Raw genomic sequence first — 230686 nt, 5'->3', positions numbered from 1 at the left:
TCGACGGAATGGGCCCCCGACCCATCGGCCCCCTGCGCCTCGGGACACGTCGCCGGGCCCCGGAAGGACCGGGCCGTTCCCGCCCGCCGGCGGCGGACACCCTCGGTCTCGTACTTTTGACGCATTGTGAGCGCCGTCCGTGCCCCTCACTGTGATCTGCCATGGACAACGGATCCCAGGGGCGGCATACCCGTCTGATCGAACTGGTCGTGCCCGGCATCGGCCCGGTGGACCGTACGGAGGCACTTGAGCCGCCGTCCGTCCGCCGGATCAGTGGGGACGAGGGCGCCGGCTGGTACGCGGCGGTGGAGCCGGACGAGTCCGAGCCTCCGGTCGAGCGGCAGGTGTACGACTGGAACCGGCTGACGATCGGCGGCGCGGGGCGGGCGATGTGGCTGTGTCTGCTGCCCTTTCTGCTGATCAACCTGGTGACCTGGATGCAGCCAGGACTGCCCCCGCGCAACAGACTGTCGGGCGCGCTGTACGACTTCGGGGCCCGGCTCCTCGGACTGTCGCTGACGGTGATGCTGGTGGGCGTGTTCGGACAGGCGGCCATGGACCAGGTCGTATGGCAGTGCGGGGCGGCCGCGCGGTCCCCCTGCGGTGCGCGGAACCCCCTCGTCGAGGCCGCGCGCGACATGGGCACGGGGCTGGGTCTGACCCTCGCCGCCGTCGTGCCGCTGCTCGTCGGAGCGGTGATGGCGTTCAGTGCTCGGGACGCCAAGAAGGAGTACCGACCGGTCCTGAAAACGGTGGAGTTCGAGGCTCAGCGGCGTTTCGAGGACGAGGACAGGCTGCGGGCGCGGGAGCCCGGCACCGTGCGGCGGCCGCTCGAGGCGCGGGGCTTTTGGGAGTACAACTGGCGGGCCGAGGGCCTTGCCGCGCAGCATCTGTGCACCGGACTGCTCACGGTCGCGATGCTGCTGATCGTTCCCTCGTTCCAGTACGACATGCGCCACGGTGGCACGACGGTGGGGCTGGTGCTCTTCGTCCTCATCCTGGTGCCGGCGGCACTGGTCGTCGCCGACGGCCCCTGGTTCCGGCAGGTGGCGTGGCACAAACGGTGGCCGCTCGACCACCAGCGTACGACCGTCGCCGTATGTCTCACGGTGACGGCCTGCGCCATGCTCTACGGCGCCCTGCCCGACCGGGACTGGCGCGCCGCGCGCGGCGAGTCCTGGATGCTGCCGGGCATGGGCGAGGAGGCCAACGACGTGGTCATCGCCCAGGGGCTCGGGGTGCTGCTGATGATCGTCGCCTGTCTCGTGATGTGCTTCAGAGACCTCGACCGCGCCAAGAAGATGTCCCTGTACGGGCTGCTCGGGCCCGTCGTCGCGGTGCTGGCCTGCTTCATCGGGTGGCTCTACACGGCGGCGTTCTCCTTGTGGGCACAGGGCTGGCTCACTCCGGACGGACACCCGTACGCCACCCAACTCCCCAGAGCGGTACGGGTGATCGCCGCGGCCTTCCCGCTGGTGGTGGCGCTGGGCGGGCTCGCGGCCGGGGCCAACGCCCTGTGGAAGGTGTGGAAGCGCAGGCAGCAGGCCACCTCCGCGCACCCCTGGGAGGAGGACGAAGACAGGAAACACCGACGCGAGATCAGCTGGACGGAGATCGCGGGGCGTGACGGCCTGGACTGGTACGACCAGGGCCTCGCCGCGCTGGCCTCCCTGATCGTGGCCCTGGTCCTCACCCTCTACCTGGCCAACTGGGCGGGCGACGGCACCTTGCAGACGAACGTCCACCGGACCACGGCCGACGTGCTCAAGCAGCTGACCACCTTCGGCGCCCTCACCCTGGTCGCGCTCGTGGCGGTGGCGCTGATCACCGTACGGGCCGTCGTGCTGCGTCCCGAGACACGCCGCAACACGGGCATCGCCTGGGCCTTCGGCGTGTTCTGGCCGCGTGCCGCGCACCCTTTCGCGCCGGCGGCGTGGACGGTACGCACCGTGCCCGAGCTGGTGCACCGCGTCGAGCATCTGCTCGACTCCGACCGCCGCACCCGGATCCTGCTGCACGCGCAGTCGATGGGGTCGGTGATAGCCGTGGCCGCGTTGTGGCAGATCCGGGCCGAACTGCGCCCGCGTATCGCCCTGTTGACCACCGGGAGTCCGATCCGCGCGGTGTTCGGACGCCATTACCCCGGCTATGTCACGGTCGAGTCCCTCGCCGGCCTGGTCCACGGCGACGACCCCACACGTCTGCTCGTCAGGTGGGTCAACATCCACCGCGAGACGGACCTGCTGGCCGGTCCGATCGGCATCCCCGGTGTGGACGAGAAATGGGACGACGGGGTGGACCCGATGGACCCCGACGCCGAGCGGTCGCACGCCCGTACCCGCGCCCAGCCCGTCTTCTGGCCACTGGAACGGCACAACGGATACCGCCGCGATCCCAGGATCACGGAGGTCCGCAGCACCCTGCTCCGCACCCTCGCGGAGTCCGGCCCTCCGCCCTCCCCCGCCCCGGTACTTCCGCCGCCGCGCCGCCCCGCCCCCGGCCAGGCCCCCGCGCCCGGTTCGCCGGACGGCGGGGCGAGCGGGTGACGGAGCGCGTGGCCGCGACCACGCCGTACGGCCCGGCCGGTCGGTCAGCGCGCCCGCGCCTCCCACACCCGGGCGGGGACGACGAGCGGGCCGCCGGTGACCGGGTCGGGGACGACGACGCAGGAGAGACCGAAGACGTCCTGGACCAGATCGGCGGTGACGACCTCGTCCGGCGGACCCTGGGCGACGACGCGGCCCGCCTTCATGGCGACGAGGTGATCGGCGTAACGGGCGGCCTGGTTGAGGTCGTGGAGGACGGCGACGACGGTGCGGCCGCGTTCGTGGTTGAGGCGGCGGACGAGGTCCAGGACCTCCACCTGGTGCGCGATGTCCAGGTACGTCGTCGGCTCGTCTAGGAGCAGCAGTTCCGTGTCCTGGGCCAGCGCCAGGGCGATCCACACCCGCTGCCGCTGACCGCCGGACAACTCGTCCACCGGCCGGTCGGCGAGGTCGGCCGTGTCGGTGCGCCTCGGGGGCGCGACGACGGAGGACACGAGGGTGGAGGCCGTGACGGCGGAGGCCGCGCCGGTGAATTGGTCGCGTCCGACGCCCGGGAATTGGCGCCCACCACCGAGGCGTCAGGTACGTAGGGTCGGGATCATGACAGCAGCAGCCCCCACCACGATGAACATCTGTGTCTTCCTCTCCGCCGCGGACCTCGACGAGCGCTACACCCGGCCGGCCCGCGAACTGGCCGAGCTGCTCGGCGAGGGCGGTCACACCCTGGTGTGGGGCGGATCGGACACGGGTCTGATGAAGGTCGTCGCCGACGGGGTGCGGGAGACCGGAGGGCGGCTGGTGGGGGTCTCGGTCGACTTTCTGCGCGAGTGGGCCAGGCGGGACGCCGACGAGATGGTGTTCGCCGAGGATCTCGCCGCGCGCAAGGCGCTGCTGCTCGCCCGCGCGGACGCGGTGGTCGTACTGGCGGGCGGCCTGGGCACGCTGGACGAGGTGACCGAGGTGCTGGAGCTGAGGAAGCACGGCCTGCACGACAAGCCCGTGGTCCTCTTGAACACGGCCGGGTTCTACGACGGTCTGGCACTCCAGCTCCGCCGGATGGAGGAGGAGGGGTTCCTGCCGGTGCCCCTGAGCGGGTTGTTCGTCCTCGCCGACACGGCCGCCGACGCCTTCGCCCACCTGGAGGAATCCGTCGTCGGCCCGAGATGAGCCGGCCACCGCGGGAACGCCGGCGGCCGTGACCTCCACGACCGGGCCGCGGCAGGTCACGCCATGCCATGCACGCCATGCCACGCACGTCCTGCCCTGGCGATACCGGGCCACGCCATGCCATGCACGCCATGCCACGCACGTCCTGCCCTGGCGATACCGGGCCACGCCATGCCACGCACGCCACGCCCCGGCGGGTCACGGCGGCGTGGCATGGCGGCGCACCGCGGCAGCGCTAGGGCATCACCCCGCACAGGACGTCCAGCGCGCCCTTCCACGCGCTGTCCGAGGGAGCCGCGTAATTCACCACGAGAGCGTCCTGCCGGGGGAGTCGCCGCCCGGACTCCGGCGTCTCGTGGCGGAACTCCGCGAGCCCGCTGACCGCGAGGCCCCGCCGCGCCGCCTCCCGGGTCACCGAGAGCTCTGTCCCGAGGGGGAGTTCGAGGACCGCCTGCAGCCCGGCGGCCATACCCCTCACGTGGATGTGGGGGGCCCTGTGGGCCAGGGCCGTGACCAGCTGCTCGCGGCGGCGCCGGTAGTGCAGGCGCATCGAGCGCACATGGCGGTCGTACGCGCCCGACGTCAGGAACTCCGCCAGCGTCAGCTGTTCGAGCGCGCTCGACATGTAGTCGCCGTACCCCTTGGCCGCGACGATCTCCGGGACCAGTTCCGCCGGCAGGACCATCCAGCCCAGCCGTACACCGGGCGCCAGTGACTTGCTCACCGAGCCGAAGTACACCACCCGGTCGGGGCCGAGGCCCTGGAGGGCGCCCACCGGCTGACGGTCGTACCTGAACTCCCCGTCGTAGTCGTCCTCCAGGATCAGGCCGCCCGTGCGCCGCGCCCACTCGACGGCCGCCGTGCGCCGGTCCGGGCGCAGCGCGACCCCGGTCGGGTACTGGTGGGCGGGTGTCATCAGTACCGCGCCGATGCCCTCCAGCCGCTCCAGGTCGTCGGTGCGCGCACCGTGTTCGTCGACGTGGACGGACGGAGTGCGCAGGCCGGCGTCGGTCAACAGGTCGCGGTAGAGATCGAGTCCGTACGACTCCACGGCCACCGCCCGCACCCGCCGTGACCTGAGCGCCCGTGCCATCAGCGCGAGCCCGTGGTGGAAGCCGGAGCAGACCACGATCCGCTCCGGCTCGGCGTACACCCCGCGGGCCCGCGCCAGATAGTCCGCGAGGGCGGTGCGCAGGCGGATCTGGCCGAGGGCGTCGCCGTAGCCGAAGGCGGCGTGCGGTGCCGCGGTCAGGGCGCGGCGGGCGGCGGCGAGCCACTGCGTGCGGGGGAAGTTCGCGAGGTCCGGTGAGCCCGGCCGCAGGCCGTACGTCGGTCGTTCGGGGGCCGTCCGGGCGCGGGGAGCGGGCTCGGCCCGGCCCGGCTCGGCCCGCTCCGCCACCAGGGTCCCGGAGCCCTGCCGGGCGGTGAGCCAGCCCTCCGCGACGAGTTCGGTGTAGGAGTCGGTGACGGTGTTGCGGGAGACGCCGAGATCGGCGGCGAGCGAGCGGGACGGAGGCAGCCGGGTGCCGGGTGCCAGTCGCCCCGTACGGACGGCGTCCCGGAGCGCGTGCGTGAGCCCGGCGCGCAGCCCGGGACCGCGCAGTTCCAGATGGAGGTCGGCGCCCGGTCCTGAGGGCGGGTCGGCCTCTGGATTGGTCTGGGAATCTGTCACAGAAATGGACCCTACGTCAGTGCCACTGGATGCGTAGCGTTGCCGTCATGAACACGAACGAAGCACACGAGAACCATGCCGACCCGTACGAAATCGACGAATCGGGCCATCCGGGCGAGAGTGGCCGTCTTCCCGAGCACGCGCCCCGCCTCGACTGGGCGGAACTCGCGCCGGAGGCCTTCAAGGCCATGGTCCGCCTGGACACGGCGGCGAAGCGAGGGCTCGCGCCCGTCCTGCTGAACCTGGTCAAGATCCGCGCCTCCCAGATCAACCACTGCGCCTTCTGCCTGGACATGCACAGCAAGGACGCGCTCGCGGCGGGCGAGTCGGCGCAGCGGATCCTCCAGCTCGACGCCTGGCGGGAGTCGAGGCACTTCTACACGGCCAAGGAGGTCGCGGCGATCGAGCTGACCGAGGCGATCACCGTGCTCACGGACGGTTTCGTGCCGGACGAGGTGTACGCGAGGGCGGCCGCGGAGTTCGACGAGAGCGAACTGGCCCGTCTCATCGTCGCGATCACGACGATCAACGCCTGGAACCGCTTCGGGGTGTCCACCCGCCTGGTCCCCGGTCACTACACACCCGCCTCCTGACCGCACGCCTCACGCGAAGGAGATCACGGTGAGTACCGTTCCCCCTCCCGCGCGCCGGCTGCCGCCGGCCCGTGCCGTCGACGAGTTCGTGCTCGCCACCGTCCTGCTGTTCCTCGCGGTGACGGCCGTACGGTGGCTGCGCGATCCGGGCTCCGCACTCTGCGTCGCCGGGTCCGGCGCCGCGATCACCGTCATCGGCGCCTTCAGCGGGACCGTCCTCACCGTGCTCGTCCTCACCCCGGCGGGCAGGCGCAGCGGGGGACACATGAATCCCGCCGTGACGGTCTCGCTGTGGTTGATGGGCGCTTTCCCGGGACGCGACGTCCTGCCCTACGTGCTGGCCCAACTCGCGGGTTCCGCGGCGGGGACGGGGCTGGCGCGGCTGGCGTGGGGACGCCCGGTCACCCTCCCGCCGGTCGACTACGCGGCGATCGGGCCCGCGCCCGCATGGCAGCCCTCGGCCGTCTTTCTCGCCGAGGCGGGAAGCATGGCGGCCATCGTCCTCGTCGTCGGGTTCCTGCTGGCGCGGACCCGCCTCGCCCACCTGCTGCCGTACGCCGTCGGACTGTCCGTCGCGCTGGTGATCACCCTGCTCGGCACCCGCAGCGGGGGCTCGGTCAACCCGGCCCGTCAGTTCGGGCCCGCCCTGCTCGCCGGGCGGACCGAGGACCTGTGGATCTATCTGGTGGCGCCGGTCCTGGGAGCCGCGCTCGGCGCCTGGCTCGACCGTGTCGTCGGACGACGGCGCCCGCGTCCGGCAGGCGCGACGCGGACGGCGGCGGGGAGCGCCGGCCCGCCGTGCGGGGAGGACACCCTCGCCGTGAAGGGGCGGGCAGCCCCCCGCGTGCCCGCCCGGACGGCAGCTCCCACCCCTTCCGTACACCATGGAAACGCGTCCGAACGAAAGGACTGATCTGACCATGAACATCCTGGTTGCCGGTGCGACCGGCGCGGTGGGCCGACTCCTCGTCCCCCTGCTGCTGAGAGAAGGACATCGGGTCACGGGAGTCTCCCGTACCGCCGAAGGGGCCGAGCGCGTACGACGGCAGGGCGCGTCGGCCGTGCGGGCGGACGCGTTCGACAGGGACGGGCTGCGGCGGGTCATGGCCGCGGCCGCTCCGGACGCGGTGATCCACCAGCTCACCGCCCTGTCCGACGCCGACGGGGAGGCGACCGACCGGCTGCGCCGTGAGGGCACACGCAATCTCGTGGACGCGGCCAGGTCCGCCGGCGTGGAACGGATCGTCGCCCAGTCGATCTCCTGGGCGTACGTGCCGGGGGAGAGCCCCGCGGACGAGACCGAACCGCTGGATCTCGGAGCGTCCGGGCCGCGAGGAGCGATGGTGGAGGGCATCCGGGCACTGGAGGAGACCGTGGCCGAGATGGAGACCGGCGTGGCACTGCGGTACGGCATCCTGTACGGCCCGGGCACCTGGTACGCGCCGGGCGGAGCCGTGGCCGCGGCGCTGGCCGGTGACCCGGGCGCGCGTCTTCTCGCCAACCTCGAGGCGGATCGCTCGGTCACCTCGTTCGTGCACGTCGCCGACGCCGCGAGGGCCACCGTCGCCGCCCTCGACTGGCCGTCCGGGCCCGTCAACATCGTGGACGACGAACCGGCGGAGGGCCGTCAGTGGCTGCCCGTCCTGGCCGCCGCCCTCGGCGTGCCCGCACCCGAGGCACGGACAGGACGGCAGGGCGGGGCCAGGGGCGCGTCCAACCAACGGGCCCGCTCCCGGGGTTGGGAACCCGAGTACACGACGTGGCGGTACGGCTTCGCCGCACAGGGCGTCTGACGGGCGTCCGGCGCCCGCCGTACCAGCCGGCCTCGGGCCGACGTCCACCCGGCCCGATCCGCGCGGTCGCCGGCCGGAGCGTCCCGTGACATCGTCCGCCGTCGGTCCGGGACCGGGCGGGGGCTGCGGCCACTCCTGGGCGAGCAGGGCCAGTCCGGATGAGCGCCGGCACCCGCTCCCGCCGCATCGCATGCCCCCGTCGGCCCATCGCCACAGGTCCGCGTCCCCCGGCGGCCGGGTGTCCCGAGCCGCGAGCCGGGTTCACGGTCACACCGGACAGTAAAGCGGGGCGGCCCCACTCGCGGCAGAGCCGGGCGGGCTCGACTTCGACGGCGACCCGGCTTGTCCTGTTCCCCGGTGACGCCGGTGCGCGGCGGTGCGCGGCGGTGCGCGGCGGTGCGCGGCGGTGCGCGGCGGTGCGGTTCCGGGATCGGCGTCCGGGGCCGCGGACGGGTCCCGGTACGGTTCATCCCGTGAACGTGGGCATGGACGTGGGCATGGACGTGGACGGGTGGGAGTCGGGGCACCGGGCCGCGTACGGCTGCGGGGCATGGGAACGGGCCTGTCATCAGGGCGGTCTGTTGGTCGCCTGGTACGAGGAGCAGGAGCGCGGCTTCGGTGTTCCGGCACCCGGGCGGTTCCACGCGCGGTCCGGTCCGCGTGCCAAGTGGCCGTGGGGAAGCGGACCGCACACGGTGGCCCTGGTGTTGTGGCGGACCGCCCGCGACGCCGGGATCCTGGTCGACGAGGTCCTCCTGGCCGACACCTTGCCCTACTGCGACCCCGCGGCCGTCCCCTTGGCGGCAGGCCCCCTGCCCGAAGCCGCCCGGAAGGGCGGCATCGGCGTCGGCAGCGCCGCGTCCGTGGCCGGGATCAGACACGTACTGCGGAACCACGTCGAGGCCGAACTTCCCCGACCCCGCCCGGCCGAGGCGCGGTTGACGCTCGGCTACCGTGTCCGTGAAGTGCTGGCGACGCCCGACTGGGAGCGTGGCGACTGGCCGGCGACCCTCGTCCTCGCTCGTCAGGCCATGGGGAGGGCGGACGACCGGCGGGAGCGGGGGACATGGCAGCCCACCGCCCGGGAACGGTCCACCTGGACGCGCCTCGGCCTGGACCGGAAACGGGTCGGCGAACGCGCCACCCCGGAAGACCGGGTGCCGGGCTGGCCGGCACGGGCCGCGCGACTGGCCGACCTAGCGGACGTCCTGTCCACCGACGCCGACACGCTGCCGCGTGACAGCCAGGAAGACCCGGGGCCGCTGGCGCAGGTACTCCTGGCCGCGGCCCACGCGTGCGACGGGCTGCGGACGAGCGCGCGGGAGGTCGGCCGGCTGTGGGCGGCCGAGCCGCACCCGCCCGCGGACCCGGATTCCTGGGAACTGGCCCACGTTCCGGGCGCGTTGCGGGCCCGGACCGAGGAGACCGACGACCTGCTGCGGGCGGTCGACGTCTTCCTGTGGAGCCTGACGTACAACTGACCGGCAGGAGCACACCGCGACGGGCCGCCCCCACGATCGCGCCTCGTACCACGATCGGCACCCGGCACGCGTCCCTGGTGCCGGTCACCCGTCCCTGGTACCGGTCACCCGGCAGCCGGTTCCGGTCAGCCGTCCCCGGTTCCGGTCACCCGTCCCAGTACCGGTCACCCGTCCCCGTCCCACGGACGCCGGAAGCGCGCGTCGTCGTGACGTTCCGGCGTCCGGTCGCCGACGGGCCCGTGGAACGGGGCGGAACGGAATGGAACGCCGGGAAAGGAGACGAGTTCGACCTTTCCTGGGAGACATGGCGTGGGTATCTCGCGAAGAAGGCTACTGACGACGACCGGAGCGGGCGTGGTGGCGGCAGCCATCGACGCGGGCGGTTTCCGCGCCGCCGCCGAAGCCGCGACGGCGACGGGCACCGGCCGGTCGGCCGCCACGGCGGCGGCCTCCGCATCGGACGCGCCGGTGGCCACCACGTGGGACCGGACGGTGCAGCGGGCGAGTTACGCCCAGGGCGCGGGCTATCAGCGGCTCGTCGCCGGGCCGGGCGAGCCGCACACCATACGTACGGACCTCTGGTCCCGCTTCGGCCCTCCGACGATGGCACTGGCGGCGTTCGCGCAGATGACCGACCTGCACATCGTGGACGACCAGTCACCGGCCCGCCTCGAGTTCATGGACCGCTACGCCGACGCCGGCGCCCCGCACTACGCCTCGTATCCCACCGATTCGGCCTACCGGGGTCACGAGTTCCTGTCGACGCAGGTCGTCGACGCGATGTGCCAGGCCGTCGCCGGCATCGGCAAGGGCCCGCGGAGCAAGAAACCGCTGCAGTTCACCATCGTCACCGGTGACGCGATCGACAACTGCCAGCACAACGAGAACCGCTGGTACATCGACCTGCTCGACGGCGGCCAGACCATCGTCCCGGACTCCGGCCGCATCGGCCTGGACCAGAGCTTCGCCGGCGGGTCCCTGACCGGCGGCGGTACCGCGGACAACCACTACTACTACCCGTCGGTGCCCCCGCAGCAGGTGCCGGGCAACCGGTACACCGGCACGTCGGGGCTCGGATTCCCCTATGTGCCGGGCCTGCTGGACGCGAGCGGCGCGGTGGGCGCGGCCCGCCGTCCGTTCGTCTCCCACGGTCTCGGCATGCCCTGGTACGCGGCGTACGGCAACCACGACGGACTGTGGCAGGGCAACGAGCCCATCGACAACAACCTCGTGGACGTCCAGGGCATGACGGTCGGTTCCTCCAAGACCACCGGCACCTCCGCCGACCTGCCGGACGACTACGGCGACCTCGGCACCTTCGGCAAGCTGATGGTCGCCTGGGACCTGGAGGGAACCAGGGTCGTCGCCGACCCCAACCGGCGGCTGGTCACCCGCAAGGCGTTCATCCAGGACCACTTCAACACCGCCGGCCTGCCGGTCGGTCACGGATTCCAGGGCGTCGGGATCGACAAGGCCTACTACGCGATCCCGTCCGGCTCCGGCGACCTCGTCCGCTACATCACCCTCGACTCCACCAACACCAACACCGACGGCTTCGGCTCCGGGGCCGCGGGCGGGTCGATCGACACCGACCAGCTCAACTGGCTGGAGCAGCAGCTCAGGGCCAACAGTTCGCGCTACATCGACACCGGCAACCGCGTCGTCACGCAGAGCGGTGTGCAGGACAAGATGTACGTCCTCTTCTGCCACCACACGCTCAACACCATGGACAACCTCGACGACGGCATCTTCGGCGGCATCTTCGGGGACCGGCACACCGGCGACGAACTCAAGGCGCTGCTGCTGCGCTACCCGAACGTGATCGCCATGGTCAACGGACACACGCACGCGAACAAGATCGTCCCCCATCCGGCGCCGGCCTCCAGCCCGATCTCCGGTGGCTTCTGGGAGATCTCCACGGCCTCCCACATCGACTGGCCGATCCAGAGCCGCATCATCGAGATCATGGCGAGCCCCGACGCGCAGAACGCGGGCGAGTTCGGCTCGTCCGCCGGGCCCGCCACCCTCTCGATCTTCACCACCATGGTCGACCCCGCCGCGCCCCTCTCCTTCGGGGGCGACACCAGCACCCCCGCACAACTCGCCTCCCTCGCAAGGGAACTGGCCACCAACGACCCGCAAGAGGTGAGCCACGGCATCACCAACCGCATGGGTGTCAGCCAGGACCGCAACACCCAACTGCTCCTGCCGGCCCCCTTCCCGCTGCACGCGCCACTCCCGTTCGGCTCCCCGATCGCCACGGCCCGCAACAAGGACGGGCGGCTGGAGCTGTTCGGCACGGACGCGCAGGGCAATCTGTGGAACACCAGCCAGCAGACCGTCGGCGGCAGCCTCCAGTCCTGGACGAAGCTCGCCACCGGTCCGGGGTGGCGGTGCGTCACCGCCGTCAGTCACCAGGACGGCCGGGTCGAGGTGTTCGCCATCGACCAGAACGGCTTCGTGAACCGTCGTGCGCAGACCGGCGTGGGCAGCGGCACCTACACGGCGCCCCAGCTGTTCGACTCCGCCTTCACCTCGGTGACCGCAGTCCAGGACCAGTGGGGCGGCATGCAGGTCTACGCGACCCGCAACGACAACACCATCCGCCACCGTTGGCAGGACTTCCTCAACGACGACACCCCCTCGAACGGCTGGTTCACCCCCTGGACCCAGCTCGGCGGCACCGCGATCCAGCTCGCCGTCGAGACCGGCTCCGACGGGCGCGCCGTGCTGGTCGCCATCAAGGAGGACGGCCTCCTCATCCAGCGCAAGATGAACGTCGCCAACGCGCAGACGGAGAGCGAGTGGGGCGGGGTGCTGCCGGTCGACGGCATCCTCGACTCCATCGACATGGCCCGCAACCTCGACGGACGCCTGGCGATCTTCGGCACCAATCCGGACGGGATGCTCTGGCGCCGCTTCGAGACCGCCCCCGCCGCCGGCACCTGGCAGTCCTGGGCCCAGATATCGACCCAGTACGGCGGCACCGCGCTGCGGATGCGCCACGTCGCCGCCGAGCGCAACGGGGCCGGGAAGATCGAGCTGTTCGCCGTGGACGACACGGGCACGCTCTACCACTGCGCTCAGACCGACCCCAGCAGCACCACCTGGTCGGCCTGGGAGTCCTGCCAGTTCCAGCTGCGTCCCACGCACAGCATCATCGGGCTGTGACCGGCCCGGTGACACCTGAACCCTCCCGCTCCGCCGCCTGAACACAGGTGCCGGCCCCGTCGCCCAGTGGCGGGGCCGGCACCTGCGCGGGCTCCCGCCACCCCCGCAACCCATCCCGTACCGGCCCCCGGAACCCGTCTCGGTCACCGGGGTGCGGGACGGGCGAACGACGACTTCGCAGCACGTCACACCCCCACACCGAAGGAATCGACATGGCAGTCTCCCGTCGCAGGATCCTGACGGCCGCCGGAGTGGCCGTGGTGGCCGCGGCCATCGACGTCGGCGGTCTGCGCGCCGTGGCCCGCGCCGCGTCGCCGTCTCCCGGCACCGGCGCCGCGTCCGGACTCACCACGTTGGACCGGACCGTGCGGGTCGGTCCCGACCTGGGCATGGGATACCACGGTGTGGTCGCCGCTCCCGGCGAACCGCACCTCGTCCGCGACGACCTCACCCCCGCCACCGATCCGCAGGTCACCCGGTCGCTGATCGCCTTCGCCCAGATGTCCGACCTGCACATCGTCGACGACCAGTCGCCGCTGCGCGTCGAGTGCCTGGACCGGCTCGCGGACTACGGACCCCCGCACTACAACTCGTACCCGGCCGAATCGGCGTACCGCGCGCACGAGTTCCTCTCGACGCAGACGACCGACGCGATGTGCCGGGCCGTCCGGCAGGTCGTGCGCGGTCCGCGCACGAGCGCACCGCTCGCCTTCACCGTCGTCACGGGCGACGCGGTCGACAACTGCCAGTACAACGAGTCCCGGTGGTACATCGACCTGCTCGACGGCAATGCGGTGCGCCCGGACTCCGGTGACCTCACGAAGGACGAGAGCGTGTCGGGCGGCCAGTTCGGGACGGAGACCCACTACTGGCATCCGGAGGCACGTCAGACCCCGCCCGACACCAACGCCCTGCACGGATTCCCCGTCGTGGGCGGCCTGCTGACGGCCGCCCGCAGACCGTTCACGGCGACCGGACTGGGCATGCCCTGGTACGCCGCCTACGGCAACCACGACGCGCTCGTGCAGGGCAACGTCCCGATCGACGCCCTTCCCTTCGACCCGCTCAAGGCCATCGCCACCGGCTCCACCAAACTGACCGAGGTCGAGGGAGTCCCGGACGTCTTCGACAACACCGCGTCGTACTACCTGGACCTGCTGAAGGACGTACTGACCGGCGAGTTCACCCTCCGGACCGCGCGGGTGACGGCGGATCCGTCCCGACGGCTGCTCACGCGCGGCGACTTCATCGCCGAGCACTTCGACACCACCGGTACGCCTCGCGGGCACGGCTTCACCTCCGGCAGCGACAAGGGCTACTACGCGATCCCCTCGGGGCCGGACGACGTGTTCCAGTTCCTGGTGCTGGACACGACCAACGCCGACGGCGGTGCCGACGGCGCCATCGACAAGGACCAGTGGAACTGGCTGAACGCCCAGCTCAAGGCGAACAGTTCGCGCTACGAACTCGAGGGCTCCGGCGGCGCCGGGGCCAGGACGGTCGTTGACCAGCCGGGCGTGACCGACAGACTCGTCGTCATCTGCTGCCATCACACGCTCGACTCCATGGACAACACGGACAGCGGGTCCCCGTACGGTGGCACGGAACTCCGCGACCTGCTGCTGCGCTTCCCGAACGTGATCCTGATGGTCGACGGCCACACCCACACCAACAACGTCTCGGCCCACAAGCCGTCCTGGGCGTCCGCCCTCGGCAACGGCTTCTGGGAGGTGAACACGGCCTCGCACATCGACTGGCCCATCCAGAGCCGGATCTTCGAGATCGCCGAGGGCGGCGGCATCCTGTCCGTCTTCACCACCATGGTCGACTCAGACGCACCCCTCTCGTGCGACGGGGACACCAGCACCCCCGGCATGCTGGCCTCGCTGGGACGCGAGCTGGCCGCCAACGACCTCCAGGCGGTGGCGGCCGGTATCGACAGGCGCCGGGGAACGGCCGGCGCCCGCAACACCCAACTGCTCCTGCCCACGCCGTTCCCCCTGCCCGCCGGCCGCGGCACGCCGCTTCCGGGCGCCGGCTGGCCGGTGGTCCAGCAGGGGGCGAGCGGTGAACGGGTCAGGACCGCGCAGTACTTGCTCAACGCCCGGGGCGTCACGCTGAGCGTGGACGGTTCCTTCGGTTCGGCCACCGGCGGCGCCGTGCGGACCTTCCAGACCAGCCGCGGCCTGTCCAGCGACGGGGTCGTGGGACCCGCGACCTGGCGGGCCCTCGCCGTCGTCGTGCAGCAGGGCGGCGGCGGGCCCGCCGTGACGGCGTTGCAGCGTCAGCTCAACGCCCACGGGGGCGCGTTGAGCGTGGACGGTTCCTTCGGTCCGGCCACCGGCGGCGCGGTGCGGTCCTTCCAGTCCGCCCACGGCCTGCCGGCCGACGGGGTCGTCGCGTCCACGACCTGGCAGACGCTGACGGGGCTGTGAGGCGGACCCGCCACACGTCCGCCGGCCGGCCGACGCCGACCCACCGGCGCGGCGACCCGCGCAGGCGGCACCACGCGGGTGGTCGACGGGAGTGATGCGGTACCACCGGCGGCGCCCACGGGTTCTTCACCCGTGACCGGGCCGCCGCCCCTCCCGTTGCACGGGTCGACGTTCCCTACGACGGGCGGGCCGGCGCTCCGTTCAACGGGAGGGGCGGCGGCCCGTACGGCGGTTCCGGCCGCCCCATCGACCCGGGGCGCGCGGTCGGTCGGACGGCAGCCGGGAGCACACGTCAGGCGGGCCAGTACGAGCACCGCACCCCGGTGTGCACGGTGTGCCGCAGGTGTTCACCGATCACCGGATCGGCCACCGTGATCCGGTCCAGCGCGCGGCGGACGGCCTTGCTCACCGCGACCCGCGAGCGTTCCTCGCCCTCGGGGAACCGCCGGGCGCGTCCGCCCAATCCCGTGGCGCCCGCCAACTGCCCCACCAGCCAGTCGTGTTCGGCCTGAGCCGCGGCGGCGCGCTCGGGGTCGTCGGCCGCCTTGGACTCGTCCAGTTCGAGGCGCAGCCGGACCAGACGACCGCGGTACTCCCGCGTCGCCACCCGGTCCAGTGTCCGCTGCCCGGACAGGGCCGTGTCCTTGACGGCCCCGTCGAGCGCGGTCAGCCCCGCCACGAGGTCGACGGCCCGGATCTCCTGCCGCGGGTTGGCGATCAGGACCACCAGATGGAACATCCCCACGCTGTGGTCCACCAGGACACTGCGCCCGCCGACCCCGATCCGCCACTTCCGGCCCAGCCGGGTGCAGAACGCGGCGGCCTGCCCCTGGCCGCCCTCGCCCCGCTCGTCCGCGCCGCCGGGTGCTGCGGTCCTCGGTGGCGGCGCGGCGGCCCCCTGGGCGGCCACGGCCATCTCCTGCCGGACGGCGTCGGCCTCGTCCGGCCGGCCCGCCCGGACGAGGGCGACGGCGAGCCGTTCCCAGGAGGCCGTGGCCGCGGGCCAGTGCGCGAGGGCGAGATTCTGCCGTACCGCGTCCCGCAGATGGGTCACGGCCCGGTCGACGTCGCCCATGGTCAGCGCGGCGACCCCCAGCGCGTGATGGGCCGAGCCGAAACAGGCGACGGCGAGGCTGCCCACGATCGGCAGATGACCGTACGGACCCAGCAGTTCGTAGACGCGCGCCGCCGTGGCGGCGTCGTCGAGGAGATACGCGGCCTCCGCGACACCGTGCATCGTCACCATCCAGCTGCTCGACCGGGGCAGGTCGCCGAGGTCGTGGCCGCACAGCGTCGCCAGCGCGCTGACGGCCTTCCGCCGGTCCCCGGCCGTCACCGCGGCCACCGCCAGCGCGGCCAGGGCGTGATCGTCCACGGCGCTCAGGGTGGGGGAGTTGACCACTTCGCTGAGCAGTGGCACGAGTTCGAGGACCCGGCCCTGGTACCAGCGGATGGTCACCAGCTGTGCGGCCTGCCAGACCGTCGCGTTGACGTCACCCGCGGCGATCCCGCGCTCGGTACAGGCCCTGGCCAGGGCCTCGGCTTCGTCGAGGCGGCCCGCGCGGACGGCCAGCATGACCTCCATCGCGCTCACGACGAAGCCCACCGCGAGATGGTCCCGCTCGGCCAGCAGGCCGCGCAGCTCCGACAGACAGCGTTCCGCGTGGGGGTCGCCGTCCAGGAACATGTCGACCGTCTGCCACAGCAGGCCCATCAGCAGATCGCTGCGACGGGAGGTACGGAAGCTCTCCGCGACCAGTTCGGCGGCCAGTTCGCGGCGCAGCGCGCCGTGCTCCGGGCCGATCAGGCAGTGATGCGCCAGGCTCAGGGCCTCGGCACGCGCCATCGGGTTCTGCCGGTCCCTCGCCTGGTCGAGCAGCGCCAGTACCGCCGTGGTGTCGCCGGCGCGGTAGCCGCCCTCACCGGCGAGCCGGATCCGCAGCCGCAGCGCCAGCGAGGACTGGGGGTCCAGCAGCCCCAGGGCCCGGCGTATCCGCGACTCCAGGAGCACCGAGCCGGCGACCGTACGGTGCTCGTGCACCCACAGACCGCCGAAGCCGAGGGCGGCCACCGCCATCGCCCGTTCCTCGCCCGCCGACTCGGCGAGCCGGAAGGCACGTTCGAAGCGGTCCCGGCCGGTGCGCAGATCGCCGTCGTCGACGACGGCACGAGTGCCCTCGTCGAGCAGTGTCTGAAGGTCACCGGACCGGCGGGCGTCCGGCCCGGTCGGACCGGGCGCGTCCCGAACGGGCGCATCCACATCGTTCACGGCTGTCTTTCTCTCCTGGGTGCGCTCGACAACGCCAGGTGAAGCCGGCCGGACCGCCGCATCGGTGGTGATCGATGGCCTTGCCACAGGCGGGGGACGGCCAGTGAGCCTATCGCAGAGGCCGCGGCGGGGGAACAGCCGCAAGCCGCACGGCAGATGGACACCGTATGAGGTGCGGGGCGGCCGGAACCCGCGCCGGACGGCGGGGGAACACGGAGGTGCGGGGCACCCGGAACCCGTGCCGGACGGCGGGGGAACACGGAGGTACCGGGCGGCCGGGACGGCCCCGGAGTTCGCGGAGCCACGGAGCGCCGGCCGGGCGGCCGGAGCGTCGGCCGGGCCGTCGTCGACCCGAGGACGAGGCCGGTCCCGGCGTACGCCTTCACGCGCGCACGGCGGGACCCGGCGAGGACGGGGTCACCCGCCGGACGTACCTCCCGGCGGGTTCCACGGACAGGACCGGGTCAGGCGTCCGCGAGGGCGGTTCCCAGCGGCGTGCGCTCGTAGAGCACCTGGTGACCGTAGCGGCGTGAGGTGAGCAGACCCGCGTCACGGAGCACCGACAGATGGGACGAGACGGACGACAGGGCGAGCCCGTGCCGGTGGGCGAGGGCGCTGGTCGTCGCCGGTTCGCCGAGAGCGCCGAGGATGGCGGCCCGGTTGGCGCCCAGCAGCCGCACGAGGGCGTCGGAACCGGACCGCGGGGCCAGCCACAGGCCGCCGATGCCGCGTGCCGGATAGACGACGGTGCCCTGCCAGGGCGGGTCGAAGCCCGCCGCCACGTCCGGCCACACGAAGACACTGGGCGCGAGGACCAGGCCGTCGCCGCCGAGGTCCCGGTCGTGCTCCGTCCGCCTGTGCAGCGTCAGGGTGCCGTTCGCCCAGCTCAGCGAGGGATGGAGGTCGGCGAAGAGCCCGGTCAGCCCGCCGTCCGCGAGCCGGCGCGCCCGGAAGGCGATGTCGGCCTCCAGCACGGCACGCAGCCGGGGCCAGTACGGGGCGACCAGAGTGTGCCAGACCCGCTCGCAGAGATCCGCCAACTCCCGCACGGCGCGAGCCGGATCGGCGAGCATGGCGCGTCCCCGCGAGCTGTCCGCCGCGCCCGGGGTGTCGGCGAGGGAGCGAGCCAGGTCGTCACGTGCGGGGCCGACGTCGGTGGCACGCAGGCGGGCCAGGTCCTGCTCGATGGAGGTCAGCGGGCCGTCCGGTGGTGGGCAGAGGAAGTCCGGGGTGTGACCGGCGTGCGGCATCAGCAGCCACAGCGGCGTGAGGTCGAGTTCACGCGCCGCCGCCTCCGTCTGCCGCAGCCAAGGCAGGTGATAGCCCTGCAGCCGTGCCAGCTTGAGGGTGCGGACCGCGCCCTGGGTCTCCCACAGCGGTGATATCCCGAACCGGCAGCGCAGCAGGTCGTCCGGCCCGAAGCGCATGTGGACAGGCACCGGCGCACCTCCTCTCGCAAGGGACTTTCGGTCAGAGCCGAAACACTACGGGCGGCGGCCCCGGGTCGCCAGGCTGCGGTCCATGACGATCGAAGCCGACACCGGCGCTGCCCCCGGCGCCGACCCCGCCCCTGTTGCCGCATCCCCGTCCGGGGGCTACCGGTCCGTCTTCGCCGTACGGGAGTTCCGGGCCGTCTTCGCGGCGCACGTCCTGTCGCTGCAGGGCACGGTCGTGGCCCAGATCGCGCTGGCGGTGCTGGTGTTCCGGCTCACCTCCTCGCCGCTGCTGTCGGCACTCACCTTCGCGCTCGGCTTCGTGCCGTACGCCCTCAGCGGGACACTGCTGGCCGGGATCGCGGACCGATTCCCGCCCCGCCGGGTGCTGGTGGTCTGTGACCTGCTGTGCGCGGCGTGCGCCGCCGGGATGGTGCTGCCCGGGACACCGATCGCCGTCCTGCTCGTCCTGCGCGGCCTGATGGCGGCGGTCGGACCGGTCTTCACGGGGACGCGGGCGGCCAGCCTGGCCGACATCCTCCCCGGCGACGCCTTCGTGCTCGGGCGCTCCTTGATCCGCATCGTGGCGCAGGGGGCGCAGGTCGTCGGATTCGGGGTCGGCGGGCTGCTGCTGATCGTCGTGCCGCCGCGCGGCGCGCTGCTGCTCACCGCGGCCGCCTTCCTCGGTTCCGCGCTGCTGCTGCGCCTGGGCACCCGGCGGCGCCCCGCACGCGGTGCCCGGGACCGTGCGAGCGGTGGTGGCACGGGCCGGCTGCTGGCGGACCGCCGGGTGCGCTCGCTCCTGCTGCTCGCGTGGGTGCCGTCGTTCTTCGCCGTCGTCCCCGAGGCGCTGGCGGCGCCGTACGCGGACTCGGCCGGCGCGGGGACGACGGGACTCGGTCTCTTCATGGCGGCGATGCCGGTCGGCATGATCCTCGGGGAGTTCCTGGCGGGCGGGTACCTGAGCCCGGCGGCCCGCGGCCGGATCGCCGTTCCACTGGCGGCCTGCACCCTGCTGCCCTACGCCGTCTTCCTGCTGCGACCCGCGCTGCCCTGGTCCCTCGCCGCGATGTTCGTGGCCGGCCTCACCTGCGCCTACATCCTGGGCGTGGACCAGTGGTTCATCGACGCCGTGCCGGAGGAGATGCGGGGGCGGGCGATGACCGTGCAGTCGGCGGGTCTGATGACGATCCAGGGCGCGGGGATGGTGGCGGCCGGCGCCGCCGCGGAGTTCGTGCCCGTCCATCTGGTGAACGGCTGGTCCTGCGTGATCGGCACCCTGTGCGTCCTCGCGGTGCTGCGGACCGTACGGGGGAAGAGGACGGCCCGGTGAACGATCGGCCTCAGCCGTGAGGGTCGGGACACGCGGCGGCCGACTGCGTCATCGTCCATCCGCCCCCGAGCACCTGGACGCTCCTGTCCTCGACGGAGCGTTGTGCCGTGGGGGGAGGGGCCGAAGGGGTGGCGGCTCCCGTCGCGTCCGTGGCCGGCACGGCACCCGGGAGAGTCACGTGAGCCATCGTGCACGCCAACTGCCGCATGGCGAGGTGGCTGAGGGCAGGGACATCGTCGGGGAGCCGGATGGTGAGCGTCCTGCCCTCGTCGACCGTCACGTCCGGCGCGTCCGTCAGGCGGGGCAGTTTCGTGGCGGCTGTCACGGCCTCGCTGGGCGTCGGTCCGTCGAACAGCAGACGTACGACGGCCCCGAGGTCCCCCGGGTCGTGGACCTCGCGCACATAGGGCGTCGGATCACCGTCGCGCAGGAAATACAGGGGGATCGCGGCCGGCACCGGCGGCGTCGCGTCGGAAGAGGACATGCCGCTCGCCGGTACGCCGGCCTGGATGACGTCGGACGGCGGGACCCCGCACGCCGCCAGCGTGAGCGCGGCCGTGAGCCCGACCAGCAGCGCCGGTACGCGCGAGCCCTTCACCGGGCGTCCCCGGTGGCCTCGTCGGCGGATGCCGAGGAGTCACGGCGCAGGGGCAGTTCGACCGTGAACACCGATCCGCCCTCCGGCCGGTTCGCCGCGCTGACGCGCCCTCCGTGCAGGGACACGTTCTCCGCCGTGATGGCCAGGCCCAGTCCGCTGCTGTCGCTCCGGGTCCGTGCGGTGCTCGCCTTGTAGAAGCGTTCGAAGATGTGCGGCATGGCTTCCTCGGCGATCCCCGGTCCGGCGTCCGTCACCTCGATGACGGCCCACGCCACGTCCGCCCGCTCCTCCCGCACCCCCATGGTCAGCCGTACCGGCGGCGCCCCGTGCCGCAGCGCGTTGCCGACCAGGTTGGCCATCACGACGTCGAGTCGGCGCGGATCCACGCGCGCCCTGAGCACGCCGGGCCGCGGCAGGTGGGTCTCCACCCGCCCCTGCCACCCGCGGGAGGCGAGGGTGCGCCGGACGGACTCGGCCAGGTCGACCTCGTCCAGGTTGAGCCGGACGGCGCCCGCGTCGAAACGGGAGATCTCCATCAGGTCTTCCACCAGCCCGCTGAGCCGACTGGTTCCCTCGCTGACGAGCCGCAGCGCGTCGCCGGTCTCCCGGTCCAGGTGCGGGGCGTTCTCGTCCAGCACGTCGGTGACCGCCGACATCGCCGCCAGCGGGGTCCGCAGTTCGTGGGAGACGTCCGCGGCGAAGCGGCGCGCGCGAGCCTCCAGGCGGCGCAACTCGGCCACCGACCGCTCCAGGGCGGCCGCCGTGTCGTTGAAGGACCGTGAGAGGTCGGCGAGTTCGTCGGAACCGTTGACGGCCAGCCGGATGTCGAGGTGCCCCTCCGCCATCCGGCGCGTCGCCCCGCGCAACGCGCGCACCGGACGCAGTACGCCGCTCGCGGCCAGCAGCGCCAGGACGACGGCGAGGCACAGCGCGACCAGGGTGGCGCGCTCGATGCCGCTGACCATCGCCCGGACGTAGGCCTCTTCGGTGTTCTGCGGCACCACCAGGTACATCGCGAGCCCCGAGAGCCTGTCGTCCGTGCGCTCGCCGGAGTTGTACGTGACCGGCATTCCGACGACGAGATAGGGATGTCCGCCGGCGTTCACCCGCTGGAACACCGCGGCGCGGCGGGTTCCCACGGACCGGCGCAGCTCCGGGCTCAGCCTGTCGGAGATGTCACCGCTGGTGAAGGCGCGCAGACCGCCGTACGTGGCCATGACCTGCCAGCCCTGCGACTGGTTGGCGCGGAGCACCTGCTTCACGGCCCCCTCCAGGTCCGACTGGCCCGGCGGCAGCGGGGTGTAGACGGCCACGGCGTCGACGCTGGTACGGAACTGCCGGATGACGGAGTCCTGGCTCTGCTGCAGCACCCCCGTGCGCGCCTCCCGGAAGGCGAGCGTGCCGGTGCTCAGGGCACTGACCACGGCCACCAGGGCGAAGGCCACCACCAGGCGCGGGCGCAGGCCGCGCAGGGGGAGCGGGGTCTTGGCCAGGGCCGCCCGGAGGAACCGCCCCGGCCCGCGGCCCTCCCCGGCCGCGCCGGCCCCGCGTTCCCGTTCGGCCTCGCGTTCCCCGTCGGTGTTCCGTTCCCGTTCGGCCCCGCGTTCCCGTTCGGTCTTCCGGTCCCACCCGGTTCTCGCGCCGGTCATGAGGCACCGAAGCGGTATCCGAAGCCACGTACGGTCTGGATGTAGCGGGGATCGCCGCCCAGCTCACCGAGCTTGCCGCGCAATCGCTTGACGCAGGCGTCCACCAGCCGTATGTCGCCGTGGTAGCTGTGCTCCCAGACCGCTTCCAGCAACTGCTGGCGGCTGAACACCTGGCCGGGCGAGGCCGACAGGGTCAGCAGCAGCCGGAGCTCGGAGGGGGCGAGCGCGACGCGTTCACCCCGGTGCGACACCAGGAGTCCGGCGCGGTCGATGACCAGCTCGCCGTGCGACTCGGCCCTGGGCCGGACGGCGTCGGAGACCGACGCGTCCTGTCTGCGCAGTACGGCCCGTATCCGGGCGTCGAGCACCCGGGCCCGCACGGGCTTGACCACGTAGTCGTCCGCGCCGGCCTCCAGCCCCACGACCACGTCGATGTCGTCCCCCTTGGCGGTCACCATGATGATCGGCACCTGGTCGCGGTCCCTGATCCGGCGGCACACGTCGAGGCCGGACATGCCGGGCAGCATGAGGTCGAGAACGACGACGTCCGGGTGGAAGGGGCGGAGGTGTTCCAGGCCCTCTTCACCCGTTCCGGCGGCGAAGACGTCATGCCCCTGATGTCGTAGCGCCAGCTGGACGGCCTTACGGACATCTGGGTCGTCTTCGACAAGTAGGACTCGCGGCACTTCGACAGTATGCACGGATCGTGTTCGGTGACTGTTCGAGAGGAGGGCTCTCCCGGGAGCTGTTACAGAAGGGTCACAACGGAACGGGACACGCGGGTGGGCCGGGTCCGCGCGCCGTCGGGCGGGCGCCCGTGGAATCCGGCGGCCGAGGGGGCCTGCCTCCGGCGGTCCGGTTCCGAGGGGGTCGGAGTCCCCCCAGGGTGGCGGCAAACGCCTCGTTATTCTTTCGTTATTGTCCGAACCAATGGCGATCATCTGGGATGACCAGTCTCGGCTGCCATGCACTCGGCACCAGAGCGGGAATCCGCACCACCCACCGCCGCCGACGCCGTTGTCCCCCATCCAAGCGGCGGCGGCCGTCGACACGGTTCCTCCCACCACCGGGGCCGTCCGCGCCGCCGGGGCCGGCGCTGTCTGGTCGGCGCGCTGGTGGCCGCCGGCCTGCTCGGCTCCGCGACGTTCCTCCTGGACGGCGGACGGAGCGACGCGTCGGACGACGCGTCGAGCGGCGGACCGCGGCCACGGAACACGGCGGGCGTCACGCCCACCCCGACGTCGCCTCCGAGTCCGCCTCCGAGTCCGTCTCCGAGCCCGACACCGAGTCCGACCCCGACGAAGATCGAGGTCCCCTCGACGGGCACCGGCACGTTCGTCGCCGCGCACGCCACCGGCGCGAAGGTCGGCCATGGTCAGCGTCTGCTCCGCTATGTGGTGGAGGTCGAGGGCGGCATCGACCTCTCGCCGGCCCGGGCGGCGAACGAGATCGCCGGCATCCTCGCCGCGCCCCGGGGCTGGACCCACGACGAAGCCCACGCGTTTCAGCTGGTGAGCGCGGCGCAACCGCACGACCTCACGGTGAGGATCGCGACGCCGGGGACGGCGGACGCCCTCTGCTGGGCGGGCATCCACCAGGACACCGGCGGCGAGTACAACTGCGAGACCCCCGGCGGGGTGGTGGTGAACCTCAAGCGCTGGGTCAGGGGGTCGCCCACGTTCGACGGTCCGATCCACGACTACCGGGCGCTGATCGTCAACCACGAGATGGGCCACTTCCTGGGCTACACGCACATGACCTGCGCGGGCCCCGGGCGGCCGGCCCCCGTCATGATGCAACAGATCAAGGGCCTGCACGGATGTGTCGCCAACGCCTGGCCGTACGACGGGAACGGTCACTTCGTCTCCGGGCCGCACGTGCCGTGAACGTCACCCCCGGTCCTCCCCACCCGACCTGGAGATCGTGGACGGTGCGTCCTGCTCGCGTCCGGTCGTGGCGGACCAGCTGGCGAGCAGCCTCAGGGCGTCCTCGGCGGCGCTCCCGGGCGCCGGGCTGTAGACGACCACGCTCAGGCCACTCTCGTCCGGCAGGCTCATGGTCTCCTGATCCAACTCCAGGTCACCGACGAGCGGATGGCTGAGGCGTTTGGTGCTGTCGCGGAAGACATGCACGTCGTGGGATCCCCACAGCACCCGGAACGTGTCGCTGCGGGTGGACAGTTCACCGATCAGGTGGGTCAGCTCACGGTCGTGGGGTTTCCTCCCCGCCTCGACACGCAGCGCGCCCACGGCGAAGCGGGCCATGCGCTCCCAGTCGGTGTAGAACCGCCTGGCCGCGGGGTTGAGGAACGCGAACCGGGCGACGTTGCCTCCGCAGGACCGGTCGGCGTACATCTCCGAATACAGGGCCCTGCCGAGCGAGTTGGCGGTCAGCGTGTCGAGGCGGTTGTTCATCACGTACGCCGGCAGGTCCGGCATGCCCTCGACGATCCGCGCCACGGCCGGCCGCACCGTCGGCCGGACCGCCCGCTGCCGCGTCCGGGCCCCGGGCGCCGGTGCGGCGGCGCGGGCGAGGTCGTACAGGTACATGCGCTCGGTGTCGTCGAGCCGCAGGGCGTGGGCGAGGGCGTCCAGCACGCCGTCGGAGACACCGCGGAGGTTGCCGCGCTCCAGACGCGTGTAGTACTCGACGCTCACCCCGGCGAGCGTGGCGATCTCGCCCCGGCGCAGTCCGGGCACCCGCCGCTGACCGTACGTCGGCAGACCCGCCTGCTCGGGGGTGATCCTGTCGCGTCGGGAGCGGAGGAATGCGCTGACTGCGTCCCGGTTGTCCATGAGGACAGGGTAGGCAGGCCGCGCGCCCGATGGGGGTCCCTGCCGGTACCCCTCACAGCGAGGACTCCCACGGCGCGGCCGTCTCCCGTTGCATGGTGCCTGCCCCGATCGGCTCGGGGTTCGAGCACCTGGACAAGACCGAGGAGAACACGAGATGAGCACCCAGAACGAGACGGTCCCGGAAAGCCGCGCGGACGTCGTGCGAGGCCTGTACGACGCGCTGGGCAAGGGCGACATACCGGGTGTCCTGGCCAGGCTCGCCCCCGAGGTGATCGTCGACGAGCCGGACCGGCTCCCCTACGGCGGCGTGCACCGGGGCCGGGAGGTGTTCGTGCGGTCGGTCCTGGGCGCGATGACGGGGTACGCCGACGTGGCCATCACCGCCGCCGAGGTCTTCGAGGGCCCGACCGGCGTCGTCGGAACCCTGACCGGACGGCTCACGGCCCACACCACCGGTGAGGAGTTCCCGCTGACCATGGTCGAGATCCACCAGGTCGAGGAGGGCCAGGTGCGCAGGATCGACGTCTACACCAAGAACCCGGACGAACTCGCCGCGTTCTACGCACGCGCAGAGGCGGGCACCCGCTGACGCCGGCACGGCTGCGAACCGGCCGAGAGATCTCCCGGAGTGTCCGGCCGAGTCGCCTCTCGGAATGTGCGGCCGACGGGTCTCACGGAGAGTGCGGCCGAGGGGTCTCACGGAGAGTCGGTCGAGGAGCCTCACGGCAGCACGAGCGACTCGGCCCCGACCTGGCCGTCGTCCCGACGGCCAGGTCCGCTCACCGGGGCCCCTCGACCACCCGACGATCGACGCGCTGCTCGCGAGCCTCGACCGTGCCGACGCCGACGCCGACGCCGACGACTCGGTTGTTCTCCGCCGCGCGGGCCGAGCAGACCGGTGTCGTCAACGCCGTCGTCCCGGCCGATGAACTCCTCGCCACGGCGCGGGACTCGGCTCGATCGTCCGCACCGGTGACGCCCCCCCCACGTCCCTACGGAGCGACCCGGTCGGACGTCGGCCAGACGTAGGGCAGGTCGTCGGGAACATCAGGGAAGAACGGGGTGTAGATCTCCGGCGCCTTGCGCACCAGCGCCGACCGGTGGCTGCGGTGAAAGGCGGGGTCTCCCAGCCAGGGTGGCAGCTCGCCGTCCTCGGCCAGCCGCTCCTGCGCACGTACGGGGGCGCCGGGACGGTACCGGCCGAAATCTCCCGCGAGCTTGGCGGCACAGGTGTCGGCGCGCCCTTCCGTCACCCAGACGGCGCACACGTCCAGGCCGTACCGGACCAGAGCCTCCTCGTAGCCGATCCACATGCGTACCGCGGGATGGTGCCGCCATCCGTAGCCCGGGACGGTCAGACCGCGCAGCACCTGGAGGGCCTCGACCCGCTGCTTGCCGAGTCGTGCCTGGTCCAGGACCTCGGCGGATCGCGTGAAGTCGGCGTACGGGAGGAAGGTCTGCACACAAAATGCCTACCGCGGCCCGTCCGTCCTCAGACCACCGTTCGGGTGCGACCGCTCGCGATGCCGGGCACCGGGGTGAGGGAGCGGGCCGGGCGGGCACCGCCGCACATCACGCATCGCACCCGGTCCCACCCGTCCGGCGCGGGGCCGGACGGGTGAGGACGGGGGTGAGAACCGGGGTGGGGGACCCTCGCGACAGATCCCCAGGAGGCCGTCGCCGGGTGCCCGCCGGGTGAGGGCGACCGTGTCCGGCGGCCGGAGGGGGCGGCGCCCCCTCGTGGGCCGCCGGCGCCCTGCTACGCCGCGTCGCGCCCCCGTTCGCGGTACTGGCGGATGATGTCCGCGTACCGGTGCCCGCTGCCCTTCACGGTGCGCTTCTGCGTCTTGTAGTCGACGTGCACCAGTCCGAAGCGCTTGTCGTAGCCGTAGGCCCACTCGAAGTTGTCGAGGAGGGACCAGGCGAAGTAGCCCGCGAGGGGCACGCCCTTGGCGGCCGCGGACGCGCAGGCGGCTAGGTGGCGCTCCAGGTAGTCCGTGCGCTCCGGGTCGTCGATCGTCCCGTCGGGGCGGACGACGTCGGGGTAGGCGGAACCGTTCTCCGTGACGTACAGCTTGCGGGCGCCGTAGTCGTCCGTCAGACGGTGCAGGAGGCGCTCGATCCCCGCGGCCTCGACCTCCCAGTCCATGGCGGTACGGGGTACTCCTGGACGGCGCAGCGCGCGGACGTGGGGGATCGGTCCGGTGGGGTCGTCGGTGACGCTGGAGGGGAAGTAGTAGTTGAGGCCCAGCCAGTCCAGCGGTTCGGCCATCGTCTCCAGGTCGCCGGGCTGTTCGGGGAGTTCGACTCCGTACAACTCGCGCATGTCCGCGGGGAAGCCGCGGCCGTGCACCGGGTCGAGCCACCAGCGGTTGGTGTGCCCGTCGAGGCGGTGGGCCGCCGCCACGTCCTCGGGGCGGTCGCTGGCGGCTTCCACGCTGGCGAGGTTGTTCACGATGCCGACCTGGGCGTCCGGGACCGCCGCGCGGATCGCCTGGGTGGCCAGGCCGTGCCCGAGCAGGAGGTGGTACGACGCGGGGACCGCGGCCGCGATGTCCGCCAGACCGGGGGCCATCCGCCCTTCCAGGTGACCGATCCAGGCCGAGCACAGCGGCTCGTTGAGGGTGGTCCAGTGCTTGACGCGGTCACCGAGGCGCTCCGCGACGACCGCCGCGTACGAGGCGAAGTGCAGGGCCGTCTCACGGGCCGGCCAGCCGCCACGGTCCTGGAGCACCTGGGGGAGGTCCCAGTGGTAGAGGGTGACCGACGGGGTGATGCCGGCCTCCAGCAGGCCGTCGATCAGGGAGTCGTAGAAGTCGAGGCCCTTCGTGTTGACCGGGCCGTCACCGCCCGGTACGACACGCGGCCAGGCGACGGACAACCGGTAGGCGTTGGTGCCGAGTCGGCGCATCAGCGCGATGTCCTCGCGCCAGCGGTGGTAGTGGTCGCAGGCGAGGTCCCCGTCGTCGCCGTTGTCGATCTTGCCGGGGGTGTGCGAGAAGGTGTCCCAGATGGAGGGGGAGCGGCCGTCCTCGGTGACGGCGCCCTCGATCTGGTAGGCCGACGTGGCCGTGCCCCACAGGAAGCCCTCGGGAAGTGCGGCAAGGTCGATGGTCACGGAAGTCCCTTCAGGGGTGGTGGAGTTGATCACTTGACGGCTCCGGCCGTCAGCCCGGCGACGAGGTAGCGCTGGAGCAGCAGGAACCCGGCGACCACCGGGACGCTGACCACGAGCGACGCGGCCATGATCTGGTTCCAGTACACGTTGTTGAGCGTGGAGTAGCCCTGGAGCCCGACGGCGAGTGTGCGCGTGGTGTCGTTGGTCATCACCGACGCGAACAGCACCTCGCCCCAGGCGGTCATGAAGGCGTAGACGGCGACCGCGACGATGCCGGGGATCGCGGCCGGCACGACGACCCGGAACAGCGCGCCCAGCGGGCCGCAGCCGTCCACCAGCGCGGCCTCGTCGAGGTCGCGCGGCACCGAGTCGAAGTACCCGATCAGCATCCAGATCGAGAACGGCAGCGAGAAGGTGAGGTAGGTCAGGATCAGCCCCCCGCGGGAGCCGAACAGGGCGATACCCGTCGCGTTGCCGATGTTGACGTAGATGAGGAACAGCGGGAGCAGGAAGAGGATGCCGGGGAACATCTGCGTGGACAGCACGGTGACCGTGAAGGTCCGCTTGCCCCGGAACTCGTAACGGCTGACGGCGTACGCCGCGAAGACCGCGATCACCACCGAACAGACCGTCGCCGCCCCGGCCACGATCAGCGAGTTGACGAAGTACCGCGCCAGCGGGACCGTCGACCAGATGTCGATGTACGGGCGGATGGTCAGACCGCTCGGCACCCAGCGGAACTTGCCCGAGACGTCCGCGAGCGGCTTCAGGGAGCTGGAGACCATCACGTAGACCGGCACCAGGACGAAGCCGGTGAGCAGCGTCAGGAAGATCCGCCTGGACCAGAGGAAGGAGTTCGGCGGAGCCATCGGCGAGCGGTGTGCCTGCGAGGTGCTAGACATCGGCGGTCTTCCTTCCCCGGGAGGTCAGCAGCAGGTAGGCGCCCGTGACCACGAGCAGGAAGAGCAGCAGCAGGACCGACATGGCGGACCCGGTGCCGAAGTTCCAGGTGACGAAGGACGCCTGGTAGATGTGGACCGAGATGAGGTCCGCGGCCTCCGGGGCGGTCCGGCCGAACAGGACGAACGGTGTGTTGAAGTCGTTGAACGTCCATAGGAACAGCACCAGGATCAGGACCTGGTTGACCGGCCGCAGCGACGGCAGGGTGATGCGGCGCAGCTGCTGCCACAGGCCCGCGCCGTCGAGGGCGGCCGCCTCGTACAGCTCGCCGGGGATGTTCTGCAGGCCCGCCATGATGATCAGGAAGGCGAACGGCCAGCCCTTCCACACGGAGACGACGAGCAGCGCGTAGAAGCTGTTGTCGCCGATGAGCCAGAAGGACGGCTTGTCGGTGAGGTGAAGCTGGTCGTGCAGCACGTGGTTCACCAGGCCGTTGTCGTGCTGGAACATGAACACCCAGGTGATGACCGCCGCGTACACCGGAAGGGCGTACGGGACGAGGAACAGCGCGCGCAGCAGGCCGCGCCCGCGGAAGGTGTCCTGCATGTAGATCGCGGCCGCGGTGCCGATCAGCCAGCACAGGCCGACCGAGAGCAGGGTGAAGCCGACCGTGACCAGGAACGAGTGGAGCAGCGCCTTGCCCACGGGCGCGCTGAAGTCCACCGAGACCTTGTAGTTGTCGAAGCCGGACCAGGGCGCGGTGCCCCAGTCGCGGATGTAGAACTGGGTGAGCTCCTTGAAGCTCATCACGATGCCGATCACCATCGGCACCAGGTGGACCAGGAGTTCGAGGAGCAGGGCGGGCAGAAGCAGCAGGTACGGCAGTCCGATGCGGCGGATCCGCCCGGTGCGGCGCGGGCCGCGCGCCGCACCGGGGGAGTCCTTGCGCACCGTCCGCTCGCCGGAGTCGGCGGAGGCGGCGGTCGTGGTGGTCATGGAGGTGTCCGCACTCACTTCTTCGGCATCTGCTGCTGGGCCTTCTCGAGCTCGGCCTTCACCGAGTCCGTGGTGACCGGGTGTCCCGCGGCGGCGGCCGCGAACAGCTCCTTCACGGCGGTTCCGACCGCCGTTTCGAACTGGGACTCGTCGGCGACCTGCGGAAGCGCGGCGGCGCTCTGGGCCAGGGTGTCCTTGAGGACCGCGTTCGAGGGGGTGTTGAAGGCGGCGTCGCCCTGCGCGGTCTTGACCGGCGGGATCGAGCTGTACGCCGTGTTGAGGATCTTCTGCTCCGCGTCGCTCGTCATGAACTTCACGAACTTGGCGGCGCCGTCGAGGTTCTTGGAGTTCTTGAAGACGGCGAGGTTGATGCCCGCGACCATCGAGTTGACGTTCGCGCCCGTGCCGGGGGTACCGGACTGCACGGGGACCGGCGCGATGCCGTAAGCGTCCTCGCTCATGCCCTGCGACTTGAGGTTGGCGGACGCGGACTGCCACAGCAGCATGGCGTTCTTGCCCTTGGCGAAGTCGCTGACGGACTGGTTCTGCGCGTACTCGGCGTTGCCCGGCGCGATGATCTTGTCCTTGGCCATCAGGCCGACGTACTGCTGGACCGCCGCGACCACGCCGTCGTTGGTGAAGTCGGCCTTGCCGTCGGCGGTGAAGAAGTCGGCCCCGTGCTGCTTGGCGAAGACGAAGACGTGGTGGATGTTCTCCGACACGTTCGAGCCCTCGGCGCCCAGGCCCCACTTGCCGCCCTTGGACAGCTTCTTGCCGTCGGCGACCAGTTCGTCCCAGGTGGCCGGCGGCTTCGCGATGCCGGCGTCGGCGAACGACTTCTTGTTGTAGTACAGCGCGTACGCCATCGAGTACAGCGGCACCGCCGCCGGGTCCTTGCCCTCGGCCCCCGTCGAGCCGAGCGCCGAGTCGACGAAGCGGTCCCGGCCGCCGATCTTGGCGAAGTTCTTCGCGTCCCACGGCAGCAGCGCACCGGTGGCCTGCAGGGAGGCGCTCCAGGTGTTGCCGATGTTGAGAACGTCCGGGCCCTGCCCGGAGGTGGTCGCGGTGAGGATCCGGTTCAGCAGGTCGGACCAGGGCACGACCTCCACCTTGACCTTGATCCCGCTCTGCTTCTCGAACTTGTCGAGCTCGGGCTGGAGGACCTTCTTGTCGATCTCGATGCTGGCGCCCTGGTTGGAAGCCCAGTACGTGAGCGTTTTCGGCGAGTCGTTTGACCCGCCGTTCGACGAGCCGCCGCCACAGGCGGTCGCGGCGGTCAGCAGGGAGATGGTGACCGCACCGGCGGCCGCGGCTCGGATTCTGCGCATGGCTGCGTATGTCCCTTTCCCGGAGGGAGCCACGAGGAGTGAGTCCGTTCACTTCCCGAACGATCCTCATGGCTTAATTTAGGACGTGAGTTAAGACCCGGAAGAAAGTCGCGTCAAGGGATCGCGCAGCTGTATCTTGCAGGTCGGGCAGGCCGGAAGGGATTCACATGGCGGGGCGCAACGGTCGGACAGTGCGTGACCTGCGGCGGGGCAATCGCACCGCCGTACTGCAACGTTTGTATTTCGACGGCCCGATGAGCCGCTACGAACTGGGCCCGGCCACCGGACTGAGTTCCGGTTCCATCAGCAACGTGGTCGCCGAACTCGTCGCCGACGGGCTGGTGGAGGAGGCCGGCAGCGTCGAATCCGACGGCGGACGGCCGCGTACCCTGCTGCGTGTCGCGCCCGGCAGCGGCCACATGATCGGCGTCGACGTCGGCGAGACCCGGGTCCGCGTCGAGCTCTTCGACCTCACCCTCACCGAACTCGCCCGTACCGAGAAGCCGTTGGAGCGCCAGGGGTTCGAGGTCGACCGGCCGTCACAGCGACGGGAGTACGACGTCGATGTCATCGTCCGGCACATCCGCGACGGCATCGCCGAGGTGCTCGCCGAGGCGCGGATCGACCCGGAGCAGCTCCTCGGCGTCGGCATCGGCGTCCCCGGCATCGTGGCCCGCACACCCGAGCGCGGCGCGGTGGTGCACGGCCAGACGATCGGCTGGGACGCCGTCCCGCTGGAGTCGCTGCTCCGCTCGACCTGCCAACTCCCCGCCACCGTCCCGTACTTCGCTGACAACGGCGCCCGTACCCTGGGCCAGGCCGAGATGTGGTTCGGCGCCGGGCGCGGCGCGCGCAACGCGGTCGTCGTCCTCTTCGGCTCCGGCGTCGGCGCCTGTCTGGTCACGGAGGACGTGGAGAACGGCCGGTCCGTCGAGTGGGGACACCTGACCGTACGGGTCAGGGGGCGCCGCTGCCGTTGCGGCTCGCTCGGCTGTCTGGAGGCCTACGCCGGCGCGGAGGCGCTGCTCGACCGCTGGCGCGAGGAGGGCGGACGGCCGCCGGAGGGCACCGACGAGGAGACCGCGCTCACGGCGATGCTCGCCGCCGCCTACCCCGACGGGGACGCCGAGCACGACCCGGTGGCGCTCGCCGTCCTGGAGGAGACCGCCGAGTACCTGGGCGCGGGCCTGTCCGACCTGATCAACCTGTTCCAGCCCGAGCGCATCCTCATCGGCGGGTGGGCCGGACTCCAGCTCGGCACCCGCTTCCTGCCCGCCGTACGCCGGTACGCCACCTCGTACGCCCTGCGCTACCCCGCCCAACGCGTCTCCATCGACCTCGGCCGGCTCGGACCGGACGCGGTGACCGTCGGTGCCGCGATCCTTCCGCTGGCCGACTTCTTCGCCCGGGGCGGACGGCGCGCCGAGCCGGTGAACGAAGGACCCTCCCCGGCCTGGCGCACGGCCCTGGAGGAGCGGGCGCCGCACTGACCCAGGGCGTGGGCGCCGCACTGACGCACCCGCGTGGGCGCGGCGCCGCGATGTACCCGGCATGGGCGTCGCGCGGAGGTCCTCGGTCCACGGATGTTTCGGCCGACCGGTTGCCCTGGCCGCCCGGTCGCTTCAGCAGACCGGTCGCTTCAGCAGACCGGTGATTCCGCGCGGCCCCCGTTCGGGCGGGCCGGTACCCGGGCCGACCCGCGCCGCGGCGGATCAGGGCCCGGGCCGGCCCGAGGTCAGGTCAGGCGAACGCGTCCACCCCGGTCAGCTCCGCGGACAGTGCCCACAGCCGGGCCGCCTGCTCGGGGTCGATCGCGTACTCCCGTACGCCGGTCCGCTCGCCGTCCACGGGGGTGACCTCGGCGACGTCGCAGTCCTCGCAGTACACCCCGCCGAGACCGGCGAGTTGCGGCGAGGTCGCGGCCCACACCTGGGTCGCGGCGCCCTGGGCGGGAGACTTGAAGGCGTCGGGGTTCAGCGGCACGCCGTTCTCGTCGATCCACCCGCGCTCCATCATCTCCTCCTTGGGGAGGTGACGCTGGAGCGGTGTGAGGATGCCGCCGGGGTGCAGGGCGAAGGCGCGCACACCGGAGTCCCGGCCGAGCCGGTCGAGCTGGACGGCGAACAGGACGTTCGCGGTCTTCGCCTGCCCGTACGCCCCCCACTTGTCGTAGCCGTCGCGCCAGTGCACGTCGTCCCAGCGGATGCCCGAGTTGTGGTGGCCGGTCGAGGACACGGAGACGACCCGCGCACCCCCGGGCGCGATCGCGGGCCAGAGCCGGTTGACGAGCGCGAAGTGGCCGAGGTGGTTCGTGGCGAACTGGGCTTCCCAGCCGGGCCCGACCCGGGTCTCCGGGCAGGCCATGATCCCGGCGTTGTCGATCATGAAGTCGATGGTCCGGCCCGAGGCGAGGAACCGCTCGGCGAAGGCGCGGACGCTGTCGAGGTCGCCGAGGTCGAGCTCGTCCACCTCGACACCGTCGATGCCCGCCACCGCTTCCCGGGCGACGTCGGGACGCCGCGCGGGGACGACGACGTGGGCGCCGGCCCCGGTGAGCGCGCGTGTCGTCTCCAGGCCGAGCCCCGAGTACCCGCCGGTGACGATCGCGAGCTTCCCGGAGAGGTCGATGCCCTGGAGGACGTCGTCGGCGGTGCTGCGGGCACCGAACCCCGAGCCGATCTTGTGCTGTGCAGTGCTCATGCGACGACGTTACGGATTGGAGAGCACTCGAAGTCAAGCGCGCGCTGTCGCCCCGCGGCAGGAGAAAGGCCCCGACCGGACGGGGGAATCGCGGTCGGGGCCGTCTGTGGTGGGCACGGATGGCGGTCGCCTCTCGGCGGGGGGCTCCACAGGGCATCAGCCGAACGATCGTCCCTGTGGGCTACAGGTGAGGCCCGGGGACACTGTCCCATCCATACCCACGGTTGGTTCAACGGGGAACTACCGGCCGGTGTTCCCCCGGGACCAGGGTGGCAGCGGTGATGTGGGTCACCCCGAACGGGAGATTGCGGGGACCGGTGCGGCCGTTCGACGGGGGCCCGGGGGAGCCGCCCGGCGACGTGTCCGAGGGCCGCGGGGCCCCGCCGTCAGAGTCCCTTCGCGCCGGACGGAGGCGTCCGGTCCCGCGTCCAGGCCAGCAGTTCGTCCGCGGTCCAGGTGGTGATCACCCGTTCGGCGGGCACCCCGCACTCCTCGGCCCGCGCGCAGCCGAGGATCTGCCAGTCGAGCTGACCGGGGGCGTGCGCGTCGGTGTCCACGGAGAACAGCGCGCCCGCGTCGAGCGCCCGGCGCAACAGTGGGCGCGGCGGGTCGAGCCGCTCCGGTCGGCTGTTGATCTCCACGGCCGTTCCGGATTCGGCGCAGGCCGCGAAGACGGCGTCCGCGTCGAACTCCGACTCGGGCCGTCGGCGCCCGGTGAGCAGACGGCCCGTGCAGTGCCCCAGCACGTCCGCGAGCGGGTCGCGCACAGCGGCGATCATGCGACGGGTCATCGACCGGGCGTCCATGCGCAGTTTGGAGTGCACCGACACCACCACCACGTCCAGCCGGTCCAGCAGCTCGGGCTCCTGGTCCAGCGACCCGTCGTCGAGGATGTCGCACTCGATGCCTGTGAGCAGCCGGAACGGAGCCCACCGCCGGTTGAGTTCCGCGACCACCGCCAGTTGTTCGCGCAGGCGCCCGGGGGACAGACCCCGCGCCACGGTGAGCCGCGGCGAGTGGTCCGTGAGCACCGCCCACTCGTGCCCGAGCCGGGCCGCGGTCCGGCCCATCGCCTCGATCGGACTGCCGCCGTCCGACCAGTCGGAATGCAGGTGGCAGTCGCCGCGCAGCAGTGCCCGCAGCGCTTCGCCCCCCTCGGCGAGCGGTTCCCCGGCCGTCCGTTCCAGTCCTTCCAGATAGCCGGGCACCCGGCCGTCGAGCGCCTCCCGTACGACCTGTGCCGTCTTCGGCCCGATGCCCTTCAGTGACTCCAGGGTCCCGTCGGCGGCGCGTCGCCCGACCTCGTCACCCGGGAGCCCGGCCAGCAGGGATCCGGCGGTGCGGAAGGCCCGTACGCGATAGGTGGGGGCCTGGGACCGTTCCAGCAGGAACGCGATGCGGTCCAGGGCCTCGACGGGATCCATCGGCGCCACCTTTCACCAGCTCCGCGGGCCCTTCCAGCCTGGCCCGGCCGCCGTGCGCCCGCACGGCGGGGCGGCTCACCCGGCTGGACGCGCGCCCCCGCCCACGTGCGCGAATCGATCTACGCTCTATTCATGACCGAAATCGCGAGCCCCCACATCTCCCAACCACGGATCCTGGTGCTCGGGGTACAGCCGGGCACGCCGCCGTTCCGGATCATGGAGATCGACGGCGAGGTGGTCTGCGAGGCGAGGGCCATCACCGACGTACTCGTGACGGCCGCCGCCTACGGGATCACCGTCCACGATCTGGACGATCCGGACGTGGTGCGCTGGGTGGGCGGCGACAAGTTCACGTGGCTGCCGCGTCACTGACGGTGGCGGCGCCGCGCGGCCAGGGGCACGGGCGGCGGCACCGGTGTGCCGACGCCGGGTGAGGGTGTGAGGGAGCGGTGTGACGGACACCCGGGGAGGCGGGACATGTACGGGGGGTCCGGTCGGGATGTCAGCCCCGACCGGACCCCCCGTCCCCCCGTCCCCCGAGGCGGAATCTCAGCTCACGGACCACTTCTGGTTGGCGCCGCCCGAGCACGTCCAGATCTGCAGCCGGGTGCCGTTGGCCGAGTTGTTGCCCGTCACGTCCAGACACTTGTTGGCCTGCGGGTTCACGATGTCGTGGGCCGCGCTGACGGCCCACTTCTGGTTGGGCCCGCCGGTGCAGTCCCACAACTGGAGGGTCGAGCCGTCCGCCGTGCCGTTTCCGGTGACGTCCAGGCACTTGCCCAGCGCCCGGATCGTGCCGTCGGAGGAGACCGTCCAGCGCTGGGCCGTGGTGCCGTTGCAGTCGTAGAGCTGTACGGGTGTGCCGTTGGCCGCGCTCGCCCCGGCCACGTCCACGCACTTGCCGGCGAGACCGGTGATCGGGCCGCCGGTGGAACCGGAACTGTCGCTGGTCGTCACCTTCACCTCGTCCACCACCAACTGCTGCGGGAAGGAGGTGGAGCCGTCGGGGTCGCCCGGCCAGTAGCCGCCGACCGCGAGGTTGAGGATCATGAAGAACGGCTTGTTGAACACCCAGGTCCGGCCGCCCAGATCGGCGGGCGTGCGCCGCTGGTAGACCGTGCCGTCCACCGACCAGCTGATCGAGTCGGGGGCCCAGTCGATGGCGAAGGTGTGGAAGGCGTCGGCGAAGGCCTGGCCGCCCGGCAGGGTGTAGCCGGCGCCGATGCCCCCGGATCCCGAGTACCCGGGCCCGTGGATGGTGCCGTGCACGGTCGAGGGTTCGAAGCCGACGTTCTCCATGATGTCGATCTCGCCCGAGTCGGGCCAGTTGACCGGTGTGCCGAGCATCCAGAAGGCGGGCCACATGCCCTGCCCGCGCGGGATCTTCATCCGCGCCTCGACATGGCCGTAGGTGCCGGTGAACTTGCCGGAGGTGTTCATCCGGGCCGAGGTGTACTCGCAACGCCCGTACCAGCACTGGTAGTTGCCCGGGTTCTCGCGGCGGGCCGTGATCACCAGGTTGCCCTGGCCGTCCAGCTTCGCGTTGTTGTTGCCGGACGTGTAGTACTGCCGCTCGTGGTTGTTGACGTTGTCCCCGGTCTCGACCTGCCACTTCGAGGAGTCGACGGCGGCACCGGCGGGGCCGTCGAACGTGTCGGAGAAGGTGGTGACGGCCGCGACCGCCGTCGGTGGATCCGCCTGGGCGGGAACGACGGCGGCCGCGGTGACGAGTGCTGCGGACAGCACTGCCAAGAGGCATCTGCGGAGCAGGCGTGGGGAGTTCAAGACTCTCCCTTCCGTACGGCACTCCTGGGGAGGAGGGTGCCGACTGAGGTGGGGGGTGCGTGCTTCGCCTCTTGATTTAAGGAGTGAGGTAAGGGGGTGTCAATACTTTGGTCCGGACCAGAACGTAGGGGGTGCTCAGGCCTCCTCGGTGCCGCGCCGGTCGCGGAAGCGGCGGCGCGGATGCACCGCCCGGCCCATCCGGCGTCCCAGCAGCAGATATCCCAGCAGCGCGCCACTGGTGTTGAGGATGACGTCGTCGATGTCGAAGGCACGTCCGGTGATGAACGCTCCCTGGGCGAGCTCCACCAGCAGCATCACCGCGGCGGTGAGCACCACCACCCGCAGAATGCCGCGGGTCCTCGGGACCAGGACCGGCAGCAGTACACCGAACGGCACACCGAGCAGGATGTTCCCGCCGATCTGCTTCACGGCGTCGCGCAGCGCCGGCTGGTCGAGATAGGCGCGCAGCGAGCGGCCGGGATGCAGATTGGTGTGGATCAACGCCTTGGAGGCCGGGGACGGTTCCAGCGTCAGCCGGGCCAGCACGACGGCGAACCCCACCATGGCCACGAAGGCGAGCAGCATGACCAGCAGCCGGACCAGCAGCGGGAGCGACCTGCGCCGCTCCTTCGCCGCCACCTCGCGCTTGGCCTTCGCCGGTGACTTCGTCCTGTCCCGGGCGGAGGACTTCGCCTTGTCCACGGACGCCTTCCTGAGCCTGCTCCGTGCCGGTGTCTTTCGCTCGTCCTTAGGCTGGGCCGCCGTCCGGCGACCGGATTTCGCGGCACGTGTGCCCAACGCCGTGCGGATCACTCGATCCTCCTGGTTTCAACATCTCTCTGGCTGAAGGCGGATACCCGCATTGCCGTGCACCACTCACGTGTCAGGTGCCGTAGGTGACGGTCACGTCGGTGAAGCCGAGCGAACGCAGCAGGCCGTCGAGCATGCTCGTGGTGTTCTTCTCGGCTCGTGCGGTCAGGTGGCTGTCCTTCGCGGCGTCGCCGATGTGCTTCGCCGCGAGTTTCTGCACCGACCGCTCGCTGTTCGGGTTGTCGGAGAAGATGTCGCCGAGCCGGTCCAGTAGACCGCGCTGCTTGGACACGGCGTACGAACGGTCGGGGTCGAGCGCGGGCTTGCCGAGGACCGCGTGGGGCAGCCGCAGGGTCGCCGAGGTGCGGTCGGAGTTGACCGTCACGTCGCTCTTGGCGAGCGTGCCGAGGTCGACATACGCGTCGACCGTACCGGCGCCCACGTACAGGGTGCGTGTCCCCCGGATCGCGTCGGGCAGGTACTTCGCGTCCTTCTCCAGGTCCACCACCACCTGGAAGTTGCCGGAGGCGGCGTCGTAGCGGCTCATGTCCTGGATCGACTGCAGGAGCGCGGGCCCGGAGCGGTCGTGCGTCTCCGTGCCGAACAGATCGCGCAGCCCGGGGAGAACGGCCAGCCGCAGCCCGGCGAACAGCACCACGAGGACCAGTACCACGGCGGTGATCACCTTGGCCCACACGGGCATGCGCTTGATGGACGTCGTCATGTCGACGGCCCTCCTTCCTGCTCCCCGGATGCCCGCCAATCCCGTTGGTAGACACGTTCGTTGGTGAACGGGTGTCAGTTCGGAGGGCAGGGGTGTCCGCGACGGCGCGGGGGGTGGGGCGGGGGCGTGTCGCCGGCCCCGGGACGTGCGGTGCGCGACGCGCGGCACGGCCGTGGGCGGGGTACGCCGTGTCCACCAGGCGCACCCCGCCCGTCCGGCTGCACACGGTGGGCCCCGGACGCGCGCGACCGGCGCCGGACCGCGCGCGTGCCGCAGCGGCCCTACACGCGCCGGTCGCCCGACGGGCGCGACCACCAGACGCCTTCCCCGCGGGTGAGCCCCGGCAGCCGCAGTTCGATGTCCCGCACCCGCCGGGCCGGCAGCTCACCCGTGACCAGCCAGGAGGTGTGTCCCCCGGTGGTCTCCCGGAACTCGGCTGCCAGGGAAGCGAGTTGCGCGGTCACCGGTGCCAGCGCGTCGAGCGGGACCTCCACCTCGAAGGTGTGGCAGGGCTCGTACACGTGCGTCCCTGCCCGCTCCAGGGCGCGCCGCAGCACGATGGGGGTGAGGCCCCGGAAGTCGGCGGCCGTGCTGAGCGGCGCGACGAATCCGGAGCGGGTTAGTGTGACCCGGTAGTCCGTGACCGGCCGGTCGTGCGTTCCGGTGAGCAGGGTGGTGTGGACGGTGTCCTCGATCGCCTGGTGGAACGCGCGGGGGAGGGCGCCGAGTTCGGTCTCGTAGGTGAAGACTCCGCCCGAACCGAGCGGTCCCGGTCCCACGCGCAGGCCCACGGTCGCCCAGAACCCGAGGTGGCCGTGCCGCCGGATCTCCTCGTACGCCTCCCCGGTGCCGGCCGGCCGCTCCAGGAGCCGCACCCTGCTCGGCTCGAACGCCGCCTCGATGCCGAAGTCCTGGGCGAGTGTGGCCGCGAGGACCTCCAGCTGGACCTCGCCGTAGAGGAGCAGAGAGGTGGCGCCCGACGGGGCCGGGCGGGCCCGCAGCAACGGGTCCTGGTCGGCCAGGGCGAGCAGCGCCGAGCGCAGCGGGGCCGCCTGGTGCGGGTCCTTCGCCCGCACCACCGTCTCCAGCGTCGGTGCGGCGAACTGCGCCGCGCGGTCCGGGACTTCACCGAGCCGGTCGCCGACGCGGACACCGCTCACGCCTCGGAGCGCGGCAATGTCGCCCGCGGTGAGGGCAACCGCGCCGGGCCGCCCGACGACCTCCAGTTCACGTGCGCGGCCGGGCACCGGGCAGGTGCGGCCGTCGGCATCGCGCCGCATGAACGTCAGGTTCTGACGAGCCGTCACCCGGCCCTCGTACAGGCGCAGATACGCGGTGCGTTCGCCGCCGGGACCGGGCCGCACGGCGAAGACCGTGCCGCGTGGCCGCCCGGAGCCGGGAACCGCCGGCCGCGGCACCGTCCGGACCAGTGCCTCGACGAGTTCGGGCACACCCTGACCGCCCAGGGCGGACCCGAAGAGGACCGGATGGAGGGAGCCGTCCGCGGTGCGCGCGGTGAGGGCGGCGTCCAGCACGTCCGGGGTCGGCGCGGGACCGTCCACGACCCGGGCGAGCACGCCGGTGTCCACCTCCGCGAGTGTGCCGATCGCCGTTTCGTCCAGCGGACGCGGTAGGACACGGGCGTGGGGGCCGCCGATGTCCCGCACGCGGGTGAGCGGGACGACGTACGGGGTGAGACGGCGCCGGACGTCGTCGAGGAGCTCCTCCTCCCGCGCCCCCGGCCGGTCGATCTTGTTGACGAACACGAGCGTGGGCAGCCGGAGCCGCCGCAGGGTCCTCATGAGCACGCGGGTTTGTGCCTGGACGCCCTCCACGGCGGAGAGCAGCAGCACGGCGCCGTCCAGGACCTCCAGGGCCCGCTCGACCTCGGCGATGAAGTCGGAGTGCCCAGGGGTGTCGATCAGGTTGATCTGGACGTCGCCCGCGGTGAAGGCGGCGACGGCCGAGCGGATGGTGATCCCGCGCCGGCGCTCGATCTCGCCGTCGTCGGTGCGGGTGTCGCCCGCGTCGACGCTGCCGAGCCGGTCGAGGGCGCCGCCGTCGAACAGCAGTCGCTCGGTGAGGCTGGTCTTACCCGCGTCGACGTGGGCCAGGATGCCGATGTTCAGGGTGTGCATGCGTGGTCGAGTCCTCGGGAGGGGTCGTCAGACAGAGGGGCTGAGACGTTCCGAGGACTCGGCGCATGTCGTTCTCCCGAGGGTGAGAGGCGTGGGCGGTGCCATCATGGCGTGCGGCCGGTGACCGTACGCAACCGAATTTCTCCCGGTGGGGCACCTGCCCGGGGCCCAGTACGATGAAGCACGCATCCCGGGTCGATCATGCCGGCCGGCGGCGCATCCGGTTCGATCTTGCGAGGAGCGGTCGTGCGTGACATCGCCGTGTTCAGCGGTAGTGCCCATCCCGAGCTGGCGGCAGAGGTCTGCGCGCATCTGGGCGTGCCCCTCAGCCCGACCCGGGTCAGCCGGTTCGCCAACGACTGCCTGGAGGTGCAGCTCCAGGCCAACTGCCGTGAGCGTGACGTGTTCCTCGTGCAGCCGCTCGTCACCCCGGTGCAGGAGCACCTGGTGGAGCTGCTGATGATGTGCGACGCGGCCAGGGGAGCGTCCGCCGGGCGGATCACGGTGGTCATGCCGCATTACTCGTACGCGCGTTCGGACAAGAAGGACATGCCGCGTATCTCCATGGGCGGCCGGCTGGTGGCCGACCTGCTGGTGGCGGCCGGGGCGAGCCGGGTGCTGGCGATGACGCTGCACTCCCCGCAGGTCCACGGGTTCTTCTCGGTGCCGGTCGACCATCTGCACGCGCTGCGCGAACTGGCCGCGCACTTCCGCGGGCACGACCTGTCCCGTACGACGGTGGTGTCGCCCGATCTGGGCAACGCCAAGGAGGCGGCGGCCTTCGCGCGGCTGATCGGCGCCCAGGTGGCGGCGGGCGCCAAGCAGCGGTTCGCCGACGACCGGGTGAGCATCAGCTCCGTCATCGGTGAGATCACCGGACGCGATGTCATCGTGCTCGACGACGAGATCGCCAAGGGCAGCACCGTACTCGAACTGCTCGAACGGCTCAGGGAGTTGGGGCCGCGGTCGATCCGGGTCGCCTGTACGCACGGCCTGTTCGCGGCGGGTGCGCTCAAGCGGCTCAGCGAGCAGGAGGACGTCCTGGAGATCGTGTGCACCAACACCGTGCCCGTGCCGCGTGAGGAGCACACCGAGAAGCTGCGCATCCTGTCCATCGCGCCGGCCCTCGCGGAGGCCGTGCGGCGCATTCACAACGGCGAGTCCGTCAGCGCCCTGTTCGACGCGCCCCAGAGCGAATAGGCAGGAAGGGACCGGGGCTTCCCCGCTTGCGCGCGGGCGGCGAGAGTGTCGCCCGCGGTGCCGCGGGGGTCGCCGGTGTCCGCGGACGGGGGAGGTGTCACATGGCTGCCGCGGCGGGTCGTTCCCCCTGTCGCGTCGCGTCCTCCTCTCCGCCCGGTGCGGCGCACTCGGCGAGGCATCGGGAGCGAGAGAGCGCGAAGACCCCGTAGAACACGAGGGCGGCCCCCAGGAGCGCCGGCACGAGCCACAGTCCCAGCCGCGGTGACTCCGCGTAGAGCGTTCCCCCGAGACAGAAGCCGACGGCGGCGTCACCCAGTGTGAGCGCGGGCTGTGACGCGATGAGCGGTCCTCCCTGCATGGCGTACCCCAGCAGGAAGATGGACGACGAGCCGGCGACGGCGAAGCCGTAGGTCTGCCAGGCGAGGAGGAATCCGGCCGCCCCCTCTCGCGACAGGACTTCCATGGCGGACTTCACCAGCGCGGCCGTGAGCGCGTTGCCGATGGCGGCCGCGGCGGCCAGGCAGGCCGCGCGTGCGGGGCCGTGGGGGCGCCGCAGACCGGTCAGTACGAGCACGGCCCCCACGGTGACGACGACGGCGAGGGCGGGCATCCACCACATCCCCGGTACCTGGGACCGCCCGCCGGACGGCGCGGCCGCGAAGAGGCCGACCGCCAGTCCCACGAAGATGCAGGCCACAGCCGCCCACGTCTTGCGGGACACGCGGACCCTGAAGACGATGCCGCCGATCATGAGTGCCAGTGGAAGTTCGAGGACGAAGACCGGTTGCACCGCGGCCATCGATCCGGACCTCAGAGCCAGGGCCTGGAAGAGCGCGGCGAAGACCACTCCGAGGATCCCCACCAGCCAGGCCGGATTGTGCAGCAGGTCCCGGACGAGGAGGAGCCCCTGTGCCCGGGTGTCGGGTACGTTCAGCACCGCTCGGCGTTGCAGCACCGTCCCCAGTGCGTTGCCGGCGGCGGCCAGTACGGCAAAGAAGATCGCCAGAGCCATTCGATCGCACCGCTTCTGCGTCGCGCGCTGTCATCACCGGACAGCGCTCTGCCTCACTGCTGTTCCAGGAACCTTCCGCGACGGTCCGCCGATGCCACCGCGCGTGTGCGCGGACGGCACTCGACCGCATCCGCACCGTGCGATGTCGGGGTGCGACGACGCGTCGCCCGCGGGTGTTCAATCGGTGATGACCAGAACACCGTACATTTCCGGAGAATTCCCTACCGTGAGGACGGCAGGACGGCAGGCCGGCAAGGGGCGTGCGAGCGTGGCCGGCGCGGTGGCGAACACACGCAGGGTCCACGGCGCCCCCCGCCACCGGCTTCTGGCCGGCCGCCCCCGCTCACGCGTGCCCCCGCTCACGCGCGCTCCCGCTCACGCGCGCTCCCGCTCACGCGCGCTCCCGCTCACGCGCGCTCCCGCTCACGCGCGCTCCCGCTCACGCGCGCTCCCGCTCACGCGCGCTCCCGCTCACGCGCGCTCCCGCTCACGCAGCGCCGGACCCGGCAGATCCGGGCCGTGGCACTTTCCGGAACGGGACCCCGGTCAAGACCGCTTGCGGCGCGGGGCCGGCGGGGCAGTCGTCATCAGGTGCCCGACGCCGTCTCCGGCCGCTCCAGCGCCTCGTCGAGCGAGGCCCAGGGCGGCAGGAGACGGTCCAGGCCGGTCACGCTCAGCATGCGCAGGGTGAGCGGACGGTCGCAGACCAGGTGCAGCCGTCCGCCCCGGGCGAGGACCCGGCTCCTGGCCCTGTACAGCAGGCGCAGCCCCGAGCAGTCGAAGAACTCCACGGGCCGCAGGTCGATGACGACCCGCGGCTCAGGCCGACCGGTGGCCGAATCCAGGTACGGGGTGATGGCCAGGGCGGTGAGGATGTCGATCTCCCCGTGAAGCTCCAGCACGGTGTGGCCCCGGTCCCGGTGGACGCGCAGATGCCGGTGCGGCGGCGCGGGGGCGTGGGTCACGACGACATCGCCTCCAACCGGCCGCTGAACCGCTCCTGATGACGGGGGACGGTCCACAACTCCGGCCCCCGCTCTGCAAGTTACCCTCGTTGGAGTGAATTTCAGCATGTTCGATTGACATATGTCTTCGATTTGAGCGACGAGTTCTCCGGGTTGTCCGCCCGGTCGTCCGCCCGGCGTGCGCCCCGGAGTGCGGGTGACCGCGCCGGCCCGGAGGGAGCGCGGGACAGGGCACGGGCGAGGTGATCGCGCCCGTGCCCTGTCCCGCGTCAGCCGGGACGTCAGTCGGCCAGCAGCACCAGCTTGCCCACGGTCCGGCCGGTCTCCCCGAGCGTGTGCGCCTCGGCGGCGTCGGCCAGCGGGAACGCGCCGGCGATCGTCGGGCGCAGCAGGCCCTTGTCGACGAGATCCGCGACCGCCCGCATGCCCGCGTGGTCGGCCTCCACCAGCATCCGCGCCGCCCGCACACCCAGCCGCGCGGCCTCCTCGTACAACTCCTCCGGGCCGACCGGCAGGATCGACACCACGATCCCGCCCTCGCGCAGCACACGCAGTGACTTGAAGGTGTTGTCGTCGCCGATCGTGTCGAGGACCACGTCGACGTCCCGGACGGCCTCGGTGAAGTCGGTCTCCCGGTAGTCGATCAGCTCGTCCGCGCCCAGTTTGCGCAGGAATTCGTGCTTGCCCGCGCTCGCGGTACCGATCACATACGCGCCCCGCGCCTTGGCGATCTGCACGGCCACATGTCCGACCCCGCCGGCGGCCGCGTGGATCAGCACGCGCTGACCGGGCCGTACGTCGGCCGTGTCGACGAGCGCCTGCCAGGCGGTGAGCGAGACCAGCGGCAGTGCGCCGGCCTCCGTGTGGTCGATACCGGCGGGCTTGCGCGCGAAGGAACGCGCGGGAGCGGTCACGTACTCGGCGTGCGAGCCGTGTCCGAACGGGTAGGGCAGCATGCCGAAGACCTCGTCGCCCGGCGCGTGGACGGTCACGCCGATACCGACGGCCTCCACCACACCGGACACGTCCCAGCCCAGGACGAAGGGCGGTCGCCCGAGGAACAGGCCGGTCGCCCGGTGCTTCCAGTCGGTCGGGTTGACCCCGGCCGCCCGTACCCGCACCAGCACCTCGCTGGGCCCGGGGGCCGGGCGCTCCACCTCCACTTCCTTGAGGACCTCGGGTCCGCCGAGAACGTCCTGACTGATCGCGCGCATCGTGTTCTTAGTGCTCATGCCTCACAGCCTGCCGGGGCCGGACGCTCCATGAAATGGCACGATTGCCAATCTCCGATAGGATCGTGCCATGCGGCATGTGGAGAGAGTGGTCGTCCTGGCGCTCGACGGCGTCTACCCCTTCGAGCTCGGTATCCCCAGCCGGATCCTCGGTGCGGCGGACGGCCGGTACGAGGTGCTGACCTGCACCGTCGACGGCGGTCCGGTGCGCAGCAACGCGGACTTCTCGATCACCGTCGAGCACGGTCCCGAGGTGCTGCGTACGGCGGACACGGTGGTGATCCCGGCCATCACACCGTCGAGCGTCACCGAGGAGCTGCCCGCCGAGGTCGCCGCCGCGCTCGCGCTCATCCGGCCGGGCGCCCGTCTCGTCTCCATCTGCACCGGTGCCTTCGTGCTGGCGGCGGCCGGACTCCTGGAGGGGCGGCGGGCCACCACGCACTGGCAGCTCGCCGACCAGTTCCGCCGTACGTACCCCGAGGTGGACCTGGATCCGGACGTCCTCTTCGTGGACGACGGCACGATCCTCACGTCCGCGGGTGCCGCCTCCGGCGTCGACATCTGCCTGCACATCCTGCGCAAGGACCACGGCAGCGAGCTGGCCAACAGTGTGGCCCGGCGCTGTGTGGTGCCGCCGTGGCGCGACGGCGGTCAGGCCCAGTACATCGAGCAGCCCGTTCCCGACCCGGTGGCGACCAGTACGGCCGCGACCCGTGTGTGGGCACTGGCCCGGCTGGGTGACCCGCTGACCCTGGCCGACCTCGCCGGTCACGCCCGGATGAGCCTGCGGACCTTCGCCCGGCGCTTCCAGGGCGAGGTGGGGCTCAGTCCGGGCCGCTGGCTCATCCAGCAGCGTGTCACCCGGGCCCGCCACCTGCTGGAGTCCAGCGAGCTCTCGGTCGACCAGATCGCCGGCGAGGTCGGCTTCGCGACCGGCACCTCCCTGCGCCAGCACCTGCACGCGGCGATCGGTGTCTCGCCGCAGGCCTACCGGCGTACGTTCCACGCGACCCGCTGACCTGACCGCCGGCCCTCGGCCGCACGAACCGCACGGGCGCCGCGCGGTCCGGGCCTCGGAGGGCCGGTTCATGCATCCCGGCGCTCTTTCCCGCCGGGTGTCCCTCTCCGTCGTGCCTCCGGCGGTGCGCGGTGCGCCGTGCGGGGTGCCGTCCGGCGGTGCGCGGTGCCGTCCGGCCGTCCGCCGTGGCAGCGGTCCGGGCGATGCGGGTCGTCACCTGAGGCGAGGCGTTCGTGGAGGCCGCCGCGTGTCCGCCCGGTCCCGTTCGTGAACTCCCGCACGCCCGCGTTCGATCGGGCGTGCGAGCCGCCGCCCTCTCCCCCCGCGAGAGCCCCGAACCGGTCCCGTTCCTCGGGGCTCGCGCGGCACGTCCAACGCAAATCTGGATGACGTACATCATACATCCGTGTCTCCCGCGGGAGCTTCCCGCGGTCTCCGGTTGACTTTCGGGACGACTGGCGTCATGTTGATTTCTGGATGTTTCGCATCATCCAGAATGGAATGGAGCCCGCGTCGCCCGCCGCGCGTACCGCCCGCCGGGGTGTTCCGGACCGCGTGCCGCGACGGAGCGCTTCCTCGGCCCCGGCCGAGGTCCGCCCGTCGGTGATCGCGACTTCGCCCGTCACCGCAGTGAATCCCGCACATGAGGACCGACCCCATGACCAGTGCAGCCACCCGCCCGGATGTGAAGCGGGGGACCATCCCCGTCTTCGCCACGGCGACCGCCGTCACCGTCTCCAACATCTACTTCACCCAGCCGCTCCTCGACGAGATCGCCCGGGGCTTCCACGCGTCGCCCTCGACTGCCGCACTGGTGGCCACGACAGGGCAGATCGGCTACGCGCTGGGCATCATCGCCATCGTGCCGCTCGCCGACGGCGTACGGCTTCGCCGCCTGTCGGCCCTTCTGCTGGTCGTCACCACCGCGGCTCTCCTCGCCGGCGCCGCCGCGCCCTCGATCGCCCTGCTGAGCATGGCCACCCTCGTGCTCTCCGCCAGCACCGTGCTCCCGCAGGTCATCATGCCGACCATCGTCTCCATGGCGACCCCGGGCAACGCCGGCCGGGTCCTCGGGGCCGTGGGAACCGGCCTGACGATGGGAGCCCTGCTCTCGCGCACAGCCGCCGGCCTCATCGCCGAGGCCACCGGAACGTGGCGGGCCGGCTTCGCCGTCGCCGCCGTGGCCACCGGCGCCCTGCTCCTGGTCCTCCCGCGCTACATGCCCGCCGACCCGCCGGCCCCGGCCGCCGAGCGGCAGAGCTATCTCCGCCTGCTGGCCTCGCTCCCCGGGCTGATCACCGAGCACGCGCCCCTGCGCCTTTCGGCCGCGCTGGGAGCGACGGTCTTCGCGGCCTTCTCCGCCTTCTGGTCGTCACTCGCCTTCCACCTCACCGAGGCCCCGATCGCGCTGGGGCCCGCGCTGATCGGCCTCTTCGGCCTGTTCAGCGTCCCCGGAGCACTGGCCGCCCGCTATTCGGGGCGGCTCACCGACCGTTGGGGCGCGCGCAGGGTCAATGCGCTGGCTCTCACCTCGACACTGCTCGCCTTCGCCCTGTTCGGGGTCGCCGGGCAGTCGCTGATCGCCCTCGCCGTCGGCTGCAACCTGCTCGGCTACGGGACCACCAGCGGTCAGATCGCCAACCAGGCACGTATCTTCGCCGCGCGGCCCGCGATCAGGGCCCGACTCAACACCGTCTACATCTTCGCGGTGTTCGCCGGCGGCGCCGTCGGATCCGCTGTCGCCGGGGTGATGTTCTCCGCGTTCGGGTGGACCGGTGTCGTGGGCAGCGGACTGGGCTTCGTGCTGCTCGCGGGAATCGTCCTCGTCCGGCAGGCCCCGCACGTCCGCGACGGCGCCGACACCACGGCCGTGACCGCTGGTGCCGTCCGGTAGCAGACGGAGTGCGGCATGTGCGACGTCCGCCGAATCGGAACCAGGACCCGCCGACGAGGCGGAGCCCGCCGTGCGTGACGGGATGCCCCGACACCGAGTGTCCTCGCCGTGCCGACGGAACGCCGACGCGCTCGGACGTCATCAACCAGCGGACATGGCAGCCGAGTTGGGAATGAATACGGGGCGGTCGCATGTTGACCACCGCCGACCGGCTCTCCTACCCAGGGAAGAAGGCAGGCCCGTGACGTCCTCGCCGACCACCATGCGCGCTGTCCAGCTCTCCGCCCCCGGCCCCGTGGACAACCTGCGGCTGACCACGCTCCCGCTCCCGCCCCGGAGGGACGGCTGGGTACGCATCCGCGTCGAGGCTTTCGGCCTCAACCGCTCGGAACTGAAGCTTCGGCTGGGCCTGGGGGCGGGCGTCAGTTTTCCCCGGGTGCCGGGTATCGAGGCCGTCGGCACCGTCGACGCGGCTGGGGACGGAAGTGGTCTGGCCGTGGGGCAGAAGGCCGTCGCGATGATGGGAGACATGGGGCGCACCTACGACGGCGGCTATGCCGAGTACACATCCGTGCCGCTGTCGCAGGTCATCCCCGTCGACACCGACCTGCCCTGGGAGTTGCTGGGCGCCCTGCCGGAGATGGTGCAGACCGCGTACGGCTCTCTCACCGTCGGTCTGGACCTGAAGCCCGGCCAGTCCGTGCTGATCCGCGGCGGCACCTCCTCGGTGGGCCTGGCAGCCGCGGCGCTGGCGACCTGGCGTGGCGCCACGGTGCTGTCCACCACCCGGCGGGCCGACCGCCTGGCCCTGCTGAAGCAGCACGGTGTCGACCATCCGCTCCTGGACACCGGTGAGACAGCGCCCGCGGTACGCGCGTTGTATCCGGACGGTGTCGACGCCGCCCTCGACCTCGTCGGCACCCCGACCCTGCCCGACACCCTGCGCGCGGTGCGCGTGCACGGCACCGCCTGCTTCGGCGGCAGCCTCTCCAACCAGTGGACGGTGCGGGACTTCTCCCCGAACGAGTACCTGCCGAGGGGAGTGCGTCTGGCGGGCTACTTCGGCGACGCCGCCGACCTGCCTCGGGACGCCTTCCAGGAGATCCTCGACGCGGTCGCGGCCGGCCGCCTGACCTTCCCCGTGGACCGCGTCTACGACGGCCTGGAGTCGGTGCGACAGGCCCACGACGACATGGAACACGACCGCGCCACCGGCAAGCTCGTCGTCCGAGTCCGCCATCGGGCCCGTACGAAGGATTGATCCGAAGCGGCCGGCGACCTCACCGAAACCCCCGCCCGGGCAGGGCCCTGGCATCACGGCCGCCAGGGGGCAGGATCATTACTGCTGCCGCGCCGCCCAGTCGGCGAAACGTGTCGTGCCGATGCGCGCGTCGGGGCCGGGGAGCAGGGTGGTCTCCCGCAACCGGGCGCCGAAGTAGGGAGACGTGGGGTCCGCCACGACCGTCCGGGGGTCGTTCCCGGCGGTGAGGCGCTCGCTGATCAGCTCGTCCAGCTGGAACGTGTCGGGACCGGCCACCTCTACCACGCCGTTGACCGGTGTGCCGACGGCGCCGGCGCCCACGGTGGCGGCGACGTCGTCGGAGTGGACGGGCTGGATCCCGACCGGGGCGAGGCGCACGGTGTCGCCCCGGGTGGCCGAGTCCGCGATGCCCTTCATGAACTCGAAGAACTGCGTGGCGTGAACGATGGAGTAGGGGATCCCGGACGCCTTGATCAGCTCCTCCTGCACCTGCTTGGCGCGGAAGTAGCCGCTCTCCTGAAGACGGTCCGTGCCGACCACGGACAGCGCGACATGGTGGGCCACTCCGGCCTCCTTCCCGGCCCTCAGGAGGTTCCTCGTCGAGGTACGGAAGAACTCCATGACGTCGTCGTCCGCGAACGAGGGGGAGTTGGAGACGTCCACGACCACCTGGGCTCCCCGCAGGACCTCGGCCACGCCCTCACCCGTCAGCGTGTTCACACCGGTGTTGGGGGAGGCCGGGACCGCCTCGTGGCCGTGTTCGGCGAGCTTGCGCACCACCTTCGATCCGATGAGCCCGGTTCCGCCGATGACTACAACCTTCATGATGGGGTCCTCTCGGACAGGTGCCACCGTGTGGCGCGCCGTGGCCACCGGCGTGATCCGCCCGGGCACGGGCCCGTCCGCACGGACCGGCAGTGTCTTTACCGACAAAGACAGGGCAGAGGCGGTCCGTGTGACACCGCGCCCGTAGTGCTTCCTCCGAGGAGCGAACCCGGCACGGTGTGGCAGCGCACGACGTGCCGCGGCCGCACGGACGTACGGCCGCACGGACCCGGACACGGCAGGACCCTGCCGCATGTCACAGATCCGCGGCCCACCCGGTCATCACGGGCAAACAGTCATGGGAACCGGAGACGTGGTCTCTCGTGTCCGGCGGACGATGTGCCGCCCATGGCTTCGTGGATGATCTACGGAGGTGCGTCACAGTGTCGGACAAGGACTCGGTGCACGGTCACGACCACGGGCACGGCGGGCACGGCCACGGGGCGGGCGAGGACGGGCCGGGGTGGACGCGGGCGGCGAAGATGCTGCAGGACGCGTCGCCGATCACCGTCCCCGAGGGTGCCTCGGCGATGACGATCCACGTCGAATGGGAGCCCGGCGACCCGGGAACGCCTCCGCACCGTCACTCGGGCCCGGCGTTCGGTTACGTCGTCGAGGGGGCGGTCCGCTTCGAGCTCGAAGGCGAGCCCGAGCGCGTGATCGAGGCCGGCGGTACGTTCTGGGAGCCGGGCGGCGACGCCGTCCACTACCAGGACGGCAACGCGCTGGCCGACGCGCGCACGCGCTTCGTGGTGACCATGCTGTGCGCGCCGGGCAGGCCCATGCTCGAACTGGTGGACGAGAAGGAACTCGCCCAGCGCGCCCACCTGCGCGCCCCGCGGCCCACTGCCTGACATCGAGCCCCGCTCGTAGGGGCCGGACGCGGGTCGCCGGCACCGAGGCGGCGCGACGGAGGGGCCGTCGTCCTCGATCGCGAGGGGACCGGTCCGCGATGGTCCGGCTCCTCCGGCGTCGGGACCCCTGCTTTTCACCGGTTGTTCCCGTGAAGGTGCGAACGGCACGGGGAGCGGTCCTTCAGTCGCCCGTAGGGGCAACTTCCGCCATGTGGAGTCTTATTCACTCAGTGATGCCACGTAGGGTTCGAGTTTGGCGGGATTCATGACCCACATGAGGCGTTCGATGCCGCGTTGCGAGGCGTCGACGGAGAGCAGGGCCATCGGGTGTCCCTGGGAGGAGATGAGGGCGGCGGGGGTGCCGTTGCTCTCGACCCGGCGGATGTCGGTTCCGGGCCAGAAGCGTGGGGCGAAGGCGGCGAGGTATTTGGAGACGTGGGGGCGGCCGACGACGGGAATCCGGGATGCCCCGCGGATGCCGCCGCCGTCGGCGTAGCTGACCACGTCGGCGCTGAGTACGTCTTCGAGTGCGGTCAGGCTGCCTGTCTGTGCGGCGGCGAGGAAGACTTCCAGCAGTCTGCGGTGGGCGGTGGGGGTGACGGGTTCCCTGCGTTCCGCGGCGAGGTGTTTGCGGGCGCGGCTGACCAGTTGGCGGGTGTTGGTCTCGCTGGTCTCCAGGATGTCCGCGATCTGTCCGTAGGGGTAGGCGAAGGCTTCGCGCAGGACGTAGGCGGCGCGTTCCACCGGGTTGAGTTTCTCCAGGAGGAAGAGGACGGCCATGTCGAGTGCCTCGGCCCGTTCGGCGCCGAGTTGTGGGTCGAGGCTGGTGTCGACGGGTTCGGGCAGCCAGGGTCCGATGTAGGTCTCCCGTCGTACTCGGGCGGACTGGGCGAGGTTGATGGCCAGGCGGGCGGTGACGGTGGCGAGGAACGCGGCGGGTTCGTGGATGTCGGTGCGGTCCGTCTTCTGCCAGCGCAGCCAGGCCTCCTGCACGATGTCCTCGGCTTCGGTGGCGCTGCCGAGGACCCGGTAGGCGATACCGAACAGCTGGGGACGGGCCGCGACGAAATCCCTCGTCGCCTGATCGAGGGAGCCTGCGTCATCCCCGGTGTACATGGCGTCCTCCAAGTTCACGAGCGCTACATCGCAAATATTGTCACGGACAAAAATTGTCCGAGTAAGGGGGGTGGAGTTGACCGGCCCCGACGGCGCGACCCGGAGGTCACCCACCTCGGCGGCCCCGTGCCGTCCCCGTCTCGTCGGCCGCGCCACGCCCTGTGCAGGGAGGGCGCGGGTGGGACGTCCGTGATCCGGGACGGGGGATCCAGGGCTCACGGTCACACCGGCCGAAAGGGTGCCGTCCGCCACGGCTCGGCCGGCTGGACGGCGGGCGGGCCGGACGCCGGCCCGGGTCCGGTCCCGGGGCCGGCGGCAGGTCGTCACCGTCCCGAGCGACCCGGAGCACGGAGCTCTGCGGGCTGCCGTCGGGGCTCACGGCGGACGGCACCGCGGGATTCACGTCGTCAAGGAGTCCGCGGGCGGCATCGTTCAACGTGATCGTCACGCCCGCGACGCCGCCCAGGTCGCCCGGGCGGCGTCGCCCCGCATGTCGCCCGCCGCCGCGCACGCGGTCCCCGCCGGCGAGATCTCTCCCGTATCCCTCGGTGTGACGGGGGTGGTCAGTCGGTGGTGTCTTCCCAGTGGTGGGTGGCGGTGGTGGCGGTGACGGCGTCGGCGTAGACGAGGGTGACGCGGTGGTTGTACTGGATGGTGTACATCTTCCTGGCGCCGGTGACGACGGTTCCGGAGGTGAAGTAGTCGTCGGTGGCGGTGGGGGGCCGGGTGGCGACGTAGGCCTGGCCGGCGGGGATGGTGTACATGCTCAACGGGGCCTGGGTGGAGGCGCCGAGTCCGGCGGGGTATTCGGAGGCGTCGGGGTAGCTGGATCCGTAGAGGGCCACGGGTGTGGTGGTCGCGGTCTTGATGATCTTCACGCCGTAGGCGCACCTGGTGTTCTTGCCGCCGGGGTTGTGGAACCAGGCTTCGGCTCCGCTGTACCAGATGGCGGTCCAGTCTCCCCGGACGTCGGCGACGACGAACTGCTGTCCGGTCTGGGCGGTGCCGCCCCAGTCGTTGATGCGGTCGGTGCCGGGGCCGGTGGGGTGGATGGCCTGGTCGGCGAAGAGGGGCGCGTCGGGGGCGGGTGCCGTGTGCAGGGGGAGGAAGTTCGACGCCTGTTGGGTGTCGGTGCAGGTGGGGGTGGCGCCGGTGGGGTCGTCGGCGGGGCAGATGGTGACGGTCTGGAGGTTGTCGGCGAAGGATGGGTCGATGGTGACGACCGAGCCGGTGGTGGGGGTGGTGTGCGGTCCGGTGGCGGGGTGGCCGAGCAGGCGCATGAAGTGGTCCCAGTCCCAGCCGTTGCCGGGGTCCCAGTGCATGCCGGAGACGAGGGAGGAGTTGGGTCCGGCAACGTTGTCGTGGCCCAGGACGTGCTGGCGGTCCAGGGGTATGGCGTAGCGGGCGGCGAGGTATTTCACGAGGTCGGCGGTGGCTTCGTACTGGGCTTCGGTGTACCAGGTGGCGCCGTGTGCGGCGTATCCCTCGTGTTCGATGCCGATGGAGTGGAGGTTGGTGGAGTAGTTGCCCGCGTGGAAGGCGATGTTCTTGGTGGGGACCATCTGGGTTATCGCGCCGTCCGAGGAGCGCATCACGTAGTGGGTGGAGACGGAGTTCTTGGGGTCGGCGAGGGTGTTGACGCCGGCGTCGTAGGTGGTCTCGAGGTCGTGGATGACGATGGTGTCGATGCGGATGCCGTTGGTGGGCCGGTCGGAGACCTGGCCGCCGGCCGCGGAGCCGGGTACGAACGTGCAGTCCAGGGACGCGGGGCACTCGGTCGCGGTGGTGGCTGACGTCTTGAGGTGCAGTCGGTCGATCTGTGTGGTGGCCGGACGCAGTGAGGGCGCGGCGTTCAGGCGGACCCGCCGGCCGGTCTCCGTCACGCCGGTGGCACCGTCGTGGATGGTGGCGAAGACGCGGTTGGCGAAGCGGGCGGCTGCCTGTTTCTGGGGGGACTGGCTGTAGCGGGCCACGGCGCCGTACCACTGGGCGGCGTCGGTGGGTGTGCTGCCGGTCAGTTCGCGTTGGTAGGAGGCGAGGAGTGCGGCGCCGCCGCGGATGTTGGCGGTGGGGTCGTCGCGCAGGATGTGTGTGGGCAGGCCGGTGAGTTGCGCGGCGGTTTTGAGGGTGTGCAGGGCGGGTTTCGCGGTGAGGGTGTCGAGGTCGGCGCGTCCGGTGGCGCCGGCGTCGCCGCCGGCCATCATGGCGGGGGTGACGTCGGTGAGGTGCATGGGGCCGAAGCCGCCGTCGGTGCTGGGCAGTTGGCCGTGCGACTGCCACCCTGATTCCTGGTAGGCGAGGCCGAGCAGGACGCTGACGGGTATGTGGTACTCGGCGGCGGCGGAGGTGAAGTCCCGTTGGCGGGAGGCGTCGGCCGTGTCACCCGGGGTGCCGGCCAGTGCGGTGAACGGCAGGGTGGCCAGGCCGCCCGCGGCCAGCGTGCCGGCCGCGATCACGGCCGAGAGCCGCAGTCGGTTCTTCCTCTTGTGCAAGATGTCGATCCTCACGGAAAACGATATGAATGGTCGTCAAGTAGGTCACGGCCAGGCGTTCGAGCGGGGCGACGGATGCCACCGGCTCGAAGCGCCGGCGACTGTATGACCGGCCCGCCGGGCCGGATGTGACAGCGCAGGCCGACCGCGCTGGAGGTCACCTGGTCATGGGTGACGCCTTCCCGGCCGCTCCGCCGTCGGGGGCCGACGCGATTCTCTGAGCAGGGGGAGCGGGGTGCGCCCGTCCGTCTCTCGGTCCACTCGTCCCTCCGCCTGTCCCTCCGTCCGTCCCTCCGTCCGCCGGGAGCGAAGGCCGGGGCCCCGACCGTCGTCACGGGCATCAAGTCGGGTCATGCCGTCCTGCGCGACCTTCGGCTCGACCAGGTGGCCGGCCGGCCCCTCACCGGGTGATCGGTCGGCGTCCGGGGCGGACCGGCCCGCCTCGACCCGCCTCGACCCGCCTCGACCCGCCTCGACCCATCGGATCCCCCTCTGAATCGACCGACGCCCGGGCCGGCGCGGCCGGTTGGCGGCGGAACCCTCAGGTGGCCGGCGGAACGGTCAGTCGGTCGGTGCCGGGAGTGGGCACGGGACGTGCGGTGAGCGCTTCCAGCCGCTTGATCCTCTTTCGGACGACGTACAGGGGGATGACCCCGAGGAATCCGAAGGACATGTCGATGACCGTCCACCAGAAGGGAATTCCGCGGAGCGGCCCGCAGATCAGCGCGAGCGGGACGATGCCGGCGCAGGCGATCATGCCGAACTCGACGACCCAGACGTTGCGGACGGGGTCCCGGTACGGCCCGTAGAAGGCCACCGCGATCATGAGGTGGGCGAAGGCCAGCCAGTCCGTGCCGTACAGGAGGAACGGGTACTCGGCGTCCGCGGTGTCGAGGCCGCGGCGTACGCGCTCGATCCATTCCATCAGGGCGGGCAGGTGCTCGGGCACGGAGAGAGACCGCAACAGGTCCTCTGTCCAGCGCAGTTCGTGCACCAGGGGGAAGGCCGTGGCGCCGCTGAGCACCAGACAGATGATGAAGAAGACCAGCCATGCGCGAATGCCCTTCACCAGGGCGGCTCTGTCGCTCATGGCAGCAGCGTACGCCCCGACTTGAACATGTTCAAAACTAAGTCGCGTGCGCGAACGTGAGATCCGGGATCGCCGCGCCGGGGGTGCCGCCAACGGCGTCCTCGGGACGTCGCCGGGCGAGACTCCACGCTGAGCAATGTGACGGCTGTCACAAATCCGCTTGCCGTCCAGTCATTCAGGTAGACGGAGAAAATCAGTCAGCCCGATGTACAACCGCAATTTGGACCGACCGCCGCGCCACCCCTGGTGCCGCGAGAACCCCAGGACGGGAGGCGAGACACCATGTTGCTCGAGACCGACACCCGCATCTGTCGAGGTGCGTACGTGACTGTTTCTTCTTCACCGGAGAATCCACCGGATTCCGACGGGTCCCGCTCCGACGCGGGGAATTCCGTCAACGACCTGGGCGCCGAGGTGTGGACCCCGCCGCCTCCGCTCGAAATGTGGCTGGTTGGTCTAGAGACGCGCACCACGGAGGGTCCGCCTGTCTGGCGGTACTACGTCGTGGACCACGCCCTCGATCCCGGTCAGGCGTCTCACACGGCACTTCAGCGCGCCGACAGTGCCGCGGAGAAGGCCACTTGGGGACGGCCCGGCGGCGTCGGTCGGATCGGGCGCGTCGAAGTCCGGCGGATACTCCAGGACGTACTGGGGAACGTCACGCTCGCACGTCGCTCCTGACCACGTCCGGATCGGCTTTTCCGGCGAGGACGTGCTGTCGGCGGAGGGAACCAGGAATCCACGCGGAGTCCTGGCGGAGTCCTGATATTCGGTGGCGCTCGACCCTGTGCCTGCCGATGGCCCGATCCGTGGCACCGATGTCCTTCACGCGCCGGGACGGCGCCGACGCCGGCGCGCATCATGGGAAGCGGGTCGAACCGGGCCGTCGCGGGGGAGCGGGGGTTTCCGGATCGGCTGTCCCACGAGAAGGGTCGGCACGGGCGGCACGATCGCGGGAGTCAATCCGCGAGGTCGATGCCCGACAGGCGCGAGTTCCCGTCCCGCGGGACTTCCCTGGCGCAGGACGGCGGTGGCTTCACGGCCGGACCTGGAACGGTCCAGGTTCACGGCCGGACCTGGAACAGTCCGCCGGTCCCCGGCACCTCCCGTGTGCCGAACGGCCCGCGGACCACGAGGAGTCCGCCGCGGCGAAGGGCTCCGGGCGCGGAGACGGGAGGTCGGGGCCGGGGGACACCACTCGTCACCGGGTGCTGGGCGCGGCGGCCGGGCTCGTGCTGCGGAAGCGGTCCCGGTAGGTTCCGGGGCTCACGCCGAACTGGCCGCGGAAGGCCCGCCGCATGGTCTCCTCCGTCCGGAACCCACTGCGCCGCGCGACCGTGTCGAGCGGCTCGTCCCCGCCTTCGAGGAGCGCTTGCGCCGCCTCCAGACGGATGCGCTTGACGTACTCACCCGCCGTGGTGCCGACCTCCGAACGGAACAGCCGGGTCAGGTGCCGCGAGCTCAATGCCGCTCTGTCCGCGAGTGCCTGCAGACTGTGGTCGCCCCGGGGGTCGGCGGCCACCCGGTCCAGGACGTCACGCAACGGCGCGTTCTGGGGGCGACGGGACTGCTGACGCACGCTGAACTGCGACTGTCCGCCGGGCCGGGCCATGAAGACCACGAGTTGCTTGGCGGCCGCCCGGGCGACATCCGGACCCAGGTCGGACTCGACGAGCGACAGGGTCAGATCGATGCCGGCGGTGATCCCGGCGGAGGTGATGAATCTGCCGTCCCTGACGAAGATCGCCTCTGAGTCCACCCGGACGCGGGGATAGCGGGCGGCGAGGTCCGCGGCGAGTTTCCAGTGGGTGGCGGCCCGGCGGCCGTCCAGGAGCCCGGTTTCGGCCAAGGGGAACGTGCCGGCGCAGACGGCCGCGACGGTGGTGGCGCCGGACGTCCCGGCGAGCCGCGTGATGCCCTCGACGAGCGGTGGGTCGGCGACCGCCTCCCACCAGCGGGGACCTCCGGGGACGACCAGCGTGTCGACGCCGGCGTCGACGTCGTCGAGCGCCATGTCCGGTACGAGCCGGAGCCCGGCGGTGGTGCGCACCGGCTGCCCGTCGAGGGAGGCGGTGGTCAGCCGGTAGTCGCCGCCGTACTCGTTGGCCGCGGCGTACACGTCCAGGGGCCCGGTGACGTCGAGCGACTGCACACCGTCGAACATCAGCACGAGGATGCGGTGGCGCGCCGCGCTCCCGGCGGTCCCTGTCCCCGTGGATCGATCACGGGACGGTCCGGGGGGAACCGTCTGTCCTGTTCCCCCGTGCGTCTGTGCTCCCGTTCCCGCGGGTGGGCGTACGGCCTGCGGCGAGCGGGGGGTGGGGTCGGCGCGGCGGCCCGCACGCGCCGAGGCCGGTGTTCGGGGCGTTCCCGGTTCACGTACCCGGGACGGCGTGGGGCCGGGGGTCCGCCGAAGGGCGATCATGGCGGCGTCGTCGCCCAGGGGGCCGCTGATGTGCTGGGAGAGGTCGCCCTGGACGTACCGGAGGAGCTGTTCGGGGTCGGTGCCCGTCCAGGAGGCGACTCGTTCCTTCAGGGGGTAGAAGATGCCCGCCCCGTCGCGGGCTTCGGTGATGCCGTCGGTGTAGAGCATCAGGACGTCCTCGGCGGTGAAGGGGAAGGTGTCCTGGTGGTGGTCGCGGGCGGAGAGGCTCCCCAGACCCAGGGGCGGGCTGCAGCGCCGGGGCTTCAGGAGGGTCACGCGGCCTTCGCGCGAGAGCAGCGGCGCGGGATGACCGCAGCTGACCGCGTGGACGACCCGTTGGTCGTCGGGGATCTCCAGCAGCAGAGCGGTGACGAAGCGTTCACCGGCCTCGTGGTCGGATTCGTGGACCTCCTCCAGGTGGCTGCGCATGCTGGCCTCCAGGTGGGCGGCCACTTCGGGGAGGGTGGGGTAGCAGCGTGCGGCCTCCCTGAAGGCGCCGAGCGCCGCCGCCACCTCGTGTATGCCCTGCAGTCCCTTGCCGCGGACGTCACCGATCAGGATCCGCGTGGCACCAGGGACACGGGCGGCCCCGTACAGGTCGCTGCCGACCGTGGCATGCGCGTCGGAGGCTTGATACGTGACCGCGACACGCAGCGGACCGAGGCGGCCGGGAAGGGGACGCAGAACGACCCCTTGAGCGATTTCCGAGACGGCGCGCAGGGTGTCCATCTCCACGCGGTGACGCTGTCGCAGGGTGCAGAAGACGATGACGACCGCACAGATGACGAGCATGGCGACGGAATGCGAGGCGGTGGCGAACGGCAGCCGGGGGCAGCCGAGGCCGAGGCCGATTCTGGCCGCGCCCGACACGAGGACGACTCCGGCGGTGAGCGCGGGGCCGGCCGATGTCGCCGCCGCCGCCGAGACACCGGCGAGCAGGGTCGCCCACCCCATGGGCGGGACGAAATCCCCTTCGAGGACGATGGCGCCCACCAGTACCAGGAGTACGGCGGCCGGCCGCAGCCGTGACCGGGGGGAGGTGTGGCGGACACCGGTCCGACCGGCGCCGGGGCCGGCGTTCGACCGGGAGGTCATAGCGGGGTCGGGGAGGGTCGGAGAGGTGATCACGCACTGTTCCTTACGGAGTCGGGGACCACTGCCCGGCTTGTCGGGCGCGGAGGGCGACCGAACGGGCTGGTGCGCTCCGGGCGAAGTCACAGCCTGCGTCTTTCCAGATATGACCGCTTATGTCTTTAATTTGTGACATCGGTATCGACAGGCCGGATCTCGCCCTGCGGCTTCGGGTCCCGGCTCTACGGCTTCGGGCCCCACGGCTTCGGGCCCCACGACGTCGGGCCACGACGTCGGGCCACGACGTCGGGCCATGACGTCGGGCCATGACGTCGGGCCATGGCGTCGGGCCATGGCGTCGGGCTATGGCGTCGGGCCATGACGCGGGACTACGACCGCGGACCACGACCGCGGGCCGCGACTCCGGGGACGGCTACGGGTCGCGACCACGTACTACGGACCGTGGTGACCGCTCCCCGCCTGGCCGGCTCCCGCGTCACCGCGGGGAGTGGCCTCCGAGATCGCCGGCCCGTGAACGGCGTCGGTGGTGGCCGAACCCCCACGCGGTGGAGACGTGGTCAGGGGAGAGGGGTGAGGGGTGAGGGGCGCGGTGGCCTGTGGGCGGGCTGTCACCGGCTCATGTGCAGGGTCACCAGCAACTGCCACACCTGGTGGGCGACTTCCTCCGGGGTGCCCTCCAGCAGGCCGTGCAGCCAGTCCGCGAGCACCCCGGCGAAGGTGGCGGCGACCGCGGAGGCGACGAGGGCGGCGTCCGGGGCGCCCGCGAGGGTCCGTTCGGTCAGACTGCGGGCGCGCAGGTCCCGGTGCAGCACATGACCGAGCGGGCCGCCTCCGCCGGGGCTCAGGAGCGCGCGGTAGAGGCCGGTGTGCGGCGCGAGGCCGGTGAAGAACGAAAGGAGCGCCGGCGGCGCCGACACCGGGTCGGGCCGCCCGCGCCACGCGTGCAGCGCGTCCACGGCCTCGCGTACGACATCGGCGCAGGCGTCGACCGCGAGCGCCTCCAGGTCGGCGTAGTGGACGTAGAACGTGGCCCGGCCCACCCCGGCGCGGCGCACCAGCGCGGCGACGCCGACCTCCTCCAGCGGGCGCTCCGCGCACTCCGCGAGAAGCGCCCGGCGCAGCCGCTCCCGGGTGCGGGCCGCCCGGGGGTCCTCCCGTGTCACCGGGCGGCGAGGACGGCGGCCAGGGCGAGGGCGCCGGGCAGTGCCTGCGCGAAGAGGATGCGCCGGTTCGCGGTGACCGCTCCGTACACCCCGGCGACGACGACGCACACCAGGAAGAAGACCCGCACGCGGAAGCCGGTCGGATCGTCGGCGAACAGTCCCCACACCAGACCCGCGGCGAGGAAGCCGTTGTAGAGCCCCTGGTTGGCGGCCATCGGCGCGGTCGCCCGCGCCATCTCCGTATCGAAACCGTGCAGCCCCCGCCCCGGCTTCTTCTCCCACAGGAACATCTCCATCACCAGGATGTACACGTGCAGCGCGGCCACCAGACCCACCAGCACGTTCGCGACCGTCTGCATCGTCGGCAAGCTCCCTCGTGTGATCACAACTCCTGGACAGGCGTCCACTATAGCTGGACATCTGTCCAGGAAGTCTAGGTGGACTTCTGGTTGCCCCGTGCGCCCCCTGGGTAGGGCGATGCAGCGGTTTCCTTTGCCGGAGGGGGAGTTCAGGTGTCGGGCAGCCTCGCGCCAGGCGGATGGAGCGGCAGTGAGCGGGGAATGTGGGCCGCCTTCCGGAGGGGTGAGTGGTACGCGGACGGGGGCGAGGTACGGGCGACGGTCGTCCGCAGGCTGCTCCTCGCGCCACCACCCGCCGAACCGGGCCACCTCCCCCGGCTGCGGCTCAGGGACGTACGGATCAGCGGGCGGCTCGACCTCGCGGAAGCCGTCGTCGCCGGGACCCTGCGGCTGCGCAACTGCCGCTTCGAGCAGGTTCCCTGCCTCGACGGTGCGGCACTGGGCGCCCTCGAACTGCGGGACTGCCGGCTGCCCGGACTCTCCGGGGTCGGCGTCACGATCGGCGGGAAGTGCGAGATCACCGGGTGCCGGGTGGAGGGTCCCACGGATCTGTACGGCGCCTCGATCGGCGGCACCCTGCACCTGGAGCACAGCCGTCTGACCGGGCACGGTGAGCGCCGCGGCGAACGCGCCCTGCAACTCCTGTGCGCCACGATCGGCGGCGACATCCAGGCCGGTGCGGGCTTCCACGTCAACGGCTGCACCGACCTGCGGGACACCTCCGTACGCGGCAGCGTCGTCCTCACGGGCGCCCGGCTGCGCAACCCTACGGGCACGGCGCTCAAGGCCAACAGGCTGCACATAGGTGGGAACCTGAGCTGCCGGGGCGGGCTCGTCGCCGAGGGCACCGTCGACCTGTGCGACGCCCGGGTGGGCGGTGGTGCCCTCTTCGAGGACGCCTCGCTCTCAGCCGAGCACGGGCCGGCGCTGCGCGCCCACGGCATAGACGTAGGGGCCGAGTTCAACCTCTGCGACGGGTTCACCGCGCTCGGCAGGCTCTCCATGAGCAGCATCACGGTGCGCAGCCGGTTCTGCTTCAAGGACGGTCTCATCGACACCCCCGCCGGACAGCCCGCGCTCATCAGCCGGCGCTCCACCGCCTCCGAACTCGACCTGCGCTTCAGGGAACCCGTCAAAGGAGTGGTGTCCCTCAGCCACACCCGCGTCACCGTGCTGAACGCCACCCCGGAAGCCTGGCCCGGGGCGCTGCGCATGGACGGCATGGTCTACGACAGCCTGCTGCCCGAACTCCCGGCCCGGCAGCGGCTCCCGCTGCTCGCCCGCGACCCCGAGGGGTTCACCCCGCAGCCCTACGAACAACTGGCGGCCACCTACCGGCAGCACGGCCACGACCGCGACGCCCGTACGGTGCTGCTCACTCAGCAGCGCAGGCTGCGTGGCACGCTGCCGTGGCCGGGACAGGTGTGGAGCGGCTTCCAGGACCTCACCGTAGGCTACGGGTACCGGCCGATGCGCGCCGTGTGGTGGCTGTGCGCGATCATGCTCAGCGGGATCGCGCTCTTCACGCGCTGGCCTCCGCAGGCGGTCGACCCGGGCAAGCCACCCCACTTCCAGGCGGCCATCTACACCTTCGACCTGGTGCTGCCGCTCGTCGACTTCGGGCAGGAGCAGGCGTTCAGTCCACGGGGCGGGCTGCAGTGGGCGGCCGTGGTCCTCGTCTGCCTGGGCTGGCTGCTCGCGACGACGGCCGCCGCGGGCGCCAACCGTGTGCTCCGCAGGACCTGACACGCGCCGGTGTCTCCTGCCGGAGAGTGATCGAATACGCGCCGGTATGCGGCTCTCGGTTGATCCTTTTGATCTAGAACCCGATAAGCTCCCCTGGAACAAGGCGAGTTGAGACGGACACACTCGATCGTCCCGTGCCGCGCGTGCGACGCGTACGGCGCCCGCACACCCCCTGTGTTCGCGCGTGCTGGTTTTGAAGGATGCAGATGGAACTCGCCACTTCGCCCCCGGCGGCGCGGGCACCCGTCGCCTGGTACAGCTGGTGGCTGATGCCGGTCGCGCTGGGAGCCGGAACCGTCGCCACCGCGGTCGCCGGACCCGACCAGGTCCAGATCCCCGCGGCCTTCGCCGGTACGGCGGCCACCGCGGCCGGTGCGATCTGCGTACGGCTGCTCCTGCGCACCCGCTCCCAACTGCTGCGGACCGCACACGACATCGGCGGCGCGCGGGACGAGCAGGCCCAGCAGTGGCAGCAGCACGTGGCGGGCCTGGAACGGAAGTTCGCAGCCGAACGCGCCGTCCTGGACGCCCAACTCGCCGGGCAGGCGGACACGTTCGAGGCTCGACTCGCCGAACAGAAGGGCACGTTCGAGGCCCGGCTCGCTGAACAGGCGCTGACCCACGACGCGCGGGTCGCCGAGCAGGCCGAGGCCCACGAGACCGGGATCGCGGCACGGACCCAGGTCTGGCAGGAGCGGCTCGCGGTGCAGCTGGCGGTCGTCGGCAGGCTCGGTGACACGTATCTCCCCGGCGCCCTCGAACGCCTGCGGGCCGGGGAGGCCATCGACGACATCCTGCCGGAGGTGGCGCGGGAGACGGACGCGAGCCCCGAACTCCGCGCCGAACTGCGGAAGATCCTGCGTACCGCGCTGATCGGCGTCGAGACGGAGTTCGACCGCTCCACCTCGGCCGAGCAGGCCGTGATCAGCATCGGCAGCCGTATGCATGTGCTGACCGGCAAGTTGCGCGGCCGGCTGCACGAGATGCAGGGCGAGCACGGCCGGCTGCCCGCGGTGGCCCGGAGCCTGATGGAGCTGGACCAGGAGATCGGCCCCGCCGACCGTCTCGCCGCCAGTATCGGTGTGCTCGGCGGCTCGGACCGGCCCGGACGTCAGTGGCAGGAGCCGCAGCGGCTGCTCAGCGTCGTACGGGGCGGCATCGGCCGCATCAAGGACTTCGACCGCGTCCAGGTCCGTCATCTGCCCGAACTCGGGGTCGACGGTGCTCTGGTCGACCACCTCACGCTGATCTTCGCCCATCTCCTGGACAACGCGGCACGCTACTCGCCGCCCACCGAAGCGGTGGTCGTCTCCGGCCGGGAGGTACCCAACGGGGTCGGCGTCGAGATCCAGGACGCGGGCAAGGGGCTGAGCGAGGAGAAGAAGCGGGAGGCCGCGCGCACCCTCGCGGGCACCGAGGCCGGCGCGGGTCTCGGCGGCATCTCGGAGGACGCGAACCTCGGCCTGCGCGTGGTGGGCACGCTGGCACGCCGCTACGGCATCCGGGTCACCTTCGCCGACTCGCCCTGGCTCGGCACCTCGGTGGTGGTCGTCGTACCGCACAAGTACTTCAGTCCGCTGCCCGCGACCGTCACCGATCCCGCCCCGCCCGCCGCGATCCCGGGCGCGGCGGGGCCGGACACCACTCCCGGCGGACTTCCCCGGCGCCGCGGCAGGCGGACCGGAGCGTCGGAGCCCCGCCCCGATGGCGCGCCCGGCCCCGATGGCGCGCCCCGCACCGACGCGGCACCTCGCCCCGATGCCGCGCCCCGAACCGAGGAGTCCGTGGCCGTCGTACCCCCCGACGCGTCCTTCGCCGGTCTCGCCGCCTTCGCCGCGGCCGGACGGGAGAGCGCACCGGCGCACGGGACGGCCGCGGGACGTGAGTCCGACGAACACCGCACCGAAGAGAGCGACTAGTTCACATGACGCAACAGGGAACCGACGTGAGCTGGGCGCTTCGCGACCTCACGGAGAGCATCAAGGAGATCCGCTTCGCCCTCGTGGCTTCGAGCGACGGCAAGGCGATCACCTCCTACGGTGCCGACGACCCCGACGACGTGGACCGGTTCGCCGCCGTGGTCGCGGGTCTGCAGGCGCTGGCCCAGCCGGTGGCGGAGCAGTTCCCCCGCTACGCCGGGGGGCTGCGGCTGGCGATGATCGAGGTCGACGGCGGTCATCTGTTCGTGGTGCGCGCCGGGGTGGAGACCTACCTCGGGGTGCTGGCCAGGGAAGGCCTCGACCAGGGCCTTCTCGGTCACCAGATGAGGGATCTGGCCCGCAGGATGGGCGAACTCCTGGGCACCGAGCCACGGTTGGAGGAGCACTCTGGATGAGTGCGCCCCGCCGGCCCACGGACCCGTCCGGCCTTGAGCGTTACTACGTCCTCACCGGCGGACGCAGTGGGCCGGGCGGCGGTCCGGCGGCGGGCCTCGACGTCGCGACCCTCATCGTCTCCCGCGGCGTACCCGACCCGGGCATGCAGCACGAGCACGAGGAGATCCTCCGGCGTTGCCGTGAGCCGCTTTCGGTGGCCGAACTCGGCGCCCACCTCCGACTTCCCTTCAACATTCTCGCGGTGCTCCTGGCCGATCTGCTGGACGCGGACCGCGTCGAGGCCCGCCATCCCCTACCGGCGCCGGACACCGGTCGCGGGCCCGGCCGCGCGCTCCTCGAGGAGGTACTCCGTGGACTCCAAAGGCTTTGACCGTCCCGGCCGGGGGCCGGACCGCGGCCCCCGCTCGGTGAAGGTGATGATCGCCGGCGGCTTCGGTACCGGCAAGACCACCCTGGTGGCTTCGGTCAGCGACATCAAACCGCTGACCACCGAGGAGTCGCTGACCGAGGCCGGCGCCGGCCTCGACGACCTGATCGGTGTGACCGGCAAGACGCGGACCACCGTCAGCATGGACTTCGGCAAGATCTCCCTCAACGACGAACTGGTGCTGTACCTGTTCGGGACACCGGGCCAGGAGCGGTTCTGGTTCCTGTGGAACGGCCTGTTCAAGGGCGCCCTCGGGGCGGTCGTCCTGGTGGACACCCGGCGGCTGGCCTCCAGCTTCCGGGCCATCGAGGAGATGGAACGGCAGGACGTGCCCTTCGTGATCGCGCTGAACGTCTTCCCGGACTCGCCGCGGCATCCGGTCGAGGAGATCCGCGACGCCCTCGACCTTCCGGCGCACACCCCGATCGTCGCCTGCGACGCCCGAGACCGGATCTCCAGCCGTGACGTCCTCATCGCGCTCGTACGCCACTTGCAGGAACGCTCCGCCGCCGCTCGGGAGACGCGATGAACGACCGGCTCGCGCACGGTCCCGGTGCTCCCCGCGGCTGCCCGGTCGCACACGGCGAAGCGCATGGCGAAGCGCATGGCGAGGGACGCGGCGATGCGAACGACGGCACGATCGGTGGCGCGATCGCCGGCGTCCCCGACCTCGTGGGCCATGACACACCGGTCCGCCCGGACGATGACGCACCGGTCCGCCCGGACGGCGGCGACCCCGGCCGCGCGGACGGCGGGGCGGCGGACGGCGGCGGTCCGACCCGGTTGTACGGACCGGGGTCGGCGACCGATCCGTACGGGATCTACGCCCGGCTGCGCGCGGAGTACGGGGCGGTGGCCCCGGTTGTCCTGGAGGGCGACGTTCCCGCCTGGCTCGTCCTCGGCTACCGGGAGAACCGGCGGGTGCTCGACAACGCGCATCAGTTCAGCCGGGACGCCCGTGTCTGGCGGGACCGGAAGGAAGGCCGTGTCGACGACACGTCACCGCTGATCCCGATGCTGGGCTGGCGGCCCGACTGCGTGTCCCAGGACGGCGCGCCGCACCGCAGGCTGCGCGGCGCGGTCACCGACAACCTGCGGGCCCTCGCGGGACGTGGCATCCGGCGTCACGTCGCGCACTTCGCCCACCGGCAGATCGACGCGTTCGCCGGCAGGGGCAGCGCCGACCTGGTGAGCGAGTTCGCCGAGTATCTGCCGATGCTCGTCCTGACCCGGATGTTCGGACTTCCGGCGGCCGAGGGGCGCAACCTCGCCGTCTCCTGCGCCCAGGTGATCAAGGGCGGCGAGGACGCCCTCGCCCACAACGACCTGATCATGCGTATCCTCGCGGATCTCGCCGAGCGCAAACGCGCCGAGCCCGGCGCCGACTTCACGACCGGGCTGATCGCGCACGAGGCGGGTCTCGACGCGGACGAGATCCTCAGCCATCTGCGTCTGGTACTGATCACCGCGCACACCACCACCAGCAATCTGCTGGCCCGCGTGCTCCAACTGGTCCTGACCGACACCTCGCGGCTCGCCGGGCTGGTCGGCGGGGAACTCGACGTCTCCGCCGTCGTCGAGGAGGTGCTGTGGAACACCCCGCCGCTCGCCGTCCTGCCGGGGCGCTTCGCCGCCGTGGACCTCGAACTCGCCGGCCGGCGCATCAAGGAGGGCGACCTGCTGGTGCTCGCCCTCGGCGCGGCCAACCTGGACCCGGAGATCCGGCCCGACGCAGGTGTCTCGGTGCGGGGCAACCAGTCGCACCTGGCGTTCAGCGGCGGCGCGCACGAGTGCCCCGGACAGGGCATCGGCCAGGCCATCATCGGGACGGCCGTCGACGTCCTGCTGCACCGGTTGCCGGGCCTGCGGCTGGCCGTTCCGGCCGGGGAGCTGACCTCGACGGCGTCCACGTGGGAGGCCCGACTGGACCGGCTGCCGGTCGAGTTCGCGGCGCGGACCGAGGAGGAATGACGGCCGGGTCCCCGGCCGGCACGGGTGTACCGCTGGGACGGGTGTCCCGCTGGGACGGGAGTCCCGCCCGGCCGGTCGTCGGGACCGGCTGGACGTAGGGACCGGCCAGGCTCGCGGGCCCGGCCGGGCAATTGCTCCGGCGGACTGGTGACCCGGCCGGGCAGTCGACCCGGCGGGTTGGTGACCCGGCCGGGTCTTCGGCGCGGACGGCAGGGGTTCGCCGGGGTGTCACACCACCAGGAGGTCGTCCAGCGATCCCTTGCCGGCCAGTTCGGCCGTCACGGCCGGGCCGTCCTTCGCGGCGGCGTACCGTCCCGAGGTCAGCGCCCATTCGTAGTTCCCGCTGATCCAGTGCTGGATGGCCTCCACGCCCATCCGCACCCGGACCCGCTGCTCGGCGTCGAGGCCGAGCTCTTCGCACATCCGCGGGACGCGCGCCTCCAGTGCCAGGTACTCGTCGAGACGGTCCCTGGTCATCCGGTAGGCCTCCGCCGTGGCCTCTTCCCAGGTGCTGCCGCGCTGCCGGTGCAGCACGGCGATCAGGTTGTGGCCGTCGCCCCGGCGCCTCTCGCGTTCGAAGGAGTGGATGTCGTTCATGAACCCGATGGTGTCCGCGGCCAGGTCCCGCATCCGGACCATCAGTTCGTGCGCCTGGACCTGCGGCGGCACCTCGAAGCCGCGACTGCGTTCACCCGCGTCGATGCTGTGGTGGATGCCCACCGTGCGGCGGCGGAACTCCGCGTACTCCGCGAGGCCCAGCGTCCCCGCGAGGCCCCGGGCCGCCAGGTCCACCTCCTCCGTGTGCGCGACCAGGAACCGTCCCCACGAAGCGGCGAAGCGGGTCCGCCACGCCAGGGACATGCCGTGCGAGAGATGGGTCCAGACCTCGGCCCAGGCGACGGTGATCGGGCAGACCACGCGGGGCGCGGTGCCCGCCGGACGCAGCGGGGTGGCGATCAGCTCCCGGGCGACCTCCGCTATGCGGTCCGCGCGGTCCGGACTCGCGGTGTCGAACTGGTCGTCGAAGAGGAAGGCCAGCGAGAACCAGTTCATCAGGACGACCAGGTCGTCGGCGGAGGCGTGCGGGTAGGTCCGGGCCGCCGCCTCGGGAAGGTCCCAGGAGCGGTACTCCTCGAACCCGGCCCGGGAGCGCACGAGACCGCGCTCCCACACCCAGCGCAGATGGTGTTCCCGGGCTGACTCCAGGTGTGCGCTGACCGGGGTCCTGAAGGGGAGGTCGAACCTGACGTCCTGTGGCATCGGCGCCCTTTCTCGAGACGATTCACAGGCCCCCGCCCCTGCGAACGGGCGATCGGAGTCGATGCCCGGCAGCCCGAACTACGCGCGCCACCAACAGAGTTGACGACCTGTGCATGTCTCGGAACTGCCCAGAGCCTAAACGATCTTTGGTGTGACCTAGTCACCGTGCCCCGCCACCGTGCCCCGCCACCGCGTCCCGCCACCGCCTCCCGGCCGCCGTGCCCCGCCACCGTGCCCCCTCACCGTGATCCCGGCGCCGCGATCTCGTCACCGCGGCCTCGTGCGAGCCCTCACCGCCGCGGCCCGCCGCCGTCAGGCGCCCGGTGCCTCGTGGACGCGCTCACCCCCCACGTAGGTCAGCGCGACCCCGGTCGCGCCGATCTCCTCGGGCGCCCCGGCGTACGGGTCGCGGTCCAGCACCACGAGATCCGCCAGCGCCCCCACCCGTACGCTCCCGGTGTCGTCGAGATGGTTGGCGTACGCGGAGCCCGCGGTGTACGCGGTGAACGCGGCCGTCAGTCCGAGGCGTTCGGCCGGCAGGAACACCGGCCCCGTGCCGTCCGGGGCCACCCGGTTGACCGCGACATGGATGCCCTGGAGCGGGTCGGGACTGCTGACCGGCCAGTCGCTGCCCGCCGCGAGCCGGGCCCCGGACCGCAGCAGCGAGCCGAACGGGTACTGCCGGGCGGCTCGTTCGGCCCCGAGGAAGGGAATCGTCAGCTCGTCCATCTGCGGTTCGTGCGCGGCCCACAGGGGCTGGATGTTGGCCGTGGCGCCGACGCGCGCGAAGCGGGGTACGTCGTCGGGGTGCACGACCTGGAGGTGGGCCAGGTGCGGACGCGTGTCGCTCGGACCGTTCGCCTTCCGTGCCGCCTCGACCGCGTCCAGGGCGTCCCGTACGGCCCGGTCGCCCAGCGCGTGGAAGTGGCACTGGAAGCCGAGAGCGTCCAACTCGGCCACGTACGCAGGGAGTCGGGCCGGATCGATGAAACGGGTGCCACGATTGGCGGTGACGCAGCCGCACGTGTCGAGATAGGGGTCCAGCAAGGCGGCGCTGCCGTTCTCGGCGACGCCGTCCAGCATCAGTTTGACGCTGGTGGCGCGGAACCGACCGTGGCTCAACGCGGCCCGCCGCGCAACGAGTTCGGGAATCTGCTCGGCCCCGCGCTCCCGGTCCCACCACAGCGCGCCGACGACCCGCGCGGTGAGCGAGCCCTCGCGGGCCGCTGCCAGATACGCGTCCGAGGGGTCCTCCATTCCCACGAAGGAGCCGACGAGCGCGTCCTGCCACGCGGTGACGCCGAGCGCGTGCAGGTGCCGCTGGGCGCGCAGCAGCGCGGCGAGCCGGTCGGCCGGGGTGGCCGGGGGAGCGAGCCGGCCGACGTACCGCATGGCCCCCTCCTGGAGCATCCCGGTGGGTTCGCCCGAGACGTCCCGTTCGAAGCGTCCGTCGGCCGGGTCGGGAGTGTCGCGTGTGACACCCGCCAGTTCCAGGGCGCGGCTGTTGGCCCAGGCGCCGTGGTGGTCCCGGTTCGGCAGGTACACCGGCCGGTCGGGCACGACCGCGTCCAGCACCTCCTTCGTCGGCGTACCGCCCTCGAACGCCTCCATGGACCAGCCGCCGCCGGTGATCCACTCCCGGTCGGGGTGCGCGTCGGCGTAGGCCCGGACGGCGCGCACGGTCTCCTCTGCGGTGCGCGCGCCCGTCAGGTCGCACCGGGCGAGTTCCAGCCCCGCCGGGACCGGGTGGAGGTGCGCGTCCTGGAAGCCGGGCAGGAGCAGCCGTCCCGCGAGGTCGACGGCCTCGGTGCGGGGGCCGGTCAGATCCCGTGCCGCGGCCCCGACGGCGGTGATCCGGTCGCCGGTGACGGCGACCGGGGTGACGGTGGGGCCCTCGGGGGTGAGGACCGGTCCACCGGTGAACAGGAGGTCAGCGTGCATGTGTCCGTTCCTTGGTCGGGTGTCGGCAGTGCGGGGGAGGGGTCAGCGGAGTGCGGCCGGCACGGGGGCGGAGTCCGCGTCGGTAACGCGGCCGGTGCGGAAGTACGGGGATCTGCGCACCCACTTGGCCCAGGCGGCCGCCACGAATCCCGAGACGATCATCAGGGTGGGCACGAGGAGCAGGAACCACCCGTTGTCCGCGCTGACTTCGAGATGGTCGGTGGAGGTGTAGAAGGACCAGGCGAGATATCCACCGAGGCCGAGCAGGGCCGCGGCGCTCAGGGAGGGGAGCACCACGGCCCGTGTCCCCGTCCGCCAGTCCTCGCGCAGCAGGCCGCGGAAGCGCGCCGCGGCCGCCAGGGCGGTGAGCGCGTAGGACAGGGCGACGACGATCCCGACCGCGTTCACCGTCGCCATGATCATGTCGGCGAGCCGGGGGATGACCAGGGCGAGGGCCGCCACCGCCGCCGCCAGCGCGCCGATCAGCAGGGTCCCGGCCGCCGGAGTCCCGTACCGGGAGCTGACCTTGGACCACACCGGACCCAGCGTGCGGTCCCGGCTCATCGCGAACATCCCGCGGGCCGTCGGGATCACGCCCGCCTGAAGCGAGGCGACGGCCGAGAACATCAGCGCCACCAGTGGCAGCGCCGCGAGCGGCATGGAGGCGAGACGGTCACCGAAGAACGCCAGCCCCTGGGCGCCATGCCCGACCAACTCGTCCTCGGACAGGACGCGTTGGAAGGCGACCGAGCCCAGGAGGAACAGTCCGAGCATCGTGAGGAGGGTGATGGTCCCGGCCCGTGAGGCGTCCTTGGGGTCACGTACCTCCTCGTTCACGGTGAACGCCGCCTCGAACCCCCAGTAGCAGAACACCGACAGCAGCATGCCCTGCGCCACGGCCGTGGCCGAGGGGATCTGGAACGGGTCGAACCAGCTCAGCCGGAAGGCGTGCGGACCGGTGACGATGCCGTATCCGCAGAAGCCCAGCAGGACGACGTACTCGAAGACCAGCAGCCCGCTCTGCAACCGGGCGGCGGTTCTGACCCCGGTGACCGCCGTGAGGGTGACGGCGACCAGGACCACGACGCCCACCGCGGTCGTCTGGGCGGTGGAGCCCGGGTCCAGCGCGAACCCGGCCACCTCGTGCACGCCCGCCTCGCCCGCGAGCTGGATCACGGCCGAGCCGGTCACGGCGGTGGTGTAGGCCAGAAAGGCCACGGTGGCAACGATGTTCACCCAGCCGACCAGGAAACCCAACCAAGGAGTGAGTGAACGGCCCACCCACACATAGCCGTTGCCCGCGTTCGGCTCCACCCGGTTCAGGCGGGTGTAGGCGCCCGCGATCCCCAGGACCGGGAGGAAGGCCAGCAGCATGATGGCGGGCAGATGCAGACCGACCACGCCCGCCGTCACCCCCAGCCCGATGCCGATGCTGGTGGTCGCCGCCGTACTGGACGCCGCGATCGCGACGCCGTCCACCACACCGAGGGACTTGCGCAGGGACGGGGGATCCGCACCGTACGGCTTCTGCGTCATGGCTGCTCCGATCGCACCCGGGGCCTGATTCCGGCCCGATGACCGGAAATGAAACTGCTCGGAGCCTTAACAGGTCAACGCCGTTGACATAAGGTGCCCGCACCGGAGGGAGAGCCCATGGCCGAACGAGTCGTCCCACCCGCCGCCCGGCGGCGCAGACGCCCCACCAAGACGGGTGTCGTCCTCTCGGAGGAGCTCATCGTCGAGACGGCGCTGCGGCTGCTCAAGGAGCACGGCGCCGACGCCCTCACCGTCCGCCGCCTCGGCCTCGCCCTGGGCGCCGACCCCACCGCGCTGTACCGGTACTTCCGCGACACCGACGACCTGCTGCTCGCCATCGCCGACGAACTCATCGGCCGTACGCTGCGCACCTGGCGTCCCACCGGGGACTGGCGGGCCGACCTGCGCGACCTCGGCCTGCGGATGCACTCCGGATCGCTCGCCCATCCGCAGGCCGCGGTGCTCAGCACGTACCGCGTCACGGGCCGGGTCCACGAGATCGCCGCGGTGGAGACGATCCTCGGTGTGCTGCGCGGCGCCGGTTTTCCCGACGCCGAGGCCGTACGGATCTACCACGCCTTCGTCGACCAGTCGCTGGCCTTCGCTGCCCTCGACGCGGCGAGCGTGGCCCTTCCCCGGGCCGCTCGCGAGGCGGAGGCGGGGGTGTGGCGGGCGACGTACGCGCGACTGTCCCCCGACACGCACCCGCACATCGCGGCGACGGCGCGTCACCTGGTGGCGGACATGCGGCGCAGCGCCTACCCCGAGGCGCTCGACCTGCTGCTGACCGCGGCGGCGGCCCGGCTGGACGAGATCCGGCGGCCCCCGCGGACGTAGCGGACCCGACGGACGTCGACGTGGACGGGGCCGGAGGGACCCCGGCCCCGTCCCACCGCCGGATGCTCCCTCGTCATCCCACGGGCCTGCCCTTCCCCACCGCCCTCAGGAGGCCGACCGCACATGACCCCGCCCGCCCGCACCTTGAAGCAGCGCACGCAGGACACGCTCCACCGGCTGGAACACGACGTCGACGTCTGGGTGTCCACGGCGGATCTCGAGGGGGCGGCGCCCTACCTGATCCCGCTGTCCTACCTCTGGGACGGCACGACGGTGCTACTGGCCACGCCCGGCGCCAGTCCGACGGGCCGCAACCTGCGCGCGACCGGCACGGTACGGCTGGCCTTCGGGCCCACCCGCGACGTGGTCGTCGTCGACGGCGTCGCCGAGACGCTGGAACCAGCCGGTCTGCCGGCCGGTGTCGGCGACGCCTTCGCCGAGCGGACCGGGTTCGACCCGCGCCGTCTCACGACCGCCTACCTCTACTTCCGGGTCACCCCGCGACGGGTGCAGGCCTGGCGCGAGGCCGACGAGATCGCCGGCCGTGACCTCATGCGGGACGGCGAGTGGCTCGTGGACGACTGATTCCGTGGGACGGGGTATCCGGGAGGCGCGGGGCAGCGACGACCCAGGCGGCCGCGCCCCCGATCCCCTACGGAGGAAGCATGGCACTGGTCATGGCAGGCGTGGTGGTGCTGGACTGCGCCGAGCCCGAGAAGCTCGCCGCGTTCTACCGGGAACTCCTCGACGGCGAGGAGACGGACACGAGCGCGAACCGCATCGACATCAGGGGCGCGGACGGGACCCGGATGGGGTTCCGCAGGGACCTCACGGCGACGCCGCCGAGCTGGCCGCGCCCCGAGAACTCCCTCCAGGCCCACCTGGACTTCCAGGTGACGGACCTGGACGAGGCGGAACGCCGGATCATCGGTCTCGGCGGCCGCCCCATCGAGACCAAGGACGCCGCGGGACCCTTCGAGGAGCGGGGCTACGCCGACCCGGCGGGGCACTCGTTCACCCTGTGCCGTACGCCCACCATGGCGCCGAAGCTGGGCTGAACCCGCCGTCGCCCCCGGCCCCGCGGACACGGTCGTCAGCTCCCGCCACCCCGGATTCCCTTGCTCTTGCCCTTGCCGGGGGACGGCCAGACCCCTGTCGAACGTTCGACGGCCTTCGCGCCCGTGCGGTCCGCCGCGCTGCGGGCGACGGCGAACAGCGCGCCCTGGAGGGCCGCGGCGAGCAGCACCTCACCCCAGCCGCGGTCCTTGTCCAGCGCGTCGGGCGCGTCCTCCTCGTGACGCACCGCCTTCCACGCCGCCTCGAAGGCCAGCCCGGCCAGGGCTCCGCTCGCCCAGCCCAGCGCGAATCCCAGCGGCTTGTAGGCGAGAGGGAGTTTGAGTTTCTTCCGCTTCTTGGGCATGTGGGTCTCCTCCTGTGGTCCGAGACGACGGTGCCACCGAATCCGGACGTCTGGAAGAGGGCGGCACGGTCCGCCGAAGTGTGAGCCGCGCGGGCCTGGGCAACCGGACGGGGTGAATCGGACATCGCAGGACCGGTCGGACCGGCCGAAGCCGTCGGCGCAATCCACGGAACCGAGGGAGCCGGCGCGGTCGGAGCCGTCACCGAAGCCGAAGGGTCAGGACCACGGGACGCGTCTGACCGTGCTCGTGGCCCTCGGAGCGAACCTCCTGATCGCCGTGGCCAAGGCGGTCGGCGGACTGTTCACGGGCTCTCCCGCGCTGCTCTCCGAGGCGGCGCACTCCGTGGCCGACAGCCTGAACGAGGTCTTCCTCCTCGCCGCCCTGCGCCGCAGCCGCCGGCCCGCGGACAGCCGGCACCCGTTCGGCTACGGCAAGGAGAGGTTCTTCTGGTCGCTGCTCGCCGCCGTCGGCATTTTCGTGATGGGCGGCTGTTTCTCGTTCTTCCAGGGCTTCGAGGCGCTGAAGAACGGCGGCGAGGAGTCGTCGAGCGGCTATGTGGCGGGGCTGGCGGTCCTGGTCGTCGCCCTGCTCGCCGAGGGCGCGTCCCTGTTCCGCGCGCTCCACCAGGTGCGTGGGCAGGGCGGCGCCGGAAGGCTGCGCGACCCCGCTCTGCGCACGGTGGTCGCCGAGGACGGCACCGCCGTGCTGGGCGTGACATTCGCGATCACCGGCATGGCACTGCACATGATCACCGGGCAGATCGTCTGGGAGGCCTCCGCGTCCTTCGCCATCGGAGCGCTTCTGGTGGGCGTCGCCTTCTGGCTGGGCCGCGACGCGCGCGAGCAGCTCATCGGCCGCGCCGCCGACCCCGAATCGAGCGGCCGGATACGCGCCCTGCTGGAGGCGCAGCCCGAGATCGACAGTGTGGAGGCGCTGCTCACCATGGAGATCGGCCTCGACTCGACCCTGGTCGCCGCGCGGATCGACCTCGTACCGGGTCTGGACAGCGAGGAGGTCGAGGAGGTCGCCGTCCGCATCAAACGCTCCGTCGCGCACACCGTGCCCGAGGCCGACCAGATCTTCCTCGACGTGACCGACGCGGCGGCGGCACGGTCCGCGTCGCGCGGGGACGGGTACGCCGAAGGCCCCGACGCGAGAGGGGAACGCGGCGGGGCCTGACTCTGGGCTGCCCGGAGGGCGACGGCTCCTGCGCGGCATGTCCGCGGGATCTCGGCGGCTGCCCCGGGCCCCCTTCGAGGACCTCGGCGCGCACAGCGCCGGGATCCCCCGGTCGGGCGCGGCCGGGACCCCGGTCACGCGCCGTGCGTCGCCGCCCGCGCGTCCGGGCCGCTCAGTCCGTCGGCTCCAGCACGAAGATCAGTCCGTCGGCTCCAGCACGAAGAGGGGGATCTCGCGGTCCGTCTTCTTCTGGTAGTCGGCGTACGAGGGGTACGCCGCGACCGCGCGCTCCCACCACTGGTCCTTCTCCGCGCCGGTGACCTCACGCGCCCGCAGGTCCCGGCGCCGGGCGCCGTCCTGGAGCTCGACGTGCGGATCGGACTTCACGTTGTAGTACCAGACCGGATGCTTGGGGGCTCCGCCGAGCGAGGCGACCGCCGCGTAACGGCCGTCGTGCTCGACGCGCATCAGCGGGGTCTTGCGGATCTTGCCGCTCTTGGCACCGCGGGTCGTGAGAATGATGACCGGCAGTCCCGTGTCCTGAAGCGTGGTCCCCTCGGTGCCACCGGAGCTCTCGTACAGCTCCACCTGTTCGCGCACCCACTGCGTCGGGCTGGGTTCGTACTCACCCTCAAGAGGCATGACTTCCGTCCCATCTCGCGTCGTACTGGTCCTGTCTCGGCATGATTCAACACCAGTGCGGACGTGATTCATCCGCATCATGACCCCGCGGGTAATCGCGGACGCGGGACACGTGCGGGACGGTGGGGACGTTCCCGGACGAAGACCACGCGGAGGCGGCCCCCATGCCGGCAGTGACCACACACGTTCCGACGACCCGTGCCGTGACCGAGGAGCTGCTGCGCCGGATCGGCTCCGGCCTCCCCGAACGGATCGCCGAGCTCTACGCCGAACGGATCGACTGGCAGCTCGACTGGCCGCGGGACGAGCACGGGCGCGCCGCGACCCCGTGGATCCGTCCGCGGTCCACCCGTGCCGACGCGGCCGACCACTTCCGTGAGCTGGGAGCGCACCACCTGCCCGGAGCAGCGGACACCACGGTCGAACGGATCCTCGTCGACGGTGCGGAGGCCGTGGTCCTCGGAGAGATCCGGCAGACGGCGCGGGTGACAGGGCGCCCCTACCGGGCCCGGTTCGCCCTGCACCTGACGGTCGAGGACGGTCTCGTCGTACGGCATCACGTGTACGAGGACAGCCTCGCGGTGGCCCGCGCCTTCGCACCCCGCGCCGACGCCCGGCCGGGCGCGCCGGGCGGTCCGGGCGCGCCGGGCGGTCCGGCGGCACCTCGTCGCGACCGGTGACGTCGGCCGCCGACGCGGCGGATACGCGCGGCGCGTCGCGGTGGAGCGGAGCAGGACGAAGGGTCACCGTCGACCCAGGCGGGCAGGCGACCAGGCGAGGCAGCGAGGCAGGCAGCCGAGGCAGCAAGGCCGGCCGCTGCGAGTCCGCGTGGTCACGGCGACGCCGCGAGCATCCGCACCGCGAGCACCATGATCACGGTGCTGGACGCGAGCGCCGTCACCAGCCGACCCCGGTGACCCGTCAGGACCCGCCCCAGCAGCGCGCCGCCCCCGGCGATCAGCAGTTGCCAGCTCGCGGACGCGACGAACGCGGCGAGCACGAACACCCCCTGCTCCAGCGGCCGTACCGCCTCGGACGTACGGCTGCCGAGGACCAGCGCGGCGAAGTAGACGATGGTGGTGGGGTTCAGGAGGGTGATGCCCAGCAGGGTCAGATACGCCCGCGCCGGGTGCGCCGGATCCTTGGTGGAGCGGGCGGTGAGCCGCCGCTCGCGGTACTGGCGCAGCGCGGTGACGGCGCCGCGTACCGCCAGGGCGGCCAGGACCAGCCCGGACGCCACGCGCAACGGCACCAGCACCGGCTGGAGCGCGGCGGCGAGGGCGGCACCCCCGAGCGCGGCGACCAGGGCGTACACCCCGTCGGCGGTCGCGATGCCCAGGGCGGCGGACCCGCCGATCCGCAGTGACGTACGAGCGGTGAGGGACACTAGATAGGTCGCGACCGCTCCGACGGGGATGGCGATGCCATAGCCCGCGAGCAGCCCCGCGACGAGCGCGGCGGTCACGATCGGGGAAGCGTAGGCCTCCGCGGTCGGCCGGGCTGCTGCTGGACCCGCACCGGACGAGTGGCGGCGGAGGTCGGCGGCAGGAAGGCTTCGAACATGGACATGCGCAGATCCTCGGGCCTCGGCGGCGGCCCGTGCAACCGAATTACGAGGGTCGTTTCCGGGGTCGCCAGGGACATCGCCGAGCCACGTGCGACGGGCGTCCAGCATGGCCGGTGCGGGCGGTTCGAGCCATGGGCACCGCGGTGCGCCGCCCCGCCGGCCCACCGGAGCCCGGCCGGCGCCCCGCCGGGCGACGGCGTTCGGCCAGACCGCCCGACCGGCGCATCTGGCCGAACTTCGAGTGGCTCTGTAGATGCCTGGGGCATCTAATGAGAGCGGCAAGATCGGTAAGAGGGAACCATCGCATGCGAGGTCACTCATGACAGAATCCGTTGCCTTCCCCCAGGACCGCACGTGTCCTTACCACCCGCCCACCGCCTACGACCCCTTGCGCGAGGCGCGCCCCCTGTCGCGGGTCTCCCTGTACGACGGCCGCAGCGTGTGGGTGGTCACCGGCCACCGCACCGCCCGTGATCTCCTCACCGACCCACGGCTGTCGTCCGACCGCACCCGTCCGGCGTTCCCGATGCCGACGGAGCGGTTCGCCTCCGCCCGCGACCGCCGGGTGGCACTCCTGGGGCTCGACGACCCCGCGCACCACACCCAGCGCCGCATGCTGGTCCCCAGCTTCACCCTCAAGCGGATCGGGTCCCTGCGCCCGCGCATCCAGGAGACCGTGGACCGGCTGCTCGACGCGATGGAGGAGAAGGGCCCGCCCGCCGAGCTGGTCGGCGACTTCGCGCTGCCCGTGCCGTCGATGGTGATCTGCGCACTGCTCGGCGTCCCCTACGCCGATCACGAGTTCTTCGAGGAGCAGTCCCGCAGGCTGCTGCGCGGCCCCGCCGCCGCGGACACCCAGGACGCCCGTGATCAACTGGACGCCTACTTCGGGTCGCTCATCGACCACAAGCAGAAGCAACCGGGCGACGGGCTCCTCGACGAGCTCATCCAGGACCGGCTGCGCGAGGGCGCGGTGGACCGCGAGGAGCTGATCAGCCTGGCGACGATCCTGCTGGTCGCCGGCCACGAGACCACCGCGAACATGATCTCGCTCGGCACGTTCACCCTGCTCAGGCACCCGGAGCAACTGGCGGAGCTGCGCACGGAGCCGACGCTCGTCCCCGCCGCCGTCGAGGAGCTGCTGCGCTTCCTCTCCATCGCCGACGGGCTGCTGCGGGTCGCCACCGAGGACATCGAGGTGGCCGGGGCGACGATCCGCGCCGACGACGGAGTCGTCTTCTCGACCTCCGTCATCAACCGTGACGAGCACACCTTCCCGGAGCCGGACGCCCTGGACTGGCACCGTTCGGCCCGTCACCACGTCGCGTTCGGCTTCGGCATCCACCAGTGCCTCGGCCAGAACCTCGCGCGTGCCGAGATGGAGATCGCCCTGCTGTCGCTGTTCGACCGGCTGCCCGGACTACGGCTGGACGCCCCCGCGGATGACATTCCCTTCAAACCCGGCGACACGATCCAGGGGATGCTGGAACTCCCCGTGACCTGGTAAGAGGCTGACAGGCATGACCATCGACATCGCCATCGACAAGGACGTCTGCATCGGCGCGGGACAGTGCGCGCTGACCGCACCGAGCGTCTTCACGCAGGACGACGACGGATTCAGCGAGGTGCTCCCCGGCCGCGCGGACGGCGACGGTGACCCACTGGTCCGGGAGGCCGCGCGGGCCTGCCCGGTGGGCGCCATCACCGTCACCGAGAGCGGAGGACACCTCTCGCGGACCTGAGGACACCGGCCGCGGACCCGAGAAAACCTGCCGTGGGCCCCGGAACCTGGGCTCCGGAACACCCGGAACACCCTCCCGTGGACCCGAGGACACCGTCCTCGGGTCCGTCCGTCGGGGCTTCGGGGCTTCGGGGCTTCGGGACTTCCGGGCTTCGCGACTTCCCGGCTTCGGGGCCTGCCCCGAACCGGTCGCCTCGGCTTCCCGCCGGTCAGGACGCCGTCGGGTCCGTCTCCGCGCAACCGGCGCGGCGGCCGGCCGAGATGAGCGTCGAGACCGCCGCTGCCGCGTGCCCGGCGGCCCGCGCCTCACGGGTGATGCCCGCGGTGACCATGGCTCCCTCGGCGAGCAGATACACCTGGTCGGTGAGGGAGCCCGGCAGCCCCGCGGCTGTCACCAGGCCGTCCAGATAGTCCCTGAACGCCTGTTTGTGGGCGCGGACCTGGACGCTCACGCGCGGTGAGGTGGCGCCGAGTTCGCCGTAGGAGTTGATCCAGGCGCACCCGTGGAAGTCCGGTTCCTCGAACCACAGCCGGAGCCAGTCGAACACGGCCAGGATCCGTCGCTCGGGCTCCTCGTGCCGGTCGACGTGCTCGGCCAGCCGGCCCCGCCAGCGGAGGTCGCGCCGCTCCAGGTAGGCCTCGACCAGCAGCTCCTTCGCGGGGAAGAGCTGGTAGAGCCGCTTGAGGGAGACACCTGAGGCGCCCCGGACGTCGTCCATCCCGACGGTCTGGATGCCGCGCGCGTAGAACAGCTCCTCCGCGGCGTCCAGCGCCTGTTCCCGGGCCTGTGCGAGGGCTTGTCCGTGCGCGCTCGTGATGTCCATGGGCAGGGGGCTCCTTGACGCGAGAACCAACGTTCTCTAGGTTAGCAGCCAGTCTGGAGAACGCACGTTCTCCCTCTCGTCGTACCGCGCGTCCGCAAAGGAAGCCGCCCATGTCCGCACGCCCGCCCCTGCCGCCCTTCACCCGTGAGACCGCCCTCCAGAAGGTCCGGGCCGCCGAGGACGCCTGGAACACCCGCGATCCCCACAAGGTCTCGCTCGCGTACTCCGAGGACTCGGTCTGGCGCAACCGCGACACGTTCGTCACCGGCCGCGCCGCGATCGTCGAACTGCTCACCGCGAAGTGGGAGCGCGAGCGGGAGTACGCCCTGCGCAAGGACCTCTGGTCCTTCGACGGCAACCGCATCGCCGTCCGCTTCCAGTACGAGTCCCGCGACGCGGACGGCCGGTGGTGGCGCTCGTACGGCAACGAACTCTGGGAGTTCGACGGCCAGGGGCTGATGACCCGCCGCGAGGCGAGCATCGACGACGTGCCCATCGAGGAGAAGGACCGCCGGCTCTTCGGCCCGCGCTCCGACGCCGAACGCGGGGCGTCCCTCCCGCTGCGGTAGGGCCGCGACCGCGAGGGGGTCCGGCGGCTCCGGTGGGCACCGCGGCTCCGGCCAGGAGAACACGGAACGGCCTCCCGGGATCGGGGGGGGGTGGCGCCGGGTTCCCGGGACGGAGCCGGGTTCCCGGGACGGCGCCGGGTTCCAGGGGCGGCCCCTTTAGGGTTCCGGGGTGACCGGAGACAGCGGGAAGACCCCCGCCGCCAAGCCCTTCCTCTACGTCGTCGTCTGCGCGGCGGGCATCGCGCAGGACGTCGGCAGGCTGATCGCCGCCGCGCGGGAGCGGGGCTGGGAGGCCGGCGTCATCGCCACCCCGCAGGGACTCGGGTTCCTCGACACGGCGGCGGTCGAGGCGCGGACCGGCCGTCCGATCAGGTCCGCGTGGCGGGCCCCGGGCGACCCGCGCCCCTTTCCGGCCCCCGACGCGGTGGCCGTCGCCCCGGCCACCTTCAACACCGTGAACAAGTGGGCCGCCGGCACAGCGGACACCCTCGCCCTGGGCACCCTGTGCGAGGCGTACGGTCTCGGCGTCCCGATCGCCGTCCTGCCCTGTGTGAGCGACGCGCTGGCGGCCCACCCCGCGTACGGCGCGAGCCTCGACCGGCTCCGCGGCATGGGCGTCCGGTTCGGGGACCGGTACTCGGGGGAGCCGGACGCGGACGGACGGCGCCCGGAGTTCCGCTGGGAGCGGGTGCTGGACCTGCTCGCCCCCCGCGCCTGACGGCGGACGGTACGGCGGCGGGACGGCGGGCGGGTCCGCCGCCTAAGGCCTGCGGAAGACCGTGATCGAGTGGCCGACGTCGTCGACGGGCGTACTGCCGTCCAGCAGCGCCGCCAGACGGCCGTCCGCCTTCGCGACCGAGGAGTCCGAGACGGCGAGCAGGCCGTGCACCTCGCCCGGCGGAGCCTTGCGCGGATCGGCCGCCTCGATCCCGTAGGCGGAGGGCACCCCGCTGCCCTTGTAGACGAGCCAGACCCGTTCGCCCGGATACCGCTCGGACAGGCGGTCGGCGAGCCGTCCCAGGTCCTGCCCCCAGTCGACGTTCGAGTCGTGCAGCCGCAGACGGGTCATCGACGGTCCGCCGAACGCCTCGTTCGAGTACGGCAGGTAGTACGGGAACGCGCGCAAGGAACTGACCGCGACGAACAACACCGCCGCCGCCGCGGTGAGACGGGCCGGGCGGGGACGCAGCGCGACGACCCCGGCCGCCGCGACCGCCAGGAACACCGGCACGAACAGGGCGTACCGGACGCCCAGATCGCGCGAGCCCGTCATGGCCACGGCGAGCAGCACGGCCGGCGGGAGGAGGACGTAGGGGGCGGCGGCGCGCAGCCGGGGCACGCCGAGCATCGTGGCCGCGCCGGTCAGCCAGAGCGCGAGCGCGCCGAGCGGCGTCTTCACCAGCAGCGCGGCCGGCAGGTAGTACCAGAGCGAACCGCGGTAGACCCTGCCGAAGAGGAAACCGCTCCACGTCGCGTTCTCGAAGCCGAACTGAACGCGCATCCCGTCGCGGTACGGCCGGGGGAGGGGCAGCCAGTGCAGGGCGAGTCCGCGCAGACCGTGCACGGCCGGCACGTCCGCGGGCGTGGCCCAGCGCAGTCGCGGGTCGACGACGAGGTACGTCGCCCACACCACGGTGAGGGCGAGCAACGCCATGCCGACCGCCACGCCCGCGGCCACGCCCACGGCGACGAGCCGCCGCCGGGCGATCGGGCCGGAGCCGGAGCCGGAGGCGCGGCGGGCGTGGGAGCGGGAGAGGACCGCCAGGAGCAGCAGCGCCGGGACCGCGGGCAGGGTGCTCATCTTGGTGGCGAGCGCCGCGCCGAGTGCCACCGCGGCGAGCGCGAGGTGCGGTGACGGCCGCCCGTGCCGCGCCCTCCACACCAGCCACGCCGACGTCAGCACGAATCCGGCCGCCGGTACGTCGAGGGTGGCCAGCGAGCCGTTCGCGATCACGTCGGGGGAGAGCGTGTACAGAGCGAGCGCCACCAACCCGCCGACCGGACCGGCGAGTTCACAGGCGAACGCGAGAACGACCAGGCCGAACAGCAGCGTCAGCACGATGACCGGCAGCCGCGCCCAGAACATCACCCGCCAGGGATCGTTGCCCGACTCGTACAGCAACCGCCGTCCGAGCGCCGTCTGATCGTCGGTGGCGTGGGCATCGAGGTGGGGGTGGGCGAACACCAGCCCGGCGCCGATGATCAGTTTGCCCAGCGGCGGGTGCTCGGGGTTGTAGCGCAGGCTGTGCTCCCGCGTGTAGACCACCGCCGTGCCCACGTACACCGGCTCGTCGATCGTCGGTGTCTGGCGTACGGCGGCCGTGACCATCGCCACCGCCATCTGTGCCAGCAGGGCGGCCACGGCGAGCGCGAGCAGCCACCGCCGGTGCCGCCGCAGTCGTGCGAACCGTCGCGGCGGCTCGGTGGTGCTCGTCGGCAGGCGGCTTTCCCGCCTGTCCGCCATGGAGGTCGACATGCCTCTTGATACGTCCGCCCGGTGGCCTGCCGCTCATCCGACACGGCCCGGTTTCCGCGCGTGCGCGCCTCGCGGACCATCCGGCCGTGGCGCGGCGCGGCCGGACGGCCCGCTCAGTGGCCGAGCTCGGCCCGCAGTTCCGTCTGGAGCAGGGCGCCGTGGGCGCGCACGAGCTCGTCGCACAGATCCCAGATCCGCTCGACGGGCAGCGCGGCGGCGGTCGCGGGGTCGGCCATGGCGGCGTGCCGGATGTGGCGCGGATCGTGGTCGGTGGCGGCCCGTACGACCAGGTCGTTGACGGCGACATAGGCGCCGTTGAGGGCCGCGCACTGCGGCGGGAGCGAGCCGACGCGGGTCGGCTGGACGCCCAGCGCGTCGACCAGGCAGGGAACTTCGACCACGGAGTCGGCCGGCAGGTTGTCGATCAGGCCGCGGTTGGGGACGTTCCCGTAGATCGTGCGCGGCGTGCCGGTGAGGGCGCTGTGGATGATCTGCGGGGCGTACTCCAGTGTGCCCTCGACCGGCAGCGGCGCGTCCCTGGCCAGGGCGTCGCGCGTCTGCTCGTAGCTCGCCGTGTTCTCCTCGATGATCTCCAGATAGGCGCCCACCGGCAGCCTGAGACGCTCGATCTCGCTGTCGTGGTGCAGATACCAAGGCACGTACTCCGAGGAGTGCTCGCTGGTCTCGGTGGGGTAGTGGCCGAGCCTGCGGTACATGTCGACGCGGACCCGTCGCAACAGGCCGGGATCCCCGGCGATCGCCTCGTCCAGCAGCGGGTGGAGGTCCTGGCCGGCGCGTTCGAAGCGCAGCACCCAGGACTGGTGGTTGACCCCGGCCGCCAGATAGGACACGTCCTCGAAGGGCACGCCGACCAGTGCGGCGAGGTCGTGCATCGTCCAGTGCACCGAGTGGCACAGGCCCGTCACGCGCAGGTCCGGGGCGATACGGCTGAGATGGAGGACGTTCATCGCCATGGGGTTGGTGCAGTTCAGCAGCAGCGCGTCCGGGCACAGTTCGGCCCTGTCCTCGGCCAGCGCGCGCAGGACCGGGAAGGTGCGCAGGGCGCGGAAGATGCCTCCGATGCCGAGCGTGTCGCCGATGGCCTGGCGCAGACCGTGGCGGGGCCGGGATCTCGAAGTCGACCCGCGTGGCGGCGCGGGCCACGTCCTCCGTGGGCTGCGCCGCCGTACGGTCGTGACCGTGTGGGGGGAGCGCGCCGCGGGCCGCGGCGCGTGCCGGTGGCGCCGTGATCGCCGCGGACCCGCCGGGCACCGGCCCGGCGTCCGTGGCGAACCGTCCACGCCGGCCGAGGGCACGCGGCCCGGACGGGGGAGCGGCCACCACGTCAGGATGCGCGGCGCCGGCCACCACCGCGTCGAGAATCCGCACGGCCGTCACCCCTTCAGACCGCTCGACGTGAGCGACTGCACGAACGTCTTCTGCGCCAGCAGGAACGCCACCAGGACCGGCAGGACGGTGATCACGTTCCCCGCCGTCACCGCCGACCACCGGGTGTGGTGCTGCCCCTGGAAGGTGGTCAGCCCCAGCTGGAGCGTGTACCGCGTGTCGTGGTTGAGCGCGATCAGCGGCCATGACAGGGCGTTCCAGGTCGACAGGAACGTCAGCACCGCGACGGTGGCCAGCGCGGGCCGGGCCAGCGGCAGCACGATCGAGAAGAGGACCCGCAGCCGCGAACACCCGTCGATCCAGGCGGCTCCTCCATCTCCCGCGGCAGCGAGAGGAAGAACTGCCGGAACAGGAAGACCGCGAACGGGGTCACCAGCGACGGCACGATCAGCGCGCCGAGCGTGTCGATCAGACCCAGCTCCTTCATCACCAGGAAGGTGGGGATCATGGTGAGCTGGAACGGGATCACCATGGTCGCCGGCATCAGCCCGAGCAGCAGCCGCGACCCGGCGAACCGCATCCGCGCGAACGCGTAGCCGCCCAGCGCCCCGAACAGCAGATTCGATCCCACCGCGACCGAGGCGACCAGGAGGGAGTTGGCGAGCCAGCGCGGGAACAGCGCGTTGCCGAGCACATAGCGGTACCCGCCGAGGTCGATCCCCTTCGGCCACAGCGCGGGCGGGAACCGGTTGATCTCCGCGTTGGTCATGAAGGAGCTGAGCACCAGCCACACCAGCGGCAGCGCGAAGCACAGGGGCAGCGGCGCCAGCAGCAGATGCCAGCCGCTCATCTTTCGCGTCCTCATCGGACGACTCCTTCCGTACTGCTCCGGCGCCGGCGTACGACCCGCAGCGCCGCGCCCACCACCATCAGGGCCGCCGCCAGTACGTACGCCGCCGCGGCCCCGTACCCGGCCGTGAACGTCTGGAAGGCCTGCTGCCAGACGAAGTAGACGACGACCGTGGTCGAGCCGAGGGGCCCGCCCTTGGTCGTCACATAGATCAGGTCGAAGACCTGGAGCGCCGTGATCACCTGCCACAGGAACAGGAACAGGAACAGGAACAGGAACAGGAACAGGAACAGGAACACCGTGACCGGTGTGAGGGTCGGCAGCACGATGTGACGCAGGATCAGCGCGCGGCCCGCCCCGTCGATGCGCGCCGCCTCGACGAGTTCGGGCGGCACGTCCTGGAGCGCGGCGAGGTGGACGACCACGCAGAAACCGACGCCCAGCGGGCGTCCTGGGCGGGCCGCATCATCCAGCGCACGAACTCGACGGCCGCCCGCGAACGGGCCGGGCCGTTGTCGAACACCGTCCAGGTGTCCGGGCCCGAGATGGTGACCGGCCGTCCGCTGTAGGTCGGCAGCGGCACGACGTCGTAGTCGACCCCGGCGCCGATGATGTCCGGGAGCTGCCAGGGGCCGGTCCCCACCATGGCCGTCCGGCCGGCCATGAAGACCTGGTACATCTGCTCGCCGCCGGGCTTCGGGTCGACGTACACGCTCTTGTCACGGTGCAGCCGGGCGAGGGTCTCCAGGGCCCGTACGCCCTGTCGGCGAAGCCGATGTGCTTGCCGTCGGCGGCCACCACGTCACCGCCCAGGTCCCAGACCATCGGCCACAGCCGCCACACCGTGTCCTCGTCGCCGGTCCCGGGCCAGCCCGTACCGAAGACACCGCGGCCGGGCGTGGTCAGTCTCCTCGCCGTGTCGGTGAACTAGTCCCAGGTCCAGCCGGGCCGCGGGAAGGGCACCCCGGCCTGCCGGAACAGCTTCCTGTTGTAGACCACGGCCAGGGAGTCGAGCAGCGCCGGGGCGGCCCGCACCCTGCCGTTGACGGTGATCCCCTCCCGCACCGGGGCCCAGAGGGAGCGCCACGGGGTGGGGCCCGCGTGCAGCGCGGACGTCAGATCGACGACGCGGGGACTGCGCGCGATGCTGGCCAGGTCCGAGCCGAAGATGTAGGCGACGTCCGGACAGGAGCCCGAGGCCGGCGCGGCCGTCACCTTCTGGAGCATCGCGTCGGACAGGACACCACCGCCCGCGCTGTCGACACGGATACGCGGATGGGTGCGGTTGAACTCGGCGACGAGCGACTCCACGGCCTTCCTGCCCGTGTCGCTCCGCCCGTGCCACAACTCGACGGTCACGGTGCCGTCGGCCCCGACGCCGTCGGAGGCGCCGGCACCACAGGCGGCGAGGAACGGGGCGGCGGCCGCGCCGGCGAGCAGCGCGCGACGTGCGATCGAGGAGGTCAGCACGGCCCCCGTCAACGCGTCCGGCGAACGTAGTCCGCGCTGCCCGGGGTCGAGACGTCCACGTCCCGGCGCACGATGCTCAGCCTTTTCCCGTACCGTGCGCGGGCCTTGCGCAGCCCGCTGTCGGTGTACTCGATGACGACGACCCGGTCGTGGAACGCGTTCGCGTACGTGCCGCACTCGTCGTACTCGCCGCACTCCTCCGCCACCGCGAAGTCGAGGCCGGTCCGTGCCCTCAGCCCGGCCAGCTCCGCGGTGTTCTTCTGCCCGATGGCGAGGTGGCGGGCGTGCGCGCGGGCGGAGAGCAGCGTGATGAACGCGGTGGCGTCGTCGGCGCCCAGCAGATGGCGGGAGCGGGTGTAGCTGTCGTAGTTGTCCGGCTCCACCGCGTCGAAACCCTTGTCGGCGCAGCCGTCGATCCACCGGCCGACCCGCGCGGCCACCCGTTCGCGCTTGTCCGGGGTACCGATGTCGAGCAGTGCCTCGTCCCAGTCGCGGTCGACGACCACCTCGCCGTGCGCGTCCCGCAGCAGCAGGTCGGCGGGCCAGTCCCGTTCCTCGCCCGGCTGGACCTGGAAGGCGTTGACGTAGCAGATGTTGTACAGGCCGGGCGCGGGCGTCGCCGTACGGTCGCGGCTGACGATGCCGACACCCGACGGCGGCCGGTAGGCGCCGCCGATCTGGTAGTCGAATCCCGCGTGGAGCGGGGGGAGCCGCACGGTCCGTGGGCTCGGACCCGGGGACCCGTGCCTGTGCTGGGTGCTCTTCGCCGGTGCGGAAGCACAGCTCACCAGTGTCACGAGCGCCACCAGGGCGGTGGCCGCCCCCGGACCGGCGGCGCGGAGAACACGTTTGACGGGCATGTCCGCTCCATCAATCGCGAGTACGACCCCGCCTCGGACGCTCCCGCGATCCTGGCGACTTTGGCCGGACTTGAACCGTGTCCGTTACCGGCTGGGCGTACCTCTGGGTGCCCGGCTGCACGCCTCGGCACGCCAGGATCAAAGCGCTTCGACGCCGTCCGCGTCAAGGCCACGCCTGCGCGGGAGGCCGCCACCGGCGCTCGACGTCCTCCTGCGGACCCGCCCCGGGCCCTACTGTCAGGACATGAACGGAGACCGTATCGAACTGGCCGTCCACGACCACGGGGGCGACGGCCCGCCGCTGCTCCTGCTGCATGGAGCCGGCCGCACGCTGGCCGACTGGGCCGCCGTCGCCCCGCTCCTGACCTCCCGTCACCGGGTGCTCGCCGTCGACCTGCGCGGACACGGTCTCTCGCCCTCCGGGACCTGGAGCCTGCCCCGGGTGATCGAGGACATCGAAGGGGTCCTAAAGGAGTACGGTCTCCCCGGCGCGCTCCCGGTCGGACACTCGCTCGGCGGGATGGTCGCGGTGCGGTACGCGCTGGACCATCCACGGGTCACGCCCGGCGCGGCGAACCTGGACGGATACGGCTGGGGCCGCCCCGACCAGTACGTGGACCTCGACCCGGCGCAGGTCGCCGAACGGCTCGTCCAGGTACGGAAGTCGGCGACGGCGGCACTGCCCGGGCTCCCGCTGCCGGTCGACGGCCTGCAGACACTGCTCGCCCAGCAGCGCGCCCTGTCCGGACAACTCGGCGTCCCCTACGAACTGTTGGAGGCGGCACTGCTGCGTTCGGTGGGCCACGCCCCGGACGGGCGGCTGGAGTTGAGGCCACGGCGTGAGCACGCGCTGGAGATGCTGGCGGAGATCGACTCGCTCGACCTGTTCGCCCTCTTCGCGCGGATGGACCGCCCGCTGCTGCTCGGGCGCGCGCTGCGCCCCGTACCCCCGGTCCCGGGCAAGGAGTGGTTCGACGACCTGATGACGGCCTACGGGAAGGGGCTCACCAGGGATCTCGCCGCACTGGCCGAGCAGCGGGCCCAGGTGCGCGTCGTCGGGATCGACGGCACGCACGCGATGCTCCTCGAGAACCCCGGCGCGGTCGCGGACGCGATCCTCGCCTTCGCCGCCGAAGCGCTCACCGGATCGCCCTCGGCCCCTCTCCGGTACGCGCTGCCCGAACCGGGGGAGTGAGGTCAGTGGGGGGACACGGCGGAGAACTCGTCGCCGCACGGGCCGGCGCCCTCGCTCTCCGGCAGGGCGACCGGCTCGCCGCTCATCGTCAGGGTGCGGTAGTGGCCGCCGACGCGGGCCGTGGACCGCCCGACGTAGTGGCCGATGAAGCAGCGGCGGAAGCGGTCGGCACTGCGGTTGGGACCCGATCCGTGCACCAGACTGCCGTTGAAGAACAGCACGTCACCCGGCGCCATGTCGACCGGCACGGCCGCCAGACCGGGCGGCGGCGGCACGTACTCGCGCACGAAGGACAGCTCCTCGTCCGCCTCCTGGGGGCAGAAGAGTTCCATCCGGTGGGTGCCCGGCACGACCTCCAGACCGCCGTTGCCCCGGTCGATCGTGTCGCAGGCGATCCAGGCGGCCACGCAGGTGCCCGGCTCCACCCGCAGATAGAAGTTGTCCTGGTGCAGCGCCTGGCCTCGGGCACCGGGCGGTTTGAAGTAGAACATGCTCTGCGCGGCCAGGACCTCCTCGCCCAGCAGGACTTCGAGGATCTCCCGCAGCCGGGGATCGAGCAGCCTGCGCCGGGACAGCGCGTTGACGCGGTGCGGATGCATCACCCGGGGGTGCCCGTGCAGGGGGTCGGCCGGGTCGCCGGTCCGCGTCGGGCGGGGCTCGAAGTGCCCCGGCACCGGCCCGGCGGCGTGCAGCGCCGCGAACTCCGCGCACAACTCGTCGATCTCGGCGCCGGTGAACAGCCCGCGGACCACCACGAAGCCGTTCTCCGTGAACTCGTGCTCCCACGCGCGCGGGCGCCGCCCGCTCCTGTCCGTGACCGTCATCCGACCGTCCCTTCCGCTCGGGGTGCGAGGTGCCCCACGCTAGGCCGACGACCCCTCCGGGAGGATGCCCGTGCGTGCCGACGCCCTGCCCGAGCCTGCTGTCCCGTCCCCGCCGCCGGGCCTGGTGACCATCGGGCGCTACGACCAGCGACCGGGCTACCGCGTCCACCGCCCGCACGGCAGCGACAGCCGGCTGTTCACCTGGACCACGGCCGGACGCGGGAGCCTTCGGCAGGGCGCGACCGGGACGACGGCCGGCGCGGGCGACCTGGTCGTCCTGGGACCCGGCGTACCGCACCGCTACGGCGTCCAACCGGGCGCGGACCACTGGGCGTTCTGGTGGACCCACTGCCGGGCCAGGCCGTCCTGGGACCGGTGGCTGCGGCCGTACGCCCTCGGCGACGGGGTGTACGCCGTGCGCTCCGCGCGGAGCCGGGAACGCATCGCTTCGGCGTTCCGGCGGATGCTCGCCGACGCCCGCTGGACGGGGGACGGAGAGCCGCCCGACGGCGCCGAACCCGGCGCGGGCGTGGTCGCGGTCGCGCACGGCGCCGCGGCCAGGGAACTGGCCCTGTGCTCCCTGGAGGAGATCGTGCTGCTCGCCACCGCCCGGGCGGAGCGCGGCCGGCCCGGGACGGACGCCCGGGTGCTGCGGGCGGAGGCGCTGATCGCCGCCGACCCGGGCGCCGCGCACACCGTCCGCTCGCTGGCCGCGGCGGTCGCGCTCTCGCCGTCGCGGTTCGCCCACCTCTTCACCGAGCAGCTCGGCCGCTCCCCGATGCGGGCGCTGCGCGAGGCCCGGCTGCTGCACGCGGCGCGCCTCCTGGAGGCCACCGGGCTCCCGGTGGAACGGGTGGCCGCGGCCTCCGGATTCACCAGCGCCCCGCACTTCCACCGGGCCTTCCGGCAGCACTACGGGACCCCTCCGGGCGGCTACCGCCGCGCCGTCCGCTGAGCGCGGTCCCGATGCTCCCGGGCGCGCGCGACGACGGCGACGACAGCCGCGGCACTTCGCGGCGTCGCCGGACCGCCCCCACAGGCGGAGTACGAGGACGACCCCGCACCGTGCGCCGACGCCTCCGGATCCACCGGGGATCGCGGGGCAGTCCCGGGCCTGCGCCGGGCGCCGATCCACCGGGGTCGCGTGACAGCCCTCGGCCGGTGCCCGCTCCTTCCCGCGTCGGGCGGTCGGCACGGCGCTCCGCCGCGTTGCCGGGCCACCCGGGTACGCGGGGTACGCGGGGTACGCGGGAGATCCGCGGCCTCGCGAGGCGCCTGGCCGGGCACCGCCCGCTGATCCGGTGCGCACGGTCGGACGCGACCCGGTGCGCACGGTCGGACGCGACCCGGTGCCGGGAGCGGTGACGACCGGCCCGTCGCGACGCGAGGCACGTTCTCCCACTGCCTCAGGAGCGTCGGAGGTACTCCCGCTCGCCACACCGGGCACCGCTCCCTGACGGGCCTGCGGCCTAGGGGTGGTGCGGCGGAGGCGGCGGCAAGGTCGTGACGTCCGGGGCCGACTCCGGCCAGACCAGCAGTACCGGACAGGGCGCGTGGTCGACGACGAACCGCCCCGCCGGGCCCAGACTGTGCGGGCCCAGGCGGGCCCGGTCGCCGTCGCGGGCGAGCACGAGCAGGTCGGCGCCGTCGGCGGCGGCGACCACCTGGCGTTCGGCGCGGCCGGCGCGCTCCAGACGTTCGCAGGGCCGGCCGAGCCGCTCGGCCGCCGCGTCGAGCAGCTGTACGGCCGAGGAGGCGCCGAGGCCCTCCAGCAGCACTTCGGGATCGCGCTCCCGGTGCCCCCGGCCGAGCAGTCCGGCGAAGGCGCCGTGCGCCAGCCCGGCCACCCCCGGCTCGCTGACGTGCAGCAGAACGACCTCCGTCGCGCGCGGCGCGTGCTCGCGCACCGCGTCCACACACGCCGGCCAGGTCCCTTCGACGAGCCAGACGATCACCCGCATGGGCAGCGTCCTCCGTTCAGCCTCCGATGACGTGGAGCGAGGTCCACAGTGCCAGTACGGCGGGGACCAGCGCGGCCGGCACGGCGATCAGGCCGAGCCGGGTGAACTCCTTGAGGTCGACGCCGTGTTCGTGTTCGTGGACGATACGCCGCCACAGCAGGGTCGCCAGGGAACCGGCGTAGGTGAGGTTGGGTCCGATGTTGACGCCGAGCAGCACCGCCAGTACCGCGCCGGAACCGGACGTGGCGGCGAGCGGCAGCAGCACCAGGACCGCGGGCAGGTTGTTGATCAGATTGGCCAGGACGGCGGCGAGCGCGGCGATCCCGAGCAGCGCGGGCAGCCCGCTGCCGTCCGGCAGGATCCGGCCCAGGGCGTCGGAGAGTCCGTTGTCGACCACCGCCCGCACGACGACGCCCAGGGCGAGGACGAAGGCCAGGAAGGCCGGAGCGGTGGCCCGGACGACGGTCAGCACGGTGGCGCGCCCGCGCACCATCGCCCGGACGGCGAGCACCAGCGCCCCGGCCGCCGCCGACCACGCCGGATCGATCCCGACCGCGGAGGCGACGACGAACCCGGCCAGGGTGCATCCCACCGTGACCAGCGCGAAGAGCGGAAGCTCCGGCGGCGCGTCGAGGGTGGGCTGCGGAGCGGCGGCCGCCAGGTCGCGGGCGAAGAAACGCCGGAAGACGACGTACTCGGCGCCGATCGCGACCAGCCACGGAAGGACCATCAGCGCGGCGAACCGGGTGAAGCTCAGTCCGCTCGCGGTGAAGGCCAGCAGGTTGGTGAGGTTGGAGACCGGGAGCAGCAGCGAGGCCGTGTTCGACAGATGGGTGCAGGCGTACACGTGCGGTTTGGGGCGGGCGCCCATCCGGGCCGCGGTGGCGAAGACGACGGGCGTGAGCAGCACGATGGTGGCGTCGAGGCTGAGCACCGCGGTGATCGCGGAGGCGAGCGCGAAGACCGCGGTGAGCAGACGCCGGGGCCGGCCCGCCGCCCAGCGCGCCATCCAGGCGCCGCACGCGTGGAAGAGCCCCTCGTCGTCACAGAACCGGGCGAGGACCAGTACGGCCGCCAGGAAGCCGATCACGGGACCCAGGTGCGCGGCCTCCTCGCGGGCATGCCCCCAGGAGATCGCGCCGGTGGCCATCACCAGCAGGGCGGCGGGCACCGCGACGACCGCCTCGGGCCAGCCGAACGGCCGCACCACCGCGCAGACGAGCACGGCGGCGAGCAGCACGACGGACAGTGTTTCGGCGAGCGGGGTGTTCAGGGTTCGGTCCTCCAGGGCACGATCGGGTGCCCGTCCATCACATCAGATGCCGCACCACCTGCCCCGACGGGACGCGGTCAGACCTCCGTGAGCGCGTCGGACATCTGACGGCGGATCGGACCCGGGGCCGGTCAGACCTCGGGGAGCAGGCTCAGCTCCGCCCGGATCGCCTCTCCGTCGGGCGTGTGCCGGCTGCTCCGCCGCCGGGTGAGCCGGGCGACGAGGAACAGCCCACCGCCGGGTGAGCCGGGCGACGAGGAACAGCCCGCGGCCGCCCTCGTCGAAGGTCCCGGCCCGGCGCGGACCCGGCGCGGCGCAGGGCGACGGGCGTGGGCGGTGCCCCGGCGGGGGTTCGCGTCCATGCTCCGGGGCGTCCAGCAGTGAACACGCGTCCGGGGTCTCAGCCCCGTGCGCGGGCGGCGCGCCACCCACTCCGCACTCGGCCCGGCCGGGGGCGTATCGGCGCGACGCGTTCCGGCCGATGTGGCATCCGGGACGGAAGTGGGTGTCCGCCCCTTGACGGCCGCAAGTGTCATCCCGTCAGAATCTGTTTGTTCACGATCAGTTGTGATGAGTTATGGGCCCTTGATGAGGGAGAGCTGCCTTGACGGTCACTCGGAGATCGGTATTGATCGCAGGAACCGCCGCACCCACGGCCGGAGCGTTCGTGGGCGCCGCGGACGCCCGGGCGGCCTCGTCCGGGCACGCGACGGGCCGCAGCACCGTCGAACTCCACGACGGCTGGCGCTTCGCCCTGGTCGACCCGGGCGGGATCACCGACCCGACCGGGGCGTACGACGGCGCGGCACAGCCCGGCTACGACGACGCGGGCTGGCGTGAGGTGGCCGTCCCGCACGACTGGAGCATCGAGCAGACGCCCACCACGGAGCACGGCACCACCAGCGGCACCGGCTTCTTCCCCGGCGGCCTCGGCTGGTACCGCATTGCCTTCACCCTGCCGCCCGCCGTCGCCGGCAAGCGGATCTCGGTGGAGTTCGACGGCGTCTACATGGACTCGTACGTCCACTGCAACGGCACCGAGGCCGGCCATCACCCCTACGGATACACGGGGTTCGCCTTCGACCTCACCGACCTGGTGCACACCGACGGCACGACCGCCAACGTCATCGCGGTCAAGGTCCAGAACCGACTCCCCAGCAGCCGCTGGTACTCGGGCAGCGGCATCTACCGCGAGGCCCGTCTCGTGATCACCGAACCGGTGCACGTCGAGCGCTGGGGCACCTACGTCACCACGCCCGACGTCAGCGCGCGGCGCGCGGTCGTCCGGGCCCGGACGACCGTGGTCAACCGGACCGGTGCCGCGGCCGAGGTCCAGGTGATCTCGCGGATCGTCGACCCCGACGGCCGGACGGCGGCCCGCACGTCCACCACCGCCACGGTCGGCGACCGTGCCGAAGAGGCCCACGAACTCACGGTCGAGCACCCGAAGTTGTGGGACTTCGCGACCCCCGGTCACCGTTACACGCTGGAGACCGAGCTACGTGTCGGCGGCAGAGCCGTCGACACGTGCCGCACGTCATTCGGCATCCGCTCGTTCCGCTTCGACCCGGACGAGGGATTCCATCTCAACGGCACCCACGCCAAGATCAAGGGCGTCGACCTCCACCACGACCAGGGCGCCCTCGGCGCGGCGATCAGCGTCGACGCCGTGCGCCGGCAGATGACCGTCATGAAGTCGATGGGCGTCAACGCCTTCCGCACCTCCCACAACCCGCCCTCCCCACAGATGATCCAGGTCTGTGAGGAACTGGGCATCGTGATGATGGTGGAGGCCTTCGACTGCTGGCGGACCGGCAAGACGCGGTACGACTACGGCCGCTTCTTCGACGAGTGGTGCGAGAAGGACGCCACCGAGATGGTCCTCGCGGCCCGCAACTCGCCCGCGGTGGTCCTGTGGTCGATCGGCAACGAGGTACCCGACTCCACCTCGACCGCCGGACTGGCCATGGCCGACCGCGTCATCGGCGCCATCAGGGCCGCCGACGACACCCGCCCGCTGGTCATCGGCTCCGACAAGTACCGCCGCCCGCCCGCCAAGGGGTCCGCGGCCGACCTCATGCTCGCCAAACTGGACGGGCTCGGCCTCAACTACAACACCGCGCAGTCGGTGGACGCGCTGCACGCCGCCTACCCCCACCTCTTCCTCTTCGAGTCGGAGTCGTCCTCCGAGACCTCCTCCCGCGGCACCTACCAGGAGCCGGGACACCTCAACACCGGCGAGAACCACACGCCGGGCCGGCGCGCGACCTCCTCGTACGACAACAACCTCGCCTCCTGGACCATGAGCGGCGAGTACGGCCACAAGAAGGACCGGGACCGCAAGTGGTTCGCGGGCCAGTTCCTCTGGTCGGGGATCGACTACATCGGCGAACCCACGCCCTACGACGTCTTCCCGGTCAAGGCGTCCTTCTTCGGCGCGGTCGACACGGCGGGCTTCCCCAAGGACATGTACCACCTCTTCCGGAGCCAGTGGGTGAGCGAACCCATGGTCCATCTGGTGCCCATGACCTGGAACCACGGGACGGGCGACACGGTCGAGGTGTGGGCGTACGCGAACGTCGACACCGTAGAGCTCTTCCTCAACGGAAAGTCCCTGGGCACGCGGAAGTTCGACACGAAGAGGACCGTCGACGGCCGCACCTATCTGGAGACCACCGAGGCGACCGGCGACGACAAGACGTTCACCTCGGGCCCCTACCCGGGCAGCTACACCAGCCCGAACGGCAGCGCGGGGAAACTCCACCTGACCTGGAACGTGCCTTATGCGCCGGGTGAGTTGAAGGCGGTCGCCCGCCGTGACGGCCGGGCCGTCGCCACCGACGTGCTGCGCACCGCGGGAGCGCCGCACCGGATCCGCCTCACCGCGGACCGCGATTCAACGCCCGCGGACGGCCGTTCCCTGGTGTTCGTGACCGCGGAGGTCGTCGACGCCCGGGGTGTGGTCGTGCCCGACGCCCAGCACCTGATCGCGTTCGACGCGCACGGCGGCTCGCTCGCCGGTCTCGACAACGGCCAGGAGGAGAGCGCCGAGCGCTATCAGGCGAGCACCCGGACGGCCTTCCACGGCAAGGCCCTCGCGATCGTCCGCAGCGGCACACACCCGGGAACGCTGCGGGTGACGGCCCGCTCCGAAGGGCTGCGGAGCGCCACCGTCTCCGTGGCGGCCACCACGGCGCGCACGAGGGCGACCACTGCGGCCGCCCGGTTCGAACCGGACCCCGGACCCGGCGCCCCCGCCCACCCGTTCGCGGACGCCGGCTACTCGGGGCGCCCGGACTCCCTGCCGGCCGCCATGCTCGACGGCGACGCGGCGACCGGCTGGTCCAACGCCTTCTACAAGTCGGCCACGGCCCTGCTGCCCGCCTTCAGCGGGGCCCGCCCCGAGGACTGGGTCTCGGTCACCTGGGCACGTCCTCGGGCCGTCGACCGCGTCGAGGTCTCCTTCACCGTCGACGCGACGCACGCCCTGCCCGCCTCGGCCGAGGTCTCGGTGTGGGACGGCGAGCGCTACGTGCCGGTGAAGGGAACGGCCGTCGACTGGGCCACCGTGTCCGACCTCCCGACCGTGATCACCTTCGACCGGGCCCGCGGGTCACGGCTGCGGATCCTCCTGACCAGCGGACACCCCGGAGCCGCCGACGGCGCGCTGCGCATCAGCCGGCTGGAGGTCCCGGCCGTCTGACCGCCCGCGATGCTCGTGCTCGGTCAGCGTGTGGAGTTCGGCCGGGCCGAGCGGACGGTGGACCTCGACGTACTCGCCGTGCGGCAGGCGTGTGATCACGCCGGTCGCACGGCCGTGCGCCACCAGCTCGCGGTCCCGCTCCCGCAGCCCCAGACAGAGGCGGCGCGTCACCACGAAGGCGAGGACCGGGACGACGAACAGGCAGACCCGCACGGCCCAGGTCACGCTGTTGATGGACAGATGCAGACGGGTCGCCACGATGTCGTTGCCACCGCCCGCCAGCAGGATCAGGTACAGGCTGATCCACGCCGCCCCGATCGCCGTACGCACCGGCCGGTTGCGCGGACGGTCCAGGAGATGGTGCTCACGCCGGTCCCCCGTGAACCGGGCCTCCACGAACGGGTAGACGCCGATGGCGACCAGGAGCAGCGGGAAGACCACGACGGGGACGAGCACACCGAGCACCAGCGTGTGCCCCGCGACATCGACCTCCCAGCCCGGCATGACACGGACCAGGCCCTCGGCGAAGCCCAGGTACCAGTCGGGCTGGGCGCCCGTCGACACCTGGTCGGCGCGGTAGGGGCCGTATGCCCAGACCGGGTTGACGCTCGCGACCGCCGCGACCAGCGTGATCACGCCGGACACCAGGAAGAGGAAACCCCCCGCCTTCGCCAGGTACACCGGCAGGAACGGCGTCCCCACCACGTTGCGTTCGGTCCTTCCCGGTCCCGCGAACTGGGTGTGCTTGTGGTACACGACGAGGATCAGATGCGCGACGACGAGCGCCGCCATGATCCCCGGGATCAGCAGAACGTGCAGCGCGTAGAAGCGGGACACGATGTCGTGGCCGGGGAACTCCCCGCCGAACAGGAAGAACGACAGATACGTGCCGACGACCGGCACCGACAGCAGCGCGCCGTCCACGAACCGCAGCCCCGTGCCGGACAGCAGGTCGTCCGGCAGCGAGTAGCCGAACAGGCCCTCGAACATGCCGAGGAGCAGGAGTGTCCAGCCGAACACCCAGTTCAGCTCACGGGGTTTGCGGAAGGACCCCGTGAAGAAGTGCCGCATCATGTGCGTCAGCATCGCCGCCAGGAAGATCAGCGCGGCCCAGTGGTGGATCTGCCGGATCAGCAGCCCGCCGCGCACGTCGAAACTGATGTCGAGGGTGGACGCGTACGCCTCCGACATGCGGATGCCGTTCAGCGGGACGTAACCGCCGTGGTAGGTCACCTCGTTCATGGAGGGATGGAAGAACAGCGTCAGGTACACGCCGGTGAGGACCAGCACCACGAAGCTGTACAGGCAGATCTCGCCGAGCAGGAAGGACCAGTGGTCCGGGAAGACCTTGCGCAGATACCGCCTGCCGAGGGTGTGGAGGCCGACACGGCCGTCGAACCAGTCGGCGAGGCGCTCGCCCGAGGACGCCCTCCCCGACGCGCTCCCGGTGTCCGTCATGCGTGCTCCTCCTCGGTCGCCTCGGTCGCCTCGGTCGCCTCGGTGTTCTCGGTGTCGTCCCGCCGTACGCGCGCGAGCTTCTCGGGGTTGGTGACGATGTAGACGTCGGACACCCGCTCACCGTCCGGAGTGAGGTCCATGACCATGACCGCGTACGGTGACTCACCCGCGAAGAGCACCGCGGAGTCGTCGCCGTTGACCCGCCGGTAGCGGATGTCGAGGCCACTGCCGCGCCGCGCCGCGTAACCGGCGAACAGCCGGGCCGCCCTGTCCCGGCCGCGCACCGGCCGCAGCCCCGCCGACGCCTTGCCGCCGCCGTCCGTCCAGACGGTCACGTCCGGCGCGAGGATCTCCATCAGCGCCGCGATGTCACCGCCGAGCGCGGCCTCCACGAAGCGCTCGGTCGCCTGGCGGCGGACACGGGGATGGGCCCGGTAGAGCGGCCGGCGGGCGTGCACGTGCTCCCGCGCCCGGTGCGCGAGCTGGCGCACCGCCGCCGGACTGCGGTCGATGACCTCCGCGATCTCGGTGTGCGCGTAGCCGAACACCTCGTTGAGGACGAAGACCGCCCGCTCCAGCGGGGTGAGCGACTCCAGGACCACCAGCATCGCCAGCGACACCGACTCGGTGCGCAGCGTGCGGTCGGCCGAGTCGTCGGGGGCCGCTTCGTCGAGCAGCGGCTCCGGCAGCCAGGGCCCCACATACGTCTCCCGGCGCCGGGTGATCGCGGCACGGCGCGCGAGCGCGTGGTTCACACCGATCCGTACGAGGTAGGCGCGCGGGTTGGTGATCGCGTCCAGCGGCGCCCGCCGGGCACGACCCGTCCACGACAGCCAGGTCTCCTGGAGGACGTCCTCGGTGTCGGCGACGCTGCCGAGAATGTTGTAGACGATCGCGAAGAGCAGCTCGCGATGGTCGACGAACACCTGCGTGGCGCTCTCGGTCCTCTCGGACATGCCATTCCTCCCTGGGTGCGCTCACCACTGCGAGCCCCAAGGACGGTCCGAATGTGACATGCGGAGACCGAAAAGTGACGTACGTCTCACGGTGTCACGCGGTCCCGGCGCCCCGCCCTCTTGAACGCGAAGTCGATGCCCCCGGGCACCACTCGGCATCCAACTCCCCTACTAGGAGGAAGACATCGTGTTCAAGAAATGGCACGGCAACCCCTGGGCGATCCTCATCACGCTCTCCCTGGGCTTCTTCATGACCCTGCTGGACCTGACCATCGTCAACATCGCGATCCCCGACATGGGACGGGACCTCGACGCCTCACTGGACGAGATCCTCTGGGTCGTCAACGCCTACACGCTCGCGCTGGCCGTGCTGCTCATCACCGCGGGCCGCCTCGGTGACCTGCGCGGCAAACGCGCCCTCTTCCTCGCCGGCGTCGCCCTGTTCACCCTCGCCAGCCTCGCCTGCGGCCTCGCACGGGACCCGGCCCAGCTGATCGCGTTCCGTGCGGTCCAGGGCCTGGGCGCCGCGTTGCTCATGCCGCAGACCCTGTCGATCATCGCCGAGGTGTTCCCGGCCGACCGGCGCGGCGCCGCGATGGGTGTCTGGGGCGGGGTCGCGGGGGTCTCCGGCGCGCTCGGCCCGATCATCGGCGGCGCGCTGATCACGCACCTGGACTGGCGCTGGATCTTCTTCGTGAACCTGCCGCTGGGGGCGCTGGTGACGGTGCTCGCCGTCGCGATCATCCCGGCCTCACGCCGCACGGTTCGCCACCGCTTCGACACCCCCGGCGTCCTGCTCGCCTCAAGTGCCCTGTTCTGCCTGGCCTTCGGGCTGACGGAGGGGCAGCGTTACGACTGGAACGGCTGGATCCTGTCCCTGTTCGGTGCCGCGGCGCTGCTCTTCGCCGGGTTCCTCGGCCATGAGCGCGGCCGGCAGGGCGACGATCCGCTCGTCCCGTTCTCGCTCTTCAGGGACCGCAACTTCACCCTCATCAACTTCGTGGGCGTCACGGTGTCCTTCGGCGTGATCGGGATGTTCCTGCCGCTGACGATCTACCTGCAGTCCGTGCTGGGCTTCAGCGCCCTCAAGTCCGGGCTCGTCCTGCTGCCGCTCGCGCTCGGCTCGTTCGTGACGGCGGGGCCGGCCGGAGTGCTCGCGGACAAGGTCGGCGGCAAGTTCATCCTGATGACCGGGCTGCTGGCCTGGTCCGCGGCCCTGGTGTGGATCGTGGCCGCGGTGGACGTGGGGTCGAGCTGGACGGCGGTCGCCCTCCCGCTCCTGCTCGCGGGCCTGGGAGCAGGCTTCACCTTCGCGCCGATGGCCACCGAGGTCATGCGCAACGTGCCCACGAAGCTCTCCGGAGCCGCGTCCGGCCTCAACAACGCACTCCGGCAGGTCGGTTCGGTGCTCGCGGGTGCCGTCGTCGGCGCGGTGCTCCAGGCCCGGCTGGCGGCCTCGCTGGCGGAGCAGGCCCGGGAGCGCGCCGGCGGGCTGCCCGTCGCGTACCGCGACGGTTTCGTCGGCGCCTTCTCCAGGGGGGAGGCCGACGTGGACGCCGGGCGGTCGGCACGGGTGCCGGACGGTGTCCCGCGCGACGTCGCCGACCGCATGCGTGAACTGGGCGGCCAGGTCTTCGGTCACGGCTTCGTGGACGCGATGGGCCCCGCGGTCCTGGTCGCCGCCGCCGTTCTGCTGGCCGGCGCGCTCGCCTGTCTCGCCGTACGCCGCCACCGCGGCCCGTCGGCCAACCCGCACGCCCTGCCCGTGTACGAACCCGAACTGGAGGAAGCGGCCTCATGACCACCGACACCATCGACCTCACCGTCATGTACGCGGCCCACGACGCGTTCCGGCGCGACCTGGGGCGCCTCGCCGGGGCCGCGGCGGACGGCACCGCGTCCTCTCCCCAGGTCCGCGCGGGGTGGGACAACTTCAAGCACCAGCTGCACATCCACCACACGGCCGAGGACAGCGACCTGTGGCCGCGCGTGGAGCGCGGGGCGGCGGGGCGGCCCAGGGACGTGGCCCTGCTGGCCGCGATGGAGGCGGAACACGCCGGCCTGGCCGCCCTGCTGGCGGCCGTCGACACCGCACTGCGGGACCGGTCGGCCGAACTCCTGTCGTGTGTCGGCGCGTTGGCGGCGGCCCTCGACGACCACCTCACCCACGAGGAGGACAGCGCCCTGCCGCTCGTCCAGGAGGTACTGACACCGGCGGACTGGGGCGCCTTCACCGGGCGGATCCGCGAGGCGCAGGGCCTGCGCGGGGCCGCGCTCTTCGTGCCGTGGATCGTCGACGGCGCTCCCGCCGCCGACCGGACCCGGTTCCTCGGCGCGCTGCCACCGCCCGTGCGGGTCCTCAACCGGCTGTTCTGGGAGGCGGGTTACCGCAGACGCGGGCTGTGGCGGGCCTGAACCCGGAGGGCGATCGGACGGGGCTCCGGCTCCGTCCGGCCGCCCGGGGCCGCCGGCCGAGGGCGGAGGGATCGGGGCCGGCGGCCGGTTTCGCGCGGGAGAGCCGCCGTCCTGCGCGGGGCCTCCGAGAAGGGCCGGGTTCCAGTCGACCACCGGGTTCACTGCGCCGGGAGCGTGCGACGGGCTCCGGAGTGAGCGCGGGGTTCACACGGGGCGCGTCGAATTTCGAAAGCCGGTGCGAGTGAACCGAGTTGCCCAGGCAATTGACCATCTTTCAAAAGCGCGGATGTCGCTGGGCGCCTTGTTGGTCATGAGTGTGTTGTGCGAGGGTGAACTTACTGCGCGTGGTCAATGGCCGGGTGTGAAATCCGTGTTCGTCATTTCGGACCGCCGGTGAGATCCGAAGATTCCGGAACAGGGTCTTCGCCGAACTTCCCGCCCGCTGTTCTCCTGGCGCGTCGCTCAAAAGGAACGCATCAGGCAGGGCTGCTTTTCGTCGGCCCGAAATGGCCTGTGTGCCACCTCGCACCGTGGAAGGAACCCGCTCCGTGCCCACCCCCCACCCCCCTCGTCCCGCCTATCCTCCCGGCGGCGCTCTCGGTGAATGCGACGAGAGTCTCGCCGCCCGGCTGAGAGGCCGACCGGAGGGCGGGGCCACGCGGTCCGTCGCCCTGCTGATGGCGCGGCACTGGCAGTCGACGTACGACTACTCGGTCATCTGCCTCGCCTCTTCGTCGCACGTCGCCCCGATGATCGCCGCGACCTCCTTCCACTACGCGCTCGACTGCCTGGCGCGCGGCGAGTCCGGGGCGGCCCTGCGGCCCCGGCTCCTCGTGACGGTGCGGGACACCGTCAAGGAATGGTCCGCGGAGGACCGGATATCCGGTGTTCTGCCGGACTTGGGGAAACCCGCCGGTGGCCGCGGTATGCGGGTGGCGGGATCCATGACGGCCGAAAACCGGAAGCTCGCCGAGCGTTCCTTCCACGCGCTGACGGGCTCCGCCCAGTGTCTGCTGTGGCACACCGAGGTCGAGGCCGATCCCATATCCGTACCGGCCGGTCTGTCGGGCATGGACATCGGGACCGCGACGGCCGCTCTGGAGCGGGCCCGGGAGCAATTCCGCCAGGGTTGTGTGCGCGCCCATCGGGAACTCGCGCCGAGTGAGGAATGCACCTTCCGCAACCGGCTGCTGGATGCCCCCACGCGTCGGGGCGGCGCACTGTTGCCGGAAGACCACCAGCACCTCGCGGGCTGCGCCCACTGCCGACACGCGGATGAGCAACTCAGTTACTGCGAAAGTGAGTTGGGTGTCCTGTTGGCCGAAGCTGTGCTCGGCTGGGGCGCGCGCCGCTATCTCGACTCCCGCACGGGGGGCGCGCGGCCAGGTGTCCGCCCCCTGGGTGGGCCGGCCTTCGGCGGCAGAAGTCCCGGCGTTCCCGGGGTTCCCGGTGGTTCCGGGGTTCCCGGCGGCCCCCGCGGTGGCGCGGACGGTCACGGAGATCCGGGCGGTGAAGGAGGTCCCGCGACGGGCGGGCGTCCCGGGAGCGGTGGACGCCATCGGCTGCTGGCGGGGATTCCCGTGCCGGGCCGCCGGATCCCGGCCGGACAGACACGTTCCAAGGCCCTGCTCACGGGGGCGGGCACCGTCTCGGCCCTGGTGCTGGTGACCGTGCTCGGCGCGAGCCCGTGGTCCTCCGACGGCGGCGGTGCCGACCCGACCGCCTCCACGGGCGTCGGCAGCAGCCACACCGTTCCGGCCGCCCCGGGTTCCTCGCCCCCGACGACGGCGGGACTGCCCACCGGTACCGAGCGGACGCGGCTGCGCAACCTCGCCGCCGGCCTGTGCCTCGACATCCGGGGCGGCAGGGCGACGTCCGGCGCGGAGACCGAGCTGGCGGCGTGTTCCTCCGCCCGGACCCAGCGGTGGTCGTACGAGGACGACGGGCTGCTGCGCAGTGCCGCCGACCCCGGGATGTGCCTGGACTCCGGGGCGGTCGACGGTGTCGTCGCGCTGAGCCGCTGCGTCGGTCCGCGGGACGCGCACGGTGACGACGTCCGCTACGACCTCACTGTGCGGGGCGAGTTGCTGCCTCGCGCACGCGGCGGCCTCGCGGTCGCGCCCGGTTCCACCGACCCGGACGCCGATGTCGTCGTCAAGGACCGGAGCGCTACGGACGCGCAGCGCTGGCGGACCGACTCCTCGCCGGCCGCCCCCCGGTCGCTGTCGATCGCGGGCACGGCGGGGACGGCAGGTACGGCAGGTACGGCGAGCACGGCGGCGCGTCCCGTCACCGAACCGGCGTCCGCCGGCGACACGACGGGCGGACAGCGGGGCCGACAGCCGGGCGACTCGTCCGGCGAGCAGCGGGCGGCCGGACCCGACGCCCCGGGGGCGACCTCGCCGGACGCACCTGGGGAACCCCGCTGGGGCGCCGACGACCGGACGAACTCCGATGCCGTGACCCCACCGCCCGCGCGACTTCCCACGGTGGCGGCCGAGCCGGTCCTCTGACGGTCGCGGTCCCCCGGCGGGCACGAGCCGCCGGGGGGCCGCGACCCACCGCAAGGCGAGGGGCCGGTTCGGCCTACGTGCTCGCCCCGCCCGGCTCGGTCGGCCCGGCCGGCATCATGGGCCCACATGTCGTCGTCGGGTCGCCCGAGGCGCTGGGCCCACCCGGCTGGACGGACCCGTCCGACGTGCTCGGCCCGCCCGCCATGGTGGCCCCCACCTGAGGTGCTGGGCCCGCGCGAGGTGATCGCCCGTCGGGGAGAACCGGCCCGTCGGGCGGGCGGTGTCTCGGGAACGGGTCGCGTCGCGACGGCGGGCCAGGTCGCGGGAACGGGCCGCGTCGTGAGGACGGGTCGGGTCGCGGGAACGGTCCGAGCCGCGTGCGGCGCCGCGTCGTGGGAATGGCCCGGGTCGCGTGCGGCGCCGCGTCGTGGGAACGGTCCGGGCCGCCTACGACACCACGTCCCGGGGCGGCTTGCCCGCCACGAAGTCGGCGGCGTTCTGGACCGCGGCCAGCGCGATCCGTACCAGGGTCTCGCGCGTGACGCCCGCGACGTGCGGCGAGAGCACCACGTTCGGGGCCTTGAGCAACCGCAGGGCCGCCGTGGGCGGTTCGGGGTCGAAGACGTCGAGACCCGCGCCGGCCAGGGCACCCGCGTCGAGCGCGTCCGCGAGGGCGTCCTGGTCGATCAGGGCGCCCCGCGAGGTGTTGACGACGAACGCGGTGGGCTTCAGGAGCGCGAGGCGTTCGGCGTTCAGCAGATGACGGGTCGTATCGGTGAGCGGCGCGTGCAGCGTGACGTAGTCCGATATCCGCAGCAGGTCGTCGAGTTCGACATGGCGGGCGCCACCCAGCCGGGCCTCCGCCTCCGCGCCGACGGACTGCGGACCGGCGTACACGATCGACATGTCGAACGCGACCGCGCGGCGGGCGACCTCCTCGCCGATGTGACCGAGCCCGACGATGCCGAGGGTCTTGCCGGACAGCTCGGTGATGGACCGTTGCAGCCTCGGCAGCGCCCAGTCGGCGTCGACCAGCGCGGTGTGCGCCGGGATCAACTGCTTCGCGAGGGCGAGCATGAGGGCGAAGGTCTGCTCGGCCACGTTCTGCTTCTCGGCGCCGCTGGAGCCGATGTTGCACACCGGTACCCCCTTGGCGCGTGCGGCGTCCAGGTCCACGTAGTCGAAGCCGTGGCTGGCGCACTGCACCAGTTCGAGGTCCGGCGCGGCGGCGAGATGCTCGGCGGTCACGGGGGCGAGGCCGGTGATGACGACGTGGGCCTCGCGCAGCGCGCCGGGGTCCTCGTCGGTCGTCTCGACGACGGTGACCCGGGCCTCTCCGGGGAACACGCCGGCGAGCGCGGCTCCGGCGGCGCGACCGCCCACATGCGCCGAGACCACGGCGAGTACGTTCTTCACAGTGTTTCCTCGATCAGGTCGTCGGCGCCGAGACCGGCGGGGCGAGAGTGTCCGGACAGGGCGAGGGTGAGGTCGAACTCCGCGAGCAGACAGCGGATCACGTGCTCGACACCCGCCTGCCCGTCGAGACCGAGCCCGTAGGCGTACGGCCGTCCGACGAGGACGGCCCGCGCGCCGAGGGCGAGCGCCTTGAAGATGTCGTCACCGGTGCGGATGCCGCTGTCGAACAGGACGGTCAGCCGGTCACCGACCGCCTCGACCACCCGGGGCAGCGCGTCCGCGGCCCCCACCGAACCCGCCACCTGCCGGCCACCGTGGTTGGAGACCACCACGCCGTCCATTCCCGCGTCGGCCGCGCGCCGGGCGTCGTCGGGGTGCAGGATGCCCTTGAGGACGATGGGACCGTCCCAGTTCTCCCGCAGGAAGGCCAGGTCCGGCCAGGTCTTCGCGGGGTCGGCGAACATCCCCACGAAGTGCATCACCGCCGCGTTCGGGTCCTCGTGCACCGGCTTGGCGAGGCCCGCCTGGAACGCCGGGTCGGAGAAGTGGTTCGCGGTGCCGACGCCGTGCAGGAACGGCAGATACGCCTGGTCGAGGTCGCGCGGACGCCAGGCCAGCAACGGAGTGTCCAGCGTGACGAACAGGGCCGTGTATCCGGCGGCCTTCGCCCGGTCCAGGAAGCTCCGGGTGACCTCGCGGTCCTTCGCCCAGTACAGCTGGAACCAGCGCTCCGCGTCGCCCATCGTCTCGGCGACCTGTTCCATCGGCGTACTGGACGCCGACGACAGGATGTACGGGACACCCTGTGCGGCGGCGGCCCGCGCGGCGGCGGACTCCGCGTCCGGATGCATGATCGAGAGCACGCCCACCGGCGCGAGCGCCAGCGGCGCGGGCAGCGCGCGCCCCAGCACCTCGACGGACAGGTCGCGTTCGTGCACGTCCCGCAGCATGCGCGGCACGATCCGGCGGCGGTCGAGGGCCGCCCGGTTCGCCCGCGCGGTGCTGCCGTTGCCCGCGCTGCCCGCCACATAGCCGACCGGACCGGGGCCGAGCCGCTGCTCGGTGAGCTCCTCCAGCCGGGTCAGATCGGTGGGCAGCCGCGGCACGGCGCCCGTCATTCCGTTCAGATAGATCTCGTACTGGAAATCGGCCCAGTGCTTCGCCATCCGTACGTCCCGCCTCTCGTCCCTGAGATCGCGCTGTACGCCGTCGATCCTGGCGAGTGTGACAAGGCCCGTCCACCATGGTGCGCACATCGCGCGGCTGAGATCATCACCAGGTGACAAAGAGGCCCGTGGACGTCAGGGAACGTGTCCGGCAGGAGATGGTCGCCGACCCGCGTGTCGTGGAGGCGGTCGTCGCCGCCGTGCACGAACAGGTCCCGGCCTACGCCGCCCTCGACGACAGCCGGCTGCCGGAAGTACGGGCCATCGCGGCCTGGGGGCTGGAGCGGCTGCTCCACCTGTGGGCCACCGACGCCGGCCTCGGACCGTCGGACCTGCGGCGCTTCCGGGGCATCGCGGCGGCCCGCGCGGCCGACGGGCGCCCCGTGCGGGCGGTGCTGCGCGCCTACCGGGTCGCGGCGACGGTCCTCACCGACGAGATCGCCGCCCGCGCGCCAGGGCTGACCGCGACGGACGCCCTGGCGCTCACCAGGATGCTGCTGACCGCGCTCGACACCCTCTCCGAGGAGATGGCCACCGCGTACGCCGCCACCAGCGAGGACCTCACCGCGGACCGTGACCGGGCGCTGCGACTGCTCCTGGACGACCTGATCGCGGGGCGGCACGCCACGGCGGGCGCGCTGACCGACCGCGCGGCCCGGCTGGGCGTCCAGCTCCCCGGCCCCGCGTGCCTGCTGGTGGCGGAGCCGGCGGGCCCGGACCGCCCCGACATGACCCACGACGTGGTGACGGCCCTGCTGGACGCGCTCGGCACCACCGGCGCCCCCGACGTCACCTCGCCGACGACCGTACGGGGTCACCGCGCCGTCCTGCTGCTGCCCGCCGCTGCCGCCGCGAGGGCCGGGACGGCGCTGCGCGCACTGGACCTGCGCGGCTGCGCGATCACGGCGGAGAGCCCGGACCGGATCGCCGTCGCCCACCGGCTGGCGGCCGACGCCCTCGACACGGCACCCGGCCACGCCTACCGGGGAGGCCGCCTCCTCACCGACGCCGACGCCCATGTCCTCGCGCTGCTCGGCGGCCACCCGGCCGCGCCCCCCGACACCATCGCCCGCCTGGTGCTCGGGCCGCTCACCGATCCGGGGCAGGGACACCTGCTGGCGGCGCTCACCGCGTACCTCGACACGGGTTCGGCGAACGCCGCCGCACGCGAACTCCATCTCCACGCCCAGTCCCTGCGCTACCGCCTGCGCCGCATCCGCGAACTGACGGACCGCGACCCGCGCGACGCCTGGCAACGGCTCACCCTGGACATCGCCCGCACGATCAGGCCCTGAGCCGGGTCCCGCCGCTCAGACCCGTCAGCCCGGTAGCTGAGGTGAACCGCCCCCCGGCCGGGTCCCCTGGACCGGGTCACCGACGCGGGCCGCGGCCCGGACCGGTGCGCCGTCCGCTCCCGGCAGGCGCAGCGGAAACAGGAAGACCTCGACCGGCCGGCCCGCCGCCTGCGCCTCGGCGAGCCGGTCGAGTCCGGTCAGGTTCTCGGCGATGACCCCACCCGCGCCGCACAGCACACGGTGCGCGGGCAGCTCCGCCCCGCCCGTGGGGTCCACGCTCAGGGCGTCGACGGCCACGGTGCGCACGCCCGCGGTGACGAGGGCCTGGGCGGACTCCGGCGTGAGCCAGGGGTGCGCCGCGTAGTGGTCCGTGCCCCAGTGCGCCGACCACCCGGTGGCCAGCAGCAGGATCCCGGCCGGTCCCGGCCCGAGGAGACCGAGCGCCGGCGCGAGGTGGTCCGGGGTGATCGGCTCGCGTGCCGCCAGACCCCGGACGTCGGCCACCACGGCCGCACCCGCGAACCGTTCCAGCGGCAGATCGTCCAGCGCGGGCCACGACTCGTCCACGTGGTACGGCGCGTCCACGTGCGTCCCCGACTGCGAACCCATGTGCAGCCGCAGGACGTTGACACCGTGCTCGGCGACCGTCAGCGCCCTGGTCACCTCGACCCGCGGGTCACCGGGATAGACGGGCATCCCGGTGACCACGGGCACGGACAGATCGATCCAGGAGTCCATCAGCTGCCCTCGGCGGCGAGGACCGGCGTCGAGCCGTCCGGCCGTGAGCCGTCCGTCTCCGCGCCGGGCCCGGTGATGGCCGGGACCGGGACGTCGACCGTACGGGCCAGTCGCGCGCCCCGCGGCCCGTACACGGCCCGGGGCTCGGGGAAGACCCGCAGCAGCGTCAGGAACAGCACCGCGGCGACGGCCAGCGACAGCGGCAGACTGATGTCGACGCCGCCCGCCAGGTCGCCCAGCGGTCCGACGAACTGCCCCGGGATGTCGGTGAACAGCACACCGATCACCGCGGCCACCCACCACGACGTCATGCCCCGCCAGTTCCACCCGTGGGAGAACCAGTAACGGCCGCCGCGCTGGCGGCGGTTGAAGACCTGCAACGCGTCGGGGTCGTACCAGCCGCGCCGGGTGTAGAAGCCCAGCATCATCACGACCATCCACGGGGTGGTGCAGGTGATGATCATCGTGGCGAACGTGGAGATGGACTGGACGAGGTTCAGACCGAAGCGGCCGATGAAGATGAAGGCGATGGACAGCACCCCCACCACCAGGGTCGCCTGGACCCGCGACAGCCGCGGGAACACCGACGAGAAGTCGAGCCCGGTCCCGTACAGCGAGGTCGTGCCCGTCGACATGCCGCCGATCAGCGCGAGCAGACACACCGGCAGGAAGAACCAGCTCGGGGAGATGGCCAGCAGCCCGCCGACGAAGTCGGGGGCGCCCGGGTCGACGTACTTCGGAGCCTTCGTCGCGATGATGCTCGCGGTGGCGAGGCCGAAGACGAACGGCAGCAGGGTCGCGATCTGCGACAGGAACGCGGCGCCGACGACCCTGCGGCGCGGCGCGTCGGCCGGGATGTAACGCGCCCAGTCGCCGAGGAACGCGCCGAAGGACACCGGGTTCGACAGCACGATCAGCGCCGAACCGATGAAGGACGGCCAGAACAGCGACTGGGTGGCCGCGTCCGCCGAGGCGGTGAAGACGCCCGCGTACGAGGGGTCGAAGTCACCGGCGAAGGCGACCGCGCCGAGCAGGAAGAGCACCGTCGCCGAGGTCACCGCGATCTTGTTGACGAAGAGCATGAACCGGAAGCCGTAGACGCACACGGCGAGCACCAGCCCGGCGAACAGCGCGTACGCGACGACGTACGACAGATTGCTGCGCTCCAGGCCGAAGAGCCGGTGCGCGCCGCCGACCAGGGCGTCGCCGGAGCTCCACACCGAGATCGAGAAGAAGGCGATGGCGGTGAGCAAGGAGAGGAAGGAGCCGACCACACGGCCGTGCACCCCGAGGTGCGCGGACGAGGCTACGGCGTTGTTCGTGCCGTTGACCGGGCCGAACACCGCCATCGGGCAGAGGATCAGCGCGCCCACCACCACGCCGAGGAGCGTGGCCGCGAGCCCCTGCCAGAAGGAGAGTCCGAAGAGGATGGGGAAGGCCCCGAGGACACAGGTGGAGAAGGTGTTCGCGCCGCCGAAGGCGACCCGGAACAGGTCGAGCGGGGACGCGCTGCGGTCCGCGTCGGGGATCCGTTCGACACCGTAGGTCTCGACCTCGGTGAGGGACGGAGAGGCGGACGGAGAGGCGGTCGGAGAGTTGTCGGACAAGAGTGCTCCTGCGAAGTACCTGTACCCGGACGGGCGGAGGAGCGCGTGGTGGCGCCGGGGGAGGGATGGCCGGTTGTCGCCGCTGGGGTGTGCGGCGTGAGCGGAGGCCGTCCTCGTGGGGTGTGCCGACGTTAAGGTGTCGCGGAACACGGACACCAGAGGACGGATCATCCACCTTCCGGGCCGCCGCGGGACGATTCCTCCACAGTGGTGAGCGGTCCGTCGCTACGGCGTCACCCCCCGTTCACTCCTCCCGCTCCTGAGGGCTCCCTTCCTGTGCCGCTTCGGTGCCGGCGGCCGCGGCGTCCCTGGGGCCGGCGTCCGGTCCCTGGGCCCGGACCCGCTCGACGTGTTCGAGCGAGTCGCGCAGTTCCGTCAGCCAGTCGTCGGTGTGGCGCTGGACGAGGCGGACGCACCAGGCGAGCGCGTCGCTGCGGCTGCGGGCCACGCCGCCCGCGATGAGGGTGTCGAGCACCTGGCGCTCGGGCTGGCGCAGCCGGGTCATGACGGGTGCGGCGACGTGGGTGAACAGCGCGCTTTCGCCCCCGCACTCCACGCCCCAGGACACCTTCCTGCGGAAGCGGTGCTCCGCCTCGCGCGCGACCGCGACCCGGTCGTCGCGGGTGCGCTCACGGAACTCCTGGACACGTGCTTTGACGGCCGCCTCCCGCTCGGCGCCGGAGGCGCCCTCGGCGAGCCTTGGCTCCGGGACGCGGCCGACGACGGTGATCTCCTCGCGGTCGACGGTCACGTCGGTCAGGCTCTCGAAGAGATCGTCGGGAAGGCGGCCGGCGAACCAGCCGCGCACCTGCTCGCGTTGCTCTGCGGTAATCATGTAATGACGATTACTCCGGCGTGATGGATGCGCAAGGGATGCGGGGCGGTGTCCGCCGTGGGCTGAAGAGGGCGGGGCGGGGCCCTGCGGAGCGCTGAGCGGAATGTTTCAGGCCTATTGCGGAGCCGGGTGAATCCGGCCAGGAAGGTGCCCCGGGCGATCAACGGCCGTGCCGTTGTGGGGCTCGAACGTTCGAGCTTCGTTACTTCGCGCCAGTGATTCAATACTCAAAGTTACCGAAACGTGTGGGGTCGATGTGTGTTTCCGGTGTGGACTCGGCAGACTCGCGCTCGCCGCACCGACACACACCGAGCCGGTGCCGCATTCAACCGAGCGGAAGGATGCACACAATGCCGAACACCGCGCGCTGGGCAGCGACTCTCACCCTCGCGGCCACCGCCGTCTGCGGGCCCCTCGGAGGGTCCGCCCTCGCCACCCCGGCCCACGCCCCCGCCCTCGCCCCCGCCGGGCTGTACGCCCCCTCGGCCCTGGTGCTCACCACGGGGCACGGACAGAGCGCCGACACCGCCACACCGGAACGCGCGGTCACGCTGAACTGCGCGCCGACCGCCTCCGGCACCCATCCCGCCGCCGTCCAGGCCTGCGCCGAACTCCGGGGAGCCGGAGGCGACTTCGACGCCCTGTCGGTCAGAGGCGGCGCCTTGTGCACGAAGCAGTTCGATCCCGTGGTCGTGACGGTCGCGGGTGTCTGGCAGGGCAAGCGGGTCGCGTACGAACGGACCTTCGCGAACGAGTGCGTGAAGAACTCCTACGGGACGACCGTCTTCACGTTCTGAGAGACCGGGATCGCGCGCTTTTCGTGAGCATCGATCGGGGCGCGTAGCTGGGGAGTGCGAGCCCCGTCGCGGAGCGCAGCGCGATCTCGCACCGAGGGTCGGCCGGGCGGAGTGGGGCCTCCGGTCGGCCCTCGGCATGTTCCGGGTCCGCCCGGAAGGACTCAAGTCGGCTTTCCCGTACGGTACTCGGTCCACGGAGGCGGCACTTCGGGTGGTGGAAGCCGCGCGGACGGCGCCCCGGCCCTGAGCGGTGGATGAGGCCGCCCCGCGCACCGGGTCCGGCCGGCGCCGCCCGCGCGGGAGGCGCCGCGCGGAGCAGTGGGGTCACCGGTACGAGTCTTCGGGGATGCCGGGTCCGGCCCGATACCGTAGCCCTGGATCATGAGTGTTCTGGGTGAGACGGACCGACGGCTGTTCCGGCGTGTGGCGGCGACGCGGCTGCCCGGCGCGGATCCGGCGCTGAGACGCCTGAGCCACTGCGCCGACCACGGACGGCTGTGGCTCGGCGCGGCGGCCGGCCTCGCGCTCGCGGGCGGTGTCACCGGACGGCGGGCGGCGCTGCGGGGTCTGGGCTCGCTCGCGCTGGCCTCGCTGAGCGTCAACACCGTGGCCAAGTGGAGCACCCGCAGGCCCCGCCCGCTGCTGGACCTCGTCCCGCCGATCAGGCGCCTGACCCGCCAGCCGCACACCACCTCCTTCCCCTCCGGGCACTCCGCCTCGGCCGCGGCCTTCGCCACCGCGGTCGCGCTGGAGTCGGCCGGACACGGCGCGCTGGTCGCGCCCTTCGCCGCGGCGGTCGCCTTCTCGCGGGTGTACGTGGGGGTGCACTACCCCGGTGACGTGCTGGCCGGCGTGGCGATCGGAGTCGGGGCGGCCGCCCTCACCACCCGCTGGTGGCCACCGCGTCCCGCGCTCCCGGAGCCCGAACGTCCCTCGGTGTCCGCCCCGGCGCTGCCCCGCGGCACGGGACTCGTGGTCCTCGTCAACCGCGGGGCGGGGCCGGCCGATCCCGGGAAGTCGTCGCCGGTCGAGCGGCTCCGCGAGCTGCTGCCCGCCGCCGAACTGATCGAGCGCGGCCCGGACGACGACTTCGCCGCGCTGCTCGACCGTGCGGTCACGAGAGCCACGGAGTCGGGCGGCGCGCTCGGGGTGTGCGGGGGTGACGGCAGTGTCAACGCCGCCGCACGGGTGGCCGCCGAACGCGGGCTGGCGCTGGCCGTGTTCCCCGGCGGCACTCTCAACCACTTCGCCCAGGACGTGGGCGTACCAGGCTTCGAGGACACCGCCGGCGCGGTCGGCCGCGGTGAGGCGGTGAGGGTGGACCTGGGCGTGGCGAGGCCGGGAGCCGGTCGCGAGGTACGGTTCCTCAACACCTTCAGCATCGGCCTGTACCCCGAACTCGTCCGGATCCGCGAGGGCTTGGAGGATCACTGGGGCAAGCGGACCGCCGCGGCCATCGCCCTGGTACGGGTCCTGCGCACCGCGACCCCCGTCGAACTGCGCGTCAACGGCCGTGACCGACGTCTGTGGCTGCTCTTCGCGGGCAACGGGCGCTATGAGCCGGAGGGTTTCGCGCCGGTCTTCCGGCCCCGCCTGGACGACGGACTCCTCGATCTGCGACTGATCGACGGTGCCCACCGCCTCGCCCGCACCCGGCTGGTGGTCTCCGCCCTCGCTGGCACCCTCGGGCGCTCGCGTGTGTACCGCGCCGAGGCGGTGCCCCGGGTCGGGCTGGAGGGGCTCGGTGGCACGCGGACGCTCGCGTACGACGGTGAAGTCATCCCCGCCCCAACGGGGTTGAGGCTGGAGAAGGAGCGGCACGCGCTCGTCGTGTACCGGCCCGCGGCGGAGCGGATCACGAACGCCGGGCAGAGCGGGCGGGCCGTCCCGGCCGGCGGCCGGCGGAACGGGAGGAGGGGCCGCCGTCCCCCTGCGGACGGCGGCCCCTCGGTTCCGGGGTGATCACACGGGTCCTACATGTGGACGGCGCGCACGGCGTCCGGGTCCTGCCGCTGGGCGCCGGGGCGGTAGAGCAGGAAGGCGATGACCGCGCCCGCGGCGAAGAAGCCCGCCGACCACCAGAAGGCGGTGGTGTAGCTCTCGATCGTCGACTGCGCCCTGACCAGCTTGTCCGTGGCGTCCTTGCCGGCCAGGTAGCTGGTCGCGGCGCTCGCGGCGAGCGTGTTCAGCAGCGCGGTACCGATCGAACCGCCCACCTGCTGCATCGTGTTGACCGTCGCGGAGGCGACACCCGCGTCCTCGGCCGCGATCCCGCTGGTGGCCAGCGACATGGCGGGCGGCATCACGATGCCGAGGCCCGAGCCGATCAGGAGCAGCTGGGGCAGCACGGCGGTGGAGAAGTCCGAGCCGACCCCGATGCCGGTCAGCCAGGCCATTCCGGCGACGGCGATGGCGAAGCCCGCCGGGATGATGATCTTCGGGCCGATGCGGGGCACCAGGACGGTGGTGGACACCTGAGCCATGATCATCAGGGCCGCCATCATCGGCAGGAAGGCGACACCGGTCCTGGTCGGGCTGAAGCCCAGGTTCAGCTGGAGGTAGTAGGTGAGGAAGAGGAAGACACCGAACATGCCCGCACCGGTGATCAGCACGGTGACGAAGGAGGCGGCGCGGTCGCGGTCGAGCAGGACGCGCATCGGCAGCAGGGGGTGCTCCGCGCGGGTCTGCCACCGGGCGAAAGCGCTGAGCAGGACGCCACCGGCGGCCAGGAAGCCCCAGGTGAGCGGCGAACTCCAGTCGTGTGTCTCGGCGTTGGAGAATCCGTAGACCAGGGCGAAGAGGCCGGAGGAGACGAGCAGCGTCCCCGGCAGGTCGAGCCTGGAGTTCGCGGCGTCCCGGTGAGCGCTCAGCAGGACCCAGCCGCCGGCGAAGGCGACGAGCGCGAAGACGAGGTTGACGAACAGCGTCCAGCGCCAGTCGAGCGCGTCGGTCAGCACACCGCCGAGCAGCAGACCGACCGCGCCACCGGCACCGGCGATCGCGCCGTAGACGCTGAAGGCCTTGGCGCGTTCCTTCGCGTCGGTGAACGTCGTGTTCAGCAGGGAGAGCGCGGCGGGGGCGAGCAGTGCGCCGAACACACCCTGGAGGGCGCGCGCGGTGACCAGCATGCCGAAGCTGGTGGAGGTGCCGCCGAGCACGGAGGCGCCGGCGAATCCGGCGACGCCGATCAGGAAGGCGGGCTTGCGCCCGAAGAGGTCGGCGATGCGTCCGCCGAGCAGCAGCAGGGACGCGAAGGCCAGTGAGTACGCCGTGACGATCCACTGCCGGTTGCCGTCGGAGAAGCCGAGGCCCGCCTGTGCGGACGGCAGGGCGATGTTCACGATGGTGGCGTCGAGGACCACCATCAGCTGCGCGATGCCGATGATCGCGAGGATCCACCACCGCCTCGGCGACGGCGCGGACGGTGAGTCCACGGAACCCTTGCGGGCACCTTCGGTCAGGGTCTGGGACATGGGAGAACCACTCCAGGGAAAGTCGTTCGGGGTGACGGAGACATAAACGAAACTGTTTCGTACACATCGACGGTAAGGCACCGTCTGCGAAACGGCAACGTTTCGCTATGGGTGTCGGGTGAGGTACCCGTCACACCGTGAGTCCCGGGGTGGGATCCGTGTATGCCTTGACCGGCATATAACCGAAGCGGCATATTGAAACGCATGCCCGACGTCACTCCCTGGACCGCCCTCGCCGACGCGCACCGCCGCGCGATCGTCGGTCTGCTGCGGGAAGGCCCGCGCCCCGTCGGAGAGATCGTGGCGGCCTGCGGACTGAGCCAGCCGAGCACCTCGAAGCACCTGCGGGTGCTGCGGGACGCGGGCCTGGTCCGGGTCAGCCAGGACGCGCAGCGCCGCGTCTACGCGCTGGATCCGGCCCCGATCGCCGCGCTCGACGCCTGGCTCGCCCCCTACCGCACGCTGTGGAACGACAGCCTCGACAGGCTCGGACGCCGTCTGGACGAGGCGGCCGGGGAGTCGTCGGACGAGCCCGAAACCCCCTCCACGAAGGACTGAGCCACCATGTCGGCCGAACGCACCGCCCTCACCGGCACGTACCTCACCCTCGACGACGGCCGCCCCGCCGTCCGCTTCAGCCGTACCTACGACCACCCGATCGCCCGCGTCTGGCAGTTCGTGACCGACCCGGAGGAACTGGCCGGCTGGTTCCCGTCCCGCGCGGAGATCGAGCTGCGCCCCGGTGGCACCATCAGGTTCAGCGGCGACCCGAACACCTCCGACTCCACGGGCCGCGTCCTCGCCGTCGACCCGCCCCGGCACCTCTCCTTCGACTGGGGCGGTGACGAGCTGCGCTTCGACCTGGAAGCCCTCGACGAGAAGCGCACGCACCTGACGCTCACCGACGTGCTGGCCGCCGAGGACACCGCCGCCCGCAACGGCGCAGGCTGGGAGGTGTGCCTCGCCGCCCTCGACACGAAGGCCCGCGGTGGACACTCCCCGGGTCCGCACGCCGGTGCCGGAGCGCCCTGGCCGGAGATCTACCGCGCCTACCTCGACGCCGGTGTCCCCTCCGGCGCCCGGGTACCGGGGATCGACTGACCCCTCACGCCAACTGCCGCCGCACCAGCTCGTGCAGCCGCCCGTCCCTGTCCGCGAGCAGCCGCGCCGGAGGCCCCTGCTCGGCGACCCGGCCGTCCTCCATCACGATCACACGGTCCGCGTCCATGACCGTGGACAGCCGGTGCGCGATCACGACCCGGGTGGCGTTGAGCGCGCGGGTGCTCTCGATGACCGTGCGCTGGGTCTCGTTGTCCAGGGCGCTGGTGGCCTCGTCGAAGAAGAGGATGCGCGGGCGGCGGATCAGCGCCTGGGCGATCATCAGGCGCTGTCGCTGGCCGCCCGAGACCGCGCCGCTGCCGGAGACGATCGTGTGCAGCCCCATCGGCATCCGCCTGATGTCCTCGGCCAGGCCCGCCATCTCGGCCGCCGCCATCGCCTCCTCGGGCGTGTACGGCTCGGTGCCGCAGATGCAGTCGAGGACGGAACCGGTGAACGGCTGCGCGTGCTGGAGCACGACACCGCACTGACGGCGTACGGCGGACCGGTCGAGGGCCGCCAGGTCCTGACCGTCGTACAGCACACTGCCCGAGACCGGCTTGTCGAAGCCGATCAGCAGCCTCAGCAGAGTGGACTTGCCGCAGCCGCTGGGCCCGACGATCGCCACGAACTCACCCGCCCGGATGTCGAACGACACGTCGTCGAGGACGAGCGGGCCGTCCTCGGCGTACCGGAAGGAGAGCCCCCGGGCCTCGACGGACCCGGACAGCACGCCGGGGCGCGTGCTCGCCACCCGGACCTCCGGGGTGGCGTCGAGCACCGGCCTGATCTCCTCGAACATCGGCAGCGCGGCCGCCGCCGAGACGAAGGCGCCGGTCAGCTGGGTGACCGAGGTCAGCAGCATGGTCACCGAGGTGTTGAAGGTGAGGAAGTCCGCCGCCGACAGCGAACCGCTCGCCGGGCCGGCCAGCAGCATGAACATCAGCAGGGAGCAGAGCGGCAGATAGACCGCTCCGAGCACCGTGGTGAGGTTCTTGATGCGACCGACCTTCCGCTGGAGTTCACGGCTGCGCGCGAACTCGCCCGCCCAGGCGGCGTACGCGTAGTTCTCCGCCGCCGCGACCCGCAGTTTGGGCAGTCCGCGCAGGGTCTGGAACGCCTGGTTGTTCAGCTTGTTGCCGAGCACGACCAGCCGGCGCTGCCATCGCACCTGCCACAGGCCGAGCCCCAGGAACACGGCGGCGATGACGACGAGCATGACGACCGCGGCCAGCGCCATGGGCACGCTGTACCAGAGCAGCAGCCCCAGGTTCATCGCGCCGACCGTGCCGGCCTGCGCGAGCGTGGGGCCGACGCCCGCGAGGAGGCGGCGGATCGCGCTGATGCCCATGGCCGCACTGGCCAGTTCACCGGTCGAGCGGGACGTGAAGAACGTCGTCGGCAGCCGCAACAGCCGGTCCCACACCGCCGGTTGGAGCGTCGCCTCGATCCTGCCCTCCATGCGCAGCAGGGTGAGGTTCTGCAGCAGCATGAACGCCGCCGACACCACGCTGGTGATCATGATCGCCAGGCAGACCTGAACGATGAGTCCGTGCTGGGCCTTCGGCACGTACTCGCCGAGCACCTTGCCGGTGGCGATCGGAACCAGGGCGCCGATCGCGACGGTGACGAGAGCGCTGACCGCGAGGTTGCGCAGATCGCCGCCCGTGCCCTGGAGGCAGAACCGCGCCAGTCGCAACGGGCTCAGCCGGCGCTCGGGCAGCGGCCGGTAGAACATCACCGCCCGCGCCTCGAACTCGGCCGCGTTGGCCTTCTCGACCGGTGTCTCCCGCCCGGACGACGGCTGTACGGCCACGTAGCCGCCGCGCCGCCACAGCAGTGCCACCGGGCTGCCCGACACCGCACGCCGGCCCACCAGCGGACCGATGTCGTCCCGCCACCAGTGCCCGTCCAGGCGCACCGCGCGGCTGCGGACGCGGGAGGCCAGCGCGATCCGCTCCACCGGGTCGAGCCGGTCGCTCTCCGTGCCGCTCTGCGCCGGCTCGGCGAGCGCGATCCCGGACGCGCGGGCGACCAGCGCGCAGGCCGCGTAGGTGGCGTCGGTGTCGGCCGGCGTAGGACGCTTCGAGGGAGTGCCGATGGACGCCAGCAGGGTCCGGTCGGCCTGGGCGCGGACGGCCTCGCCCGCCTTGATGCCCGCCGCCGTCCGGTCCTCGTGCCGGGCCTCCAACTGCTCGATCCAGCGGTCCAGTGTGGCCAGCAGCCGGTACTGCTGGTCGACCATGCCCTGCCAGACACCCGAGTCCATCAGCAGGTCCGCCGCCGCCTCCGCCCCGTACAGCGAGCCGTACTGCACGCTTCCCGGCGGAACCTGCATCCAGAAGACGTCGTCGTCGGTGAGCGCGGCCGCGTTCTCCGTGGCCGTGGGAGCCTGGAAGAGGATGGAGAGGCTGCGGCCGACGCCGAGGGCGAGTGCGTACTCCAGCGGGCTCGAAGTCGGCGGCACGTGCTGGGGGTTGCCGTACTCGTCGTAGGACCAGGTCTCGGTGGGCACCGGCTGGTACAGCTCGCGCAGCACGATCCGGCGCACCGCGCAGTCCCGCAACGGGCGTCCCACCAGGGTGTGCTGGGGACCCGCGACCGGGCCGAGCAGCAGTGAGCCCGCTTCGAGGCGGCCGAGGTGGTGCCAGTGGCCCTGCTGGGCGGCGTCCACCGCGAACAGGTCGAGCGCACCCGCGGCGACCAGCCACAGCACCTGCGGCCCTTCCAGTTCGAGGCGGTTGAGTCCGGCGCAGTCGACCGGTGTACCCATGGTGCCGAGCGCGCCGAGGACGACGTCGCCCTCGTGAACCGTCGTCATCTCATCGCTCCCTGACCAGCTCGGCGTACGGACCGCCGGCCGCCACCAGGGCGTCGTGCCGCCCGCGTTCCACGATCGTGCCGTGCTGGAGCACCACGATCTCGTCGCTGTCGCGCACGGTGCTGAGCCGGTGCGCGATCACCACGCAGGCGCAGCCGCGCTTGCGCAGGTTGTCGATGACGGTCTGCTCGGTCTCGGCGTCCAGCGCGCTGGTCACCTCGTCGAGGACCAGGATGCTGGGCCTGCGCACCAACGCCCGCGCGATCTCCAGCCGTTGGCGCTGGCCACCGGAGAAGTTGCGGCCGTCCTGCTCGACCCGGCTGTGGATGCCACCGGGACGGCGCACCACGACGTCGTACAGGGCCGCGTCCTGCAACGCCGTGACGACGGCGTCGTCCGGGATCGACGGGTCCCACAGCGCCACGTTGTCGCGGACCGTGCCCTCGAAGAGGAAGACGTCCTGGTCGACGAAGGAGACGGAGGCCGCGAGCGCGCCGCGCGGGATGTCCTCGAGGCGCTGTCCGTCGATGCGGATCGTGCCCTCCCAAGGGGTGTACAGGCCCGAGATCAGCCGGGAGACCGTCGACTTGCCGCTGCCCGAGCCGCCCACCAGCGCCACCTGCCGGCCCGGACCCACGGTCAGGGAGAAGCCCGTGAGCAGCGGTTTGTCGAGCGGGCTGTAGCCGAACGTGATGTTCTCCAGCTCGACATGGCCGTGCAGCCTGCGGGTGGAGTCGCCGGTGCCCGAGCGGGCGTAGAGCGGGTCGGCCTGGAAGTTCTCGACGTCCTTGAGGCGTGCCACGTCGGCGGCGAAGTCCTGGATGCGGCCCGCCACGCCGTTGAGCCGGGTGAGCGGCGCGGTGAAGCGGGTGACGAGCGCCTGGAAGGCCACGAGCAGACCGATCGAGATGTGCCCCTCCATCGCCCGCAGGCCGCCGATCCACAGGATCAGCGCGCTGTTGAGGGTGGCGAGCGTCGGCGCGACCACCCCCAGCCAGGCGCTCGGCACACCGAGGCGCTGCTGTTCCTCCAGGGTGGTGGCGTGCTGCCCGGCCCACTTGCGGAAGTACCCGTCCTCGCCACCGGTCGCCTTCATGGTCTCGATCAACTGGAGCCCGGTGTAAGCGGTGTTGGTGAGCCGGGCGCTGTCCGCGCGCAGTTTCGCCGTACGCGTGGCGCGCAGCCGGATCACCACCCGCATCGCGACCACGTTGAGCAGCGCGACACCGATACCGACGGCCGTGAGCTGCGGATCGTAGGTGTAGAGCAGGACGGCGTAGAGGACCACGACGATCGCGTCCACGCCCGCCGCCGCGAGGTCGCGGGCCAGGGTCTCGGCCACCGCGTCGTTGGACTGCAGCCGCTGCACCAGGTCGGCCGGGCTGCGCTGGGAGAAGAAGGTGACCGGCAGCCGCAGCAGATGGCGCAGGAAGCGTGCGCTGCTGAGCGTCGAGGAGATGATCCGGCCGTGCAGCAGGTTCGCCTGCTGGAGCCAGGTCAGCAGGACGGTCAGCGCGACGCAGGCTCCCATCGACGCGAAGAGCACGCCGAGCAGCGACGTCTGACCGCCGATCAGGTAGGTGTCGATGTACGTCCTGCTGAGAGCGGGCACCGCGGCGCCGACCGCGACCAGCAGCAGGCTGGCCAGTACGGCCGCGGGCATCGTGCCCGACGTCCCGCGCAGCCGGGCAGGCATGGCACCGAGGACCCCGGGCCGGCGGCCGCCCGCACGGAAGTCGGGGCCCGGTTCCATGACCAGCACCACGCCGGTGAAGCTGGTGTCGAAGTCCTCCATCGGCACGAAACGGCGGCCCTTGCCAGGGTCGTTGATGTGCACCCCGCGCCGTCCGAAACGGCGGCCCATGCCGTCGTAGACGACGTAGTGGTTGAACTCCCAGAACAGGATCGCGGGCGCCCGGACCTCGGCGAGTGCGGCCGTGTCCATCTGCATGCCCTTGGCCGTGAGGCCGTAACCGCGCGCCGCTTTCAGGAGGTTGCTGGCGCGCGAGCCGTCCCGGGAGACGCCGCAGGCGATGCGGAGTTCCTCCAGCGGGATGTACCGGCCGTGGTGGCCGAGCACCATGGCGAGGGAGGCCGCGCCGCACTCCACGGCCTCCATCTGGAGCACCGTCGGTGTGCGGACGGTCTTGCGTGTGCTTCTGGGGACCGTGCGCTTCGGCGGCGCGGCGCGACGTCTGCCGCGGGTGTCCTGGGCGGTGGTCACGGCAGCAGCCAATCGACGGGACGCTGATCGGCCAGGCGGATCGAACCCGTGGCCAGGGTCATGGAGGTCAGCGGGTACGCAGGACCGTCCGCCGAGGACCACTTGAGGCCGCTCTTCGTGTGGGACGAACGGTCGAGGGAGACCAGGACGGCCACCGGCCTGCCCTTCTTGGTGAACTGCTCGCCGAGCTGGCCGTCGCCGAGGTAGGAAGTGATCTGCTGCTGGGTCTGCACACTCCGGCCGACCGACTTCACCCGGCCGCGCAGCACCCCGTACCGCTGGGTCGGCACCGACTGGACGGTGAGGTCGACGGCCGCGTCCGCGGGGATGGTGGAGGCGCTCTCGGCGGGCACGTACACCGTCGCGTAGAGCGGGTCGCCGGCGTGCGCGACCTTCTCCACCGCGGCGATGTTCGCGCCGGTGGAGATGATGGCCCCGATGGTGGCGGCGAGCGCGGTGACGCGGCCCGCGGCGACGGTACGGACGACGGACGTCGCGCCTCGCGCGGTACGGACCCTCAGCACCGGGGCGTCGGCGGCGAGCCGTTCGCCCTCCTCGGCGAGGACCGCGGTGACCTGGCCGGCGACGGGACTCTGCAGGACGTAACTGCCCTGCGCGTGCGTGAGGACGGCGGGGGCGCCGACCGTCGAGGCCACCGTGCCCGTCACGGCCCAGACCGAGGCGGCCGCCATGACGACCACTGTCACGGACAGGACGAGCCAGCCCTGGGGGCGGGCGAAGCGCACCGGCAGGTCGAGCTCTTCGGTCGACTGCAGCTTGGCGAGGGCCTGTTGGCGGAACTGCACGGGACTTCCCTCACCTGTCGGAGAGATCTACGGCATCCGAGAGCCCCGGAACCGGGGGAGTGGTTCCGGGACTCAGCGGGATGAGGCGCGGTCAGAGACCGGCGACCAGGCCGGTGACCGGCGCGGTGTTCAGGCCGGTCACACCCTCGACGGTGCCGACGGCCGTGCCCACGATGCCGGAAACCGGGGCAACGCCGTCGACCAGGCCGGTGACGGTGCCGACGGCGTTCAGCGACAGGCCGCCGGAGACGTTGTCGAGGTCCGCGTCCGAGATCTCGGCGGTGGCAACCTGGGGGGTGGAGTTCATGGGGGAACTTCCCTTCGTATGGATATTCATAAGGGGGGAGCGGCCCCCTCTGGGAACAGATGACGGCCGCCACCGCGGGGGTGCGAGCCCCGTTTCCGGGAGCCGTGCGGCTCCCGTCTCCGGAAGCGTGCGGCTCCCGTCTCCGGAAGCGTGCCGCGACCTCCGCGGTGCACGGATCAAAGCACGGTCGCGGCGCACGCATCCAATCAACCAGGGCTCTCACCTGGGAACTTGAGCGGGGCTTCGGCTCAACCGTGCAGGCGTGCGCACGTCTTTGCGGCCACTTCTTCACATGCTGCACGGCATTGTTTCGGCGCCACCCTTGCCGCTCGGGTGACCCAAGGGAAAATCCCTTCCCGGCGGCGCGTGGGGGCGTACGACTGTGCAGATCCCTCGCGCGCCGTGACGCGGCTGCGCATTCGATGTGCAGATTCGCTGAAGCCAGGATTCCGGTCCGGTTCGTCGACGGAGTGTCACAGGATCGTCACGGATGGTGGTGTTCAGCCCAGCAGGGCGTAGACCGTGCTCGCGCGCGCCGCGACGTCCCGGGAGCCGTCGGCGGTCATCGTGATGTCGGCGAAGGCCATGCGGCGGCCGAGCCTGGTGAGGACCGCCTCGACCAGCACGTCCGCGTCCGTGACCGCGCGTTGGAAGCTGGTGGACTGCTGGACGGTCGTCATCGGGACGAAGGCGCCGCGCGCCGCCGACACCGCGATCACGGTCGCCGTGTCGGCGGCGGCCATCAGGGCCTGCCCCGACAGCGAACCGCCGTCGCGGGCGAGCCGGGCGGACCAGGGCAGTCGCAGCACCGCGCGGCCCTCTCCCAACTCCGTCACCGACAGGCCCAGCTCCAGTACCCAGGGAGCGAAGTGAGCGGAGAGGATCTTGTCGGCATCGGCAAGGTTCAGTGTCATACGGGGCATTGTTCCCCGGCGGCCGGAGGAACGACGCGGTCACCTCGTCATCCATGCCTTTCGCCGGGCTGACTCCTGCCTTTCTTAGGAGGAGTTGAACAACCCCCGCGACTCACACGTATCAACAGGCATCCAGGCGCCCCCCAGTCAGTCGCCGGACGGTGGCATCGACCCCGTCCCCAGGAGGTCAAGAGTTGAGTCACAAAAGGATTCCCAAGCGCAAGGCCGCCATCGCCGCGGGAAGCGTCGCGGCGCTCGGAGCGGCGGCGCTCCTGCTGCCCAACGCCAACGCCTCGCAGACCGACGCGAAGGACGCCGCTCCCAAGACGCTGAAGGCCGCGGACGCCTCGGACCTCGCCTCGCTCCTCGCCACCCAGCTCGGTGAGGCCTACGGAGGCGCGTACTACGACGCCGCCAAGCAGCAGGTCGTCGTCAACGTCGTCGGTGACAACAACAACGTGGTGGACGCGGTCAAGAAGGCCGGCGCCGTTCCCCGCAGCGTCGACAACAGCCTCGCCGCGCTCAAGTCCGCCGCCCGGACGCTGAGGACCGACGCCACCATCCCCGGCACCGCCTGGTCCGTCGACCCCAGGACCAACGAACTCCGGGTCATCGCCGACAGTACAGTCACAGGTGCGAACTGGAACAAGCTGACGTCGACCGTCGACTCGCTGGGTTCCGGCATGGCCACCGTGAAGAAGTCCGCGGGCACCTTCAAGACGTTCGTGGACGGCGGCGACGCCATCTTCGGCGGCGGAGCCCGCTGTTCGCTGGGGTTCAACGTCACCGCGAGCGACGGCAGTCCCGCGTTCCTGACCGCGGGGCACTGCGGAGTCGCGGCCAAGCAGTGGTCGGACGCGCAGGACGGTGCCCCGATCGCCACCGTCGACCAGGCCACCTTCCCCGGTGACGGCGACTTCTCGCTCGTCAAGTACGACGACCCGAACACACAGGCCAACAGTGTGGTCAACGTCGGCAACGGTCAGACCGTCGCCATCAACCAGGCCGCCGACGCGGCCGTGGGCCAGCAGGTCTTCCGGATGGGCAGCACCACCGGACTCAACGACGGCAACGTCACCGGACTCGACGCCACGGTGAACTATCCCGAGGGCACGGTCACCGGACTCATCCAGACCGACGTGTGCGCCGAGCCCGGCGACAGCGGCGGTTCGCTCTTCACCCAGGACGGCAGCGCGATAGGCCTGACATCGGGCGGCAGCGGCGACTGCACGGTCGGCGGCGAGACGTTCTTCCAGCCGGTGACGACCGCGCTCACGGCGACCGGCGCGACGCTCGGGACGGGTGACGGCGCGGGTGCCGGCGGCGCGGGCGACGCGAGCGCCACGGCCGGCGCCGAGCCCAGCGACCCCGCGGCGAGCGACCCGGCGGCCGGTGACCAGTCGGGCGCGGGCGACCAGTCGGGGGCCGGCGGTGACCAGTCGGGTGCCGCGGGCGCCGACCAGTCCGGCACCGGCGCGGACGACGGTTCCGGAATGGTGAGCTCCAACGGGTGACACCTCTGAGCTGACGCAGAGCCACTGACCCGGCCGTGGAGCATCCGTCCCGGCCGGAGGTGGGAGGTCCGGCCCTCCGGCGGGAGGGCCGGACCGCACCGCGTCCCCGGCCAGGCCGCCCGGTCGGCGGGTGCCGTGTGGCGCCCGGCCGGTGTGCACGGCGTGACGCCGACCCGGTTCGCGCCGCGTGCCGCCGGCGCGGTGTGTGCCGCGTGCCGTCGGCGCGGTGGTGTGCCGCGTGACGCCGATTCGGTGTGCGTCACGTGACGTCGGGCCGGTGTCCGCCGCGTGACATCTCCGGGACCGGCACACCGTCACGCGTGCGCGCGTGCCCGCAGCAGGAGCAGCGCCACGTCGTCGAGCCGGGCCTGCGTCAGCGCCCCGCTCTGCCGCACCAGGCTGTCGGCCAGCTCGTCGAGCGGCTGCTCGGGGGCCTCGCCGAGGCGCCGCCCGAGGTCGGCCAGGGCGTCCTCGATGTCCACACCGGGGGACTCGATCAGCCCGTCGGTGTAGAGGACGAGAAGCGAACCGGGCAGCAGGGGGACCTCGGTCGTCTGGTACGTGGCGTCCGCGTCGATCCCGAGCAGCGGCCCACCGGCCAGGTCGAGCACCCGCACGCGTCCGTCCGGCCGCCGCAGCAGCGGGGGCGGATGACCCGCGCGCGCCATGACCGCGACCTCGCGCTCGGGGTCCATGCGCAGATAGAGGCAGCTCGCGAAAAGGTCGGTGCCCAGGTCGATCAGCAGCCGGTTGGTGCTGCGCATCACCTCCTCCGGCGGCTGGCCGACGGTGGTGTACGCGCGGACGGCGGTCCGTACCTGACCCATCAGGGCCGCCGCGGTCACGTTGTGGCCCTGGACGTCGCCGATGACCGCCGAGGCCAGACCGTGCGAGGGCACCAGGTCGTAGAAGTCGCCGCCGATCTCCATGCCCTGGGTGGCCGGCAGATAGCGTGCGGCCGCCTCGACGGAGGGCAGCGACGGCAGGGTGTGCGGCAGCAGCGCGGCCTGCAGACCGTGCGCCAGCTGGAGTTTGGTGTCGTAGAGCAGCGCCCGTTCCAGCGCCTGCGCGACGAGCCCGCTCAGACTCGTCAGCACCGCCCGCTCGTCGGTCGGGAAGGCGTGCGGCTCCGCGTAGGCGAGGACGCAGGTGCCCAGCGGACGTCCGGATGCGATCAGCGGCAGGTACGCCCACGCGGCCATCCCGTCGGACGTCGCCTCCCGGGACGGATACAGGCGCTCCACCTCCGCGCGTGAGTCGAAGAAGGCCGGCACCCCGGTGTTCAGGGCGTGGGTGCAGGGGGACCGCGCGCTCAGCGGCAGCCCGTCGAGGTGTTCCGCGGTGTGCGTGTCCGGGTACCCGCGGTGGCCGAGTACGTGCAGCCGGCCGGCCCGTGAACCGAGAAGGATCAGGGCCCTGCTGCCGACGGCGGGCGCGATCTCGTCCGCGACCAGCTGCACCACGTCCTGCACGCCCGCCGCCTGGGTGAGCGCGCCGGCGAGGCTCAGTACATGGGAGATGGTCACCAGGCGGGGCGCGTCCTCGCGCTGCGACCCCGAGCGGTTCATCTGTGCGACCGCCCTGGCCGGGGAGATGCGCACGCTCAGCCCGGTCGTACTGGGATAGAAGCGGAACGACAGCCAGTCGCAGGGCGGCCGCAGCGCGACGAACGACGTGACGTGCTGGCTGATCAGCGCGGCGCGGTAACGGTCCTCGTAGACGGGATCGTTGAGCCAGGGCACCGACGCCCACAGCTGGGTGCCCAGGAGAGCGCTGACGGGCATGCCGAGCATCTCGGCCGTCGCGGGGTTGGCGTAACTGACCCGACCGTACAGATCCAGCGCGCACAGCCCGTACGGCAGCCGCGCCACCATCCGCGCCGCCTCGACGCTGCCGAGCGTGCCGGGGGCCGGTGTGGGGGACGGCGCGATCAGATCGGGTTCCGGGCGGACCGTACGGTGCTCCGCCGCCGCCCGCTCCAGGCGCAGCGCGAGCCGGTCGCAGGCCGCGACGAGGTGGTCGCGCTCCCGTTCGGCGAGTTCCAGGGGGTGAGAGCCGGGCCATGTCACGAAGACGGCCCCGTACGTGGTCCGCGAGGTCGCCACCGGCAGGGCGGCGAGCGCGAAGGGATACGGCAGGACCATGGCGATCCGGGGAAAGCGGCGGGCCATCTCCTCCCCGCCGCTGACCCAGACCAGCCGCCGTTCGCGCACCGCCACGGCCACCGGGATGGGAGCGTTGAGCCCCACCCGTTCCCAGGGTGCCGCGAACGCGCGGGGCATACCGGCCATCACCGCCATCTCCAGCACGGGTTCGCCGCTCGCCAGCAGGTACACCGCACCCGAGTGGGCGTGCACCTCGTCCACCAGCGAGGCCAGCGTCAGCGAGAGCAGCGGCCGCCCGACCCGGGTGGGAGGGCCGGCCGGTGCCTGTACGGATCCCCGCCAGTCGGACACGCCGACCACCTCCTCGCAGGGCCGCGCCATGGCTACCGGGGCCAGGTCGTGTCCGGCCCTTTCCGCCGGGCGGCCGGCGCCCGGCACGCACCCTCGCCGCGTGGCCGGATCACCCGTATACACGGCGTACGCGGTGTATACGGCGTACACGTCGCGGACGGGTGACCCTTCGCGCTTGCGACGCACCGCGCCGAGCGGCCTCCGCCGGTCCGGCACGCAGGGTCGGACATGATCTAAGGCTCCCCCTTGGCGGCTCCCGCCGCACGGCGAGCGCCACGCGCGGCATCCCGTACGGCTTCCGGGCTCCACCGCAGGCCCGCCGGTGCCGGAACGGTCACAGGGGCTGCGCGGGGGCTCCGGAAGCGCTGTAATGACGGACGTGGTCAGTGAGCGCGCTGCGGAACGCGGAACGCGGACGTTGCGTGCCGAAATCTCCCTGAAGACCCCCACGCCGGACCTCGATCCGCGCGAACGGCTCCGTCGCGTGCTCGAACAGGCGCTCGTTTTCGCCGGGGCGACCGTCGTCGCGGTGTACTCGCCGACGAAGAAGGGCGGCGAACTGCACCTGGCCGAGTCCGCGGGCGTGCCCAGGACGCTCTACGGGCTGCGCGACAGCTATGTCCTCACCGGCAGTTCCCCCACGGTGGACGCGCACCGTACGGGCCGTCCGCTGTGGCTCGGCCCGGAGGAGATCGGCCGTTGTGCCGAAGCCCGTCGGCTGCCGTCCCAGGATTTCTGGCTGGCCGTGCTGCCGCTGAAGGGCGCCGGATGCCTGGTCGCGGTCAGCGAGCACCCCGGCGGCTTCGACACCGAGGACAGGGAGTGTCTGGCCCTCGTCGCCGAGGCCGCCGTCTGCCCGGCGCCCGGCTCGGGGACGGCCCCCGGTGCCCTGGCCGCCAGCGCCTTCGACCTCGCCATGGACACCGGGCACGTCGAGGTCGACGACGAGATGCTGGAGCTGTTCGGCCTGGATCCGGCCGAGTTCGACGGCAAGGTCGAGACGCTGCTGGCCCTCACCGTCCCCGAGGACCTGCCGACACTGATGTCCGTGGTCGAGGCGGACCACATGTCCATCGGGGAACGCGAGCTGGAGTTCCGCATCACCCAGCCCTCCGGCCGACCGAAGTGGCTGCGGCTGCGCGGCCGCATGGTGCCGGGAGGAGACGGCCGCCCGGCCCGCCTGGTCGGCACGGTCGCCGACGCCTCGAAGCTCCGTTCCGGCGTCAGCGACGTGGCCCGCGTACAGCGGCTGGCCGCGGCCCTCGCCACCGCGGGCACCGTCCGGGACGTGGGGCGGGCCGTCGTGGCCGCGCTGCGACGGCCCCTGCGGGCCGACCGGATCGCCCTCGCCGAGGTGGAGGGCGACCGCCTCGTCGTCACCGTCCTCGATCCGCCCGAACCGTCCGCCTGGCCGGAACTGTGGCGCTCCGAATGGCGTTCGGAGTGGCCCGACGCGCCCGTACGCGCCATGCCGACACTCGCGGCGGCCCTCAGTGAGGGACGCCCGGCCGTCTGGCCCGCCGGATCCCCGCTGGAACCCGCGCTCGCCGACGTCGGCCCCGGCGGCCTCGCCATCCTGCCGCTGCCCGCCGGCGGACACATGGCCGGCGCCTGTCTGATCGGCTGGGACGCCCCGCACGACTTCGGCCCCGACGAGCGCGCCCTGCTCACCGCGTCCGCGGGCCTCGCGGGCCAGGCACTCACCCGCGCCCGCTCCTTCGACGCCGAACACGAACTGGTCACCACGCTCCAGCGCTCCCTGCTGCCCCGCCGGCTGCCCAGGCTCCCCGGCGCGGTCGCCGTCGCCCGCTACCTGCCCACCACGGCGGGCCTGGAGGTCGGCGGCGACTGGTACGACGTGATCCCGCTGCCCGAGAACCACGTCGCCCTCGTCATCGGCGACGTCCAGGGCCACAACGCCCAGGCCGCGACCCTCATGGGCCAGATGCGCACGGCCCTTCGCGCCTATGCCGTCGAGGGCCACCCGCCCGACGTCGTCGTCTCGCGCGCCAACCGGCTCCTCATGGACCTGGAGACCGACCTCTTCGTCACCTGCTGCTATGTCGACCTCGACATGGAGGAGGGCTCCGCGTGGTGCGTACGCGCCGGGCACCATCCGCCGGTGCTGCGTCACCCGGACGGCAGCACCGAGGTCCCCGACTCCGACGGCGGACCTCCGCTCGGCGTCGTCACCCAGGCCGAGTTCCCGATGACCCCGCTCCGGCTGCGGCTCGGCACGGTCGTCGCCCTGACCACGGACGGGCTCGTCGAGTCCGCCGAGGTCGACATCGAGGACGGACTGAACAGGCTGGCCGGTGAGCTGGCCGCGGCCGACCCCGCGCATCTCGGGATGGTCGCAGACAGACTGCTCACGGGCGCCAACCGCAGCGACGACGTCGCTCTCCTCCTGATGCGCTACGACGGCATGTCGCTGCGCCCGCTGCGGGAGAGCTGGACGATCTGGCGTGTCCCCGAGGCGGTCCGGCACGCACGCCGGTTCACCCGGCGCACGCTGCGGTCCTGGGGCGTGACCGACGAGAGCATGGACACCGCGCTCCTCGTCGTCTCCGAACTCGTCACCAACGCCCTCGTCCACACCGGCGGCCAGGTCAGACTCGATCTCACCCTCATCAACCGGCTCCTGCGCATCGCCGTCGCCGACTCCTCACCCCGTACGCCCATCAAGCCCACCAGCATCGGCTGGGAGGCCACCGGCGGCCGCGGCATCCTCCTGGTCGAGGCCATGTCGGCGGCCTGGGGGAGCCTGCCGGTCAGCGGCGGCAAGCAGGTGTGGAGCGAGGTGCTCCTGGACTGAGGAGCCGTGGCGGACCGAGGCGGCCAGGGCCGAACGGCCGTCCGGGCACGGTTCGGCGCGGGGTCCGGACCATAGGGTGGGCGCCGTGCGTCTGCTGCTGATGTCCGACACCCATCTCCCCTCACGGGCCAGGGAACTGCCCCCGCCGCTGATGGCCGAACTCCCGCTGGCCGACGTCGTCGTGCACGCGGGTGACTGGGTCGACACCGCCACCCTCGACCTGCTGGAGGAACGGGCGCGCAGGCTCGTCGCGGTCCACGGCAACAACGACGGCCCGGAGTTGCGCGGCCGTCTCCCCGAGGTCGCCCGTGCGGAGCTGGACGGTCTGCGCCTCGGCGTCGTGCACGAGACCGGCCCGGCCCAGGGCCGCGAACGGCGCTGCGCCGAGCGCTTCCCCGACCTCGACGTCCTGGTCTTCGGCCACAGTCACATCCCCTGGGACACCACCACCGGCACCGGTCTGCGTCTGCTGAACCCGGGCTCCCCGACGGACCGCCGACGCCGGCCGCACTGCACGTACATGACCGCGACCGTGGCCGAGGGCCGGCTCACCGACCTGACGCTCCACCGGCTGCCACCCCGGACGGCGAACCGAGCGGACGGCGGCGGCTGACGGGTTGGGGCGGGCCGGAACCGGGCGGTGCAGGGCGGTGCAGGCAGGACAGGACGGGGCAGGAGCGGCGCACTCAGGGTGCGGCCGCCTCTCTTCCCGCCGGCGTCCCTCCCGGCGCTCCTCCTGGTGTTCCTCCCACCGGACCGACGCGTCTCGGATGAATCGCCCCGCCCGTCGCCGTCAGGGGTGCCCCGCTGCCACCCCAGCGCAGGGCGACGATCTCCGCGGCGACGGAGACGGCCACCTCCTCGGGTGTCCGCGCCCCGAGATCGAGACCGACCGGCGAGCGGAGCCGGGACAGCTCGTCCTCCGGCACACCGGCCTCGACGAGCCGCTTCGTCCGGTCGTCGTGCGTACGGCGGCTGCCCATCGCGCCGATGTACGCGGCCGGTCGGCGCAGCGCCTCCTCCAGCAGGGGAACGTCGAACTTCGGATCGTGGGTGAGGACGCAGATCACCGTGCGCGCGTCGGTCGTCGTGTCGCGCAGATAGCGGTGCGGCCAGTCGACGACGACCTCCACGCCGGCCGGGAACCGCTTGGCCGTCGCGAAGACGGGCCGGGCGTCGCACACCGTGACCTGGTAGCCCAGGAAGTCCCCGACGCGGGCCACCGCCGCCGCGTAGTCGATCGCTCCGAAGACGAGCATGCGCGGCGGCGGGGCGAAGGACTGGAGGAAGACGGTCACGGCGTCCTCACGGCGCTCGCCGTGCGGTCCGTAGTGCCGCTGAACGGTGGCGCCCTGGGCCAGTTCGCCGCGGGCGTCCGCGGTGACGGCCGCGTCCAGGCCGGTCGAGCCCAGCGAACCGGCCACCTCGTCCGGCCACACGGCGAGAGCGGCGCCCAGCGGCGCGGGACCCGCCAGCACCGTCGCCACGGTCACCGCGCGCCCGGCGGCCACCGACTCGGCCACCGCGCCGAAGGAGGGGTCCTCGCGGGCCGTCACCCTGCGCAGCAGCAGGCTGATCTCACCCCCGCAGGTGAGACCCACGGCGAACGCGTCCTCGTCGCTGTAGCCGAAGGTCTCCAGACGGGCCTCGCCGGTCGCCACCACCTCCCGGGCCAGCTCGAAGACGGCCCCCTCGACACAGCCGCCCGACACACTGCCCACCACCTCGTCGCCCGGCCCCACGGCCATCGCCGCTCCCGGGTCGCGGGGCGCGCTCCGGCTGACCGCGACCACCGTGGCGAGCCCGAAGGGGGAGCCCGCCGCGTACCACCGGTTCAGCGCCGGGAGGATCTCACGCATCGCTCGCTCCGCTCACCGCGCACCCGCTCACCGCGCACTCGCTCACCGCGCACTCGCTCATCGAGGACCGTGGCCCCTTCGAGGGCCCGTTTCTCCTCAAGGGTCCGCTCCCGCCCGCACCACCGCCAGCCGTTGCGGTGCGACCGGGCGGCGCCGGGCATTGGTTGAGCGTTAATCCGTTGCCGCCGGGCCAGGCCGGCTGCTGCACTACGAGGGACACATCCGCCGGGATCGAGGAGCAGCGATGCGCACACCGTTCATGTCCGCCCAGGAAGGAATCACTCCCACTTCGAAGGACATGACACCCGGTGCACATGCTCAACCTCGGAATCCTGGCGCACGTAGACGCCGGTAAGACAAGCCTGACCGAGCGCCTGCTGCACGCGGTCGGGGTCATCGACGAGATCGGCAGCGTCGACGACGGAAGCACCCAGACCGATTCCCTCGCGCTCGAACGGCAGCGCGGTATCACCATCAAGTCCGCCGTCGTCTCCTTCGCGATCGACGACGACGTCACGGTCAATCTGATCGACACCCCCGGTCACCCCGACTTCATCGCCGAGGTGGAGCGGGTGCTCGCCGTGCTCGACGGCGCGGTGCTCGTGGTCTCGGCCGTGGAGGGCGTACAGGCGCAGACCCGGGTGCTGATGCGGACGTTGCGGCGGCTGCGGATTCCCACCCTCGTCTTCGTGAACAAGATCGACCGTGGTGGCGCGCGGTACGAGCCCCTTCTGGAGAACATCGCCGCGCGGCTCACTCCGGCGATCGTCCCGATGGGGGAGGTGACCGGACCGGGCACCCGGGACGCGCGTTTCGTCCGGTTCGGCGCCGACCGGCTCCGCGCGTCACGGTCGGACCTGCTCGCCGAGCACGACGACGCGCTCATGGCCGCGTACGTCGAGGGCCGCGTGTCCCACGACCGGTTCCATGACGCCCTGGTACGCCAGACCGGACAGACGCTGGCGCACCCGGTGTTCTTCGGCTCGGCCATGACGGGCGCGGGTGTCGACGAGCTGATCGCGGGGATCAGGGAGCTGCTGCCGACGGCCGGAGGAGCGGCCGACGGCCCGGTCTCGGGCACGGTCTTCAAGGTGGAGCGCGGGCCGGCCGGGGAGAAGATCGCCTACGTCCGGCTGTTCTCCGGGACTCTGCGGACCCGCGACCGACTGTGCCTGCGCGACGGCGAGGAGGCGAAGGTCACCGCGATCAGCGTGTTCGACAGCGGCGCGGCGGTGCCGGAACCGGCCGTGACCGCGGGGCGGATCGGCAAGCTCCGGGGCCTGGACGACATCCGCGTCGGCGACACCGTCGGCGTACCGCGGAAGACCTCGGACGACGAGCTCCATTTCTCACCCCCGACCCTCGAGACCGTCGTCGTCCCCCGTCGTCCGGCCGACAGGGGCGCGCTCCACCTCGCGCTCACCCGACTGGCCGAACAGGACCCCCTGATCAACCTGCGCCAGGACGAACTGCGGGGGCAGGTGTCCGTGTCGCTCTACGGCGAGGTGCAGAAGGAGGTCGTCCAGGCGACGCTGGCCGACGAGTTCGGCATCGAGGTCCTGTTCCGGGAGACCACGCCACTGTGCGTCGAACGCCCGGTCGGCAGCGGCACGGCGGTCGAGTTCAACGGAAAGGACCCCAACCCCTTCCTCGCGACGGTCGGACTGCGCATCGATCCGGCGCCGGCAGGCTCCGGCGTGGAGTTCCGTATGGAGGTCGAACTCGGAGCGATGCCGTACGCGTTCTTCAAGGCGGTCGAGGACACCGTGCGGGAGACCCTGACCCAGGGGATCCACGGCTGGCAGGTCACCGACTGCACGGTCACGATGACCCACTCCGGCTACTCGCCCCGGCAGAGCCACGCCCATCAGGGCTTCGACAAGAGCATGTCCAGTACGGGGGCCGACTTCCGGGGCCTGACCCCGCTGGTGGTGATGGACGCGCTGCGAGCGGCGGGCAGCCGGGTGTACGAGCCGATGCACCGGTTCCGGCTGGAGGCTCCGGCCGACACGCTGGCGGCGGTGCTCCCGTTGCTGGTGCGGCAGCACGCCGTGCCGGGGACCACCGAGATGCGCGGGCCCGTGTACGTGCTGGAGGGCAGCATCCCGGTCGCCCGGGTCCACGAGCTGCAGCAGCGGCTGCCGGGCCTGACCCGCGGTGAGGGCGAGCTGGAATGCGCCTTCGACCACTACGCGCCGGTCTCCCGGGGCGCGGTCCCGGACCGGCCGCGGACCGATCTCAACCCGCTCGACCGGAAGGAGTACCTGCTGAACGTGACACGAAGGGTCGGCCCGTGACGCGCGGGTCCGGCGAGTGACACGACGGGCACCTGACAGGACCGTGCGCGACGGGACGCCGTCGGACACGGGCGGAGCCTGACCCGACTCCGTGCGCCGGAACACCGCCGGACGCGAGGTGCGCCGGAACGCCGCCGGACGCGAGGTGCGCCGGAACGCCGCCGGACGCGAGGGGCGCTGACGCGACGCCGCCCGCCGACGCGACGGGCGCGTGACGCGACCGCGGGGGACACGGCGGACGGGCGCACGGAGTTGAGACTTACTCATGAGTCAGATGTATTGACCCCTTCGCCGGCGGCGGCGATTGTTGTGGACATGGCGAAGTTGCGTGCGCGTCTGCTCGGCGTCCTCGTACTCCTCACCGGCTTCCTCGCGGCGGCGGGCGCGCGACCCGCCGCCGCGGACGGGCTTCCCGACTCCCTGTGGTTCGACGCGCCCGCCGCCGCCACCCTCACGGTCGACGGCGGACGTTTCACCGACGGGCTCGGGCGTGAGGTCGTCCTGCGCGGCTACAACGTCTCCGGCGAGACGAAGCTGGAGGAGAACGGCGGACTCCCCTTCGCCTCGGTCGCCGACGCCAGGAAGTCGGCGAGGGCCCTGCGTGCCCTCGGCGGCGGCAACTCCGTGCGCTTCCTGTTCTCCTGGGCCCACGCCGAACCCGTACGCGGACAGGTCGACACCGCCTACCTCGACGCGGCCACCGACCAGATGCGCGCCTTCCTGGACGCCGGGATCCGCGTGTACCCCGACTTCCACCAGGACCTCTACTCCCGTCACCTCTTCGGCGAGGGCAGTTGGTACACCGGCGACGGCGCTCCCGAGTGGGCCGTGGACGCGGGGAACTACCCGGGTGAGTCCTGCGGGATCTGTCTCTTCTGGGGTCAGAACATCACCCAGAACGGGGCGGTGACACAGGCGCAGTACGACTTCTGGCACAACGCCCACGGCCTCCAGGACGCCTTCCTGGCCATGGCCCAGGCCACCCTGGCCCATGTGCGACAGCACCTCACCACCGCCGAGTTCGCGGGCGTCGTCGGCTTCGACCCGTTCAACGAGCCGTACGCGGGCAGCTACGACCCAGGGCGGACGAGCCGCGTCTGGGAACGTGACCTGCTCTGGCCGTTCTACGTGCGGTTCCGGGCCCGCATGGACGCCGCCGGCTGGCAGGACAAGCCCGCCTTCGTCGAACCGAACCTCTTCTGGAACGCGAACATCGACTCCCAGAAGCAGGAGGGCGGCCTGCTGGACGCGGGCACTCAGGGACCGCGGTACGTGTTCAACACCCACTTCTACGACCAGAAGGCGATCTCCGGCATCCTGATGTGGGGCAAGGCGGGGGACGGCCAGTACGCCACCGACTTCTCCACGGTGCGCGACCGTGCCGCGGCGGCGGGAACGACGGCGATCGTCAGCGAGTTCGGCCACCCGCTGTCGGGCCTGGTCGCCGACAAGGCCCCGACGGTCCTCAAGGCGATGTACCAGGCTCTGGACTCCCGTCTGCCGGGGGCCGGCTGGTGGTCCCGGCCGACGGCCTCCGGGCCGGTCCTCTCCGGCACCCAGTGGCAGTGGGACCTCTACAGCGGCCGCCATCACGAGCTGATGAACGGCAACGCGAGCAAGGTCCGCACCTCCGGTGACGCCTGGAACGACGAGGATCTGTCCGCCGTACGCCTCGACGACTCCGGCACGGCCGTCCTGCGCCAGGACGGCCGCCTCCTGGACCGTCTCTACCCGAGCGCGACCGCGGGCACCACCCTCGCCTTCACCTACGAGGACCGCTCCCGGGACGGCTCCACCACCCTGACCTGGAACCCGGTCCCGTCCACCCTGCCCCATGTCTCCCAGCTCGTGGGACCGGGCCAGTACGGCCTGCTGGTCTGGCGCTCGGACGGCGGCGCCGCCCCCACGGAACTCCATCTCCCGGCCTCCTTCGCCACCTCGGCCACGACGGTGGTGTCCGACCTCGGTACCGCGTACTCCCCGCCCGCCTACGGCACGGGCACGCCGATCGCCGTGGCCCCGGAGCCGGGCGGCACCGGCGCCCGCCGACTGCTGCTCACCGCGCCGGGCGCGGGGACCCCGCACTACGCGCTGGTCACGAACGGGGCGACGGCACCGTCCGCCGCCCTGCTGAGCGCGGCCCGCTCCGAACTGGCCTCATGGGCCGCCACGGCGGCCGGTCGGCCGACCGGCTGATGGCGCCGGCGGGCTTGTCACCCGTCGCCTGTCGCCCTTGGTCCGTCACCCAGGAAAGGTGACCATCTGTGACGCCCCATATCTGCCCGTAAATGCGGTTATTCCATGATCGACCTATGCTGAGGTCGGAAAAGCTCGGGCAGTCGACGGCCGGTTCCGAGCCGGCGGGAAGCGGGCGTCCATGACGGAGCGGTTCAACAGGCTGGGCCTGGTCGGTGAAATGGCCGCCGAATTCGTCGGCACCATGGTGCTGATCCTCTTCGGCTGCGCCGTGGTGGCGCAGGTCGCAGCCGGCGGCGCGCTCACGACCCCGCCGGGCGGCCTCGGCGACCACGACAGCATCTCCTGGGCGTGGGGCATCGGCGTCACCATGGGCGTCTACGTAGCGGCCCGTCTCAGCGGCGCCCATCTCAACCCCGCGGTGACGGTGACACTCGCGACGTTCAAGGGATTCCCCTGGCGCAAGGTGGCGCCGTACGCGCTCGCCCAGACGGCCGGCGCCTTCGTGGCGGCCCTGCTCGTGCGCTGGAACTACACCGAGGCACTGGCGAAGGCCGACCCCGGCCACACCATCAAGACGCAGACGGTGTTCTCCACGCTGCCCGCCAACGGCAACCCGAACCTGCCGGTCCACGAGTGGGGCGCGTTCCGCGACCAGGTCATCGGCACGGCCCTGCTGCTGCTCCTGATCCTGGCCATCACGGACATGCTCAACACACCCCCCGGCGCCAACCTGGGTGCCTTCATCACCGGTCTGGTCGTCGTCGGCATCGGTATGGCCTGGGGCACCAACGCGGGCTACGCCATCAACCCCGCGCGCGACTTCGGTCCCCGCCTGGCCAGCTTCCTCACCGGGTATCGGGGCGCGTGGCGGGACCAGTACGGAAACCTCTACTTCTGGGTGCCGATCGTCGGCCCGCTGGTCGGCGGTCTGCTCGGCGGGGCGCTGTACAAGGGCGTCGTCGGCCGGTTCCTGCCCTCCGCGGAGCCGGAGCCTCCCGGCCGTGTCCCGGCCTCCGAGGCGGGCTGACACCTCTGTCGAAGGCGGCACTCCATGGCTGATTTCGTCGGCGCGGTGGACCAGGGGACGACCAGCACCCGGTTCATGATCTTCGATCACGCGGGCAACGAGGTGGCGAAGCACCAGCTGGAGCACACCCAGATCCTTCCGCGCTCCGGCTGGGTCGAGCACGATCCGGTGGAGATCTGGGAGCGCACCGACGCGGTGATGGAGAACGCGCTGCGGCACGGGAACCTGTCCGCGGCCGACCTGGCGGCGATCGGCATCACCAACCAGCGCGAGACCACCGTCGTCTGGGACCCGCGCAACGGCCGTCCCTATTACAACGCGATCGTCTGGCAGGACACCCGCACCGACTCCATCGCCGCGGCCCTCGAACGCTCGGGCCGCGGCGACGTCATCCGCCGCAAGGCCGGTCTGCCGCCGGCGACGTACTTCTCCGGCGGCAAGATCCAGTGGATCCTGGAGAACGTGGACGGCGTCCGCGAGGCGGCGGAGAAGGGACACGCCGTCTTCGGCAACACGGACTGCTGGGTCCTGTGGAACCTCACCGGCGGCCCGCGGGGAGGCGTCCACGCCACCGACGTCACCAACGCCTGCCGCACCATGCTGATGGACCTGGAGACCCTCGACTGGGACGACGAACTGCTGGGCTTCTTCGGCGTCCCGCGGCGGATGCTGCCCACCATCAACGCCTCGTCCCACCCGGAGGCGTACGGGGTGACACGCGCCGACGGGCCCCTGCGGGCCTCGGTCCCGGTCACCGGGGTGCTCGGCGACCAGCAGGCGGCCACCGTCGGACAGGTCTGCTACGCGCCGGGCGAGGCCAAGAACACCTACGGCACCGGCAACTTCCTCGTCCTCAACACCGGTACGGAACCGGTCCGTTCGCAACACGGCCTGCTCACCACCGTGGCCTACCGGTTCGGCGACAGCCCGGCGGTCTACGCCCTGGAGGGCTCCATCGCGGTGACCGGGTCGGCGGTGCAGTGGCTGCGCGACCAGATGAAGATCATCAAGAACGCGGCCGGGAGCGAGACGCTGGCCCGTACGGTCGAGGACAACGGAGGCGTGTACTTCGTCCCCGCGTTCTCGGGACTGTTCGCCCCGTACTGGCGCTCCGACGCCCGCGGCGCGATCGTCGGCCTCGCCCGGTACAACGACAGCGGACACCTGGCCCGGGCCACCCTGGAAGCCATCTGCTACCAGAGCCGTGACGTCGTCGAGGCCATGGAACAGGACTCCGGAGTCCATCTCGACGTGCTCAAGGTCGACGGCGGTGTGACCGCCAACGACCTGTGCATGCAGATCCAGGCCGACGTCCTCGGCGTACCGGTCAGCCGGCCGGTCGTCGCCGAGACCACCGCCCTCGGCGCGGCCTACGCGGCGGGCCTGGCCGCCGGGGTCTGGCATGACACCGACGAACTGCGCACCCACTGGAACGAGTCCAGGCGCTGGGAGCCCCAGTGGTCCGAGGACCGGCGCGAGGAGGGGTACGCGGGATGGAAGAAGGCGGTGCGGCGGACGCTCGACTGGACCGCGGTCGAATAGACCCGCCCCGGCCACGCATCCGCACGCTCCCACGGCACCCGCGCCCCCTCCTGTCAGCGCGCGCTGACCGAGGTGAGCGTCACCAGGGCCAGGACGACGGCGCCGAGGAGGAACGCGGTGCACAGCCGGCGCCGCAGCGCGCGGTACGCCGCCTCGTACTCGGCCCGCAGTTCCCGGCCGCGAAGCGCCGTCCGCTCCCAGGAACGGCGCGAGAGCGCCAGGTGGTCACGCGCGTAGACCTGCTCCACCTCCTCCCGCTGGGTGTCCGTCAGCCAGGGCAGTGACCGGGCGAAGCGAGCCGCCTCCGTCCGCCCCTCGGCACGTGTGGCCTCGATCAGCAGATGGCCTTCCAGTTCGCTGATGAGGACCCGCGGATCGATCGGGCGGTCGTCCATGGCCGTCATCGCGGTCGCCTCGGCGCCGCCTCCAACTGCGGGCGCGCGGCGCCGACCTCCGGATGGTGGAGGTCGAAGGCCGGGGATTCGCTGCGGATCCGCGGCAGCGTGCGGAAGTTGTGGCGCGGCGGCGGACAGGACGTGGCCCACTCCAGTGAACGGCCGTATCCCCACGGGTCGTCCACCTCGACCTTCTTGCCGTACTTGGCGGTCTTCCAGATGTTGTAGAAGAACGGCAGGAGGGAACTGCCCAGCAGGAAGGAGAAGATGGTCGACACCGTGTTGAGGGTGGTCAGTCCCTCCACGGCCAGGTAGTCGGGGATGCGGCGCTGCATGCCGTTCGCGCCCAGCCAGTGCTGGACCAGGAACGTGCCGTGGAAGCCCACGAAAAGCGTCCAGAAGGTGATCTTGCCGAGCCGCTCGTCGAGCATCTTGCCCGTCATCTTCGGCCACCAGAAGTGGAAGCCGGAGAACATCGCGAACACGACCGTACCGAAGATCACGTAGTGGAAGTGCGCCACCACGAAGTAGCTGTCCGAGACGGGGAAGTCCATCGGCGGCGACGCGAGCATCACTCCGGTCAGACCGCCGAAGACGAAGGTGATGAGGAAGCCGGTGGCCCAGAGCATCGGTGTCTCGAAGGAGAGCGAGCCCTGCCACATCGTTCCGATCCAGTTGAAGAACTTCACGCCGGTCGGTACGGCGATGAGGAACGTCATGAAGGAGAAGAACGGGAGCAGCACGCCTCCGGTGACGTACATGTGGTGCGCCCAGACGGTCACGGACAGGCCCGCGATCGAGATGGTCGCGCCGATCAGGCCCATGTATCCGAACATCGGCTTGCGCGAGAAGACCGGGATGACCTCGGAGATGATCCCGAAGAACGGCAGGGCGATGATGTACACCTCCGGATGCCCGAAGAACCAGAAGAGGTGCTGCCACAGCAGCGCTCCGCCGTTCGACGCGTCGAAGACATGGGCGCCGAACTTGCGGTCCGCCTCCAGGGCGAACAGGGCCGCCGCCAGGACGGGGAAGGCGAGCAGCACCAGGACACCGGTGAGCAGCACGTTCCAGACGAAGATGGGCATCCGGAACATCGTCATGCCGGGTGCGCGCATGCAGATGATGGTGGTGATGAAGTTGACCGCGCCGAGGATCGTGCCGAAGCCGGAGAAGGCCAGACCCATGATCCACATGTCGGCGCCCGCGCCCGGCGAATGGACCGCGTCCGAGAGCGGCGCGTAGGCGAACCAGCCGAAGTCGGCCGCACCCTGCGGGGTCAGGAAGCCGCCCACGGCGATCAGCGAGCCGAAGAGGTACAGCCAGTACGCGAACATGTTCAGCCGCGGGAACGCCACGTCCGGCGCGCCGATCTGCAGCGGCATGATCCAGTTCGCGAAGCCGGCGAACAGCGGCGTCGCGAACATCAGCAGCATGACCGTGCCGTGCATCGTGAACGCCTGGTTGAACTCCTCGTTCGACATGATCTGCAGTCCCGGCCGGGCCAGCTCGGCGCGCATCAGCAGCGCCATGACGCCGCCGACGCAGAAGAAGCCGAACGCCGTGACCAGATACAGCGTGCCGATCGTCTTGTGGTCCGTGGTGGTCAGCCACTTCACCGCGGCCGCTCCGGGACGAGGCGCCGGCCCGGGAACGGCTGCGGGCGGCGGCGTGACAGTAGTGCTCTCCATGCCCCGCCTGTGTCCGGCGCCGGCGCCGGCGTCACACTGGAGGCAAGCGACGAGCGTCACACCGGAGGTGGTGACGTTCGCAGGACTGCCGGACAGATACGGAACATGAGCAACGACGAGACCTTCGCCGCTGCCTATCGCGAGCACTACTGGGCGGTCAGCCGCTACGTGGCGAGGCGACTGGACGGCCGGAGCGGTGATGTGGAGGAGGTGGTGGCGGAGGTCTTCACCGTCGCCTGGCGGCGCCGGTCCGACCTTCCGCCCTTCCCGCTCCCCTGGCTGTACGGGGTGGCACGCCACTGTCTGGCCAACGCCGTACGCGGCTACGGGCGGCGCCGCAGACTCCTCGACCGGCTCGGCAACGACGAGAGCGCGCACGGCAGACAGGTGGTCGAGAGCCCCGACTCAGGGTCGCCGGGCGACTGGGTGCACGAGGCACTGGTCCGGCTCTCACCGGCGGACCAGGAAATACTGCGCCTCACGGCCTGGGAGGAACTCGGCGTCGACGAGGTCGCCGTCGCCCTCGGCTGCGGCACCCGCGCCGCGGCGATGCGCCTGCACCGCGCCCGCCGCCGACTCAGAGCCGAGATCGACCGTCCGCACCTCACCGCGGTCCCCGCCACCGCGACGCCCCGCCACGACATCCCGAAGGAGCACGGCCATGGCTGACGAGCTCGACCTCCTGCGCCGCGCCAACCCGGTACCGCCCGGCGACGGCCGCTTCCACGACCGGCCGCTCGACCAGCACGCCGAGCGCCGCCTCAACCAGCTGCTGCACAGCGGACGCCCGCGCCGGCTGCGCCGCTGGGTCCTGAGTGTCGGGACCGCTGCCGCCGCCGGCGTGGTCGCCCTGACGCTCCTGCTGTCGGGGCCGGCCGCCACCCCCGCGGTGGCCGCGCCCCGCCCCCTGATGATCGAGTCCGGCTCCGCTCCCGTGCCGCTGGACCGGATCGCCGAACGGGCGGCGGCCGACGGTTCCCTGCGGCTGCGCCAGGGCACCCACGTCCAGACCTGGAGCCTGGCCATGACGGCCGGCACCGGCGCCCGGCGGGCGGTGACGCTGCCCGAGGAACGGGTGATGCGGTGGCACGCGGACGGCAGCGCCACGGAACTCGTCGTGGCCACCGACCCGCGCCACCCGGGGGGACCCGTCATCACCGACGCCGACCCCGTCCCGCGCATCGTCGAGGACGGCCACGTCCTCAGCAGGCGGACCTACCCGCCCAGCTGGAGCGATGCCCCGCCCCGGGCCACCCCGCCGCACGACATCGGGCGGCTGCGCGCCTACCTCGACGAACTCAACCGGACCGAACCGCTGGGCACGCCCGAACTCCTCGACGCCGTCAGCGAGCTGCTGGGCAACTGGACGCTCGGTTCACGCGAGAACGCCACGCTGGTCCGCCTCCTGGCCGAGGCCAAGGGCCTGCGGCCGGCCGGCGCGGTCACCGACCGTCTGCGCCGCCCGGGACAGGCGTACGTGTACGACGACACCGCGCACGGCCTGCGCCGGATGCTGATCCTGGACCCGGCGACCGGCGCCGTACTCGGCCTGGAGGACACCGTCACGAGGGGCGCCGCCGAGGTCGGCGTCCGGGCCGGGGACGTGATGTCGTACAGCGCGTGGATGCGCTGAGCGCCTCACCTCCGACACCCGGTCGGCGTGCGGCGCCGGTGGCAGCCCGCTCGGGCGGCGGTCCTCGCCGGTGGCAGCCGGCTCCGGCGGCGGTCCGCTCCGGTGGCACCGCGAGCGTCGTCGGGCCGGCGCCGCCGTCGGCGGGTGCGATCAGCCGCTCCGCTCGCCCGTCGTGGGCGCCGCCGTCGGGTCGGTCCCGCCGCACAGGCCCACCGGGAGACCCTCGACTCGGACGGACTGCGGCACTGGCGGTTCAAGGTGCTCCTGATGCTGCGCAGGTCGGGCCCGCCGCACGCGGCGAGCCCGTCACACCTCGCCGACCTGCTCGGTCTGACCCGCGGCGTCGTCGGCGCGGCTCGCCCCGCTGGAGGACGCGGGACTGATCAACCGTACGCACGAGACGGCCGACCGCCGGCGGATGGAGGTACGGCTCACCGAGGCCGGATACGCCGCGTGCGAACAGCACGCGGTGCCGGAGGAAGCGGGTGAGAACGCGCTGCTCGCAGTGCTGACCGCAGCAGAGAAGCGGACACTCGCAGACCTGCTGCGGAAACTGGTCGTGGCCGCGGAGTCCGGCGCGACCGTCCCATAGCCACCTTGGCCGAGAAGGTCCAGGTCAGACGGGAGGACACCTGGACCTTCGGCCAGTTCCTCCCTACTCGTCCCATGCCTGCAGCAGCGTGTGCTCGACGATCTTGCCGTCCCGCAGGGACATCATCGAGCTGGCCAGTACCCGCACGCCGTCCGGGTAGAGGCAGGACTCGGTGAAGGCGACGTGGTCGCCCTGGACGACACACTGTTCGAGCTTGTGGATCATGTCCCGGCTGTAGACGTCGTTCAGCATGTCGGCGATCTCGCCACGACCGTGTTTCACCATCGGGTGACTCGGCTGCGTGTTGCGGTCGACGATCCGTATCTCCGCGTCGTCCGCGTACAGCGCCAGCATGTCCGCCGCGTCGTGTCCTTCGATTCCGCGGCGCAGCGCTTCGGTGTCGAAGGCGGGGCCTGCCATGGTGCCCATATATGACCTCCTCGGAAGGCCGCGGCCCGGTGAGGAGCGGGCCGCGAGGGGCCTCTCCTCCGAGACTCCTCCGCCGCACAGCCCACGGCAAGCCCAGCCCTCACGATGAGCCTCTCGGGTGAGCGGCGCGGTCCGGCCGTGACCGGGCGGGGTCCGGCGCCGTTGCTGAAGGCATGATCTCAACACGACGTATGGTCGCCGCCGTCGGTCTCGCCGTCGGTGTCACGGGCCTGGCCGCGCCGATGGCCTCCGCGGCCGCCCCCGAGGCCCCGGACGCGGGACGGCTGAACCCGATCACCCAGCTCGACTCGCTCGCGACGAGCGGCCTCCCTGCCGAGCACCGCGAGGACATCCCGCGGATCTCCAACCAGCTGGCCGGGCTCAACCACCTCAACGACCTGGGCCAGCTGCACCAGCTCACCGACATGGCCGCCCCCGTCACCGGGTTGCTCCCGGGCATCGAGGCCTGAACCTCCCGCCGAGCCCCGTACCCCCCTGCCCCCGGCACACGTGCCAGGGGCAGGTTCGTGTCCGCGCCGCCCGCCCCGCCCGCCGCGGTTCGCCCGGTGAAGAGGCCTGCGCCCCGCGGGCGCCCCGGCCGCGACGGCGCGGAACCTCAGCCCGCCGTGGCGAGGAACTGCGTGGCGGCCAGCTCGGCGTAGAGCGGATCTCCCGCCACCAGCTCCCGGTGGGTTCCCACCGCGCGCACCCGGCCCGCGTCCATGACGACGATGCGGTCGGCCGTCGTGACGGTGGACAGCCGGTGCGCGACGACGAGGACCGTCGTCGTCCGCGCGACATCGGTGACCGTGTCCCGCAGCGCGGCCTCGTTCACGGCGTCGAGCTGGGAGGTCGCCTCGTCGAGGAGCAGCAGACGCGGGCGGCGCAGCAGGGCGCGGCCGATCGCGACCCGCTGGCGTTCACCGCCCGACAGCTTGGTGCCGCGATGCCCCACCAGCGTGTCGAGACCCCGCGGCAGCCGGGCCACCAGCCCGTCCAGGCGTGTCGTCCTCACCACCCGGGCCAGCTCCGCCTCGTCGGCCTCCGGGTTGCCCAGCAGCAGATTGTCCCGCAGGGAACCCGACAGGACCGGAGCGTCCTGCTCCACGTAGCCGATGGCGGACCTGAGCTGCGCCAGGTTCCAGTCCTCCAGCGGACGGCCGTCCACCGTGATCACGCCGGCCTCGGGGTCGTAGAACCGCTCGATGAGGGAGAACACGGTGGTCTTGCCCGCGCCGGACGGGCCGACGAAGGCCGTCATGCCGCGCGCCGGTACGGTGAACGTCACGCCGTGATGGACGTACTGCAGATCGTCGGCGTACCGGAAGCGGACGTCGTCGAAGGCGAGGGAGGCGGGCGCCGAGCCGGGCGTCGGCAGCGGTGCGGGGAGCGCGGCCGGCTCCGCGGGCAGCCGCAGCGCCTCCTGGATCCGGGCGAGCGCCGCGGCACCGGTCTGGTACTGCGTGATCGCGCCGACGACCTGCTGGATCGGCGACATGAGGTAGAAGACGTACAGAAGGAAGGCGACCAGGGTGCCGACACCGATGGCGCCGGTCGCCACCCGCGCGCCGCCCACCGCGAGCACCGTGATGAAGGCGATCTGCATCGCGAGCCCCGCCGTGTTCCCCGCCGCCGCCGACCACTTGGCGGCCCGCACGCTCTGCCGCCAGGACTCCTCCGCCGCCGCGTGGATGGTCCGCTCCTCGCGGTGCTCGGCCCCGGACGCCTTGATCGTGCGCAGCGCCCCGAGGATCCGCTCCAGCGCGGCGCCCATCACGCCGACGGCGTCCTGCGCCTGCTTGCTGGCCCGGTTGATGCGCGGCACGATCAGGCCGAGCACCGTTCCCGCGCACAGGATCACCCCGAGGGTGACACCGAGCAGCACCACGTCGACGAGCCCCATCATCACCACCGTCGCGACGAGCGTGAGACCGCCGGTGCCGATGCCGACGAGCGAGTCGGTGGTGACCTCGCGCAGCAGGGTCGTGTCGGAGGTGATGCGGGCCATCAGGTCGCCCGGCTCACTGCGGTCCACGGCCGGTATGCGCAGCCGCAGCAGATAGGACGACAGGGCACGCCGGGCGCCGAGCACCACCGACTCGGCGGTGCGCCGCAGCACGTACGAACCCAGAGCGCCGACCGCCGCGTTGGTCACCACGAGCGCCGCCATGCCGAGCAACGCCCGCCCGATGGGCCGGTCGTGCGACAGGTCGTCGATGAGCCCGCGCGCCACCAGCGGCAGCAGCAGACCCGTCCCACCGGTCGTCAGGGCCAGCAGGGCACCCGCGAACAGCGCCCACCGATGCGGGCGTACGTATCCGAGGAGCAGCCGCCAGGCGGGTGGTTCGGCTTGCGTCCCTGCGATGGTCACGGCGCTCCTTGCGGGAAGGGATCGGGAAGGGGTGAGGATGCCTCAGGCTACGTCGGCGCCGGCACCGTACGGGCACCGGTCGCCCGCCTGTACAAGGTGGATCGGCCACGCATCGACGCCGGGCCGGAGGGAGCCTCGGCCCGGCGGGCGGGCAGCCGTCGGGCAGCCGGAACAGGGCGTCCGCCGGGCCCTGTCCGGCGTCCCTCGTGACGCTTCCCGTGGAGCGGGGGCCGGCGGCCCGGCACCCGGCGGCCGAGGTGACCGAGGACCAGCCGACCTGCTACCGGCCGGTCACACCGTAGGGTCGGTCGACGAACGTCGATCTACGAAAGGGTTCACCACCATGGCGCAGGAAGTACGTGGCGTGATCGCCCCGGGCAAGAACGAACCGGTGCGCGTGGAGACCATCGTCGTGCCTGACCCGGGGCCGGGAGAGGCCGTGGTCAAGATCCAGGCGTGCGGGGTCTGCCACACCGACCTGCACTACAAGCAGGGCGGCATCAACGACGACTTCCCGTTCCTGCTCGGCCACGAGGCCGCGGGCGTCGTGGAGTCGGTCGGCGACGGGGTCACGGACGTCGCCCCGGGCGACTTCGTCATCCTCAACTGGCGGGCCGTGTGCGGGCAGTGCCGGGCGTGTCTGCGCGGGCGGCCCTGGTACTGCTTCAACACCCACAACGCGAAGCAGAAGATGACGCTCACGGACGGCACCGAGCTGTCCCCGGCCCTGGGCATCGGCGCCTTCGCCGAGAAGACCCTGGTCGCCGCCGGACAGTGCACCAAGGTCGACCCGGCCGTCTCCCCGGCGGTCGCCGGGCTCCTCGGCTGCGGTGTGATGGCGGGGATCGGCGCCGCCATCAACACCGGCAACGTCGGCCGGGGCGACTCCGTGGCCGTCATCGGCTGCGGAGGCGTCGGCGACGCGGCGATCGCGGGCGCCCGGCTGGCCGGCGCCGCGAAGATCATCGCCGTCGACATCGACGACCGGAAGCTGGCCACCGCCTCGAAGCTCGGCGCGACGCACACCGTCAACTCCACCTCGACCGACCCCGTCGCCGCGATCCAGGAGCTGACCGGAGGCTTCGGCGCCGACGTCGTCATCGACGCGGTCGGGCGCCCGGAGACGTACCAGCAGGCGTTCTACGCCCGCGACCTCGCGGGCACGGTGGTCCTGGTCGGCGTCCCGACCCCGGAGATGAAGCTGGAGCTGCCGCTCCTCGACGTCTTCGGACGCGGCGGAGCCCTCAAGTCGTCCTGGTACGGCGACTGCCTGCCGTCCCGCGACTTCCCGATGCTGATCGACCTGCACCTCCAGGGACGACTGGACCTGGGGGCGTTCGTGAGCGAGACGATCGCCCTGGACGAGATCGAGCCCGCCTTCGAGCGGATGCACCACGGTGACGTACTGCGCTCGGTGGTGATGTTCTGATGACCGCGCGCATCGAACACCTCGTCACCTCGGGGACCTTCTCGCTCGACGGCGGAACCTGGGACGTCGACAACAACGTGTGGATCGTCGGGGACGACCACGAGGCGATCGTCATCGACGCCGCGCACGACGCCGACGCGATCGCCGAGGCGGTGGGCGACCGGCGGCTGCTCGCCATCGTGTGCACCCACGCCCACAACGACCACATCGACGCCGCGCCCGCCCTCGCCGAGCGCACCGGCGCCACGATCTGGCTCCACCCCGACGATCTGCCGCTGTGGAAGCAGACCCATCCCGACCGGCTGCCCGACGCCTGGCTGCAGGACGGACAGGTGATCGAGGCGGCCGGCGCCGATCTGACCGTCCTGCACACGCCCGGCCACGCCCCGGGCGCGGTCTGCCTCTACGACGCGGGGCTGGGCACCGTGTTCACCGGGGACACCCTCTTCCAGGGCGGTCCGGGAGCCACCGGTCGCTCCTACTCGCACTTCCCGACGATCGTCGCGTCGATCCGCGAGCGTCTGCTCGGTCTGCCGGACGACACCGTCGTGCGCACCGGGCACGGCGACCCGACCACGATCGGCGCCGAGGCGCCGCACCTGGAGGAGTGGATCGCGCGCGGCCACTGAGCCGGCGCGCCGGGACGGGGCGGAACAGGCACCCGTGACCCGGCATCCGGGAAACGTGACCTGACACCCCGGATACCTGACAGAAGATGTCCGGCTTCCACGTCACGCTCGTAGCGACCCCTCGATGAGGACACCACAGGGGCACTGCGAGAACGTACGAACGCGAGAACGTACGGAACATGGAGGTCGGACATGTCAGGACCGCTGAAGGGCAAGGTCGCACTGGTCGCGGGGGCCACCCGGGGAGCGGGACGGGGGATCGCCGCGGAACTCGGCGCGGCCGGTGCCACCGTCTACGTGACCGGGCGCAGCACCCGCGGACGGCGCTCGGAGTACGACCGCCCCGAGACGATCGAGGACACCGCGGAACTGGTGGACGCGGCGGGCGGCGTCGGTGTCGCCGTGCCCACCGACCACCTCGACCCCGCTCAGGTCGAGGCGCTGGTCGCACGCGTCGACGACGAACAGGGCCGGCTCGATGTCCTGGTCAACGACATCTGGGGCGGCGAGAAACTCTTCGAGTGGGACGCCCCGGTCTGGGAGCACGACCTCGACAACGGACTGCGGCTGCTCCGGCTCGCCGTCGAGACGCACGCCGTCACCAGCCACCACGCGCTTCCCCTGCTGCTGCGCCACCCCGGCGGCCTCGTCGTCGAGATGACCGACGGCACCGCGGAGTACAACCAGGACACCTACCGCGTCTCCTTCTTCTACGACCTCGCCAAGGCGTCGGTCCTGCGCATGGCGTTCGCGCTGGGACACGAACTGGGCCCGCGCGGAGCCACCGCGGTCGCGCTCACCCCGGGATGGCTGCGCTCCGAGATCATGCTGGAGGCCTTCGGGGTCACCGAGGAGAACTGGCGCGACGCTACGGAGCGTGTGCCGCGCTTCGGGATCTCCGAGACCCCCGGCTACGTCGGCCGCGCCGTGGCCGCGCTGGCCGCCGACCCGGACGTCGCGCGCTGGAACGGGCAGTCCCTCTCCAGCGGCCAGCTGGCGCGGGTGTACGGATTCACCGACCACGACGGCAGCCGCCCGGACGCCTGGCGCTACATGACCGAGGTCCAGGACGCGGACGGACCGGCGGGCGGCACGGACGGGACGGACGCGGGCGGCGACGGCGGCGGACCCGACGCCCAGGCGGTCATCGAGACCTATCGCTGACACTCCCGCCTCGGCCGGCCGGGCCGCTCCGCGCGCCGTACGCCCGACAGCCGTACGCCCGACAAGGTGTCGCAGGAACGCGGACTTGGGCGCACGCTGTCTGTCCCCGTGTCGATCACGGCAGTACCTTCGCTGCCATGACTGCGACGACCGCCACGAGGCGCTTCGAAGGACACGGGGTTGTGATCACGGGTGCGGCCCGCGGCATCGGGGCGGCCACCGCCCGCCGGTTCGCCGACGAGGGCGCCCACGTGCTGCTCACCGACGTGGACCTGCCCGAGGCGGAGAAGACGGCCGCGTCGATCCGTGAACTCGGCGGGCGGGCCGAGGCGTACGTCTGCGACGTGGGGGACCGCGCGTCGGTCGACCGGGCCGTCGAGCATGCGGTCCACGCTCTGGGCTCGCTGGACGTCCTGGTCAACAACGCCTACGGATGCACCCCCGACGAGCCGCTCTTCGAGGACGAGCCGGATGAGGTGTGGGCCCACGACCTCGACCTCACGCTGACCGGCGCGTACCGGTGCTCCCGCGCGGCGCTGCCGCACCTGGTGGCCTCCGGCCGTGGCGCGATCGTCCACATCGGCTCCGTGAACGGCATCCAGGACTTCGGCAACCACGCCTACAGCGCCGCCAAGGCGGGTCTCATCTCCCTGACCCGTACGCTCGCCGGTCACGCCGCGCCCCGGGGGGTGCGTGTCAACCTGGTCGCGCCGGGCACGGTCCGCACCACGGCGTGGGAAGGGCGGGAGGACGACCTCGCCATGGCCACGGAGCTCTACCCGCTGGGGCGGGTCGGAGAACCGGACGACATCGCGGCCGCCGTAGCCTTCCTCGCTTCCCGTGACGCGTCCTGGATCACCGGGACCACGCTGTGCGTGGACGGCGGGCTGCTGGCGGTCAACTCCGGTTTCCGTGCCGCGGTACGGCGCGGTGAGGAGGGGCGCGAGTAGCGGCCGGACCGCGTGGAAGCGGTGACCATCTGGTGCGGCTGGTGCGGCTGGTGCGGCTGGTGCGGCTGGTGCGTCGGGCGTCCCGGGTGACCGCACGTCGCTCTCGACCGCCGGTCGCGCCGCGTCCATCCCGAGTGTCCCGGGTGGTCAAGGGGTCTTGTGCCCCCAGCGCGGGCCCACCTGCTCCCACGCGCGGGCCCACTCGTCGTAGCGGCGCCGGTCGAGCCGCCACCGGGCGAGGCGGCCGGCGGCGAACACCAGGCTGCCGAAGGCGATCGCTGCGCCCGTACCGAGGGCTCCCGCCTCGGCGGACGCCGTGCCCGGATCGGGAGGCCGGGTGGTGAGCCGCCCCTTCTGGTCGAGCCAGACCACGATCTTCGACCCGGCCGGGTGCCCGGAGTTCACCAGGGTCCGGCCCGTGTGGCGGGCGCCGTCCGGCCCCGTCCAGCGGACCGTCGCGCGAACACCGTCGTAGACCGGGCCGTCCCCGGTCGGCAGTGTCCGGGCCGTGTTGTCGACGAGGACGGCCGGGACCGGATGGCGTTCGTGCCGCAGCCGGGCGAAGGACGCGTCGGCGGTGTGGGCCGCCACCAGACCGACGAGGGCGCCTCCCACCAGGATGACCGTCCAGACGACCAGTACGATCCAGGCCTCCACGACATCGTCGTGCCGGCGCAGCGGATTGCTCCGCCACCGCCAGCACCACCGCTTCGTACGCCGTGTCCTGTGCATCGCCGCACCTCCTCGTCGTGCCTACGGCCAGGTGGCGCCCGGTGAACGAGGGGCGGCGGGGCCGACCGGACGGATCACGGGACCGTCCGGCCCTCGTTCGCACGCGGGGGCCGTTCCGTCCTGGCCGGGAGGGGCTGCGTAGGGCCCGCCCGTCCGGGAACGGGGACCGATCGGCCCGTGCGCAGCGCGGGCGCGAGGGGCCGGTGAAGGGATGTCAGGGCCGAGGCGCCTGGGCGGGAAGGGCCCCACCCGCTTCTCGCGGGTCCTGATTGTGCGGTGCACGGCCGCAGGCCGCTTCTCCGCGTCCTTCCCGGGTCCTTCCCGTCCACTCCAGGACAGCACGTGCGGCACGGAACCGCCAGGGCCGATCGGCCCCGCCGGCCGCCCCGTGACCTGGCCGACCCCTCGTGAGCAGCGACGGGACCGTCCGTCCGCCGAAGATTCCCGCCCGGGACGGCCGGAGCGCCGGCCGGTCGGAGGGGCGGACCGGCGGGGGTGCCCCGGCGGTCCCGGAGGTCAGTCGTCGTCCCGCGTCCCGGCGCCCTCCTCGTGCGGGTGTGCCGCGACGAGGGCCTCCACCATGTCGACGGCGCTGCCCTCGTGGTCGCTGCCGGCCGTTCCGCTGCCCTGCTGGACGTTGGCGGCCCGGTCCACCTCGAGGATCGAGTCGGCGTGCGAGTTGTCCAGCACGGTGATGAGGCTGTCGCCCGCGACCGCCGGTGCCGCCCCGGCACCCAGCAGGGCAAGCGTCAGTACGGCGGCCGTGCGCAGACGCGGCGACGGCGCCGGCCGCGGTGTCACGCGCGCACGCCCTGGGGCTCCGGCCGCAGACGGGCGATGTTGCGCTCCAGCAGCCGGGTGGCGGTCGCGACACCGACACCGTTCGTCGTGTCCACCACCGGGAGCCGGCCGTCCGCCGCCCTGAGGTCGGCGAGTGCGGAGTGCATCGCCTGGTGGGCCGCGAACAGGCACGGCGTGCTGTAGATGGCGACGTCCACGCCGAGTTCGGACAGCTCGCCCAGGGAGAGCCGGGGCGACTTGCCGCCCGCGATCTGGTTGAACAGCAGGGGCTTGTCACCGACCACCTCGCGGATCCGCCGGATCCATTCCACGCTGCGCACCCCGTCGACGAGCACCACGTCCGCGCCGGTCGCGGCGAGCGTCTCGGCCCGGTGCAGGATGTCGTTCTCGTCGGTCGCGTCCGTACGGGCCACCACGACCATGTCCTGCCGGGTCGCCAGCACCATCTCCAGCTTGGCGAGGTACTCGGACAGCGGCAGCACCTGCTTGCCGTCGGCGTGCCCGCACCGGCGCGGCCGCTTCTGGTCCTCCAGGATCACCCCCGACGCCCCGATCCGCTCCAGCCCCTCCACCACATGACAGGCGACCTCGGGATCGACGTACCCGTCGTCGATGTCCACCAGCAGGTGGTGCCGCGGGAACGCGCCCCGCAGTCGCTGGACGAACGCCACCATGTCCGGCCAGGCGATGAATCCGATGTCCGGCAGCCCGTAGTACGAGGCCGCGAAGCCGAAGCCGGAGACGAACATCCCGTCGTAGTGCTCGGCCGCGATCGACGCCGAGTACATGTCGTACACACCGATCAGCGGAGTGGTCTCCGGGCCGGCGATCTGTTCCCTCAGCTTCTTCCCGTAGGTCAACGTCCGGTTCCTTCCTCGGGGCTCGACAGGGCGGGCGGAAGGGCGGCCGTGGCGACACGACAGCCCTTTGCCAAGACAAAAGGATCTCTATGTCGATACGGAACTCTCCCCTTGGGCGGGCTTTGCTCACCCCTATGGCGCAAACGGTTCACCGGAGAAACGTCACGCGTCCCCCCGTCCGGGCCTCCGGGCCCGCCCGCGTCCCATTCATCCGCGCGCAAGCCGTGCGTCACCCCTCGCTCAACTGCGGCTGAGAGGTTCACGGCATCGACAAAGTTGGCTATACAACTTAGGGAGAGCGTGATGACCACGTCACCGTCCGTCAAGGGAACGTCCGCCGGGGAACCGTCCGTGGAGGACATGCCGCTCATGTGGCTGCGGGACAACTGCGCCTGCGCCCGGTGCCGGGACCCGCGCAACGGGCAGAAGCTGTTCCAGATCACCGAGCTGCCCGCCGGCCTCGCGCTCGGCGCGGTCCGCCGGACCGCCGACGGGGTCGAGGTCGACTGGGCACCCGACGGTCACCGGTCGGAGTACTCCACGCGGTGGCTCACGGCCAACCGGCCCGGTAGGGGCACCGACGCCGACGGCGGGCCCGGGGACCGGCGCGGCGAGACGGGCAAGACACTGTGGACCGCCGCCGACCTGGACGGCCGGCTGCCCGAGGCGGACTGGACGGACTACCTGGGCGACCCGGTCGTCAAGGCGCGCGTACTGGACTCGGTCCTCGGACTCGGCTTCGCCCTGCTGCGCGACGTCCCGTGCCGTCCGGGCCAGGTGCTCGACGTGGCGCAGACCTTCGGCTACGTCCGCGAGACCAACTACGGGCGGCTGTTCGACGTTCGGGTCGAACCGGACCCCAACAACCTGGCCTTCACCGGCGCGCGCATCACCCCGCACACCGACAACCCCTACCGCGACCCGGTGCCCACCCTCCAACTGCTGCACTGCCTGGCCAACTCGGCGAGCGGCGGTGACTCCGGTCTGGTGGACGGATTCCAGGCCGCCGCGCTGCTGCGCGCCGAGGACCCGGAGGCCTTCGCGGTGCTGACCCGCACACCGGTGCCGTTCCGCTTCGCCGACGCCCGCACCGTACTGGAGGCCGAACGGCCGCTGATCGACGTGGACGGCCGCGGCCGGATCCGCGAGGTGCGCTTCAACAACCGCTCGATGTCCACGCTGCGGCTGCCCGCCGACGAACTGGAGGCGTTCTACCGGGCCTACCGGAAATTCGCCGGGATCACCCTGCGCCCCGAGCTCCAGCTGGACTTCCGGCTCGCGCCCGGCGACTGCCTGATCTTCGACAATGTCCGGCTGCTGCACGCCCGTACGGCCTTCGAGGAGAGCGGCGCCCGCCACCTGCAAGGCGCCTACGCCGACATCGACGCGCTGGCCGGCACCCTGGCCGTACTGCGCCGCGAACGGGACGTGGCGGGCGCGGAGTTCCTCGACGGACTGTCCGAACTCTTCGCGGGCGAGGGCGCGGGCGCCTACCTGGGCGAGCCGGTGACGATGGCGCAGCACATGCTGCAGGCCGCGGCGCGGGCCCAGGAGGCGGGGGCGCCCGACGCCCTGGTGGCGGCCGCGTTGCTGCACGACGTCGGCCACTTCCACGGCCCGGTCACCGGCGAGGATCTGATGGCCGGCACCGACAACCGGCACAGCCACACCGGGGCGGACCGGCTGGCCGACTGGTTCGGCCCCGAGGTCACCGAGCCGATCCGGTTGCACGTGGCCGCGAAGCGGTACCTGTGCGCGGTCGAGCCCGAGTACTTCGACCTGCTCACCGAGGCCTCCGTGTACACGCTTCAGGTACAGGGTGGTCCGATGTCCGCACCCGAGGTCGCCGACTACGAGGCGAATCCGTACGCGGCGGACGGGGTCGCGGTGCGCCGCTGGGACGACGAGGGCAAGGACCCCGAGGCGTCGGCGCCCGACTTCGCGCACTTCCGGCCGCTGCTCGCGGCACTGCTGCGGACCGCCTGATCAGGCAGTCCGCGGCGGAGGGTGCCGGCCCGGCGGGTGCGCGGTCAGGTGTCGCCGGCCGGGCGGCGGGCCAGTGAGCCGGAGGCTGCCGAACTGTGGACGGTGAAGGCCACGGTGTCCGGCAGGTACCGGTCATCGGACCATTCGATCGGAGTGCCCGCCGGATCCGTGCTGCACCGCCGCTCGCGCAGCAGGGGGTCGCCCGGCCGGCAGCCGAGCAGCCGGGCGTCCTCCGCGTCGGCCGGGCACAGGTCGATGGTGTGCTGGGCGTCCGCGAACAGCACGCCCCGCTCCTCCAGGGCCACGGTGTACGACACGGTGTCCGGCGGCAGTCCGGCGACCAGGTCACCGACGGCCGGCGGGAAGACGGTGCGCTCCACCATCGCGGGCCGACCCGACAGCGTACGAAGCCGCCGTACGTGGTGGACCTCGGCACCTTCGGGCAGGCGCAGTTGTACGCACTCGGTCGCGTCGGCCGGCCGGGTCGCCGAGGCGATCATCAGGCCGCCGGGTTCCTCGCCCATCGAGCGTGCCCAGCGGGTGAAACTGAGCAGTTCGCCGAAGCTCTGCGGCCGGGGCGTCCCGATCACGACCCGCCGGGTCCCGCGCCGCGAGGCGACCAGGCCCTCGGCGCGCAGCAGGGCCATCGCCTGGCGGACCGTACCCCGGGAGACGCCGTACCGTTCGGCGAGTTCGCCCTCGGCGGGCAGCCGCCCGCCGGAGCCGTATCGGCCCTCACCGATCTCCCGGCCCAGGTCCGCCGCCACCTTCCGGTACAGCGCCTGGTCCTTCGTCGCGCGTTTCCCGGTCCCGGCCGCGGCGTCCGTCACCGTGTGTCTCTCCGTCCTGCCCTGCCGCGGCCCTCGACCGGGCGGCGGGTGTTGCTCCGACCAGGGAGCCTAGCCGGACGCCCGGCCGGCTCCGTCCTGCGCACGGCCTGACTCCGCCCTCACCCGCCCCTGCCGTGACGTCTCCGTCGGGCACCGGGCCGGTATGCCTTCGGGGCGCGGGGCAACGCAGGCCGCCGGACCGGCCGACCCGTGGGAGTGCCGCGCCGGTCCCGGCCGCGAGCCGCAGCGGGCGGTCAGACGAGTCCGGTGACGGTGACGCTGACTCGCGCGGGCTTCGCGTCCCGGGGCAGCGCCGAGGTCAGACACGCCTCGACGGCCGCCCGGGTGGCCCTGGCCACGTCGAGCGCACGGGTGTGGCTCAGGGCGACGATCCGCACCTCGACGTTCCAGAGGTCCGCGCCGTCGCCGCCCCGGGTGATCCGCACCCCGGCGGGCCGCCCGGCCGGGGCGACGGCGCCGCGGAGCAGCTGGGCCACCCCGGGTCGCAGGTAGGCCACCCCGGCGACGTCCTCCACCGCCTTCGCGACGTCCTCGGTGAGCGCCGTGAGTGCCGTGAGTGCCGTGTGCGCGGCGTGCTGCGTCATCGGGCACGGCCTTCCTCTGTGTCGGCGGGCGCGTCGGTCAGGTCGGTGACGCGGATGTCGATGCGCGCCGTGTCGAGCCCGAGCCGTCCGGACGCGGCCTCCCGCACCCGGCACCGGACCTCCTCGGCCAGCTCCGGCAGCCCGGCCGTGAGCGGGGCGTGGATTTCGAGATGTACGTCGACCTGTCCCGGCGGGTTCATCGGATTCATCGGGTTCAGCGGATCTGCCGGTTCCGTGAGATCGGTCGGACCGGTCGGATGAGATCGGGGAGATCCCGCAGGTCCGGCTGTTGCGCTCCGTCCGGTTGTCCCGGCGCCGGATGCGGGAGATCGGTCAGGTCGGGGAGATCGGAGGGATCCGTCAGATCCGGGAGACCGGGGCGGGTCCTGCTCTCCCGGGTGCCCCGCTCCGTTCTGTTGTCCCCGCGGGTCCGTGACCGTCGGGGCCGGGGCGATCCGGCAGGAGCCGGCGCGGACGCCCGCGACGGTCTCGGCGGCCGTCCGGAGCGTCCGGGCCGCGACCGCCTCCATGATCCACAGGTTCTCGGCGGGCTCGCCGAGCGGCAGCGGGCGTCCGGGGCGCAGTTCGAGGCGGACGACGTCCATGACCCGCCGGGCCAGCGGGGCGGCGTCGTAGGACTCGGCGCCGGGCGACTCCTCACGCAGCCGGCGCACCGCCGATTCCAGGTCCTCCAGTTCCTGTACGGCCGGACGGCAGTACCGGCACTCCCGCAGGTGCGGGTCGGTCGCTCCGGCGCTCTCCCAGGTCTCCCAGACCTGGGACAGGAACCGGCCGCAGGGCAGCGGTTCGTCGTCCGGGTCGGAGGGCCGCGGGAGGTCGGGCGGGTCGGTGTGCGTGGTCATCGCCAGGCCTCCATGACTTGGGTGAGACGGCGTCGTGCGCGGAAGACGCGGGCGCGGACGGCTTCCTGGCTGATGCCTACCGTCTCCGCGATGAACTCGTACGACCGTCCGTCCCATTCCCTCAGCACCCAGCAGGCACGCTGTTCGGCCGAGAGCGTGGACAGGGCCGCCCGCAGATCCCGTACCGCCGCGCGGGACTCGGCGATCCTGGCGGGCGAGACGGTGTGTTCCGGCGCGGGAGTCTCCCCGACCGCGTCCAGGGGCGCGAGCGGTCTGCGGGCCCGCAGCACGTTCAGGCACCGGTTGGTGACGATGCGGTAGATCCAGGTGCCGAAGGCGGACCTCCCGTGGAACTCGGGCAGTTTGCGCCAGGCGCTGATGAACGCCTCCTGCACCGCGTCCTCGGCCTCCGGCCGGCTGCCCAGCAGTCCGGTGGCGACCCGGACCAGTGCCGGGGCGTGACGGACGACGAGCGCGGCGAACGCCTCCTCGTCCCCCTCGGCCGCCCGCACGGCGAGCAGGCCGTCATCGACACCGCGTACGGCATCGACGCCGCGCCCGTCATCGACACCGCGTACGGCATCGATCCCGCGTACGGCATCGCCGTCGTGTCCGGCATCGGTGTCGCGCCGGCCGGCGGCGAGTTCGTCCTGTGCCGCCTCCGGCGCGGTCGGTCTGCGAGACCCCGGCACTCGGTGGCTCCCTTCCTTCGGTTCCGCCCGTTGGACACCGGCGGCCTGTGTCTTGTTACGCGGTAGAGGGAACGGCGGATGCGGTGATCGCTTCCCGGGTTTCGCGGGCACACGGAGAAGAGACACGAGGCGGTCGTACGGACAAAGCAAGGAAAAAGATCGTGAATCCGCGTCACGGATCCGGGGAGAGGGGGTCTGACGAAGCGAGACCCGTTCACGGGGCCCCGGAAACGAGGCCCGAAGAGAGGACTTCCCATGACCACGCACCCCGCTACGGAGGCCAGGCCCGCCACCGAGACCGTGACCGGCCGGTTCGGTACGAAGCCGCCGCAGGGCACGACCGCGCTCGCGGGCGGCGCCACGGGTGCCGGCGAGCCGGCCGCCACCCGGGGACGCACCTCGATCGCCGACGTGGTCGTGGTCAAGATCGCGGGCAGGGCCGCACGGGAGATCCCCGGCGTGTACGACATGGGCGGCGGGCTGTCGCGCACCATCGGCGCGGTCCGCGACCGGGTGCCCGGCGGACGCCCGAACGTGGGCCGCGGGGTCAAGGTCGAGGTGGGGGAGCGGCAGACCGCGATCGACCTGGACCTGGTCGTCGAATACGGGGTACCCATCACCGATGTGGCCCGCGACGTACGGGAGAACGTCATCTCCGCGGTGGAGCGAGTCACCGGCCTGGAAGTGGTCGAGGTCAACGTGACCGTCAACGACGTGCACCTGCCCGACGACGACACCGAGGACGTGCCCGCCGGCTCCCGGGTGGAGTGACCGGCCGTACGGGGCGAGTGGGCGCGTACCGGCGGACGGCCGGGTGAGAGGTGGAGAAGGATGAGTGCAGCGTTCGCGGGAATGATCGCGGGCATGGCCCTGGCGTTCGCCGGCTACTTCGGCGGCTTCGGGGCGTTCCTGCTGGTGGCCGCCCTGGGCGCGGTCGGCTACGCCGTAGGCCGCTGGATCGAGGGTGGCGGCCGGGCCCAGGATCTCCGGGACCTGTACGGCCGGGGCCGTCGATGACCGTCCCCTCCGCGCGTCGGGGTACGACCACCGTCTCGGACAAGGCCGTGCGCAGGATCGCGGAGCGCGCCGCGAGCGAGGCGCTGCCCGGCCGGCCCGCGGCCGCCCCGCATGTCTCGGCGGCCGTCCACGGACGGCGGGCGGACGTGTCGCTCGGGGTGGCCCTGCCCTATCCACTGCCCGTGGCCGAGACCGCCCGACGGGTCCGGCGACACGTGGCTGAGCGCACGCGGGAGCTGACCGGCCTCGACGTGTCCCTCCGGCGGATCAGCGTCGACACCCTGACCGGCCCGCCCGGCCCGCCCGGCCCACCTGGCCCACCTGGCGCGCCCGGCGCGCCCGGCCCGCCCGGCGCGCAGGCGCGGGCCGGAGCCGTGTCCCGGACGGTGCCGCTCTCCGAGGGCCACGCCCGCCGGGTCCCGCACCGTCGCTGGTCGCAGCGCCGTGCCCCGACGGCCGCCGTCACGCTCGCGGGCGCCGTGACCTGCGGCGCGGTGGCCTTCGACATGATCAAGGCCCGCGCCGCGCACCGCCCGGCCGCCGCATGGCGCACCGCGACGCTGGACTGGCTGTCCGGGCACGGCCCGGGCGACACCCCCGTCGTCCTCGTCGGTGCCGGCCTGGCCCTGTTCGGCCTGTGGCTGACCGTGCTCACCGTCACCCCCGGTCGGCGCCGGCTGCTCACGCTCTCCTCGCCCGGGACAGGACTGGACGCGGCCGCGGACCGCTCGGCCGTCGCGGCCTCGGTCCGCGACGCGGTCGCCGAAGTCGCCGGCGTCGGTCCGGCGCGCGTACGCGTGCGGCGTCGCCGTGTGGTCGTACGGGCCGGACTCGCGTTCGGCGACCGGGCCACCGCGCACGCCGACGTCACCGCCGCGACCCGCCGGGTTCTCGCGGGCTGGCGGCCGCGCCGCGCCCCACGGGTGAGGATCATGGTGCGCACGGAGCCGGTGTGGCAGCCGACGCTGCCGAAGACCGAGGAGCCGCCGCGGCCCGACCCGGTGGCGACGGCATACACCCTCGGAGAGGAGGACGAAGGCTGATGGAACGGCCCCGCTCGGCGGTCAACCGGATCGCGCTGGCGGCCGTCGGCGTGAGCACCCTGCTCGCCGGCGTCCTGCTCGTCGCGACCGACGGATCGGTCGCCGCCCACCTGCCCACGTGGTGGCCCGCGGTACGGCCCGACGGGGCGCTGCTCGACCGGGCCGCCCTGTCCGGCCCGCGTGCGCCGACGTGGTGGAGCGTCGGTGTCATGACCGGCTCGGCCGCCGCGAGTTGTCTGCTCGCGCTCTGGTGCGTCAGCCAGTTCCGTGACGGCACCCGCGCCCGGCTGCCCCTGCCCGTGCCGGACGGCGCGCTGCGCACCCGGGCACTCGCGGACGTCCTGAACAGCCGGACGGCCGCGGTCTCAGGCATCGCCCGCTCCCACACCCGGGTGCGGTCGGCCCGCCGCGGACAACTCCACGTCCGGCTGCGCGTCCGGCTGCGGCCGGACGCCACCCCGGCCACCGTACTGACCGCCGTCGACGCCCTGATGGCGGAGGCCGAGGCGGCCGTGACCCCGTACCGTCTCGTCACCCGGGTGCACTTCAGCGCCCACGCGCACCGGAGCCCTCATGTCCGTTGACCCCCGTACGGACGGCCTCGCCGACGCCGGGCCCCTCCGGGCGCCGCGCCCGGCCGCGCTGCGTCCGCCCGCCGCCTGGTGGCCTGCGCTGCGCCGCACGCCGCTGTCGATGTGGAACGACGACGTGTCCGACTGGGCGGCGGCGCTCACCTACTACGCGATCCTGACCGTGCTGCCCGCCCTGCTGGTCATGGTGATCGCGTTCGGTCTCATCAGCCCGGACACCGCCGAGCAGTTCACCGAGCACGTCACCTCCCACGCGCCCGCGCAGTCCGGGGCCGAACTGCACGGTGTCCTGGCCGGGACCCTGCGCGAACGGTCGGCCGCCTGGACCCTGCTGGTCACGGGCTTCGCGAGCGCGCTGTGGTCGGCCATCAGTTATCTCGCCGTGTTCCGCCGTGCCCTGCACCGCATGCACCGGGTGAAGGACTCGCGTTCCGCCTGGCGTACGGCGCACCGCATCGTGCTGACCGCCCTCACACTGCTCGGCCTGCTGGTGGTCAGCGCTCTCCTCCTCCTGCTGACCGGACCCGTCGCCGAGGCGCTCGGGCACGCGTTCGGACTCGACACCACCGCGGCCCTGGCGTGGAACCTGCTGCGCTGGCCGATGCTGCTGTGTCTCGTCGTGCTCCTGGTGGTCGTCGTCTTCCACGCGGGCCCCGCTCCCGCCCGCCGCCGCGCCCTCAGCCTGCCCGGGGGAGTCCTGGCCGCCGCTCTGTGGCTCACGGTCTCCGCGGGCTTCGCCCTGTACGCCTCGGCGCTGAGCAACTACAGCAGGCTGTACGGGTCACTGGCCGGAGCCGTGGTCTTCCTCGTGTGGCTGTGGCTGTCCAACCTCTCCCTGCTCGCCGGGGCGCAGTTCACCGCCGAACTCGCCAAGGCGGCCCCAGAGAGCGCCCGCTGACAATATGTGACTTTCGTGTGTAGATATCGTTGTATCCGTGTGACCGTACGCCATGACTCCAGTCCGCAGCAGCTGGTCCTCGCCGCTCTCCTCGGCGCCTACTGGCTGGACTCGCCACCGCACTACCACGGCCGGCACATGCCCCGCGCCGACGCGCCTCGGTCCGTTTCGAGGACGGAGACGACGGGACCGCCACGACAGGATCGCGACGGCCCGCGCACGGCGAGCCCTGGCCGTTAGCCGTCAGCCGACACCTGTCAGCCGACACCTGTCAGCCGACACCCGGGCCCGGAGAGTCGTTTCCTCGGAGAGCGAGGGTGAACCACGTCGTCTTGCCCTCGTCGGTGGGCCGTACGCCCCAGTCGTCGGCGAGGGCGCGTACCAGGATCAGGCCCCGGCCCGACTCCGCGTCCTCGGCCGCCAGGCGCGGCTGGGGAAGATGCGGGTTGTGGTCGCTGACCTCGACGGTGAGATCGGTCGCGCTCCGGCACACGTGCAGGCGGATGGGGCCCTGGGCGTGCTGCACCGCGTTCGTCAGCACCTCGGAGAGCAGCAGCCGGGCGTCGTCCGCCGGGCCGGTGCAGTCCCAGGAGGTGAGGGCCTTGCTGAGGAAGGCCCGGCCCTCGGGCACGGACTCGGGGAGGGCGGGCAAGCCGGTAGTGACAGCTGCCAGGGGTGCGTCGGGGAGCCGGGCCAGCAGCAGGGTGACGTCGTCGTTGTGGCTCTCGGGGTCCGGCAGGAGAGCGGTCAGGACGTGATCGGCCGCCTGCTCCAGGTCGGGGGTGGTGGTGAACAGCCGGCTCAACGTGGCGGTGAGCTTCGTGAGCTGGTCCTCGATGTCACTGCCGGGGGTTTCGATCAGCCCGTCGGTGTAGAGCACGAGCGTCGCGCCGGGTGGGATGACCACGCTGGACTGCTGGTAGAGGACACCTCCGACCCCGAGCGGCGCGTTCACGGGCACCGGGAGCGCGCGGGCGCCGTCGCCGGGGGTGGCGACGAGGGTGGGCAGGTGACCGGCCGAGCAGATCGTCACCTCGCCCGCGTCCGAGGCGATCACCAGATAGCAGCAGGTGACGAGCTGGTCCGGGACGTCCAGGTCGGTGACACAGGCGTCGAGGGCCTGCATGAGCTGACGTGGCTGCATACCGGTCTTGGCCAGGGCGTGGGCGGCGGAGCGCAACTGCCCCATGACGGCCGCCGCTTCCAGCCCGCGTCCCATCACGTCGCCGATCAGGACCCCGACCCGGCCGGCCCCCAGGGGGACGAGGTCGAACCAGTCACCGCCCACGCCCGCCCCCTGGGTCGCGGGCCGGTAGCGGCTGGCGGTGGAGAGGCCGGGAATCGCCGGCGGGGTGCCCATCAGGCTGCGCTGCAGGGTCAGCGCGATGTGCCGCTGCTGCTCGTAGAGGGCGGTCAGCTCGGCCTCGGCACGCTTGCGGTCGCTGATGTCCCGGACGATCGCGCACGCGCCGACGACCGTGCCGTCCGCCGTCCGGGTCGGCCACAGGGTGATGTCGACGTCCAGCAGCTCACCGGAGCGGGTGAGCCTCAGCGTCTCGAAGTGCTCGACCTTCTCCCCGCTGCTGAGCCGGTCCATCAGGGCGTCGATCTCGTCCCGGTGCTCGGACGGAGCGAGCACGGACACGTGCCGGCCCATCACCTCCGCCGGGACGTAGCCGTACAGCCGTTGCGCGGCGGCGTTCCAGTACGTGATCTCGCCGTCGAGGGTCTTGGCGAGGATCGCGTCCTGGGAGGACTCCACGAGCCCGGCCAGCTCATTGATGCGTTCTTCGGCGGCTTTTCGGTCGCTGACGTCGCGGACGGCGGCGGAGAGGAGGAGTCCGTCGGTGGTTTCGAGGGGGGAGAGGCTGATTTCGACGGGGAATTCTGTGCCGTCTTTGCGGAGGCCGTTGAGTTCGAGTCCGGCGCCCATGGGGCGTACTTGGCGGTTGTTGGCGTAGTTGTCGCGGTGTTGGGTGTGGTGGGTGTGGAAGCGGGCGGGGACGAGGATTTCGACGGGGTGTCCGAGGAGTTCTTCGCGTCGGTAGCCGAAGAGGGATTCGGTTTGTGCGTTGACGAGTCTGATGGTGCCGGTGTCGTCGACGATGACCATGGCGTCGGGTGCGGCTTCCAGGAGTGCTCGGAATCGTTCTTCGGCGGCTTTTCGGTCGCTGACGTCGCGGACGGCGGCGGAGAGGAGGAGTCCGTCGGTGGTTTCGAGGGGGGAGAGGCTGATTTCGACGGGGAATTCTGTGCCGTCTTTGCGGAGGCCGTTGAGTTCGAGTCCGGCGCCCATGGGGCGTACTTGGCGGTTGTTGGCGTAGTTGTCGCGGTGTTGGGTGTGGTGGGTGTGGAAGCGGGCGGGGACGAGGATTTCGACGGGGTGTCCGAGGAGTTCTTCGCGTCGGTAGCCGAAGAGGGATTCGGTTTGTGCGTTGACGAGTCTGATGGTGCCGGTGTCGTCGACGATGACCATGGCGTCGGGTGCGGCTTCCAGGAGTGCTCGGAATCGTTCTTCGGCGGCTTTTCGGTCGCTGACGTCGCGGACGGCGGCGGAGAGGAGGAGTCCGTCGGTGGTTTCGAGGGGGGAGAGGCTGATTTCGACGGGGAATTCTGTGCCGTCTTTGCGGAGGCCGTTGAGTTCGAGTCCGGCGCCCATGGGGCGTACTTGGCGGTTGTTGGCGTAGTTGTCGCGGTGTTGGGTGTGGTGGGTGTGGAAGCGGGCGGGGACGAGGATTTCGACGGGGTGTCCGAGGAGTTCTTCGCGTCGGTAGCCGAAGAGGGATTCGGTTTGTGCGTTGACGAGTCTGATGGTGCCGGTGTCGTCGACGATGACCATGGCGTCGGGTGCGGCTTCCAGCAGTGCTCGGAACCGTTCTTCGGCATCCGTGGGCTCTGTTTTGCCGAGTAAGGTCCCGCACCGGCACGGTTCCTCGAACGCTGCGCCGGCGGGTCGAGTTGAATGCGATCCGACGAAGTCGCCCATGTCCGCCCCAGGTGTCCTGTTCGCTCTGAATCGGGCCATCTCAGCGGAATGGGTGGTACTCCACGCCGCCATGTCGGTTACTGGTTTCACAACGGCCGAATCTGTCCGGCGGCGTTACGTCCGCTGATCGTCTGCCACCGCAGTCGTCTCGCAGTCGAGGCGGTGGTGCCGACCGGCCCGCGCGTGTGGGCACCCCGCCGTGGTCCGGTCCGTGTGACCGAGGGCGCGGGCCCGGTCCGTGAGTCCGCGCAGGTCCCGCCGCCGGGCGGGTGTCCCGCCGGGTTCGGGGCGGGTGGTGGACGGGTGTTCGGGATGTCACTGAGTTGGCCGTGTGGGTGGAGTGACGGTTGTTACTCACTTTCGGGTGATGGATGGGGTGGCGCGAGGGGTGGCGCTCAAGGCAATTCCCCCTGTTTTAGGCTTATTTGAGACCACTGTGCCGATATCGGGAGATACATGCACATTACAGTCGAGGGTCATGGTCGTGTTGTCGCTCGGTAATGCCGTGCGGGTGGCGGGCCCGGGTGGCGTGGTCGGGCGGGAGAGTGTGGTTCTCGGCCAGCGGGCCGGGGCCCAAACTCGCGGATCCTCCTGTGCGGTCCGCCTGTTCCCTCTAGGGGGCGTTCGTGTCTGTTTCGCAGTCTGTGATGGTTCGTCGTGCTGCTGCGGCCGCGGTGGCTGCCGGTGTGGTGGTGGGTGTCGCGGCGCTGCCGGCGTCGGCGGACCAGGGGCGGTTCCCGTTTCGCGCGCAGGTGGAGATCAGCCGGGTGCAGTACGACTCTCCGGGCTGGGACTCGGGGAGCAACGCCTCGCTGAACAAGGAGTGGGTGGAGGTGACGAACACGGGCCGTTCGGGCGTGAACCTGGACGGGTGGACGCTGTCGGGTCGTGACGGCCGTGCGTACGAGTTCCACCTGCGTCTGGGTGGCGGTGCGACGGTGCGGGTGCACACGGGAGTCGGGCTTGACGCCGGCCGGGACGTCTACCAGGACCGCCGCTACTACGCGTGGGACAACCGCGCCGACACCGCGACGCTCCGCAACGACCGTCTCCGTGTGATCGACACGGTGACGTGGGGCCGCCTGCCCATCGGTCGCGGCCACGTGCTCCCGGGCCGTCACCACGGCCGCGGCCACGTGTACCCCGGTGTCCACAACGGCCGTGGGCACGTGCTCCCGGGCCGCCACCACGGTCGCGGTCACGACCTGCCGATCGGTCACATCGGTCGCGGTCACGAGCTGCCCATCGGTCACATCGGTCGCGGCAACGACCTGCCGATCGGTCACATCGGTCGCGGCAACGACCTGCCCATCGGCCACGTGGGCCGCGGTAACGACCTGCCCATCGGCCACGTGGGCCGCGGTAACGACCTGCCCATCGGTCACGTCGGCCGCGGTGACGGGCTGCCCGGCGGTCACCTCGGTCGTGGCAACGGGCTGCTCGGCGGCCACGAGGGCAACGGCGGTCGCGGCCTGGGCCGTGGCTGACATCACCGGCCGGCGGGCGCGGTAGCCGGCCCGTCCGCCCGCTTCCTGAGGGCGTGCCACCGACCATCGGTCGGTGGCACGCCCCTTTTGCGTTCCCTGAACATCAATGAAACACATGCAATCGGGCAATTGCGACTCTTGATCCATGTCGGTCGTGGGGTGCGGCGGAAACCGGGTTCGCCTCGGCCCGGCGGACCGAGGCATACTTCATCGACGACTGGAGCGGGTCCGCTCCTGTGGCCCCCAGGTTCATCGCCGCACCGGGAGGGGCAGTCGATTCCGACGGTCAATGTCACCGTTTCGTCGCAGCCCGATCCGCCGCGCAACTCAAGTGCGCCGACGCGTGTCTAGCAGACGGAAACCGAAGGAATCACCAGGAAAAGCATGCAGAGGGAAGGGCCCGCCATGGGGGACGTACGCAGACGGGGCGCCGTCGCGCTGGGGATCACCGGACTTGTCGCACCGCTGGCGCTCGCGCTGGGCACGGCGCCCGCGCAGGCCGCGAGCTGCACGACACAGACCGGGCCGTACCAGAAGCAGGTCGAGAAGTTTCTCGGCCGCCCGGTCGACGGCAGGCAGTCCGCCGCCGACTGCAAGGCGACCCAGGCCTTCCAGACGAAGCACGGCATCACCCCGAACGCGGGGTACGCGGGATCCGTCACCTGGGGCGTGATGGACCTCATGAACAAGCAGAAGGCCGTCGGCACCAAGCCGAACAAGGACGGCAAGTGCCCGGTCAACAAGGGCCGCATCGCCTGCGTCAACCTCACTCTCCAGCTCAGCTGGATCCAGGACGGCAGCAGGCTCGTCTACGGCCCGGTGCCGGTCCGCACGGGGCGCGACGGCTACGAGACCCGCACCGGTCTGAAGAAGATCTACTGGCGTGACATCGACCACGTGTCGAGCATCTACAACGTGTCGATGCCGTACAGCCAGTTCTTCGACGGCGGCCAGGCCTTCCACTCGGTCGGCCTGTCCATGTGGAACCCGCCCGGCTCGCACGGCTGCGTCAACATGACCTCGACCGCCGCCAAGAAGTACTGGTCGCTCCTGAAGAACGGCGACGACGTCTACGTGTACGGCCGCAAGCCGGGCACCTGACCGGACCGCGAGCCGGGCACGCGGCCGTGCCCGGCCCGCCGGGGACCGGACCTCACGCCCCGGGCGCGTCGCCGAAGTCCGGGATGTCCATCCGGACGCCGCCCTGCCGCGCGGACTCGTGCGCGACGATGCCCGGCAGGGTGTAGCGGGCGGCGACCCACGCGTTCACCGACGGCAGCGTCCGTGTGTTGACCGCGGTGACGAAGTCGTCCGCCAGGAAATGATGGCTGCCCTCGTGGCCGTTGTGGAGCCGGTCGAAGGCACGGGGCAGCCGCGCCCGGTCGTGGACGGGCGCCGATCCGGACGTGAACGCGGCCCGCAACGCCGGCGCGATGTGCTGGAGCGACGGATCGTCGGGCGCCAGTGTCGGCTTCGGCTCCAGCAGTTCGGTGATGTCCGTCACGCCCTTCTTGTCCTGCCAGAAGCTCACCGTGGCGAGCTGCTCCATGCTGGCGTCGGTGCCGAAGAACCGGAAACGAGACTCCCGGATGTGTGAGGGATAACCGACCCGCCGGAACTCGTTCGTACGGAACGAGCCGCCGCCCGCCACCTCGAACAACGCGGTCGCGTTGGAGAAGTCGTTGCCGAACTGGCTGACCTCCTTGTCGAAGACACCGTCGCCGCGCTCGTCGCGCACCCCGATGGCGGACACGCTCACCGCGTGCGTCCGCCAGGCGCCGAGCACCCCGCCCACCGAGTGCGTCGGGTAGAGGAGCGGGGGATAGCTGGCGGTCGCCTTCCAGTTCTCGCCACCGCTGTACCGGTACGCGTCGTAGAACCCGAGGTCCATGTCGTGGACGTAGTCGCCCTCCGCGTAGAACAGCCGTCCGAAGGCACCCTCGGCGATCTGGTTGCGGGCGTGCACGGTCGCCGGGTTGTACTGGCTGGTCTCGCCCATCATGTACGTCAGCCCGGTGGCCCGTACGGCGTCGATGATCGCCGCGATCTCCTGCGTGGTGACCGCCATCGGCACCGCCGAGTACACGTGCTTGCCGGCGTTCAGCGCCCGCAGGACCAGCGGGCCGTGCGTCCAGCGCTGGGTGAAGACCGCGACCGCGTCCACGGCCCGCGACTCCAGCATCGCCTCGTAGGAGGGGAAGGTGCCGGACAGTCCTTCGGCGGCGGCCAGCCGCTCGGCCCGCTCGGGCAGGAGATCGGTGACATGGACCTCGTGGACGCCCGGGTGGGCGAGGAACAATGTGGCGAACCGGCGGGAGAACTGCCCGGCGCCGACGATGCCGAGGGAGAACGTCATGGATGCGTGTCCTTCACTGGTCGAGAGTCGGGTCGATCCGGCCGTCGGTCCTGCCCGGCCCGCTCATGGGCGCGTGGACCGTGCCCCGGCAGCCGCGCCCGGCGGCGGACACGACGGGAGGCTGAAGGCGACGGTCATCAGGACACTCCCTCGGCTGTGGTTCGTTCTTCGATCACTTACTTTTGAGGCGGAAGAATCCGTTCGTCAAGGGTGGTGAACGGGCGGTGGCCATCGAGGTCCTCGCGCACGGACCGCTGTCGCGCGGCGAGATCGCGCGCCGGCCGAACCTCTCGGCGGGCAGCCTCACCCGGCTGACCAAACCCCTGATCGAGTCGGGCCTGCTGGTCGAGGCCACCGAGGCGGGGGAGAGTGCCGAGGTGCGCCAGGGGCGTCCCTCGCAGCCCCTGGACATCGTCGCCGAATCCCGTGCGTTCATCGGATTCAAGATCACCGAGGACAGGGTCCACGGTGTCGTCACGACCCCGCGCGGTGACATCGTGGCGCGTCACGACCGCCCGCTCACCACCCATGATCCGGCCGAAGTCGCCGCTGTCCCGCGGCAGATGACCGAGGTGTCGGCCGCCGCTGGATGGTGAACCCGCAGGGCCCGCTCACCCCCGAGGGGGAGCGCGGCAGCGCCGTGTCGCTGCTCACCATCCCCAGCATCCGTTACCAGGTCAGGGCGGCCACCGGGCAGGACGCGACGTACGAGGAGATCCTGGCCCGCGCCGCCGCCGGCGACCCCGTGTCGGCCCGCGTCGTCGACGAGGCGGCCCGCGCGCTCGGCGTCCTCGTCGCACAGATCGCCGACTTCGCCATGCCCCAGAAGATCCTGCTCGCCGGGGAGGGGGTCGGCCTGGTCGACGTGGCGGGCCGGGTCGTCGGGGAGACCGTCCTCGCCCACCGGCATCCGCTGGCCGGTTCCGTCGACCTGGAGACGAAGGTGTCCGACTTCCACGACTGGGCGCGCGGAGCGGCCGTGTCGGCGATCCAGGTGCTCGTGCTCGGGTCGGCCGACGCATGAGTGATCAGGTTCACGGTCCGTAATGTCGCGAGGTGCACCTTTACTCACATCGCCTTCACTACGGGCCCCGTATGCTTCACAGCATGTCCACCACTCCTGAAAGCGACTCCGTGCGCTCTGCCACCGATGTCAACGAGGAGATCCGGGCCCTTTGGTTCCGTGCCGGTGGGACGCTCAGCGGGGAGGAGCGGCGGGAGTACCAGCGGCTCGTCCTGGAGTGGGCGGAGGCCGCCCCTCCGTCGCCCACACGGGTGGCGTGAACCCGCTCGGCCACCCCGCGCACCGGTGACGAACGGGGGGACCCGGGTCCCGGGCCCCCCGCCACTCCCGCTCAGCCCCAACTCTGCGAGTACTGACGCCGATAGCGATTGCGGTCCTGTTCCGTACGGATGTACCGCGTGGCGACCAGCGCGATGATGCTTCCCGCGATGACCAGGAGCCCGGGGCCGATGTTCGCGGGGTCGGTCAGCCGGTCGAGGAGCCTCACGGAGTCGCCGGAACCCACCGCCTGGACCGAGCCCGGAGCGGCGGACCCCGGGGCGACCGCGGTTCCCCGCGAGGCAGCCGGCGCGGGAGGGTTCTGAGCGGCGGAACCGGACGCTCCCTGCCCCTGGGTGCCCGGTCCGGTCAGTTTCACGGCGAGCGCCGTCATCGCCTTGGTGATCGGCTGGAAGAACGTCGTACCGCCCGTGGTGCAGTCCCCGTTGCCGCCCGACGTCACGCCCAGCGCGATGCCCTCGGAGAACAACGGCCCACCGCTGTCGCCCGGTTCGGCGCACACATCGGTCTCGATCAGACCGGTCACCGTGCCCTCGGGGTAGTTGACCGTCGCGTCGAGACCCTTCACCCGCCCGTCGTGGAGCCCACTCGTGCTGCCGCTGCGAAAGACACGCTGCCCGACGGCCGCGTCCGCGGCCCCGAGGATCTGAACCCCTTTGCCGCCCCCGATCGCGACGACGTTGTTGCCGGTGTCGTTCTCGCCGTTGTTGTACTGGATGAGCGAGAAGTCGTTGCCCGGGAAAGCCGTGGTGATCGTCTGTCCCAGCTGCTTGGTGCCCTGGTTGTCCGCGAACCAGACGGAACCGGCGGGCCCGCAGTGTCCCGCCGTCAGGATGAACTCGTTCTTCCCGTTGGTCACGTTGAAGCCCGCCGAGCAGCGCCCGCCGGTCGAGAACATCGGCTGCGCTGCGTTCAGCCGCGTGGTGAAGGTGCCCTGGGTGCGCTCCATGCGGACCGAACTCCCCATGCTCTGGCCGAGTTTCGTCATCCGGGACCAGTCGGGGGCGGAGACCGTGCTGTCGGCCTGCACCACCACCTCGTTGTTGACGTAGTCCATCGCCCAGGCGGTGCCGGACACCCGTGGCGCCGACTTGAGCGCCTGCGCCACCGACTTCAGCTCCTGCATGCTGTGCCGCACGACCTTGGGACGGGCACCGGCTCTCTCCACCTCCGCCGCCGTGGCCGAGTCCGTCACCGCGACCACAGGACGCCCGTCGGCGGCGATCCAACTGCCCGCCGTACGCGAGGTGCCGAGACGTGACACCAGGCCGGCGCCCTTGTCCGCGGCGAGCCGCGCGGCACTCTCCGGTGCACGCGACGAGGCGGACGGCTCACTCGCCATGGCGTGCGTCACCATCAGCCCACCGCAGAGGAGCCCGCCGACGGCCGCACATCGCGCCCCCCGTCGGACGATCCGTCGTCGTGCGTGCCTCATCCATGGGCTCCCGAAGCCGTTCGGCGCGGTGTCACCACCGCCGGGTCCCCGGTCGTGGGCCCTCCTCCCATACGTGCGTGCGCGCCGCCGCGTTCACCGGCGGCCCGGTCTCCGGTTCAGGTCGTGTGTCCCGCACCGTCCACCATGGCGACCCCGGCAGTTCGCCGACCGTCCCGGACACCTCGTCATGGCCTCTGCGCGGCGGGAGTCCAACGGTCACCACCGCCCCGGGGGAGCCTGCCCACCACCTGTCATCATGGGCCCATGCGCGTGCTGATGCCGGTCCCCGACCATGACGCCGACGTCACCGAAGTGGCCGTACCCTGGCGGATCCTCACCGAGGCCGGGCACGAGGTCGTGTTCGCCACCGAGCGGGCGTCCACCAGGCCGGCGGCCGACCCGCGGCTGCTCATGGGGGTCCTCCTCGGACAGCTGGGCGCCGCGGAGGAGCCCCGGAGCTTCTACCGACAGCTCACCGAGGCACCGGAGTTCACATCGACCGTGTCCTGGGAGGACGTGACCGTCGAGGACTTCGACGGTCTGCTCCTGCCCGGCGGACACGCGCCCGGCATGCGGCAGTACCTCGGCTCCGCCGCGCTCCAGCGACAGGTCGCCCGCTTCTGGGCCCTGGGGCGGCCCGTCGGAGCGATCTGCCACGGAGTCCTCGTGCTCGCCCGCGCCCGCGACCTGGACACGGGCCGCAGCGTCCTGGCCGGCCGGCGTACGACGTGCCTGCCCAAGTACATGGAACGCACCGCCTACTTCACCACCGCCTGGCGTCTCGGCCGCTACTACCGCACCTATCCCGCCTACGTCGAGGACGAGGTCAAGGCGGCCCTCGCCGACCCCGGTGCCCAGTTCTCCCGCGGCCCCCGCACCCTCACCCGCCGTGGCACCGCCACCGACGACAGCCACGCGTTCGTCGTCGAGGACGGTCCCTACATCTCGGCCCGGTGGCCGGGCGACGCCTACCTGTTCGGCCGCCGCTACCTCGCCCTCCTGGACAGCGCCACCTGACACTGCCGCACACCCCGTGATCACCGCCGGGCGCGCGCCGCACACGCCGGGGAGCCCGGCGGGGAGCGCACCGGACGCGCCCACACCGCCGGCGGCACGGTGGGACGCGGACTACACGCCCGTGCGGGCGGCCACCGCCTCAGGGGTCAGATAGGTGTCGGTGTGCTCGAAGTCCCGCAGAGTTCCCTTGCGCCCGGCGAGGAAGCCCGTGCGGACGAAGTCGTCGCCCGCGACCGCGTTCAGGAACCAGTTGGCGCTCGTACGGAACCTGGCCACACCCGTGCGCAGCGCGTACAGGTGGTACCCACGGGCCACGACCTGCGCGGGCACGCCCTTGAGGTCGATACCGAGAGGCTTCGACACCGCGTCGTGTCCACCGAGATCGACCACCAGGCCGAGATCCTTGTGCCGGTAGGACGTGGTCGGCCGTCCGTGCAGCAGGGCCGCCAGGTTCTTCGCCGCGTGCCGTCCCTGACGTGCGGCGTGCTGCGCGGTGGGGACACAGTACGAGCCGTCGCCCCTGGCGAGGTCGGGCACCGCGGCCGCGTCGCCCAGCGCGAACACCCCGTCCATGCCCGGCACCTTGAAGTCCGGCGCGGCCAGGATCCGGCCGCGTACGGTCTCGGCGCCCAGCGAGTCGACCAGCGGGCACGCGGCGACACCGGCCGTCCACACCAGCGTCCGCGACGGCAGCACCCGGCCGTCCGTCAGGGTGACCTCGTCCTCGGTGACCGAGGCCACGGACGTCTTCAGCGAGATCCGCACCCCGCGCTCGGTGAGCATGCGCAGCGCGCTGGCCCCGAGCCTGTCGCCGAGCTCCGGCAGCAACTTGGGGGCCACGTCGAGCAGATGCCACTGGATGAGGCCGGGATCGAGTCGCGGGTGGTAGCGCTTGGACGCGGCGGTCGTCAGGCGCTGCAGGCAGGCCGCGGTCTCGGTGCCCGCGTACCCGCCGCCCACCACCACGAACTGGAGCCGCGCCGCCCGCTCGGCCTCGTCCGACGTGGCCGCCGCCAGGTCGAGTTGGGCGATCACGTGGTCGCGCAGGTACACGGCCTGGGCGAGCGTCTTCATGCCGCGCGCCTCGTCGAGCAGGCCGGGGATGTCGAACGTGCGGGTCACACTGCCCGGCGTCAGGACCAGGTAGTCGTAGGACAAGTCGGCGAGTTCGCCGGTGATCTTACGGACGACGCACACCTTGGACCCGGGATCCACGCCGGCCACCGTCCCGGGCACCAGCTCCGTGCGGCGCAGGATCCGGCGCAGCGAGGGTGCCACGGACTGCGGGGTGACGACCCCTGAGGCGACCTGTGGCAGCAGCGGCAGGTAGAGCTGGTAGTCGGTGGGGCTGACCAGGGTGATCCGGGCGGCGCCGGGTGCGAGCGCGCGCTCCAGGCCCCGGGCGCACTCGACTCCGGCGAAGCCGCCGCCGACGATCACGATGTTCGGTGCGTCCATCCGTGATGCCTCTCTCCGTGTGCCGACACCGTGGTCCGCCCGCGAGCCAAGGCTCACACGGGTTGTCCCGGCCTGCCACCGCAGGGCGGTGGCGAGGACGTCGACCACGGAATTCTCTACCGATCAGTAATTTCGTCTTCCCCTTTCGTCCATCCTTAGGCACGATCATCGGTCGCGCGGTGATGACCGAGGCACGCTCACCGCTCCGACGTGAAAAGGGGACGAGTATGACTGGACATGGTGTGGGCCGCCGGATCGGCGCGCTCTCGGCGGTCGTCGCGCTGGGCATCGGAGGGACCGTCACCGTCGCGGGGACCGCCGCCGCGGCTCCGGCCCGGACGGCGGTGGCCGCGACGCGGGTGGCCGACGTCGACTACGCCACCTGGCAGCAGGACGTCCGGGCCGTGCTCGACCAGGCGGTGCCCTACGTCCAGCAGCGCACCGCGAACGCGTCCGGGCAGAAGCTGGCCCTCGTCCTCGACATCGACAACACCGCGCTGGAGACGGACTTCCACCCCTGGTACCAGCTGCCCACGCCGGCCGTCGCGCCGTCGCTCGACCTCGCCCGCTACGCGCGCTCCCGCGGTGTCGACGTCTTCTTCATCAGCGCGCGTCCGGGCATCATCGCCGCCGAGACGAAGTGGAACCTGACGTCCGTCGGCTATCCGGTCTCCGGCCTCTACACGCGTGACCTGCCCGACCTGTTCGACGAGGTCAGCGCCTACAAGACGGGCAAGCGGGCCCAGATCGAGTCCCTCGGCTACACCATCATCGCCAATGTCGGCAACAACGACTCGGACCTCGTCGGGGGGCACGCCGAGCGCACCTTCAAGCTGCCCGACTACGACGGACAGCTGTCCTGAGCTCGGATTGCCTAGACTCCCGGCATGGACGAGACAAGGCTCGACACGCTCCGTTCGGGCAAGTTCCTTCTCATCACGAGCTACCGGAAGAACGGCACGGGCGTCCCGACGCCCGTGTGGGTGGTCCGGGACGGTGACGCGCTCGGCGCCTGGACCGTCGCGGACTCCTGGAAGGTGAAACGGATCCGCAACCGGCCGGACGTTCTCGTGGGTCCCTGCGACGTACGCGGCAACCCGACCGGTGACCAGGTTCCCGCCACGGCGGAGATCCTCGACCAGACCGCGACGGCGCGCTACCGCGGTCTGATCGCGCGCAAGTACGGCGTCCTCGGCCGTCTCACCCTCTTCGGCAGCCGGCTGCGCCGCGGCCGGGAGGGCACGGTGGGACTACGCATCTCGCTGACCCCGTGAGGGTCGGACGGGGGCCCGGCACCGGCCGGACCCCCGTCCGACGCCCCCGAGCCGGTGCGCCGCCGATTACGGCGCGGCGACGGGTCCGGGGTCCCCGACGGCTACACCGCCGAGCCCGCCTCGACCGTCGTCGCCTCGGTGACGTCCGGCGCGGGCACCTACGACGGCAGGCTCCAGCGGTTCCACGGCAGCGGCGACCTCGGGGGCGGAGGCCAGTCCGAGGACCAGGACCCGATCTTCGACCTCGCGGACGGTGCCGTTCTCAAGAACGTCGTCATCGGGGCCCCGGCCGCCGACGGCATCCACTGCGCGGGCAGTTGCACACTGCGGAACATGTGGTGGGAGGACGTCGGTGAGGACGCGGCCACCTTCAAGGGCACGTCGTCCTCCGCCACGTACACCGTGACCGGTGGCGGCGCGAAGGCGGCCTCGGACAAGGTGTTGCAGTTCAACGGCGCGGGGGAGCTGACCGTGACGGGCTTTCAGGTGTCGAACTCCGGCAAGCTGGTGCGCAGTTGCGGCAACTGCTCCACGCAGTACACGCGCACGGTCGTCGTCGGTGACGTGGACGTGACGGCTGACCGGAACGGGGGGCCGGACGGACCGGTTCCGCACGACGGTGCGTTCGGCCGCCCGGGGCACGGAGTGTCAGTTCCGGCTCCGGTACGGCCCGTCGACGAGCTGGAACACGGGCTGGCTGCGTACCGGGTCCTGCGCGGTGGTGAGTTGGACCCGGTCTCCGCTGTGCACGTCGGTGGCCAGTCCCGTGACCCTGCCCCGGACGGTGAAGCCCTCGGCCATCTCGACGAGGGAGACGTTCCGTGCGGCCGGGGTGTTGCGGTGGATGACGGTCGCGTGACGGACGACACCGGTTCCGGTGCTCGCCTCCGTCCGCAGGTCGCTGCCCGCGCAGACGGGACACAGGAGGCGCTGGTACATCGCGCTGCCGCACCAGCGGCAGCGCTGGAACAGAAGGGCGTCCGAGGCCGGATTCGCGTTCACCACGAGGTCGGTGGCGAGGTCCACGGCGTCCGGGTCGCCGCGATCGGGTTCCGTGCCGAGCACGTCCGTCGAGGGTCGGGGACCCGGATGAAGGGCGATTCCTGGGTGGTGCACGATGTCATCTCCCTGCGCTCGGCCGGAGTCGAAGGTGCCCGGATCGCCGCGCACGAGCCACAGGGTATGGCACTCAGTGCCACTCGTAAAGGCACTCGGTACCCTCGGGTGGCCGAGCGGTGCTTCCCGGTTGCGCCCGCGCCTGGTCGGCCCGCGCCCGACCCGGTCGGCCGCGGCCGACCGGTCCCGGTCGATCGGGACCGTACGGGCGGTCTTGTAGGGGCCGTTCCGCCCGGGCCCGTTCCGCCCGGGCGGTCCCGGTCCGGGCGCTCTGTTCGGCGGATCCGGTCCGGTCCGGTCCGGGCCGTCCCGTGCGGCTCGGTCAGTCGTGCCCGAGCGTGGACTCGATCTCCCGCACCACGCGCCACATGGGGGTCCCGCGCCGGGAGATGACGACGACCACGTCCTCCTCCCGCTCCTCGGCCGCAGCGGCCGGAGCGCCGGGGGGAGCGTCACCGAACATCGCCTGGACGAAGCCGAGGGCGTGGTCGACGGCGGTGTCCGCGTCGCCCTGCCCGGCCGAACGCAGCCACGAGCGCAGGGCGTTGTTGTGCGCGGCGACCACGGCGGCGGCGATCACATCGGCCCGCAGGCTGCCGTCGGGGCGGCCTCCGAAGCGTCCGCGCAGATACTCCGCGAGGGCACGTTCGTAGCGCCAGACCACCGACAGCTCGTAGGCGCGCAGGCCGGGCACCTTCTTGGTGAGACGGTAGCGCTGTACGGAGAAGGTCGGGTTCTCTGCGTACATGCGCAGCACGAGCCGGGCCGCGTCGCAGACCCGTCGCACCGGCTCGTCCTCGGCGGTGCCGTCGGCGAGGAAGGCGGTCATGTCGGCCAGGCAGCGCTCGTGGTCCGGGAAGACCACGTCCTCCTTCGACGGGAAGTAACGGAAGAAGGACCGCCGGCCGACCCCGGCGAGGGCCACGATGTCGTCGACGGTGGTCTGCTCGTAGCCGCGTTCGGGGAACAGCCGGAAAGCCGCCGCGACCAGCGCGTCCCGCATGGGGGGCTTCGCCGGCGTCGTGTCGGCGGTGTCGCTGCGCCGGGGTCCCTCGCTCATGAACGGGAACCTAGCATCGCGCGGAGGGGATGGCACTCGGTGCGCACGGTTGAGGGAACCGAGTGCCGTCAGTCGTGGAGGAAGGAGGACGTGCGTGCTCCGGACTTGAGGGCACACCCGTGGCACGCCCGTCGTCGGCGCGCCCGGGTACGGGCCTGGGTGGAGGGTGCCGGCGCGTCAGCGGTGCGCGGGAATGACTTATTCCTGATGCGGACGAAATGTGATCGCATGTGAAGTCGCCGTGCTGTCAACGAAGTTGACAGGCCCCATGGGGTGATCGACTATGTGGTCGAGCTGTGACCCATGTGACCAATGGGTCCAGTGATTCTTCGACCACTCATCCCCGGTGCGGCCCCCGGCTGCCGTGTGCCGCCCCGCGCCGACGACCGGGGCATGGATCACCGAGATGGGATCTGCATGTCCATAGCGAGACGTGTCACCCTCCGCTGCCTGCTGGGGACGGGCGCGGCGGTCCTCGCCCTCACGGGGGCCGCGCCCGGCGCCTGGGCCTCCGGAACCCCCGGCGGCGACGGCTGGGACAACGGCGGCGGCTACAAGCCCGGACAGGGCGCCGGTACGGTGACCGAGGCCGATCGCTGCGAGTTCTCCCTCGACGGGACGAGCTTCCACGACTGGGTCCGCGTCGACGACCAGAACCTGAAGCCCACCGACGACGGCAAGGTGCACATCAAGGTCCGCGCGGCGGGCGGTGCCGGTTCGTGCACCGCGTCCCTCGCCGCGTACCGCACGCACGGTGCCACCTTCAGGACCTCCGGCGAGCAGGTCTTCCACGACTTCGACTCCGTGCGGGTCAAGCCGGGTGAGACCGACTCCCTGGACATCGCGGTGCCGGACCTCGGCTGCTTCGCGCAGATCGACCTGTACCGCGGTGCCGTGAAGTTCGACGGCAAGTTCGACGCCGTCGACGGCTTCGAACACGGCGACCTGCCCAAGGGGCCGGACCGCGCGGTCATCAAGGACAAGCTGATCATGGCGTGGAACGGTGGCGGCAAGGACTGCACCGCGCAGCCGCCGAGCACGCCCGGGACGACGCCTCCGGCCACCACGCGGCCCGCCTCGACCCCGCCCGCCTCGACGCCGCCTGCGGAGACCCCCGGCAGCCCGACCCCGTCGACGCCCGCGGAGTCGACCCCGCCGCAGACGCCGGGCACGCCGTCGGCGTCCGAGTCGACCACGCCGCCGGGTCCCACGCCGAACGGCGGCGGGTCCACCCCGCCCGGGGATCTCGCGGAGACCGGTGGCGGCAACACGCTGCCGATCGCCGCCGGCGCCGCCGCTCTCCTCGCGGCCGGCGGAGCGATCACCGTGGTCACCCGTCGTCGGCGCTCGGCGCGCACGACGTCCTGACCCGCGCGCAGGGTGCGCACCGCACCCTGGCCCGGGGCGCGCACCGCGTTCCGGTTCGGGCGCGGGGCGCGGACCGCATCGCGACGCCCCGTGTCATCGCGTCGCGTTGACAGGACGACGGGCCCCGCTCCTCACCGAGTACGTGAGGAGCGGGGCCCGTCGTCCTGTGTCCGGGTGTCGCGCGCCCGGCACCCGCGCCCGCGTGGCTCAGGCCTCCACCGCCATGTGCCGGTCGGGGGCGTCGGCCGTGGCCGCCTTGTCGCCGCCGCCCGCGGCGGCGCGGACGGCCGGGATGGCGGCGGCGATCACCGCCGCGACCACCGCGACTCCGCCGCCGATGATCAGGCTGGTGCGGAAGCCGTCGTCGGAGGCGAAGGTGTGACCGCCCAGCGTGGTGGTCATCTGGGCGAGGACGACTCCGATCACGGCCGCGCCGACGGACGTGCCGAGGGAGCGCATGAGGGTGTTGAAGCCGTTGGCGGCGGCGGTCTCGGAGAGCGGCACCGAGCTCATGATCAGGGCGGGCATCGCTCCGTAGGCGAGGCCCACACCGCTGTTGACCACGATGCCGACGAGCATCAGGCCCCAGGCGGTACCCATCAGGGTCAGGGCCAGGCCGTAGCCGGCGGCGATGACCAGTACGCCGGAGATCAGTGTGAACTTCGGTCCGCGGGCGTCGGTGAGCTTTCCGCCGAGCGGGGACACGAACATCATCATGATGCCGCCGGGCGCCATCCACAGACCGGCCGCGAGCATCGACTGCCCCAGGCCGTAGCCGGTGGCCTCGGGGAACTGCAGCAACTGCGGCAGGACCAGCATGCTGGCGTACATCGCGCAGCCGACGAAGACCGAGGCGATGTTGGTGAGCAGCACCCGCGGTCGTGCGGTGGTGCGCAGGTCGACCAGGGGGTCGCGGGTGCGCAGCTCCCAGGCTCCCCAGCCGAGCAGAACGACGACGGCGCTGGTGAACAGTCCGATGGTGGTGGCCGAACCCCAGCCCCAGTCGGCCCCCTTGGAGACCGCGAGCAGCAGGCAGACGAGTCCGGCGCCGAGGCCGAGCGCGCCGGGCAGGTCGAAGCGCTGGCCCTTGGCGCCGGCGGGGATGTCGGGGATCAGGAACCAGACGAGTGTCGCCACCACCGCGGCCATGACGGCGGCACCCCAGAAGAGCACCCGCCAGTTCGCGTACTGGGCGACAGCCGCGGCGATGGGAAGTCCGAGGCCGCCGCCGATGCCCATGGAGGCGCTGACCAGCGCGATGGAGGAGCTCAGCTTCTCCGTGGGGACCACGTCACGCAGCAGGGCGATGCCGAGCGGGACCATGCCCATGCCCATGCCCTGGAGACCCCGCCCGACGATCATGGGGACCACCGAGGAGGACAGCGCGCACACCACCGAGCCGACGATCAGCGGTACCGAGCAGGCGAGGAGCATCCTGCGCTTGCCCAGGAGGTCGCCCAGGCGCCCGGAGACCGGGACGAAGACGGCGGCCACCAGGAGGGTCGCGGTGATCACCCAGGCCGCGTTCGACGAGGTGGTGTCCAAGAGCTGCGGCAACTCCGCGATCAGCGGCGTCACCAGGGTCTGCATGATCGCTGCCGTGATGCCTGCGAAGGCCAGCGTGGCGACCACGCCGCCCGAGCGGCTCGATGCCTGGGTGGCATCCATAGAGGGGCTCCTCGTACTTGTCTGCGGTACCTGTATGCGGAGGGACGATATGCATCGTACACGGAGCGTGTATTGCACACATTGAATGTAAGCTGCATATCTCGCCGGGGGTGGGCGCGGCGAGAGTTCGGCACGCCGGGCGAGGGTGAGGGCCGCCGGGAGTCGATGCGAGCCGGCGAGGGGGACCGATGGGACAGGAAGGCGGCGGCCGCATGGGCAGGCCCACGTCGAGGGTCTGGACCGAGTGATGGCCGCGTGGTCGGACGACGACATCGCCGGGTTCGCCGCCTGCCTACGACGTTTCAACACCGACATCGAACGGCTGGGCGGCCGGCCCTGGCCCCGCCCCTGACGCCGTGCCGGACCCGTCGGGAGTCACCGCACCCGACGGCGGCCATGTGATGACAAAAGCATCTCGCCCTCCGATGAATGGCCTATTCCGTGCATACGTGGATATGACATCGGCACGCGAGGGTCGGTGAACACCGCGGGGGGGCGGACATGGATGTGGACGACGCGGTGGTACGAGCGCTCGGCACGGTGGCGAACTGGTTCCTCCTGGCCTTCGCCGCCCTGATCGCGCTCGGGGTCGTACGCAATGTGTCGGCGCTCGTGCATCGCGTGCGTGCCCGGGGCCGGGTCCTGCCGCTCATCCTGCTGCCCGAGCACCCCGTCGAGGAAGGCGAAACCGCGGCGCCGAGCGCGCACCTGACCGCCCATCTCGCCGCCCACCTGACCGAGCACCAGAGGGACAGCATCCTCGCTCCCGGTAGCCCGTCCGCCGCCACGGCCGTCAGCCGGCCCCAGACCTCCACGCCCGCGCAGGGCTGGGTCGAGTCCCTGATCCGTGTCGCCCTCGCCAGTCCCCCCGGGTACGCCGTCCACCTCCATGAACTGGAACCCCACGGTGCCGTCCGCCGCGTGTCCGTGCGCATCCTGCGGGTGCCGAAGAACCGCATCGTCGCCGCCCGCGTCGTCGCCGAGGAGGACGAGGAGAGCCTCGTCGAGAAGGTCGCCGTCTACTGCATCGTGCAGGTCCGCAACCAGCCGGAGATGCTGCGCAGGATTCCGCGCTGGGAGCGCTGGGGGGAGGACGAACGGGCCTTCACCCACTACCGCAAGGGCGTTCACGAGCAGCGTGTGCACGCGCAGGCGCGAGCCGACGACGCGAGTGCGGGCGTCGACTACGGCACCGCGCTGCTGTCCTACAGTCAGGCCGTCAAGTTCGCGCCGGGAAATCTGCTCATCCGGCACGGTGAGGCGGCGCTCATCGAGCTGATGCACGCCCACCATCCGGGCAACTACCAACGGGCGATCGCCACTTACCAGCGGTGTACCGAGCTGTGGCCGGAACACATAGAGACCGCGTACCGCATGGCCATCGCGTACTCCCGCGCGGCCCGGCCCCTCTTGCGCGCCCGCGACCTCCCGCCCGAGCGGATGACACAACTCGAGGGAATGGCCCGCCTGGCGCGGGAACACCTCGCCGACATCTGCGCGCGACTGCGCCTGCGTTCCCTGCTGCGCCGCTGGCTGCGCAACTGTGTTCCCGGCGGCCGGTCCAACAGCGGTGAGCGCCGCTACTGGGGCTCGTGGCTGATGCCCCTGCCCCTTCCCGCGCGGCGGTCCCAGCGTCGTACGTTCCTGGGCGCGATCCGTATCGCCCTGGCCGCGCACGATCTCACCCAGCTGCATCTCAACGGCCGGCACGGCCGTACGAGTGTGGCGGCCGACCGGCAACAGGGCTTGGTGGCCCTGGCGTTCGACCGCGTGGCCCGGGAAGTGCTCGTCGGCACCCGGGTCCCGGCGCGTGGCACCGGTGTCCGCCGTCTGCTCTTCCACGACCACACCACGACGGGCTCCGCCCACGACGCCCACACCCACAGCACCATCACCCATCCCCGGGCGACCTCGCAGCACTGGGGGCCGGTCCGCAAGGGGTCGACCGGCTGGATGACCCACTACAACGCGGCCTGTTTCCTCGCGCTCGCGATGACGCTGCCCGACGAGTGCCTACCGGCGGGGTACTCGCGCGTCCACTGGCAGCAGGACTGCAACCGGTCCGCCCTCAACCAGCTCGACCGCAGCCTGCGGACGCCCGACAGCACGCTGACGGGAGACTGGATCGCCCACGATCCCGATCTCGACCTGCTGTGGTCCACCGAATCCGGCGCCGCCTGGGCGGAGTTCATGAACATCGACATCCCCACCGCGTCGCCGTCGCCACCGCCGTTGCCGGCGCCCGCCCCGCCCCCACCCGACGGCCGCCCGCGTGTCCCAGGCCATTGACCGCCGTCACCGCACCGGGCGCGGCCGGTGCGGCCACGGCTGCCGGCCGGCGTCCCTGCCGGGATCCGCTCGACGGCGGTCGTCGGACGCCCGGCCCCGCCTTCCGGGACGTACGGACGCCGCGACCGCCGTCGGGACACCGGCGCGGACCGGTGCCCCGACGGCGGTCGGCTGCCCGACGGACGCGGACGCCACGGACCCCGGCCGCTTTCGGCGAGGAACTCGCGCTCGGACGCGTTCCGCGGACCCGGCGTCGCTCAGCCGGCCTTCGAGCGGCGCGACCGGCTGAACCGGCGCATGAGCGGAGCCTCGACCGTGGAGTAGAGCACCCACGACAGCAGCACCGTGACGGCGGCGGTGCCGAACAGCATGGCGAAGCCCGCCGTGCTGGAGTACATGTGCTGCGTGCCGAGCGTCTTGCGCAGCGTGGACAGCGCCGTGTAGTGCAACAGGTAGAAGGCGAAGGAGATCTCGCCGAGCCGGACCATCGCGCGATTGCGGAACAGGGTGAAGCGCCCCTCGATGTCCGCGGTCGCCGTGGCCGCGATCAGCAGCACGATCGGCAGGATCATCGTGGCGCGCTGTCCGTAGAGGTAGGGCACGTGGAAGGTCAGCCAGTATCCGCCGGCCAGCAGCAGGCTCGACCAGACCATGCCGATGTTGCGCCAGCGCCCGTGCCGCACCGCGAGCGCCACCAGGATGCCGAGGGCGAAGTCGGCCATCCGGACCGGGGGCAGCACGTAGGCGAACCAGTACTGCGAGACCGAGAGGACCTGGCCGCTGGGCACCGGCGGGGTCTTCGGGAACAGGGCGTACGCCAGCGCGGGGGTGGCCACCACCGCGGCGATCGCCCCGGCGATCCAGTACTTGAGGCGACGGGGGTCGATACGCCGGAACACGTGCAGCAGCAGCGGGAAGCACAGATAGAAGACGGCTTCCACCGCCAGCGACCAACTCGGCGAGTCCACGCTGAAGTTGGTGAAGTAGCTGGGCACCCACACCTGCACCATGAAGAGGTTGGCGACGGCGACGCGGGTGGAGGTGTAGGAACCGGCGAACAGCAGCATGGCGAGGGCCCAGGCGACCACGTAGATCGGGTAGATCTTGACGAACCGGCGCCGCCAGAACGCCGTCGTGGTGTCACTGTCCCGCGCCGACCAGGTCAGTACGAACCCGCTGAGCACGAAGAAGAACGCCACTCCGAGGCCGCCGGACTGCCCGAACCAGTCGGCCAGACGGTACTCGGTGCGGTCGTCGGCCAGCAGCCGCAGTGGGGGTATCGGAAGGAAGGCGTGGTGGGCGAACACGGCGAGCGCGGCGGGGAACCGCAGGCCGGTGAGGGACGGCAGACGTGCGGGGCGGGGGCGTCTCGGCTCGGCGGCCGCGCCGCTCTCACCGGCCGGCGCGGGGCCGGTCAGAACTTGATCAGTGGCCATGGGATCTCCGTTGTCGGGCCGTTCTCGGGGAGTCCTGCGGTGTCCGGTCCCGCGCGAGGGGGAGGGGACCGGGTCTGTGCGGCGCACGGTGGAGGGGCTCGGCCGGTCGGGTCGTGCGTGTCGTCGCGCGGTGGCCGAGTCCGTCCGTCACCTCGCGCCACCGCGTTTCTCCGGTGGGGAGTTACACCGTTTTTTGTACAGTCGCGTGCTAGGGCCTGTGTGATGTCGTGATCATTCTTGGGTTTTGTCCTGTTCGAGGGGTGGAATCCGATAGGACAGTGGTCGTGACACGTAGGCAACTCACCAATGCCCAGTGGAAGTTCATCGAGCCGTACCTGCCGATCGGTAGGTACGGCCCGTACCCGGAGCGGTTGCGGGAGCAGTTCGAGGGTGTGATCTGGCGGTTTCGGTCCAGTGGTCAGTGGCGGGAGATGCCTGCCGAGTTCGGGCCGTGGGCGACCGTCTACGGACGCTTCCGTGTCTGGCGGGACGCCGCTGTGTTCACCGACCTGCTGGAAGGCCTGATCGCCGAGGGTGCGCGTATGGGAAGAACGGACTTGTCGCTGGTCAGCGTGGATTCCACCACGGTCCGCGCCCACCACGATGCCGCAGGGCTGCGCGTCAGCAAGCACCTCATGGAGGCTCTGGAAGAAGCCGCGCAGGAGCAAGAGGCAGCCCGGCAAAAAGGGGTGGCCCGGAGGAACAGGACGGACACACAGAGCGCCGGCGCGTCCGACGCAGACACAAGCTCCGCCTGAGGGAAGCCTTGCTCGGCAGATCCCGGGGCGGCCTGACCAGCAAGATTCACCTTGCCGCGGATCGCAGGTGCCGTCCGCTCGCACTGGTCCTGACCGTCGGACAGGCCGGGGACAGTCCGCAGTTCGTCCCCGTCCTCGCGAAGGTGAGAATCCGTCTGCCCGCCGGCCGTCCCCGCACCAAGCCCGGCGCGGTCGCCGCGGACAAGGCCTACTCGTCGCATGGCAACCGCGCCTACCTGCGCAAACGTGGAATCAAGGCAGTCATCCCGGAAAAACGGGACCAGGCCGCCAACCGCAAGAAGAAGGGCACACGAGGCGGTCGGCCCGTCAGCCACGACGCCGACCTCTACAAGGAACGCAACACCGTCGAACGCCTGATCAACAAGCTGAAGGCCTGGCGCGGCATCGCCACCCGCTACGACAAGACCCCGGACAGCTACCTCGCCGGCCTCCACCTCCGCGCCGCAATGATCTGGATCGATGACCTGATCAAGACCACATGATCACGACATCACACAGGCCCTAGTGGCGTACTCAAGAGCCGGGAGTGGACCGGGCGTGCCCGAGTGGCGTCGCGCTCGACCCGCCCCGCCGGCCGGTCGCGCGTCGGATCCCCATGTGCCGGTGACACGGCCACCGCCCCGTGCGTCGGTGGACGCACGGGGCGGTGGCCGTGTCACCGGTGACGGACGGGCGCGTGAACCGTCACCTGTCCGCCGCGCGGACGCCCTCCCGCGCGGAGTCGTTCGCCGCCGGCCCCCGGTGGGCCGACGTCACCGTGACCCGGTGCGGGAGCGCTGAGGTTCAGTAGCGGACGTCGCTCTGGACGAGCGGCGGGTACACGGTGGAGGTGTGACCGTCGACGGTGGTGCCCGCGAACTGAAGCATCGACCGCAGGGCGCCGTGCATCGGTGCCGGATAGTCCAGGTCGGGAGCCGACACCTCGTCCAGCCGGCGGAGCTGTTCGGGGGTGAGGGTCACCTCCAGGCCGGCGAGGTTGTTCTCCAGATGCTCGACACGCCGGGCGCCCAGAATGGGTACGACGGTGCCCTCGCGGGCCCGCAGCCAGGCCAGCGACACCGCCGCCGAAGTGGTGCCGAGCTCGTCGGCGACCGCGGCCACCGCGTCGATGACGAGGTACTCGTCCTCGCCGGGGCCGCCGACGAAGGCCGTGCGCGCGGAGTCGGTGACCTGGGTGTCCCGCCGGTACTTGCCGGACAGGAAGCCGTTCTTGAGCGGGCTCCACGGCACCAGCGCCATGCCCTGGTCGAGTGCGAGCGGCGCCAGTTCACCCTCGACGGTGCGGGCCAGCAGCGAGTACTCGACCTGCAAGGCGATCAGCGGGCTCCAGCCCTTCAGCAGCGCCGTCGTCTGGGCCTGGGCGGTGACCCAGGCAGGGGTGTTGGAGAAGCCGATGTAGCGGATCTTGCCGGCGGTCACCAGGTCGTCGAGGGTGCGCAGCGTCTCCTCGATCGGGGTGTGCCGGTCCCAGTTGTGCAGCCAGTACAGGTCGAGATGGTCGGTGCGCAGCCGGCGAAGGCTCTCGTCGAGCTGGGCGATGATCGACCCGCGGCCCGCGCCGCCCCCGTTGGGATCGCCGGGGAAGAGGTTGGTGAAGAACTTCGACGCCAGCACGACGCGCTCGCGCTGTCCGGGGCGCGCGGCGAGGAAGTCGCCGAGGATCTTCTCCGAGTGGCCGTTGGTGTAGAAGTTCGCCGTGTCGATGAAGTTCCCGCCGCGGTCGAGATAGGCCGCGAGGATCCTCTCGGACTCCTCGACGCCGCATCCGGCGCCCCCGGGATCCTCTCCGAAGGTCATCGCGCCGAGGGCGAACGGGCTGACCCGCAGCCCGGACCGGCCGAGGGTGACGTAGTGGTCGAGTGGCATGACGGTGCTCCTGTGGGTGTCGCGAGGGATGCGTAACCGCTCGTCACCATCGAAACGCGAGCGGCGGGGTCCGGAGTAGGCCGATCCGCGCGGGTGCTTGCACGATCCTCTTCGCTTCACTTCGCCTGGCCTGGCCGCGCCCGATCGGACCGGCCCGGCGGCATGCCGGAGGCCCCCGTGACGGGTACGCGCCACCACGGCCCGCCGGGCGGGGTCCTTTTCCTCAGCTGCCGCTGAGGATCGTGCGCGGCAGCGACGCGCCGCGGTGTTCGTTGCACTCGGCCGGTGCCGTGTCACCGGCGGCGGGCCACGCCTGGTGGGACTGGAGCGCGACGCTCACCAGGGTCAGGAGCAGATGGATGTCGGCGTCGACATCGAGCCGTATGGTCACCCAGCGTGAACCGGGGACCATCCGGACCGCCGTGGCGCCCCTGAGGTGATCCTCGTAGCGGCGGATGGCCCGGGCCGTCAGATGCAGATCGGCCTCGTGATCGGAGTGGAAGTGCACGATCTCGTCCCGGGCCGAGCGCAGTGCCCGCCCCGTGCCGCAGCTGGGCCGGGCCTCCGAGAGGTCCGGCCAGGCCGCCAGTTGCGTCATGGCACGCAAGGCCAACGTCATGCCCCCATCATGACCAGCTCACCGTCCGGCCACCAGGACTTGGGAGCGCCGTAACTGAGTCGTGGTTCGCGCGTAACGGGGCATATCGGGGCAGAGTGCCTGGGGTGGTCGGGGCTGACGGGAGGAGTGTCCCCCGGGTCCGCCGAAGGAACGGTCGGGTTCACCGGAGGTGGAGTGTCACGCCATCCAGAAGAACACCGCGGTCATCCGCTTGTCCTCGATGGTGGTGCCCGCGTAACCGGTGGCGCTGTGCATCAGGTTGGCGTTGTAGAGCAGCAGCCGGTTGTGGCGATGCGGCACCCGGACGTCCTCGACGAACGAGTCCGGCGGTACGAAGCGCGTCCCCAGCGCCTCGACGAGGTTGTTGTGCGGCGCCGCCACCACGTTGCCGCCGAGACGGCCGCCGGGCAGGTTCTGCCGGTAGAAACTCGTCCCGCAGTCCTTGGGCACCGCCGGGTTGAGATACAGCACCGCGGCGTACCGGCACAGGGCCCGGGAGTCGGTGTGCGGGCGCGGCTCGCCCTCGTCCTTGCCGACCACCTGGACGCAGTTGTGGTTGAGGGTGGCCCCGGAGGCCGTCGCCTGCTGCCACAGCTCCCGCGCTCCGGTGGCCTTCTTCACCAGCCTCTCCACACGGGCGAGTTCGTCCGGTTCGAGTCCGGGCATCGTCCGCAGACCCGGCCAGCTCTCCGAGGTGTACGGGTGACCCTTGACCCAGTCGTCCTTGGCGAGGCAGCGGGCGCGGACGGCTTCCACGTCGGGGAGGACGTCGTCGAGGACCCAGTAGTCCCGGTCGCGGGTCGGTTTCCGATAAGGGAGAACAGGGAGGGCGGGAGTCCGTGGGGGGTGTGGGGACATGCGGCAGACCATAGTGTCGGCGCCGGTCACCACTCGCCAAGGAATTGGTCAACAATCTGTCAACTTCCCTTGGTCGCAGGGGTGTCGGGCGGCTCCGGCGAGAGGGGCGGCGGCGCCCGCGTCACACCGGTGGCTCCGTCAGGGACTGCTCGGCCCAGATGATCTTGCCGTCGGGGGTGTAGCGCGTGCCCCACCGCTGGGTGAACTGGGAGATCAGGAACAGTCCGCGGCCGCCCTCGTCGGTCGTCTTCGGATGGCGCAGATGCGGAGCGGTGGCACCCGCGTCGGAGACCTCGCAGATCAGGGCGTCCTCGGAGATCAGACGCAGCCGGACCGGACCCGGAGCGTGCCGGATGGCGTTGGTGACGAGCTCGCTCACCACCAGCTCGGTGGTGAAGGCCAGCGACTCCAGACCCCACACCCTGAGCTGCTCGGTGGAGGCCCTGCGGGCCTCGGCGACCATCGCCGGATCGCCGGGCAGGTCCCAGGTCGCGACCTGCTCGGTCCCCAGCCGGCGGGTGCGCGCCATCAGCAGCGCCACGTCGTCGTAGGGGCGGGTCGGCACAAGATCGTCCACGATGGTCCGGCACAGCGTGTCGAGCGATCCCCGGTATCCCTCCAGCGCGCGCCGCAGACGCTCCCGGCCCGCTTCCGGGTCCCGGCCGGTGCGGGGCGTGGCGATGAGCCCGTCCGTGTGAAGACCGAGCAGGCTGCCCTCCGCCAGGGTGAACTCGGCTGATTCGAAAGGCAGTCCGCCCACACCCAGCGCGGGACCGCGAGGCAGGTCGGCGAACGAGACCGTGCCGTCGGGGGTGACGATCGCGGGTGCCGGATGTCCCGCGCCCGCCATGGTGCACCGCCCGCTCACCGGGTCGTACACGGCGTAGAGACAGCTGGCGCCGACGGCCTGCATACCGCTGGTGAGCGTGTCCGCCCCGCTGCCCTCCTCCCGGGCGGCCCGGCTGACCAGGTCGTCCAGATGCGCGAGCACCTCCTCGGGCGGCAGGTCCAGATCGGCGAGCGTCTGTACGGCGGCCCGCAGCCGTCCCATGGCGGCGGCACCGTCGATGCCGTGACCGGTCACCTCGCCCACGACCAGGGCCACCCGGGCCCCGGACAGCGGAATCACGTCGAACCAGTCACCGGCCAGCCCCGTCAGCTCGTCCGCGGGCCGGTAGCAGGCGGAGACCTCCACGGCGTTCTGCTCGGGGAAGCGGTGCGGCAGCAGATTGCGCTGCAGGACGAGTGCGGCGTCGCGTTCGCGGGTGTAGCGGCGGGCGTTGTCGACGCACAGGGCGGCCCGGCCCACGAACTCCTCCGCCAGCGTCAGGTCCTCCTCGTCGAAGGGATCATGGCGCCGGCGCCGGAAGAACGTGGTGATGCCCAGCGTGACGCCCCGTGCCCGGATGGGCACGATCATGACGCTGCTCAGCCCGAGATCGAAGAAGTGGGCGGCCTGTCTCCCCTCGCCGGCGGTGGCCCACTCCTCGGCGGTCGGATCGAGCCGCTGCTCGCGCCACGACCGTCCCTCCGCCAGGCACCTGATCGGGGGAGAGCCCGTCTGGTACGTGGCGACCGCGCCGACGGGCACGGTGGTTTCGGGCACCCCGGCCCGGGTCGACTGCTGGCCCGCGCGCCGCAGCGGTACGGCGTCGGTGTCGTCCGGCGGGCCGGCGGCCGGTTCGGCTCCCTTGAGCACGGAATCCAGCAGGTCCACGGTGGCGAAGTCGGCCAGGCCCGGCACGGCCACGTCGGCCAGTTCCTGAGCGGTCCGCAGGACGTCGAGACTGCGGCCGATGTGCTCCCCGGCCCGGTCCAGCAGCGCCAGCCGCCGACGGGCACGGTAGCGCTCGGTGACGTCGACGACCGTGTAGTACACGCCGATCGGATGGCCGTGGTCGTCGTCGAGCCGGACGAAGGACAAGGAGTGCGCGGTCTCGCGATGGGGCGCGGACCGTACGCGGCCCACGTGCTCGAACCCGACCACCGGCTCACCGCTCCGCAGCACCTGGCGCATCCTCGCCTCCAGGACCTCGGCGTCGAGCCCAGGCTGCACATCGGCGAGTCTGCGCCCGAGCCGTCGCTGCGGCGGACCGCCCCCGAACTGCTCCAGGGCGGTGTTCGACCACACGAACCGCAGCTCGGTGTCCACGATCGCGATGCCCACCGGCGATCCCGCGTTCATGCGCTCCAGCACGGACCGGCTCATGTCCCAGCCGGGGCCGTCGCCGAGGTCGGAGAGCAGTACCACCCAGCGCGTCGGCGTGCCGTCCTCGCGCACCGGGACGGCCCGCACCATCATCCGGACCGCGTGGCCGTCCCGGTGCCGCACGGACAGCAGCCCGGCCCAGCCGCCGACGCCGCGGCACCGCTCGGCGCGCTCCGTGACCCTGGCCGCGTCGTCCGGGAGCAACAGGTCCACGACGTGATGGCCCACCACCTCGGCGGCCCGGTGTCCCAGCAGCCGCTCGGCGTCCGCCGTCCAGCCGGTCACGGTCAAATGGGCGTCGAGCAGAAGTGGCGCGGCGTCCGCCACGTCGAAGCGCCGACGGGTCGACGCCTCTCGTTCCTCGCTCACAGTCACGGTGACCCTCTCCGCTCCCCGAAGGTGGTCCTACCCCGTATGTACCCATTCTTCACGTTGTCCGACCGGGCCACGGCGACCGCCCCGGCGGCAGCACCCTCCGGGGGGCGGTCACCGGGAGACCGCCGGTGGTCCGGCGGAGGCGCCCACGGCTGAACCTCCGGGGCGGCCGTCGCGTATCACTCCACGGGGATGGCGTGAGCTCGCGCGTACGGAGGGAGAGCAGAGTGTCGACACCGCCCGAACCGGGGCAGCCAGCGGGGCGACGGGCCATCGAGCCCACCCATGTGCAGCGGCGCCGCCGGACCGAGGCACTGGCGGAGCTCATCGAGGAGGTGCGCCGGCAGCAGTACGGATCCGATCCGGACGGCGACTACGAGACGGTCGCCGTGCCCGCCACCTCGGCGAAGGCCCTTTCGCCGGCCGCCGGGGAGGAGACGGAGGAACTGCCGCCCGTACCGGGGGGCGAGCCCTCCGTACCGGGAGGCGAGGACTACACCCGCGACGCCGGACCCGCGGGCGTCGCCCCAGGACCCGCGGGCGCCGCGTCCGGGCCCGCTCGTCGGAACGGCCGCGCTCGTCGGAACGGCCGCGCACCCGTCCTCTTACGCGGGAGCGGGGCCAGGTCCCCGTGGAGAGGGCCGACCGGGCCGGGACGGCGGCCCACGCACGGACAGGACCACGCACCCGGACGCGGCCACGCCGACGGTGCCGGCCGGCGCCGGGCCGCCATCGCGCTCGGCGTGATCGCGGCGGCCCTGGCCGGTTTCGCCCTCGCCCTCCTGGTGCCAGGCGACCAGGACGGCCGCGCACGGGCCGGACAGCCCGGAACCGGCCCCGCCGTGACAGCCGCCGCCCCGGCGCCGCCGGGACCCGCCGACCCGGACGGCGCGGGCACCCTCCGCGAGGGGGACAGCGGCCCGGAAGTGACCGCACTGCAACGACGGCTGCTGCGCGTCCCGGACGTGTACGCGGGCGGCTCCACCGACGGCGGCTACGACGCCACGCTCACCGCGGCCGTCGCCCGCTTCCAGCTCTGGTACGGCGTCCGGGGTGACGAGACCGGCGTCTACGGCGACGACACGCGCGCCGCCCTGGAATCGCGTACGACTCCGTAGACCGCCGCAGCGCCACGTGGACTCCGCGATGGCCCGCCCGGGGCGCGCGTCGCGTCCCGGGCGGCGGACGGCCTTCGGGGTTCCGCGTCAGGCGGGCAGCGCGGCGAGCCAGTCGATCAGGATGCGGTTGACGTCTTCGGGCCGCTCCTGCTGGATCCAGTGGCCGCAGTCCTCCAGGATGTGGGACGAGACCAGGCCGGGCAGGGTCATGGGGAACGCCGCGATCGCGTCGGCCAGCCAGGTCGTGGACGCGTCGAGGGCGCCACCGATGAACAGCGAGGGCTGCGTGACGGGCGCGCCGTCATGGCCGGCCAGATCCTCCCAGTCGCGGTCCATGTTCCGGTAGCGGTTGAGCGCGCCGCTCGTCCCGGTCCGCTCGAACTCCTGCGCGTAGACGTCGAGGGTGGACGCGTCGAGCCAGTGGGGGAGAGGTCCGGTGGGAAACCGTTCGCGCAGGGTTTTGCCGGGGCTGACGAAGTGCGGGTCCGGTGCGCCGGCGGAGGGCATGGTGTCGCCGGACAGCGCCGCGTAGAAGCCCCCGAGCCAGCCGCGGACGTCGGGCTCGATCTCGGCCTCGGCCCGGCCGGGCCGCTGGAAGTAGGAGACGTAGAACTCGTCGGGGCCGCCCATCCGGGCGAAGACGTCACTGGGGCGCGGGCCGCCGCGCGGGGTGTAGGGCACGCTGAGCAGCCCGACCGCGCGGAACACGTCGGGCCGGACCAGCGCGGAGGTGGCGGCGACGGTCGATCCCCAGTCGTGCCCGACGACGGTCGCGGACCGCTCACCGAGGGCGTGCACCACGGCGGCGCAGTCCTCCACCAGCTCCAGGATCCGGTACGCGGCCACGCCGTCCGGCCCGGAGGAGCGGCCGTAACCGCGGACGTCGAGGGCGACCGCCCGGTATCCGGCCGCGGCGAGCGCCGTCAGCTGGTGCCGCCAGGAGTACCAGGACTCTGGAAACCCGTGCACCAGCAGGACCAACGGACCGGTTCCCTGCTCCACCAGATGGGTCCGGCCGGCCGGCGAGGACACCAGACGGTGGGTGCGGTCTGCTGCGGACGACTTCGGCACGGATCCTCCCAGGACACTACGGCTGCGGTGAAGGCGACGAGCGGGCCCGCGGGAGACCCGCTCTCCCCGTGTCGCCGCCATGAGTGATCGTGCGGCGAGTGGCAGGACCCGGCCCAGTCCTGTTGCCGGTCCGGCAAAACCGGGCTGTCGCCGCGGCCTTCGAACGCTCCGGTGCCGCCGGCCGCTCGCAGCAGGTGGGACGAGCGGCGTGGGCGTCATCCGGACGGCCGGGCGTCCTCCAGGTCCAGGAGCCGCCGCTTGCGCTCCAGACCCGCGGCGTACCCGGCGAGCGCGCCGCCGGCGCCGATCACGCGATGGCAGGGGCGCACGACGAGCACGGGGTTCGCGCCGATGGCGGTGCCCACGGCGCGCACGGCCGCGCGTGACGCCCCGATCCGTGAGGCGATCTCGCCGTAGCTGACCGTCGTGCCGTACGGGACGCTGTCGACGGCCTTCCACACCCGCCGCTGGAAATCGGTGCCCGCCCCGCCGGCGTACTCGACGGCGAAGTCGGTCAGCCCGCCCTCGAAGTAGGAGTTCAGCTGTGCGGCGATGTCCGCGAACGCGCCGTCGTCCCGTGTCCAGCCGTCCCGTACGACGGCGCCGGACTTCTGGCCGGGCATGGAGAGCGACACGAGCGCCGTGCCGCCCCGGGCGGTCGCCGACTCCTCGCCCACGAGAAGCAGCTCGCCCAAGGGGCTGTCGATGGTCGTCCAGACCGTCATCGGAGATGTCCTTTCACGCGTGGTCCAAGCGGTGCGAGCACCGCTTCACCTGCCATGTTGCCGTGTTCCGCGCACGACGTCCGGCGGGATTCGGACACCTAAGGGCCGTCCCGTGATCCCCGGCGGGCGCACGACGACGGCCACGGCACCCCGCCGCGTCGTCGGATTCGCCCGGACACACCCGGTACGAGGACGCCCCTCCGCCTCGCGACGCACCGCGTCCGACGCCGCGCGCCGATCCACCGGGATGACGGGACAGCCCTCAGCCGCGGGCTGCCGTCATCTCCCGCGCCCTCCGGAGGGGCGGCATCCGCCGGCGTCCTCGTCCCCCGGCGCGATGTTCGCCGGGCCGACACCGTTCCCGCGGTCCCCGCTCATCCGTTTCCGCACCTTCCGGAAGAGACTTGACGCAGGGACCGGAGACCTCCGGAACGAAGGGTCGATCGCATGCATCTCCCCTACCAGCGCGGCCGGTTGCACGATCTCCCGGACGATCCCGCCGCGTACGACACCGTTCTCGCCGCCGTCACCGAGGAGGCGCCGGCCCGCCTCACCCCGGACGGCAACCTCGAACACCCCACGGCCGTCACCGACATCGGCGACACGTCGCTCGGCGTCACCTCGCTGCTGGCGCTCGCCTGGCAGCGCACCGGGGACCCGCGCCTGCCGGAGGCCGTCCGGCGCGGTCTCGCCTTCCATCTCCGCGAGCGCGTCTTCACCCGCGACAATCCCGGATACCCCAACCTGAGGATCCGTGACTCCGGGCTGCCGTACGCCCGTTACGTGCTGGAGGAGGGCGCCCACCCCGTGGGCGACTGGCCGAGTACCGTGTGGGCGCTGCTCCAGGCGGTCAACGTGCTGGATCTGGCCGAAGGACTCGTCGACGACGTACCCCGCGGCGAACTGCGGGACGTGGCCCACGGGTACTGGCGCCGGCTGACCGAGGCGACCTTCTTCAACCCGCAGGAGGCCGGCAACCAGGCCATCGGCTGCGTCGTCGGCGGCCTGATGCTCGCCCGTCATCTCCCGCTGGCGGAAGGGGAGTCGGTCCGGTCGCACGCGATGCGTCTCTACAGCGACGAGATCCGCGCCCGGCGCGTCCGCGACCGGGGAGCCCTGCTGCCCCCGGAGCACGGCGGAGCCTACGACAACAACTACGGACCGATCTCCCTGTCCTTCCTCGCCCAGGCCCACCGGGTCAGCGGAGAGCCGGTCTTCGCCGAGGACGGTGACGCGCTCGCCCGCTACCTCGACGCACGGCTGACGACGGGCGGGTTCGACCTCGGCGGTCCGCGCTACAGCGAACAGCACTGCGGTTTCGAGGCCGTTCTCGGCCTGCGCCGCTTCGGCGGCCGGATCGGCGCCGACCTCGGCCGCTACTGGGGCGACACCCGCTGGGGACGGCACGCGACCGGCCCGGACGGCGCCGTGGACGGGCACTTCGCCTCATGCTGGTCTGGCAGATCCAGGACACGGCCCGCTGGCACCGCACGCCCAGGACGGCACCGGTACGCCGTCAACTGCGCACGGGCACCGTCTCGGTGGCGTTCGACGACCGGATGACGCCGTCCCTGGTCGAAGCGGCGGGCACCTATCTGCTGCCCGCCGCCGTGAACCGCCGGCACGGCTTCGGGCCGGTCCTCGACGGTTTCCTGCTGAGCCGCCCGATGGGCGAGGTGCGGGTGCGCGACCTGGAGAGCGACGGGCTGACGGCCAAGCTCGTCAGCAAGCCCGTCGTCACCCGCGACCACGTCCTGCGCCACGTCAGATCCCTGTACGTCACGGACGGCGCCGGCCTGTGGACCACGGTGGCCGTCGAACGCCTGGACGGGGACCCGTATCTGCTCGCCGGAATGCCGTACGCCGCCGACGACGGCGACCGGGTCCGCAGGGTCGCGTCGGCGGAGGTGGCGTCCGCCGGCACCCTTCGGCTGACGCACCCGCGTACCGGGGGAGCCGACCGCTTCGACGCCCGCGCCCGGACCACCCAGGAGGAGACGGCCTTCGCCCTGGCCGCCGACCCCCGGGGCTACGGCAACCCCGACGAGGGCTGGCACCACCTGGTCGCCTCCACGGCGTTCGAGGCCGGTCCGGTTCCCGGCGCCCCGGAGGACCTGCATGTCTTCGCCGTGCGCTACGGATCCCCGGGCCCCTTCGCTCCCGTCGTGGAGCGCGCGCCCGAAGGGCTGACGATCCGCACCGAGGCGTTCACCGCACTGATCGGGAATCCGGCGGGCGATGCGCGAGGGGTGCCCGAGACACGGATCCGGAGGCGGTGACCCCGGCGCCCACGACCAGATCGGCACGGGCCCGCACGGCGGCGACCAGGTCGGCGTTGCGCTGGTCCGTGCCCAGCACCCAGGCCACCGCCGCGTCGTGGTCCTTGCCGAACTCCTCGTGGCGGGCGACGAGACGGCGTACGCGTTCGGTCTCGTCGAGTTCGCAGAACCAGACCTCGTCCAGCCGCGACCGTACGCGCTCCCACACCGGGTCGCGCAGGAGGAGGTAGTTGCCCTCGGTGATGATCAGGCGGGCGGTGCGGGGGACCGGGACGGCGCCCGCGACCGGCTGCTCCAGGGTCCGTTCGAAGGCCGGCGCGTAGACGATGTCGTCGCTCTCCTCCTCGTCGCGCAGCCGGCGCAACAGCGCCGCGTACCCCGCCGCGTCGAAGGTGTCGGGAGCGCCCTTGCGGTCCCGGCGGCCCAGCCGTTCCAACTCGGCGTCCGCGAGATGGAACCCGTCCATCGGCACGTGCGCGGCCCAGCCGGAACCGCCGCCGTTCAGCTCCCGGACCAGCCGCTCGGCCAGCGTCGTCTTGCCCGCTCCGGGACTTCCGGCGATGCCGAGGACCGCCCGCCGGCCCGGCCGGACGAGGGACGCGGCCCGCTCCAGAAGGTCGTCGAAGGTCATGAGCGGCCCCCGGGGCGCACGATCGCCTTACCGGCGTCGAGATCGACGGTCGTACGGTGCGCGGGCGCCCCGTCCTCCTCGTCGTCCCGTATCACCAGGGCCGACCGTCGTTCCTTGAGCTCGTGCTGTTTGCCCGGGGAAAGACTCGCGTGCAGTTGCTCGAAGCCGGTGGCGGATATCTGCCCCTGCCGCGCGCTGTTGCGCCAGGGCAGCAGGCCGGCCCGTCCGGCCCGCAGCAGCGCCTGGTCGGCGAAGGCCGCGAGGGTCAGGACAAGGACGAGTCCCGGCAAGGTCATGAAGACGGCGAATCCCATGCCTCCAGTATCGGGCGCGGACACGGGAACCGGCCGATCCTGCTTCTGCCGGACCTGGGACGAACCGTGCCGAACCGGGGCAACCCGGGCGACGGGTGCGGCCGGCCGGAGCCGGCCGGCCGCACCCCGGCACGTCAGTCGCGGGCGACGTCCGGTGCGATGTCCTCGTACCGCTCACCGGGGGTGGCCGACGGCGCCGAGGCGCGCCGGGTCGCCTTGGACGACTTGCCGCAGAACGCGGATTCCAGGGTGCCCGCCATGGTGGTCAGCACGGCGGCGTTGTTCGAGGTGTTGGCGAGCGAGGTGACGCTGCGCTTGCCGTCCTTGGAGGCGAACGCGTACGTGTAGTAGCCCTGCACGGTGCCCGTGTGCCCGTACACGGAGACCCCGCAGGACAGGTCGCGGCGGCGCAGACCGAGGCCGTAGCCCTGGGTGCTGCTGACGGTGGTCCACTGCTGCATCTGAGCGAGTTGCGCGGCGGACATCAGCTGTCCGGTCATCAGGGCGGAGAAGAACGTGTTGAGGTCCCGGGTGCTGGAGATGATCGCGCCCGCGCTCTGCGCCCAGGACACCGTCTGCGCGGTGGAGTCGACGAGGGCCGCACCGGCCGCGTCGGGGGTGAGATAGCCGTTCGCGTGGGTGCCGGCGATGGCGGTGCCGGGGTGCACGTAGGAGGTGTCGGTCAGACCGAGGGGTCCGAAGACGCGGTTCTGGTACTCCGTGGCCACCGGGTTCCCGGTGAGCTTCTCGATGAGCATGCCCGCGACCACGAAGTTGGTGTTGGAGTACGAGTAGGCCGCCCCCGGCGCGTTGGTGAGCGCGTGCTTGAGGGACAGGTCTACCAGGTCCTGGTAGCTGAAGACCTTGTCGCGGACGGACTCGAAGCCGGGGACCGTCTGCGCGAACATGTCGTTGGTGTAGTCGTAGAGTCCGCTGCGGTGACTCATCACATGGCGCACGGTGATCCTGTCGTCGGGCAGCAGCCCGGGCAGATACGTGTTCACCGGGGTGTCCAGGTTCAGCTTTCCCTCGTCGACCAGCTGGAGCAGGACCACGGCGGAGAAGCTCTTGGTGACGCTGCCGACGCGGAACCGGTCGGCCGTGGTGATGGCCCGCCCGGTGGCCCGGTCGGCGACCCCCTCGGACAGCTGGTGGACGGTGCCCGCGTCGTCGACCCGCACCATCGCGCCCGGCGCCCCCTGGGCCAGCGCCGACCGCAGCACACTCCGCAGTCCGGCGTCGTCGGGCGCGCCGAGCCCCGCCGCCGCGACGCTCGCGACCCGTCCGGAACCCGGCGCCCCGGAGGCCGCCTGCGCGGGGACCGCGACGAGGGACAGCAGTACCGCGCCCAGCGCCGTACCCGTGCCCACCGATCCTGAGACCATCTGATTCTTCTCCCGACTCTCTCCACCGGGTTCGTCCGCGGTGCGGACGTCCGGCGCGAACCGTGCCGCGGACGCGGCGTCGACACCCTCTCTACGCGCCGGACCGGCCCGCGGGTTGCATGGCACGGAGGGGAATCCGAAGGTGCGTCAGAAAGAGGGCGGTCAGGCGCCGAAGAGCTGGGTCCAGTACGTGCCCGCGTCGCCGCCGCCCGCGAAGCCGACGCCTATGTGGGTGAAGCCGGGCCCGAGGATGTTGGCCCGGTGCCCGGGGCTGTCCATCCATCCTCGGACGACCTCGGCCGGGGAACGCTGGCCGCAGGCGATGTTCTCGCCGATCGTCCGGCGCGTGGAGCCCGCCGCGGCGGCCCGGTCCCAGGGCCGGCCGCCCTCGGGAGAGGTGTGGGAGTAGAAGGCGCGGGCCACCATGTCGTCGCTGTGCGCCTGGGCCGCGCCGGTGAGCGGCGTGTCGGGGAGGAGCGGCGGCAGGCCCTCGCCGGCCCGCTCGGCGTTGGTCAGGGCGATCACCTCGCGCGACGTCCGCGCCAGACCCTCGGTGCTGAACGGCCGCGCCCACAGAGCCGTCCAGTACAGGTCTCCGGAACGGGGGTCGGCGACGTACGCGAGGCCCGTCTGCGTGTACGCGCCGTCGTACAGGGTGGCGCGGGAGCGCTCGCCGGTGAGGCAGTACTCGACGAACTCGCCGGGTGTGCGCGGGCCGGAGACGAGGTGCTCGCCCACGGTGAGATACGCGTATCCCGCGGCCGTGACGCGCTGGTGGACCGAGGTCCCGTCCGCGCTCCGGGAAGCGAGGAGCCCGCGGGCCGCCATGTCGGAGGCGTGCGCCCGCGCCGCGGCCGCGAGCCGCGCGTCGAGCGACACGGGCGGTGAACCGGCCGCGGCGCGCACGGAGTTCACCAGCTCCAGGAAGCCGTCCGGGTCGGGTGCCGCGACCGCGGGGGCGTCGTCCTCGGTGACGTCGACGCCGAAGTCCCGGGCGATGCCGGCCAGGCCCTCCGCGTATCCCTGGCCCAGGGCCCGCAGCTTCCACTCCGTGCCGCGCCGGTAGATCTCGGCGAGCAGCAGTACGGTCTCCCGCCGCGGGCGGGGGGGAGTGAAGCGGGCCAGGGCGCGCCCGCCGGGGCCGGTGACGAGCAGGGTGGGAGCGGGCAGCCGGCCCAGTGGTGTGCCGGGGTCGGCGGGAGTGACGAGCACGGTGACCCGGCTCGCTCCGGAACGCAGGCCCGGCGGGTCGACCGTGAGGCTCTCACCGGTGAGCCGGGCGCCGGGCACCGCGAGCTGGTTGTAGAAGACGAAGTCGGCGTCGCCGCGCACCTTGCCGGTGTCGTCGGTGATGAGCGCCGACACGTCGAAGGGACCCGGCACCCGGATCGTCAGGGTGCCGGCCGGCAGGGGCACGTTGCCCCCGGGAACCAGTTCGCTCATCGTGCCCCCGTCGACGTGGCGATCGCCGCGGACCTCCGGCGCGGGCGTCCACGCCCTCGGGCCGCCCGTCCCGTCAACGTCCGGTGCGCGCGGGAGGGTTCCCGGATTCGTCGGCGTCGAGCAGCTCCGGGCGGCGCAACGAGCGCAGGGCCAGCAGGAGTACGCCGATGTCGTCCAGGTAGATCGGGTCGGGCAGCAGGTCGGTCGGCAGCAGCAGATAGGCGACGGCGCCCCAGAAGACCCAGCGGGAGCCGGTGGGGAGTCCGGCACGCCGCAGATCGCGTCGCGCCCGTACGAGCCGGGTCAGGAGCACGATCGCCACCGCGAGCGCGACGGCACCCAGGACCGCGACGACGACGATCACTGTCCATGCCGTGGAATCCATGGGTCCGTCCAGAGGTCTCGGCGGGAAGTTCCGTTTCTCCCTGTCGTCTTCCCGTCCACGGCGTTCGTACCGCCCCCGGTTCCGCCATGTGCGGGTCGGCTGCCTCTACGCGCCGTCCGGTGCGCTCCCGGGCAGGTCAAGGCGGCAGAGGACGAAGTCGTCGAAGGCATGCCGGCCCGGCCGGTCGCCGACGCTGCGGATGGCGGCGCGGATGTCGCGCAGTTGATCCGTCGTCATCTGCAGGGGCGGTTCGTCGGGCTGGTAGGTGGTACGCACGGGATAGTCCTGGCCCGGTCGCCGGGTCATCTCGATGTGACAGCCCAGCACATGGGTGACCGGCCGGTCGGCGCAGAAACCGATCAGGCGGTCGACGGTGCGGGTGAAGGCCGCCCAGTCCTCGATGTAGAGCCGGCCGGGGTAGACGGTGTCGCCGGTGAGGAGGAAACCGGTCCAGGGGTCGAAGTACGTCACCGAGGCCGCGTGGTGCCCGGGGGTGGCCAGACACTCCAGGACCCGGCCGCCGAGGTCGACGCGGGCGACGCCGTCCGGGTCCCGGTCGAACCCGAAGAACGCCCACGCCTCGTCGAGGGCCGCGCCCACCACCCGGGTGCCGGGGCGGTCATCGAACTGCCCGTCCCCCGCGACGTGGTCGCCGTGCGGGTGGGTGTGCAGCACCAGCAGTTCGTAGTCGTCCCGGGGAGCACGCGTGGCCGACCGGTCCCGCATCAGCGCGTCCACCACCCGCCGCAGGGGAGAGTGCGCGGGCGAGGCCGTGGCACCCGTGTCGATGAGCACGGCCCGCGCCTCGCCGAACAGCAGGAGCAGGAAGGGCGCCTCGTGGTCGACGGCCATGTTCTGCCGCAGGATCACCGTGTCCGCGTCGTAGGCGTGCACCTGGAGGTCCGGGTCCGTGTTGTGCTTGGCCGACGGCGATCCGTGGATCCACCGGACATCGAGAGCCGGTGCCGCGGCGGTCCGTCTTGCCGCGCCGGTCTCCACGGCCCTGGGCCTCTGTGCGTCCACGACGTCTCCCGGTGGTCGTCGCCCCGGTGCCGTCGCCCGGACCCGGGGTCTCAGTTCCGCGTGGCGCCGCTGTCCGTGAGCGCCTGGGTGACGGCTCGGACGCTGCGGGCGATATGACTGAGCTGCAGAACTTCGGCAGCGTACATCTTGATGGTGTGCTCGATCACCGACTCGTGCAGGCCGAGGGCGGGCAGCTCGGAGCGGGCGGTCTGCAGGGCCGTACGGGCGACGCGTATCTCGTGCTGCACCTGGATCTGCGCGTGGCGGGCGAGCAGGACGGGGTGCTTCATCAGGGTCGGATAGCTCGCGTAGCGGGCCGGCACCAGATCGCGCAGCCACTTGATGGCCGACCGCTCCCAGTCGAAGCTGCCGGGGGTCTTGACCTGGCACGGCCAGTCCGAGGTGATCGGTGAATACGTCAGGGCCATGTTCATCGCTTCCGGGTTACGTCGGCGGCAAGGGTGGTCAACGGTTCTGGGGCGGCCCCGGTCCAGGGGAAGGCCGGGGCCGCCACCGCGGACCCCGTTCGCACGGAGCCCGTCCGATCACCCGGAGCCCGTTGCGGGTAGGAGCGGACGGCCCCGGATGGTCGTGGGACGCGACCCGGAGGCCTCCTGGTCGCGATCCGCGAGCAGTATTTATATATACCGGCAGTTACGCAAGGACATGAAAAAATTCATGCGCGATATGGTGCGATAGATCCCGTGATGCCGCGGTGAGGGGTGGTACGGGGGAGGTGCCGGCGTCCGGGGAGGTGTGGGGACGGGGACGGACGGGCTCGGGCCGACCGCGGGGGTCGCGGTGCCCGCGGCCGGTCCTTCGGGGGGAGCGGGTGCTGTTCGCGGTCGGTCCTCCGGGAGGAACGGGCGCTGTTCCGCGTCAGTCCTTCAGGAAGAACTGGTGCTGTTCGGCGATCTGCTCGTACTCCTCCAGGCGGGCCTGTGTCCGCTCCGGATCGGCGTCGGTCATGGCCTGGAGCAGCGCGGCCGACATCACCACGGGCGCGGCGTAGGAGTCGAAGACGAGCCGGGAACCGGTGCCGACGGTGAAGGTGACGTCGGCCTCGTCGGCCAGCGGTCCGAGCGCCAGGTCGGTGATCAGGGCCACCTTCAGCCCGGCGCTGCGCGCGACCCGCACGGCGGTGAGCGTCTCCTGCGCGTGCCGAGGCATACCGAACGCCAGCAGCCAGGTGCCGCCCGCCTCGCGCGACTGGAGCAGTGCGTCGTACGCGACGCTGCCGCCGCGGGTCACCACCCGTACGTCGGGGTGGATGCGACGCGCCGCGTAGGCGAAGTACTCGGCCAGCGACACCGAGATGCGCAGTCCGAGAACCGTCAGCGGTGTCGACTGCGAGAGCGCGCGGCCGAGTTCGATGACCTGGTCCGGGTCGGCGAAGTCGCGCCGCAGGTTCTCCAGGTTCTCCATCTCCACGTCCACCGCCGCCTGCAGCTCGTTGCCGCGGTCCTCGGCGGGCGCGCTCGGGGTGCTGCCCAGTGTCTTGAGCGCGATGGCCTGGAGCTTCTCGCGCAACGCGGGGTAACCGCTGAAACCGACCGCCGCGGCGAAGCGGGTCACGGACGGCTGGCTCACCCCGACGCGCTCCGCGAGATCGGTGATCGACAGGAAGGCGGCCTCGGTGATGTGCTCGATCAGGTACTGGGCGATGCGGCGCTGCCCGGGCGAGAGGCGAGGCCCGTCGAACAGTTCCCGGAGCTGGGACGTGGGCGCCGCGCCCGCCTCCGGAGCCGATTTTCCCGACGTGATCGCGGACGCCTGCGCGCGCGCCTGCTGCGGCGATGGCACCGATGTGCCTCCTTCGTGTCCCACGAGAACTCAACATAGCTCACGGACCGTGCTCGCCCGGGCGGGGATGACCACGCGCAGTAGCTCACCGCACGCGGGGAGAGGCGCGGCACGGTTCACGAACCGGGCGGTCGGTACCGTCCGGCCGGGGATCGCGGACCGCCGCGGCGGCCTCGCCACACGGGGATCGTACGTGGCCGTGAACTCGGCCTGGGTCGCGCGAAGTTGACGATCGGCCATGGACGCCGCGCGACGGAGGAGTTGAGGATGGGAATCCCCGTCCGTAGGAGTTGTTCACATGCGTAGACGACGCCTGCCGGCCGGCGGTGCCGCGCTCGCGGCTGCCGCCTCGCTCCGCCCCGACGACGCCCGCGCAGGCCGCTCCCGCTGCGGTACCGCCGAGGCTCGGGGACGCGCCGCCGCTGCCTTCGAGGAGCGAGGCCATCGCGGTCCTGGGGCGCGTGGCCGACCTCTGGATCGCCGCGCACCCGGACCCCGGCGACAACGGCTGGGCCAACGCCACCTTCTTCGGCTGACCGCCCGCCCTCCACCGCAGGGCCGGCGACGCGCCACCTCGCGTACGCCCGGTCCTGGGCGGAGAGCGGCACGCGCCTTCCTGCTGGCGGGCACCGAACTGGCCCGGCTCACCACGGGCTGACCGCGGGCGCACCGCCCCGGGGCGGCACCCCGGGGCGGCGCGTCCGGGACCGGCGGGCGCACCGGCGACGACCCGGCGCGTCGGCGAGGGCCGTCGAGGGGCCGGGGTGCCGCCGCTGTCCCCGGGGGATGACAGACTGATCACATGGACGAGCGTGAATTCGGCAGGTCAGGTCAGAAGGCGTCGGTCATCGGTCTCGGCACGTGGCAGCTCGGCGCCGACTGGGGCGATGTGAGCGAGGCGGACGCCAGGGCGGTGCTGGAGACGGCGGCGGAGTCCGGGGTGACCTTCTTCGACACCGCGGACGTGTACGGCGACGGACGCAGCGAGCAGACGATCGCGTCCTTCGTGAGCGGCCGTCCCGATCTGCATGTGATGGTCGCGACGAAGATGGGCCGCCGGGTCGAGCAGATCCCGCAGAACTACGTCCTCGACAACTTCCGCGCGTGGAACGACCGCTCCCGGCGCAATCTCGGCGTGGACCGCGTCGACCTGGTGCAGCTGCACTGTCCGCCGACCCCCGTCTACTCGTCGGACGAGGTGTTCGACGCGCTGGACACCCTGGTCGAGGAGGACCGGATCGCCGCGTACGGGGTGAGCGTCGAGACCTGCGACGAGGCACTGACGGCGATCGCCCGTCCGAACGTGGCGAGCGTCCAGATCATCCTCAACCCGTTCCGCATGAAGCCCCTGCGGCAGGTTCTTCCCGCGGCCCGGGAAGCGGGCGTCGGCATCATCGTCCGGGTTCCGCTGGCCTCCGGTCTGCTCTCCGGCAAGTACACCAAGGACACGGTGTTCGCGGCTGACGACCACCGTACGTACAACCGCCACGGTGAGGCCTTCGACCAGGGCGAGACGTTCTCCGGCGTCGACTTCGTGACCGGTGTGGAGGCGGCGGCCGAGTTCTCCGCCCTCGCTCCGGAAGGCTGCACCCCGGCCCAGCTGGCGCTGCGCTGGATCATCCAGCAGCCCGGCGTCACCACGGTGATCCCGGGAGCGCGTTCACCCGAACAGGCGCACGCCAACGCGGAAGCCGCGAAGCTCCCGCCGGTGTCGCGGGAGACGCTGGACGCGATCGACGAGCTCTACGACCGCCGGATCAAGGAGCAGGTGGAGGGCCGCTGGTAGCGGGCGGCCACAGCCCCGACCGGGACGCCGATCGTCACCTCGCGCAACGAGGGCGGCGGTCGGCGTCCGGCGTGTCCGGGAACGGGCGCGATGCGTACGGCAGGAAGCCCGTCAGTGGGCGTCCCGACCGGGTCCCCCGCCGCGGAGCGCGTCGAGCTGCCGGTCGTGCGCCCGGCTGAGCAGCACGACGGAGAGCGTGGCCCCGATCAGCGCGCAGAACATGTCCCACTGGGTGTCCCACACGTCGCCCTGGGTGGCCAGGAAGGCGTCCGCCGAGTGGCCGCCGATCACCGCGGCCGCCCACTCGAACAACTCGAAGAGCGCGCTGAAGGCCAGACACGCGCACACGGTCAGCGGCGCGAGCCAGCGGCTGCCGCGCAGCGGTGAGGTGCGGTTCAGCACCTCCCGCACCAGGACAGCGGGCACGAACCCCTGCATGAGGTGACCGAACCGGTCGTACGGATTGCGGGAGAGCCCGAGCTGGTCCCGTACCCAGTCGCCGACCGGTACCTCCGCGTACGTGTAGTGGCCTCCGACGGCGAGGACCAGCGCGTGCGCCGCCAGCAGACAGCACAGCAGGTCCGTGAGCGGGAAACGGCGCCGGAACAGCACCGCGAGGGGCAGCCCGAGCAGCACCCACACGGTCTCCAGCAGCCAGGTGGTCCGGTCGTGCGGGTTCCAGGCGGAGACGGCCAGGCCCGCGAGGACGAGCGCGACGAGCGCCGCCGGCAGGACCCGTCGCCCGGCACCGTGCCGCGGCAGACCCTCGGACGCCGGGCGGCGGGAGAGCGAGGAGGGGCGAAGTCCGTTCATGGGTGGGCTCCTTGGTCCGGGTCGACCCATCGTGCTGGAGCGGGGGAGCGAGGGCATGAGTACGCCTACTCAACCGGGGCGGGAGAACGAGGTCCCCCCGGACGCGCCCCGGACACCACCCCGGACGAGCTCCGGCCCGTCGTTCTCGTCCCGCTGCTTTCGTCCCGTCGTTCTCGTTCCGTCGTTCTCGTCCGGTCGACCGTTCGCGAGTGCGACCGTACGGCGCGGCGGCGGTCGCGAGAATCACGAACATGTTCGTCACGTACTTGTTCGCAACGAACATGTTCGTTACCTTGGAGAGGTGACAGCGCACCCCGCACCCCGCCCCAGCCGTCGAGAGCGACCGGCGAAACCGGCCCTGACCAGAGAAGGAATCGTCGAGACCGCCGTCGCTCTGATGCGCGCCGAGGGCCTTCGACGGGTCACCATGCGCCGCCTGGCACAGGAGCTCGACACCGGCCCGGCCTCGCTCTACGTCTACGTGCGCAACACCGCGGAACTGCACGCGGCCGTGCTCGACGAGCTCCTCGGCGCCGTCGACCTCGGCCCGGCCCGCGTGGACGGCGACTGGCGCGACCGGCTCGTCCAGGTGCTGACCTCCTACACGGCCGTCCTGTTCGAGCACCCGGGCCTGGCGCGCTCGGCCCTGGTGTCCCGCCCGTTCGGCGACCGCTACCTGGACCTGCTGGACGCACTGCTCTCCCTGATGAGCGAGGGCGGCATCCCCCGGGAGCGAGCGGCCTGGGCGGTGGATCTGCTGCTGCAGTTCGCCACCGCGACGGCCGCCGAACACGCTCCCGGCGAGAAGGACCCCGCCGACGCCGAGGGTGAATGGGCCGCTCTCGCCACCGCACTGCACGGCGCCTCGGGCGAACGGCATCCGCACGTCACCGCCGCCGGCGCCGAACTGCTCTCGGGGCCGGGTGAGGCCCGTATGCACTGGGGCTTCCAGGTGCTGATCAGCGGAATCCTGCACACCCCGAGGCACGGGACGTCCGACACGTCCCGGCCGACCCTCCCGAAGGAGTAGCGACATGTCGATCCATCACCCCATCGCCGTTGTGGGCGCCGGTCTCGGCGGCCTCACCCTGGCCCGCGTGCTGCACCGGAGCGGCATCGAGGCCGCGGTCTTCGACCTCGACGCCTCGCCCACCGCCCGCGCGCAGGGCGGCATGCTGGACATGCACGAGGAATCCGGACAGGCCGCGCTGCGTGCCGCCGGCCTCCACGACGCCTTCCGTGAACTCATCCACGCCGGCGGCGAGGCCATGCGCATCCTCGACAAGGCGGCCGTCGTCCACATGGAGAACGACGGCGAGGGCGGAGGCCGGCCCGAGGTCAAGCGAGGCGCGCTGCGCGACCTCCTGCTCGGCTCACTGCCCCCGGGCACCGTCCGCTGGGGCGCCAGGGTCACCGCCGTACGGACCCTGGACGACGGCCGGCACGAGGTGACACTCGCCGACGGGGAGACGTTCACCGCCGATGTACTGATCGGCGCGGACGGCGCCTGGTCGAAGGTGCGCCCACTGGTCTCGGACGCCACCCCGGTCTACTCGGGCCTCTCCTTCGTCGAGGCGCACCTCGACGACGCCGACACCCGGCACCCGGCGGGCGCCGCCCTCGTCGGCCAAGGCCTGATGTTCGCCCTCGGCGACGGCAAGGGCTTCCTCGCCCACCGTGATCCCGACGGCTCGCTGCACGTGTACGCCGCCCTGCGGACGCCCGCCGACTGGGCCACCTCCGGCCCCGTCGACTTCACGGCGACGGCGGCGGCGAAGGCGGCCCTGCTGGAGCACTTCCCCGACTGGGACGAGCGGCTGCGCGGGCTGGTCGCCGACGCGGACGGAGAGCTGGTGCCCCGGCCCGTCCACGCGCTGCCGGTCGGCCACCGCTGGGACCGTACGCCGGGCGTCACCCTGCTCGGCGACGCCGCGCACCTGATGTCCCCCTTCGCCGGCGAGGGCGCCAACCTCGCCATGCTCGACGGCGCCGAACTCGCGACGGCCATCGCCGCCCACCGGGGCGACGTCGAGAAGGCGCTGAAGGTGTACGAGGAGGCGCTCTTCGTCCGCAGCGGGGCGGCGGCGGCCGAGTCCGCGGACAACCTCGACCTCTGCTTCCGGCCGGACGCGCCGCGCCCCCTCGTCGACCGCATGACGCACTACCTCGTCCAGGACCAGCCGGGCCGGCCGGGGACCGCGTCCTGATCCGCGCCGCCGCCGTAACCGGTGCCGTCTCCGGCGCCGGCTCGGGTCACTCCCGCGGTGCCGCGCCCCGAAGTGCCGTGATGCAGACGCCGATCGCCTGCTGGAGCTCCTCCAGGCGCTGCACCATGTCGTCCTCGTAGATGTCGTCGGCGTCGTCGAAGGTCAGCTCCTCGAAGACCTTCGTGGCCCGCTGCAGACTGCTGTAGAACTTCGTACGGCGTTCCTGGACCCGCAGTTCGGGATCCGCCTCGACGGTCTCGACGACCAGGCCCTTCATCGTGTCGTAGGCCTCGGCCGCCCACTCGCCCGTGCCCTCGCCCTCGTCCAGCTCGTCGAGGAGCGACAGATGGCGCTCGGCCTCCGAGCGGAGCTCGGCCGGGGCGTCGAGGGTCTGCCCCGCCGGTGTCCTGATCTGCCCCTTCTCGGCGATCTGGCGGACGTAGCCGATCCGGTCGGCCGCCCTGGTCTCGGTGGCCACCGCCTTCTTCAACTCGTCGGTGCGCGCGATGTCGCGAGCCAACTCGGCCTGGAGCGCCGGGTCTTCCTTCACCCGGTCCAGGAGCGCGGTCCGGGCCGCCTGCGCCGTTGACGGGTCGGCGAGGATCGCGGCCCGCAGCGCGGTGGGATTCTCGGCCACCTCCAGCGCCTTGGTGGGGCGGATGCCCTCGGCCTGCGCCGCCTCGGCGATGGCGCTTCCCCGTTCGGAGGACGCGCTGGAGCGTGCGGAATAGTACGTCAACCACGCGTCCACGCCCGGCAGTTCGATCTCCTCGCCCGGGACGAGAACCTCGAAGTGCGGGACGAGACCGTCGTCCGCGGCCTTGTCCCACGCCTTGTAGTAGCGCATGACCCGCTCGGGTGAGCAGGCGGCCAGCCCGGCGAACTCCTTCGCGGACACCTTGGGGGTCTCACCGGCGGACTGCCCGCCGGGACGCACACTGCGCGCCACCTTCAGGGCGAAGGCCCAGCCGCCGGTGCGCGCGTAGGCCCCGAAGTCGCGCGCGTCACGGGAGACGGCGTCCTGTGCGTCAGGTGAAACGGCGACGGCGTCCCGAGCGTCCTGCATGTCGTGCGTGTTCTGCACGTCGTGCGAAAGGGCGTCCCGCGTGTCGGGGCGTGCGGCGGATTCTGCGGTGGGGACGAAGGATGCGGTCACCGGGAACTCTCCAAGGTAAGTGCGGAGTTAAGATCACAGAGAATGAAGCTTTGGCCGTAGGTTTGGCCGGATCAAGCAGACACACAAGCAACAACGGAATCAAGTAAGCCTGAAACGACGCGATGTGACGCTGTTCACCCCGATGTGGCGCAAAGTGATGAATTCCTTACAGTCATCACACGTAGGGGAGGGGGCAGTGCATCGTGAGACCGGCGGGAGGATCCATCGTGCGACCGTTCACCCTCAACTACGCCTTGCCCACAGGGCACTCGGCCGCTGTACCCCCGTACCACTTCGACGTGTCCCTGCAACTGAACGTGCTGCCGGACGGCCGGCCGGCCGTCAGCGACCGCGCTCTCCTGATGGCGACCGGTACGACGACATCCACCGCCGGTTCCCAGACGCACTTCGACGACTGACGGCCACCCAGCCCGATGACGGTACTGATTCTCACGGCGGAGCAGGACGTCACCGCCGACATGGTCGTGGCCAGGCTGCACGAACAGGGCGTGCCCATGGTGCGCCTGGACCCCGCCGACGTGCCGGGCAGGGCCGTCCTGTCCGCGGACTACGCGCACGGCGACTTCGACGGTTACCTCTCGGTCAACGGCCATGTGCTCAGCATGGGCGGCCTGCGGTCCGTGTGGGTGCGCCGTCCGGGGGAGCCCGCGGCGCACGCTCCGGAGCCCTCGCCCTGGCTGACCGCGGAGACCCGGCAGGCGTTGTTCGGGATGCTCTACTCCGCCCCGACCCGCTGGATGAACCACCCGCGCCGGGCCGAGCAGGCCCGGCACAAGCCCTGGCAGCTGAGGGTGGCGCACAGCAGCGGGTTCGCGGTGCCGCCGACCGTCATCACGACCGCGCCGCGGGTGGCGCAGCAGTTCGTCGAGGAGTACCGGCAGGTGGTGGTCAAGTCCGCCTCCGGGCCACCGCCCGGCGAACCTCCGGTGGCGCTGCCCACCACCCTGATCGGCCCCGACGCGGACTTCTCCGGTGTGGCGGCCGGACCCGCGCTGCTTCAGCAGTACATTCCCAAGCGCGCGGACATCCGGCTCACCTGCATAGGGGACCGTCTCTTCGGTGCGCGTAAGACCGCCGTGGCGGGCCAGGTCGACGGACGCTTCGGTGAGACCGGGCACGCCTGGGAGCCCGTCGCGGTACCGGGGCGCATCGCCCGTTCGGTCCAGGAGTACACGGCCTTCACCGAACTCGCCTACGCGGCCTTCGACTTCGCCGAGGACGAGGAAGGAGTGTGGTGGTTCCTGGAAGGCAACCAGGGCGGGCAGTTCGGCTTCATCGAGCTGGAGACCGGCCAGCCCATCTCCGATGCGGTCGCCCTGTGGCTCTCCCGGCGAAGACCGGCCGACCGCCGCTGACCACGGGCGCCCCACACCCGCGTGCCGGGTGAGGGCGGCACGGGACCGGGCGGCGGACCGGAGGGGGATCAGGCGACGGACCGGACGGAGGATCCGGCGACGGACCGGACCGGGGGCCGGGCGTACGACGGGGCACGGACCCGGCGGGCCGGCCGTGGCCGTCCGGGATCATCCCGACGTGTACGTGAACGTCCGCAGGAACGTGTCCAGTGCCCGCCGGTTGGCGGCCGAGTCCCAGTCGTCCGCCGGGGTCGTCCACCGCAGGGAGAACCCGCGCGTGTCGCCGACGAGGAAGCCGCGCCCGAACGTGTGCTCACGGACCCCGTCCGACGTGGAGAGCCACTCCATGTCCGCGCCCCGGTAGCCGCGATAGTCGACGGAACGGATGCCACCCACCCGGGCGTAGTCGATGGAGTCGTCCCGCAGAGAGGTGTCGACCTCGGTCCAGACCGCGACGGGGTCGGAGGCCAGCCGGGTGCTGTAGGTGACGGTCAGGGTGCGCGGGTCGCCGCTCGCGCCGAGCAGGACACGGTAGGACAGGTCGTCGGACCGCTCGGTCCGCAGGGGCGCCCAGCCCTGGGGGAGGTCGACGCCGAAGCCCTGGGGCGCGGTGAACCGGAAGAAGCCGGCCGGCGGATCCTCCCGGGCGGTGCGGGACGGGGAAGGGGAGAGGGAGGCGGACGGGGACGAGGAGCGGGACGCCGGGGACGAGGGGGTTTCCCGGGGGTCCGTGCCGCCGGCGGTGGCGGCGGGGGAGGCCGTCGGCCGGCCGGGGGCGGAAGGGGAGGGCGCGGGGCCCGACGCGGACGTGTCGCGCTCGGACAGGCCGCCCGCGGCGGCGAGACCGGCGAAGCAGACGACCGTCACGGCCAGTGCCCCGGCCAGCAACACCGGCCGGCTGACGGATCGTCCGCCGCGCGTCCGCCCGGGACCCGGCGCGGCGAGGCCGGACTCCTCGAACAGCGGCGGCGTCCCGGCCGGTTCCATGTCGTCGAGCTCCGTCCTGAGGATGCGGGTGAGCGCCTCCCGTACGACCGACTCGGGCACCCGCTCCACCGGATCCCGGCGCAGGAGCCCCTGGATGGCCGGACCGAGCGGCCCGGCGTTCAGCGGAGCCCGGACGGGCAGCCGCTCCACGGCACGGAACGTCGCCTCGAGACTGCCCCGGTCCCGGATGACCGGACGGCCCTCGACCAACTCGTACATGAGCGCGCCCAGCGCCCACAGATCGGTGGCCGGTCCGCCGCCCTCACCGCGGACCTGTTCGGGGGAGGCGTACGAGGGCGCCGTGACGCGGGGCGAGCCGGCGGCTCCCATCAGCCCGAACCCGCCCACCGAGATCCCGCCGAACTCCTCCACCCACACCTGACCGGGACTCAGGTCGCCGTGCGTGAAACCCTCCTGATGCGCGGCGCCCAGGACATCGAGCAGATCGAGCCCGATGCGGGCCGTCCTGACGTGGTCGACGGGGCCGTGCCCGAGGAGTGCGGTCAGAGGGACGCCCGCCTGCCGCGCGGTGACCGTCCACAGGAAATCGTCGTCCTCGACGACGTCGACGACGACGGCCACCCGCCCGGGGCAGATCAGACCCAGCGCCTCGGACTCGCGGGTGATCCGCACGGCGGTGCGCAGCCCGGCCTCCTCGCGCAGATGGTCGGGGCGCCGGGACCGCGTCAGGGTCACGAGCCGCCGGGACTCGACGTCCTGGCCGTTCCAGCCGTCGCGTCCCTCCTCCTGGTGGACGACCTCCAGGAGCCGGTATCTTCCCGCGACCGGCTCGTCCGTGGAGACTTGCACCTTGATCATGGCCATCCCTCACTGCACACCGGGCACTCACCTTTCCCGTTGGTACGGCGGGTGTGACGGTGGGTGTTCAACGGCGGACGGTTCCGGGGTCCTGTTTTTCCTGAATTTCTTTCATGTAGCGCACATGTACGAACAGTTCGGGCGCGCCCTCCCGCGAGCGCGCCCTCCCGCGGGGCCGCCGAGCCCCCGTCCGGCCCCCGGCGGCCGTTCAGCTCGCCGTGTCCTTGCCGATGTACGACGCGGCGAAAGTGGCCGCCGCGGCGGGGGATTCCAGGATCCGCCGCAGCCGGGCGCGCGCGGAACCGGCCCGGAAGGGATCGCCTGAGGACGGTCCGTGCAGCAACTCGGCCAGCCACTGCGAGAATTCCTGGTACTCCCAGACCCGCCGCAGACAGGCCGCCGAGTAGTCGCGCAGCCCGCGGTCGTCCCCCGTGCCGCGGTACGCGACGAGGGCGTCCGCCAGCAGCAGGGCGTCGTGCAGGGCGAGGTTCATGCCCTTCGCGGCGATCGGCGCCACGAGGTGGGCGGAGTCGCCCGCCAGGAACAGCCGTCCGTACGTCATCGGTTCCACGACGTAGCTGTGCATGTCGAGCACGCGCTTCTCGATCAGCCGCCCCTCGGTCAGCGCCGGTGCCCCGGCCACCGCCAGCCGGGCGTGCAGCTCCGACCACACGCGGTCGTGCGACCAGCGCTCCGGATCCTCACCCGGTGCCACCTCCAGGTAGTAGCGGGTGACCTCCGGACCGCGGGCCATATGAGCGGCGAACCCCCGGGGGTGGACGCCGAAGACGACGCAGTCGCTGGACGGCGGCGCCTCGGCCAGCAGCGCCAGCCAGCCGACACCGTAGTCGTGACGGGCGACGGTGCCCCGACCGGGCGTCACACAGGAGCGGGTCACTCCGCGAGCTCCGTCGCAGCCGGCCACGAACTCGCAGTCGACACGCCGCCGGTCGCCCGTGGCCGGATCCGTGTACAGCACCGAGGGCCGGTCGCCGTCGAGACCGTGCAGGGCCACGTCCCGTACCCCGAAACGGATGTCGCCGCCCCGCACGTCGGCGTACTCGCGCACCAGATCGGTCACCAGCAGCGGCTGCGGATAGACGAAGTGCCGCTCCCCGGTCAGCTCGGCGTACCGGAAGCGATGACGTGCGCCGTCGACGCGGAACTCGCACGCGCTGTGCGCCTGCGCCCGCTCCACAAGCCGGTCCGCGAGCCCCCGCTCGCGCAGCGCCCGTACCGCCCACTCCTCGATGAACCCGGCGCGGGGCCGCCGCTCGACGAACGCCCGGCTCTCGGTCTCCAGGACCACACAGCCGACGCCCGCCGCCCGCAGGACGTTCGCGACGGTGAGTCCGGCGGGCCCCGCGCCGATGACGACGACCGGGACCCGCCGCGCCGGCGCCGAGGCGGGGGAGGGCTTGATCATCCGTGCATTATGTCGGTGGCCGGACAATCTCCGGCAGACCCTGCGCGGTCCCCGGCAGGGTCTGCACAACCCCCTGACACTTCCTTCGCCGACGCGCCGCGGCCTCCGGCGCCGCTCAGGAGCGGGCCACGAAGTCCCAGCTCCCGTGCGGCACCGCGTACACGGCGAACCCCGGCTCCGCGCGCCTGAACACCGCCCCGCCCGGAGCCGCCACGGCCGCACGGCTCGCCGCCGGTACGTGGACCTCCGCCGTCGCCCCGACCGGCACCCGCACCGACAGCCGGACCGTCCCGTCGACGACGGACCAGGCGGCCGCGGCCTCACCCCGCACCGTGTGCACCGAGGTACGGGCCCAGTCGACGCCGGTCCGGCCGTCCGGACGGACGGTGAAGGTGCGGTAGCCGGCGTCGCCGGGGCGCAGGCCCGCCACGTTCTCGTAGAGCCACTGCACCACGGTGCCCAGGAAGTAGTGGTCCCGGGAGCGCGAGTCGAGCGGCCAGGCCTCCCACATGGTGTCGGCGCCGTGGTCGAACCAGTAGCCCCAACCCGGGTACGTGCGCTGGGTGGCGAGCGCGTGTGCCACCTCCGGATGCCCCTGAGCGGAGAGCTCGCGCAACAGCACACTCGTGCCCAGCGCACCGGTGTCGAGATGGTTCCCGCGCCGCTCGATGTCGGCCAGGAGCGAGTCGACCACCGTCGCCCGGGCGCCGGGCGGCACGAGACCGAACGCCAGCGGGAGGCAGTTGCTGGTCTGCCGGTAGTCGGGGTCCTTCGCCGTGCGGTAGTGGCCGTCCGCGCCGAGGAAGGCCGCGTTGAACGCCTCCTTGAGCGCGTCGGCCGTACTCCGGTAGCGGGTCGCCACCCCGGAGTCGCCCAGCAGGTCGGCCAGTTCCGCCGTGCCGGTGAGCGCGCGGTGCAGATACGCGGTCGCGGTCAGTCTGGTGTCCTCGGGCGGCACTCCGCCGTAGCCCGGCGGCAGCCAGTCGCCCAGGGCGGTCACCGCCAGCCCGTCCCGGAGCCGGGCGATCTCCCAGTCCAGGTACCGCACGAGCGGTGCCCAGTGGTCGCGGGCCGTGCGCTCGTCCCCGTAGACGCGGTACATCTCCCGCAGCAGAAAGGGGTAGACCGTCGTCCACTCCGGGGCCGGTGCCAGCTCGTGGTAGCCCCAGCCGCCGCTCGGCACGATCACCGGCAGCTGCCCCTCGGCGTTCTGACTGTCCTTCAGGTCGCCCAGCCACTTCGTCAGGAAGCGGTGCATCCCGAACGCGTAGGTCCACACGGGCGCGCCCAGCTGGGCGTCTCCCGTCCAGCCGTTCTTCTCGTACACCGGAGTGTCCGTCGGTATGCCGTGCAGGTTGTTCAGGACCGTACGGCGCATCGCCCGCTCCAACTGCTCGTAGAACGGCTCGGAGCAGGAGAAGGTACCCGTCGTCGCCACCCGGGTGTGCACCACCCGGCCGAGCACCTGCGAGGGCTCGGGCTCCGACGGCAGCCCGCTGACCTGGACGTAGCGGAAACCCTTGTACGAGAACGAGGGCTCCCACACCTCCTCCGCGCCGCCGCCCGCGCACACGTACTCGTCGGTCTGGCAGCGTCCGGGCACCAGATCGTTGCGGGCGAGCACACTGCCGTCGGGGTTCAGTCGCTCACCGTGCGCGAGACGGACGGTCGTCCCGGCGGGCGCGCGCACGGTCAGCCGCGTCCAGCCCGCGAGCGTCCGGCCCATGTCGACGACGTACACACCCTCGCTCAACTCGGCGACGCCGACCGGGCGCAGGGTCTCGGCGACCTCGATGGGGTCGTGCCCCTGCGCGCGCAGGGTCCCCTTGGGCGCCGCCTGCCGCTCGGCCGGCTGCCAGCCCCGGTCGTCGAAGCCGGTGCGCGTCCAGTGCGCGGGTGCCTTGCGGGCGTCGTAGGTCTCGCCCGCGTACAGCGAGTTGGAGAGGGTGGGACCATCGGTGATCCGCCACTGCCCGTCCGAGGCGACGACGGTGCGCGAGCCGTCCGGGTGGTCGATCTCCAACTGTGCCAGCAGCCGCGGCTCACCGTGCCAGGGCGGCCGGTTCCAGTTCCAGGCGTTGGGCGTGGTCAGCCCGAAGAAGCCCCGGCCGAGGGTGACTCCGATCGCGTTGGCGCCGCGCCGCACCTGGTCCGTGACGTCGTGCACCGCGTACAGCACCGTCTCGTCGTAGTCGGTGAATCCGGGGTCGAGCACCTGGCGGCCGACGCGGGCACCGTTGATCTCGGCGTCGTAGTAGGCGAGTCCGCTGATGTGGAGCCGGGCGCGCGTCACCGCCTTGCGTACGGTGAACTCGCGGCGCAGCAGGGGAGCGGGCTGTTCGGGGGCGCTGAGGGACACCCCCGTACCCCAGGGGCCCTGTCCGTAGGGAGCGAGCACGACGGCCGGGGCCCAGTCGCCGTCGTCGAATCCGGGCTGCTGCCAGCCTGTCCGCTCGTCCCTGACACAGCGCCAGTTCTCACCCGTGACGAGTTCGACCGTAGCGCCGGCGACGGTCTCCACGAGGAGGCGCAGGAGAAGGCCGCCCGGATTGACCGACACGTTGCCGCGGTTGGTCGCGACGGCGGCGACCACGATCCTGCCCGCGCCCGCTCCCCGGACCTGCTCGGTGACGTCGGCGACATGTCCGGTGCGCCAGGCGTCCGTCTGCTCGGGCTGGTGGAGGACCTGCCGGCCGTCGAGGTACAGCGTGAAGTCGTCGTCGGCCGTGGCGACCAGTGTCGCCCGGCGCACCTGCGTCCCCGCGGGAAGTGCGGTCGCGGCGCGGAACCAGCAGGGCCCGGTGGGTGCCCCGTCGGCGGTCGAGCCCGGCGACCAGATCCACGAGGCGCCCGTGAGGCCGGGCGGCTCGGGCGCTGCGGAGCCACCGATCCAGAACCCCTCCCAGCCGTCCTTCGGCAACGTTGTCTCCCACCAGCGCGGCGCGCTCCACGCGGACGGGCGGCCCTTGCCGTCCCAGACCCTGACCTGCCAGTGGTAGCGGGTACGCGGTCGCAGGGCGGGTCCCGCGTAGGCGATGCCGACGGTGCGGTCCGACGCGACGCGGCCGGAGTTCCAGACGAGGCGGCGTCCGGTGCGCAGGTCCTTCTCGGTGAGCGCCACCCGCACCTGGTAGGCGGACTGCCGGGCACCTCTGCCCGGGGCGGTCAACTCCCAGGTGAGTCTCGGGTGTTCGACCTCGGTGCCGAGCAGTGTCTCGGCGTACTCGACGGTCGTCCGCCCGATGTGCAGCCCGTCCCCACGCGGGGTGTTCGGGCCCGGACCGGGCGACGCGGACGCGGTGACGGCGCCGCCGGGACCGAGTGCGGCGGAAGCTCCCGCGACGGAGCCCGCGGAGCTGCGGAGGAAGACGCGGCGGTTCCAATCCCTGGCCATGTGTCGCCCTTCATGATTGAAACGTTTCATTCCTGTGTCAACGATCCTACGCAGCACGCCACTTGGGCCTCAAGGGTCCTGCACGCGCCTCATGGACAGGCGGCCGTGCGCCGGGGAAGGATGGTGAATGCACCGAGTGTCGCCCCCGCCCGCCACGACCAGTCACGGTCCGCCGCGAACTGTCGTCACCCGCCGGACCGACGGCCACCGTCCGTCACGTCACCGCTACTTGTCACCACCTGTCACCACCTGTCACCACCGGTCGTCGTCCGTCGTCGTCCGTCGTCCTTCCGAGCCGCCCCGGAGGCCCGCGTATGAGTGCCCGTCCGCTGCCCGTCAGCACCCCCGCCGCACAGGGCGTGGACGCCGCCGGCGTCCACGCGTTCCTCGACGCGGTCGACGCCTCGCCGGACATCGAACCGCACAGCCTGATGGTCCTGCGCCACGGACATGTGATCGCCTCCGGCTGGTGGGCGCCGTACACACCCGACCGTCTCCACCTGCTGTACTCGCTCAGCAAGAGCTTCACGTCCACGGCCGCCGGATTCGCCGTGGCGGAAGGACTGGTGCGCCTCGACGACCCCGTGATCTCGTACTTCCCCGAGTTCGAGGCCGAGATCACCGATCCGCGCAGCCGCTCCATGCTCGTCCGGCACGTGGCGTCCATGGCCAGCGGTCACCTCGGTGAGACCTTCGAGGCGGCCGCCCGCGTCGACCGCGAGGAGATCGTGCGGGGATTCCTCCTCGTGCCGCCGGACCGCGAGCCGGGAACCGTCTTCGCCTACAACCAGCCCGCCACGTACACGCTCGCGTCGATCGTCCAGAAGGTGACCGGCCAGTCGCTGACCGAGTACCTGAGGCCCCGCCTGCTGGACCCGCTGGGCATCGGCGAGACCGCCTGGCTCCAGCGTCCGCCGGGTCGCGACCTCGGCTTCAGCGGTCTGCACGCGACGACGGACGCGATCGCCCGGCTCGGCCAGTTCTACCTCCAGGACGGTGTCTGGGACGGCGAACGTCTGCTGCCCTCCTGGTGGATCGAGCAGGCCACGCGCGAACACATCCCGACCGCGGACGGTACGGCCGCGGGTGACCGCTCCGACTGGGAGCGGGGATACGGGTTCCAGTTCTGGATGGGCCGGCACGGCTATCGCGGTGACGGCGCCTTCGGGCAGTTCTGCTTGGTGCTTCCCGAACAGGACGCGGTGATCGCGACGACGGCGGCGACCGAGGACATGCAGGGCCTGCTGGACCTGGTGTGGCGGCACCTCCTCCCGGCGTTCGGTTCCGCGCCGCTCCCGGGCACGGAGGACGAGGAGCTGCGACGCCGGCTGGCGGGACTGGCCCTGCCGCCGGTCGAGGCGAGCGCCGTGCCGCCGGCCGCGGGTGACGCCTGGGCCGGCGCCGTGTTCGCCCCTCGGGACGGTGTCTGCGCGGAGCAGCGGACCCTGACGGGCGTCGAGGTGATGGCCCCGAAGGACGGTGACGGCTGGAGGGTGTCGCTCACGGAGGGCGACCAGCGGCACGAACTGCGGCTCGCCCCCGCGGAGTGGACGGTCGAGGACGGACCGATCCCCATGGCGGCGAGCGGAGGATGGACGGACCCGGACACCCTCCGCTTCGACGTGGTGTTCCTGGAGACCCCGCACCGCCTGACCGTGAGCTGCGCGCTGCCGGACGGCACGTTCGGCGTGCGCTGGCACACGACTCCGCTGCACCGCGGCCCACTGCGCTCACTGCGGGCACCCGGGCGGGAACGGGAACTGGCGTGACCGCGACAGCCGGGGCATCGGCGAACTCGCCGACCCCTGTGAGCTGCTGTAACGTGAAACCACCCGCCGCCGCGTCCGCCAGCGGCCTGTCGAGGTGCGAGGGCGCACCCGCACCCCGCCGCTGACCGGCGCACACCACAGAGGCGATGCCCGCCTGTCCGGTCCGCGTTTGATACGCGTCGGGTTCGCGGGCCTCCCATGACCACCTGCGGACAGAGAGCCTCGAGATCGCTCCGACTCTCCAAGGCAGGGATCCAGATGACCACCTATCGAGTCGCTCAAGTGGAGTCCGCCGGCGGTCCGTTCGAGATCGCCGAGCGAGAGGCGACTCCGCCGGGCCCCGGCCATGTGCGGGTCACCGTCGACGCCTGCGGGGTGTGCCACAGCGACACCTTCTTCGTGAACGCCGGGGTTCCGGGCGTGACGTTCCCCTTGGTCCCCGGGCACGAGATCGCCGGACGCGTCGAGGAACTCGGCGAGGGGACGCCGGGCCGCGGCTGGGAGGTCGGCGACCGGGTGGCGATCGGCTGGTTCGGCGGCGCCTGCGGGTACTGCACGCCCTGCCGGGAAGGCGACTTCGTCGTCTGCGAGAACCTGAAGGTTCCCGGGTGGGCGTACGAGGGCGGATACGCGGAGTCGGTCGTCGTTCCGGTGGACACCCTGGCCCGGATCCCCGACGCGATGGCGGCGACCGACGCGGCCCCGCTGGCCTGCGCGGGCGTGACCGTGTTCAACGGACTGCGGCGCAGCTCGGCGCGGCCGGGCGACCTGGTGGCCGTTCTCGGGGTCGGCGGACTCGGTCACCTGGCGGTGCAGTACGCGGTCGCGATGGGCTGCGAGACGGTGGCCATCGCCCGCGGTGGGGGCAAGGCGGACTTCGCCAAGCGGCTCGGCGCCCACCACTATGTCGACAGCACGGCCGACACCCCGGTCGCCGAGGCGCTGCGGTCGCTCGGCGGCGCACAGGTCGTCCTGGCCACCGCTTCGAACTCCGAGGCGATCACGGCGACCGTGGACGGACTGCGCCATCGCGGGGAACTGGTCGTCATCGGCCTGGACGCCACACCGCTGGGGATCAGCCCGAGCCGGCTGATCACGAGCGCGAAGATCGTGCGTGGACATCCGAGCGGCACGTCCCAGGACACGCAGGACACCATGGCGTTCAGCGCCCTGCACGGCATCCGCCCGATGACGGAGGTCGTGCCGCTGGACCAGACCGACGAGGCGTACCGCAAGATGCTCGCCGGCTCCGCGCGGTTCCGCATGGTGCTCAGCAACGAGTGACGCAGGGCGAGGGGTTACCTGCCCGGTTACCTCGATCAAGCAGGGAAGTTCGCTGCGTTCACGCCTCTCACATCGTTCCTCACGTTGCGTAACGACTCGGGTGTAAGGGGCGAGGACTCGGGGGAAGGTGGGCGCGTCGTGTGTCGTCACCCGAGGGCGTCGGTCGGCGCTGAGCGGGGTTGCCCCACATTGGCCTGCTCCCCGCACCCGCGGGGATGTTCCCGACGTGTGGACGGAGTCCTGCGCCGCTCCGGCATGGTGATCTCCATCCGTGAGGGGTTCACCGTCAGCTACGCGCCGGCCGGCGGCGACGTCGCCGGACTCCTGCGCGCGGCCCGCCGCATCCTCACCCAACTCCTCGACGGGCAGCACGTGTTCCTCGCCGAACTTCCGCAGGCCGACGCGTCCGTCCCGCCCCTGCCCACCAACAACCGCGGCTGACCGGCGCCGCGGGACGCCGGGCCGCACCCCTTCGGGCCGGCCGGCACCCGACCTGCCGCCGCTACCGCCGTCACGTCCCCGTCAGCAGGGAGAGGTCGACTGCGTTGGCCAGCGCCTGCATGCCGGCCTCGTTGGGGTGGATGTGGTCGCCGGAGTCGTAGGCCGGGTTGAGGGCGGCGGGGTCGGCCGGGTCGGCGGCGGCCTTGGCGAAGTCCACCACGCCGTCGAAGGCCCCGCTGGTGCGGATCCACTGGTTGGCCGCCTGGCGGATCGCCTCCGCGGAGTCGCTGTAGTAGCCGTTGCCCTTGTCGGGCAGCATGGTGCCGCCGATGATCCGGACTCCCGCGGCGTGCGCCTGCCGGATCAGGTCGCGGTAGCCGTCGATCAGGTCCTGCGCGGTCAGTGGCGCGCCGCCGGGACCGGCGTTGTTGCCGATGTCGTTGATGCCCTCCAAGAGGATCACGTCCCGGACTCCTGGCTGGCCGAGCGCGTCATGGGCGAAGCGCTTGCGGGCGCTGACGCCCTGCCAGATGTTGGGGACGTCCGTCAGGACGCGGTTGCCGCCGATACCGGCGTCCACGACGCCCATCGGGCTGGTGGCGGCCAACCGCCGGGCCAGGTCGTCCGGCCAGCGGCGGTAGGCCCCCGCCGGGGTGTTGTAACCGTCGGTTATCGAGTCGCCGAAGGCCACCACGGTGCCGCGGGCGTGCGTCGGGACGACGTCGATCCCGGACAGGTAGTACCAGGAGGTTCTCGCCGCGACGTAGGACGCGTCGGAGGTCTCGGTGGTGTGGTCGCCCGGCGTCGACAGGTAGCTGGTGTCGAAGGCGTCGGAGTGCCAGGTGGCGGAACTGGTCGCATGGGGCAGGTAGATGCTGATCAGGACACTCTGGTCGGCCTTGACGTGCATGGCCACCGGGTCGCTGACCACTTCCCCGCCGGTGGGGACGGTCACGGACCGCCGGTGATCGAAGGTGACCGGGAGCAGGGACCGGGCGACCGCCGTGGCCCGGTCGGCCTGCGCGCCGATGGTGACGTGTGCCACCGACAGCGGGATCGTGCCGCGCAGGTTGGACAGGTGGATGCGCAGTGCGTCGCCGTCGACGGTGGAGTGGGCGACCATCCGTATGGTCTGGTCGTTGAAGTTCGGTCCGCCGACCGTCATGCTCGGCGACCAGGCCGCGACCCGCCGGTCCTGAGGCGCCTGGGCGTGCGAGGCGGTGGACGCGGTTGCCGGGGAGTCGGCCGTGCGGCCTACGGCGAGTTGCGCGCCGGCGAGCAGTGCGACGACCGCGGCGGGTGCCGTCAGCACGGTGAGCAGTTTACGTCTGGGTGCGGCAAGCATGGGTGTTTCCTTTCTCCCGGCGCATGGCCGGCCCGGTGGCGGTGAGTTGCCTGTGACCGCGGTCAGTCGAGGGTGAAGCCGTCCACCAGGAGGTAGTCGCCGCCGGCCTTGGTGAGAGTCAGCGTGTGCGTGCCGGCCGGCAGGTTCGAGACCGTGTACACGCTCTGCTGGGCGTGCCGTTGCGGGGTGTTCGCGCTGACGGTCTCCTTGGAGTGGCCGTCCAGCGTGACGGCGATGTCGCCTTCGTCGGAGTTCGTCTCGGTGAGGAAGCTGATCCCGGTGCCGGTGAAGGTGATCGTGGCGGCGGCGCCGTCGTGCTGCGCGTAGTGCACGCCGTTGTCGAGGTCGCCGTAGCTGCGGGAACCGCTGGAGGACCAGCTGCCGGTGTACGAGATCCGCAGGTCGTCGTCGTCGACGGTGCGGCCGGGGAGGGTGCCGGGGCCGGCGGCGTCGATGATGGCCCTGGCCGCCGGCGGCCAGTTCCCGTCCGTCACCACGGTGGCCTGCTCGAACGTGATGTCGGTGCCGCTGTTGTTGTAGGAGGCGGTGTCGCTGTAGTTGTCGTGGATCGAGTCGTCGTGGATGCTCGGCGTCCACAGGTTCGTCCAGAGCGACCCGTTGGCGAAACGCACGACGTTGTCGTGGGTGTTCCACATCGAGCTGCCCTCGTCGTGGTAGATCATGTTGCAGCCGTCGATGCACTCCGACAGCACGTTCCCGGCGAATTCCGAGGGTGCGGACTGGCCGCCGAGGGTGTAGATCGGACCGCCGTCGAAGAGCGCGCCCATCACGCTGTGCACGTGGTTGCCGAGGATCTTGTTGCCGCCGGCGTACGTGGTGCCGTGCAGACAGGGGTCGGGCAGACCTTGCTTGGCCTGCAAGGTGCAGTTCGACGCCCATCCCCAGCCCCAGCCGATGGACATGCCGGAGTACGGGGTGTAGCCAACGTCGTTGTGGGAGACGGTCGTCGCCCTGCTGTGGCCGACCCAGACGCCGACCGCGTCCTGGTACTCCTGGCCGGGGAACCGCACGGTGTTGCCCGAGACCGTGTTGCCGCTCGTCATCAGGGCGGCGTCGGTCTGGTAGTAGTCGTCCACCTCGCCGACCAAGACACCGCTGCCGGAGGTGTCGGTGACGGAGCTGTCCTCGATCGTGGAGTCCTGTGTCTGGTCGGCCAGGTCGATGCCGCTGGTCCCGGTGTGCTGGACCACGTCGCCGGAGAAGGAGATCCGTTTGCCCCGGTGCACCTGGACCGCCGCGGGGATCCGGATCGGGGTGCGGGTCGCCGGGTCCCAGAGCACCCCGGCCTGGTTGTCCACGTAGCCCTCGGCGGACGGGGCGTTCCATGTGGTGTAGGCGAAGGTCAGCCCGGAGAAGACGATGTCGTGCACGGGTGCCACGACGTCGGGGATCACGGTGAATCCGTCGACGAGCAGGTAGGAGCCGCCGGTCTTGACCAGGCGCAGGGTGTGCTTGCCCTTCGGCAGTCCGGTGACGGAGACCATGACCTGCTGGGCCAGCCGCTCCGGCCCGTCGCCGGACACCGTCGAGACCTTCTTCCCGTCGATGTACGCGTCCGCGGTGCCCTCGTCGGAGTTGGTCTCCGACAGCACCTGGATCCCGGCGCCGGTGAAGGTGTAGCTGACCGCGTCGCCGTTGCCGGCGGTGTAGTGCACGTCCGCGTTCAGGTCGCCGAGGTGCCGGCCCCCGGAGTAGCCCCAGTTGCCGGTGTAGGTCGCCCGCCAGTCGGTGTCGTTGACCGGGGCCAGGTGTCCCGGGGTTCCCGAGGCGTCGACGAGTTCGGGCGCCACCGGCAGTTCGACGTCCGCCGTCGCCAGGTTCTCGCCCGCGCGCGGCACGTAGTAGAGGTGCCCGGCGCCCTCGTCGAGATAGAACTGGCCGGGTGTGCCGAGGAGTTGGTAGGCGTTCTCCAGCCAGGTGATGCCGTCCATCGACGGCAGTCCGGCGCCGTTGAAGGGGAAGCTCGGGTTGGGCACCGCGTTGTGGTTGTTGTTCCAGCAACCGGGATCGACGGTGAGGTCCGAGCCGCCGTGCGCGGAGCGGGTGATGGACGCCAGCGGGCAACGCATCTGCTTCCAGCCGCTGTTGTGCACGACCTCGGCCTGCGCGGGGTTCGTCCACGCGGTGTACGAGGCGTCAGCGGTGGTGAAGCCGGTGGCGGTCACGGAGAACCCCGACGGGTTCCGCGTCCCGCGGGCGCGGTCGGCGCGCTTCCCGTCGACGAACAACTCCCGACTGGTGATGCCTGCGGGAACCTTGGCCCGGTAGATGTTCTTCGCCGCGTCGACGCGCGCGAAGCCGGTGATCCGGGTCGCGCCGCTGAGCACCGGCGTCTGCCCGGCGGCCGCCCGGTACACCACCGGGTGGCCGGGCCGGCCGGAGTTCTGGACGCCCAGCCGGAAGGGAGCGGTGAGCCGGTAGGTCCCGCCGTCCAGTTCGACCACGACGTCGCCGGGGGCCTGCGGGACAAGAGATCTCGCACGGTCGCGAGCGGTCTCGAGACTGCACGGATTCCGGTCACTGCACGCCGAACCGCGCCCGTCCGGCGCGACATGCAGAGTGTCCGCCGCGTGGGCGGACGCGTCGGCGGCGACGGCTTCGGGCGGGCCGCCGGTGAAACCCAGACAGGCCACGGCGGCAGCAAGGCACGCGGCGACAATGGTGCGCATAGTCGATCTCCCACAGGACGAGCGAAGGCTCAGACATCCGATGAATGTACGGAACCATGGCGCCAAGTCCTAGACCTGGGACGGAGTTTGTATGATGACATCCGACCTGTCTGGGAGTGAGTGCGGCAACGCGGCGGTGTTGACCGGCTCCGACGACTTCTCCGCTCCGAGCGCCTGTGCGCTCGGGGGCAGCCCGAAGGCACTGACATCGATGTGCGGTGTCGCTGTCAGTGCCTTCGGGGGTTCAGGGAGCTGGGGCGAACGGGAGGGGTTCCCCTTGGTGTCGTACGCCCGCCCGCGGTGCGCGGGTCTCGACGCGATCAGGCCTTGCGGGCCCGGATCTCCTCCGTGAGACGGGGCACGACCTCGAACAGGTCGCCGACCACGCCGTAGTCGGCCAGGTCGAAGATCGGTGCCTCGGCGTCCTTGTTGATCGCCACGATCGTCTTCGAGGTCTGCATGCCGGCCCGGTGCTGGATCGCGCCCGAGACACCCGCCGCGACGTACAGCTGCGGCGACACGCTCTTGCCCGTCTGGCCGATCTGGTGCGCGTGCGGATACCAGCCGGAGTCGACGGCCGCGCGGGACGCGCCCACCGCCGCGCCGAGCGAATCGGCCAGGGCTTCGATGATCCGGAAGTTCTCCGCGCCGTTGACACCGCGGCCGCCGGCGACGACGGTCTCCGCCTCCGTCAGCTCCGGGCGTCCCGTCGACTCGCGCCGGGTCCGCGAGGTGATCCTGGTGCCCGTCGCCCGGTCCGCGAAGTCCACCGCCAGCTCCTCGACCGTGCCGGCGGCCGGGGCGGCCTCCACCGGGGCCGAGTTGGGCTTGACGGTGATGACCGCGACGTCCCGGGTCACGCGCGAGCGGGTGGTGAAGGCCGCGGCGAACGCCGACTGCGTGGTGACCGGGCCGTCGGGGCCCGCCTCGACGTCGACGGCGTCGGTGATCAGGCCGGCGCCGACGCGCAGCGCCAGGCGGGCGGCGATCTCCTTGGACTCGGCCGAAGACGGCAGGAGGACCACGGCCGGGGAGAGGGCGGCGCAGGCGGCCTGCAACGCGTCGACCTTGGGGGCCACCAGGTAGTCGGAGTACTCGGGGGCGTCGTGCGCGAGGATCCTGACCGCGCCGTGGTCACCCAGGATCTCGGCGGCGGCCTGTGCGCCGGCGCCGAGATGCACGGCGACCGGCTCGCCCAGGCGGCGGGCGAGTGTGAGCAGTTCGAGGGTGGGTTTGCGCACTGCTCCGTCGACGTGGTCGACGTACACGAGGATGTGGGTCATGGACGTGTCTCCTGCGGATGAAGAAGAAGGACGTGGACGGGTGGGTGTCGGCCGGGCTCAGATGTACTTCTGGGCCGCCAGGAACTCCGCGAGCTGCTTGCCGCCCTCGCCCTCGTCCTGGACGATCGTGCCCGCGGTCCGGGCCGGGCGCTCGGCCACCGCCTCCACCGCGGTCCAGGCGCCCTTGAGGCCCACCTCGTCGGGGTCGATGCCGAGGTCCGACAGGTCCAGGGAGTCCACCGGCTTCTTCTTGGCCGCCATGATGCCCTTGAACGACGGGTAACGGGCCTCACCCGACTGGTCGGTCACCGACACGACCGCCGGCAGGGACGCCTGAAGCCGCTCGGACGCCGCGTCGCTGTCCCGGCGGCCCGTGACCTGACCGCCGGCCACCGAGACCTCGGACAGCAGGGTGGCCTGCGGGACGGCCAGGCGCTCCGCCAGCAGCGCGGGCAGGACCCCCATGGCGCCGTCCGTGGAGGCCATGCCGCAGACGACGAGGTCGTAGCCGATGTGCTCGATGGCCTTGGCGAGCACGAGCGAGGTGCCCAGCGCGTCCGTGCCGTGCAGGTTGTCGTCCTCCACGTGGACGGCGCGGTCGGCGCCCATGGACAGTGCCTTGCGCAGCGCCTCCCTGGCGTCCTCGGGACCCACCGTCAGTACGGTGATCTCCGCGTCGTCCGACTCGTCGGCGATCCGGAGGGCCTGCTCGACCGCGTACTCGTCGAGTTCCGAGAGAAGTCCGTCGACGTCTTCGCGGGCGACCGTCGAGTCGTCGGCGAAGTGCCGGTCGCCTGTCGCGTCGGGCACGTATTTCACGCAGACGGTGATCCTCAGGGTCATGACTGTTCTTCCTTCTGCTCGTGCGTTGTCGTGCGTTGTCGTGCGATTCGTTCGTCGTGCCGGGGTGCGCGCCCCGGCGATCCGTTCCCGGAAGCGGGAGGGGGCGCGTGCCTCAGGCGTCGGCGCCCGGCGGGACGGCGCCCGGTTCGGTGAGCGGCAGGCCGAGATGCGCGCGCTCGGTGACCCAGCGGGTCGGCCGGTAGCGGGGGTCACCGGTGCTGCGGTGGAGCCCTTCCTGGAGGGCGAGCAGGCGCCGGGCCCCGATCCGGTCGCCCCAGGCCAACGGGCCGACCGGGTAGCCGAGTCCCGCCGTGACGGCTAGGTCGATGTCGCCGGGGGCCGCGAGGGAACGCTCCGCGACGGAGGCCGCCACCGAGATGATCGACGCCAGCACCCGCTGGGCGACCGACCCCGCCGTGTCGCGCACGACGGACACCGGAACGGCCTCTGCACCGCCGGCCGCCCGTGCCAGCACCGCGCGCGCGTCGCGCACCGCGGTCCCGTCGGACGCCGGGGTCATGGCCAGCACCCGGCGACGGACGGTGAGGGACAGGGGGTCGACGCCCAGGGTGCGCTCGGCCGGCAGGCCGCCCTCGGCGATCGCGGAGGCGACGGTCGTTCCCCAGACCGGGCACAGCACGAGAGCCTGCTCCGAGGGCGCGGATGCCCTTTCGAGGGCCGCCCCCGACTCGCTGAGCACCGTGCGCAGTGTGTCGCCGTCCCGGCCCTCGCCGGCGACCCACACCGGCCGGCCCGGATCACCGGTGACGGGTTGTTCCGGCAGGTCGGCGGGGGCCGGGATGCCGGGGCCGTACGCGTAGAAGCCGCGCCCGGTCTTGCGGCCGTGCAGGCCCGCCGCCACCCGGTTGGGAGCGAGGTAGGAGGGGCGCAGCCGGTCGGAGTGCCGGAAGCCCTGCCAGATGGAGTCGGTCACCGCGGCGGTCACGTCCAGGCCGGTGAGGTCCATCAGCTCGAAGGGGCCCATGCGCAGTCCGAGTACGTCGCGGGCGATGCGGTCGATGCCCGTCGTGTCGCTGACGGACTCCTCCAGCAGGGCGAACGCCTCGGTGATCAGGCCGCGGCCGACGTGGTTGATCAGGAAGCCGGGGGTGTCCGAGGCGACTACCGCGGCGTGTCCGGTGGCCCGGACCAGTTCGACGAGGGTCCGGGGGATCTCGGGGCGGGTCAGCGCGCCCGGAATGACCTCGACGATCTTCATCAGCGGTACGGGATTGAAGAAGTGCAGGCCGCAGAGGCGGGACGGATCAAGGAGTCCCGACGCGATCTGTGTCACCGGCAGCGAGGACGTGTTGGTCGCGAAGACCGTGCCCGCGGGCAGGATGTCCTCCAGCTGCCGGAACAGTTCCGTCTTGGTGGCCAGGTCCTCGCGGACCGCTTCGACGACCAGTCCCACGTCGTCGCCCGGCGCGGCCGGCGAGCCCACCGACAGCAGCCGTGCCGAAGCGGCTCCGGCGGCCTCGTCGGTCATCCGCTGCTTCTGGGCGGCGCGTTCGAGCATGCGCTGGACGAAGACGACGGCCTCGCCGACGGCCTCCTGCCGTACATCGGCGAGTTCGACGGTGTGGCCGGCGACCGCCGCCCACTGGGCGATGCCGCGGCCCATGGCTCCGGCGCCGACAATCCTGATGCGCATGTGGATCTCGCCTCCCTCTCGGTTCTCGGATCTCCGCTCCCGCTCCGGTGGCGCGGGAGCCGGATCCGTTGTGCTGACCTGGCCGCTCCGGTCCGCGGCCGCCGGCGGAACGCCGGCACTCCCTGCCTCCCGCGCCGGGGACCCGTTGCCACCCTGCGTATCGCGGCCCGGGCGCGGTGACCACCCACCGCCGACGTACCCCCGCGGGGCCCTGTCGGCCCGACCTCTCCACTCCGGGGAGACCGAACGCGCGAACCGGCCGCCGTCCGAGGCGGACGGACGTGTCCGCCGGTGTGGCACGCCGGAACGCCCGTCCCCTGACGTGAGGCGGGAGCTGCGCGGATCGGTTCGGCGGACGGTCTTACGCTGCCAGCCGTAATCCATTATTGTCCAATACTAAATGGCACACGCTTTAAGACGTTCATTCGATGAATGACCGGGATTCCTCCCGGAGTCGGAACAGTGGGAACCACCATGGAACTGCGCCGCCTGGTCGCCTTCGTAGCCGTCGCCGAAGAACTGCACTTCGGCCGTGCCGCCAAGCGGCTCCAGATGGCCCAGCCACCGCTGAGCCAGCAGATCCGGCAGTTGGAGAAGGAGCTGGGGGTCCAGCTCTTCGAGCGCAGTACCCGCTCGGTCAGGCTCACCAGTGCCGGCCAGTCCTACCTGGAGCCGGTGCGTACCGTGCTCAAGGACCTCGACCTGGCCACCCGGGCCGCCAGGGCCGCCGGGCTGGGCCAGTACGGGCGTGTGACCGTGGGCTTCGCCGGCGCTTCCAGCCATGAGAGCCTGCCCCGGCTGACCCGGGCCGTCAGGGCCGTCCACCCCGGCATCGAGCTGGTCCTGAAGGGCCAGACCTACGCCAACGCGGCCCTGGCGGGCGTCGCGGAGGGCTCTCTGGACCTCGGTTTCGTCCGGCTCTCGGCCACTCCCGCGGGTGTGACACTGCGGGTCATCGGGGAGGAGGAGATGATCTGCGCGCTGCCCTCCTACCACCCCCTGGCCCAGCGCGATCGCATCCCGATCGCCGCCCTGGGCGAGGAGCCCTTCGTGAGTTTCCCCGCCAACGCCGGGTCCAGCCTGCGCGACGCCACGTTCCAGGTCTGCGGCACGGCCGGGTTCACGCCGCGGGTGGTCCAGGAGGCTCCGGACTCCCACACCATCCTGGCGCTGGTGGCCGCCGGAGTCGGGGTGACGCTGACCCTGACGTCCTGCCTGCACGTCCAGCAGACCGGCCTGGTGTACCGCCCGCTGGCCGGGCCGCCCATCCGGCTCCAGGCGGCGCTGGCCTGGCGTACGGACAATCCCTCGGCCGCGCTGCACTCGGTCCTCGCCGTGGCCGAGGAGGCGCTGCCGACCCCCACCCTGAGCACCTAGACGATTTCCGTCCGAGTCCGGCGTGAATCAGATATTGGATCTTCCTGGTGCCGGAGTGCGAGGCTCGGTGGGAACGGTTCCGCCGTAGAACTTCCCCCACCAGGGAAAGGCAGTCGCATGTCCGAACAAGCCGATGTCGTCATCTGCGAGCCGCTGCGCACACCGATCGGCCGCTTCGGCGGCGCGCTCGCGGACCAGCGTCCGGCCGGTCTCGCGGCGCTCCTCATCGCCGAGATCGTCGGCCGCACCGGGATCGATCCCGAGCGGATCGACGAGGTGATCCTCGGCCACGCCTACCCGACCTCCGACGCCCCCGCGATCGGGCGGGTCGCCGCCCTCGACGCGGGGCTGCCCGACTCGGTCACCGGCGTCCAGGTCGACCGCCGTTGCGGATCGGGCCTCCAGGCCGTCCTCGACGCCGCCATGCAGATCCGCAGCGGCTTCAGCGATGTCGTCGTCGCGGGCGGGGTGGACGTCATGAGCGCGGCCCCCTTCTACACCCACGACGTCAGGTGGGGCGTCAGGACGCCGAGTCTCGAACTCCACGACTCCCTGGCGCGTGGCCGGGCCACCGCCGGCGGCGTCAACCACCCCGTTCCCGGGGGCATGATCGAGACCGCGGAGAACCTCCGCCGCACCTACTCCATCTCCCGCGAGAACCAGGACACCCTCGCCGTGCGCTCCCAGCAGCGCACCGCTGCCGCCATGGCGGCCGGGCTGTTCAAGGACGAGATCGTCCCCGTCACGGTGCGCACCCGCAAGGGCGAGGTCACCGTGGCGGAGGACGAACACCCCCGCCCCGGCACGACGGCGGAGCAACTGGCCGCACTCCGGCCGATCATGGGCAGGTCCGACCCGGAGGCGACCGTCACCGCGGGCAACGCCAGCGGTCAGAACGACGCGGCGGCCGCCTGCCTGGTGACCACCCGTGCCACGGCCGAGCGCCTGGGCCTGACCCCGCTGGTGCGACTGGTGTCCTTCGCCCGCGCCGGGGTGCCCGCCGAGACCATGGGGATCGGCCCGGTGCCGGCCACCCGGAAGGCCCTGGACAGGGCCGGGCTCACGCTCACCGACATGGGCCTGATCGAGCTCAACGAGGCCTTCGCCGCCCAGGTACTGGCCTGCACACGGGTGCTGGGTCTGACCGACGCCGACCACGAGCGGATCAACGTCAACGGCTCCGGCATCTCCCTCGGCCACCCCGTCGGGGCGACCGGCGCCCGGATCCTGGCCACCCTGGTGCGCGAGATGCACCGCAGGGGGACCCGCTACGGCCTGGAGACGATGTGCATCGGCGGAGGCCAGGGCCTGGCCGCGGTGTTCGAACGCATCACCGGCTG

General features: G+C 72.0%; 184 protein-coding genes and 11 pseudogenes (1 of these 195 cut by a window edge). 91 read left to right on the top strand and 104 right to left on the bottom strand.

Features of this window, described 5'->3' with window-relative positions; all coding sequences use genetic code 11:
* Positions 1 to 161: 161 nt before the first annotated feature.
* Positions 162 to 2546 carry a hypothetical protein gene (locus tag GFH48_RS05595; protein WP_153287188.1) on the top strand — a complete coding sequence of 795 codons (2385 nt, stop codon included), beginning with the start codon at positions 162 to 164 and terminating at the stop codon, positions 2544 to 2546.
* A gap of 44 nt (positions 2547 to 2590) precedes the next feature.
* On the opposite strand, the pseudogene GFH48_RS05590 reads toward GFH48_RS05595, so the two are convergent.
* Positions 2591 to 3013 (bottom strand): annotated as a pseudogene (locus tag GFH48_RS05590) (ABC transporter ATP-binding protein); the annotation flags it as partial.
* A gap of 157 nt (positions 3014 to 3170) precedes the next feature.
* Here GFH48_RS05590 and GFH48_RS05585 point away from each other — a divergent pair.
* Positions 3171 to 3713, top strand: a complete 543-nt coding sequence (locus GFH48_RS05585; RefSeq protein WP_153292736.1) for an LOG family protein — start codon at positions 3171 to 3173, stop codon at positions 3711 to 3713.
* 235 nt (positions 3714 to 3948) lie between these two features.
* Here GFH48_RS05585 and pdxR read toward each other — a convergent pair whose 3' ends face one another.
* Positions 3949 to 5385, bottom strand: a complete 1437-nt coding sequence (gene pdxR, locus GFH48_RS05580) for a MocR-like pyridoxine biosynthesis transcription factor PdxR (protein WP_153287187.1) — start codon at positions 5383 to 5385, stop codon at positions 3949 to 3951.
* 47 nt (positions 5386 to 5432) lie between these two features.
* Between pdxR and GFH48_RS05575 the strand changes: the two genes are divergently transcribed.
* The 6 genes from GFH48_RS05575 (at position 5433) to GFH48_RS05550 (ending at position 14858) form a co-directional block, all read left to right on the top strand.
* Entirely contained in the window at positions 5433 to 5978 is a 546-nt protein-coding gene (locus GFH48_RS05575; RefSeq protein ID WP_153287186.1) for a carboxymuconolactone decarboxylase family protein, read from the top strand.
* A gap of 28 nt (positions 5979 to 6006) precedes the next feature.
* Positions 6007 to 6891 carry an MIP/aquaporin family protein gene (locus GFH48_RS05570; protein ID WP_228120376.1) on the top strand — a complete coding sequence of 295 codons (885 nt, stop codon included), beginning with the start codon at positions 6007 to 6009 and terminating at the stop codon, positions 6889 to 6891.
* A 7-nt stretch (positions 6892 to 6898) separates the two neighbouring features.
* A complete protein-coding gene (locus GFH48_RS05565; protein WP_153287185.1) occupies positions 6899 to 7771 on the top strand; it encodes an NAD-dependent epimerase/dehydratase family protein in 873 nt (290 codons plus the stop codon).
* A 473-nt stretch (positions 7772 to 8244) separates the two neighbouring features.
* Complete coding sequence (locus tag GFH48_RS05560) at positions 8245 to 9252, top strand: hypothetical protein (RefSeq protein WP_153287184.1); 1008 nt, start codon at positions 8245 to 8247, stop codon at positions 9250 to 9252.
* Positions 9253 to 9561: 309 nt separating this feature from the next.
* The gene (locus GFH48_RS05555; RefSeq protein WP_153287183.1) at positions 9562 to 12423 is read left to right on the top strand and encodes a TIGR03767 family metallophosphoesterase; all 2862 of its coding nucleotides are present in this window, start codon (positions 9562 to 9564) and stop codon (positions 12421 to 12423) included.
* 212 nt (positions 12424 to 12635) lie between these two features.
* Positions 12636 to 14858 carry a TIGR03767 family metallophosphoesterase gene (locus GFH48_RS05550; RefSeq protein WP_153287182.1) on the top strand — a complete coding sequence of 741 codons (2223 nt, stop codon included), beginning with the start codon at positions 12636 to 12638 and terminating at the stop codon, positions 14856 to 14858.
* Between the two features lie 292 nt (positions 14859 to 15150).
* On the opposite strand, the gene GFH48_RS05545 is transcribed toward GFH48_RS05550, so the two are convergent.
* Together GFH48_RS05545 and GFH48_RS05540 are read right to left on the bottom strand one after the other, a co-directional pair.
* Entirely contained in the window at positions 15151 to 17127 is a 1977-nt protein-coding gene (locus GFH48_RS05545) for a hypothetical protein (RefSeq protein ID WP_228120374.1), read from the bottom strand.
* A 464-nt stretch (positions 17128 to 17591) separates the two neighbouring features.
* Positions 17592 to 18566 carry a DUF5937 family protein gene (locus tag GFH48_RS05540; protein ID WP_153287181.1) on the bottom strand — a complete coding sequence of 325 codons (975 nt, stop codon included), beginning with the start codon at positions 18564 to 18566 and terminating at the stop codon, positions 17592 to 17594.
* An 82-nt stretch (positions 18567 to 18648) separates the two neighbouring features.
* On the opposite strand from GFH48_RS05540, the gene GFH48_RS05535 reads away from it, so the two are divergent.
* Positions 18649 to 19893, top strand: a complete 1245-nt coding sequence (locus GFH48_RS05535) for an MFS transporter (RefSeq protein WP_153287180.1) — start codon at positions 18649 to 18651, stop codon at positions 19891 to 19893.
* A 10-nt stretch (positions 19894 to 19903) separates the two neighbouring features.
* On the opposite strand, the gene GFH48_RS05530 is transcribed toward GFH48_RS05535, so the two are convergent.
* From GFH48_RS05530 to GFH48_RS05520, 3 genes are read right to left on the bottom strand one after another with little or no spacing between them, the layout of a single operon-like run.
* Positions 19904 to 20491 (bottom strand): GerMN domain-containing protein, encoded by a 588-nt coding sequence (locus tag GFH48_RS05530; protein ID WP_153287179.1) that lies wholly within the window; start codon positions 20489 to 20491, stop codon positions 19904 to 19906.
* Positions 20488 to 22140 (bottom strand): sensor histidine kinase, encoded by a 1653-nt coding sequence (locus GFH48_RS05525; protein ID WP_153287178.1) that lies wholly within the window; start codon positions 22138 to 22140, stop codon positions 20488 to 20490. Before GFH48_RS05525 ends, GFH48_RS05530 begins: the two co-directional genes overlap by 4 nt.
* On the bottom strand, positions 22137 to 22826 hold the full coding sequence (locus GFH48_RS05520) for a response regulator transcription factor (protein WP_153287177.1): 690 nt from the start codon (positions 22824 to 22826) through the stop codon (positions 22137 to 22139). Before GFH48_RS05520 ends, GFH48_RS05525 begins: the two co-directional genes overlap by 4 nt.
* 279 nt (positions 22827 to 23105) lie before the next feature.
* On the opposite strand from GFH48_RS05520, the gene GFH48_RS05515 reads away from it, so the two are divergent.
* Positions 23106 to 24026, top strand: a complete 921-nt coding sequence (locus GFH48_RS05515; protein ID WP_153287176.1) for a DUF3152 domain-containing protein — start codon at positions 23106 to 23108, stop codon at positions 24024 to 24026.
* A gap of 3 nt (positions 24027 to 24029) precedes the next feature.
* Here the strand turns inward: GFH48_RS05515 and GFH48_RS05510 are convergent, their stop codons facing one another.
* On the bottom strand, positions 24030 to 24935 hold the full coding sequence (locus tag GFH48_RS05510; RefSeq protein WP_153287175.1) for a helix-turn-helix transcriptional regulator: 906 nt from the start codon (positions 24933 to 24935) through the stop codon (positions 24030 to 24032).
* Between the two features lie 154 nt (positions 24936 to 25089).
* On the opposite strand from GFH48_RS05510, the gene GFH48_RS05505 reads away from it, so the two are divergent.
* A complete protein-coding gene (locus tag GFH48_RS05505) occupies positions 25090 to 25524 on the top strand; it encodes a nuclear transport factor 2 family protein (RefSeq protein ID WP_153287174.1) in 435 nt (144 codons plus the stop codon).
* Positions 25525 to 25927: 403 nt separating this feature from the next.
* On the opposite strand, the gene GFH48_RS05500 is transcribed toward GFH48_RS05505, so the two are convergent.
* The 5 genes from GFH48_RS05500 to GFH48_RS05480 all read right to left on the bottom strand — a co-directional run bounded on the left by GFH48_RS05500 (position 25928) and on the right by GFH48_RS05480 (position 31277).
* The gene (locus GFH48_RS05500; protein ID WP_153287173.1) at positions 25928 to 26398 is read right to left on the bottom strand and encodes an MSMEG_6728 family protein; all 471 of its coding nucleotides are present in this window, start codon (positions 26396 to 26398) and stop codon (positions 25928 to 25930) included.
* Positions 26399 to 26694: 296 nt separating this feature from the next.
* A complete protein-coding gene (locus GFH48_RS05495) occupies positions 26695 to 28053 on the bottom strand; it encodes a GH1 family beta-glucosidase (RefSeq protein WP_153287172.1) in 1359 nt (452 codons plus the stop codon).
* Positions 28054 to 28082: 29 nt separating this feature from the next.
* Positions 28083 to 28922 carry a carbohydrate ABC transporter permease gene (locus GFH48_RS05490; protein WP_153292733.1) on the bottom strand — a complete coding sequence of 280 codons (840 nt, stop codon included), beginning with the start codon at positions 28920 to 28922 and terminating at the stop codon, positions 28083 to 28085.
* Positions 28923 to 28947: 25 nt separating this feature from the next.
* Entirely contained in the window at positions 28948 to 29949 is a 1002-nt protein-coding gene (locus GFH48_RS05485; protein WP_153287171.1) for a carbohydrate ABC transporter permease, read from the bottom strand.
* 14 nt (positions 29950 to 29963) lie between these two features.
* Complete coding sequence (locus GFH48_RS05480) at positions 29964 to 31277, bottom strand: ABC transporter substrate-binding protein (RefSeq protein ID WP_153287170.1); 1314 nt, start codon at positions 31275 to 31277, stop codon at positions 29964 to 29966.
* A gap of 167 nt (positions 31278 to 31444) precedes the next feature.
* On the opposite strand from GFH48_RS05480, the gene GFH48_RS05475 reads away from it, so the two are divergent.
* Positions 31445 to 32767, top strand: a complete 1323-nt coding sequence (locus GFH48_RS05475; RefSeq protein WP_153287169.1) for an ROK family transcriptional regulator — start codon at positions 31445 to 31447, stop codon at positions 32765 to 32767.
* A gap of 250 nt (positions 32768 to 33017) precedes the next feature.
* Here GFH48_RS05475 and GFH48_RS05470 read toward each other — a convergent pair whose 3' ends face one another.
* Together GFH48_RS05470 and GFH48_RS05465 are read right to left on the bottom strand one after the other, a co-directional pair.
* Positions 33018 to 33977 carry an SDR family NAD(P)-dependent oxidoreductase gene (locus GFH48_RS05470; RefSeq protein ID WP_153287168.1) on the bottom strand — a complete coding sequence of 320 codons (960 nt, stop codon included), beginning with the start codon at positions 33975 to 33977 and terminating at the stop codon, positions 33018 to 33020.
* A gap of 386 nt (positions 33978 to 34363) precedes the next feature.
* Complete coding sequence (locus tag GFH48_RS05465) at positions 34364 to 35401, bottom strand: PHP domain-containing protein (protein WP_153287167.1); 1038 nt, start codon at positions 35399 to 35401, stop codon at positions 34364 to 34366.
* 132 nt (positions 35402 to 35533) lie between these two features.
* Between GFH48_RS05465 and GFH48_RS05460 the strand changes: the two genes are divergently transcribed.
* The gene (locus tag GFH48_RS05460) at positions 35534 to 35773 is read left to right on the top strand and encodes a hypothetical protein (RefSeq protein WP_148011937.1); all 240 of its coding nucleotides are present in this window, start codon (positions 35534 to 35536) and stop codon (positions 35771 to 35773) included.
* A 177-nt stretch (positions 35774 to 35950) separates the two neighbouring features.
* Here the strand turns inward: GFH48_RS05460 and GFH48_RS05455 are convergent, their stop codons facing one another.
* From GFH48_RS05455 to otr(A), 4 genes are all read right to left on the bottom strand, one after another.
* On the bottom strand, positions 35951 to 37186 hold the full coding sequence (locus GFH48_RS05455; RefSeq protein WP_153287166.1) for a ricin-type beta-trefoil lectin domain protein: 1236 nt from the start codon (positions 37184 to 37186) through the stop codon (positions 35951 to 35953).
* A gap of 135 nt (positions 37187 to 37321) precedes the next feature.
* Positions 37322 to 37825 (bottom strand): VanZ family protein, encoded by a 504-nt coding sequence (locus GFH48_RS05450; protein ID WP_228121276.1) that lies wholly within the window; start codon positions 37823 to 37825, stop codon positions 37322 to 37324.
* Between the two features lie 244 nt (positions 37826 to 38069).
* Positions 38070 to 38720 (bottom strand): DUF4230 domain-containing protein, encoded by a 651-nt coding sequence (locus GFH48_RS05445; protein ID WP_153287165.1) that lies wholly within the window; start codon positions 38718 to 38720, stop codon positions 38070 to 38072.
* 281 nt (positions 38721 to 39001) lie between these two features.
* Entirely contained in the window at positions 39002 to 40858 is a 1857-nt protein-coding gene (gene otr(A), locus GFH48_RS05440) for a tetracycline resistance ribosomal protection protein Otr(A) (protein WP_153287164.1), read from the bottom strand.
* Between the two features lie 246 nt (positions 40859 to 41104).
* On the opposite strand from otr(A), the gene GFH48_RS05435 reads away from it, so the two are divergent.
* Positions 41105 to 42058, top strand: coding sequence for a ribose-phosphate diphosphokinase (locus tag GFH48_RS05435; protein ID WP_153287163.1), 954 nt, complete (start codon positions 41105 to 41107; stop codon positions 42056 to 42058).
* A 97-nt stretch (positions 42059 to 42155) separates the two neighbouring features.
* On the opposite strand, the gene GFH48_RS05430 is transcribed toward GFH48_RS05435, so the two are convergent.
* The 3 genes from GFH48_RS05430 to GFH48_RS05420 all read right to left on the bottom strand — a co-directional run bounded on the left by GFH48_RS05430 (position 42156) and on the right by GFH48_RS05420 (position 45267).
* Entirely contained in the window at positions 42156 to 43070 is a 915-nt protein-coding gene (locus tag GFH48_RS05430) for a DMT family transporter (RefSeq protein ID WP_153287162.1), read from the bottom strand.
* Between the two features lie 587 nt (positions 43071 to 43657).
* Entirely contained in the window at positions 43658 to 44035 is a 378-nt protein-coding gene (locus tag GFH48_RS05425; protein WP_228120372.1) for an anti-sigma factor antagonist, read from the bottom strand.
* 281 nt (positions 44036 to 44316) lie between these two features.
* Positions 44317 to 45267 carry an NADP-dependent oxidoreductase gene (locus tag GFH48_RS05420; RefSeq protein ID WP_153287160.1) on the bottom strand — a complete coding sequence of 317 codons (951 nt, stop codon included), beginning with the start codon at positions 45265 to 45267 and terminating at the stop codon, positions 44317 to 44319.
* Positions 45268 to 45337: 70 nt separating this feature from the next.
* Here GFH48_RS05420 and GFH48_RS05415 point away from each other — a divergent pair, with 70 nt between their 5' ends.
* The 3 genes from GFH48_RS05415 to GFH48_RS05405 all read left to right on the top strand — a co-directional run bounded on the left by GFH48_RS05415 (position 45338) and on the right by GFH48_RS05405 (position 49440).
* Positions 45338 to 46285 (top strand): GlxA family transcriptional regulator, encoded by a 948-nt coding sequence (locus tag GFH48_RS05415; protein ID WP_153287159.1) that lies wholly within the window; start codon positions 45338 to 45340, stop codon positions 46283 to 46285.
* A 658-nt stretch (positions 46286 to 46943) separates the two neighbouring features.
* Complete coding sequence (locus tag GFH48_RS05410) at positions 46944 to 48179, top strand: MFS transporter (RefSeq protein WP_153287158.1); 1236 nt, start codon at positions 46944 to 46946, stop codon at positions 48177 to 48179.
* A gap of 262 nt (positions 48180 to 48441) precedes the next feature.
* Positions 48442 to 49440, top strand: coding sequence for a zinc-binding dehydrogenase (locus tag GFH48_RS05405; protein ID WP_153292731.1), 999 nt, complete (start codon positions 48442 to 48444; stop codon positions 49438 to 49440).
* 78 nt (positions 49441 to 49518) lie between these two features.
* On the opposite strand, the gene GFH48_RS05400 is transcribed toward GFH48_RS05405, so the two are convergent.
* The gene (locus GFH48_RS05400; RefSeq protein WP_153287157.1) at positions 49519 to 50265 is read right to left on the bottom strand and encodes an SDR family oxidoreductase; all 747 of its coding nucleotides are present in this window, start codon (positions 50263 to 50265) and stop codon (positions 49519 to 49521) included.
* A gap of 482 nt (positions 50266 to 50747) precedes the next feature.
* Here GFH48_RS05400 and GFH48_RS05395 point away from each other — a divergent pair, with 482 nt between their 5' ends.
* Complete coding sequence (locus GFH48_RS05395; protein WP_228121275.1) at positions 50748 to 51119, top strand: cupin domain-containing protein; 372 nt, start codon at positions 50748 to 50750, stop codon at positions 51117 to 51119.
* A 219-nt stretch (positions 51120 to 51338) separates the two neighbouring features.
* Here the strand turns inward: GFH48_RS05395 and GFH48_RS05390 are convergent, their stop codons facing one another.
* The 3 genes from GFH48_RS05390 to GFH48_RS05380 all read right to left on the bottom strand — a co-directional run bounded on the left by GFH48_RS05390 (position 51339) and on the right by GFH48_RS05380 (position 55817).
* Positions 51339 to 52235, bottom strand: coding sequence for an RNA polymerase sigma-70 factor (locus GFH48_RS05390; RefSeq protein ID WP_153287156.1), 897 nt, complete (start codon positions 52233 to 52235; stop codon positions 51339 to 51341).
* Positions 52236 to 52798: 563 nt separating this feature from the next.
* On the bottom strand, positions 52799 to 54727 hold the full coding sequence (locus GFH48_RS05385) for a peptidoglycan recognition protein family protein (RefSeq protein WP_153287155.1): 1929 nt from the start codon (positions 54725 to 54727) through the stop codon (positions 52799 to 52801).
* Positions 54728 to 55268: 541 nt separating this feature from the next.
* Positions 55269 to 55817: a hypothetical protein gene (locus GFH48_RS05380; protein ID WP_153287154.1), complete on the bottom strand. Its 549-nt coding sequence runs from the start codon at positions 55815 to 55817 to the stop codon at positions 55269 to 55271.
* A 282-nt stretch (positions 55818 to 56099) separates the two neighbouring features.
* Here GFH48_RS05380 and GFH48_RS05375 point away from each other — a divergent pair, with 282 nt between their 5' ends.
* Positions 56100 to 56498 (top strand): hypothetical protein, encoded by a 399-nt coding sequence (locus GFH48_RS05375; protein ID WP_153287153.1) that lies wholly within the window; start codon positions 56100 to 56102, stop codon positions 56496 to 56498.
* A 520-nt stretch (positions 56499 to 57018) separates the two neighbouring features.
* On the opposite strand, the gene GFH48_RS40050 is transcribed toward GFH48_RS05375, so the two are convergent.
* The 4 genes and pseudogenes from GFH48_RS40050 to GFH48_RS05360 all read right to left on the bottom strand — a co-directional run bounded on the left by GFH48_RS40050 (position 57019) and on the right by GFH48_RS05360 (position 60856).
* Positions 57019 to 57981 (bottom strand): GlxA family transcriptional regulator, encoded by a 963-nt coding sequence (locus tag GFH48_RS40050; RefSeq protein ID WP_407698699.1) that lies wholly within the window; start codon positions 57979 to 57981, stop codon positions 57019 to 57021.
* A gap of 255 nt (positions 57982 to 58236) precedes the next feature.
* A pseudogene (locus GFH48_RS40045) lies at positions 58237 to 58971 on the bottom strand (PP2C family protein-serine/threonine phosphatase); the annotation flags it as partial.
* Positions 58972 to 59942: 971 nt separating this feature from the next.
* Positions 59943 to 60497, bottom strand: a complete 555-nt coding sequence (locus tag GFH48_RS05365) for a TetR/AcrR family transcriptional regulator (RefSeq protein WP_153287151.1) — start codon at positions 60495 to 60497, stop codon at positions 59943 to 59945.
* Positions 60494 to 60856 (bottom strand): DUF1304 domain-containing protein, encoded by a 363-nt coding sequence (locus GFH48_RS05360; protein ID WP_153287150.1) that lies wholly within the window; start codon positions 60854 to 60856, stop codon positions 60494 to 60496. The genes GFH48_RS05365 and GFH48_RS05360 overlap by 4 nt, the downstream gene beginning before the upstream one ends.
* A gap of 153 nt (positions 60857 to 61009) precedes the next feature.
* On the opposite strand from GFH48_RS05360, the gene GFH48_RS05355 reads away from it, so the two are divergent.
* The 6 genes from GFH48_RS05355 to GFH48_RS05330 all read left to right on the top strand — a co-directional run bounded on the left by GFH48_RS05355 (position 61010) and on the right by GFH48_RS05330 (position 67336).
* Entirely contained in the window at positions 61010 to 62602 is a 1593-nt protein-coding gene (locus tag GFH48_RS05355) for an oxidoreductase (RefSeq protein ID WP_153287149.1), read from the top strand.
* A 206-nt stretch (positions 62603 to 62808) separates the two neighbouring features.
* Positions 62809 to 64521: a sensor histidine kinase gene (locus GFH48_RS05350; protein WP_153287148.1), complete on the top strand. Its 1713-nt coding sequence runs from the start codon at positions 62809 to 62811 to the stop codon at positions 64519 to 64521.
* A 5-nt stretch (positions 64522 to 64526) separates the two neighbouring features.
* A complete protein-coding gene (locus tag GFH48_RS05345) occupies positions 64527 to 64937 on the top strand; it encodes a roadblock/LC7 domain-containing protein (RefSeq protein WP_153287147.1) in 411 nt (136 codons plus the stop codon).
* Complete coding sequence (locus GFH48_RS05340) at positions 64934 to 65308, top strand: DUF742 domain-containing protein (protein ID WP_153287146.1); 375 nt, start codon at positions 64934 to 64936, stop codon at positions 65306 to 65308. Before GFH48_RS05345 ends, GFH48_RS05340 begins: the two co-directional genes overlap by 4 nt.
* Positions 65289 to 65894 (top strand): GTP-binding protein, encoded by a 606-nt coding sequence (locus GFH48_RS05335; protein ID WP_153287145.1) that lies wholly within the window; start codon positions 65289 to 65291, stop codon positions 65892 to 65894. Before GFH48_RS05340 ends, GFH48_RS05335 begins: the two co-directional genes overlap by 20 nt.
* Positions 65891 to 67336: a cytochrome P450 gene (locus GFH48_RS05330; RefSeq protein WP_228120369.1), complete on the top strand. Its 1446-nt coding sequence runs from the start codon at positions 65891 to 65893 to the stop codon at positions 67334 to 67336. Before GFH48_RS05335 ends, GFH48_RS05330 begins: the two co-directional genes overlap by 4 nt.
* Positions 67337 to 67564: 228 nt before the next feature.
* On the opposite strand, the gene GFH48_RS05325 is transcribed toward GFH48_RS05330, so the two are convergent.
* From GFH48_RS05325 to GFH48_RS05315, 3 genes are all read right to left on the bottom strand, one after another.
* Positions 67565 to 68596 (bottom strand): 7-epi-alpha-eudesmol synthase, encoded by a 1032-nt coding sequence (locus GFH48_RS05325; RefSeq protein WP_153287144.1) that lies wholly within the window; start codon positions 68594 to 68596, stop codon positions 67565 to 67567.
* A 312-nt stretch (positions 68597 to 68908) separates the two neighbouring features.
* Positions 68909 to 70537, bottom strand: coding sequence for an amidohydrolase (locus GFH48_RS05320; RefSeq protein WP_153287143.1), 1629 nt, complete (start codon positions 70535 to 70537; stop codon positions 68909 to 68911).
* Between the two features lie 42 nt (positions 70538 to 70579).
* A complete protein-coding gene (locus GFH48_RS05315) occupies positions 70580 to 72073 on the bottom strand; it encodes an APC family permease (protein ID WP_153287142.1) in 1494 nt (497 codons plus the stop codon).
* A gap of 117 nt (positions 72074 to 72190) precedes the next feature.
* Here GFH48_RS05315 and GFH48_RS05310 point away from each other — a divergent pair, with 117 nt between their 5' ends.
* The 3 genes from GFH48_RS05310 to GFH48_RS05300 all read left to right on the top strand — a co-directional run bounded on the left by GFH48_RS05310 (position 72191) and on the right by GFH48_RS05300 (position 73968).
* The gene (locus GFH48_RS05310; RefSeq protein ID WP_153287141.1) at positions 72191 to 72910 is read left to right on the top strand and encodes a TetR/AcrR family transcriptional regulator; all 720 of its coding nucleotides are present in this window, start codon (positions 72191 to 72193) and stop codon (positions 72908 to 72910) included.
* A 123-nt stretch (positions 72911 to 73033) separates the two neighbouring features.
* Positions 73034 to 73495, top strand: coding sequence for a pyridoxamine 5'-phosphate oxidase family protein (locus tag GFH48_RS05305; RefSeq protein ID WP_153287140.1), 462 nt, complete (start codon positions 73034 to 73036; stop codon positions 73493 to 73495).
* Between the two features lie 80 nt (positions 73496 to 73575).
* Positions 73576 to 73968, top strand: a complete 393-nt coding sequence (locus GFH48_RS05300) for a VOC family protein (RefSeq protein ID WP_153287139.1) — start codon at positions 73576 to 73578, stop codon at positions 73966 to 73968.
* 35 nt (positions 73969 to 74003) lie between these two features.
* On the opposite strand, the gene GFH48_RS05295 is transcribed toward GFH48_RS05300, so the two are convergent.
* On the bottom strand, positions 74004 to 74330 hold the full coding sequence (locus GFH48_RS05295) for a DUF4235 domain-containing protein (protein ID WP_153287138.1): 327 nt from the start codon (positions 74328 to 74330) through the stop codon (positions 74004 to 74006).
* Between GFH48_RS05295 and GFH48_RS05290 the strand changes: the two genes are divergently transcribed.
* Positions 74329 to 75510, top strand: a complete 1182-nt coding sequence (locus GFH48_RS05290; RefSeq protein WP_153287137.1) for a cation diffusion facilitator family transporter — start codon at positions 74329 to 74331, stop codon at positions 75508 to 75510. The genes GFH48_RS05295 and GFH48_RS05290 overlap by 2 nt on opposite strands.
* A 198-nt stretch (positions 75511 to 75708) precedes the next feature.
* Here GFH48_RS05290 and GFH48_RS05285 read toward each other — a convergent pair whose 3' ends face one another.
* Complete coding sequence (locus GFH48_RS05285) at positions 75709 to 76152, bottom strand: nitroreductase family deazaflavin-dependent oxidoreductase (RefSeq protein WP_153287136.1); 444 nt, start codon at positions 76150 to 76152, stop codon at positions 75709 to 75711.
* A gap of 173 nt (positions 76153 to 76325) precedes the next feature.
* Here GFH48_RS05285 and GFH48_RS05280 point away from each other — a divergent pair, with 173 nt between their 5' ends.
* Positions 76326 to 76832: a nuclear transport factor 2 family protein gene (locus GFH48_RS05280; RefSeq protein WP_407698611.1), complete on the top strand. Its 507-nt coding sequence runs from the start codon at positions 76326 to 76328 to the stop codon at positions 76830 to 76832.
* A gap of 152 nt (positions 76833 to 76984) precedes the next feature.
* On the opposite strand, the gene GFH48_RS05275 is transcribed toward GFH48_RS05280, so the two are convergent.
* A complete protein-coding gene (locus GFH48_RS05275) occupies positions 76985 to 77617 on the bottom strand; it encodes a LysE family transporter (RefSeq protein WP_153287134.1) in 633 nt (210 codons plus the stop codon).
* Positions 77618 to 78038: 421 nt separating this feature from the next.
* On the opposite strand from GFH48_RS05275, the gene GFH48_RS05270 reads away from it, so the two are divergent.
* Positions 78039 to 79226 carry a cytochrome P450 gene (locus GFH48_RS05270; RefSeq protein WP_153287133.1) on the top strand — a complete coding sequence of 396 codons (1188 nt, stop codon included), beginning with the start codon at positions 78039 to 78041 and terminating at the stop codon, positions 79224 to 79226.
* A 13-nt stretch (positions 79227 to 79239) separates the two neighbouring features.
* Positions 79240 to 79461: a ferredoxin gene (locus GFH48_RS05265; protein ID WP_194280500.1), complete on the top strand. Its 222-nt coding sequence runs from the start codon at positions 79240 to 79242 to the stop codon at positions 79459 to 79461.
* 208 nt (positions 79462 to 79669) lie between these two features.
* Here the strand turns inward: GFH48_RS05265 and GFH48_RS05260 are convergent, their stop codons facing one another.
* The gene (locus GFH48_RS05260) at positions 79670 to 80284 is read right to left on the bottom strand and encodes a TetR/AcrR family transcriptional regulator (protein ID WP_153287132.1); all 615 of its coding nucleotides are present in this window, start codon (positions 80282 to 80284) and stop codon (positions 79670 to 79672) included.
* A gap of 110 nt (positions 80285 to 80394) precedes the next feature.
* On the opposite strand from GFH48_RS05260, the gene GFH48_RS05255 reads away from it, so the two are divergent.
* Positions 80395 to 80853: a nuclear transport factor 2 family protein gene (locus GFH48_RS05255; RefSeq protein WP_153287131.1), complete on the top strand. Its 459-nt coding sequence runs from the start codon at positions 80395 to 80397 to the stop codon at positions 80851 to 80853.
* Between the two features lie 169 nt (positions 80854 to 81022).
* Positions 81023 to 81571 (top strand): flavoprotein, encoded by a 549-nt coding sequence (locus tag GFH48_RS05250; protein WP_153287130.1) that lies wholly within the window; start codon positions 81023 to 81025, stop codon positions 81569 to 81571.
* A gap of 42 nt (positions 81572 to 81613) precedes the next feature.
* Here the strand turns inward: GFH48_RS05250 and GFH48_RS05245 are convergent, their stop codons facing one another.
* The 6 genes and pseudogenes from GFH48_RS05245 to GFH48_RS05220 all read right to left on the bottom strand — a co-directional run bounded on the left by GFH48_RS05245 (position 81614) and on the right by GFH48_RS05220 (position 87856).
* Positions 81614 to 83329 (bottom strand): ArnT family glycosyltransferase, encoded by a 1716-nt coding sequence (locus GFH48_RS05245; RefSeq protein WP_153287129.1) that lies wholly within the window; start codon positions 83327 to 83329, stop codon positions 81614 to 81616.
* A 113-nt stretch (positions 83330 to 83442) separates the two neighbouring features.
* Positions 83443 to 84484, bottom strand: a pseudogene (locus tag GFH48_RS05240) (family 4 glycosyl hydrolase); the annotation flags it as partial.
* 239 nt (positions 84485 to 84723) lie between these two features.
* Positions 84724 to 85541 (bottom strand): annotated as a pseudogene (locus GFH48_RS05235) (carbohydrate ABC transporter permease).
* A pseudogene (locus tag GFH48_RS05230) lies at positions 85538 to 85966 on the bottom strand (carbohydrate ABC transporter permease); the annotation flags it as partial. The pseudogenes GFH48_RS05230 and GFH48_RS05235, both read right to left, overlap by 4 nt.
* Positions 85966 to 86993 (bottom strand): annotated as a pseudogene (locus tag GFH48_RS05225) (extracellular solute-binding protein); the annotation flags it as partial. The pseudogenes GFH48_RS05225 and GFH48_RS05230, both read right to left, overlap by 1 nt.
* 11 nt (positions 86994 to 87004) lie before the next feature.
* The gene (locus tag GFH48_RS05220) at positions 87005 to 87856 is read right to left on the bottom strand and encodes an endo alpha-1,4 polygalactosaminidase (RefSeq protein ID WP_153287128.1); all 852 of its coding nucleotides are present in this window, start codon (positions 87854 to 87856) and stop codon (positions 87005 to 87007) included.
* A 244-nt stretch (positions 87857 to 88100) separates the two neighbouring features.
* On the opposite strand from GFH48_RS05220, the gene GFH48_RS05215 reads away from it, so the two are divergent.
* On the top strand, positions 88101 to 89051 hold the full coding sequence (locus GFH48_RS05215; RefSeq protein WP_153287127.1) for an alpha/beta fold hydrolase: 951 nt from the start codon (positions 88101 to 88103) through the stop codon (positions 89049 to 89051).
* A gap of 2 nt (positions 89052 to 89053) precedes the next feature.
* On the opposite strand, the gene GFH48_RS05210 is transcribed toward GFH48_RS05215, so the two are convergent.
* Positions 89054 to 89875, bottom strand: coding sequence for a phytanoyl-CoA dioxygenase family protein (locus tag GFH48_RS05210; protein WP_153287126.1), 822 nt, complete (start codon positions 89873 to 89875; stop codon positions 89054 to 89056).
* A 64-nt stretch (positions 89876 to 89939) separates the two neighbouring features.
* Between GFH48_RS05210 and GFH48_RS05205 the strand changes: the two genes are divergently transcribed.
* A complete protein-coding gene (locus GFH48_RS05205) occupies positions 89940 to 90830 on the top strand; it encodes a helix-turn-helix domain-containing protein (protein ID WP_153287125.1) in 891 nt (296 codons plus the stop codon).
* Between the two features lie 514 nt (positions 90831 to 91344).
* Here GFH48_RS05205 and GFH48_RS05200 read toward each other — a convergent pair.
* Both GFH48_RS05200 and GFH48_RS05195 read right to left on the bottom strand, forming a co-directional pair.
* Positions 91345 to 91836, bottom strand: a complete 492-nt coding sequence (locus GFH48_RS05200) for a universal stress protein (RefSeq protein WP_153287124.1) — start codon at positions 91834 to 91836, stop codon at positions 91345 to 91347.
* A gap of 16 nt (positions 91837 to 91852) precedes the next feature.
* Complete coding sequence (locus tag GFH48_RS05195) at positions 91853 to 93109, bottom strand: arsenic transporter (protein WP_153287123.1); 1257 nt, start codon at positions 93107 to 93109, stop codon at positions 91853 to 91855.
* Between the two features lie 604 nt (positions 93110 to 93713).
* On the opposite strand from GFH48_RS05195, the gene GFH48_RS05190 reads away from it, so the two are divergent.
* Positions 93714 to 96812 (top strand): glycoside hydrolase family 2 TIM barrel-domain containing protein, encoded by a 3099-nt coding sequence (locus GFH48_RS05190; RefSeq protein ID WP_153287122.1) that lies wholly within the window; start codon positions 93714 to 93716, stop codon positions 96810 to 96812.
* Here GFH48_RS05190 and qcrB read toward each other — a convergent pair.
* Both qcrB and sigJ read right to left on the bottom strand, forming a co-directional pair.
* On the bottom strand, positions 96723 to 98270 hold the full coding sequence (gene qcrB, locus GFH48_RS05185; RefSeq protein WP_153287121.1) for a cytochrome bc1 complex cytochrome b subunit: 1548 nt from the start codon (positions 98268 to 98270) through the stop codon (positions 96723 to 96725). The genes GFH48_RS05190 and qcrB overlap by 90 nt on opposite strands.
* A complete protein-coding gene (gene sigJ / locus GFH48_RS05180) occupies positions 98267 to 99226 on the bottom strand; it encodes an RNA polymerase sigma factor SigJ (protein WP_153287120.1) in 960 nt (319 codons plus the stop codon). The genes qcrB and sigJ overlap by 4 nt, the downstream gene beginning before the upstream one ends.
* A 187-nt stretch (positions 99227 to 99413) precedes the next feature.
* Here sigJ and GFH48_RS05175 point away from each other — a divergent pair, with 187 nt between their 5' ends.
* The 4 genes from GFH48_RS05175 (at position 99414) to GFH48_RS05160 (ending at position 104375) form a co-directional block, all read left to right on the top strand.
* Entirely contained in the window at positions 99414 to 101027 is a 1614-nt protein-coding gene (locus tag GFH48_RS05175) for a DHA2 family efflux MFS transporter permease subunit (protein WP_153287119.1), read from the top strand.
* Positions 101024 to 101641 carry a hemerythrin domain-containing protein gene (locus tag GFH48_RS05170; protein ID WP_153287118.1) on the top strand — a complete coding sequence of 206 codons (618 nt, stop codon included), beginning with the start codon at positions 101024 to 101026 and terminating at the stop codon, positions 101639 to 101641. The genes GFH48_RS05175 and GFH48_RS05170 overlap by 4 nt, the downstream gene beginning before the upstream one ends.
* A gap of 548 nt (positions 101642 to 102189) precedes the next feature.
* Positions 102190 to 104154 carry an RICIN domain-containing protein gene (locus GFH48_RS05165; protein ID WP_153287117.1) on the top strand — a complete coding sequence of 655 codons (1965 nt, stop codon included), beginning with the start codon at positions 102190 to 102192 and terminating at the stop codon, positions 104152 to 104154.
* A 77-nt stretch (positions 104155 to 104231) separates the two neighbouring features.
* Positions 104232 to 104375 carry a hypothetical protein gene (locus GFH48_RS05160; protein ID WP_153287116.1) on the top strand — a complete coding sequence of 48 codons (144 nt, stop codon included), beginning with the start codon at positions 104232 to 104234 and terminating at the stop codon, positions 104373 to 104375.
* Positions 104376 to 104601: 226 nt separating this feature from the next.
* Here GFH48_RS05160 and GFH48_RS05155 read toward each other — a convergent pair whose 3' ends face one another.
* Both GFH48_RS05155 and GFH48_RS05150 read right to left on the bottom strand, forming a co-directional pair.
* On the bottom strand, positions 104602 to 105570 hold the full coding sequence (locus GFH48_RS05155) for a 2-hydroxyacid dehydrogenase (protein ID WP_153287115.1): 969 nt from the start codon (positions 105568 to 105570) through the stop codon (positions 104602 to 104604).
* The gene (locus tag GFH48_RS05150) at positions 105567 to 106736 is read right to left on the bottom strand and encodes a lactate 2-monooxygenase (RefSeq protein ID WP_153287114.1); all 1170 of its coding nucleotides are present in this window, start codon (positions 106734 to 106736) and stop codon (positions 105567 to 105569) included. The genes GFH48_RS05155 and GFH48_RS05150 overlap by 4 nt, the downstream gene beginning before the upstream one ends.
* A gap of 113 nt (positions 106737 to 106849) precedes the next feature.
* Between GFH48_RS05150 and GFH48_RS05145 the strand changes: the two genes are divergently transcribed.
* Positions 106850 to 108031 (top strand): PucR family transcriptional regulator, encoded by a 1182-nt coding sequence (locus GFH48_RS05145; RefSeq protein ID WP_153287113.1) that lies wholly within the window; start codon positions 106850 to 106852, stop codon positions 108029 to 108031.
* A 24-nt stretch (positions 108032 to 108055) separates the two neighbouring features.
* On the opposite strand, the gene GFH48_RS05140 is transcribed toward GFH48_RS05145, so the two are convergent.
* From GFH48_RS05140 to GFH48_RS05130, 3 genes are all read right to left on the bottom strand, one after another.
* Positions 108056 to 108769 carry a cyclase family protein gene (locus tag GFH48_RS05140; protein ID WP_153287112.1) on the bottom strand — a complete coding sequence of 238 codons (714 nt, stop codon included), beginning with the start codon at positions 108767 to 108769 and terminating at the stop codon, positions 108056 to 108058.
* The gene (locus GFH48_RS05135; protein ID WP_153287111.1) at positions 108769 to 110376 is read right to left on the bottom strand and encodes a purine-cytosine permease family protein; all 1608 of its coding nucleotides are present in this window, start codon (positions 110374 to 110376) and stop codon (positions 108769 to 108771) included. The genes GFH48_RS05140 and GFH48_RS05135 overlap by 1 nt, the downstream gene beginning before the upstream one ends.
* Before the next feature lie 244 nt (positions 110377 to 110620).
* Complete coding sequence (locus tag GFH48_RS05130) at positions 110621 to 111211, bottom strand: hypothetical protein (RefSeq protein WP_153287110.1); 591 nt, start codon at positions 111209 to 111211, stop codon at positions 110621 to 110623.
* 350 nt (positions 111212 to 111561) lie between these two features.
* Here GFH48_RS05130 and GFH48_RS05125 point away from each other — a divergent pair, with 350 nt between their 5' ends.
* The gene (locus GFH48_RS05125; RefSeq protein WP_153287109.1) at positions 111562 to 112008 is read left to right on the top strand and encodes a protease inhibitor; all 447 of its coding nucleotides are present in this window, start codon (positions 111562 to 111564) and stop codon (positions 112006 to 112008) included.
* A 381-nt stretch (positions 112009 to 112389) separates the two neighbouring features.
* Positions 112390 to 113970 (top strand): bifunctional phosphatase PAP2/diacylglycerol kinase family protein, encoded by a 1581-nt coding sequence (locus GFH48_RS05120; RefSeq protein WP_194280499.1) that lies wholly within the window; start codon positions 112390 to 112392, stop codon positions 113968 to 113970.
* Positions 113971 to 113981: 11 nt separating this feature from the next.
* On the opposite strand, the gene GFH48_RS05115 is transcribed toward GFH48_RS05120, so the two are convergent.
* Entirely contained in the window at positions 113982 to 115481 is a 1500-nt protein-coding gene (locus tag GFH48_RS05115) for an MFS transporter (RefSeq protein WP_153287107.1), read from the bottom strand.
* Positions 115482 to 115685: 204 nt separating this feature from the next.
* Here GFH48_RS05115 and GFH48_RS05110 point away from each other — a divergent pair, with 204 nt between their 5' ends.
* The gene (locus tag GFH48_RS05110; protein WP_153287106.1) at positions 115686 to 116039 is read left to right on the top strand and encodes an ArsR/SmtB family transcription factor; all 354 of its coding nucleotides are present in this window, start codon (positions 115686 to 115688) and stop codon (positions 116037 to 116039) included.
* A gap of 6 nt (positions 116040 to 116045) precedes the next feature.
* Positions 116046 to 116582, top strand: a complete 537-nt coding sequence (locus tag GFH48_RS05105) for an SRPBCC family protein (RefSeq protein ID WP_153287105.1) — start codon at positions 116046 to 116048, stop codon at positions 116580 to 116582.
* Positions 116583 to 116586: 4 nt separating this feature from the next.
* On the opposite strand, the gene GFH48_RS05100 is transcribed toward GFH48_RS05105, so the two are convergent.
* From GFH48_RS05100 to GFH48_RS05080, 5 genes are all read right to left on the bottom strand, one after another.
* Complete coding sequence (locus tag GFH48_RS05100) at positions 116587 to 119400, bottom strand: NHLP bacteriocin export ABC transporter permease/ATPase subunit (protein ID WP_153287104.1); 2814 nt, start codon at positions 119398 to 119400, stop codon at positions 116587 to 116589.
* A 1-nt stretch (position 119401) separates the two neighbouring features.
* Complete coding sequence (locus GFH48_RS05095) at positions 119402 to 121624, bottom strand: NHLP family bacteriocin export ABC transporter peptidase/permease/ATPase subunit (protein WP_153287103.1); 2223 nt, start codon at positions 121622 to 121624, stop codon at positions 119402 to 119404.
* Positions 121621 to 122430 (bottom strand): HlyD family efflux transporter periplasmic adaptor subunit, encoded by an 810-nt coding sequence (locus GFH48_RS05090; RefSeq protein WP_153287102.1) that lies wholly within the window; start codon positions 122428 to 122430, stop codon positions 121621 to 121623. Before GFH48_RS05090 ends, GFH48_RS05095 begins: the two co-directional genes overlap by 4 nt.
* A gap of 91 nt (positions 122431 to 122521) precedes the next feature.
* Complete coding sequence (locus tag GFH48_RS05085; RefSeq protein WP_153287101.1) at positions 122522 to 122737, bottom strand: type A2 lantipeptide; 216 nt, start codon at positions 122735 to 122737, stop codon at positions 122522 to 122524.
* Between the two features lie 500 nt (positions 122738 to 123237).
* A complete protein-coding gene (locus GFH48_RS05080; RefSeq protein WP_153287100.1) occupies positions 123238 to 123651 on the bottom strand; it encodes a PaaI family thioesterase in 414 nt (137 codons plus the stop codon).
* 194 nt (positions 123652 to 123845) lie between these two features.
* Between GFH48_RS05080 and GFH48_RS05075 the strand changes: the two genes are divergently transcribed.
* Entirely contained in the window at positions 123846 to 125165 is a 1320-nt protein-coding gene (locus GFH48_RS05075) for a S1 family peptidase (RefSeq protein WP_194280498.1), read from the top strand.
* A 314-nt stretch (positions 125166 to 125479) separates the two neighbouring features.
* On the opposite strand, the gene GFH48_RS05070 is transcribed toward GFH48_RS05075, so the two are convergent.
* The gene (locus GFH48_RS05070) at positions 125480 to 127651 is read right to left on the bottom strand and encodes a PP2C family protein-serine/threonine phosphatase (protein WP_153287099.1); all 2172 of its coding nucleotides are present in this window, start codon (positions 127649 to 127651) and stop codon (positions 125480 to 125482) included.
* Positions 127652 to 127991: 340 nt separating this feature from the next.
* Here GFH48_RS05070 and GFH48_RS05065 point away from each other — a divergent pair, with 340 nt between their 5' ends.
* Both GFH48_RS05065 and GFH48_RS05060 read left to right on the top strand, forming a co-directional pair.
* On the top strand, positions 127992 to 130436 hold the full coding sequence (locus tag GFH48_RS05065) for a SpoIIE family protein phosphatase (protein ID WP_153287098.1): 2445 nt from the start codon (positions 127992 to 127994) through the stop codon (positions 130434 to 130436).
* 85 nt (positions 130437 to 130521) lie between these two features.
* Complete coding sequence (locus GFH48_RS05060) at positions 130522 to 131049, top strand: metallophosphoesterase family protein (protein WP_153287097.1); 528 nt, start codon at positions 130522 to 130524, stop codon at positions 131047 to 131049.
* 73 nt (positions 131050 to 131122) lie between these two features.
* Here the strand turns inward: GFH48_RS05060 and GFH48_RS05055 are convergent, their stop codons facing one another.
* Entirely contained in the window at positions 131123 to 132295 is a 1173-nt protein-coding gene (locus tag GFH48_RS05055) for an XdhC family protein (RefSeq protein WP_153287096.1), read from the bottom strand.
* 308 nt (positions 132296 to 132603) lie between these two features.
* On the opposite strand from GFH48_RS05055, the gene GFH48_RS05050 reads away from it, so the two are divergent.
* From GFH48_RS05050 to glpK, 4 genes are all read left to right on the top strand, one after another.
* Positions 132604 to 134592, top strand: coding sequence for an elongation factor G (locus GFH48_RS05050; protein ID WP_194280497.1), 1989 nt, complete (start codon positions 132604 to 132606; stop codon positions 134590 to 134592).
* A gap of 315 nt (positions 134593 to 134907) precedes the next feature.
* On the top strand, positions 134908 to 136788 hold the full coding sequence (locus GFH48_RS05045; RefSeq protein ID WP_153287095.1) for a glycoside hydrolase family 5 protein: 1881 nt from the start codon (positions 134908 to 134910) through the stop codon (positions 136786 to 136788).
* A gap of 181 nt (positions 136789 to 136969) precedes the next feature.
* Positions 136970 to 137818, top strand: a complete 849-nt coding sequence (locus GFH48_RS05040; RefSeq protein ID WP_153287094.1) for an MIP/aquaporin family protein — start codon at positions 136970 to 136972, stop codon at positions 137816 to 137818.
* 24 nt (positions 137819 to 137842) lie between these two features.
* A complete protein-coding gene (gene glpK, locus GFH48_RS05035) occupies positions 137843 to 139360 on the top strand; it encodes a glycerol kinase GlpK (RefSeq protein ID WP_153287093.1) in 1518 nt (505 codons plus the stop codon).
* A 53-nt stretch (positions 139361 to 139413) separates the two neighbouring features.
* On the opposite strand, the gene GFH48_RS05030 is transcribed toward glpK, so the two are convergent.
* Together GFH48_RS05030 and ctaD are read right to left on the bottom strand one after the other, a co-directional pair.
* Positions 139414 to 139764: a hypothetical protein gene (locus tag GFH48_RS05030; protein WP_153287092.1), complete on the bottom strand. Its 351-nt coding sequence runs from the start codon at positions 139762 to 139764 to the stop codon at positions 139414 to 139416.
* Complete coding sequence (gene ctaD, locus GFH48_RS05025) at positions 139761 to 141446, bottom strand: aa3-type cytochrome oxidase subunit I (protein ID WP_228120368.1); 1686 nt, start codon at positions 141444 to 141446, stop codon at positions 139761 to 139763. Before ctaD ends, GFH48_RS05030 begins: the two co-directional genes overlap by 4 nt.
* A gap of 105 nt (positions 141447 to 141551) precedes the next feature.
* On the opposite strand from ctaD, the gene GFH48_RS05020 reads away from it, so the two are divergent.
* From GFH48_RS05020 to GFH48_RS38465, 3 genes are all read left to right on the top strand, one after another.
* Positions 141552 to 142115, top strand: a complete 564-nt coding sequence (locus GFH48_RS05020) for an RNA polymerase sigma factor (protein WP_153287090.1) — start codon at positions 141552 to 141554, stop codon at positions 142113 to 142115.
* Positions 142108 to 143079 carry a CU044_5270 family protein gene (locus GFH48_RS05015; RefSeq protein WP_153287089.1) on the top strand — a complete coding sequence of 324 codons (972 nt, stop codon included), beginning with the start codon at positions 142108 to 142110 and terminating at the stop codon, positions 143077 to 143079. The genes GFH48_RS05020 and GFH48_RS05015 overlap by 8 nt, the downstream gene beginning before the upstream one ends.
* 418 nt (positions 143080 to 143497) lie before the next feature.
* Positions 143498 to 143671, top strand: a complete 174-nt coding sequence (locus GFH48_RS38465) for a helix-turn-helix domain-containing protein (RefSeq protein ID WP_194280496.1) — start codon at positions 143498 to 143500, stop codon at positions 143669 to 143671.
* Between the two features lie 63 nt (positions 143672 to 143734).
* On the opposite strand, the gene GFH48_RS05005 is transcribed toward GFH48_RS38465, so the two are convergent.
* A complete protein-coding gene (locus tag GFH48_RS05005; protein ID WP_153287088.1) occupies positions 143735 to 144100 on the bottom strand; it encodes a nuclear transport factor 2 family protein in 366 nt (121 codons plus the stop codon).
* Positions 144101 to 144273: 173 nt separating this feature from the next.
* On the opposite strand from GFH48_RS05005, the gene GFH48_RS05000 reads away from it, so the two are divergent.
* Positions 144274 to 144570, top strand: coding sequence for a hypothetical protein (locus tag GFH48_RS05000; protein WP_153287087.1), 297 nt, complete (start codon positions 144274 to 144276; stop codon positions 144568 to 144570).
* Positions 144571 to 144716: 146 nt separating this feature from the next.
* On the opposite strand, the gene GFH48_RS04995 is transcribed toward GFH48_RS05000, so the two are convergent.
* A complete protein-coding gene (locus GFH48_RS04995) occupies positions 144717 to 146471 on the bottom strand; it encodes an ABC transporter ATP-binding protein (protein ID WP_153287086.1) in 1755 nt (584 codons plus the stop codon).
* 343 nt (positions 146472 to 146814) lie between these two features.
* Here GFH48_RS04995 and GFH48_RS04990 point away from each other — a divergent pair, with 343 nt between their 5' ends.
* The 4 genes from GFH48_RS04990 (at position 146815) to GFH48_RS04975 (ending at position 150643) form a co-directional block, all read left to right on the top strand.
* The gene (locus GFH48_RS04990; RefSeq protein ID WP_153287085.1) at positions 146815 to 147900 is read left to right on the top strand and encodes an S-(hydroxymethyl)mycothiol dehydrogenase; all 1086 of its coding nucleotides are present in this window, start codon (positions 146815 to 146817) and stop codon (positions 147898 to 147900) included.
* Positions 147900 to 148529 carry an MBL fold metallo-hydrolase gene (locus GFH48_RS04985; protein ID WP_153287084.1) on the top strand — a complete coding sequence of 210 codons (630 nt, stop codon included), beginning with the start codon at positions 147900 to 147902 and terminating at the stop codon, positions 148527 to 148529. Before GFH48_RS04990 ends, GFH48_RS04985 begins: the two co-directional genes overlap by 1 nt.
* 192 nt (positions 148530 to 148721) lie before the next feature.
* On the top strand, positions 148722 to 149693 hold the full coding sequence (locus tag GFH48_RS04980) for an SDR family oxidoreductase (RefSeq protein ID WP_153287083.1): 972 nt from the start codon (positions 148722 to 148724) through the stop codon (positions 149691 to 149693).
* Positions 149694 to 149830: 137 nt separating this feature from the next.
* Positions 149831 to 150643: an SDR family NAD(P)-dependent oxidoreductase gene (locus GFH48_RS04975; RefSeq protein ID WP_153287082.1), complete on the top strand. Its 813-nt coding sequence runs from the start codon at positions 149831 to 149833 to the stop codon at positions 150641 to 150643.
* 147 nt (positions 150644 to 150790) lie between these two features.
* On the opposite strand, the gene GFH48_RS04970 is transcribed toward GFH48_RS04975, so the two are convergent.
* The 3 genes from GFH48_RS04970 to GFH48_RS04960 form a co-directional block, all read right to left on the bottom strand.
* Positions 150791 to 151375 (bottom strand): Rv1733c family protein, encoded by a 585-nt coding sequence (locus tag GFH48_RS04970; RefSeq protein ID WP_153287081.1) that lies wholly within the window; start codon positions 151373 to 151375, stop codon positions 150791 to 150793.
* 516 nt (positions 151376 to 151891) lie between these two features.
* Positions 151892 to 152176: a hypothetical protein gene (locus GFH48_RS04965; RefSeq protein WP_194280495.1), complete on the bottom strand. Its 285-nt coding sequence runs from the start codon at positions 152174 to 152176 to the stop codon at positions 151892 to 151894.
* The gene (locus GFH48_RS04960; RefSeq protein ID WP_153287080.1) at positions 152173 to 153036 is read right to left on the bottom strand and encodes an isocitrate lyase/PEP mutase family protein; all 864 of its coding nucleotides are present in this window, start codon (positions 153034 to 153036) and stop codon (positions 152173 to 152175) included. The genes GFH48_RS04965 and GFH48_RS04960 overlap by 4 nt, the downstream gene beginning before the upstream one ends.
* Positions 153037 to 153339: 303 nt before the next feature.
* On the opposite strand from GFH48_RS04960, the gene tmpA reads away from it, so the two are divergent.
* Positions 153340 to 155022: a 2-trimethylaminoethylphosphonate dioxygenase gene (tmpA, locus tag GFH48_RS04955; protein ID WP_153287079.1), complete on the top strand. Its 1683-nt coding sequence runs from the start codon at positions 153340 to 153342 to the stop codon at positions 155020 to 155022.
* A 44-nt stretch (positions 155023 to 155066) separates the two neighbouring features.
* On the opposite strand, the gene GFH48_RS04950 is transcribed toward tmpA, so the two are convergent.
* The 4 genes from GFH48_RS04950 to GFH48_RS04935 all read right to left on the bottom strand — a co-directional run bounded on the left by GFH48_RS04950 (position 155067) and on the right by GFH48_RS04935 (position 157907).
* Entirely contained in the window at positions 155067 to 155852 is a 786-nt protein-coding gene (locus GFH48_RS04950; protein WP_153287078.1) for a GntR family transcriptional regulator, read from the bottom strand.
* Positions 155853 to 156106: 254 nt separating this feature from the next.
* Entirely contained in the window at positions 156107 to 156457 is a 351-nt protein-coding gene (locus GFH48_RS04945; protein ID WP_153287077.1) for an Asp23/Gls24 family envelope stress response protein, read from the bottom strand.
* Positions 156454 to 157320 carry an Asp23/Gls24 family envelope stress response protein gene (locus tag GFH48_RS38460; protein ID WP_194280494.1) on the bottom strand — a complete coding sequence of 289 codons (867 nt, stop codon included), beginning with the start codon at positions 157318 to 157320 and terminating at the stop codon, positions 156454 to 156456. The genes GFH48_RS04945 and GFH48_RS38460 overlap by 4 nt, the downstream gene beginning before the upstream one ends.
* The gene (locus GFH48_RS04935; protein ID WP_228121271.1) at positions 157317 to 157907 is read right to left on the bottom strand and encodes an RNA polymerase sigma factor; all 591 of its coding nucleotides are present in this window, start codon (positions 157905 to 157907) and stop codon (positions 157317 to 157319) included. The genes GFH48_RS38460 and GFH48_RS04935 overlap by 4 nt, the downstream gene beginning before the upstream one ends.
* A 360-nt stretch (positions 157908 to 158267) precedes the next feature.
* Here GFH48_RS04935 and GFH48_RS04930 point away from each other — a divergent pair, with 360 nt between their 5' ends.
* Genes GFH48_RS04930 through GFH48_RS04910 form a run of 5 tightly spaced genes read left to right on the top strand, consistent with a single transcriptional unit; the run spans position 158268 to position 161560 of the window.
* Complete coding sequence (locus GFH48_RS04930) at positions 158268 to 158783, top strand: Asp23/Gls24 family envelope stress response protein (RefSeq protein ID WP_153287076.1); 516 nt, start codon at positions 158268 to 158270, stop codon at positions 158781 to 158783.
* Positions 158784 to 158843: 60 nt separating this feature from the next.
* Complete coding sequence (locus GFH48_RS04925) at positions 158844 to 159029, top strand: hypothetical protein (protein WP_153287075.1); 186 nt, start codon at positions 158844 to 158846, stop codon at positions 159027 to 159029.
* Complete coding sequence (locus GFH48_RS04920) at positions 159026 to 160072, top strand: DUF6286 domain-containing Asp23/Gls24 family envelope stress response protein (RefSeq protein ID WP_153287074.1); 1047 nt, start codon at positions 159026 to 159028, stop codon at positions 160070 to 160072. The genes GFH48_RS04925 and GFH48_RS04920 overlap by 4 nt, the downstream gene beginning before the upstream one ends.
* The gene (locus GFH48_RS04915) at positions 160072 to 160656 is read left to right on the top strand and encodes a hypothetical protein (protein WP_153287073.1); all 585 of its coding nucleotides are present in this window, start codon (positions 160072 to 160074) and stop codon (positions 160654 to 160656) included. Before GFH48_RS04920 ends, GFH48_RS04915 begins: the two co-directional genes overlap by 1 nt.
* The gene (locus GFH48_RS04910; RefSeq protein WP_153287072.1) at positions 160646 to 161560 is read left to right on the top strand and encodes a YihY/virulence factor BrkB family protein; all 915 of its coding nucleotides are present in this window, start codon (positions 160646 to 160648) and stop codon (positions 161558 to 161560) included. Before GFH48_RS04915 ends, GFH48_RS04910 begins: the two co-directional genes overlap by 11 nt.
* Positions 161561 to 161831: 271 nt before the next feature.
* Here GFH48_RS04910 and GFH48_RS04905 read toward each other — a convergent pair whose 3' ends face one another.
* Positions 161832 to 164546 carry a PAS domain S-box protein gene (locus GFH48_RS04905; RefSeq protein WP_153287071.1) on the bottom strand — a complete coding sequence of 905 codons (2715 nt, stop codon included), beginning with the start codon at positions 164544 to 164546 and terminating at the stop codon, positions 161832 to 161834.
* 674 nt (positions 164547 to 165220) lie between these two features.
* Here GFH48_RS04905 and GFH48_RS39880 point away from each other — a divergent pair.
* A complete protein-coding gene (locus GFH48_RS39880) occupies positions 165221 to 166033 on the top strand; it encodes a lamin tail domain-containing protein (RefSeq protein ID WP_322746976.1) in 813 nt (270 codons plus the stop codon).
* A 405-nt stretch (positions 166034 to 166438) separates the two neighbouring features.
* Positions 166439 to 167134, top strand: a complete 696-nt coding sequence (locus GFH48_RS04895; RefSeq protein WP_153292723.1) for a L,D-transpeptidase — start codon at positions 166439 to 166441, stop codon at positions 167132 to 167134.
* A 52-nt stretch (positions 167135 to 167186) separates the two neighbouring features.
* Here GFH48_RS04895 and GFH48_RS04890 read toward each other — a convergent pair whose 3' ends face one another.
* The gene (locus GFH48_RS04890; RefSeq protein ID WP_153287070.1) at positions 167187 to 168389 is read right to left on the bottom strand and encodes a Gfo/Idh/MocA family protein; all 1203 of its coding nucleotides are present in this window, start codon (positions 168387 to 168389) and stop codon (positions 167187 to 167189) included.
* Positions 168390 to 168613: 224 nt separating this feature from the next.
* On the opposite strand from GFH48_RS04890, the pseudogene GFH48_RS04885 reads away from it, so the two are divergent.
* Together GFH48_RS04885 and GFH48_RS04880 are read left to right on the top strand one after the other, a co-directional pair.
* Positions 168614 to 169413, top strand: a pseudogene (locus GFH48_RS04885) (ROK family protein).
* Positions 169414 to 169484: 71 nt separating this feature from the next.
* On the top strand, positions 169485 to 169673 hold the full coding sequence (locus tag GFH48_RS04880) for a hypothetical protein (protein ID WP_153287069.1): 189 nt from the start codon (positions 169485 to 169487) through the stop codon (positions 169671 to 169673).
* A 71-nt stretch (positions 169674 to 169744) separates the two neighbouring features.
* Here the strand turns inward: GFH48_RS04880 and GFH48_RS04875 are convergent, their stop codons facing one another.
* Entirely contained in the window at positions 169745 to 171127 is a 1383-nt protein-coding gene (locus tag GFH48_RS04875; RefSeq protein ID WP_153287068.1) for a S1 family peptidase, read from the bottom strand.
* 264 nt (positions 171128 to 171391) lie between these two features.
* Here GFH48_RS04875 and GFH48_RS04870 point away from each other — a divergent pair, with 264 nt between their 5' ends.
* Positions 171392 to 172144, top strand: coding sequence for a type 1 glutamine amidotransferase domain-containing protein (locus tag GFH48_RS04870; protein ID WP_153287067.1), 753 nt, complete (start codon positions 171392 to 171394; stop codon positions 172142 to 172144).
* 111 nt (positions 172145 to 172255) lie between these two features.
* On the opposite strand, the gene GFH48_RS04865 is transcribed toward GFH48_RS04870, so the two are convergent.
* Positions 172256 to 173602, bottom strand: coding sequence for an NAD(P)/FAD-dependent oxidoreductase (locus GFH48_RS04865; RefSeq protein ID WP_153287066.1), 1347 nt, complete (start codon positions 173600 to 173602; stop codon positions 172256 to 172258).
* 227 nt (positions 173603 to 173829) lie between these two features.
* Between GFH48_RS04865 and GFH48_RS04860 the strand changes: the two genes are divergently transcribed.
* From GFH48_RS04860 to GFH48_RS04850, 3 genes and pseudogenes are all read left to right on the top strand, one after another.
* On the top strand, positions 173830 to 174465 hold the full coding sequence (locus GFH48_RS04860) for an HAD family acid phosphatase (protein ID WP_153287065.1): 636 nt from the start codon (positions 173830 to 173832) through the stop codon (positions 174463 to 174465).
* 24 nt (positions 174466 to 174489) lie between these two features.
* The gene (locus GFH48_RS04855; RefSeq protein ID WP_153287064.1) at positions 174490 to 174876 is read left to right on the top strand and encodes a PPOX class F420-dependent oxidoreductase; all 387 of its coding nucleotides are present in this window, start codon (positions 174490 to 174492) and stop codon (positions 174874 to 174876) included.
* Positions 174877 to 175026: 150 nt separating this feature from the next.
* A pseudogene (locus GFH48_RS04850) lies at positions 175027 to 175455 on the top strand (pectate lyase); the annotation flags it as partial.
* 69 nt (positions 175456 to 175524) lie between these two features.
* Here GFH48_RS04850 and GFH48_RS04845 read toward each other — a convergent pair.
* Both GFH48_RS04845 and GFH48_RS04840 read right to left on the bottom strand, forming a co-directional pair.
* Positions 175525 to 175902, bottom strand: coding sequence for a Zn-ribbon domain-containing OB-fold protein (locus GFH48_RS04845; protein ID WP_228121269.1), 378 nt, complete (start codon positions 175900 to 175902; stop codon positions 175525 to 175527).
* 412 nt (positions 175903 to 176314) lie between these two features.
* Positions 176315 to 176995, bottom strand: a complete 681-nt coding sequence (locus GFH48_RS04840; RefSeq protein ID WP_194280824.1) for a TetR family transcriptional regulator — start codon at positions 176993 to 176995, stop codon at positions 176315 to 176317.
* 474 nt (positions 176996 to 177469) lie between these two features.
* Here GFH48_RS04840 and GFH48_RS04835 point away from each other — a divergent pair, with 474 nt between their 5' ends.
* On the top strand, positions 177470 to 178420 hold the full coding sequence (locus GFH48_RS04835; RefSeq protein ID WP_153287062.1) for an LAETG motif-containing sortase-dependent surface protein: 951 nt from the start codon (positions 177470 to 177472) through the stop codon (positions 178418 to 178420).
* Between the two features lie 207 nt (positions 178421 to 178627).
* Here GFH48_RS04835 and GFH48_RS04830 read toward each other — a convergent pair whose 3' ends face one another.
* Positions 178628 to 180088, bottom strand: coding sequence for an MFS transporter (locus tag GFH48_RS04830; protein ID WP_153287061.1), 1461 nt, complete (start codon positions 180086 to 180088; stop codon positions 178628 to 178630).
* A gap of 501 nt (positions 180089 to 180589) precedes the next feature.
* Between GFH48_RS04830 and GFH48_RS04820 the strand changes: the two genes are divergently transcribed.
* A complete protein-coding gene (locus GFH48_RS04820; protein WP_153287060.1) occupies positions 180590 to 182377 on the top strand; it encodes a tetratricopeptide repeat protein in 1788 nt (595 codons plus the stop codon).
* Between the two features lie 257 nt (positions 182378 to 182634).
* Here the strand turns inward: GFH48_RS04820 and GFH48_RS04815 are convergent, their stop codons facing one another.
* The gene (locus GFH48_RS04815; RefSeq protein WP_153287059.1) at positions 182635 to 183813 is read right to left on the bottom strand and encodes an acyltransferase family protein; all 1179 of its coding nucleotides are present in this window, start codon (positions 183811 to 183813) and stop codon (positions 182635 to 182637) included.
* Positions 183814 to 184097: 284 nt separating this feature from the next.
* On the opposite strand from GFH48_RS04815, the pseudogene GFH48_RS04810 reads away from it, so the two are divergent.
* Positions 184098 to 185074, top strand: a pseudogene (locus GFH48_RS04810) (IS5 family transposase).
* A 301-nt stretch (positions 185075 to 185375) separates the two neighbouring features.
* On the opposite strand, the gene GFH48_RS04805 reads toward GFH48_RS04810, so the two are convergent.
* From GFH48_RS04805 to GFH48_RS04790, 4 genes are all read right to left on the bottom strand, one after another.
* Positions 185376 to 186458, bottom strand: a complete 1083-nt coding sequence (locus GFH48_RS04805) for an aldo/keto reductase (RefSeq protein ID WP_153287057.1) — start codon at positions 186456 to 186458, stop codon at positions 185376 to 185378.
* A 223-nt stretch (positions 186459 to 186681) separates the two neighbouring features.
* Complete coding sequence (locus tag GFH48_RS04800; RefSeq protein ID WP_153287056.1) at positions 186682 to 187077, bottom strand: luciferase domain-containing protein; 396 nt, start codon at positions 187075 to 187077, stop codon at positions 186682 to 186684.
* Positions 187078 to 187254: 177 nt separating this feature from the next.
* Complete coding sequence (locus tag GFH48_RS04795; RefSeq protein ID WP_153287055.1) at positions 187255 to 187935, bottom strand: DUF6445 family protein; 681 nt, start codon at positions 187933 to 187935, stop codon at positions 187255 to 187257.
* A gap of 121 nt (positions 187936 to 188056) precedes the next feature.
* Positions 188057 to 190513: a SpoIIE family protein phosphatase gene (locus GFH48_RS04790; protein ID WP_407698610.1), complete on the bottom strand. Its 2457-nt coding sequence runs from the start codon at positions 190511 to 190513 to the stop codon at positions 188057 to 188059.
* Between the two features lie 233 nt (positions 190514 to 190746).
* Here GFH48_RS04790 and GFH48_RS04785 point away from each other — a divergent pair, with 233 nt between their 5' ends.
* Positions 190747 to 191637: a peptidoglycan-binding protein gene (locus GFH48_RS04785; protein ID WP_153287053.1), complete on the top strand. Its 891-nt coding sequence runs from the start codon at positions 190747 to 190749 to the stop codon at positions 191635 to 191637.
* A gap of 87 nt (positions 191638 to 191724) precedes the next feature.
* On the opposite strand, the gene GFH48_RS04780 is transcribed toward GFH48_RS04785, so the two are convergent.
* On the bottom strand, positions 191725 to 192708 hold the full coding sequence (locus GFH48_RS04780) for an alpha/beta fold hydrolase (RefSeq protein WP_228120367.1): 984 nt from the start codon (positions 192706 to 192708) through the stop codon (positions 191725 to 191727).
* A gap of 215 nt (positions 192709 to 192923) precedes the next feature.
* Positions 192924 to 193433, bottom strand: coding sequence for a methylated-DNA--[protein]-cysteine S-methyltransferase (locus tag GFH48_RS04775; RefSeq protein ID WP_153287051.1), 510 nt, complete (start codon positions 193431 to 193433; stop codon positions 192924 to 192926).
* A 447-nt stretch (positions 193434 to 193880) separates the two neighbouring features.
* Between GFH48_RS04775 and GFH48_RS04770 the strand changes: the two are divergent.
* Positions 193881 to 195712: pseudogene (locus GFH48_RS04770) on the top strand (hypothetical protein).
* Here GFH48_RS04770 and GFH48_RS04765 read toward each other — a convergent pair.
* From GFH48_RS04765 to GFH48_RS04730, 8 genes are all read right to left on the bottom strand, one after another.
* Positions 195642 to 196343, bottom strand: a complete 702-nt coding sequence (locus tag GFH48_RS04765) for a nucleoside/nucleotide kinase family protein (RefSeq protein ID WP_153287050.1) — start codon at positions 196341 to 196343, stop codon at positions 195642 to 195644. The pseudogene GFH48_RS04770 and the gene GFH48_RS04765 overlap by 71 nt on opposite strands.
* Complete coding sequence (locus GFH48_RS04760) at positions 196340 to 196657, bottom strand: DUF6191 domain-containing protein (protein ID WP_153287049.1); 318 nt, start codon at positions 196655 to 196657, stop codon at positions 196340 to 196342. The genes GFH48_RS04765 and GFH48_RS04760 overlap by 4 nt, the downstream gene beginning before the upstream one ends.
* 134 nt (positions 196658 to 196791) lie before the next feature.
* Entirely contained in the window at positions 196792 to 198042 is a 1251-nt protein-coding gene (locus GFH48_RS04755; RefSeq protein ID WP_153287048.1) for a serine hydrolase domain-containing protein, read from the bottom strand.
* Between the two features lie 162 nt (positions 198043 to 198204).
* Complete coding sequence (locus GFH48_RS04750; RefSeq protein ID WP_153287047.1) at positions 198205 to 199485, bottom strand: CAP domain-containing protein; 1281 nt, start codon at positions 199483 to 199485, stop codon at positions 198205 to 198207.
* Between the two features lie 73 nt (positions 199486 to 199558).
* Positions 199559 to 199870, bottom strand: coding sequence for a DUF1232 domain-containing protein (locus GFH48_RS04745; protein WP_153287046.1), 312 nt, complete (start codon positions 199868 to 199870; stop codon positions 199559 to 199561).
* A gap of 105 nt (positions 199871 to 199975) precedes the next feature.
* Positions 199976 to 200893, bottom strand: coding sequence for an MBL fold metallo-hydrolase (locus GFH48_RS04740; RefSeq protein WP_228120365.1), 918 nt, complete (start codon positions 200891 to 200893; stop codon positions 199976 to 199978).
* Between the two features lie 50 nt (positions 200894 to 200943).
* Positions 200944 to 201321 (bottom strand): hypothetical protein, encoded by a 378-nt coding sequence (locus tag GFH48_RS04735; RefSeq protein WP_153292720.1) that lies wholly within the window; start codon positions 201319 to 201321, stop codon positions 200944 to 200946.
* Between the two features lie 451 nt (positions 201322 to 201772).
* Positions 201773 to 202696 (bottom strand): MurR/RpiR family transcriptional regulator, encoded by a 924-nt coding sequence (locus GFH48_RS04730; RefSeq protein ID WP_153287045.1) that lies wholly within the window; start codon positions 202694 to 202696, stop codon positions 201773 to 201775.
* Positions 202697 to 202986: 290 nt separating this feature from the next.
* On the opposite strand from GFH48_RS04730, the gene GFH48_RS04725 reads away from it, so the two are divergent.
* Both GFH48_RS04725 and GFH48_RS04720 read left to right on the top strand, forming a co-directional pair.
* On the top strand, positions 202987 to 203232 hold the full coding sequence (locus tag GFH48_RS04725; protein WP_153287044.1) for a hypothetical protein: 246 nt from the start codon (positions 202987 to 202989) through the stop codon (positions 203230 to 203232).
* A gap of 266 nt (positions 203233 to 203498) precedes the next feature.
* A complete protein-coding gene (locus tag GFH48_RS04720) occupies positions 203499 to 204482 on the top strand; it encodes an aldo/keto reductase (protein ID WP_153287043.1) in 984 nt (327 codons plus the stop codon).
* A 111-nt stretch (positions 204483 to 204593) separates the two neighbouring features.
* Here the strand turns inward: GFH48_RS04720 and GFH48_RS04715 are convergent, their stop codons facing one another.
* Positions 204594 to 205295 (bottom strand): DUF2238 domain-containing protein, encoded by a 702-nt coding sequence (locus tag GFH48_RS04715; protein WP_194280493.1) that lies wholly within the window; start codon positions 205293 to 205295, stop codon positions 204594 to 204596.
* Positions 205296 to 205596: 301 nt separating this feature from the next.
* Here GFH48_RS04715 and GFH48_RS04710 point away from each other — a divergent pair, with 301 nt between their 5' ends.
* Both GFH48_RS04710 and GFH48_RS04705 read left to right on the top strand, forming a co-directional pair.
* Entirely contained in the window at positions 205597 to 206325 is a 729-nt protein-coding gene (locus GFH48_RS04710) for a TetR/AcrR family transcriptional regulator (RefSeq protein ID WP_228120362.1), read from the top strand.
* A gap of 4 nt (positions 206326 to 206329) precedes the next feature.
* On the top strand, positions 206330 to 207502 hold the full coding sequence (locus GFH48_RS04705) for an FAD-dependent oxidoreductase (protein WP_153287041.1): 1173 nt from the start codon (positions 206330 to 206332) through the stop codon (positions 207500 to 207502).
* A 46-nt stretch (positions 207503 to 207548) separates the two neighbouring features.
* Here GFH48_RS04705 and GFH48_RS04700 read toward each other — a convergent pair whose 3' ends face one another.
* On the bottom strand, positions 207549 to 208568 hold the full coding sequence (locus GFH48_RS04700) for a hypothetical protein (RefSeq protein ID WP_153292718.1): 1020 nt from the start codon (positions 208566 to 208568) through the stop codon (positions 207549 to 207551).
* A 317-nt stretch (positions 208569 to 208885) separates the two neighbouring features.
* On the opposite strand from GFH48_RS04700, the gene tgmA reads away from it, so the two are divergent.
* Both tgmA and tgmB read left to right on the top strand, forming a co-directional pair.
* Positions 208886 to 209077 carry a putative ATP-grasp-modified RiPP gene (gene tgmA / locus GFH48_RS04695; RefSeq protein WP_148008417.1) on the top strand — a complete coding sequence of 64 codons (192 nt, stop codon included), beginning with the start codon at positions 208886 to 208888 and terminating at the stop codon, positions 209075 to 209077.
* 15 nt (positions 209078 to 209092) lie between these two features.
* Positions 209093 to 210034 (top strand): ATP-grasp ribosomal peptide maturase, encoded by a 942-nt coding sequence (gene tgmB / locus GFH48_RS04690; protein ID WP_153287040.1) that lies wholly within the window; start codon positions 209093 to 209095, stop codon positions 210032 to 210034.
* 168 nt (positions 210035 to 210202) lie between these two features.
* Here the strand turns inward: tgmB and GFH48_RS04685 are convergent, their stop codons facing one another.
* The 3 genes from GFH48_RS04685 to GFH48_RS04675 form a co-directional block, all read right to left on the bottom strand.
* Positions 210203 to 211840 carry a serine/threonine protein kinase gene (locus GFH48_RS04685; RefSeq protein ID WP_228120360.1) on the bottom strand — a complete coding sequence of 546 codons (1638 nt, stop codon included), beginning with the start codon at positions 211838 to 211840 and terminating at the stop codon, positions 210203 to 210205.
* A gap of 208 nt (positions 211841 to 212048) precedes the next feature.
* A complete protein-coding gene (locus tag GFH48_RS04680; protein WP_153287038.1) occupies positions 212049 to 213266 on the bottom strand; it encodes a 4-hydroxybenzoate 3-monooxygenase in 1218 nt (405 codons plus the stop codon).
* A gap of 115 nt (positions 213267 to 213381) precedes the next feature.
* Positions 213382 to 216660: a family 78 glycoside hydrolase catalytic domain gene (locus GFH48_RS04675; protein WP_153287037.1), complete on the bottom strand. Its 3279-nt coding sequence runs from the start codon at positions 216658 to 216660 to the stop codon at positions 213382 to 213384.
* A gap of 314 nt (positions 216661 to 216974) precedes the next feature.
* Here GFH48_RS04675 and GFH48_RS04670 point away from each other — a divergent pair, with 314 nt between their 5' ends.
* From GFH48_RS04670 to GFH48_RS04660, 3 genes and pseudogenes are all read left to right on the top strand, one after another.
* Positions 216975 to 218429 carry a serine hydrolase domain-containing protein gene (locus GFH48_RS04670; protein ID WP_153287036.1) on the top strand — a complete coding sequence of 485 codons (1455 nt, stop codon included), beginning with the start codon at positions 216975 to 216977 and terminating at the stop codon, positions 218427 to 218429.
* Between the two features lie 258 nt (positions 218430 to 218687).
* Complete coding sequence (locus tag GFH48_RS04665) at positions 218688 to 219713, top strand: alcohol dehydrogenase (protein WP_153287035.1); 1026 nt, start codon at positions 218688 to 218690, stop codon at positions 219711 to 219713.
* A 237-nt stretch (positions 219714 to 219950) separates the two neighbouring features.
* Positions 219951 to 220154 (top strand): annotated as a pseudogene (locus tag GFH48_RS04660) (transcriptional regulator); the annotation flags it as partial.
* A gap of 70 nt (positions 220155 to 220224) precedes the next feature.
* Here the strand turns inward: GFH48_RS04660 and GFH48_RS04655 are convergent.
* The 5 genes from GFH48_RS04655 to GFH48_RS04635 form a co-directional block, all read right to left on the bottom strand.
* On the bottom strand, positions 220225 to 221499 hold the full coding sequence (locus tag GFH48_RS04655) for an SGNH/GDSL hydrolase family protein (protein ID WP_153287034.1): 1275 nt from the start codon (positions 221497 to 221499) through the stop codon (positions 220225 to 220227).
* A gap of 62 nt (positions 221500 to 221561) precedes the next feature.
* Positions 221562 to 224189, bottom strand: coding sequence for a hypothetical protein (locus GFH48_RS04650; protein WP_153287033.1), 2628 nt, complete (start codon positions 224187 to 224189; stop codon positions 221562 to 221564).
* Positions 224190 to 224509: 320 nt separating this feature from the next.
* Complete coding sequence (locus tag GFH48_RS04645) at positions 224510 to 225472, bottom strand: electron transfer flavoprotein subunit alpha/FixB family protein (RefSeq protein ID WP_153287032.1); 963 nt, start codon at positions 225470 to 225472, stop codon at positions 224510 to 224512.
* A 57-nt stretch (positions 225473 to 225529) separates the two neighbouring features.
* Entirely contained in the window at positions 225530 to 226315 is a 786-nt protein-coding gene (locus tag GFH48_RS04640) for an electron transfer flavoprotein subunit beta/FixA family protein (protein ID WP_153287031.1), read from the bottom strand.
* Positions 226316 to 226427: 112 nt separating this feature from the next.
* Positions 226428 to 227969, bottom strand: coding sequence for a 3-hydroxyacyl-CoA dehydrogenase (locus GFH48_RS04635; protein ID WP_153287030.1), 1542 nt, complete (start codon positions 227967 to 227969; stop codon positions 226428 to 226430).
* Positions 227970 to 228443: 474 nt separating this feature from the next.
* Between GFH48_RS04635 and GFH48_RS04630 the strand changes: the two genes are divergently transcribed.
* Positions 228444 to 229346, top strand: a complete 903-nt coding sequence (locus GFH48_RS04630) for a LysR family transcriptional regulator (RefSeq protein WP_153287029.1) — start codon at positions 228444 to 228446, stop codon at positions 229344 to 229346.
* A gap of 117 nt (positions 229347 to 229463) precedes the next feature.
* Positions 229464 to 230686, top strand: the 5' portion of a protein-coding gene (locus GFH48_RS04625) for an acetyl-CoA C-acetyltransferase (protein ID WP_153287028.1). Its footprint extends 1 nt past the window's final position; only the first 1223 of its 1224 coding nucleotides appear in the window; the start codon lies at positions 229464 to 229466; its stop codon straddles the right edge of the window (only 2 of its three bases are visible, at positions 230685 to 230686).

It is taken from the genome of Streptomyces fagopyri (assembly GCF_009498275.1).
GTDB classification, from domain to species: Bacteria; Actinomycetota; Actinomycetes; order Streptomycetales; family Streptomycetaceae; genus Streptomyces; species Streptomyces fagopyri.
The sequence above is the reverse complement of the archived record's forward strand: the minus strand, read 5'-3'. Positions and strand labels throughout refer to the sequence as shown.

Coding starts and splice junctions, on each gene's coding strand:
- GFH48_RS05320 (WP_153287143.1), bottom strand. CDS start 70,537: ATGCACGCTGACCTCCTGTTCACCGGTGGACCGGTCCTCACCCCCGAG.
- GFH48_RS04870 (WP_153287067.1), top strand. CDS start 171,392: ATGCGCGTGCTGATGCCGGTCCCCGACCATGACGCCGACGTCACCGAA.
- GFH48_RS40050 (WP_407698699.1), bottom strand. CDS start 57,981: ATGTTCGACGGTGTGCAGTCGCTCGACGTCACCGGGCCCCTGGACGTG.
- GFH48_RS04820 (WP_153287060.1), top strand. CDS start 180,590: ATGGATGTGGACGACGCGGTGGTACGAGCGCTCGGCACGGTGGCGAAC.
- GFH48_RS05405 (WP_153292731.1), top strand. CDS start 48,442: ATGCGCGCTGTCCAGCTCTCCGCCCCCGGCCCCGTGGACAACCTGCGG.
- GFH48_RS04670 (WP_153287036.1), top strand. CDS start 216,975: ATGAGTGCCCGTCCGCTGCCCGTCAGCACCCCCGCCGCACAGGGCGTG.
- GFH48_RS05210 (WP_153287126.1), bottom strand. CDS start 89,875: ATGACGGTCACGGACAGGAGCGGGCGGCGCCCGCGCGCGTGGGAGCAC.
- GFH48_RS05395 (WP_228121275.1), top strand. CDS start 50,748: ATGCTGCAGGACGCGTCGCCGATCACCGTCCCCGAGGGTGCCTCGGCG.
- GFH48_RS05030 (WP_153287092.1), bottom strand. CDS start 139,764: ATGACGGCCATGGACGACCGCCCGATCGATCCGCGGGTCCTCATCAGC.
- GFH48_RS05215 (WP_153287127.1), top strand. CDS start 88,101: ATGAACGGAGACCGTATCGAACTGGCCGTCCACGACCACGGGGGCGAC.
- GFH48_RS05255 (WP_153287131.1), top strand. CDS start 80,395: ATGTCCGCACGCCCGCCCCTGCCGCCCTTCACCCGTGAGACCGCCCTC.
- GFH48_RS04640 (WP_153287031.1), bottom strand. CDS start 226,315: ATGACCCTGAGGATCACCGTCTGCGTGAAATACGTGCCCGACGCGACA.
- GFH48_RS04925 (WP_153287075.1), top strand. CDS start 158,844: ATGAGTGCAGCGTTCGCGGGAATGATCGCGGGCATGGCCCTGGCGTTC.
- GFH48_RS05080 (WP_153287100.1), bottom strand. CDS start 123,651: ATGACACTGAACCTTGCCGATGCCGACAAGATCCTCTCCGCTCACTTC.
- GFH48_RS04635 (WP_153287030.1), bottom strand. CDS start 227,969: ATGCGCATCAGGATTGTCGGCGCCGGAGCCATGGGCCGCGGCATCGCC.
- GFH48_RS04880 (WP_153287069.1), top strand. CDS start 169,485: ATGCTTCACAGCATGTCCACCACTCCTGAAAGCGACTCCGTGCGCTCT.
- GFH48_RS05100 (WP_153287104.1), bottom strand. CDS start 119,400: ATGACGACGGTTCACGAGGGCGACGTCGTCCTCGGCGCGCTCGGCACC.
- GFH48_RS05130 (WP_153287110.1), bottom strand. CDS start 111,211: ATGATTACCGCAGAGCAACGCGAGCAGGTGCGCGGCTGGTTCGCCGGC.
- GFH48_RS05295 (WP_153287138.1), bottom strand. CDS start 74,330: ATGCCCAAGAAGCGGAAGAAACTCAAACTCCCTCTCGCCTACAAGCCG.
- GFH48_RS04755 (WP_153287048.1), bottom strand. CDS start 198,042: ATGGTCTCAGGATCGGTGGGCACGGGTACGGCGCTGGGCGCGGTACTG.
- GFH48_RS05125 (WP_153287109.1), top strand. CDS start 111,562: ATGCCGAACACCGCGCGCTGGGCAGCGACTCTCACCCTCGCGGCCACC.
- GFH48_RS04805 (WP_153287057.1), bottom strand. CDS start 186,458: ATGCCACTCGACCACTACGTCACCCTCGGCCGGTCCGGGCTGCGGGTC.
- GFH48_RS05340 (WP_153287146.1), top strand. CDS start 64,934: ATGAGTGCGCCCCGCCGGCCCACGGACCCGTCCGGCCTTGAGCGTTAC.
- sigJ (WP_153287120.1), bottom strand. CDS start 99,226: ATGTCCGAGAGGACCGAGAGCGCCACGCAGGTGTTCGTCGACCATCGC.
- GFH48_RS05525 (WP_153287178.1), bottom strand. CDS start 22,140: ATGACCGGCGCGAGAACCGGGTGGGACCGGAAGACCGAACGGGAACGC.
- GFH48_RS04875 (WP_153287068.1), bottom strand. CDS start 171,127: ATGAGGCACGCACGACGACGGATCGTCCGACGGGGGGCGCGATGTGCG.
- GFH48_RS04735 (WP_153292720.1), bottom strand. CDS start 201,321: ATGGCCCTGACGTATTCACCGATCACCTCGGACTGGCCGTGCCAGGTC.
- GFH48_RS04685 (WP_228120360.1), bottom strand. CDS start 211,840: ATGATCAAGGTGCAAGTCTCCACGGACGAGCCGGTCGCGGGAAGATAC.
- GFH48_RS04830 (WP_153287061.1), bottom strand. CDS start 180,088: ATGGATGCCACCCAGGCATCGAGCCGCTCGGGCGGCGTGGTCGCCACG.
- GFH48_RS05205 (WP_153287125.1), top strand. CDS start 89,940: ATGCCCGTGCGTGCCGACGCCCTGCCCGAGCCTGCTGTCCCGTCCCCG.
- GFH48_RS04840 (WP_194280824.1), bottom strand. CDS start 176,995: ATGCGGGACGCGCTGGTCGCGGCGGCTTTCCGGCTGTTCCCCGAACGC.
- GFH48_RS04680 (WP_153287038.1), bottom strand. CDS start 213,266: ATGATCAAGCCCTCCCCCGCCTCGGCGCCGGCGCGGCGGGTCCCGGTC.
- GFH48_RS04750 (WP_153287047.1), bottom strand. CDS start 199,485: ATGAGCGAACTGGTTCCCGGGGGCAACGTGCCCCTGCCGGCCGGCACC.
- GFH48_RS04775 (WP_153287051.1), bottom strand. CDS start 193,433: ATGACGGTCTGGACGACCATCGACAGCCCCTTGGGCGAGCTGCTTCTC.
- GFH48_RS04910 (WP_153287072.1), top strand. CDS start 160,646: ATGTCCGTTGACCCCCGTACGGACGGCCTCGCCGACGCCGGGCCCCTC.
- GFH48_RS05430 (WP_153287162.1), bottom strand. CDS start 43,070: ATGGCTCTGGCGATCTTCTTTGCCGTACTGGCCGCCGCCGGCAACGCA.
- GFH48_RS04890 (WP_153287070.1), bottom strand. CDS start 168,389: ATGACGTTCTCCCTCGGCATCGTCGGCGCCGGGCAGTTCTCCCGCCGG.
- GFH48_RS05585 (WP_153292736.1), top strand. CDS start 3,171: ATGAACATCTGTGTCTTCCTCTCCGCCGCGGACCTCGACGAGCGCTAC.
- GFH48_RS04930 (WP_153287076.1), top strand. CDS start 158,268: ATGACCACGCACCCCGCTACGGAGGCCAGGCCCGCCACCGAGACCGTG.
- GFH48_RS05220 (WP_153287128.1), bottom strand. CDS start 87,856: ATGCCCGTCAAACGTGTTCTCCGCGCCGCCGGTCCGGGGGCGGCCACC.
- GFH48_RS05470 (WP_153287168.1), bottom strand. CDS start 33,977: ATGAGCACTGCACAGCACAAGATCGGCTCGGGGTTCGGTGCCCGCAGC.
- GFH48_RS05460 (WP_148011937.1), top strand. CDS start 35,534: ATGACCGAAATCGCGAGCCCCCACATCTCCCAACCACGGATCCTGGTG.
- GFH48_RS04705 (WP_153287041.1), top strand. CDS start 206,330: ATGTCGATCCATCACCCCATCGCCGTTGTGGGCGCCGGTCTCGGCGGC.
- GFH48_RS05575 (WP_153287186.1), top strand. CDS start 5,433: ATGAACACGAACGAAGCACACGAGAACCATGCCGACCCGTACGAAATC.
- GFH48_RS05045 (WP_153287095.1), top strand. CDS start 134,908: ATGGCGAAGTTGCGTGCGCGTCTGCTCGGCGTCCTCGTACTCCTCACC.
- GFH48_RS38465 (WP_194280496.1), top strand. CDS start 143,498: ATGGAGGTACGGCTCACCGAGGCCGGATACGCCGCGTGCGAACAGCAC.
- GFH48_RS05140 (WP_153287112.1), bottom strand. CDS start 108,769: ATGGACTCCTGGATCGATCTGTCCGTGCCCGTGGTCACCGGGATGCCC.
- GFH48_RS04985 (WP_153287084.1), top strand. CDS start 147,900: ATGACCGCGCGCATCGAACACCTCGTCACCTCGGGGACCTTCTCGCTC.
- GFH48_RS05475 (WP_153287169.1), top strand. CDS start 31,445: ATGGCGGGGCGCAACGGTCGGACAGTGCGTGACCTGCGGCGGGGCAAT.
- GFH48_RS04795 (WP_153287055.1), bottom strand. CDS start 187,935: ATGTCCCCACACCCCCCACGGACTCCCGCCCTCCCTGTTCTCCCTTAT.
- GFH48_RS05110 (WP_153287106.1), top strand. CDS start 115,686: ATGCCCGACGTCACTCCCTGGACCGCCCTCGCCGACGCGCACCGCCGC.
- GFH48_RS05265 (WP_194280500.1), top strand. CDS start 79,240: ATGACCATCGACATCGCCATCGACAAGGACGTCTGCATCGGCGCGGGA.
- GFH48_RS04700 (WP_153292718.1), bottom strand. CDS start 208,568: ATGCAGGACGCTCGGGACGCCGTCGCCGTTTCACCTGACGCACAGGAC.
- GFH48_RS05055 (WP_153287096.1), bottom strand. CDS start 132,295: ATGCGTGAGATCCTCCCGGCGCTGAACCGGTGGTACGCGGCGGGCTCC.
- GFH48_RS05200 (WP_153287124.1), bottom strand. CDS start 91,836: ATGCGGGTGATCGTCTGGCTCGTCGAAGGGACCTGGCCGGCGTGTGTG.
- GFH48_RS05565 (WP_153287185.1), top strand. CDS start 6,899: ATGAACATCCTGGTTGCCGGTGCGACCGGCGCGGTGGGCCGACTCCTC.
- GFH48_RS04650 (WP_153287033.1), bottom strand. CDS start 224,189: ATGCGCACCATTGTCGCCGCGTGCCTTGCTGCCGCCGTGGCCTGTCTG.
- GFH48_RS05595 (WP_153287188.1), top strand. CDS start 162: ATGGACAACGGATCCCAGGGGCGGCATACCCGTCTGATCGAACTGGTC.
- GFH48_RS05005 (WP_153287088.1), bottom strand. CDS start 144,100: ATGGGCACCATGGCAGGCCCCGCCTTCGACACCGAAGCGCTGCGCCGC.
- GFH48_RS05325 (WP_153287144.1), bottom strand. CDS start 68,596: ATGCCACAGGACGTCAGGTTCGACCTCCCCTTCAGGACCCCGGTCAGC.
- GFH48_RS05465 (WP_153287167.1), bottom strand. CDS start 35,401: ATGGATCCCGTCGAGGCCCTGGACCGCATCGCGTTCCTGCTGGAACGG.
- GFH48_RS05505 (WP_153287174.1), top strand. CDS start 25,090: ATGAGCACCCAGAACGAGACGGTCCCGGAAAGCCGCGCGGACGTCGTG.
- GFH48_RS05305 (WP_153287140.1), top strand. CDS start 73,034: ATGACCCCGCCCGCCCGCACCTTGAAGCAGCGCACGCAGGACACGCTC.
- GFH48_RS04865 (WP_153287066.1), bottom strand. CDS start 173,602: ATGGACGCACCGAACATCGTGATCGTCGGCGGCGGCTTCGCCGGAGTC.
- GFH48_RS04665 (WP_153287035.1), top strand. CDS start 218,688: ATGACCACCTATCGAGTCGCTCAAGTGGAGTCCGCCGGCGGTCCGTTC.
- GFH48_RS04905 (WP_153287071.1), bottom strand. CDS start 164,546: ATGGGCGACTTCGTCGGATCGCATTCAACTCGACCCGCCGGCGCAGCG.
- GFH48_RS04645 (WP_153287032.1), bottom strand. CDS start 225,472: ATGACCCACATCCTCGTGTACGTCGACCACGTCGACGGAGCAGTGCGC.
- GFH48_RS05420 (WP_153287160.1), bottom strand. CDS start 45,267: ATGAGCACTAAGAACACGATGCGCGCGATCAGTCAGGACGTTCTCGGC.
- GFH48_RS05510 (WP_153287175.1), bottom strand. CDS start 24,935: ATGGACAACCGGGACGCAGTCAGCGCATTCCTCCGCTCCCGACGCGAC.
- GFH48_RS04945 (WP_153287077.1), bottom strand. CDS start 156,457: ATGACGCAGCACGCCGCGCACACGGCACTCACGGCACTCACGGCGCTC.
- GFH48_RS05020 (WP_153287090.1), top strand. CDS start 141,552: ATGAGCAACGACGAGACCTTCGCCGCTGCCTATCGCGAGCACTACTGG.
- GFH48_RS04715 (WP_194280493.1), bottom strand. CDS start 205,295: ATGAACGGACTTCGCCCCTCCTCGCTCTCCCGCCGCCCGGCGTCCGAG.
- GFH48_RS04895 (WP_153292723.1), top strand. CDS start 166,439: ATGGGGGACGTACGCAGACGGGGCGCCGTCGCGCTGGGGATCACCGGA.
- GFH48_RS05535 (WP_153287180.1), top strand. CDS start 18,649: ATGACGATCGAAGCCGACACCGGCGCTGCCCCCGGCGCCGACCCCGCC.
- GFH48_RS04630 (WP_153287029.1), top strand. CDS start 228,444: ATGGAACTGCGCCGCCTGGTCGCCTTCGTAGCCGTCGCCGAAGAACTG.
- GFH48_RS05015 (WP_153287089.1), top strand. CDS start 142,108: ATGGCTGACGAGCTCGACCTCCTGCGCCGCGCCAACCCGGTACCGCCC.
- GFH48_RS05270 (WP_153287133.1), top strand. CDS start 78,039: ATGACAGAATCCGTTGCCTTCCCCCAGGACCGCACGTGTCCTTACCAC.
- GFH48_RS04920 (WP_153287074.1), top strand. CDS start 159,026: ATGACCGTCCCCTCCGCGCGTCGGGGTACGACCACCGTCTCGGACAAG.
- GFH48_RS05445 (WP_153287165.1), bottom strand. CDS start 38,720: ATGACGACGTCCATCAAGCGCATGCCCGTGTGGGCCAAGGTGATCACC.
- GFH48_RS04970 (WP_153287081.1), bottom strand. CDS start 151,375: ATGCACAGGACACGGCGTACGAAGCGGTGGTGCTGGCGGTGGCGGAGC.
- GFH48_RS04675 (WP_153287037.1), bottom strand. CDS start 216,660: ATGGCCAGGGATTGGAACCGCCGCGTCTTCCTCCGCAGCTCCGCGGGC.
- GFH48_RS04975 (WP_153287082.1), top strand. CDS start 149,831: ATGACTGCGACGACCGCCACGAGGCGCTTCGAAGGACACGGGGTTGTG.
- GFH48_RS05315 (WP_153287142.1), bottom strand. CDS start 72,073: ATGACGCAGAAGCCGTACGGTGCGGATCCCCCGTCCCTGCGCAAGTCC.
- tgmB (WP_153287040.1), top strand. CDS start 209,093: ATGACGGTACTGATTCTCACGGCGGAGCAGGACGTCACCGCCGACATG.
- GFH48_RS05000 (WP_153287087.1), top strand. CDS start 144,274: ATGATCTCAACACGACGTATGGTCGCCGCCGTCGGTCTCGCCGTCGGT.
- GFH48_RS04760 (WP_153287049.1), bottom strand. CDS start 196,657: ATGGGATTCGCCGTCTTCATGACCTTGCCGGGACTCGTCCTTGTCCTG.
- qcrB (WP_153287121.1), bottom strand. CDS start 98,270: ATGACGGACACCGGGAGCGCGTCGGGGAGGGCGTCCTCGGGCGAGCGC.
- GFH48_RS04915 (WP_153287073.1), top strand. CDS start 160,072: ATGGAACGGCCCCGCTCGGCGGTCAACCGGATCGCGCTGGCGGCCGTC.
- GFH48_RS05310 (WP_153287141.1), top strand. CDS start 72,191: ATGGCCGAACGAGTCGTCCCACCCGCCGCCCGGCGGCGCAGACGCCCC.
- GFH48_RS05410 (WP_153287158.1), top strand. CDS start 46,944: ATGACCAGTGCAGCCACCCGCCCGGATGTGAAGCGGGGGACCATCCCC.
- GFH48_RS05330 (WP_228120369.1), top strand. CDS start 65,891: ATGAACGACCGGCTCGCGCACGGTCCCGGTGCTCCCCGCGGCTGCCCG.
- GFH48_RS05480 (WP_153287170.1), bottom strand. CDS start 31,277: ATGCGCAGAATCCGAGCCGCGGCCGCCGGTGCGGTCACCATCTCCCTG.
- GFH48_RS04720 (WP_153287043.1), top strand. CDS start 203,499: ATGGACGAGCGTGAATTCGGCAGGTCAGGTCAGAAGGCGTCGGTCATC.
- GFH48_RS04815 (WP_153287059.1), bottom strand. CDS start 183,813: ATGGCCACTGATCAAGTTCTGACCGGCCCCGCGCCGGCCGGTGAGAGC.
- GFH48_RS05375 (WP_153287153.1), top strand. CDS start 56,100: ATGTTGCTCGAGACCGACACCCGCATCTGTCGAGGTGCGTACGTGACT.
- GFH48_RS05490 (WP_153292733.1), bottom strand. CDS start 28,922: ATGGCTCCGCCGAACTCCTTCCTCTGGTCCAGGCGGATCTTCCTGACG.
- GFH48_RS04800 (WP_153287056.1), bottom strand. CDS start 187,077: ATGACGTTGGCCTTGCGTGCCATGACGCAACTGGCGGCCTGGCCGGAC.
- GFH48_RS05390 (WP_153287156.1), bottom strand. CDS start 52,235: ATGTACACCGGGGATGACGCAGGCTCCCTCGATCAGGCGACGAGGGAT.
- GFH48_RS05105 (WP_153287105.1), top strand. CDS start 116,046: ATGTCGGCCGAACGCACCGCCCTCACCGGCACGTACCTCACCCTCGAC.
- GFH48_RS04655 (WP_153287034.1), bottom strand. CDS start 221,499: ATGCTTGCCGCACCCAGACGTAAACTGCTCACCGTGCTGACGGCACCC.
- GFH48_RS05515 (WP_153287176.1), top strand. CDS start 23,106: ATGCACTCGGCACCAGAGCGGGAATCCGCACCACCCACCGCCGCCGAC.
- ctaD (WP_228120368.1), bottom strand. CDS start 141,446: ATGGAGAGCACTACTGTCACGCCGCCGCCCGCAGCCGTTCCCGGGCCG.
- GFH48_RS05485 (WP_153287171.1), bottom strand. CDS start 29,949: ATGACCACCACGACCGCCGCCTCCGCCGACTCCGGCGAGCGGACGGTG.
- glpK (WP_153287093.1), top strand. CDS start 137,843: ATGGCTGATTTCGTCGGCGCGGTGGACCAGGGGACGACCAGCACCCGG.
- GFH48_RS05120 (WP_194280499.1), top strand. CDS start 112,390: ATGAGTGTTCTGGGTGAGACGGACCGACGGCTGTTCCGGCGTGTGGCG.
- GFH48_RS05040 (WP_153287094.1), top strand. CDS start 136,970: ATGACGGAGCGGTTCAACAGGCTGGGCCTGGTCGGTGAAATGGCCGCC.
- GFH48_RS05245 (WP_153287129.1), bottom strand. CDS start 83,329: ATGTCGACCTCCATGGCGGACAGGCGGGAAAGCCGCCTGCCGACGAGC.
- tmpA (WP_153287079.1), top strand. CDS start 153,340: ATGACCACGTCACCGTCCGTCAAGGGAACGTCCGCCGGGGAACCGTCC.
- GFH48_RS05415 (WP_153287159.1), top strand. CDS start 45,338: ATGCGGCATGTGGAGAGAGTGGTCGTCCTGGCGCTCGACGGCGTCTAC.
- GFH48_RS05070 (WP_153287099.1), bottom strand. CDS start 127,651: ATGGCGCGGCCCTGCGAGGAGGTGGTCGGCGTGTCCGACTGGCGGGGA.
- GFH48_RS05400 (WP_153287157.1), bottom strand. CDS start 50,265: ATGAAGGTTGTAGTCATCGGCGGAACCGGGCTCATCGGATCGAAGGTG.
- GFH48_RS04835 (WP_153287062.1), top strand. CDS start 177,470: ATGTCCATAGCGAGACGTGTCACCCTCCGCTGCCTGCTGGGGACGGGC.
- GFH48_RS05085 (WP_153287101.1), bottom strand. CDS start 122,737: ATGAACTCCACCCCCCAGGTTGCCACCGCCGAGATCTCGGACGCGGAC.
- GFH48_RS04980 (WP_153287083.1), top strand. CDS start 148,722: ATGTCAGGACCGCTGAAGGGCAAGGTCGCACTGGTCGCGGGGGCCACC.
- GFH48_RS05360 (WP_153287150.1), bottom strand. CDS start 60,856: ATGCAGACGGTCGCGAACGTGCTGGTGGGTCTGGTGGCCGCGCTGCAC.
- GFH48_RS05260 (WP_153287132.1), bottom strand. CDS start 80,284: ATGGACATCACGAGCGCGCACGGACAAGCCCTCGCACAGGCCCGGGAA.
- GFH48_RS05550 (WP_153287182.1), top strand. CDS start 12,636: ATGGCAGTCTCCCGTCGCAGGATCCTGACGGCCGCCGGAGTGGCCGTG.
- GFH48_RS04765 (WP_153287050.1), bottom strand. CDS start 196,343: ATGACCTTCGACGACCTTCTGGAGCGGGCCGCGTCCCTCGTCCGGCCG.
- GFH48_RS05150 (WP_153287114.1), bottom strand. CDS start 106,736: ATGGCGAAGCACTGGGCCGATTTCCAGTACGAGATCTATCTGAACGGA.
- GFH48_RS05345 (WP_153287147.1), top strand. CDS start 64,527: ATGACGCAACAGGGAACCGACGTGAGCTGGGCGCTTCGCGACCTCACG.
- GFH48_RS05065 (WP_153287098.1), top strand. CDS start 127,992: ATGACGGACGTGGTCAGTGAGCGCGCTGCGGAACGCGGAACGCGGACG.
- GFH48_RS05350 (WP_153287148.1), top strand. CDS start 62,809: ATGGAACTCGCCACTTCGCCCCCGGCGGCGCGGGCACCCGTCGCCTGG.
- GFH48_RS38460 (WP_194280494.1), bottom strand. CDS start 157,320: ATGACCACGCACACCGACCCGCCCGACCTCCCGCGGCCCTCCGACCCG.
- GFH48_RS04745 (WP_153287046.1), bottom strand. CDS start 199,870: ATGGATTCCACGGCATGGACAGTGATCGTCGTCGTCGCGGTCCTGGGT.
- GFH48_RS05170 (WP_153287118.1), top strand. CDS start 101,024: ATGACCACCGACACCATCGACCTCACCGTCATGTACGCGGCCCACGAC.
- GFH48_RS05290 (WP_153287137.1), top strand. CDS start 74,329: ATGTGGGTCTCCTCCTGTGGTCCGAGACGACGGTGCCACCGAATCCGG.
- GFH48_RS04855 (WP_153287064.1), top strand. CDS start 174,490: ATGGACGAGACAAGGCTCGACACGCTCCGTTCGGGCAAGTTCCTTCTC.
- GFH48_RS05115 (WP_153287107.1), bottom strand. CDS start 115,481: ATGTCCCAGACCCTGACCGAAGGTGCCCGCAAGGGTTCCGTGGACTCA.
- GFH48_RS05300 (WP_153287139.1), top strand. CDS start 73,576: ATGGCACTGGTCATGGCAGGCGTGGTGGTGCTGGACTGCGCCGAGCCC.
- GFH48_RS05285 (WP_153287136.1), bottom strand. CDS start 76,152: ATGCCTCTTGAGGGTGAGTACGAACCCAGCCCGACGCAGTGGGTGCGC.
- GFH48_RS04990 (WP_153287085.1), top strand. CDS start 146,815: ATGGCGCAGGAAGTACGTGGCGTGATCGCCCCGGGCAAGAACGAACCG.
- GFH48_RS05380 (WP_153287154.1), bottom strand. CDS start 55,817: ATGAGCGACAGAGCCGCCCTGGTGAAGGGCATTCGCGCATGGCTGGTC.
- GFH48_RS04860 (WP_153287065.1), top strand. CDS start 173,830: ATGACTGGACATGGTGTGGGCCGCCGGATCGGCGCGCTCTCGGCGGTC.